Here is a 230,686-nt window from a genome sequence, read left to right on the forward strand (position 1 = left end):
GAGCGGCAAGGTCATCGGCGGCATGTTCTTCGGCCACCCGAAGCCGGGCGTCTTCACCGAGCGCTCCGAGCGCATCACCGTCGGCCTCGCCGCCCAGGCGGCGGTGGCGATGGACAACGCCCGGCTGTTCCGGGAGGCGCAGTCGCTCATCCGCGCGCTGGAGCGCACCAACGCCGAGCTCGACCAGTTCGCGTACGTGACGAGCCATGATCTGAAGGCGCCGCTCCGCGGCATCGCGAGCCTCGCCCAGTGGATCGAGGAGGACCTGTCGGACAAGCTCACCGAGGACACGCGCCAGCAGATGGAGATGCTGCGCGGCCGCGTGCGGCGCATGGAGGCCCTGATCGAGGGGATCCTGGCCTACTCCCGCGCCACGAGGTTCCGCGAGAAGCCGGAGAGCGTGGACCTCGAGAAGCTCTCGCGGGAGGTGGTCGAGCTCATCGCCCCCAAGCCGCCAGCGCGGGTCACGCTCGACGTGCCGCCCGCGACCCTGCGGACGTACCGGGTGCCGCTGCAACAGGTCTTGATGAACCTGATCACGAACGCGCTCAAGCACGCTGGCCGCGAGGATGCGGCGGTGTCCGTCTCCGCCCGGGAGCAGGGCGATCAGTACGAGTTCTCGGTGTTGGACAACGGGCCTGGCATCGCCCCTGCGTTTCAGGAGAAGGTGTGGGGGATGTTCCAGACGCTGCAGGCGCGCGACAAGGTGGAGAGCACCGGGATCGGCCTTGCCATCGTGCGGAAGATCGTGGAGAGCCGCGGCGGGCGGGCCTGGGTGGAGTCGGACGGCAAGAGCGGCGCGACCTTCCGGTTCACGTGGCCGAAGCGGGAAGAGGCGCAGGGCGCGGCGTAGCGCACGGCGCCTGGGGCGCTCGCTCTTGGAGACGCGGACACGGGATTGGAGACCCCGCCTCGGCCAGGCGGGCCGTGGTCGATGCGCGCTCGCGATCGCGGCGACCCGGGGAGGCGCGGGGCCGCGCTCAGTTCGAGGGCTTCGGCATCTGGAACACCACGGCGTCCTCTTCGGCTTCCAGGTCGTTGACGTTCCAATAGATGAACCCGCAGTCGACGGCGATCTCGAAGAAGTACGGCTGTCCGGTCGTGAGGGTGATCGTGTCCCCCTTGCCGATGTGCGCCCTGCGCACCTCCCCTTGCCCCTCGCTGTTCTCGTAAACGGTCCAGTAGACGAACTCGTCGTCGACCGCGAGCGACTTGGCGACGGCCTGGGCGTCGACCGTGGTGGTGAAGGGCGGGGCGCCCGGCTCCGCGTCCGTCGCCTTGGACTGGACTGCACCGGTGTTGTCGGTCACCCAGTACACGACGCCGTCCGCGAGCACGATCTCGGTCGGGTTGCCGTTCGTCTCCGCGAAGACCTCGGCGGTCTCGCCGAGCGGCTCCTTCGTCTTGCGCAGGATCTGGCTTGCCCAGTAATCCGACCAGTAGACGTGCGTCGCGTCGACGGCGACGCCGATCGGGTGGTCGCTGGTGGCGACCTGCTCGGCGACGGGCTGGCTGCCGTCCGCCTTGGCCCGCCAGACGGCCGGGGGCGTCTGCGTCGCCCAGTAGACGCTGTCGCCGAACGAGGCGATCCGGCCGAAGCCCGGAATGACATCCTCGTCCTCCTGCCGAGGGACCTCCGCGATCCGGATCGGGCTGGAGCTCGGCGGATCGACGGAGATCCCCAGCACGTCTCCGTTGCTCCAGTTCATCCACGAGAGCTGCCCGCCCGAGTAGGTGACCCAGGTGGTGTCGCCGAATCCGAGGGTGCCCGGGAGCGTGCGCGCGGCCCCGCCGTCCTTCGGGATGGCGACGATGGCCTCGTCGTTGGCCATCAGCACGGCATCCGGGGTGACCGCCATGCCCTTCGGGTTGGACCCGAGCACCCCTGGCATCTGCGTCACGGGGCACTCTCCCGCGGCGCAGCTCGATGGAGGGCACGAGGGCGCGCGCCCGCCCGCCCCATCGGCGCCACCGGCGCCGCCGGCGCCGCCGGCGCCCGACGTGGCCTGCGCCGAGCCGCCATCTCCGGAGCCCGTGGCCGCCGTCGCCGCGGAGGCCGTCGTCGAGGACGAGGAGGGGATCGCGTCCGTGCCGGGCTCGATGCCGAAAATGAGATTGCAACCGGTGCCCGCCGCTCCGAGCGCGAGCAGGGCGCAGGGTAGAGCGATTTCCTTGACCATGACGAAGTGTATAGAACGCGAGCGCGGCGCTGGCTACGATGGGCCAAGAGCGCGCGATGGGAGACGAACTGCGAGCTGGATTCGAGCGTGTCCGGAGCGGCAGCTGCGCCTGCGGCGCCGTGAGGTTTCAGCTTCGTGGCGAGCCTGTGCGCGTGGGGCTCTGCCACTGCACGTCGTGCAGGAAGGAGACCGGCTGCGTCTTCATGCCGTACGCGGTGTGGCCGTGGTCGAGCTTCGAGTCGACGGGCGAGACGAGGTGCTGGGAGGGACGCAGCTTCTGCTCGACGTGCGGGTCGCGGCTGTTCTCGCTGCGGGAGGCGGAGGGCGAGGTCGAGATCAAGCTGGGATGTCTGGACGACGCTCCGACGGATCTCGCTCCGAGCTACGAGATCTGGATCAAGCGCCGCGAGCCGTGGCTGCCGCCCCTCTCGGGCGCGAAGCAGCACGCGGAAGATCCGCCGTGGGTCACCGGCGCCCCGAGCGCGTCGCCGGCTCCTGGCGAGCCCGGGTGACTGGCACCCTCCGCCCGCGCCCGCGCGCGACACCCGCGCTCACGCCAGCCTGCGGAGCTGCTCCAGCCGCCGGCGCTGGTCGATGTCGCGCCGCTTGATCTTCCCGGTCCTGAGCTCCTCGTACGGCCCGCACACGGGCCGGTAATCGCACTGCGCGCACGCCCCCTCCGCCGGCATCGGCAGGAGCGCCGCCCTGTCGATCGCGTCGCCGATGATCCCCGCCACCTGCGCGGCCGCCTCGCGGGCCCGCGCGTCCAGGTAGATCGGCACCTCGGTGAAGCCGCCGGCGGACGTGCAGTAATAGAGCCGCCCCGACTCGACCTGCGTCCCCGCCGGCATGAGCTTCTCCAGCGCGAGCGCGTAGAGGACCGGCTGGAGCGTGCCCCCGCCGCTCACGACCGCGTCGCGCGGCGCCCGCGCCTTGCCCGTCTTGTAGTCGGTCGCCCGCATCGCGCCCCACACGCTCCGCTCGACGAGGTCGATCGACCCCCGGAGCTTGACCCCGCAGTCGAGCTCCACCGGCTGGTCCGAGCTCCCCGGATCCCGGGTGGCGAAGCGGCGCGGCAGCCCGAACGACAGCTCGAAATGGATCGGCTCCCAGTCGCGGTCCTCCGCGGCGCGCCGCAGCCACTCGCGGAGATCGGCCCGCACCGACGCGATCCCGTCGTCCCAGACGCGCTGGATCGCCGGCGCGAGCTCGTCGGCGTAGCGCGCGGCCACGCGGTCGAGCGCCCGATCGAGCTCGGCCCGCGCGTCGTCGAGCGAGGCCACGCTCACCGGCAGCTTGCCCGCGTCGCGCAGCGCGACGAGCACCTCGTAGAGCACGTCGTGCACGAGCCGGCCGCGCTGGAGCGGGTCGAGCTCCTCGATCGCCTCCGGCGCCGGGCGCGGCGCGAGCTTGTGCACGGCGTAGAGGAAGAACCGGTAGGGGCACGCGGCGAAGTGCTGGAGCGCGGTCGGCGAGAACGACCGGCGCCCGAACGCGTGCTTCGCGAGCGCCTCGCGCGCCTCCGCGGCCGGCTTGAACAGCCCGTCCGCGCTCGTCCACGCCGGGATCCAGCGCCGCGCCCGGAACCGGAGTGCCCGCGCGAGGTGCGGGTTCGCGCCGAGCAGGTAGCGCGCCGTGCCGATGGTCCGGTCCTCCGGGAGGCTGAAGAGCGTCTCCAGGAGCGCGAGGTCGTGCTCCGCCGCGTCGATGGCGTCCTCGGGCCGCGCGGGCGCGGGCCAGCCGATGCGCGCGGCGCCGCCCTGCTCGGCGCGGCGCTCGAGCTCGCCGAAGCCGGGCAGCCTGCCCTCGGCCGCGCGCAGGAGCTCGAGCCCGTAGAACGACGGCACCCGCGGCCGCGACTGGTCCATGTCGACGCGCGGGTACGACACGACGAGCTTGCGGCGGGCCGCGCCGACCGCGAGCCGGAGCGCGAGGCGCTCGCGCGCCACCCGGTCGTCGCTCGTGTCGAGGCCCGAGGCGCCCCCGGCGATCGCCCGGCGGAGCGCGTCGCGGAGGATCGGGTCCTCGACGACCTTTTGCGGGAAGATCCGCTCGGCGAGCCCGGGCACGAAGACCACGTCGAACGAGCGCCCGCGGGCGGCCTCGATCGGCGCGACGAAGAGGCGCCCGTCGCGGCGGGCGGCCGGGGGCAGCACGAGGTCGGTGAGCCGGTGCGCGAGGCAGAGGCGCACCTCGCCGAGGTCGACGGGGCCCACGTCGGCCATCGGCGCGAGCTCGGCGAGCACCGCGAGCACCCGCTCGGGGCGCCGGAGCGCGCGCGTCGCGAGCGCCGAGAGCCGGTCGCGCCACGCGCCCCACGTCGCCCGCTCGCCCGGGCTCGGCAGCGCCGAGAGGAGCGGCAGCGCGAAGTCGCGCAGCGCCGCGAGGTCGGCGAGCGTCCGCGCGATGCGCGCGGCGTCGCGCTCCTCCGGGGCGCGCGCGAGCTCTTGCCGGAGCTCCCGCTCGAAGCCGGAGAGCCGCGCCTTCCACCGGTCGAGCCCGCCGATCACCGCCGCGTCGACGAGGATCCGCTCCCAGCGCCGCGGGGCGCGCAGGGTGCCGTCCTGCACAGGGGCGTCGCGGTCGCCGCTCGGCGCGCCCGGCGCAGCCTGCGATTCGGGCGCGCCCGGCGGCTCCGGCGCGCCCGGCGGCTCCGACGCGCCTGCGCGGGGCAGCGCGCCGCCGCGGGAGAGCGCCTCCTCTTCATCTCCGATCGCCAGCGCGTCCCCGAGCTCCTCCGCGCCGTCGTCGAGCTCGCCGCGCAGGAGCGCGGGGAAGAAGTCGTCGTCCGGCGGCACCCACCGGTCGGCCTCGGACGCGGCCGGGGGCGGCTCGCCCGCGGGCGTGGCGTCGGGCACCTGCCCGAGCGAGAGGTACTCGGCGAAGCGCGACGCCGAGAGGTGCTCGGCCGCGCACGCGAGCAGCGCGAGCAGCGCCCGGCCGGCCGGATCGGGCTGGACCGAGCCCTGCGCGAAGTACGCGGGGATCCCGGCCCGGCGCAGCGCCTCGACGAGGTGGGCGCGGTACTGCTCGGGCGCGCGCAGGAGGATCGCCATGCGCTCGAACGGCACGCCGCGGCCGGCCTCGCGCAGCGCGATGCGGGCGAGCTCCACGCACTCCCGGCTCTCCCCGGGCGCGGAGAGGATCTCCACCTCGTCGCCGAGCCCCGGCGCCTCGTCGGTGAGCGGATCGAACAGGTGCTCCTGCAGGCGCGCGAGCGAGGTGCTGGGCGCGCCCGGCGGCGGCCCGTCGTCCGCGTCGTGCGCGTCGTCCGCGTCGCCGCCCGCGTCGCTGGCCGCGCCGGCGCCGTCGTGCGCGGCCGAGACCGCGGTCAGCGAGATCCGCCGCGCCGGCGACCGGAGCGCGGCCTCGAGGTGGCGCAGCGACGCGGCGTCGCCGGCGGGCACGGTGGCGAGCGCGTCGGGCGAGCGCGCGGCCAGCGCCTCGATCAGCTCGCGCTCCAGCGCGAACCGCACCGGCAGGTCGAGCAGGAGCATCGGCAGCCCGAGCAGCGGGTGCCTCGCGCGCGGGTCGCCGCCGTCGTCGACGCGGGCGCGCTCGGCCGCGAGGCGCAGGACGAGCGCGCGATCGGCGAGCCCGGCCGCGTCCAGGGCGGCGTCGAAGGCGCGGGCGATGCCGTCGAGATCGGCCGGGGCGAGCGCGTCCGGATCGACGCCGGCGAGCCGCACCTCGTCGAGCGTCCGCGCCACGGCGCGCGGCAGTCCGGGCCGATCCGCGACGCGGGCGAAGCGGCCGAGCAGCCCGTCCTGCGCGAGCCCGCCGATGGCGCGCGCGCACAGCGCCTCGATCGCGAGGGCGCTGGCCGGGACGAGGCCGCGCGCGGCGAGCGCCGGCATCGCGAGCGCGGCGGCGACGCGCCCCAGGGTGAGCCGGTGCCAGCCGAAGGTGGCGCGGCGGCCGCGGATCGACGCGCGGGCGAGCTCGCTCGCGGCCTCGACCGACGCGCCGACGAGGAGCACGCGCTCGGCGGGGCGCCGACGGCGCAGCCAGCCCACGGCGCGATCGAGGCGGGCAGCGGCGCTGGGCGAGGTGATGACGGCGTGGGGCACGAGGGCGATGAGGGATGCGGCGGAGGCCGCGGGGGCTCGGGGGAGACCGCTGCACGACGGTGCAGGTCGGGAGTGTGAAGCAGAACGGCGGTGGAGGAAACCCGCCGCCGAGCAGGACGGCGCTGGCGCCGGGCCGGTCGAGGCCGCCGGCTTCGGTCCCGTCGAGGCTGCCGGGCGGAGGCCCGCGCGCTGCTTGGCCTCGACGGTTGCGCCGCGTACGCCACCACGCGCGAGATTCCCACCGCCTCGTCGATTGAGCATGCACACGCGAGCTTCGCCCTGGTTTCGGCCGCACGGGCGCGGCGTCCTGGGTGCAATCCGTGTGGCTCGACGGACCGGAGCGCCGGCAGCCGAACGGCCGGACTACGCGCTCATGCAGCAGCCTATCGACGAAGATGCGCCGATAGGACGCAGAAGGTCACGACCTATCCACCCGATTACGGACGTAAGCCGCGGAGATGCGCCCCATCCGTGGGAATGCGGATCGTAGGCCGCGGTGGCTCGCGGCCTACATGCTGGAATGCGCAGACGGGCCGTGCGTCACAGATCATAGCGACGTTGGGCGGGCGCGCGTGAGTGAATGCAGGCACGCCCGCAGCGGAGCACAACATCCCATGCGTCTGCCCCTGGAGAGCTCGCGCGGACGGGCCCGTCTCGACGATGGGGGACGCGCGCCCGGGCCCGCATCGGCCCGTCTCGACGACCAGCGGGCCGCCCGATCTGAACCGTCCTGATCCTCCCGAATTTGCCACGTAGTCCGAGAACTTGCGCGTGACGACCTGGGCGCGCGCGCCTGGGCCTGGTATGCTCCAAGTGCGTCGGCGGGAGCGCGCCTTCGCGAGGAGCCGCCCGTGAGACCGCGCGTCTATGTCGAAACGTCGATCTTGAGCTATCTGACCGCGCTGCCAAGCCGAGACATCATCCAGGCCGCCCGCCAGCAGGTCACAATCGGCTGGTGGGCGCGGCGCGACGAGTTCGAGCTGTTTCTCTCCGACCCGGTGCTGACCGAAGCGCGCCGGGGCGACCCCGCGGCGGCTGCTCGGCGGCTCGGGGCGGCCGCGGGGATCGCCGTCCTCGCAGGAACGGAGGAAGCGGAGACGCTTGCCGCGATCCTCATCAAGCGGGCAGCCATGCCTCCAAAGGCAATCGTCGACGCTGCGCACGTGGCCATAGCGGCCGTTCATGGACTCGATTTTCTGCTGACCTGGAACTGTACGCATATTGCGAACGCTACGATGCGGCCACGCATAGAGTCCGTGTGCAGGGATAGTGGGTTTCGACCGCCCGTCATCTGCACACCAGACGAGCTGCCGCCACAGGAGGATCAATGATCCGCGATGCCATCGTCGACGAAGTGCGCGCAATTCGCGACCAGATTGCGAAGGAATGTGGCTATGACATTCACGAGCTGTTCAAGGCGTTTCGACGCCTTGAAGCGGGCGTTCCGCGTAGCGGTGGCCCGGAGGCCACCCAACAAGGCGATGCAGCGGACGAGGCGCAGGCGACGCCCGCACCTCGTCGCTGATTGCCAGATCGTTGGGCCGGCGGAGGTATTGATCGGAAAGGAGCATGGACAAGCTTCGCCCATAGCCAACGCGACGACGCGGGGACGATGCATATGATGGTTTTGATGACGAAACCACGCTCAGTCTGCTTCAGCAAGAAGTTGAATAGCATCTTCTGAGGCGCGGCGCGTCAAAGTCTTGGGCCACCATGGAGGATGCCACCGCTGCCATTTTGCGATCGTTTGGGTATCAGGCGCGAGTAACTGCTCGTTCCAAGGACGGCGGCGTAGACATTATTCTGGATAGTAGCACGCGCGGGACCATCTTCGTTCAAGTGAAGCAATCGAGGAATAAGGTAGATGTTGAGGTGTTTTGCGAACTCGTGGGTACGATGTATGTCGAGGGTGTCCACTCCGGAATGCTCGTGACGTCCTCGCGATTCACTGGGCCAACGAAGCACCTGGCAGGGCGGGCGCAGGCGCGGGGCATCGTTGTCGAGCTAGTTGATGGGGAACGCTTCTTGGCGGCCCTGAACCTCTGCGCTCGGTTGCGCCCACCAACGCTTAAGGATATTGAACTCGTGGTTAAGTCTCGTGTTGTACTCAGAGATGAGCGGATCGAGATCTAGACCAGCTAGGGCACGCACGCCCGCCACCCGCACGAGCACGAGAGGCGCCCGCAGTCCCTTCCCCTGGTACACCGCCCGCTCGCTCGTCGGCTGAACGAGCGTTGCCTGATCTGCCGCGGGCCTGTACGATCCACGAGCCTCATCCCCGAGCCCTGTGCATGAAACCGAGCGTTTACATAGAAACCAGCATCGTCAGTTACCTGACCGCCAGGCCGAGCCGCGACCTGGTGCGAGCGGCGCACCGAGAGGTGACCGGCGAGTGGTGGGCAGGGCGCGACGCGTACGACTTGTACATCTCGCAGCTCGTGGTCGACGAAGCTTCGGCGGGCGACCCTGGCGCGGCAGCGTTGCGGCTCCAGGCGCTCGGCGATCTGCCGCTGCTGGAGCTCACGCCAGAGGCTGTCGGGCTCGCCCGGCAGCTCCTTCGCGCCGCCGCCCTCCCGTCCAAGGCAGCCGGCGATGCAGTTCATATCGCGCTCTCTGCGGCGCACGGCATGCGCTACCTGCTCACGTGGAACTGCGCGCACATCGCCAACGCCACGATGCGCCCCAAGATCGAGGAGATCTGCCGCGCTGGCGGCTTCGAGCCTCCGATTATCTGCACGCCTCTGGAGCTCGTGGAGGAGTAACATCATGCGCTATTCCGATTCCATCATCGACGAGGTTCGTGCTGCCCGCGACGCCATCGCCGAGCAGTACGAATACGATATCGATAAGCTCGCCGAGGCGCTCAAGGCGCGCGAGGCCAAGAGCCAGCGGAAGATCGTACGGCTGCCACCGCGCGAGGTGACGCTCGTTCGCAAAGCCTCCTGACGAGGCGATGGGCGATAGCTCCGCCCAACGACGGCTTGCTGACCGACGTGTGGGGACGCGCAGCGCACCCAGGCGCGGCAGAAGCCAAAATCGTTGGGCAGCATGCGAAGGAATGGTACGAGCGCGTCGACGTCGAGATGGCTGACGAGCTCGCGAGACCCCTCGAAGAGCCCCGCCAGGAGGGCCGGAGCCGTCCGGACGCCCCCGCCCGGGGCGCGCGGCACGCCGTGAACCCATCCGGGGGAGCCGGCTCGTCCACGCCGGACATGGGTGGCACCCGTCTCCCGGTGGACGTGCCTCCACAAAAACATGGGTCGCACCCATCTCCGCGGTGGACGTGCCTCCACAAAAACATGGGTGGCACCCGTCTCCCGGAGGACGAGCCTCCGCAAAAACATGGGTGGCACCCATCTCCGCGCTGGAGATGCCTCCCTCCACCGACCCCCGGCGATCCTCCGCGAGCCCCTCGCGCCCCTTCCCGTCGGCGCTCCGGGCCCAGCTCCCCGACGGGACGTGCCCCAGGGTGAGCCGCTGCCCGCCGAAGGTGACGCCGCGGCCGCGGACCCGACGAGCGGGCGAGCTCGCTCACGGGCGCTACCTCGCCCGCCGCCCTCCGCTATACTCGCCGCGTCATGCTGTGCGCTGCCGCGGCGGGGCCACCCCTCCGCCCTCTCATGGACCGCCGTGCCCCGGGGCCGGCATGAACGACGTCGACCTCCGCTGGATGGACCGCTGCCTGGAGCTCGCAGGGCGCGCCGCCGGCCGCACCGCCCCGAACCCGATGGTCGGCTCGGTCATCGTGCGCGGCGGCGAGGTCCTCGCCGAGGGGTTCCACGAGCGAGCCGGGCTGGCCCACGCCGAGGTCGACGCCCTCCGCAAGCTCGCCGGCCGCGCCGAGGGCGCCACGCTCTACGTCAACCTCGAGCCGTGCTGCCACCACGGCCGCACGCCGCCCTGCACCGACGCCCTCCTCCGATCCGGCGTCCGGCGCGTCGTGATCGGGATGATCGACCCGAACCCCCTCGTCTCCGGCAAGGGCGTGGCCCTGCTCGAGAGCGCCGGGATCGAGGTCACGATCGGCGTCCGCGAGCTCGCGTGCCGCGAGCTCAACCGCGCCTACATCGCGCGCATGGCCGAGCGCAGCGCCGCGCCCGCTCGAGCGACGCCGACGTCCTGACGCCGCGCTCCGGCACCGCCGACACCCCCGCGAGCGGCGGCGGTCGCGTACCCCACGCGTCCAGCGCCCGCGTGCCCCCCTGACGAGCGCGGCGCCGCGACCTCTCCCCCCATGAACCCCACGGCCGTACACGCCGCGGCCAGGCGCCCGGCGAATCTCGCCCCTCGCGCGCCATTCCAGGACGCGACCCGGCGAGATCCCCCGCTCGCGCGCCATTTCCAGGCCCCCACCGCGCGTGGATCCGGCTCGGAGGCTCGGAGGCGCGCCGAGCACCGCGCTGGCACCACGCTTGTTATGCCCTCCACCCACCCGTGGGCCCGGGCAGCGCAAAGACTGTGTGCGTCCTCACGCCATGGCCGTTGTAGACATCATTTGTAGACGGAAAGGTGGCAGTATGAAGAATGCTATCCTGATCGCGATCCTGTGCCTCGGCGGGCTCGGCTGCGCAGATACGCAAGCTGGGGATGAGGGCGAGCAACCGTTGCTCACGTCCCGACAGCGCATCGTCGGAGGCGCTGTGGACACAGCGCACGCCTATGTCGTGGGCGTGGGCAATCGCGGCCGGGCGTACTGCAGCGGGACCGTGATCTCCCGGCGCACCGTGATCACGGCGGGACACTGCTACGGCGGGCTCACGCGGGTCTTCTTCGGCACGAACCTCGGGCGGCGCTCGGCGAGCGTGCAGGTCGAAACGTCGAGGCGCCACCCCGAGTACGACCCGGGCACCCTCAAGAACGACCTCACCCTCCTCAAGCTGGAGAGCGACGCGCCCGTGCAGCCTGCGCCGCTCCTGCGCGAGTCGATGGACAACAGCGGCTGGTACATCGGGCCGGACTACACCTTCGTCGGTTATGGCGTCTCCGACGGGGTCGCCGGGACAGGGTTCGGCATGCGACGCGCCGCGACGTTTCCCATCCTGGCGATCGGCCCCGCTCAGGTCGGCGGGACGCCGGGGACGATCGACGAGACCCAGTTCTATTACCAGGTCCCCGCCAGGAACACGTGCGCCGGCGACTCCGGAGGTCCGGCGTTCCTCGTGCGGCGGGGCGTCGAGCGCCACGCCGGCGTGACGTCGTTCGGCGACGATCCCTGCACCCTCGACGGGGTGCAGGCGCGCACCGATTACGACCAGATCTCCCGGTTCATCCAGCCGACGATCGACGAGTTCGAGGCGGACAACCCATGCCGCGCGGACGGCCTCTGCGACGCATCCTGCGATGTCGGCCCCGATCTCGTCGACCCGGACTGCGCCGACCGCCACTGCGGCGCAGACGGGGTGTGCGCGCTCGCCTGCGTGTCCCCGCCCGACCCGGATTGCGCGCTCGGCGACGATGGGGCGGAGGAGTGATCAGGGCGTGTCCGAGGGGTCCGCCGGGTCGCTGCCGGCGCCCCGCTCGTCGCCGTCGAGGAAGCCGTCCTCGTCGCGATCGATGCCGGCGCGGTAGCCCGAGCCCGGCGGCGTGCACGTGTACGTCAGCGGGCGCCCCGTCGCGACGGCGATCTGGCGGAGCACGGCGTCCGGGATCGGCGGCAGCGCCAGCCGGTCGGCGGCGAACTTCCCGGCGCCGGTGTAGAGGAAGCCGATCTCCTGCAAGATCACGTGGCTCTTCGCGATGAGGTCGCACTCGCCCGCATTGGCCCGCTGGATCAGGAGATCGACGCGCGGCCCGGCGGCGGCCTGGTTGTCCCAGCTCAGGGTCACCTGCTGGCCTACGATCGGCGCCAGGTTCGAGTCGAAGGCGAGGAGGAACGCCTCGAGCTGCCGGCGGACCGCGTCGCCCGCCGGCGAGTCCGGCAGGCCGTCGGGGTTGTCGGGGAAGGTGCCAAACTGGTTCGTGAAGCCCGTGAACGGCGAGAACCCCATCCCGCGGAAGAACCGGAACAGCGTATCGAAGCTCCCGTCGTGCAGGAAGCCGAACCCCCGCACCTGATCTCCCTTGTGCGCGTTGTCGCCCGGCAGGATGCCGAAATCCGGGGCTTCCATCCCGAACATCCCGACCTTCTGGTACAGGTTGCGCAGGTGCGGCGTCTTCATGAGCTGCGGCTGGAAGTCGAACGTCATGTTGCCGTCGGTGCCGAAGAAGCCGGGCCTGTCCGTGCCGGGGTTGCTGTCCGGGTCGAGGACGTGGCAGCCGTTGCAGATGGCGGTCCCGTCCAGGTTGCTGTCGAAGAAGGTGTCGCGCCCGGCTTGCTGATCCGGCGTGAGCGCGTTGTCCAGGCGGCGGATCGGGTTGGGCGGATACGTCACCTGGAGGATGAAGTCCGCGAACGCCTCCATGTCGGCGGCCGGGATCGGGCCGCTCCGGCCGAGCAGGTCGGTGAAGCCGGCCTGGAACTTCAGGAATGCGGCGCGCTCGTCGTACGAGCCGCTGTCCGGCTGGGCGGTCGGGGCGTCGTTGCCGCCCGTGCGATCGCCGCGCCAGTGCATGGGCCCGTGGTTCGCCATGCCGCGCAGGCTCTGGGTCGTGGTCGGGCCCTTCATCGGGTGGAACTCCTTCGGCATCGGCTGCTGCGTGAACAGGTTGAGCAGCGGGCCGACGAACGGGCCCGGGTTGGCCGTGACCGCCGCGTCCGGATTGCCGAGATCCCACCCGAGGCTGTCGAAGTCGCCGAAGATATGGCAGCTCGCGCACGAGGAGTCGCCGTGCGCCGAGCTCGATCGCGCGTCGTAGAGGAACCTCCGCCCGAGCGTGACGCTCGGCGGCTCGGGGCTGTACATCGCGACGTGCGCCGTCTCGGCGCCGGTGGCGGTGTCGATGATCGAGATGGCGTTGTCGAAGCGGGTCAGCACGAACAGCTGGCCGCGCGCCTCGTCGAGCGCGAGGCCCGACGGGCCGCCGCCGCTCACCTCGATGTGGTCGGCCGCGTCGGGCACGAACGTGTCGGCCTCGAGCGCGGCCGTGCTGAACACGCCGACCTTGCTCGAGCCGAGCGCGGCCACATAGAGCGTCGCGCCGTCGCTCGTGACGGCCATGTCGACCGGCTGGGCCAGGCTCGCCTCGCTGTCCGCGTTCGGCGTCGGGGCGCAGCAGACCGAGTAGTCGATGTGCTTGTTGAGGTGCCGCGGGGCGACGCGCGGCGCGCCGCTCTGGCGGAGCACCGTGATCCGGCTCTCGTGCAGGTGGCCCCGCAGGCTCTGCCCGGCGAAGTCGCCCGGGCCCTCGAACCGCTGCTCGTTCCTCGCGTCGGTGTTGGAGACGTAGACCTTCCCGTTCGCCGGGTTGACGACCATGTTGAAGAGGATCGTCCCGACGCCGGTGAAGACCCCCGAGGGCCCGGCGACGGGCCGCGGGGGGCTCGCCATCGCGTCGATGGCGAACACGTCCTTGTCGGGCAGCGAGAGCTTCACCCGGTAGTCCCAGGGGTTGCCGAGCTCGTCGACCCAGTGCGCGCCGTCGAACTTGACGATGAGGCTGACCGGGGGCGCCGGGTCGCCGTCCGCGTTGGTGGCCGGGCCCGGCGCGCTCTGGTCGGGCACGAGCAGCTCGGTGATGACGGTGGTCTGGTTGCCCGAATGGAAGCCGGCGGCGTAGACGCGGGCGCCGTCGGGCGTGGCGGCGAGCGCGCGCGGCGTGTCCGTGAAGAGGGTGAGGATGGTGAGCGGCGCGCCGCCGAGCGACGTGCCGAGGTGGTTCGCGTCGAACACCCAGACGTCGGCCCGGCCCACGCTGGGCGTCGTGAGCTGCGGGTCGTTCGGGTTGTTCTGGCCGCGGTGCGCGGCCGTGATGAAGGCGCGGCGCCGCCCCGGGCCGGCAAACACGATGTCTCGCGGCTCGTCGCCCACGAGCAGCGTGCGCTCGACGCGGCCGCCGTGACCGCCGGGGGAGAGCTGGACGACGCTCACGCTGTCCGACAGGTGGTTCACGACCCATACCTCCGTGTCGCTCCGCGCCGCCACGGCGACCGGCTCGAGCCCGACCGGGATCGAGCTCCGGTGGACGAGCGCGCCGTCGCGCACGCGGAAGACCTCGAGGCGGCCGTCCGGCGTGTTGAGCGCGAACAGCAGATTTCCGCTGGGAGACAGCGCGAGCGGGCGCACCTGCCCGCTCTCGAAGAGCGTGGTTGAGCCGGCCAGCGAAGGAGCGCTGGACGCGAAGACGGTCGTGGCCGCCGCAGCGGACAAAAGTCCGGCGGCGACCCTTCGCAGAGCGAACGGTGACTTCATGGGGCCTCCTCGAGCAAGCGACTTCAGGGAGCGATCGGAGATCGGGCGATCATCGATCGATTAACACAACCACGCTCTCCTGAGATCCACGAATCGGCGCGAAGGTTTCAATGGTGAAATGTGTGCGCTGTCCCACGCGCGCTATTGCCTTCCGCGGCGGTGGGCTCGGCGGGCCAGCGTTCGACCCGACGGCGCGGGCGTGACGGGCGCCGGCGCCGGAGCGCTGGCGGGTCGTGGTCAAATTTGAACATGAAGGCGGGAAGGCGGGAAGAAAACATGAATGATCTTCCCGCCTTCCCGCCTTCATGTGGACTCTCCCTGGGCAAAGTTGACCACGACCCGCTGGCGGGCGCAGGAGGGGGGCTGGAAGAACGAGGGAGAGGCGGTCGGCGCCGGAGGGGTCGACGACGCCTGAGCGGGGCGCCCGGGCGGGGGGCGCTACTTCTTTCCCGTCACGTACCGGAAGCCGCCGCGCTCGGCGCCCATATCGAGCGCGCCGGTGCGGCGGAGCGCGATGCCGCGGGGCGCGCTCGCCCTGAGGTCGTCGAGCTGGCCGATCATGGCGACGATCTCCGGCGCGCCGTGCCGCCTCGCAAAGGCCACGAGCGGGCACTCGCGCGCGCCGGAGGCGAGGCGCGCGCCGGCGTCGCTGACCTTGTCGAAGCGGGAGCCGCCCGGCGAGCCCGGGGCCGTGCTCTTCATGATCAGGCGCCGCGCGGGCTCCAGCCGGAACACCATATCCATCGCGGCGCCGAGGAGCGGGCTCCGGTCCAGCTGCTTGCGGTAGAACGCGAGCAGCATGTCCTCGGCGAGGCGCAGGGCCGGCCCCCGGTCCACGCCGAGGTCGTGCAGGAGCGCCTGGTAGATCGCGAGCACCGGCGGGCCGAGCTCGAAGAGCTTGCGGCTCATGCTGCTCTGGAACTCAGGTATCGTCGCCTCCAGCGCGAGATACCTCTCCTTGGCGTGCGTGTGGAGCTCCGCAGCGCACTCTTCGCCGAGCTCGCGAGTCGCGACGAATCGGCCTTCCCTGAGGATCTGAGCAAGACGTTCGGACGGCGACGACATGCTCATAAATTACCATACGCGCCGACGCGGCGAGAACCATCCTTCGAATTTTCCCCGGCGGAAACGGGCACTCGCGCTGGCCGGACTGGCCGGCCAATGGGCCATTGAAATGGCCGGCCAGTCCGGCCAGCCGGGGCGGCGGACTCGGCGGGTCAGCCGGACTACGCGTCAGCCGTCCGCGCTGCCAGACCGGCATCGAGCCCAGCGCGATCGGAGGAGTTCCGCCCGGACGCAATATGCGCTGCGGAGTCCCGGGTCTCCGGACTGGGCCTCTGATGGAACGAGACGGAAATCGTTCGGCAACATGCCGGGACGGCTCCGGGCTGCGCCCCACCGGTGGAGCGCGGCCGGCGGGGCAGCGCTACGCGGCCGCCGGCCCCCACAGGCCGGGCACGCGCGTCCCGCACGCCGGGCACGCGCCGCCGGAGAGGAGGACCTCCTGCGTCTCGTAGTTGAACCGCCGCACCACGACCTCGTAACAGCTCGGGCAGCGGGTGTGCGAGAGCTCGCGCACGCGGTCGGCCACGTTGCTGACGTAGACGTACCGCATGCCGCGCGCGTACGCGACGCCGGCCACGTCCACGAGGAACGCCGGGTCGGTCGTCAGGCGATCGCGCATCTTGTAGCGCGGGTAAAAGGCGTTGAGATGCCAGGGGATGTCGGGATCGACGCGGGCGATCTCGGCGCCGAGGGCGCGGAGGCCGTCCGCCTTGTCGTTGAAGCCCGGGACGACGAGCGTCACGACCTCCACCCAGTAGCCGAGGCGGCGGGCTTCGCCGATCGCCGCGAGCACCGGCTCCACGCGGCCGCCGAGCGTCCGGTACTGGTCGGCGCTCCACCCCTTCAGGTCGACGCGGAACACGTCGGTGACCGGGCGCATGTACGCGAGCGCCTCGGGGGTCGTGTTGCCGTCCGAGATGAGCGCCGTGACGAGCCCCCGCCGCCGCGCCTCGGTGAACACCGCGCGCGCCCACTCGGCCGTGATCATCGGCTCGTTGTAGGCGCTGGCGAGGACCCCGCAGCCGGCGGCGACGGCCGTCTCGACCAGATCCGCGGCGCTGATGTCGATCGGCTCGCCGTCGCCCTCGGGCTCGCGCAGCGCCTGCGAGACCTTCCAGTTCTGGCAATAAGGACACCGCAGGTCGCACCCGAACATCCCGAAGGTGAGCGACCGCGCGCCGGGGCGCACGTGGAAGATCGTGTTCGTCTCGACCGATCGCACGTAGTGGCGAGCGACGTAGCCGAACGGGACGCGGAGCTCGCCGCCCTGCTCGAAGCGGATCCCGCACGCGCCCGCGCGCCCCGGCGAGAGGACGCAGCGGTGCGCGCACGCGGTGCACCGGAGATACCCCTCTTCGGGCCCTCGTTCGTAGAGCTCGCCGGGCACCGTGCGGCGGGCGAGCTTCGCCGTGAGCGGCTCGCCGGGCGCGCCGCCCGCGACGGGCTCGGCGGGGGCGCGCTCGCCGCCGGCGCAGCCCGCGCCCGCGTCGGCGGGGGCGCGCTCGCCGGCGGGCGCCGCGCCGCGCACGAGGTCCTCGACGCGGACGTGTGGGCGGCAGTCCGGGTCGAGCGGATCGCCCATCGCTGCTTCCGGGGCGCTCTCGCCGTTCGTCTCCATGGGAAGGCGCCCATCCTCGCATCGGCGCCGCGAAAGACAAGGGCCGGCGCCCTGGACGAACGGTCAGGCCGGCAGCGCGCCCGCGCCCTCGGCGAGCCTGGCGAGCTCGTCCTCGCCGAGCTCGCGCTCGCCGGCGAACGCGATCCCCACGACGGCGCGCACGCTCGCCGAGGCGTCGCGCACCGGCAGGGCCACCGCGGCCTGCGCCGCGACCGCCCTGGCGCCCGGCCGCACGTCGCCGGAGGTGTCCGTCTGCAGGTTGCACGTCTGCACGGGCTGGCCGCGCTCCCAGGCGAGCCCGGCCATGCCCTTGCCGCGCGGGACGAGGCGCGTGATCTCCTGCACCTTCTCCGGGATGTTCACGGCCGCGGCCAGCGCGAGCGCGTCGCCCTCGACGAGGTGCACCGTCCCGGCGATGCCCCCGTTCTCGGCGACGAAGCTCCGCAGCCACGGCTCGAACGACGCTTGGCGCGCATGCATGCCCGCACCCTCGACCGGCGCGGCGCGTGCGTCAACCGCGAGGATTCGCTCGCCCCCGTCATCCGTCTTTCGTCCTTCGTCTTTCGTCTTTCGTCCTTCGTCTTTCGTCCTTCGTCCTTCGTCCTTCGTCCTTCGTCCTTCGTCCTTCGTCCTTCGTCCTTCGTGCGCGTGCGCGTGCGCGATTCTTCGGAGTCAGCGCGCACGCGCACGCGCACGAAGGACGAGCACGGAAGACGAGAGACGGGAGAGGGGGGACGGAAGACGGAAGACGAGAGACGGGAGAGGGGGGACGGAAGACGGGAGACGGGAGACGGGGGACGGAAGACGAGAGACGCCTGCACGAAACCCGAGCGAAAACCGCTCTAGCGCGCGCTCACGCCTCCTCCTTCGCGCGCTTCGGCCAGCGCACGAAGAACGTCGCTCCCTCGCCGGGGCGCGACGTGACACCCACGCTCCCGCCGCGGCTCTCCACGGCCTTCTTCACGACCGAGAGCCCGATCCCGGTGCCCTCCACCTTGTCGCGCGACTCGAGCGTCTGAAACAGGTCCCAGATGCGACCATGGTACTCGGGCGCGATGCCGGGCCCGTTGTCCGTGACGGCGAACTCGTAAAAGGCCCCGGCGTCCTTGCAGGTCACCTCGACCCGCGGGTCGCTCCGGCGCGCGTGCTTCAGGGCGTTGCTGATGAGGTTCTGAAACACCTGCTGCATCGGGACGCGCTCCGTGAGGATCGTCGGCATCCCGGGGGCGATCTCGATCCGGGCGCCCGCCGGCGGCGAGAGCAGCTCGACGACCTCGGCGAGCAGCTGGCCGGTATCGACGCTGACCGTGTCGCCGCGCACGCGCCCCGCCCGCGAGTAGTGGAGGATCCCGTCGATGAGCGCCTCCAGGCGGCGCACCCGCCCGCGCAGGAGGTGAATCTGCTCCTGCGTCTCGTCATCCATCTTTCCCGTGAGCGACTCCTCGATCCACTCCGACAGGTTCGCGATCCCCCGGAGAGGCGCCTTGAGGTCGTGCGAGGCGACGTAGGCGAACTGGTCGAGCTCCTGGTTCGTCTTCGCGAGCGCGGCGATGAGCTCCTCGCGGTGCTGGCTCAGCTGCTCGATGCGGCGCCGCGCGAGCACCTGATCGGTCACCTCGAAGGCGACCACCATGACGCCCGTGACGGCGCCGGACGGGTCGCGGATCGGCTGCGCGACGTAGTTGAAGAAGGCGTCGCTCGCCACGCCGCCGCGCACGATAGGGATGTTCAGCTCGATGATGTGCAGCGGCTGACCGCTCTTCAGCGCACGATCCAGGGTCGCGATCACCTCGTGCTCGCCGATCTCCGGGAACACGTCGCGCACGCTCTTGCCGACGATCTCCGTCCGGCCGAGCATCTCGCAGTACGGCGGGTTCGCGACCTCGTAGACGTGCTCGGGGCCGACGAACACCGCGATGGGGACCGGCGCCTGCATGAAGAGGTCGTACAGCTTCTCGCGCTCGCGCTCGGCCGCCGCCCGCAGGCGCGCGATCTGGAGGTGCGTCGCCACCCGGGCGACGAGCTCGCGCGCGGAGAACGGCTTCGCGAGGTAGTCGTCCGCGCCCGCCTCGAGCCCCTCGACCCGCGACTCCTCGCCCGCGCGGGCGGAGAGCATGATCACCGGGATGCTCCTCGTGCGCTCGTCGGCGCGCAGCGCGCGCAGCAGGCCGAACCCGTCGAGGTTCGGCATCATCACGTCGGTGAGCACGAGATCCGGCGGGCACGCGCGCGCCGACTCGAGCGCCGCGACGCCGTCGGCGACCGCCTCGACCGTCCACCGCTCGCGCAGCACGCGCCCGACGTAGTCGCGCATGTCGGCGTTGTCGTCCGCGAGGAGGACCCGCGCCGCCGGGCCCGCCGCGAGCGCGGCGTCGACCGGCGAGGTCAGCCCCGCCGGCGCGAGGGGAGCGACGTCGTTGTCGGGCTCCGCCCCGGGCAGCCAGCGCAGCGCCTCGTGCACGAAGGGCGCCGCGCCCGTCGCCGTCGACACGAGCGTCCGCCGGGCGTTCACGCGGTCCTGCGGGAGGTGCGCGGTCCCGAGGGGAATGGAGATCGTGAACGACGTGCCCTCGGCGACCTTGCTCGCGACCTGGATCGTCCCGCCGTGCAGCCGGACGAGCTCGTGGACGAGCGCGAGCCCGATCCCGGACCCTTCGTGGGTGCGGGACCGCGCCCCCTGGACGCGATGGAACCGCCTGAACAGGTGCGAGAGCTCGTGATCCGGGATGCCCGTCCCCGTGTCCCTCACGGTGAGGTCGACGCGACCGCCGTGAGCGCGGAGCGAGAGCGCGATCGTGCCCTCGAACGTGAACTTGAGCGCGTTCGAGAGGAGGTTGAGCACGATCTTCTCCCACATGTCGTGATCGACATAGACGGGCTCGGACAGCGGCGGGCAGTCGACCTCGAACGCGAGGCCCGCCCGCTCCATCGCGGAGCGGAAGGCGCTGGCGAGGTCCGCGGTGAGCGCGGACAGGTCGGTCGGCTCGTAAGACGCCTGGATCCGGCCCGCCTCGATGCGCGAGAAGTCGAGCAGCGCGTTCACCAGCTTGAGGAGGCGGATCGCGTTGCGGTAGGCGGTGTCGAGATCGGCGCCCGACAGGCTCCGTTTCGAGGACGCGAGCGCGTCCTCGAGCGGCCCGAGCATCAGGGTGAGGGGCGTGCGGAACTCGTGGCTCACGTTGCTGAAGAAGGTCGTCTTCGCGCGATCGAGCTCGGCGAGGGCCTCCGCCCGCCGCCTCTCTTCCTCGTAGGCCTGCGCGTTGGCGATGCCGGCCGAGATCTGGCCGGCCGCGAGGTGGAGGAAGCCGCGGTAGTTGTCGTCGAGGAGGCGGAACGGATTCAACCCGACGATCAGGACCCCCGCGCGCCCGGTCTCGCCCGACGGGGAGATCGTGAGCAGGGCGGCCTTCGCCGGCGGCCTCGGCCACGCGCCGGTCGGGAGATCCGGGAGGTCCGGCGGCAGATCGACGACCCGGCAGGCCTCGTGCCCGCGCAGCACCTCGGCCACCGGCCAGAGCGACCCCTCCGCGAGCGCGATCGTCTCCGGGGCCGCGGCGTGGCCGCGCGCGATCCCGGTGGTCCCGGCGAGCTGCATGCGCTGCTTGTCGGCGTCGATGACGTAGATGAGCGCGAACGGGATATCCTTGGCGTCGGTCGCGAGCGAGCGCGCGCTGTGCGCGCACGCGTCCTCCCACGTGCGCGCGTTCGCGGTCTGCGCCGCGAGGTCGCGGAGGAGCGCCAGCTGCCGCTCCCCGATGATGCGCTGCGTGTCGTCGGTGTTGGCGCAGATGATCCCGCCGGTCCCGCCCTGATCGTTCGGCACCGGGCTGTAGGAGAACGTGTAATACGTCTCCTCCTGGTAGCCGTGCCGCTCCATGATGAGGAGGAGCGCCTCGTCGTAGGTGCCCTCGTCGCGGCGCATCGCCGACGCGGCGCGCGGCCCGACCTGGCCCCAGATCTCGCGCCAGACCACGGACGCGGGCTGCCCGAGCGCCTCGGGGTGCTTGCCGCCGACGATCGACTTGTAAGCGTCGTTGTAGAGGTTGATGAGCGCGTCGCCCCACCAGACGAACATCGGCTGGCGCGAGGTCAGGATGATGCGCACGCACGTTTTCAGGCTCTGCGGCCACGACGCGACCGGGCCGAGCGGCGTCTTCGACCAGTCGATCGCGCGCATGCGCGCGCCCATCTCTCCTCCGCCGGCGAGCACGGCGTCGGCGCGATCGGGAGGCGGGCCCTCCTGCTTGAGCGACATGGCTCCTTGTAGCGTGGGGAAGGTGGCCGGAGAAGAGCAGAAAGACCGGTGCGCTCCGGGTGAAACGGCGGCCCGGGGCGCGGGGAACGGGGCAGCCGCGCTACGCGCCCTCGTCCTCGGGCGGCGGCGCGTCGAGCACCCCGCGGAGCGCCCGGCGCACGACGTCGGGCGCGTAGCCTTGCCGCGCCAGGAACGCGTAGAGCTTCTGCCGCTGTTCCATCGGATCGAGGCCAGAGAGGGAGCGAAGCTTCTTGCGCGCCGCCCGCTCGGCGACGGCGAGCTCATCCGTCCCCTCGTCGGCCATGACCCGCCGGATCGCCGCCTCGGCCACGTCGCGCGCGACGCCCTTCCGGGCCAGGTCCTGCTCGATCCTGCGGCGCGAGCGCGGCTTGCCCACGATGCCGGAGCGGGCCTTCGCCTCGGCGAAGCGCGCGTCGTCGAGGAGCCCATTCGCCGAGAGCCGCGCGATCGCGGTCGCCACGTGCTCCCGGGGCTCGCCCTTCTCGATCAGGCGCTTCTCCAGCTCCCTGGCCGACCGCGCCCGGAACGACAGGAGCCGCAGCGCCCGATCGTAGGTCTTCTGCTCGCCCGCGGCGGCCTTCCGGGGCGGCTCTGCCGCGGCGGCGGCGCTGTCCTGCCCGGGCGCGAGGCCCGCGGCGCTCGCCTCGGGGACGGTGGCGAAGGCGACCCCGTCGACAAGGATGACGACGTGGCCTGGCGTGTCTGGCGAGGGGACGATCCCCGTGATGATCGGCATGCGCGGGAGCACGATGGCGCAGCCCGCGCGGGCCGCAAGCGCGCTTCGCCCGGCGCCCGGTGGGCCCGGAGACCACCGCGGTCCGGTAGGCCCCGGCGGCCGCCGCGGCCAGCCGCCCGGTGATCGGTCGCTCGGCGGTCGCGTCAGGGGTCGAGCACGAGCACGCCGAACGCCTCGGGGACATGGAAGTTCGGCTTGCTCGTGCGGGGCGGGCTCCACGCGAGGTAGCGCCGCGGCTCCTTGCCCTCCGTCCGGTAAAGATTCATGGGCAGCCGCGCGTTCGGGGCGAGCGCCTTCACGATCTCCGGCGCCGCGAGCAGCGCCTCGATGACCGCCGTGCGCTGCTCCGCGCTCTGGCGCGCCGCGATCGTCGCGCCGCTCGACCACGCCGTGTCTTCCAGGCGCGCGCCGCGGTCGACGGCGATATCGAAGAAGTGACCGAACGGCCCGATCTCCACCTCGAAATACCGCTTCGGCGCGCCCGGGTCCGGCGTCAGGAACAGCTCGATGCAGTCTTCCCTGTAAAGCCCCTTCCGCTCCTCGCCGACCGGCTTCGATCGATCCGTGTTGAGCCCCGCGTTCGAGAGCTCGAAGAGCGCGTGGAGCCCCGCCTCGGACCAGAGGAAGCGCGCCCGCGTGGGGAACCCGGTGCGCTCGCCGGCGTAATCGGTGTCCCACGCGACGGCCGTCGCGCGGCCCCAGGCCGGGTCGTCCGCCTTGCCGTCGAGCACGACCCGCTCTCCGGGCGGGAGCCGAGCCGCGCGCGCCTCCGGCTTCGCCGGGCCCACGGCCGTCCCGCCATCTGGCGCGGCGGTCCCGCCGTCTGGCGCGCCCCCGGGCGCCGCTCGCGGGGGCGGGGCGGGCTCCGACCCCCTGGCGGGCCCGCCGCCCGGCAAGGGCGCTTGCCCGGGCTCCCAGTCGAGCCGGAAGGGCGCCATCGCCTTGTAGTGGACCGGCCTCGGGGCCTTCAGGAGGTCGGCGCCGTCTCCCGCGATCGGCGTCGTCTTGAGATCGAGCCCGAAGCGCTTCGCCGCCGCGTCGATGAGCGGCGATGTCCGGTGGCCGCCGAGCTCGCGCGCGAGCGCCGGGCTGTTCCACACGCCGAGGAGCTCGGCCACCACCCGGTCGACCCGCACCGGGTTCGTGCCGCCGACCGCCACCATCTCCGCGGTGGGGCGCAGGACCTGGAAGCCGTCGCCGCCCATCGCCGGCGCGCCGTCGCCGAGCACGGCGTCCGGCGTCGAGATCTCGAGCACGTCGACCATCCGCTCGGCGAAGACGCGGAGCGACGACAGGTAGAGCGCGCGGTCCTCCTGGCCGGCGGCCTTCGCGTCCAGGTAGGGCTTGAGCTCGCGGTGCATTCGCCACTTCTGCTTGTAGGCCGGCGCGCTGTCCGACAGCATGACCGTGCCCTGCATGCCCTTGATGCCGGCCGAGATGACCGAATACCGGTGCATCTTGAGCCGCGGGAGCGACAGGAACAGCCCGCGATCGAGGTGCTCGGCGAGCACCTTGGGCATGAGCAGCGTCGGGACGTGGCTCGCCTCGATGCCGCGGATCGCGAGGGGCTTTCCGGGTTTGTCGCCGGCGACGTCGAAGACCCCGTCGTCGTCCATGGCGACGAGCGCGGCGCCCTCCTCGGCGGCCATCGCCTCGTAGCCGGTCCGCTGGACGAGATCCTTCCAGAACTTGTGGGAGTGGCCGCATCCCTCGGCGATCGTGATCTTCGTGTGCCCGCGCGCCTTGAGGCACTGGACGACGCCGCGGACGAACTCCGGCTGCGTGATGCGGCCGGTCACGCCGTCGTCGCCCTTCGATTTGGCCGGGTCCTTCACGCTGTCGAACCCGCAGAGGTTCGGCTTGAGGAGCACGGGAGTCGCCGGGGGCCGGCGGGGCACCACCGCCTCGCAGATGCGCTTGCCGAGCTCCAGGGGCCCCTGGCCGCGGAGCACGGTGACGGGCGAGCCGTCGGCCTTGAGGCGCTCGACGTGCCGCTTCCGGAGGGCGGCGCCGTCGATGCTGTCCGACGCGATGACCGAGGGGCCGGGGTCGTACCGCTGCGAGGCGCCCGCGACGACGTCGCTCGACGCGGCGGGCACGGCCGTGGGCACGGCCGGGTGCGCGGAGGCGGCGGCGAACGAGGAGGCGCTCGCCGCCGGCGCGGGCGCGGCGACCGAGGCCGGCGGCGCCGCGTCGGGCGCAGGCTGCGCGGCGGCCGGCTGGGGCTGCGGGTCCTCGCAGCCCGAGAGCAGGGCGAGCAGCGCCGGGAGCGCCGCGATCGCGCGGGGAGACCGCCGTGCTCGGCGGCCGTGGAACGTCGGTATCCGGTTCATCCTCGCGAGCACGATGGAGCGAAACGGCGCCCGGGTGAAGGCAGAACGTCGAGGGGCTCGCGCCTCGCCGCGCGGTCGCCGGATGCGTGCCTGGAACGGCGCGCGCGGGATGGATGAACGATGACGCCCGCTCCGGCGACCGACCCGGCGGGGCGATGTGCAAGGTGGGAAGGGATCCGCCGCCCGGATGCGTACAGAGGACGAGCCTCGATTCCTTGTCGTCCGGAAGCCGCGCTGCCGTGACGGCGCGCTCGGAGGCGCGGCTTCCCCTGCCATGACAGCCGCCGCGCCGCGCGCGGCGGGGCCTGGGGCTCTCTTGACGACCCTTCCTGGAGGAACCGATGAAATCCCGCTTTTCTACGTGCTCAATCCTGCTCGTGGCATCCCTGCTCTCGCTGTCCGCGTGCGGCGACGACGGCGACAGCGATGGCGGGGGCGCCGCCTGCGGAGACTTCGCGGCGTGCGGCGGGGACCCGACCGGATCGTGGACCATCGAGGAGACGTGCCTCGACCCCTCGATGTTCGCGGAGCTCACCGAGAGCTGCGACGCAAGGATCGATATCAGCGGCGTCGAGATGGTCGGAACGGCCGAGTTCAAGCCCGACAGCACCTATGTCACGACATCCACGATGGAAGGGCCGATGAAGGTCGTGTATCCGCCGTCGTGCCTGACCATGGACGGCGTCACGCTCACGTGCGCGCAGCTCGACGAGGTCATGCAGGAGCTCCTGGCGCAAGGCGTCGCGCCCTTCGCATCGGCGTCGTGCGCGGCCGCGGGCCAGGGCTGCGCGTGCACCCTGGTCCTCGAGGGGACCACCACGACGGGGGCGGGCACCTGGTCGGTCTCGGGCTCGAGCCTGACGGTCCAGGCGGACGGCGAGGCGGCGGAGGAGGTGCCGTTCTGCGTGGAGGGATCCTCGCTGACGATGGCCATCCAGGCCGGGGAGGACGGCGGCGCTCCGGGGGCGGGGAAGAGCTACATGCGGCTCACGAAGCGGTGAGCCGCGGCGCGCGCGGGAGCCGCTCCAGGCCGGCTGCTGGCCCGCGATCACGCGGAGCACGCCTGCAGCGGCCGCGCGACGGAGAGCCCCGGGACGAGCATCTCGAGCCGCGCCCGCTGCCGTCTCGTCAGCTCGCCGAGGGCGCGGATGAGGGCGAGATCCTTTTGCTTCGCCTCCACGAGGATCGCCACCTCGCGGCCGCCCGACGCCGCCGCGACCTCCTCGCAGAAGCGGAGCAGCCCGCGCCCGGTGATGTGCTCGGCGTGCGCCCCGGCCAGCTTGCCGTTGCACTGCTCGCTGTAATGGAGCTCGGGCACCCGATCGGCCGGCCAGGTGCGGAGGGCGCGCTCGAGCTCCACCTCGAAGGGCGCGCTCCGCGGGTTCGCGGCCCAGTGCAGGTTGTCGAACACGATGGGCACCTCGCCCCCGGTGGCCTCGAGCAGCTCGGGCACCGTCCAGCAGCGCTCGTCGTTCTCGAGCGCGAGCCGCGCGAGCGCCGGCGGCGCGAGCCGGGCGATGCCCGCCCGCAGCCGTGCGGCGGTGCGCTCGCGATCGCCGTGGACGCCGCCGCCGTGCAGGGTGATCGAGCCCTGCGCGCCGAGCAGATCCATGACCCAGCCCTGGTCGTTCATGACGGCGAGCGAGTTCATCAGCACCTCCTCGTGCGGTGAGGAGAGCACCACGAACTGGCTCGGATGATTCGACAGGTGCACGCCGCCCCGCTCGGCGGCGCGCCGGACGGAGCGCAGATCCGGCACCAGCATGCGCGCCCCCGGCGCGATGTCGAGCAGCGGGAAGAGGTCGCTGGAGACGCGGTGCGCCGTGAAGCCGAGGCCGGTCGAGTGCGCCACGGACCGCCGGACGTACTCGGCGTTGTACCGGTAGATCGGCGTGAGATCGACCAGGCCCTTCAGATAGCGCCCGAGCTGGGCGGTCTTCAGCGAGGGCTCCGGCATTCCGAGCGACTGACAGACGTAGCCGAGTCGAATCATGGCGACAGGGTGTGTCGTCCACGAATCACCGGCATCGGGGTCGCCGCGATTTTATTCCATGCTGTCGGCTGCTGAGCCCCGCGGGGCTGCCCGGGAGCTCCTTTGCCGCGCCGGGGCGCGAAGGCCCGTGGGACGATCGCCGGCCGCGCCGACGGAATGACGTCCGCCGGGTTCGTCTGCTTCGCTGCGTGCTCCGTCGGGCTCGGCGGTCCCGGAGGCGCCCGGCGCGGGCGCCGGCGGCGCCGCGGCGGCGGGAGCGGGCCGGTCGCGCCGGGACGAGGCGCGTCGTTCCTGTTGACCCCGCCGGTCGTGAATCGTCTAGTCTCGACGCTCGCTCCTCTCCGAGCGCGCGCGGCGCTGCGCCGCCTCATGCCGCGTTCGATCCGGCGACGGAGCGCACCAGCCAGGCATCACGTCGAATCACGGGTCCTCGTCCAGCGAAATCGTCCGTTCCGACCTTGATTCGATCGGCGGAGCCTTGGCTCCCCATCGAGGTTGACCATGCCCCACGTGCGGATCTTCTTCCTCCTCGGTCTCACCTTCTTCCTCGCGGCTTGCTCGAGCGACTCCCCCGGGGATACCAGCGGCGGAGCACCCCTGTGCGGGACGGGGCAGACATTGTGCGGCGATGTGTGCGTCGACCTCGCCACCGACGCGGCCCACTGCGGGGCGTGCGACGTCTCCTGTGAGGAGGGGGAGCTCTGCGATGGGGCGGGGGAGTGCGCGGTGTCGTGCCAGCGCGGGCTGGTCGCGTGCGACGGGACGTGCATCGATCCGGACACGGACCGCGAACACTGCGGTGCGAGCGGCGATTGCACCGGGAGCGACGCGGGCGTGACGTGCGCGGCCGGGGAGATCTGTAGCGGCGCGGGGCGGTGCGAGCTGTCGTGCCAGAGCGGGCTCGTGGCGTGCGGCGGGACGTGCATCGACCCGGACACGGACCGCGACCACTGCGGTGCGAGCGGCGATTGCACCGGGAGCGACGCGGGGGTGGCGTGCGCCGATGGGGAGATCTGCAATGGCGCGGGGCGGTGCGAGCTGTCGTGCCAGAGCGGGCTCGTGGCGTGCGGTGGGACGTGCATCGACCCGGACACGGATCGCGACCATTGCGGGGCGAGCGGCGATTGCCGCGGAAGCGACGCGGGGGAGGCGTGCGCGGCCGGGGAGATCTGCGATGGCGCGGGGCGGTGCGAGCTGTCGTGCCAGAGTGGGCTCGTGGCGTGCGACGGGACGTGCATCGACCCGGACACGGACCGCGACCACTGCGGTGCGAGCGGCGATTGCGACGGGAGCGACGCGGGCGTGGCGTGCGCCGACGGGGAGATCTGTAGTGGCGCGGGGCGGTGCGAGCTGTCGTGCCAGAGCGGGCTCGTGGCGTGCGACGGGACGTGCATCGACCCGGACACGGACCGCGACCACTGCGGTGCGAGCGGCGATTGCACCGGGAGCGACGCGGGGGTGGCGTGCGCGGCCGGGGAGATCTGTAGTGGCGCGGGGCGGTGCGAGCTGTCGTGCCAGAGCGGGCTCGTGGCGTGCGGCGGGACGTGCATCGACCCGGACACGGACCGCGACCACTGCGGTGCGAGCGGCGATTGCACCGGGAGCGACGCGGGGGTGGCGTGCGCGGCCGGGGAGATCTGCAATGGCGCGGGTCGGTGCGAGCTGTCGTGCCAGAGCGGGCTCGTGGCGTGCGGCGGGACGTGCATCGACCCGGACACGGACCGCGACCACTGTGGGGCGAGCGGCGATTGCACCGGGAGCGACGCGGGGGTGGCGTGCGCGGCCGGGGAGATCTGCAACGGCGCGGGTCGGTGCGAGCTGTCGTGCCAGAGCGGGCTCGTGGCGTGCGGCGGGACGTGCGTCGACCCGGACACGGACCGCGACCATTGCGGGGCGAGCGGCGATTGCACCGGGAGCGACGCGGGCGCGATCTGCGGCGCGGGCGAGATCTGCACCCACGGCGCCTGCGAGGCCTCGTGCGCGCCGCCGCTCGTCGCGTGCGGCGGGGCGTGCGTCGACCCGTCGACCGACGAGACCTACTGCGGCGCCACCGGCGACTGCGCGGGGGCCAGCGCGGGCGCGACGTGCAGCGCGGGCGAGGCGTGCGTCGCGGGGGCCTGCGCGAGCGCGGACGCGAGCCTCTCCGGGCTCGCGGTCTCCAGCGGAGCGCTGAGCCCGGCCTTCGATCCGGGGTCGAAGCTCTATGTCGTGTCCGTCGAGGATCAAATCGCCTCGATCGAAGTGACGCCGACGGCGTCGGCCGAGGGGGCCACCATCGCGGTCAACGGGATCGCCGTCGCCTCCGGGAGCGCCTCGCCGCCGATACCGCTGATCGAGGGCGGGAGCACGGCGATCACCATCGAGGTGACCGCGCCGAGCGGGGACGTGACGAGCTACGGCGTGGTGGTCCTCCGCGGCGGGGTGGCCTCGGCGTACCTCAAGGCGTCCAACACGGACGCGGGAGATCAGTTCGGCTTCGCGGTCGCGCTCGACGGGAACACGCTCGCCGTGTCCGCGCTCGGGGAGGACAGCGCCGCGACCGGGATCGACGGAGACCAGAACGACAACACGAAGAACAGCGGCGCCGTGTACGTGTTCGTGCGGGACGGCGGCTCCTGGGTCCAGCAGGCGTACCTGAAGCCGAGCACCGCGGACGTGAACGACGACTTCGGGTACAGCCTCTCCCTGTCCGGGGACACCCTGGCGGTCTCCGCGCGGGGCGAGGACAGCAACGCCACCGGCGTGAACGGCAATCAGGCGAACAACGGCGCGGCGAACGCTGGCGCGGTCTACGTCTTCCGGCGCAGCGGGGCGGTGTGGGCGCAGGAGGCTTATCTCAAGGCCTCCAACACGGAGGGGCAGGATCAGTTCGGTTACGCGGTGGCGCTCGCGGGAGACACCCTGGTCGTGGGGGCGCCCACCGAGGACGGCGGCGCCACCGGCGTGAACGGAGGGCAGGGGAACGGCGCGTCGCAGGCCGGGGCTGCCTACGTGTTCACGCGCGCCGGGGCGACCTGGGCCCAGCAGGCGTATCTGAAGGCGTCGAACACCGGCGCGGGCGACGCGTTCGGCACCAGCGTCGCGATCTCCGGGGACACGATCGCGGTGGGCGCGATCGGCGAGGCGAGCGCCGCGACGGGCGTGAACGGCGCGCAGGCGGACAACGGTGCTCCCGGGAGCGGCGCCGTCTACGTGTTCGCGCGCGCCGGGACGACCTGGGCCCAGCAGGCGTACCTGAAGGCGTCGAACACCGGCGCGGGCGACATGTTCGGCGCGAGCGTCTCGATCTCCGCGCACGCCCTCGCGGTGGGCGCGACCGGTGAGGCGAGCGCCGCGACGGGCGCGAACGGCGCGCAGGCCGACGACAGCGCGCCCGGGAGCGGCGCCGTCTACGTGTTCACGCGCAGCGGGACGAGCTGGTCGCAGCACACCTATCTCAAGGCCTCCAACGCGGAGAGCGGCGACGCGTTCGGGGCCTCGGTCTCGATCGACAACGATTTCCTCGCCGTGGGCGCGCCAGGCGAGGACAGCAGCTCCGCGGCGTGGGGCTGGCTCGAGTCGGACAACGGCGCTCCCGGGAGCGGGGCGGCGTACCTGTTCGAGCGCTCCGGCGGCGTGTGGTCTCAGGACGCGTACGTCAAGGCGTCGAACACCGGGGCATTGGACGCCTTCGGGGCGCGCCTCGCCCTGTCCGGCACGACGCTCCTCGTCGCCGCGGCCTCGGAGGACAGCAGCGCCACCGGCGTCGACGGCGACGGGGCGAACGACGCGGCCGACGGCAGCGGCGCTTGCTACACGGCGAGCTGGTAGCCGCAACGATCGCCCGCGGGAGCGCTCTCACTATCCCCGAGAGCCCATCGCGGGCTTCTACACGCCTCTAAATCTCTCCGTCTCCGAATCTTTGCGCTCTTTTTTGCGCCTTCGCGCCTTTGCGCCTTTGCGTTGAATTCTCATCTCCAAGGCTCGACGGCTCCAGTCCTTCGCTTCCCCCGCGAACCGGAGCTCCGCGCCACCGCCGCTCAGCGCCGATCCAGCCCCACGATCCGGTCGAGCAGCGCCCGGTCGAGGCTCGCCTCGACCGCCGTGGCGAGCCGGTCGTACTCCTCGTGCCGGCTCGGGATCGCCGGCTCTCCCGCGGGCGCGGCGAGCCCCCGCCGCGCGCGCAGGGCCGCGAGGAGCGACCGCCGGAGCCCGTCGTTCTCGAACAGCCCGTGGATCATCGTGCCCACCACCGCGCCGTCCGCCGACACCGCCCCGTCGAGCGCCGCCTCGGCCCGGCCGCTCCTCGACCGGATCGCGAACGCCGCGCGCGCGCCGCCCAGCCGCTCCACCTGGCCCATGTGGATCTCGTAGCCGGTCAGCTCTCCCGCCCCCGCGCTCGCTCCCTCTCCGCTCGCTCCCTCTCCGCCTTCCCCCGCGCCCCCCGCGCCGAGGAACGACCTCCCCGCGATCCGCGCCCGCACCTGCGCCGTCGTCTTGGTCCGCTCGAACCGCGTCCACACGTCGAGCAGCCCCAGCCCCCGCGCCGACGGCTCGGCCGACTCGACGCCCTCCGGATCCTCGATCGCCCCGCCGAGCATCTGGCAGCCGCCGCAGATCCCGAGCGTCCACCCGCCCCGCCGCGCGCGCGCCGCCACCGCCTCGGCCAGGCCGCTCTCGCGCAGCCACGCGAGATCGGCCATCGTGCTCTTCGTCCCGGGGAGCACCACGAGATCCGCCGCGCCGAGCTCGTCCGGCCGCTCGATGAACCGCACCACCACGCCCCGCTCGTGCTCCAGCGGCTCCACGTCGTCGTAATTCGAGATCCGCGGCAGCCGGACCACCGCGATGTCGAGATCCCCCGGGCCCGCCGGCGCCCGCCGCCGCCGGCCCTCCAGCGACACCGAGTCCTCGTCCGCGATCCGCAGCTGCTTCAGGTACGGCACCACCCCGAGCACCGGGACGCCCGTCCGCGCCGTGAGCATCTCGAGCCCCGGCTCGAGCAGCTTGATGTCGCCGCGGAACTTGTTGATCACGAACGCCGCGACGCGCGCCCGCTCGTCGGGCTCGAGCAGCGCCATCGTCCCGACCAGCGCCGCGAACACCCCGCCGCGATCGATGTCGCCCGCGAGGAGCACCGGCGCGTCGGCGACGCGCGCGACGTGCATGTTCACGATGTCGCGGTCCTTCAGGTTGATCTCCGCCGGGCTGCCCGCCCCCTCGATCACCACGACGTCGTGCGCCTCCCGGAGCCGCCCGAGCGACCGGGCGATGATCTCCTTGAGCTCCCCCCGGTACGCGAAGTAGTCGCGCGCGTGCAGGCTCCCGATCGGCTTGCCGAGGACGACCACCTGCGAGCGCGAGTCCCCCTCCGGCTTGAGCAGCACCGGGTTCATGTCGACCGTCGGCGGCACGCGCGCCGCCTCGGCCTGCACCGCCTGCGCCCGGCCGATCTCGCCGCCGTCCACCGTCGCGAACGAGTTCAGCGCCATGTTCTGCGACTTGAACGGCGCCACCCGGAGCCCCCGCCGCTGGAACATCCGGCAGAGCGCCGTGCAGAGCAGGCTCTTGCCGACCGAGGACGCCGTGCCCTGCACCATCACCGTGAGCGCTGTCATCGCCAAAGCTCCTGTCCGAGGGAGGTCGCCGCGAGCGCCGCCGCCGCGAGCCCGGCGAAGAGCAGCGCCGCGAGCACCACGATCCGGCAGGCCTCGTCGATGAGCTCCCGCCGGAGCGGCTCGATCGCGTCGCCGAGCCGGTAATGGCCGCGCTTCTCGAGCTCGACCCGGAGCAGCCCCGCCATCGCCGCCATCGGCCGGCCCGCGTTCGGGCTCTCGGTGCGGCCGCCGTCGCGCCGGAGCACCAGGAGGCCGCGGCGCGCGTCGGCGCCGCGGAGCCAGCCGGCCGCGAGGAGCAGGAGCGCGGTGAGCCGCGCCGGCACGAAGTTCAGCGCGTCGTCGAGCCGCGCCGACGCCTTGCCGAGGTACTCGTAGCGGCCGTGGTAGCCGATCATCGCGTCGAGGGTGTTCACGGCGCGGTAGAAGAGCGCGCCCGGCAGCCCGAAGAGGGCGAAATAGAAGAGCGGCGCGACGAAGCTGTCCGACGCGTTCTCCGCGACCGACTCGACCGACGCGGCGACCAGCGCGGGCTCGTCGAGCTCCGACGGGTCGCGGCTGCAGAGGCTGCGCAGGGCGCCGCGCGCCGCGGGGACGTCGCCGGCCGCGAGGGCGTCGCGCACGCCGAAGGCCGCGTCGCGGAGCGCGCGGAGGGCGAAGGTGGGCTTCAGAAGGAGACCTGCCAAAGCGACGCCGAGGACCGGGTGCGGGGCGATCAGCGCGGCGGCGAAGGCGCCCAGCGCCGCGAAGAGGCAGGGCACGGCGAGGGCCATGAGCGCGCCGAAGAGGAGCTCGGCCGCGCGGCCGCCCCGCGGCGCGCGGCGCTTCAGCGCGCCGATGGCGGAGCCCATCCACACGACCGGGTGGACGGCGGCGGGCGGCTCGCCGCAGGCGAGGTCGAGCGCGACCGCGAGGAGCAGCGCCCCGGCGGCCGTCATCGCCCGTCCTCGCCGTCGACGAGCGCGACCGGCCCGGGGCGCAGGCGCAGGATCGCGCCCATCACGGCCACGTAGAGCTCGCTCGCCGAGCGGCCGAGCCGCTGGTGCGCGCGGCCGGCGAGGTCGCGGAAGACGCGGCCGAGCCGGCTCTCGGGGACCACGCCCATGCCCACCTCGTTCGAGACGAGGACGACGTGGGGCGCCGCCGACTCGACGGCGGCCGCGAGCGCCTCGATGCGCGCCTCGATCCGCTCGGGCGCGCGGCCCTCGGTCTCGTCGCGGAGCAGCAGGTTCGAGAGCCAGAGGGTGAGGCAGTCGACGACGATCACGTCGACGCCGGTGAGCGAGGCGATGCGCTCCGGGAGCGCGACCGGCTCCTCGACGGTGACGAACGCGTCGCCGCGCTCGCGGGCGTGGGCGTCGATGCGCGCGCGCATCTCGTCGTCGAACGGCTCGGCGGTCGCGACGAAGGCGCGGCGCTCCCCGAGCGAGCGCCCGAGCGCCAGCGCGAACGCGCTCTTGCCGGAGCGCACGCCGCCGCCGACGAGCGCGACCCGCCGCGGCGCCGCGCCGTGCCGGGTCATCGCGCCCGCTCCTTCCGGTGCGCGGCGGCGCTCGCCACGAGCCCCTCGGGGACGAGCGGGTTCGAGGCCCAGTGCGCGTGCACGTAGGAGGCGAGGACGCCCTGCGCCCGGTACCCCTCGCGCGCGACCTGGCCGCCGCGCCGGCGCCGCACCGAGTAGGCGTGCTCGATCGGCAAGGGCGCCTCAGCGGCGGGCGAGGGCGGCGTCGCGGGCGCCGCGGGGCGGAGCTCGGAGTAGCGGAACTGGTGCCCGCGGAAGCGCAGCCCCGCGCCGCCGAGGATCGTGCGCGCCTGCGTCTCGACCTCGACGTAGCCGAGCGCCTGCAGCTTCTCGCACATCACGGCCTCGGCCGGCACGAGCCCGACCATGGAGTGCGCGCGGCCGTCGAGCGTGCGGATCGCCTCGGTCAGGTACATGAGCCCGCCGCACTCGGCGTAGATCGGGCCCCCGCCGCCGGCGAAGGCGCGGATCTCGGCGCGCAGGGCGGCGTTCTCGGTCAGGCGCTCCGCGTGCACCTCGGGGTAGCCGCCGCCGAGGTAGAGCGCGTCCACGTCGGGCAAGCGCGCGTCGCGGATCGGCGAGAACCGCACGAGCTCCGCCCCCGCCGCCTCCAGGCGGCGCAGGTTGTCCGCGTAGTAGAAGTGAAACGCCTCGTCGAACGCCACGCCGATGCGCGCCCGGCGCGGCGCTGCCCCGGCGGCGGCAGCGCCGGCCGGCGCCGCGTTCGCATCCGAGGCCGCCGGCAAGGCCGGCGCCTCTTCCGCGTCGGAGGCCGCCGGCAAGGCCGGCGCCTCTTCCGCGTCGGAGGCCGCCGGCAAGGCCGGCGCCTCTTCCGCGTCGGAGGCCGCCGGCAAGGCCGGCGCCCTACGCGCGATCTCCAGCAGCGCGTCGAGCCCGATCCACGCCTCGGCCTGCGCGCCCCAGTGGTCGAAGCGCCCCTCGGGGATCGCGGCCTCGTCGGCCGTCCGCAGGCCGAGGTGCCGCTCGGGGAAGCGCTGCGCCTCGTCGCGCGGCAGGCCGCCGATCACCGGCGGCGAGCGATGCGCCTGTGCCTGTCGAAGGATGTCGAGGTGCCCCCGGCTGCCGACCTGGTTGCACACGACCGCCGCCACGCGGAGCGCCGGATCGAAGCCCGCGAAGCCCTGCACCAGCGCCGCGACGCTGCGGGCCATCCCGGACGCGTCGACCACGAGCGCGACCGGCGCCTCGAGCCACTTCGCGACCTCGGCCGTCGAGCCCTCCTCCCCGGTCGGGCTCGCCCCGTCGAACAGCCCCATCACCCCTTCGATCAGCGCCACGTCGGCGCCCGCGGCCTCCGCCGCGAACGTCGACAGGACCGCGTCCCGGCCCATCATCCAGCCGTCGAGGTTGTGCGACGTCCCGGCGACGGCGCGGCCGTGGTACGTGGGATCGAGGTAGTCGGGCCCGCACTTGAACAGGGCGACCCGGAGGCCGCGGGCGCGGAGCGCGCGCGCGATCGCCACGGTCGCGGTCGTCTTCCCGACGCCGCTCGCCGTGCCGGCGACGACGAGCCGGGGGATGGCCGGGGACATCAGAAATCGACTCCGATCTGGGCCTTCATCCCCTGCTCGAACGGGTGCTTCACCGGCCGCATCTCGGTCACCAGATCGGCGAGCGCGACGAGGGCGTCGGGGGCGTTCCTGCCGGTGATCACGACGTGCACGTGCGGGGGCCTCGCGCGCAGCGCCGCGAGGAGCTCGTCCTCGGCGATGAAACCGTAATGCAGCGCGTACGTGATCTCGTCGAGCACCACGATGTCCTGCTCGCCGCCCCCGATGAGCGCCGCGGCCTCCTGGAAGGCCGCGCGCGCCGCCGCCTTGTCGCGCGAGAGGTCGTCGCTCTCCCAGGTGAAGCCGCGCCCCATCACGAGGAAGGTCAGCCCGGGGAGCGTCTCGGCGAACAGGCGCTCTCCCGTCTTCCATTTCCCCTTGATGAACTGCACCACGGCGACGCGCATGCCCCGGCCGAGCGCCCGGAACACCATCCCGAGCGCGGCCGTCGTCTTGCCCTTGCCGTGGCCGGTATAGACGATGACGAGCCCTCGTCGGCCCGCCGCCGCCGCGCCCGCACCGGCCCCTTGCTCCGCGCTCACGAGCCCTCCTCCGCCGGGCGGGGCGCGCGCGCCTTCTCGGCCTTGCGGAAGCGGTGGCTGAACTCCGGATCATAGAGCCGCGAGTCGGCGAAATCCGTGGACGTGAGCACCCGGCCCACGAGGATCATCGACTGGCTCTTGATCCCCTCGGCCCGCACCTTCTCCCGGATGTCGGCGAGCGTGCCCGTCACGATCTTCTGATCGGGGCAGCTCGCCTTGTGCACCACGGCGACCGGGCAGTCGGCGCCGTAGGACGGGATGAGCGCCGCGGTCACGTCCTTGAGCAGGGTGATGCTGAGGAACAGGCAGAGCGTCGCCTGGTGGCGCGCGAGCTCCTCGAGCCGCTCGGCGGGCGGCACCGGCGTGCGCCCCTCGGCGCGCGTCAGGATCACGGTCTGCGAGAGCTCGGGCAGCGTGAGCTCGCGCCCGAGCGCCGCGGCGGCCGCGGTGAACGACGAGACGCCGGGGACGATCTCGTAGGGGATCCCGAGCGCCTCCATCCGGCGCATCTGCTCGGCCGTCGACCCGAACAGGACCGGATCGCCCGTGTGCACGCGCGCCACGTCGTGCCCCGCGTCCCTGGCCTCGACGAAGACCTCCACGATCTGGTCGAGGGTCATGCCCGACGAGTCGATGACCCGGGCGTCCGGCCGCGCGGACGCCACGATCTCCCGCGGGACGAGGGAGCCCGTGTACATGACGACCGGGCAGCGGGCGACGAGCTCGGCGCCGCGGACCGTGATGAGCCCGGGATCGCCCGGGCCCGCGCCGATGATGTAGACGCGCATGGGGTTCTCTCCTCGTGTCGTGCGCCGGCGGTCGCGCCGGGGACTGCGGGCGCGCGAAGCTAGAGCGAACGCGCGGCGAACGCCAGGGCTCATCGTGGAGCCTCCGGTCGCGCCACCGCGGGCGCAGCTCCGCCCGCGTCGCCGAGAAAGATCCTTGACCGCAGTCGGTTCACTGTTATACAAAGTAACACTGTTACGAACTGGCGGCGCGGGGGCCTGCGTCGCCGCCCAGCGGCCACACGACACGGACATGGCGAGCACGCGCGTGAAGACCACGAAGACCGGCGGCGCGACCCAGGCGGAGCGCCTGCAGGCGTCGAGCTTGCAGCGCCGCGAGCAGCAGAAAGAGAACCTGCGGGGCGCGATCCTGGCGGCGGCGGGCGAGCTGTTTCTGGAGCAGGGGTACGAGGCGTTCTCGATGCGCCAGGTGGCCGAGCGCATCGGCTACTCGGCGACGACGATCTACCGCTATTACGAGAACAAGGACGATCTCCTGTTCGCCATCGTCCACGAGGGCTTCACCGAGTTCCAACGAACGCTCGTCGCGGCGGCCGAGAGCACGGCGGACCCGATCGAGCGGATGGTGGCGCTCGGCGCCGCGTACGTTCGGTTCGGCATGCAGAACCCGGTGCACTACCGGCTGATGTTCATGCAGCGGTTCGACTTCGTCTTCGACCAGCGGAAGGAGCAGCAGCAGCCGATGGTCGGGTCGTTCGACGTGCTGCAAAAAGCGGTCGCGTCCGCGATGGATGCCGGCGCGATAGAGCGCGGCGACGTCGAGCGCCACAGCCAGGTGGTCTGGGCCCTGGTCCACGGGATCACCTCCCTCGCCCTGGCCAACGGCGGCCGCTTCGGCCCCGATGACGTCGATCGGACCATGGGGATCGCCATGAAGATGATGGTTCGAGGCCTGCGCCCCTGACCGCTCTCTTTTTTCTCGCAAAGTTAACACTGTTACGAATTGTTCCGACGTTACTTTCTGTCGATGGAGGGTGTGATGGATCGAGTCTTTGGTCTGAGTGGCTTCCTCGTACTACCGTTCTGGGCCTTGATGATCTTTCTGCCGCGCTCTCGCTGGACGCGGCGGATCATGGAGTCGCCGCTCGTGATCGTCGCGCCCGCGCTGCTCTATACGGCGCTCGTCCTCCCGGTCGTCGGCGAGGTGCTGCCGATCGTCAACCGACCGAGCCTCGCGGCGGTCGCCTCGCTGCTCGGCTCGCCGGCCGGCGCCACCATCGGCTGGGTCCACTTCCTCGCCTTCGATCTCTTCGTGGGCCGGTGGGTGTACCTCGACAGCCGCGATCGCGAGATCTCGCCCTGGATCATGGCCCCCGTGCTCTACCTGACGCTCATGCTCGGCCCGATGGGGTTCGCGCTCTACCTCGCGGTCCGCGCCGTGGCCGAGCGCTCGGCGCGCGCCCGCGGCGGGATCGCGGCGAGCCTCCGCGCCGAGGAGGCCTGAGATGAGCGCGCGATCGCTGCACACCTCTCTCCAGCTCCCTCGCCCGATCGAGGAGCTCCTCCGGCGAAGCCCGGTCTTGTTCACGGCGGCCGCCGTCCACGTCGCGCTGCTCGTCCTGCTGCTCGGCGTCGCCCCGCTCGACGCGCGCCTCGTGACGGGGTTGAACCCGTGGATCAAGCCGGCGAAATTCGCCGCCTCGATCGCCATCTACCTGCTGACGATCAACTGGCTCGTCGGCGACGTCGCGCTCCCGCCGAGAGGGCGGCGGGCCGTCGTCTGGGGCACGGTGGCGATGGTGAGCTTCGAGATGCTCGCGATCGTCATGCAGGCGGCGCGGGGCGTCGCGTCGCACTTCAACCAATCGTCGCTGTTCGACGGGGCGGTGTTCGCGCTCATGGGCATCGCCATCCTGGTGAACACGGGGCTCGCGGGGTACCTCGCGTCCAGGTTCTGGACGACGCGACCTCCGCTGCCCGCGCCCTATCTCTGGGGCATCCGGCTGGGCTTCCTCCTGTTCATGCTGGCGTGCGCGGAAGGCGGCTTCATGTCGGAGCAGAACGCGCACAGCGTCGGCGTCGCGGACGGCGGGCCCGGGCTCCCCATCGTCAACTGGAGCACGCGAGGCGGCGACCTGCGCGCGGCGCACTTCTTCGGGATGCACGCGCTGCAGGCCGTCCCGCTGTTCGGAGCCTGGCTGTCGGCGCGGGCGTCGGGGTCGGCGTCGCGCACGCGGCGGGCGGTGCGGTGGGTCATCGCGTTCGGCGTCGTCTATGGCGTCGCCGCGCTGGGGCTCTTCCTCATGGCGCTCGCGGGGCAGCCGCTGATTCGCATGTAGCGCGCGCCAAGGACAACGGCGGGCCCACGCTTCGAGGCGCCGACGCCGGCGATCACCTGTAGAAGGCGACGTCGTCGACGTAGACGTCGAAATCCTCGTCCTGCGCGAACCGGAACTCGATCACGTAGAGCCCTGCGCGGTCGAGGGCCTGGGCCTCGGGCTCGGCGCCCCAGCCCTCGCGCGTGAGCTCGTCGAAGGGGATGACGACCTCGGCCCACTCCGTGCCGAGGTGCGCGGTGTAGAACCAGTGATCGAAGCACCGGTTGGGCTCGCCCGCGCCCGCCGCTTCATCGCAGATCCCGCCCGCGGGCTCCGAGACCCTGTCCGAGACGTTGACCTTCATGGTCGCCTCGGCGCCCGCGTCGCCGAGCCTGGCCCAGAAGACGATACCGGCGAACGCAGACGCGTCGTAGGGGAACATCTGCATGTCCTCGCCGTTCAGCGCGAAGCCGATCCCGGCACCCCACTCCGTGAAGCCGGACCCGAACGTGTGCATCGCCAGCGTGCTCTCGCCGCGCGGCGGCATGAGCGCCTCGGGGACGAACCCGACGGGCATCTCCTCCGTGTAGACCGGGGGAGATTGCGTGCCTGTTCCATCATTGTAGCTGTACCAGTGGCCGAGCCTGCCACCCGTCTCCGTGATGGAGCTGTCGCCATCTTCCATGTCGTCGATCAGCTCGATGTCCGTCGGGACGTCGACGTCGCCCCCGCCGCCGCCCGCGCCGCCCGAGGCCGAGGCGGACGACCCGCCGCCCGCACCGCCCGAGCCGCCTGCCCCGTCCGCCAGGTGGTAGCGCTCGTCCAGCCCCACGAGGGCGGTGCACCCGCCGGCTGTGAGCGTCCACGCCGCCCACATCCATGCTGCGCGCCTCTTCGCCATGGCTTCTCCTACCACCGCCGCGCGGGCGCGGTCCACCGGCGCGCTGGACCGCCCGCAGCGCCGTGCTGCCGCACGCGTCCTCCGCGCCTGGCAAATTGGAGCACTCCGCCGCCGAGCGGGGCCGGCAAAGATTTGCCGGCAACAAGTTGCCCACCGACCGGCAAAGATTTGCCGACGCGAGCTCGCCGGCATACCTGACCGCGCGGCCATCGTGCCCTCGGAGGCCCCCGGTCAGGTGGGGGCGCCGCCCACCAGGGGCTTTGCCGCCCAGACGGCACGGGCGCTGCAAAGCCCCGGCGCGGGCCATCTCTCGCGCAGCTAGGCGAGGTGAATCGCGACGCGCGCGGGCCATCGTGTTCTGTCGCGCACCACGACAGCCCGACTGCCATTCCGACGGATCGATCGCCGACACGATCGCGCCCCGGCTCGGTCAGGGAGAGGCGCGCACGTCCTGAGGACGTGCGATGCCGGAGCGTCCTCGACGCACGCCGCGCCCTCCGGAGACGCGGCCCTCGCCCGTGACGCCGGAGGGACAGGAGAGCACCCATGAACTGGGCGAGGTCCCCCCTCGCTCCGCTCGCGCGCGGCTCGCAAACCCGTGGGTCCCCATGTCCCGAGCTCGGCAGTCGAGCCCCAGCGGTCAAGTCCGCTCAGGCCGCTGCTCGGCAGCCGTAACTGTCGCGTTGCCCACCTTTGTCCACATCTCGCAGCGCGCTCGGGCGGCGTCTCTTGGACCGGTCGAACGAACCTGATATGGAGAGCAGCGAGGGGCATTACATGCAGTCGAGCGAACCGGTTCGGGACGACGCGGGGACGACCTGGACCTTGGAGGCGGGGGTGCCTTCAGCGCTGCAGCAAAGCGCGGCGCTGCGCATCGCCCTCATGTGGCGCCACGCCGGAAAGATGGAGACACGCCTGCTCTCGCCGGACACGCCGCTCGTCGTGGGGCGCAGCGTGCCTGCAGCGCTCTGGATCGACGACCGTACCCTTTCGCGGGAGCACGCCCGCTTCGTCCTCTCCGGCGGGCGGGTGTGGGTCGACGATCTGGGATCCAAGAATGGTACATTCCTCGACGGCCGCCGCGTCTCGCGTGCCCGGATCGCGGTGGGGGATGAAATCGTGCTCGGCAACGTCGCGCTGCGGGTGCAGGCGCTCGGCGTCGGGGGAGAGTCCCTCGATCTCGAAGGCGAGGAGAGGCTCTTGCGCCGCGTGGAGGACGAGCTCACGCGCGCGCGCCATTTTCGCCGCCCGTTCGCGCTGCTCCATGTGCGTATCGGCGCGGCGGTCACGGCCGAGGGCTGGATCAAGGTCTTGCGCGCGTGCCTGCAGCCGGTGCACCGCGTGGCGCTCTACGGCACCGGCGCGGCCCAGGTGCTGCTGCCCGAGACCGGCGCCGAGGAGGCGAGCCGCATCGCCCAGGCCATCGCGGCCTCGCCCATCGGCGGCGACGCCCGGCTGCTCGTGGGCTGCATCGTCTACCCGGACGCCGGCAGCAACGCGAACGAGCTCTTCGCGGCCGCGCGCGAGGCCGCCCGCCGCGCCTCGCCCGAGCGCCCGGTCGCGCACGGCCCCTCCGCGGCTGCGGCCACGGTGCTCGCGCGGGAGGACCCGGCCGTGGGAGGGATCATCGCCGGCCAGCGGATGCGCGCGGTGATCGAGGCCGTGAAGCGCGTGGCGGCCTCGCGCATCCCGGTCGTCCTGCACGGCGAGACCGGGACAGGCAAAGAGGTCCTCGCGCGGATGATCCATGAGAGCGGGCCGCGCAAGGGGATGCGGATGGTGCGCGTCAACTGCGGGGCGATCCCGAAGGACCTCGTCGAGAGCACCCTCTTCGGCCACGAGCGCGGGGCCTTCACGGGCGCCCTCCAGCAGCAGAAGGGCGTCTTCGAGGAGGCCGACGGCGGCACCGTGTTCCTGGACGAGATCGGCGAGCTGCCGCCGGCGGCGCAGGCCGCGCTCCTCCGCGTGCTCGAGGTGGGGGCGTTCAGCCGCGTCGGATCGAGCCGCGAGATCCAGGTCGACGTGCGCGTCGTCGCGGCGACGCACCGGGATCTGGAGGCGATGGCTGCGTCCGGCGCATTCCGGGAAGATCTCTATTATCGGCTGAGCGGCGTCGTCGTCGACATCCCGCCGCTGCGCGAGCGAAGGGACGAGATCGAGCCGCTCGCGCGGCATTTCCTGCGGGCGGCCGGCGAGGCCAACGGTCGACACGTCGAGGGCGTCGCCCCGGAGGCGCTCGCGCTGCTCGGCGCCTACGCGTGGCCTGGCAACGTGCGCGAGCTGCGGAATGTGATCGAACGCGCGGTCGTGGTGGCACGCGGCGCGATCATCGAGCCGGAGGACCTCCCGCCGAGGGTGCGCGCGGCGGAGCCGGAGCGCGTCTCGGACGCGGGCGGCGCTTCGGCGCCTGGCCGCCTCTCGACGTCGCTGGACTCGGGGCTTCGCTCCTCGGCGCCGCCCGCCCCGGAGGAGGCGCCGGCCGCAGCGGGGCGGCCGGTCCGCGGGAAAGTGCAGCAGTACGAGGCCCAGCTCCTCCACGACACGCTGGAAGCCGCGGGCTGGAGCCGGGCCGAAGCCGCGCGGCGGCTCGGGATGCCGGTGCGGACCCTGTCGTACCGCATGAAGGTGCTGGGCGTGAAGCGGCCCTCTTCTTGCTAATGCTCCTTGCCAATGTTCGATGCACCCCCGCGGACGCGCGCCGCCGGGAGCGCGCCACCTCGCGATGACCATGTCGAACCGTACGATTGCGCGGAAGTACACGCTGATACGTGAGATCGGCCGCGGTGGGATGGGCGTCATCTGGGAGGCGTTCGACCAGGCGCTCCGCCGGCCCGTGGCGCTCAAGGTGATGACGCCCGAGCATGTCACCTCCAGCACGGCGCGGCGCCGCTTCGAGCAAGAGGCGATGGCGATCGCCCGGCTCCGGAACGAGCACATCGTCCAGATCCATGACTATGGTATCGACGAGGATTGCCCTTATATCGTGATGGAGCTCCTCGAAGGAGAGGACCTCGAGGGCAGGCTCGTCCGGGAGCGGCAGCTCTCGCCGTCGGCCACGCTCGCCCTGCTCCGGCAGATCGCCGTCGGCCTCCAGGCGGCGAGCTCCGCGGGGATCGTCCACCGCGATCTGAAGCCGGCGAACGTCTTCATGGCCCGGAAGGAGCCCGGGGAGTGCGTGAAGCTCCTCGATTTCGGCGTGGTGTGGACGGTCTTCGAGCGGTCGGACGAAGAGGCGCAGCGGGCGGCGGCCGGCAAGACCCTCGGGACGCCGTCGTACATGAGCCCCGAGCAGGTGCGCGCCGTCGTGCCGAATCACCTCAGCGATCTCTGGTCGCTCGGCGTCATCGCCTACCGGGCCCTCACCGGCCGGCTCCCCTTCTCGGCGAGCGGGATCGGGGAGCTGTTCATCAGCATCTGCACCGATCGGTTCCCGCCGCCGTCGAGCCTCGTCCCCGGCCTCCTCCCCGGCTTCGACGCCTTCTTCGAGCGCGCCCTGGCGAAGGATCCGGCGCAGCGGTTCCAGTCCGCGCGCGAGTTCGTCGCGGCGTTCGCGGCCGTGACCGAGGCCAGCAGCCGGCCCACCAAGGTCCTCGTCGCCGACGACGAGCCGGACATGCAGCTCATGATGAAGCTGCATTTCCGGCAGAAGATCCGCGACGGGATCTACGAGTTCATCTTCGCCGAGAACGGTCAGGTCGCGCTCGACGAGCTCCGGCGCCACCCCGACATCGACGTCATCTTGACCGACATCAAGATGCCCGTGATGGATGGGCTCACGTTCCTCGGTCGTGTCCCGGAGGTGAACCCGTTCGCGAAGACGGTGATGATGTCGGCCTATGGCGACATGGGCAACATCCGGTGCGCGATGAACCAGGGGGCGTTCGATTTCCTGCTCAAGCCGATTCATCGCGCCGATCTCGAGGCGACCATCGACAAGACGATCAAGCACGTGGCGGAGATGCGGAGGAACGCCCGCTCGGACGAGGAGAACAAGATCCTGCGCCAGTACACGAGCGCGGCGCTGGTCGAGCGGATCCGGGCGATGGGGCCCGCGATCGCGCTCGCGAGCGAGGCGGTCATGTCCACGGTGGCGTTCATCGGCGTCTTCCAGTTCACGCCCGTGATCAAGGAGAAGCTGCCCGGCGAGGCCATGAGGCTGCTCAGGGCCAACTTCGAGGTGATCGTGCCGGAGCTCGTGGCGAAAGGGGGAGTCGTGGACAAGTTCCTCGGCGACGCCGTGATGGCGGTGTTCCAGGGCCCGGAGCACCTGTCGAGGGCGCTCGGCGCGTGCGTGGCCGTCCGCGCCCAGATGGCGGCGGTGGCGCGCCGCGCCGGCGAGGGCTCGCCCTACACGCAGGGTATCTGCATCGGGCTGTCCTCGGGGCAGGTGCTCGCCGGCAGCGTGGGTTCTCAGGCGTACGGCCGGCTCGACTACACGGTGCTCGGCGAGGCCGTCGACGCCGCCGCGCACCTCGCCAGGGCGGCGCTGCCGGGAGAGATCCTCGTCGGCGCGGCGGTCCACGAGGCCGCGCAGGAGCTGTTCGACTTCGAAGAGGTCGGCGCGAGGCGCCTCCTGCCGGACGCTCCTCCGGTGAATGTCTACAATGTGGTGCGGCGCGGCCGGGCCGCCATCCTTGCAGATGGTGAACCCACCGTGTGCATTGCCACGACCATAACCATGCGATAGGTCGCACCGTGCCGACGCTCATCTACAATCCTGGCGGTCCCGAGGAGCAGGTCTTCTTGATTGCAGAGGCTGACGTCACCATCGGCCGCGCGGAGGATCAGGCGATCTGCATTCCGCACAGGAGCCTGTCCCGTAGCCAGGCACGGATCGAGCTGTCCGAGGGCAGGTTCTTCGTCGTCGATCTGCAGAGCAAGAACGGCACATTCGTGAACGGCGTGCGGGTCCAGCGCAAGGAGATCCGGAGCGGCGATACGCTCACGCTGGGCGATCTGGATCTACTCTTCACGGTAGACGCCGATCCGTCGACGGAGTCGTCGCTCCGACCGCAGGCTATCCGCCCCCTAACGCACACCTCCATTGGCAAGCTCGTGGGGGAGACCAAGCCCGGCCGTGGCGGCGGCGGGCCGAGCGCGGAGGCTCGACTCCAGATCTTGATCGAGGTCACCAAGCTGCTCCCGGTCTCCGATGACATCGACACGCTGCTCCACAAGATCCTTGATCTGATCTTCCAGATCCTCGACGTGGACCGCGGGGTCATCCTGCTCATCAACGAGGCGACGGGGCGGCTCGACCGGCGCGCGGTGAAGACGTCGCAGCCCTTGCCAGACGACGAGCCGATCTTCAGCCAGAACATCGTTGACTACGTGCTGCGCAAGAGCGTGGCAGCGCTCTTCGCCGACGCCGTGCTCGACCCGCGCCTCGGCGCGGCGCGCTCCGTCGTCGCCCAGTCGATCCGTGCCTCGATGTGCGTCCCGCTCAAGCCCAAGGACGACACCATCGGGGTGCTCTACGTCGACAACCTCAGCGCGGCGCATGTCTTCACCGAGCCGGATCTGGAGTTCCTCGTCGCGTTCGCGAGCCAGGCCGCCGTCGCCGTCAAGAACGCGTCGCTGTACCGGCGCCTCGAGCGCGAGACGGTGGAGCGCATGCAGCTCGTGCTGGACGCGAAGCTCGCGTCGCTCAGCGGGGTGGTGGCGGGGATCGCGCACGAAATCCGCAACCCGCTAAATTTTATCAACAATTTCGCTGACATCTCTGCCGAGCTGATCGAGGACCTGACCGGAGGCCTACGCGCGCACGGGGCGCGGCTCGACGCCGGTGCGCTCGCGCGGATCGAGGAGAACCTGGCCCAGCTGCGCGACAGCATGGTGCGGATCACCGAGCATGGCCAGCGCGCGGACGCGATCATCAAGAGGATGCTCCAGCACGCCCGGCGCCCGTCGGGCGAGCGCGCGCCGGCCGACCTGAACGCGGTGGTCGCGGAGAGCGTGCGGCTCGCGCGCGCTGGGGCGCACGGAGGCGACCTCGACGTGCGCGTCGTCGCGGCGTACGATCCGCGGATCGGGCCGGTGGAGATGGCGACGCTCGACATGGGGCGGGTGTTCCTCAACGTGGTCGACAACGCGCTCTACGCGATGCAGCAGAAGAAGCGCGAGCGCGGGGTTGGCTATGCGCCGGAGCTCAGCGTCCGCACCGCGGACCAGGGTGATCACGTCGAGGTGCGTATCCGGGACAACGGGACTGGCATCCCGAAGGGGGTCGCGCCGCGGCTCTTCGAGCCGTTCTTCACGACGAAGCCGCCCGGGGAGGGGACGGGGCTGGGGCTGTCCTTGAGCCGGGAGATCGTGGTGCAGGGGCACCATGGGACGATGCGGGCGGAGAGCGAGGAGGGGGAGTATGCGGAGTTCGTGATCACGCTGCCGAAGGGGAGCCACAGCGCGCCATCGTCACGGATCTGAGATGTATCGCTCACGAGTACTCGCCCGCGAGGTAGGCGACTCGATCTGAGGCTACAGCCCGTAAAAGCGCGCTGGGTTATCCCAGAGGATCTTCCGCACGACAGCCTCGGGCAGCACCTTCACGAGACCGAGCGCCTCTTCGACAATGTCATCGCTATGATCACCATGCGGAAAATCCGTGCCGAAGAGGAGGTTCTCTGCACCGAGATGCGCGACGACGGCGGGTAGGTAGGGCTCGTCCGGTTCGATCGAGACGAAGCACTGCCGTCTGAAGTACTCCGAAGGCTTGCGCTTCACGGTCTCCGCCACCTCGCCGCCATGATGGACGTACTCGACCTCGTCGAGCCGGTAGAGCCAGTACAGCAGCCATCCGCAGCCCGCTTCGAGAAACGCCACACGGAGCTGCGGATGGCGCTCAAGCACTCCACCCTCGGTGAGGGCGAGAAAGGCCATCATCTGTTCCATAGGATGCGCGCACGCGTGCAGAGCGAAATGACTCTCGAACCTGTCCGCGCCGGACGTGGGCAAGCGCGAGTGTGTGCCTGCGTGCACCGCGACCGCCATGGAGAGCCGTTCACAGGCCGCCCAGACAGGTTCGTACGCTGGATCTGAAAGCCCTCGCCGCCCCTTCACGGGGTTCGGCAGAACCACCACCGCCCTCCAGCCAAATCCTGCCACACGCTCGACCTCGTCAGCCATCGACACAGGATCATGAGTACTTAGCAATCCCACGCCCTGCAACCGGGCGGGATTTCGGCTGCAATAGCCACGCAGCCAGTCATTGTAGGCTCTAGCGAAGGCGGCGCCTAGGTTCGCCTCCAGCGAATCAACGCCCAACAGGTACAACGAAAGGGTCGGATACAAAAATGCTACTTCGACCCCGGTTCGATCCATGGCTTCGAGCTGGCCCTCGGGACGTGCCACGGCAACAATCTGTGCGCGCCTCTCGTAGCTGGACCATGACATCTCCACCTGCGCGCGCTGCGACAGATCATGCCACACAGGCTTACCATCAAGCATAAGAACTGGAGATATTGGAAACAGTGCTTTGGGACCATACCGGCGGACTCGTTCGTCGAGCGTCCCCTCAACCACTGCTTGAGCGAGGTACGGCGCGTGTGCGCGCAGCTCAACCGGAAGGAACTGCTTCCACAGTTCGATCGGCTCCATGACGTGCCGATCAGCGTCCAGAACTCGCTTAGAGTTACTCATAGAGCCCATCTCTGGATCAGAGATAAAGGGCGACTGGGTTGAGCTCAGCCTCGGTGAGGCGTTCTTCCAGTAGCCCGATGCGCACGGGGACGTCGTACAGCCGTCCCCGCCCGAAGCGCGGCCATAAAAGGCGCAGTCCAGGCACGATGACCTTGACTGCGCACAGCCCAACGTCAAGGCGTGTCTGGTCGAGCACCAGCGTCTCCAGACCAGCGCGGCTGGCGCGCGCGACGCAGTCAAGAACATCATCGCGCAGATCGGCGCGGTGCGTCAGGGGGAAGTGGTCCCGCGCACGCGCTGGCACCGTCTCGTCCGGGAGCAGAAAGCTCGTGTCGGTGAGCTGTTCCACATCCCAGGGGACCGGCGCTGAAGGATCCGGATCAAAGAGCTGATTGAGCTCGGTCAGCGCTCGCTGCACACCGAGTCGAGCATCGATATGACAACCGAACCCAATGTGCCACTGCACGCCTCCTTCGCTCAGTCCCAAGGCGGCAAAAGCAGGAATTCCCAGATCGGTGGTAATATCCAGTACAAATATGCGGCGCTTCATGGAACGATAGTGCGCCTCGAGATCGAGAAAATACGACTCAGAAAAGCTCGCCAGGTCAACCCTGGGGCGGCGTAAGCGATTGTACCACCAGATCGCGACGGCATCGCGTTCCACAAGCTCGAGAAATCCCTGAAGAATCGCCTCCTCTAGGCAATTGCCTGCGGCGTTCCCGTTTGGGTTGACATAGCAGAATCGCTCTTCCGGTGGTACAGGCAGCTCTGTGTAGCAATAGGAAGTAGGGATCCATCGCCTACGGCCGTGGGTCAACGACCAGACCGGCGACCATTCGATGGAGATCGACGGATCGAAGGGCATTGGCACACGTCGATTCTTGTCCGCGGCTCCCGCGTTGATACGGTCTCGTTGACGGAACTGCGCTTCGCTGAAATTCTGCAGCTCGTCCGGGTGAACACCTTCGTCATCGAGCTCATCGAAGCAGGCACGCCGGCGAGGTTCGTCTCCTCGAAAGCACAAGCTATGACGCTCGATTGCCTCGCAGAGCGCGCTCGCGCGTGCCTGGGCGCTCGTGCGTCCCTTGCCCATCGCCACCCGATGAAAATCGTCAAATGACGGCGCGGCGTGCACCGGGCAGACGCGATAGGCTGCGCCATACACCGGCCGGAGAGGGTGATCACGCTCGGGTATAGGACCAACGCTTGCGACAACTCCCGTCACGGGGCTCACCTGTTTGGCAAACCGCTGCCATGTTTCCTCTGGTGTAGCCGTGCGATGGCCACCGTCGTCGGTGAAACGCTTCGGGCGGCACTCGAGGACAACCGGCGCGCTCACGCGTTCCGTCGCGAGAGCAGGGGCGCCACACGCTGGACATTGAGGGTAGCGAACCACAGCGTGAGACTGGGTCGAGAAGCGCAGAAGATCTACTGTGAGAAGGTCATCCAGAGGACCTGCGCCATCATTCACGATCCAGTTCGAGAGCGCAATCGCGGCAAGGCTGACACTCGCCTGTATGCTGGTCGGCACCTCCGGCTGCGTCCACGAGCACACAGACTGTTCCATCGCATGGCGCTCGAGATAAGCCTCCACGGGTCGGTTGATGCGCAGACGACAGGCCATGCAGTTCCAGCAAGGTCCCGTCCCGGGGCGGAAGACTGGTCCGAGCCAGGCGGTAAGCCCGGCAGGCTTGAGCAGCGTCCAGCAAAGGCCCCGCTGGAGGGAACGTCGATTGAAGTCCTCAAGCCTGGAATCAAGGTAATCGTCCACGACGACGACGTGAACGAGCGCATCGTCCTGAACACGCGTTCCGACCCCGCGTAAGGCATCGACGACAGGATCTGCCATGCGGGACATCCCATGTACCGTGACGGGCGTCGAAGCGAGGCGCGCTGAAGCGCGGTCCGCGTCCACTCCCTGCGCCTCCCAGAAGGCGGCGGCCCTCGCAGAGAGCGACGGCGACACCGCCACGACATACCCATCTCTCTCCAGCGTTACCAGAGTGAATAGAATGTTCGGCGGTGGTGCGCGCTCCGAGAGCTCCGCGAGTATCTGGGCGACCGTTCTGCGACCGTCGATGAGCGGTACGACGAGAGCGTATGTGCGACCTTTTAGCATGACTGGATCGAGGCCGCCTATCAAAAAGACCCGTTCGTCATCGAGGAGGCGAGGCAGCAAGTGACGCTTGAACCGGAGAACCTTTTGCAACGGATCAACTTGGGGTGTGATCATGGAACAATCGCGCGCTCCAGAAGCAGCGCGGCGCCTGGGAGGGACATCACCGACCGGCACCCGTAACGTGGGGACGATCAGGCCGGACCCGGCTCAGCAAAAGGTGAAAGGGTAGGCCCTGCCCGTCGCGGCGTAGGTCGATAGCGCAACCGGGCGCTGCTTTTCGTCGGCTGGGGCAGGCGGCAGGTACATCACCACCTCGCTTTTCGACATCCACCATTGTCGCTTCTCGGTATTCCATTCGTTTTTATCGCCCTTGTCATCTTTCTCAGGCATGAGACGAACCGTGAGCTGGATGCCAGCGGGGAGGGTATACTTGCATTGCTTCTTGAAAAAGGTTTCCGGATCCTCGATCAGAGCATCTTGTAGTTCTCCAGTGTCGTCCGACCATACAAGTGCGATCGCTGTCATCCAAGCATTCTGCCACTCGAGCGCGCCTCGGATTCCCTGGATAGGATCTTCGACTGGAACGGGCTCCCCGAGCTGAGGCTCCTTGAGGTGAGGTACCTGAAAAGACTTTACATTGTTGTCGTCGCTCATTTCGATACTCCTCTTCGACACGTCTATCCCGTCACCGGCTGTCTCTGTGATGCGCGATCGCGGCTCTCCAGTCAGCTCGCCTCAAGAGGTGAGATTCTCGAGAAGAGCACGCGCCTCACGTAAGTTTTGGGTTTCGAGTCCTTCGGTGAACCAGCCATACAATGCTGAGAGCATCTGGTGCGCCTCTCTTGTCCTGCCCTGCTGCCCAAGCAAGCGCGCTAGCTCAACCGTTGCTTCGAGCTCTTCCGCCTTGGCGCATTGACGCTGCGCAACGGCCACAGCGCGACGGAAACATACCTCAGCCTCGTCAATCGCTCCTGGATCCTTCTTCAGCAGGAATATACCTTTCAAGCGTAGTACCCCAGACAGGAGCCAGAAATCGCCGTGCTGCTCGGAGAACCGCAGCGCCTCGTCGAGGCGTTCCAGCGCGACTTCGACTCGCCCATTCGAGGCCTCAGCTTCGGCGAGGATTGACAAGAGAAAGGGCTTCCCTGCCAGCTGGCCCGCCGCCTCGAAGGCATGGAGTACACGTGCGATCTCGGCCAGATCGCGTGTGACCCAGCAGCGAAGAATCTCCGCGTATGCCTTGCTGAAGGGCAAACCGTACCGCTCCGCCACTGCGATCGCTTCTTCAGTCACCTCGAGGACTCGCGTCGGCTCACGACGCATACGGTAGCCAATCATGGAAAAGAACAGGCTGAACGCCAACATGTCTGGTTGGTTCAGCTCTCGTGCCCACGCCACGCCATGCTCGAACTCGTCCACCGCTCGATCGATGTAGCCGAGCGATGCCAGCGCGGTTCCTAGCATCAGGTGAGCCATCGTCTTGGGATCGATTCCATAGACCAAAGCGACGTGACGGTGCCGCGACGGGTCGTATAACGAGATCGAGCGCTCCGCCGCTGCGCGAGCTTCTACCATGCGGCCCTCCATGATTAGGCACTGCGCCAGCATGCTCTGGGCTGCGGACTCTTGCGATGTATCTCCGGATTCCTTGGCCAGCTTGACCAATCGCTCTCCAAGCTCCAGTGCCTTGGCGCGACGCGATTGCAAATGATGATAGTTGGTGAGAGCCCACAGGGATACAAATTTATGTCGATTCGTGCCAATTGAGTCGTTGAGAACCAGGATACGCGCGGCCAACGTCTCGACTCGTGGATCCCCATAGCCGAGCGATGCCATCATGGCAGGCATCAGGAGCGAATCCAGCTCTAGCTCCACCGTGGCTCGATCCGCCGGATCGTAGATGGCCTCCACCCACGGGAGCGCCTGTGTAATCTGCCCCGCGGCTTCGGCGTACGCTGAACGTTGCAGCATCGCCGTTGCTGCCTTCTGCGCATACCCGATCGCCTCCCGCTCCTGCTCCGCACCTGCGTGGTGATGAGCCAGCAGCTCGGGACGCTCGCTGACCACCTCCGGGAACTTTTCCTCCAGCGCCTTCGCGATCCTCGCGTGCACCTGCTGGCGCGACCGCCTGAGCATCGACTCGTACGCCGCGTCCCGCACCAGCGCGTGCTTGAACAGGTACGCCGCGCTCCTCAGCCGCCTCTTACGGTGCACCAGCTCCGCCGCGACCAGCTTGTCCAGGTCCTGCTGCGCCTCGGCCTCGCTCCGCGGGCTCACCGTGCGGAGCAACTCGAACGTGAACTCCCGCCCGATCGCCGCCGCGACCTGCGCCGTCTCCTTGGCCCTGCCCAGCCGATCGAGCCGCGCCACGAGCAGGTCGCGCAGCGTGCCCGGGATCGCCACCTCCGACAGCGGCTTCGCCAGCGCGTAGCGCCCTTCCTTCTCCACCAGCGCGCCAGCCTCAATCATCGCCAGCACCAGCTCCTCGACGAAGAGCGGCACGCCATCGGTGCGGCTCGCGATGGCGTCCAGCACCTCCGCCGGCACCGCGCGATCGTGGGTGACCTTCGTCGCCATCTGCTCGACCTCCGGCCGGCCGAAGCGCCCGAGCTGGATCTGCTGCACCGCCGTCGGCGACCATGGCGGCACGAGCTCCGGCCGCGCGGTGAAGATCGCGAGCACCTGGGCCGACCCCACCTCGCCGACGAGCTGGCCGAGCAGCTCCAGCGTGCTCGGATCGGCCCAGTGTAGATCCTCGATGAACAGCGCGACCGGCTCCTTTTCGGCCATCTCAAAGAGCAGCGAGAGCACGGCGTTGCGCGTCAGCTCCCGTTGCTTCTGGGGCGAGACGTCGAGCGGCGCCCACTTTTTCGGGAGCGGGATCGACAGGAGCGGCACGAAGAGCGGCATCGCCTCGGCCAGATCGAAGCCGTGGAGCGAGAGCAGCGCCTCCAGCTTGTTCGCCCGGTCTTCGGCTTTCGCCTCGTGACGCGGATCCATCAGGCGATCCAGCAGATCGACGATCGGGTAGAACGCGCTGTTCGCGCTATCCGGCGTGCAGCGGCTCTCCAGCCAGATGTGCGGCTCGTCCCCGATCTTCTCCTCGAGCTCGCGGGCGAGGCGCGACTTGCCGATGCCCGGCTCACCGGTGATAAGGACGGCCTGGCCTGCGCCGCCGCCGACGCGTCCCCAGCGCTCCAGCAGCATGTCCAGCTCTCGCGCGCGGCCGACGAGGGGCACTTCTCGGAGCCCACCGGACGCGCTCCCCTCCCGCAGCTGAAAGACCGCGACCGGCGTGTCGAAGCCCTCGAGTGAGCGGGTGCCGTCCTCCTCCAGCGCGAAGTGCTTGCGGAGCAGCCGCCGGGTCTCCCCGCTCACGAGGATGCTGCCGGGCCCCGCCGCGGCGCTGAGCTGCGCGGCGAGCTTCGGCGTCGTCCCCACGACGTAGCCGAGGCCGACGATCGTCGGATCGCGCAGCTCGCGCGCGATCACGAACCCCGTGTGGATCCCGATGCTGAGCTCGATGCGGATCTTGCGCTCCGTCTCGAGCGCCTCTCTTCGCCGGAGCAGATCCGCCGCCATCTCACGCGCCGCCTCGGCCGCGCGCCGCGCGGCGTCCTCGCGCGCTGTCGGGTAGCCGAAGTAGAACAGCACCCTGTCGCCCAGCACGCCGGCGGCGTGGCCGTTGAAGCGGCGAGCGATCATCGTGCACGCCTCCTGCTGGAGGCCGAGGAGCTGCTCGAGCTCCTCCGTGTCCACAGGTCCGTGCCCGGTGCTCGACGCCGAGAGGGTGCAGCACACGGCCGTGATCTGGCGCCGCTCGCCCTCGATCAGCCGCTTGGAGAGCCCTCCGCCGGTACCCGCGCCTGCGAGCTCCACCGTTGCAGTCTGCATGTCCGACGCCGCGGGCTGGAGGCGCGCAGATCCGCTCCTGGCCCGCAGCCCGCTCACGTCGCACTCCTCGAGCTCACGCAGGAGCCCCGCGGTCGTGACGTTGCGCGCGGCCGCGTCCTTGGCCGTCACGCGTCGGAGGATGTCCCCGAGCGGATGATCGAGGATGGCCGCAGGGATGGCGACAGGCTCGGCGGAGAGCTGGTTGAAGATCACGTCAGCGGCCGTGTCGCCAGCGATCACGCGCTTGCCGGTCAGGCACTCGAGGAAGACCAGGCCCCACGCATACAGATCGGAGCGCGGCGTCGGAGGCTGACCGCGGAGCTGCTCGGGCGCGGCGTACGCAGGCGTGCCCACGGACTCGTTGGTCAGCGTGATCCGCGTCTTCTCGTCGCGCTTCGCATCCTCCGTGAGCGCCCCGATCCCGAAATCGAGCACGAGCACGTTGCGCCGGGCGCCGGTGGGGATGACCATGAGGTTCGCGGGCTTGAGATCCCGGTGGATCACACCCTGCGCGTGCGCGCAGCCGAGCGCGTCGAGGATCTGCAGCATAAAATGCCGCGCTTCGCGCGGATCCAGCGGGCCTTCCTCGGCGAGGACCTGGGCGAGATCCTTGCCAGGCACGAACTGGAAGACCGAATAGACGACGGCTTCGTCCGCCTGCCCCGAGTCGATGAGGCGGACGATGTTCGGGTGGTGGAGCTGCCCGCAGAGCTGCATCTCACGCTGGAAGCGCGCCACGCGCTTCTCGCGCGCCTGCGCCGCGCCGCTCGACCCGAGCTGCAGCACCTTGATGGCCACGGACTGGCCCGTCGCGAGTTGCCGCGCCTTGTAGACGGTCCCGAAGCCGCCTTCACCCAGCTCGGCGAGAATCTCGTAACGGTCTCCAAGCACCGCGCCGATCTTCTGTCGAGAGTCCGAGCTCACCCCTGCCTCCGTTGCGCGTGGAATACTGCCTACACCCTACCTACATGGAAATTCGTGGGCGTCGCAACGGTTTTTGTTTTCACTGGAATCTGACCCCCTCCATCCCGCGCTGACCCGTCGCGATCAGCCCTGCACGACGCGTCATGCGCATGGGTCTGCTCGCTTCAGGTCCCAGGAGCGACTCCTGCATGAGAGGCTTCCGGTCATGGCGAGCGTGCCCGGATCACGGCGTCGAGCGCGCTAGGCTGGAAATCTGCAGAGTGCTGGTAGGATGTGGATCGGCCGGGGGCGAAGCCGGGCCGCTTTGAACGAACTCCTGAAGGTTGTCGCGTGAAGGCGGCCCCTTCGGGCTCGTGCACCGCGCCGAGGTGTATCGAGATCAAGGCCGAGAGCTACGTTTGCTTTCTTCCCGGGAGCCGCCTCGACAGAGCCGTGGGGCATCGTCTTTGCTTGGCGCGACAGGCTCAGCGACCTGAATGCATGTAACGCGTTCTCAGGTGCCAGGTTCTTAAGTCCTCGCCGCCCGGTGCGGGCAACTTCTTGCCGACGAGTCCTTGCCGTCTGGCCGGACGGCACTCCGTCAAGATGCCGTTGACGTCACCATTCCGGGCGGTCGCCTAATTCAGGCGGCCGCATGGGCCGTTCGCCTGGGAGGAAGAGCGGACCGAGGAGGGGATCCGGAGCGGCTTGAGGATGTGATGACACGGCTCCTGTGGGCGGCGTTCGGAGACGTCTCTCCCGGTCCGAAAGATGTCGCCCGTACCTATGACCCGGGGAGCTCTGGCGGCGGGGAGCGCTCACTTGCCCTGGTTGGGGCTTGTCGCACGCAAAAGCGCTCGACGAGGATCTCCGGATGTTGCACCTCGTCGCGCTCGACCGGCGCCTCCGCGTCGTCGAGCCGGTCATCGGGGCCGTGGCTGCGCCTGCGCCGCGCTGAGCGCGGCGCAGGGCTCAAGGGCCGCGCCCTCCAGCCCCGGGCGGCGCCCGCGCATCGCATTCGGCCACCTCTTCCGCGCCCGCCCCTCGGACCCGCGGCGGCGCCCGCAATCCCTCGCGCAGGACGCCGGCGCTCCCACGACCTCCGAGCCAGCAGGCGGCCCGCGTCCCGCCCGGACGCGCTGCGTCCGCGGGGGACACCAGCGTGGTCGTTCCACCTGGACCCGCCCCCGCTATCCTGCTTACCTGCTGCCTACCGTGACCGTATCCCGTGACGAGATCTTCACCGCGCTCGTCCCGCGCCTCGTGTCGGCCACGTACTTCGAGGAAGCGGCCACGGCGGTCCTCCAGGCCATGTTCGCCTGCGTCGAGGAGGCGCTCGCCGACGGCCCGCTCGCCAGCCGCGCGCGGATCCTGCGCGGCGTCGTCCACCTCCGCCCCGAGGGCACCTACCAGCGCCTCTTCGGCATCGACCGCGCGAGCGGCGCGCGCATCGAGGGCACCGGCTATCTCACCTCCGGCAGCGTCTGGAGCTGGATCGAGCAGCACCGCTGTTCGGTCTCGATCGACGTCCAGCGCGCCTCGATCCGCTCCTGGATGCGCGACGGGGCGATCGAGCTCCGCGACCCGTCGGAGGCGGCCGGCGTGCCCGGCGACGCCACGCGCAAGCGCATGCTCGATCGCGACGCGACCCACGTGCACGTCGTCCCGCTGCGCGCGCCCGGCGGCAGCGTCGACGGCATGATCACCCTCGAGGCGAGCTGCAGGGGGACCGCCGGACGCGAGCTCCCCTGGGCGGAGTGCCACGAGGGGCTGGAGATCCTCGCCAGCATCGCCGGGGCGTTCATCGCCGCCCGCGCGCTGCCGCTCCGCTCGAACGAGCCGGCGAGCCCGGACGAGTTCCTGCCGGTCGTCGGTCAGAGCACCGCGCACCTCGTCGAGCTGCTCCGCGCCTTCGCCCCGCGGGACGACACCATCCTCATCACCGGCCCGACCGGCGCCGGCAAATCCAGGCTCGCGCGCTGGTGCCACGAGCACTCGCAGCGACGGGGCCAGCCCTTCGAATCGCTGGACCTCCTCGGCGTGCCCGAGGACCTGCAGATGGCCGAGCTGTTCGGCTGGAAGCGCGGCGCCTTCACCGGCGCGGTCAAGGACAACCCGGGCGCGGTCGCCCGCGCCGCGAAGGGCACGCTCTTCCTCGACGAGATCGACAAGCTCTCGCTCAAGGCCCAGGCGGGCCTCCTGCGCTTCATCGAGGAGCGCGCCTACCGGATGCTGGGCGACGACGGGGCAGGGGAGCGCCGCGCCGACGCGCGCCTCCTCGTCGGCACCAACGCCGATCTGCGCGCCGCCGTGCGCGCCGGCCGCTTCCGCGAGGACCTGTATTACCGCATCAACGTCCTGCCGGTGCGGCTGCTCCCGCTCGCCGAGCGGCTCGACGAGCTCCCGCGCTGGGCCGAGTACATGCTGAACCGGCGCCACCAGGAGGCCGACGGCAAGGGCGCGGCGCGCTTCGAGCCCGAGGCCATGAAGCTCCTCGTGTCCGCGCCGTGGCCGGGCAACCTGCGGCAGCTCGACAACATCGTCCGGCGCGCCTACGCGCTCCAGCTCGCGGGGCAGAGCGGCCTGGGGGGCGATCTCGTGATCCAGCGGCGCCACGTCGAGCGCGCGCTCACCTTCGACGGCGACGCCGAGCCGAGCGCGCTCGTCAAGCTGCTCTGGCGGGCGGCGCTCAGCTTCGTGAGCGAGGCCGAGCGGCGCCGCGGCGGCGGCGCCCCGCTCCCGCTCGAGCTGACCGACGCCTTCCGGGGCATGGTCCTGGGCGCGGCGGTGCAGCGGACGGGCAACCGCGACGACGCCTTCACGCTGCTCGGCCAGGAGCCGCTGCTCAAGAACCGCAACCACCACCGGGCGCTGCGCCGCGAGCTCTCGCGGGTGCGCGAGGTCCTGGACCTGCTCGGGGGCGAGGTCGATCCGGATCTCCTGGCGGTGCTCGACGCCGACAAGGAGCCCTGACGGAGAGGTGCCGGCGCGCTCCGCGCGCCTCCGGCGACGAAGAGCTCGAGCATGCAGCGCTACGTTGCAAACGATGCAGCACTCGCACCAGGCGCCACGTTCGCGGGGCGCTACGAGGTCCTGACCAAGCTCGGCGAAGGCGGCTTCGGCGTGGTGCACAAGGCCCGCCAGCTCACCACCGGGCAGCCGATCGCCTTGAAGATCCTGCGCCTCGCCGAGCAGGGCGGCGCCGCGCAGGCCGACAGGCGGGCCGCGCGCTTCCTGCGCGAGACGCGGCTCTGCGCCCAGCTTCACCACCCCAACATCGTCCAGCTCGTCGACGCGGGGCAGATCGAGGACGGGACCCTCTACACCGCGTTCGCCTTCGCGCCCGGCGACGACCTCGCCGCGCTGCTCGAGCGCGAGGGCGCGCTCGCGCCGTCCGAGGCGCGGCACCTGATGCTCCAGGTGCTCGACGCCCTCGCCTGCGCCCACGCGGCGGGCGTGGTCCACCGCGACCTCAAGCCCAGCAACATCATGGTGATCCCCACGGGCGCCCGCCGCAACGCGCTGGTGCTCGACTTCGGGATCGGCGCCGCGCTCGACGACGGACGATCCATGCGCCTGACCGGCAGCCACGACGCGCTGGGCACGCCGGGCTACGGGGCGCCGGAGCAGTGGCGCGGCGCCGAGCCTTCGCCGCGCGCGGATCTGTTCTCGTGGGGCCTCGTGTTCCTCGAGTGCCTGACGGGCGCGCGGGTCTACGGCGGCACGGAGGCCGAGATCTTCTATCGGCTGCTCGGCCCCGAGCCCGTCCCGCTCCCCGCCGCGCTCGAGCGCCACCCGCTCGGCGACCTGCTCGCCCGCGCGCTCCGCAAGGACGAAGGCGCGCGCGACGTCACCGCCCGCGGGCTCTTCGAGGCGCTCGAGGCTTGCAGCCTGCGCGGCCTGTCGCGCGAGGCGATGCTCGGCGGCGCCGGCGACCCCTCGACCGGCGCGGACACGCGGTCGGTCGCCTCGGCCGCGACGGTCGCCGCGCCACTCGACCGACGGAGGGCGCCCGCGGTCGACGGCGAGCGCCGGCAGCTGACGGCGCTCTGCTGTCACCTGAGGGCCCGCGCGGCCGCCGGGCAGGCCGCCGACGCCGAGGCGCTGGACGATCCGCTGCGCGCGGCGCTCACCCTCTGCGCGGACATCGGGCGCCGGCACGGCGGGTACGTGGCCGCGGCGTTCGGCGACGATCTGCTCGTCTACTTCGGCTACCCCAGCGCGGCCGAGGACGACGCCAAGCGCGCTGCCCGCGCGGCGCTGGCGATGGCCAGCGCCGTGCCTACCGAGCAGACCGAGGACCCGACGAGCGCCGCGCGGGGCGTCCGGATCGCGGCGAGCGTCGGCCTCCACACCGGCCTGGTCGTCGACGGGAACCTGGGGGATCTCGACGGCGCGTGCCTCGTCACCGGCGCCACCCCGCGGCTCGCCGCGCGGCTCGCCGCGCTGGCGCCGCCGGGCGCCGTGACGGTCAGCGCCGCGTCGCAAGCGCTGCTGCGCGCCTCCTTCGACCTCGAGAGCGAGGGGATCCGCTCCATGGAGGGGATCGCGGCGCCGGTGGAGACCTTCCGCCTCCGGCAGGAGCACGGCGACGCGGCGAGGTGGCCGACCCCCGACGGCTCGAGCGCGCCGATCTGCGGCCGAGATCAGGAGCTCGGACTCCTCCTGGAGCGGTGGCGCCGCGCGTGCGAGGGGGCGGGCCAGGCGAGCCTCATCACCGGCGAGGCCGGCATCGGCAAGAGCTGCCTTTCGCGCGCGCTGCGCCACCGGATCGCGCGCGACGACCACACCTTCCTTGAGGCGCGGTGCTCGCCCGACACGCAGAACAGCCCCCTCCGCCCGGTGATCGAGCTCCTCGAACGCGCGCTCGGGCTCGACCAGGAGCCCGACGCGGGCAGCAAGATCGCGCGGCTCGAGGGGGAGCTCACCGGCCACGGCCTCGCGCTCGCCGAGGCCATGCCGCTCTTCGTGCCGCTCTTCTCGCTGCCCCTCGGCGCGCCGTACGCACCGCTCGACGTCTCGGCGCAGCGGCAGAAGGCGCTGACGCTCAAGGCGGTCGCGTCGCTGCTCCTCGCGATGGCCGACGAGCGGCCCGTCCTCCTGTTGGCCGAAGACTTGCACTGGGCCGATCCCACCACGATGGAGTTTCTCGCGCAGCTCGTTCGCGAGGCGCCGGCGGTCCCGCTGTGCGCCGTCATGACGGCGCGCCCCGAGTTCTCGCCGTCGTTCTCGACGGCCGACGTGCTGCTGCTCCCGCTGAGCCGCCTGGAGCGCCCGCAGATGGAGGAGATGCTCGCCGGGCTGGTGGGCGACAAGGCGCTGCCTCCCGCGGTGATCGAGCAGGTGACGGACCGCGCGGACGGGGTGCCGCTCTTCGCGGAGGAGCTGCTCCGGATGATGCTCGACGCGCTGCTCCTGGTGGAGCGGGACGATCGCTACGAGCTCACCCGGCCGCTCTCGGGCGCGGCGATCCCGGGGACGCTGCGGGCGCTGCTCACGGCGCGCCTGGATCGGCTCGCGCGCGCCAAGCAGACGGCCCAGCTCGCGGCGGCGCTGGGCCGGGAGTTCAGCCTCAAGGTGCTCTCGGCCGCGAGCCCGCTCGGCCCGGAGGCGGTGGCGGAGGATCTGGAGCGCCTGACGAGCGCGGGGCTCGCGCTGCGCAGGCGGCGGGGCAAGGAGGCGGTGGGGATGTTCAAGCACGCGCTCATGCGGGACGCGGCGTACGAGTCGCTGTCGACCGGCGCGCGGCAGCGGATCCACGCGCGCATCGCTCAGACGCTGGAGGAGGGGTTTCCGGAGGTGGTCCGGACGCGGCCGGATCTGCTCGCGCACCATCACGCGGCGGCGGAGCAGAAGCGGGAGGCCATCGGGTACGCCCAGCAGGCAGCCGAGCAGGCGCTCGAGCGCTCGGCCTACGCCGAGGCCAGCGCGCACGCCTCCAACGTCGTCGAGTGGATCGAGGCGCTGCCGGCCGCCGAGCGGGTGGAAGCCGAGCTCGGCGCCAACAGCGTCCGCCTGCAGGCCTTGATGTCGACGCAGGGCTGGGCCTCCCCCGACGTGCGCGCGCTGGCCGAGAAGTCCCGGGCGCTGCTCCCCGGGAGCAAGGCGACCGAGCACACCGTCTCCACCCTCTTCGGTCTGTACATGCACTACCACGTGGCGAGCGAGCGCGCGGCGTGCCGGCAAGTGGCCGACGAGCTCGTGGCGTTCGCCGACCGGATCGAGGACCCGTCCCTCCAGTGCGTGGCCGCGACGGCCAAAGGCGTGGGCTTCCATGCGGAGGGGCGGTTTCTGGACGCCGAGACATGGTTCGACAGGGCGCTCCACCTGTATGACCCGGCGCGCGACGCGAAGCAGGGCTCGGCTTTCGGCATGGACTGCCGCGTCTGGGCCTCGGGTCAGCTCGCATGGGTGCAGTGGGGTATGGGGCGGACGACGCGGGCGTTTCAGCTCGCGAACGAGGCGATCGCCTGGGCGCGGGAGATCAACCACGTCCCGTCCCTCGGGATCGCGTTGCTCTATCTCAGCCAGATTCAGCACATGAGCGGCGACAAGCCCGCGGTGCGCAAGACGACGGGCGAGCTGCTCGAGGCTTCCAAGGCATACGGGCTGCCTGCCTTCGAGGGCTACGGCGCGGCCCTCGCGTCGTGGGCCGCGGGGGACCTGCAGGGTGTCGAGGCGATCATCGGGATCCTCAAGTCTCTCCACTGCAACCTGGCGCTCACCTATTACGGGTCTTTTCTGGCGGACATCGAAGCAGACGCCGGCCATCTGCACCAGGCGATCGCCCACGTGGAGACCTGCCTTTCGATGTGCGCCGAGCTCAGCGAGCACTTTTTCGAGGTGGAGCTCATACGGCGCCGCGCGCGCTATGAGACGCGCCTCTCGAAGCCCGATCGGGACTTCGTCCGAGCGCTGCTCGCCCGGGCTCGCCTGCTGGCCGGCGAGCGAGGCATGTACCGCTTCGAGGCGGCGGCGATCCAGGAGCACCGGCGTATTTTCGGGGACGACGCCGCGCTCGTGCGCCGATTGACGCAGCTCCACGGCTTGTTTCCTGATCTGAATGCATCTCTCATCGAGGAGTGATCCATGAGCACGACGCACGAGCACAGAGACTATGAGACCATGAGCGGCGACTCCGCCCCGTTTCCCCGTTTACGCGCCGCCTACCTGCGAGCCATAGCGCGCGCCTGGCGCGACGAGGCGTTTCTGAACGAGCTGGTCGCGTGCTCCGCGGGGCACGAGCACAGCAGGGGCGCGCTCCCCCTCCTCGAGAAGAACTACAATTTCAAGTTTCCTTACAAAGTGAAGTTCACGATCGCCACGACGCCCAGGCCCCAGTGGCGGCCGAACGAGGTGCTGGGCTGGTTCGGCGTCGGCGACGAGTTCCACATCTACTTGCCGGAGCGGCCGGAGCAGCCGCACGAGTCGATTCCAGGCCTCGCGGACGCCCTCGGCGTTTACTGCGAGAGGTTCCCGTCCCTGCTCGGCGCGGCGACGGACGGGAAGAGCCAGGCGCCCGATGACTTCGCCAATTTCGGGGTGATCACCTCCCGCATCCTCGCGATGACATGGGCCCATCAGGAGTTCGCGAAGGAGCTCTTCGCCTCGAATGACGCTCGGGATCTCGTACAGAAATCGCTGAGCATCATCGTTCCATGGAACTTCAGGCTGAGGTTCTCCCCGAAGACGTGGAGCGAGTTCGAATCCGGGCGGCCCCCCTACAACGAGATCACCGTATATATCCCGGCGCCGCCCAAGGAGCAGCACGACTGGCCGATCGCCCTCGCCGCGTACAACGACACGGGTCCCCAGTACCCGTTCACCTGCGCTTGATCCCGCGATCGCCGTCAAGATCGGGCGCGAAGGACAGGCTCGAGCCATCCGATGCCGCAGGACGGCCTGCGGCGCGTCCTCTCCACCGCATGGAGCTCCGGACAAGTTACTCGTAGGAAGAGGGTTGTGTGCGCAACGGGATTGCGATCATCGACATCGACCGCCACGTCATGGAGCCCATGGGGCTCTGGCCGGAGTACCTGCCGGCGAAGCACCGCGACGCCGCGCCGGACGTCCGCCCCCTCTCGCCGCCGGACGAGCCCCTCCGGGCTCGCCTGGACCGGCTGGGAGACCACGCCCTCTTGCCGACCCCGCCGGTGGTCACGGTCGGTGGAAAGCCCATCTGTCGGGGGATGACCGAGGTGGGCTACATCGAGGTCGGGCTCCATGCGGAGGAGCACCGCCGAGAGCTGATCGCCGCGGAGACGGCGGCCGGCCAGCTCGCGGCGATGGACGAGGCAGGGGTCGACGTCGCCGTGCTGCACCCGACCTACACGGGCTTTTTGGTGTATGATGAGGAGATCGACGCGGACCGCTCCCGCGCCTACGCGAGCGCCTACAACCGCTGGCTCGCGGACCAGTGCCGGCGAGCCCCGACCCGGCTGAAGGGGGCCGCGTTCCTCTCGCGCCACGATCCCGCGCACATGGTCGCGGACCTCGAGGCCGGCCTCGCGGACGGCCTCAGCGCCGCGGTGATCCGGCCGAACCCGGTCCGCGGGAAGACCCTCGGCGCGCCGGAGCTGGAGCCCTTCTTCGCGGCCTGCGAGGCGAACGACGTCCCGCTGCTGCTGCACGAGGGGACGCACACGCGCGTGCAGACGGCCGGCGCCTCGCGCTTCCAGACGCACTTCGCCCAGCATGCCTGCTCTCATCCGATGGAGGCGATGATGGCGTTCCTCGCCCTGCTCGAAGGAGGCGTCCTCGAGCGCCATCCGGGCCTCCGCGTCGGCTTCCTCGAGTCGGGCTGCGGGTGGCTGCCCTACTGGCTCTGGCGCCTCGACGAGATCGAGTATGCGCAGCTCAGCAACGAGGTCAGCGGTCGCGTGAACCGGCGCCCCTCGAGCTACTTCCGCCGCCAGTGCTGGATCGCCTTCGAGCCGGGCGAGGCGATGCTCGCGCACTGCGTCGAGGCCATCGGCAAGGATCGCGTCGTCTTCGGCACGGACTTCCCCCACGTCGACCACGATCCCGCGATCGTCGCCAGGTTGTTCGACGGCGGCGCGCCGCTTGCCGACGACGTGCTCCGGGCAGCCTTGTGGGACAACCCTGCGCGGCTCATGGGGCTATCGGAAGCCGCGCGCCCGCGCGGCGCGTGAACGAGCGCTTCCCCGTCGCCTGTAAGAGATTGCGATAGACGGTCACGAAGGAGAGGATCATGAGCATGAACAAATTAATGGAGTTTCGCACGACGTACCTGCGCGCGATCGCAGAAGCGTGGGCCGATCCGAGCGGTTTTGGTAAGGAGTTGACCGGGGACAATCCCACTTCCGCGCTCAAGGATCGCTTTGGCTATATCTGGCCGTGGCCAAGGACGTGCGAGCTCCAGATCGCACGAGCGGGCGAGGAGTTCAGGTGGATTCGCGACGAGTGGGTCTGGCCCAGGGACCTGCTCGACTGCCTGACGCTGCGCCTGCCGCTCGCGCCCAAGGGCTCCGCAGCTCGTCCAGGAAACGGTGGTCTGCGGGAAGATGTACATCCGGAGGAGTACTCGAGGGCGCTCTCGGATTATTACAAGCAGCGCCCGTCGCTGTTCAGCGATCACTGGAGCCAGGAGTACGACCAGCACGGGGTTCATGTACGCTCTCAGGCGAAAGAGGGTGTGTTCGACCGCCGGGCGCTCCGGGCGGACCACGGGGAGCTGCAGCACCCCGGTCGCCGCGAACGAGGGCGAGAGCCCGAGGCGCGCCATCATGAGGGCGAACAGGCGGGTCAAGAGCGCGTCGGCCTCCACAGCGGCCCTCCTGCAGGAGGCTTCGTTCCCGACGACACCTCGTTCGCCGAGCTCAACGTCGTGCTTCTTGCGGCGATGGCCAAAGCCTGGAGCGACGAGGAGTTTAGACGGGCGCTCGAGATCGACCCTGCATCAGCGCTGCAAACCATCCGAGGTTACAGTCTACCTTGGAAGATGAGCCTGCGCGTCGAGGACGATGGCGCAGCCCGGTGGCGTCGGCCGGGATCTCCGCTCGACAAGGACCATCAGTCTTACTGGGATTCGCTCCAGCCTCACACGCTCACGCTCTATCTGCCCCCGAAGCCGAGCGACGTGGGCTCCGAGGCCATCGCCCTCGCCGTCTACAACGCCACGGGAGCAGAGTACCCTTTCACGTGCTGCTGCTGATGGAGGCGACGATGGCGGCGGAGGAACGATGGGGGGAGCTCTGGCCGGGGCGCAGCGCCGCGGTCGCGGCGACCCCGTTCACCTGCGTTCGTTGACGGCTGAGACAAGGACCGACGATGGACCCTCTGGAGCTGAGCCAGGTGCTGGCGTTCAAGCCCACCCTGCGCGTCGAGCGCATGGAGACCGGGGCGATATTCCTGATCGGCGAGCGCGAGCGCTTCGTCCTCTCCGGCGCCTGCACCGCCGAGGTGGCGGCGCTCGTCGACGGCCGCCGCACCGTGGACGAGATCCTGCGCGCCGCGGCCGGCCGGATCTCCGAGCCCGAGGCCCTGTACACCCTGAGCCGGCTCGCGGAGCGCGGCTACCTGGTCCCCGCAACGCCGGAGCTCCCCTCCGAGCGCGCGGCGTTCTGGCACGGGGTGGGTCTCGACGGCAGGGCGGCCGCCGAGGCCCTGAGCCGCACTCCGGTATCGGTCCTGGCCCTCGGCGAAGCCGCTTTCGCCGGGTGGATGACCGAGGCGCTCGAACAGGCGGGCGCGCGGATCGACGGCGAGGCGGCCCTGACGGTGGTCGTGACCGACGACCCTCTGCGGCCCGAGCTCGCCTCGATCAACCGCCGCGCGCTGCGCGAGGGCGCGCGCTGGTTCCTGATCAAGCCTGCCGGCGTCCAGCCGCTCCTCGGGCCCGGCTTCGAGCCAGGCGCCGGCCCCTGCTGGGAGTGCCTCGCGTTCTGGATGCGCCAGAACCGCCCGGTCGAGGAGCTCGTTCGCCGGCGCCGGGGGCACGAGGGCCACATCGCTCTCCCCGGGGCGGCCACCGAGGCGAGCGTCCGGACCGCGTGCGGGCTCGGCGCCTCGGCCATCGCTCGCGCGCTCGCCCGGCAGGACACGAGCTCTCCCCACGCGCTCAGCGCCCGGGTGCTCGCCCTGGATCTGGTCACGTTCCAGCTCACCGCGCACGCGGTGGTCCGGAGGCCGCAATGCCCGGCGTGCGGAGATCCGGCGCGAATGGCGGCCGTCGGCGAGCGCCCGATCGAATTGCAGCCGGTCGAGAAGGCGCATTTCGAGGATGGCGGATATCGCCGGCAGAACCCGCGGCGCACCTACGAGCGCTATCAGCACCTCGTCAGCCCGATCACGGGCGCCGTGACGCACCTCGTCCCCATGCCGGGTCGGGACACCGAGCTCCGCGCCGTGTACGCGTCCGGTTACCTCGTCTGCCCTCGGGAGAGCGTTCCGAGCACCAACGTCTTCGACAAGGGCTGCGCTGGCAAGGGGCGCAGCGCGGACCAGGCCCGGGTGAGCGCGCTCTGCGAGGCCCTCGAGCGCTACAGCGGCGTGTACCAGGGGGACGAGGCGCGCGTGCGCGCCAGCAAGGACGAGCTCGGCGCGGCGGCGCTCGCGCTCGGCGACCTGCTGAACTTCAGCGAGGCCCAGTACCGCGAGCGCGCTCGCCTCAACGCGCGGGCCGCGGATCGCCGGCAGTGGGTGCCGGAGCCGCTCGATGCGAGCACCCGGATCGACTGGACCCCGGCGTGGTCGCTGAGCAAGCGCGAGCGGCGCTACGCCCCGCTGGCCTACTGCTACGCCGAGGCTCCGGCCGAGAGCGGCGCCGCGTTCTGCGGCCCCTGCAGCAACGGCGTGGCGGCCGGCACCTGCCTCGAAGAGGCCGTGCTGCAGGCCTTGCTCGAGCTCGTGGAGCGCGATGCCGCCGCGGTCTGGTGGTACAACCGGCTCGCGCGCCCGGCCATAGAGCTCGACAGCTTTGGGGATCCGTACTTCGAGGCCCTCCAGGCGGACTACGCCCGCCTCGGCTGGGCCGTCTGGGTGCTCGACCTGACGCACGACCTCGGTATTCCCACCTGCGTCGCGCTCGCCCACGAGGCCCGGGAGGATCGGTTCACCATCGGGTTCGGCTGCCACCTCGACCCGCGCCTCGCCGTGCAGCGATCGCTCACCGAGCTGAACCAGCTCTTCGATCCCGGGGGCGCGCGCCGGGCTCCGTGGGATCACGAGCGGCTGCAGGGCCGCGCGCATCTCTTCCCGAGCCCGGATCTCCCCCGGGTCGCGGCCGAGCGCCTGCCCCGGATCGGCGGCGCCGATCTGCGCGCCGACATCGAAGGGTGCCTGAGGCGTCTCGACGAGGCGGGCCTGGAGCTCGTCGCGGTGGACAAGACCCGCCCCGACATCGGCTTGCCCGTGGTCCAGGTGATCGTCCCGGGGCTGCGCCATTTCTGGCCCCGGTTCGGCCCGGGGAGGCTGTACCAGGTGCCGTGCGCGCTGGGGTGGCTCCCCCGCCCGCTCGAGGAGGGCGAGCTCAACCCGGTCCCTCTGTTCGTCTAGCCCCGATAGCCGCCGAGGAGCTGCGCATGCGAGATGGCTTCCGGATCCTCGATATCGACCGTCACGTCTCCGAGCCCGTGGCCCTATGGGCGGAGTACCTGCCATCAGCGATGCGGGCGTATGCGCCTCGGCTCGCGCCCTTCGGGCCGCCCGAGCCGCTGGCCGCGCGGATGCGCCGTCTGGGCGAGCACGCGCTCTTGCCCACGCCCCCCATCCTCTGCGTCGACGGCGCACCGATCCTGCGCGTCCCGGAGGCGGCCTACATCGAGCTGGGGCTCGCCGCCGAGCGCCGCCGCGAGCTCCTCGCCGCCTCGGAGAGGCCCGAGGGGCACCTCGCCGAGATGGACGCGACCGGCGTCGACGTCGCCGTCCTGCTCCCGACGTACGCGTCCTATCTCGTCCACGACGACGGCATCGGCGCCGAGCGCTCGCGCGCCTACGCCCGCGCCTACAACCGATGGCTGGGCGACTTCTGCGCGAGCGCGCCGGACAGGCTCCACGGCCCGGCGTTGCTCTCGCGCCACGATCCGGAGGCGATGGCGGGCGATCTGGAGCAGGCGGCGCGCGACGGCGCGCGCGCCGTGGTGCTCCGGCCCAACCCGGTGCAGGGCCGCACCCTGAGCGCGCCTGCCCACGCGCGGTTCTGGGCGGCGTGCGCGCACCACGGGATCGCCGTGCTCCTCCACGAGGGAACGCACGCGCGCGTCACCACGGCGGGGGCCGATCGCTTCGAGACGCGCTTCGGCCAGCACGCGTGCTCGCACCCGATGGAGGCGATGATGGCGCTGCTCTCGCTCGTCGAGGGCGGCGTGCTCGAGGCCCACCCGGCGCTGCGGGTGGGCCTGCTCGAGGCGGGGTGCGGCTTTCTGCCTTACTGGCTCTGGCGGCTCGATCACGTCGAATACGCGCAGATGCGCGGCGAGGTGCGCGGCCGGGTGCGCCGGCCGCCCTCGGAGTACTTCCAGCGGCAGTGCTGGATCGCGCTCGAGCCCGGCGAGGCGATGCTCGACCGGGTTGTGAGGGAGATCGGCGCGACGCGGATGGTGTTCGGGACCGATTTCCCGCACCTCGATCACGGGCCCGGGATGGTCGACGAGATGATGGCGCTGCGGGGCGCGCTCGGGGACGAGGCGCTGGGGGCGATCCTCTGGGACAGCCCGTGCGGCCTCTTGGGCATCGATCCCGGCGCGGGGCAGGGCACGTAAGGCGTCTTACGCTGGACGAGCCTTGCGTAGGCATTGTCCGGTGATCCCACGGCGGTACGGACACGGCCTGCGAGGCGCGCCTCCACGAAAACTCGCTTCTTGAAGAGACGCAGGGCGTCCGACGCTGGCGTCTCCTGGCGCCTGCGTCTTCGATAGACACGGCGCTTCTCGAAGAGACGCAGACCTCCAGTCGGTATCTCCTGCTTCCAACGGTGCGGGCGCTGGCCCGCGTCACCGCCTCGGCCTATGCCGCCCAGGCCTCCAAGCGGCACGAGCGTTGCAGTACGCAATACAGCGACGGTGAGGCGGCGTTGCATGGGGCTCGCCGCCGCACCACCGGGGGCGAGCTCCTCCGGACAGGCGTGGGACAGCAGCATTCGGGGCGCTCCCGCCGGGGCACGGAGCAGGTTTTGTTGGTTGTTCTCGATCCCTCGGCACACGGGGGCTGTTGAATATCAAATCAGAGGTGTCTCGCCATGACGAAACCCCAAGGCTCGCGGCACGACATTGATCCCAATCCTAGCTATTCGAATATTTATGTTGTGGACAATCAAGTGACGATACAAATGTTGCTTCCTAAGTGGGTATCTCTCCAATGCGCGCATTACGAGGATCAGAGTTTGGGAATCCAGGTGCAAAACACGAGCACGACGTGCACTATTCGATATGGATCGAGCTTCACGGTCACGCTTGGCAAGGTTCCAAGCCCCAACCCTTTCGATGATGCGGCTGTGGGCTACTGGCTCGACAACGGTCCGCCCGACCCCTCCAAGGCCAGTTGTAAGTTTACAATAACGGATGACCTTTACCAGGGTGAGATTGCGAGCCTGTCGAATTCAAAGCTGGTCGCCGCCGGAGGAATCAACGGATTTCGCTTCTCCGCGCTGGATACGCCAACGCCTTACCCGCCGCCGGTTTTGCCGATCTGCATGTCCGAAGTTCTGATAACCTACAGCTACAGCGCCTCTTCAAACACGGTTCCCACGATTACGGTGAACCAAGATTGACCCCGGGTAGCGGCGGTTGACGATCGACCCATCGGCCAGGAGCCCGTCGACGCCCCGCCCGGGTCTCCTCGAGCCCCCGGAGAGGGTGTTCGCCGCGCGGGGGTGGGGGATGGGCCGAGGTCTGAGGCGGGGCCTCCGCCCCGCGCGCACCCCGCGCGGCGATCCCCTCTCCGGGGGCCCGGGCGGCTCGTCGAGGCCTCTCGCACCCTGCTGCTCGGCATCGTCAACAGGATCGACGCGCGGAACCTCGCCGAGGTCACGCTGGCGAAGGGAGCTTCGTGTCCGGCGTCGTCAGTCAGGGCTTCCCGCAGCAGTTCGCCATCATCGTGGAGTACAAGCTCCCGGCCTCAGTTCTTCATCGAGCCACCGCGACCGGGCCTGGCGGGCCGCGCGCCGTGTTCAGCATCTGCCTGGAGGAGGCGATGGCGAGGCCCGCCAATCGCCCTTCACGGCCCGCCGAGGCGACGGCAGCCTCTCGTTTTACGAGAGGGAGCCTCACGAACTGATCCACTGCAGCGCCGCCGGCGCGACGGCTAAATCTCCGCAAGGACGAATTGCCGTCGATGCACAGGAGGCACGAGATGATCAGTTCAGGTCTCACGACACCGAAGTCCACCCACGCCGGACAAGCGCCGCAGAAGCCGCGCATGCGGCGCTGGGAGCTCGATGCCCCAGGCGTCCGGAGCCTGACGCTCCGCGATGCTCGGAGGCCCGAGCCTGGGCCTCGTGAGGTCCTGGTGAGGATCCAGGCGGTCTCGCTGAACTACCGCGATCTTCTGATGTGGGAAGGCCGCATAGGCGAGCTGGCGCACCCCCATGTGCCAGGAAGCGACTTCGCCGGGCAGGTCGTGGAGCTCGGACCGCTCGCGATGCGGTTTTCCATAGGCGCTCGGGTGGTCGGCGTCGACATCGCGGACTGGATCGACGGGGCGGCCCCGGGCCGTCACACGAATACCATCGCGGTCTCGGGCCGCCTGGCCGAGTTCGCGGTGGTCAGCGAAGACATGCTTGTCGCAGCGCCCCAGACCCTCGGCCCCGAGGAGGCGAGCACGCTTTCGACGGCAGGTCTGACCGCCTGGATGGCTGTCGTGGAGACCGGGCGGGTGAGGGCGGGGCAGACCTGGGTCGTGCAGGGTACGGGCGGCGTTTCGCTCTTCGCGCTGCAGTTCGCAGCAGCGCACGGGGCGAACGTGATCTTGACGTCCAGCAGCGATGAGAAGCTGGCGTTCGGCCTGAGCCTGGGCGCGCGCGCGGGCATCAACTATCGCGCCCGTCCCCGCTGGGATCGCGAGGTCATGGCGTTCACGAGCGGCCGCGGCGCGGACGCTGTGATCGAGATGGCCGCGGGCGAGAACCTCGCTACGTCCGTCGAAGCCCTGGCCTACGGCGGAAGGATCCTGCTCGTCGGCCTTCTGGACAGCGACCGCATCTCGACCCCGGTTGGCCCCCTGCTCCTGCGCCGCGCGACGATCAACGCGATCGGCGTAGGACCCCGGCGAGCGCTGGAGGACATGATAAGGGCCATCGATAGCCTCGGGATCCGACCCGTCGTGGCCGCGACCTATGACTTGGGCGATCTCCCGGCGGCCGTCGCCCATCTCAAGGGGGGCGCCGTCGGCAAGGTCGTCGTGCGCGTCCAAGCCTAGGCGAACGATCGATCACGGGACGACCGCGGCGCAGGCTCGCGCGCCTGGCCGCGGAGGAATAGCGCTCTAATCGTGAGCGCGCCAGCGACGTAGCGCTTCTGGTTGTTGCCGGGCGTGAGCACACGCTTCTGTCGACCGCGCCGCATCCAGTCGAGCCCGAGCCGCGGGTTGAGGTCGACATCCATCTCGTCGGCGCAGAACGCGATCTCGTCGCGGGACAGGCTACGGATCGGCTTGCGGATCGCTCCGATCCTGCGGCGCGCGCGCGGCTTCGGCCACGGGCAGCGGACGATGGGACGGGGGCGCTCGCGGCGCGCTCCCATCGCTCGTAACAGCCGACCGATGTGGCCGACGCTCAGGCGCAGCCCGGCGTCGCGTTCGAGCTGGAGCGCCAGCAGTTCGCGCGTCCACGTCGGCCGTGCCCAGCCGAAGTCCTGCGGGCTCGCGTCGAGCAATTGCTCAAGTCGCCGCCGGTGCGCTGCAGAAACCTTGCGCTGACCGTTGTGCGCGCGATGGTCGCGTAGGCCCGCAAGCCCTTCGGCGAGGGAGCGCGAGCGGATCCGGCTGAGCATCGAGCGAGCGACCTCGAGCTCTTCTGCGATACGTGCCGGCGTCGCTCCGGCGCCCAACCTCAGCAGAATCAGGCAGCGAATTCGGTAGGCCCCGTCCCGCGCTTTTCGGGCTCGCTCGTGCGTCGCGAGAAGACGCGCTGCGTCTCCAGGTGACGCACGCAGCCCCGGTCGCTGCCGGCTGCCGGAAGGCCCCTGCCCGCCCACGCACGCCGCCGCGCAGATCGCCACGCCGGCGGCTCGTGGGAGAGATGATTCGAGCGCCTGGTATGCGTGGTGCAAGCGGCAGGGGCAGGGGGCCGAGATGACCACCGGCGTGGGGCAGTGATGGGTCGGGCTCGATGCCCCCCTGCGCGCGTCGCTGCGCTCCGCGTTACCCCAGGTCTCGTCTGCAGTCTCCGGGAGGGCATGCGCGGCGTTGTATGAAAAAACGAACACGAACGAGGTGAATTCGTGAGCAAAGACGATCTGGTTCAGCTTGAAGGCAAGGTGGTCAGCGTCGGCAAGGGCGGTACCTTCTCCGTCGAGGTCCAAGGCGGCCACCAAGTTCTCGCCAAGCTGGCTGGCAAGATGCGACGCGCGCACATTCGCGTGGAGCAGGGCGACGAGGTCCGCGTGGCCATCTCGCCGTTGGATCCCAAACACGGGTTCATCGTTTATCGCGCGCGGTGAGCGTTGCCAGTCTCGCCAGGGGCTGCGCGCGAATCGGGGGGCGGCACGGGGCGGCGTGGGAGCAGCGCCTGAGCCGGACCGTTGCGCTCGCATCGCGCAACGGGGTCTTGACAGCACCCGATCCGGCTCGGCAGCACGCAAAGAACGCCGGGGTGCTCGGCGCATCAGCGCCATGGAGCTCATGATCATTTCTGCGGAGGAAGCAAGTTCACGACGCCCCACATGAAGCTGAACGTCTTCGACCCTTCGAGCACGGCTGGGATCGGAGGGCCCATCGGGTTGTACGGGAGCATCGCCAGCGCCGTAGCCGAAGGCAGTCCGGTCGCGTCGAACGAGGCGTAGGCGTGGCAGCCCATGCAGGACGAGGCGGCCACGGTGCCGTTGCCGACGATGCGCTCGATGACAGAGTTGCCCAGCGCATACGGCGTGCCGTCCGGGGCGAGGTAGTCGACCATCGTGGCCTTCAAGCAGAAGTTCTGCCAGACGGGAGACAGGTTTTTCTGCTCCATGACGTCCTTCAGCGCCGGGGTCTTCTCGCAGAGCCCGTAATCGGTGTTGACCGCGTTGCGGGCCGGTGGCACGGCCGGAGCCCTGGCGCCGAAGGTATCGAAGCAGCCGAGATCGTCGCAGCGTCCAGGGGCATCGCGTGCTCGAAGGTGCCCCACACCCAGTTCTTGTTCTGTCGGCTGGCCACGTGCAGCGAGACGAGCGCGTACTCGGTCGAGTCGACCGTGTTGGTGTAATATAGCTGCCGGACGCGCTCCACGGTGCCGAGCCTGGGGATCCACTGAAGCATGGCCGAGACCGGGACCCAGTCGCCCTTCACCGAGACCGACGGCGTCGGCATGTCGACGGTGCGGGGGCTCTTGAACGCCGCCTGCAGTCCCTCCTGGGTGTTCAAGGAGTGGCGGACGATGTAGTCGAACATCGTGCGGTTTCGCTTGACCTCCTCGGCGATGCACGGCGATGGCGTACCGGTGGTAGGAAAGCCGCCCACCGCGGCGTTGCCGGGCGGAGCGCACTTTACGTCGATGGTGCTCTGCGAATGAGCGCGCGTCGCCAGGAGGAGACGGCTGGTCTGGAACTTCTTCGGCGCCGCAGGATCGGGCCAGGCGGGCGTCTTCGTGAAGGTGTCCGCGTCCGAGGCCCAGGTCTCGAAGACCACCGGCGACGGGCTCGTCGCAGACGCCGGTGCTGCGAACTCGGCGAACAGACGCCAGATGAACTCGTCGGAGTTCTGGGTCGTTCCCTCCACGGCACCCGCGCGCGCTGGCACCGCCACCACGCCGCCGCTGCGGTGGATGGGAGGGGGGGCGGAGCTGTCGGTAGGGGGCGATTTTGCGTATTCCGGGCCGACGTGACGGCCGATTCCGAGCGCACGTGACGGCTCGTTCCGACGGGACGTGACCGGGCGTTCCGGGCCACCCGACGGGGTGTTCCGACACACCTGACGGCTCGTTCCGACGCACGTGACGGGCCGTTCCGAGGGACGTGACGGACCGTTCCGACGGGGGTGACGGCCCACAGGCGGCGCTCGCGGTCGCAGCCTCATCGCGTACATGGGCGCGATGTCGGAGCGGCTATCGATGCGGAAGGTTCGAGAGATTCTGAGGCTCAAGTTCGAGTGCAAGCGCAGCCGAGCGGAGATCGCTGCAGCGGCCTGCGTCGGCGAGAGCACGGTCAGCGGCTACCTGGCGCGTGCGGAGAGGGCGGGGCTGACGTGGGAGGTCGCCCGAGAGATGACCGAGGCCGAGATCGAGTCGCGGCTGTTCCGCGACGTCGGCCGCAACGAGCCGCCCGCGCGCGTGCCGATCGACTTCTCCTGGGTGCACCGCGAGCTGTCGAAGCCGTGCGTGACGCTGCAGACGCTCTGGCTCGAGTACCGCGAAGCGAGCGCGGCACAGGCTCCGCTGAAGCCCTACGAGTACAGCCGGTTCTGCGACCTGTACGCAGGCTGGAAGAAGAAGCTCGGCGTCGTGATGCGTCAGGTTCACCGCGCCGGCGAGAAGGTCTTCATCGACTACTCGGGAAGGAAGCCGCACATCGTCGACCCGACGACCGGCGAGGTGACCGAGGTCGAGCTGTTCGTCGCGGTGCTCGGCGCCAGCAACTACACGTACGCCGAGGCGACGCGCTCGCAGAAGCTCGCCGACTTCGTCGGCTCGACGGTTCGGATGCTCGAGTACTTCGGCGGCGTGCCCGAGGTCGTCGTCCCCGACCAGCTCCGCAGCGCGGTCTCCGGGCCAGACCGGTACGAGCCGGACATCAACCCGACCTACCTCGAGATGGCGCGCCACTACGGCGTGACGGTGATTCCGGCTCGGCCCCGAAAGCCGCGCGACAAGGCGAAGGTCGAGGGCGGCGTGCTCATCGCGCAGCGCTGGATCCTCGCGTCGCTGCGACACCGGACCTTCTTCAGCCTTGCCGAGCTCAACGACGCGATCGCGTCGCTGCTCGAGCGGCTGAACGCGCGGCCGTTCCAGCGGCTCGACGGCTGCCGGCGGACGGCGTTCGAGACCATCGACAAGCCCGTGATGCGGCCGCTGCCGGCGCGGCGGTACGAGCTCGCCGACTGGAAGCACGCCAAGGTCAACATCGACTACTGCGTCTGCTACGACGACCGGCTCTACAGCGCGCCGTACACGCTGGTCGGTGCGCGCGTCGAGATCCGAGCGACGGCGGCCGTCGTGGAGCTGTTCCACGACGGCGTGCGCGTCGCATCGCACGCGCGCAGCTACGGGCGGAAGGGCACGGCGGTGATCGTGGACGAGCATCGCCCCAGGGCCCATCGCGACTACGGCAAGTGGCCGCCGGAGCGCGTGGTGGCGTGGGCCGAGACGATCGGTCCGAACGTCGGCGAGCTCGCGCGCGCGGTCATGCGCCACCGCACCCACCCGGAGACGGGCTACCGGACGTGCCTGGGCGTGATCCGGCTCGCGGACAAGTACGGTCGCGAGCGCGTCGACGCTGCGTGCGCGCGTGCGCTTCGCATCGGCAGCCCCACCGCGAAGAGCGTGACCGCGATCCTGAGGAATGGTCTCGACCGCGCGCCGCTGGTCGAGCCGCCGCCCCGGGGGGCCCTGGCGCACGAGAACATCCGCGGTGCTGAGTACTTCGACAAGGAGGAGAGGAGTGATCTTGGAAGAGACGATTCAGAAGCTGGTCGAGATGAAGCTGAACGCGATGGCGGCGATGCTGAGAGAGAGGGAGGCTGCGCCGTCGGCGGAGCCGCTCTCCACTGAGGAGATGATCGGGTTGCTCGTCGACCGCGAGTGGACAGCCCGTGAAAACAAGCGGCTCCATCGCCTGCTGAAGGATGCGCGGGTGCCGGGGGGCGCGTGCATGGAGGACTTCTCCTGCGAGGCAGGGCGCGGCGTAGACAGGTCCTTCGCTCGGTCGCTGGGCTCCTGCCAGTGGGTCCGAGCGAAGCAGAACGTGATCGTGCTGGGAGCGACCGGAGCCGGGAAGAGCTTTCTCGGCGGCGCGCTGGCGCAGGCAGCCTGCAGGCAGGGCTTCCGCGCCCTCGTCATCCGCACCCCGCGCCTGCTCCAGCAGCTCGCGGTCGCGCGTGCCGACGGGACCTACGCCAACGCCCTCGCGCGCATGGCCAAGGTCGCCGTGCTGGTCCTCGACGACTTCCTGCTCGCGCCCATGACCGATGTCGAGAGGCGCGATCTACTCGAGGTCCTCGAGGACAGATACGACACGTCGTCGACCGTGATCACCTCGCAGATCCCGGTGAAAAGTTGGCACCAAGCCATCGGAGAGGCGAGTATCGCCGACGCGATCTGCGACCGCGTTGTCCACAACGCGCACCTGGTGACGCTCCGCGGCGGGTCGATGCGGAAGAAGAAGGCGGTGGCTCCCGAGGTGACCGAGACGAAGACCTGACCGCGCTCGTCGCTACGCTCCGGTCCACGTCACGCCGGACTGGGCCGTCGCGTCGCCCCGGAACGAGCCGTCACGTCCGTCGGAATACGCAGGCGATTTGGTATGCAGGGGTTCGGAGGTCTGCCGGCAGGCCGTGCTCAGCACGATGCAAGACAGGCCGAGGAGAGAGGTCAAACGTGCTCTCAGCATGCGCTCAAACTCCAGTGTACTGATGGACCACCACGTGCTCCCATCTGCGCCCGAGCGATCCTCGTCCAGCGCAACATCGAAGCGCGCACGCTGCAACCACGTCGCAACGTGCGCGCCATCGTTGAACACGGGCTGCGATCGACAATGAGCGAGGCGCCGGAGCGGCAGCCCCTGGCAAGCGACAGGAACCTCTGACCCCCTTGCGATAGCCAGAACTGGCCCCGCTCCTGCGCCGCTGGGTCACCTGGCCGGCGCGGCGTTCTCGTCGAGCGCTCCGGGTCCGACCGCGCGTGTCTCCAGGAGAAGCGCAGCGTCTCCAGGTGACGCAGCCTCGGTCGTTGCCGGCTGCCGGAGGCCGCTGCCCGCCCACGCACGCGGCGCCGATCGCCGCCTCGGCGGCTCGGGGGAGACGGTTCGAGCGCCTGGTATGCGCGCTGCAATCGGCAAGGACAGGGGCTCGATGTGACCCGGCTCTAGAGACAGCTCGAGAGGCGCCGCGGGCGAGGGGCGTGACGTGTGCGTTCCTCGCCGCGGAGCAGGCCGGCTTCCCGTGCCCCAGTTCTAACCATCGAACAGGAGCGAACCATGAGCAAGAGCAAGCAGATCCTCACGGTTGACCCGAGTGATATCGTGATCAATTTCACGTATGCGTCCGACCAAACCAGCCTCAGCATAGACGATGCGAACCCCGTGAACATCTCGGTGATCAACAAGAGCGCATACAATCTGCAGAACGTTACCCTGAAACAGTCGGATATCGTCGTTTGGTGGTCGGGGAGCAAGGACCCGGTGACGTCTAGCTTTAGCATCGAGATCCCGGGAGGTACGATGTTCTTTCCCGCAGTGCGCACCTCCACGACGTCGCAGACGCAGGGCTTCTTCGTGACGCCCTTGCAGCAGGCGCACAACTACACCTCGGGCACGATCTCGTTTTCCATCGCGAGCCAAAATATCACTTACGACGTGGTGGCCGACACAGGCGGTGAGAGCACGTCGCAAAACTGGAAGGTCACCACGCGGGGGTAGAGCGGGTTCGGTCTTGTCCTAGAGATCGAGGCGTGTGGTGGGATCCGTGCCCGGCGTCGGCCGCCTGCGAGCTTCGCCGGCGTGCGCCAGGAGCCGAGATCAGAGGCAGCGCAGCACGTTGTCGCGCACGAGCTGCCAGATGGTCTCGGGGATATCCCCGAGCCACCGCGCGTCCCGCTCGACCGGCGCCTCGGCGTCGTCGAGCGGGTCATCCGGGCTGTAGACGAGCCGCCACAGCCGCTCGCTCACGGAGCCGTTCCGATCGATCACGAAGCGCTGCACGAGCTTCTTCGCGAGCTCCTCGCCCTCGACGTCGAGGAGCAGCACCGGCGCCGCCACCTTCACCTCGCGCAGCGGCTTCAGGCGCAGATACGCCCCCTTCACGAGCTCTGCCTCGTCCGGCGGCTCGAACCCCGCCTCCCGGAAGTTGACCGGCGCCTTGGTGTTGCCGACGAGGTAATACTCTCCCTGGGTCTCGGCGAGGATCGCGCCGCCCAGCCTCCCTACGCGTGCCATCTAGACCTCCTCCGCGGTGACGCTCTCGTCCGAGAGCACGAGCGTGCGCCCCGGCGTCTGGCCCGGGAGCGCTTCCCCATCCCATGTGTACTTGTTCGTATATCCGCGCGGCGTGACCATGTACCCCTCGAAGACGAAGGTGTTGGTCGACCCCACGAGCACCGTGGTCAGCATCCCGATCTCGTAGTCGAGGAAGTGATCGACATCGGTGAGCACCGCGCTCTCCAGCTTGCGATACGCGCTCTTCACGAGCGCCACCGGCGTCGTGCCCGCGCGGTGCTGGCGGATGATCTCCTGGGCCCGCACGATCTGGCGCGTCCGCCGCCCGCTCGCCGGATTGTAAAGGCCGATCACGAAGTCGGCGGACGCCGCCGCCTCGAGCCGCCGCTCGATGACCGGCCACGGGGTCAGGAGATCCGACAGCGAGATGGCGCAGAAGTCGTGCCCGAGCGGCGCGCCGACGAGCGACCCGCACGCGTTGAGCGCGGTCATCCCGGGCACGAGGCGGAGCTCCGGCGACTCGCCCCGCTTCCAGCCGATCTCCTCCAGCACCTGGAAGACGAGCCCGGCCATGCCGTACACCCCCGCGTCGCCCGACGAGATGATGGCCACGCGCGCTCCGTCCCGCGCCCGCTCCACCGCGGCGCGCGCCCGGCCGATCTCCTCGGTCATGCCGGTCTTGATCACCTCCTTGCCCTCGATGAGGTGCTTCACCAGCCGGATGTACGTCGTGTACCCCACGATGAGATCCGACGCGGCGATCGCCTCGAGGGCGGCGCGGGTCGCGTGCTCCTCGGCGCCGGGGCCGATCCCGACGATCGACAGGACTCCTTTGCTGTCACCCATGGCTCTCCTCGACGTTGCGCTTCGCGAACGGGACGCGCGCCACGGCGAGCGTCATCGACCGGCCCACGCCCGGCTCGGTGTACGCCCGCTTCGGCACGAGCAGCTTCGTGGCCCCCGCCGCGCGCAGGGCGGCCGGCTCGGCGACGCCCCGGGCGCCGACGTGCTTCTTCACCGTCTCCGACGGGTTCTCGATCCCCTCGGTCGCGTCGAGCTCCTCGGCCGTGAACGTCACGAGCGGCCACCCCCGCCGCGCCGACAGCGCGAGCAGCGCCTCCTCGTCGGCCTTCTTGTCGATCGTCGCCAGCGCCTTCACCGACTTCGCCGACAGCCCGTGCTCCTCGAGCAGCCGGTCCACGCCGCGCTCCACCATGTCGAGCGGCGCGCCGCGGTCGCAGCCGACGCCGAGCACCAGGCTCTTCGGCCGGTAGACGACGGCGCGCTCGACGACCTCGGGGTGCGAGCGCCCGAGATCGCGGTCGCTCGCGACGAGCAGGATCTCCCACGCGCCCGGATCGACGCCGTCGAGCGACGTCGCGTAGCGCACGCCCGGCGGGAGCGGCGTCCCCTCGGGCCAGAACGAGGGCTCGCCCGTCTCCTGCACGAACAGCACGGGCGCGGCGTTCACGACCGCGGCGCAGCCGCGCGTCACGTTGCGATCGGGGTCGTCGAGCGTCCACCCGAGCTCGCGGCCGAGGATGTCGACCGTCAGCGTCCCGATCGCGTCCGACGCGGTGGTCACCACCGGCTGCGCGCCGAGGAGCGCGGCCACCTTCTCGGTGAACGCGTTGCCCCGGCCGACGTGGCCGGACAGCACGCAGATCGAGAACCGGGCCGCGTCGTCGACGCACACGACCGCCGGATCGACCTTCTTGTTCTTGAGCAGCGGCGCGACCATGCGCACCACGGCGCCGACGCTGATCACGAACACGTGGCAGTCGTAGGCCGTGAACGCCTCGGTCAGGAGCGGCCCCATCGGCAGCGGCAGCGGCCTCGCGCCCTCCGGCGCCCGGTCGAAGAGCTTCTGCGACACGTAGAGATCCGCGCCCGGCAGGCCCGGGACGAGCCGGCGCGCGATGTCGATCCCGTGGCGCGTGATGGCGTAGACGGCGTAGGGCTTGCGCTCGGGCGTCACGGGGCCTCCGGCTCTTCGTTCAGGCTCTTGTCGAAGCTGCCCGGCAGCGACGCCTCGGCCTCGCCGACGAGCAGCCCGCTGCGCTCCCCGCGCGTGACCACCACCATGGCGAAGCAGTCGCCCCGCTCGCCCTGCGCGGCCCTGAGGTCCCGCACGATCCGCTGCTCGGGCATCGTCGCCTTGGAGACGAACACCGCCCGGTCGAGGAGGCCCGCCCGCGTGAGCGCCTCGGTCACCTTGGGCATCTCCGAGCCGATCTTCATCAGGACCACGGTGTCGAAGCGCCGGAGCACGTCGGTCAGGTCGTCGACGCCGTACGTGGCGGGGAGGATGGCGATCCGCTCCTGCCCGTCGGCGAGCGAGAGCCCGCTCACGGCCGGGACCGCCGTGACCGAGGTGACGCCGGGGACGACCTCGACCTCGAGCCCGGGGTAGCGGCGGAGCGCCTCGCGGCGCACGTAGACGAACGTGCTGAAGAGCGACGGGTCGCCCTCGGTGGCGAACGCGACGGACAGGCCCCGCGAGAGCCGCTCGCCGATCTTGTCGACCGCCGCGTCGACGTAGGGGCGGACGCGATCCGGGTCCTTGCTCATGGGGAAGGTGAGGAGCAGCCGCTCCTTGTCCCGCTGCTTGCCGACGACGGGCTCGAGGATCCGGTACGCCATCGACGCGCCGAAGTCCGAGCTGCGGGGGAGCGCGAGCACGTCCGCGCCCTCGAGTACGCGCACGGCGCGCAGCGTGAGCAGGTCCGGCGCGCCGGGGCCGACGCCGACGCCATAGAGCTTGCCGAGGCCGCTCATGACGCCTCCGGGGCGCTCGCCGCGGGCTTCGTCGCGGCGAAGACGTGGATCGGGTTCAGCGCCTCGTACCGCATGTACCGCGCCAGCGGGACGCCGCGCGAGACCGAGAGCAGCGTGACCTCGGGGTCGAGCCCCCGCGCCCGCAGCGCCCGGTACGTCTCGGCCACGTTCTCCATCGTGATCGCGTTGACCACGAGCCGGCCGCCCGGCCGCAGCCGATCGAGCGCCGCCGCGATGATCTCCTCCATGCTCCCCTTGCTCCCGCCGACGAACACCGCGTCCGGATCCTCGAGCCCCGCGAGCGCCTCGGGCGCGCGGCCCGCGATCACGCGCACGTTGTCGACCCCGTGCGTGCGGACGTTGTCCCGGCAGATCTCCACGCCCTCCGGGTCGACCTCGATCGCGTAGACGCGCCCGAGGGGGCAGAGCATCGCCGCCTCGATCGAGACCGACCCCGAGCCGGCGCCGACGTCCCAGACGACCGCGTCGGGGCGGATCGCCATCGACGCGATCGAGAGCAGGCGCACCTCGCGCTTCGTGATCAGGCCGTTCTTCGGCATCCGCTTCGCGAACGCGTCCTCGTGCAGGTACGGGACGGAAGGCGGCGGCCGCCACGCCGGATCGCTCCGGAGGAGCAGGAGCACGTTCAGCGGCCCGATGTCCTCGCAGGCCGCGAGCGCGGCGAGGTCGAACGCGCGCACGCGCTCGCCGGCGCCCGCGAGGCTCTCGCAGACCCACGCCTTCCAGCCGGCGTCGCCGTGCTCGAGGAGCCGCGCCGCGAGCCGGGCCGGGCCGTTCTCGCCGTCGGTCAGCACCGCGACCTTCGAGAGCCGGCGGACGCGCGTGGCGAACCCCTCGGGCGAGCGCCCGTGGACCGAGACGAACGCGGCGTCGTCCCAGGCGATGCCCGTGCGCGCGAACGCCCACTGGACCGAGCTCAGGCTCGGGATGATCTCGACGTGCTCGCCGCCGAGCTTCCGGACGACGAGCGCGCCGACGCCGAAGAACAGCGGATCGCCCGAGGCGAGGATGCACACGTTCTGCTCGGCCGAGAGCGCCTCCACGCGCTCGAGCGCCGCGGAGAGCCCGCCCTTCAGGGCGATCTTCTCGCCGCGGAACTGCGGGAAGAACTCGAGGTGCCGCTCGCCCCCCACGAGCACCTCGGCCCGGGCGACCGCGGACGCGGCGCGGCTCGACAGGCTGGCGCACCCGTCGTCGCCGATGCCGACGACGGTCACGGCGCGGCGGGCGCTCACCGCGCCCCCTGCGCGGGCTCGCCCGCCGGAGCGGGCGCCGCCTCGGCCGAGAGGAGCAGCAGTGCGTGGACGATCGCCACGGCGATGGGGCTGCCGCCCTTGCGGCCGCGCGCGACGATCGACGGGAGCCCGGACTCGAGCAGCGCCTCCTTGGACTCCGCCGCCGACACGAACCCGACCGGCACGCCGATCACGAGCGCCGGCCGCGCCCCCTCCTCGCGGGCGAGGCGCACGACCTCGAGCAGCGCGGTCGGCGCGTTGCCGATCGCGACGATCGCTCCGTCGAGGAGCCCGAGCCGGTGCGCCTTGCGCATCGACTCGATCGCGCGGGTCGAGCCGGCCGCCGACGCGGCCTGGATGACGTCGTCGTCCGAGATGAAGCAGTGGATCTTGCAGCCGTACGACGCGAGCCGCTGCTCGTTCAGGCCGACGCCGATCATCTTCACGTCGACGAGCACCGGCGCGCCGCCCCGGAGCGCCTCGATCCCGCGCGCGATCGCCTCGGGGTGGAGCCGCATCAGCGACGAGAACTCGAAGTCCGCGGTCGCGTGGATCACCCGGCGGACGACCTGCCACTCCGCGTCCGGGAAGCCGTGCGCGCCCGCCTCCTCGTCGATGATCGCGAAGCTCTTGTCCTCGATGCGCCGCCCGAGCGCGGTCATCTGCCGCATGTCGTTCACCGCGCGCGCCTCCTCACCGCTCATGGCTCCTCCGCTCTGTCTCTGCCGGCGCCTTCGGCCGGGTACCGGCCGAGCAGCGCCCCGTTGAAATCGACCAGGCAGGCGTGCACCTCGAGGCCGCCGCCCGCGTGGCGCGAGGTGTGCTCGACGACGCGCCTGCAGATCCCCCCGGCCACGCCGGTGAGCCCCTCGCGCTGGCACAGCTCGAGCACGTGCCGCGCGGTGTTCGCCTGCCGGATCTCGGCCGCGATCTCCGGCCGCGCGCCGAGCTCCTCGGCGATCTGCGCGAGCAGCTCCATGCTCACCTCCGAGCCGGCGGCGTGCGTCATCATCTTGCCGTCGGCCATCTTCGAGAGCTTGCCGATCATGCCGACGATGACCGCGCGGGCGATCCGCCGCCGCGCCGCGTGGCGGACGCCGGTGCCGATGAAGTCGCCCACCTGGATGAACGCCTCCTCCGGCAGCTCCGGGTAGAGCTTCATCGCGTACGCCTCGGACTTGCCGCCGGTCGTCAGCGCGAGCGTCGCGATGCCGCGCTCGGCGGCGACGTCGATCGCCTGCACCACGCTCGCGCGGAAGGCGGCGGTCGAGTACGGCTTCACGATCCCGCTCGTCCCGAGGATGGAGATCCCGCCGATGAGCCCGAGGCGCGCGTTGATGGTCTGCTTCGCCATCTCCTCGCCCTGGGGGACGCTGATCGTGACCGTGGCGCCGGCGAAGCCCGAGCCCTGGAGCTCCTCGAGCACCATCTCGGTGATGTTCCGGCGCGGCACGGGGTTCACGGCCGGCGCGCCGACCGGCAGCCCGAGCCCGGGCTTGGTGACGACGGCGACCCCGTCGCCCCCGCGGATCTCGACGCCCGGCTCGCGGCGGAGCTCGACCTCGGCGACGAGCTCGGCGCCGTGGGTGCAGTCCGGATCGTCGCCGGCGTCCTTGATGACGCTGCACGTGGCGCGCGGCCCCTCGCGGTCGCAGCGCTTCAGCGGGAAGGTCACCCGCTGCCCGTTCGGCAGGGTCGTCTCGATGGCGTCGACGGCCGCGCCGCGCGCGAGCACGCGCGCCGCCGCCTTGGCCGCGGCGGCCGCGCACGCGCCCGTCGTGAACCCCTCGCGCTGCCCTTTCGGGTCTCTCGGCCGGACCTCTGCCATCCAGGATCCTGAACGATTACACGGACTTCTTCAGCGGGTTGTTGAAGAAGCTCTCGAGGAGCACGCTGCCCTCCGGCGCGCCGAGCGCGGCCAGCCGGTCGCGGAGCGGGTAAATGACGGCGCCGTCGCCGGCGCAGAGCGCGGCGTCGTAGGGCCCGGCCGCGAGGTGATCGCCGACGAGCGCGCACGCGCGCGCCGGACGCTCGGGGTGGCCGACCGGGAGGAAGCCGCCGAGGACCGTCAGGCGGGCGCGCTCGGGGAGGCGCTCCCGGACGAACCGCTCGGACACGAAGGTGTCGTCGGACTCGACGAGCCAGAGCAGGTCGAGCTGCGCCGCGCCGGCCGCGGCCGCGCCCCGCGCGATCCCGAGCGCGGCGGTGATGCCGGTGTCGGTGGCGACGACGAGCGCGCGGCCGGAGAAGCCGTCCGGGAGCCGCAGCTTGCCCCAGGGGCCGCTCCACTCGAGCTCCGCCCCGACGGCGATGTCGTTGAGCACGTTCGACCCCGGGCCGGCGCCGATGCGCTTGACCGCGATCTCGACGCTGCGCTGCTCGGCGTCGCTCGAGAGCAGCGAGTAGGCGCGCTTCGCGAGCTTGCCGCCGGGCAGGGTGACCCCGGTGTTGATGATCACGTACTGCCCGCCGGCGAAGCCGAGCGCGGCGCCGTCGACGCGCTCGACGCGGAGCAGCCGCGCCCCGTGGCCGAGCGGCTCGGCGTGGACGATCCTGATCTTGGCGCTGCCTTGAGCCATCGGTCTGCTCCTGCTCCTGCTCCTGCCGTGATTACTCCGCCGGGTAGACCTCGTGCACGAAGTCGTGCATCTCCTCGAGCTCGCGGTAGAGCCGGCCGAGCCCGTCGACCTGGGCGCGGAGGTCGAGCTCGACCTGCTTCGTGAGGATGAGGAGCGAGCGCAGGTAGGCGATCTTCTCGTCGCCCGCGGGCGTCTTCGCGACCTTCTCCTGGAGCTCCGCGAGCGACCCCTCGAACAGCCGCGAGAGGCTCTTGAGATCCCCGGCGCGCAGCATCGCCGAGATCGGGCCGGGCGCCTCGGCCGCGGGGCCGAGCTCGGCGAGCTCGTGCGCGCGCTCGGCGGGATCGTCGATGCCGAGGATGTTCATGAGCCCCAGGCGAAGCGCGGCGATTTCGTGACAGGCCATGTCGGCTCCCTCCTAATCCGCCCCCTCCTACCAGCTAGAGAACAGGGCGGGAAGGAGCAGGCGGGGCGGCCCGTGCGCGCGCTTCGACGGGCGCTCGGTCCGTGCTAGGTGGGCCCGCCGCCGCGCGCCCAGCGAGCGCGGCGCCCGCGCGCCCATGCAGAAGATCACCCTCCTCGATCGCCTCCGCTACCGCTTCGATCTCACCATGGCGAAGGGCGCGCCCGCGCTCATCGCCTGGCTGTTCGTGCTCTCGACCGCGATGGTGGTCCTGTTCGCGGCGATCGTCGTGCTCCTCGGGCTCGCCCCCGACGGGGAGGAGGGCGCGCCGGTGTCGTTCCCCTCCGCCCTCTGGATCACGCTGATGCGCGCCCTCGACGCCGGCACCGTCGCCGGCGACACGGGCAGCCGCGGCTACCTCGCCGCGATGTTCGCCGTCACGCTCGGCGGCATCTTCATGGTCAGCATCCTCATCGGCATCATCACGAGCGGGATCGAGGACCGCGTGAGCGAGCTCCGCAAGGGCCGCTCCCTCGTCTGCGAGGAGGGGCACACCGTCATCCTCGGCTGGTCGCCGCAGATCTTCTCGATGATCCAGGAGCTCGCGATCGCCAACGAGAGCCGCCCGCGCGCGGCCATCGCCGTGCTCGCCGAGAAGGACAAGGTCGACATGGAGGACGAGATCCGCGCGCGCGTCGGGCCGACCGGCAAGACGCGCGTGGTCTGCCGCACCGGAAACCCGTGCGATCCCGCGGACATCGCCATCGTGAACCCGGACGCGGCGCGGTCGATCATCCTGCTCTCGCCCGAGGAGGGGAACCCGGACTCGCAGGTGATCAAGTCGATCCTGGCGCTCACCAACAAGGCGGGGCGCAAGAAGGGGCGCTACCCGATCGTCACGCAGATCCGCGACCGGCGGAACCTCGACGCCGCGCGGCTCGTGGCGCGCGACGAGGCGGCGCTCATCCCCACGGAGGACGTGCTCTCGCGCATCACCGTGCAGACCTGCCGCAGCGAGGGCCTGAGCGTGGTCTACGGCGAGCTGCTCGACTTCAAGGGCCACGAGATCTACACGCGCGACGAGCCCGCGCTCGTGGGCAAGTCGTTCGGCGAGGCGCTCTTCGCGTACGACGACTGCGCGGTGATCGGGATCCGGCGGCGGGGCGGCGAGGTGCTGCTCAACCCGCCCATGGACGCGCGGATCGAGCCGGGCGACGCCGTCATCCTCATCGCCGAGGACGACAGCGCGATCGGCGCGCCCTCGAAGAAGCCGCCGAAGGTCGACGAGCGGGCGATCCGGGACGGCAAGCCCGCCGCGCCGCGGCCCGAGCGCACGCTCCTCCTCGGCTGGAACCGCCGCGCCGCGGCGTTCATCAACGAGCTCGATCACTACGTCGCGGAGGGCTCCGAGGTCACCGTCGTCGCCGACGTCCCCGACGCCAGGGAGCAGCTCGAGGCCGAATGCGGCGAGCTCCGGAACCTCGCCGTCAGGATCGAGCGGGGCGACACGACCGATCGGCGCACGCTCGACCGCGTGGTGGGCTCCTACGATCACGTGGTGACGCTGAGCTACTCCGACGCGCTCGATCCGCAGGAGGCCGACGCGCGCACGCTGGTCACGCTGCTCCACCTGCGCGACCTCGAGGCGAAGCGCGGCCAGAGCTTCAGCATCGTGAGCGAGATGCTCGATCTCCGGAACCGCGAGCTCGCCGAGGTCGCGCACGCGGACGACTTCATCGTGAGCGACAAGCTCGTCAGCCTGATGCTCGCGCAGATCTCCGAGAACCGGGACCTGGCCGCGGTCTTCGAGGACCTGTTCGATCCGGAGGGGTCCGAGCTGTACCTGAAGCCCGCACGCGACTACGTGCGCCTCGCCCGCCCGGTGACGTTCGCCACGATCGTCGAGTCGGCGCGGCGCCGCGGCGAGGTCGCGGTCGGCTACCGCCTCGCGGCGCAGGCCGACGACGCGGCGCAGGCCTACGGCGTGAAGGTGAACCCGAGGAAGCGCGCGCCGGTGACGCTCGGCGAGGGCGACAGGATCATCGTCCTGGCCGAGCAGTAGCGGGGTCAGCGCGCGTCGGCGCGCTCGAGGAGCACGCCCGCGGCGGCGATGGCGAGGGCGGCGAGCGGGATCGCGAGCGCGAGCGCGGCCGGCCCGAGCCAGGCCGAGGTGGCGTCGTTCCAGAGCAGCGACGCGAGCACGATCGCGTCGCGGAGGCCCTCGCGCGCCTCGAACGCGTCGGGCCGGTACATGAACGCCGCCGTGGGCAAGAGCGGCGCGATCCACACGGCCGACGCGACCATGAGCGCGTGGAAGCTGTCGCGCATCCGCGCGAGGAGTGGCAGGAGCGCCGAGAGCAGCGCGATCGCGAGCGCGACGAGGGCGAGGCCGGCGCCGAGCGCGCCCGCCGCGCTGACCATGTCGTTCGCCGCGATGTGCGGCGCGACGGCGAGCGCGGTACAGGCCGCGACCGCCACGCCCGCCCCGGCCCCGGCGAGCAGCGACGGCGCCGTGCGCGCGGCGAGCAGGACGCGGGCGCGGATCGGCTTGGCGAGCAGGATCTCGAGCCGATGCTCCTCCCGCGCCGTGACCGTCGCGTCGACGAGGCCCGCCAGGGCGACGAAGTAGGCGACGAAATAGGTGGCGAGGAGATCGTTGATCAGGAGCACGGCGGCCATCCCCTCGATGCCGAAGGCCTGCTCCAGGAAGTGGATGACCTGGGCCGGCACGCGGACGAGCAGCGCGTGCGTGCCGAGCACCACGAGCGCGCCCGCGATCGCCGCGACGAGCGAGGTGCGGCGCGGGGCGCGGCGCGCTTCGAGCGCGAAGTAGCCGCGGAGCGAGCCCGCGGGGGCGGTCGCCCGGGTCATGCTTCCATCCTCCGGACGCCGGCGGCGCCGACCGCGACGGTGAGGGCGGTGAGCGCGGCGAGCGCGAGCATCGGCGGGCCGAGCACGGCGGGGCCGAGGTGGTCGAGGCTCCCGAGGCCGAGCGCGCCGAGGGTGATCGGGTTCGCGAGGGTGATGGCCCGCCAGGCGGGCTGATAGAAGCCGATGAGCGAGAGGCCCACGAGGCCCCCGAGCGTGGCGAACCCGATCAGCGCCGAGGCGCCGCGGTGCTTCACCCACGCGGCGATCGCGGCAGAGAGCGCGGTCGCGAACAGGGCCGCGAAGGCGTGGAGCGACATCGCGCCGAGGAAGGGGCCGGGGCGGAAACCGGGGACGCGCGCCGCGAAGTAGACGGCCCCGGCGAGCTGGGTGGCGCCGTGCAGGGTCCCCATCACCGCGCACGCGCTCAGCGCGCGGAGGACGAAGTAGCGCGGGATCGAGAGCGGCTTGCTGGCGAGGAGCGGCAGCACGCCGGTGTCGCGCTCGCGGAGCACGACGCCGCTGGCGAGCACCACGGGGATGAACGCGATCGCCTTGTTCATCGTCAGGTCGATCCACACGTACATGAAGGTCTGGAACGGCCCGGCGTCGCCGAACCAGGCGGCCATCGCGGCGCGCACGTGCTCGGGCGGCCGCGCGAGCACGACGGGGATCGCGACCAGGGCGTAAGCGAGCATCGCGACGCAGAGCCAGGTCTTCCGCTCGCGGAGCGTCGCCAGGTAGTCGAGCCACAGGAGGCGGATCACGCGGCCTCCCGGCGCACGAGCGCGAGGTAGAGATCGTCCATGGTGCGGGCGCCGTGCGCGTCCTTGAGGCGCTCGACCTCGTCGCAGGCGACGAGGCGCGAGCGGTGCATCACCGCGACGCGCCGGCAGAGGGCCTCGACGTCGGAGAGGATGTGCGACGAGAACACGACGGTGACGCCGCGCTCGCGCGCGAGCTCGCGGAGCAGCTCGAGGAGCTCGTGGCGGCCGAGGGGATCGAGCCCCGAGGTCGGCTCGTCGAGCAGGAGCACCGCGGGCTCGTTGATCAGCGCCTGGGCGATCCCGACCTTCTGGGCCATGCCGGTGGAGAAGCCGCGCAGGGGGCGGTCGGCCTCGCGCTCGAGCCCGAAGCGGCGCAAGAGGGCGTCGGCGCGCGCGGCCGCGACGTCGCGGGGCAGCGCGAACATCGCGGCGACGTAGCGGAGGAACCCGCGCGCCGTCATGTCGGGGGGCAGCGCGTACGAGGCGGGCAGGTAACCCGCGCTCCGTCGGACCTCCAGCATCTCACGGACGACATCGCGCCCGAGCACGCGCGCGGACCCCGAGGTCGGCCGGGTCAGGCCGAGGAGCATGCGCAGCGTGGTCGTCTTGCCGGCGCCGTTGTGCCCCATGAAGCCGAAGATCTCGCCCGGCGCGACGGTGAAGCTCACGCCGTCCACGGCCGTGACCTTCCCGAAGCGCTTGCCGAGCGCGTTCACCTCGATCGCCTGGTTCATCGCTCTCTCCCTGCGCGCGATGCGGTCGCGCGGTGTGTCGTGGAGACCGTGGTCGTGGAGGCCGCCGCGGGGCGCGCCGCGAGGCCCGCGCGGAAGATGTCGGCGATCGCGTCGAGCGCGCGCTCGCCGGCGAAGGAGCCGAACGACGTGACCAGCCCGAGGTGCTGGGGCGCGAAGCGCAGCACGCCGAGCACGAAGGGGATCGCGTCGCGATCGACGTCGGGCCGGATCTCGCCGCGCGCGATGCCCTCGTCGACCCAGCCGACGATCTGGGCGACCTGCGCCTTCGCGGCGGCGGCGCTCGCGGCGTCGTCCTGCAGGCGGAGCGCGCGGAGGTCGGGGTCCTCGCGGAGGAGCTTGCCGAAGAGCGGCTCCGCGGCCTGCTGGCGGTAGGCGAAGCGGAGGGTCGCGACGAGGCGATCGAGCGGCGAGTCGAGGCCCATCACCTCGGCGGCGAAGCGGGCGCGGATCGCGGCGAAGGCCTGCTCGACCACCTCGCGCAGGAGGGCCTCCTTGTCGGCGAACTCCAGGTAGAGCGCGCCCTTCGCGCAGCCGGCCTCGGCGGCGACGGCGTCGAGGTTCACGCCCTTGAAGCCGCGCTCGGCGAAGAGGCGCCTGGCGGCCTCGAGGATCCTGGTGCGACGGGCAGGGTCGCGGGGCTTTTCGGGGCGGCGGGCGGGCACAGAACCGATATGACTCATTCAGACAAATGAGTCAAATCGGGCGACGCCTCGACGTGGGACCGGGCAGGGCCACGGGAGGGCTATCTCCGCGCGTCAGGGATCCACGCTCGAGCGCGGCTCCGGGCGCCGCGCCTCACTGCATGATGTCGTCGACGAGCCGCGCCACCAGCCGGTCGCCGAGCAGGTGCTCCTCCACGAGGTCCTTCGCGTCCTCCTCGCGGACGCCGCGGTACCACACGCCGTCCGGGTAGACGGCGACCGTCGGCCCCTCGCCGCAGCGCCCCATGCACGACGTCCTCGTCACGCGGATCTGCTGCTGCTGGCCGGCCTGCTTCACGCCGCGGCGCAGCGACTCGAGCAGCGCCAGGCTGCCGCGGTCCACGCAGTCGGCGTTGCCGCAGACGAGCACGTGCTTGCGCAGCGGGCGGTGGGCGTGCGGGTGGTTCGACGCCTGCGTGTGCGTGAGCGTGTGGCGCACGCTGTAGAGCATCGCCTTGAGCCCGCCGACCTCCCGGGCGAGCCCCGGCAGGGCCGTGCGGTACATGCACGTGTCGCAGGGGAGGGGAGCCTCGCCGGCGAGCGCCTGGCGCGCGCGCTCGTCGATCAGCCCCGACAGCGCGCTCGACCGGCCGAGGTGGGGCGCGAGCGACGCGCGGATCCACGGGTACGTCGACGCGAAGCGGTCGACCTGCTCGGCGAGCTTCGTCATGAGCCGGCCGGCGAAGAGGAAGTAGGGGAGGACGACGACGCGCTCGGGCCGCTGGCGCGCGACGCGCTCCAGCGTCTCCTCCACCGAGGGCCGCGTGACGCCGATGAAGGTCGGCTCGACCAGGAGCAGCCCCCGGCCCTCGCCGATGAGGCGCGTCATCTTGCAGAAATCGCCGTTCGCGTCCGGGTCGCTGGACCCGCGCCCCACCACGACGAGCGCCGTCCGGGCGCGCGCCGCCGGGTCGTCCGGCAGCGCGGACGCGGCGCGCTCGAACGCGAGCTCCGCGAGCGCCGGGTGCACGCCGAGGTGCCGCGCCGCCGAGAAGCGCACGCCCGGGTGCGCCGCCCGCGCCTGCTCGAGCGCCAGGGGGATGTCGTTCTTCACGTGCCCGGCCGCGAACAGGAACAGCGGCACGACCGCCACCCGCGACACCCGCGCCGCGAGCGCCGCGAGCGCGTCGGCGAGGTACGGCGTCGCGAGCTCGATGTAGCCGTGCTGCACCACGAGCCCGGGCCGCGACGCGCCGTAATCGGCGACGAGCGCCTCGAACTCGGCGTTCGACGCGGCGTCGCGGCTGCCGTGGCCGATCAGCAGGAGCCCTTCGTCATGCATGCGAGCGCCTCCTCCAGGGTGAGCGGGAGCATTGCGCGGCCCCGCGGGTCGAGCGGCTCGGCCGGGCCCAGCCGGGTCCAGAGCTCCGCGACCCACGGCCGCCTGAGCCGCGCCCGCGCGAGGAGCTCGCCGGCCGCGAACACCTCCCGCGGCGGCCCGTCCGCGAGCACCTGCCCGTCGCCGAGCAGCACCGCGCGCGTCGCGAACAGCGGCACGAGGTCGACCGCGTGCGTCGCGGCGACCAGCGTGGTCCCCTGCTGCTCCGAGAGCGCGCGCAGCGTCCGGCACAGGGAGAGCTCGCCCTCCGGGTCGAGCCCCGCGGTCGGCTCGTCGAGCAGCAGCACGCGCGGCTGCATCGCGAGCATCCCGGCGATGCACGCGCGCTTGCGCTCGCCGAAGCTCAGCGCCTCGATCGCGCGGCCGGCGAGGTGCGCGATCTGCACGGCCGAGAGCGCCGCCTCGGCGCGGCGCCGCGCCTCGGGCGCGGGCAGGCCCAGGTTCCGCGGGCCGAACAGGACGTCGTCGAGGAGCGTCGCGCCGAGCAACTGGTCGTCCGGGTCCTGGAGCACGAGCGCGGCGCCCGCGGCCACGGCGTCCGAGGGCGAGCCCACGCGGCGGCCGGAGATCTCGACGCTGCCGCCGGGCGCGGGGAGGAGCCCGACGAGCGTCCGGAGCAGCGCGGTCTTGCCGGCGCCGTTGCCGCCGAGCACCGCCACGGACTCGCCCTCGGCGACGTCGAGGCGCACGTCGCGCAGCGCGGGCTCGGCGCCGCGGTAGCCCACCCTGGGCGCGCGGAGGGCGATCGCGCTCATCCCGCCGCTCCGGCGGCGACGCTGAGGCCGAGGGCCGCGAGGGCGACGGCGGCGAACGCGAGGTTCGCGGCGGGCGCGCTCGGCCGGCGGTCGGCGACGGGGAGCTCCCCCCGGTAGCCGCGGAGCTGCATGGCGACGGCGGCGTGCTCGGAGCGCTCCAGGGTCCGGAGCGCCACGACGCCCGCGACGGCGCCGGCCGAGCGCGCGGCGGCGCCCGGGCGCGCGAACCCGCCGCGGAGCGCGGCGGCGCTCCACGCGCTGTCGGCGGCGCGCTGGAGCACGCCGGCGAAGCGCCGCGCGAGCGCGAGCAGCTCGACGAGGGCCGCGGGCGCGCCGAGCCCGGCGAGCGCCGCCTCGATCTCGGCCGGCGCGGCGGCGCTCGAGAGCCACCGGAGCACCGCGGCGGCCGCGAGGACGCGCGCGGCGATGGCCGCGGCGCGGCGGGCGCCGTCGCGCGCGATCGCGTCGAGCGGGAACGGCGCGCCCGCGAGGAGCGGCTCGCCCGGGGTGAGCGCGAGCGCGAGGGCCGCGGCGACCCCTCCGAGCCACGCGGCGGGCGCGAAGGCGCGCAGGATGGCGCCGGCGGTCACGCCCTGGAGGGCGAGGGCCGCGCACGCGACGGCGAGCAGCGCGGCCGGCGTCCAGGGCGAGCGCGCGCCCGCGGCGACGCAGCACGCGGCCACGGCGGCCCCGAGGCGGAGCCGGGGATCCACGTCGCGGAGCCGCGCGGGGGGGTCAATCCGCACGGAGCCCGTCGCCGCCGGGCTTGCCGGCGGGCTGGCCGGCGCGCTCCACGAAGAGCACGCGCGAGAAGTAGCCCAGGGCGAAGCCGGAGAGGAGCCCTGCCCAGAGGAAGGCGAAGAGCAGGAGGTCGCCCTCGAGGCCCGCGAACAGCGGCCCCGTGTCGTGGCGGCCGGCGTCCTCGGCGACGCGGCGGACGACGGCCTCGTCGACCCCGTCCCACGAGGCGTCGCCGCACGCGGCGAGCCAGAGCGCGGCGGCGGCCAGCAGCGCGCGCTGCGCGGCCCGCCGCGTCACGACGCCCCCGCGGGGAGCGGGACGACCTGGAGCCGCTCGAGGATGTCGGGCCGCCGGGCGCGCAGGAAGACGAGCGCTCCCGCGGTCATGGCACCCTCGAGCAAACCGAGCGGCAGCTGGGTGGGGACGAAGGCCAGGGCGACGCCGGTGAACATGGATCCCACCGACCCGTCGCCCGCGAGCCCGAGCGCGAGCTCGAGGGCCGTGGTCGCGTACGTGGCCCAGTCGGACGTCACGCCGGCCAGGAACCCCGCGACCCAGAGGCTCGCGCCGCAGCGCCGCGCGAGCCGGAAGACGAGGTATCCGGTGAACGCGCCCGCGATGCCCATCGACGCGACGTCGGCGCCGAGCGTGGTGAGCCCGCCGTGCGCGAGGAAGAGGGCCTGGATGAGGAGCGCCACCACGGTGACGAGGACGGTCATCCAGGGACCGATGAGCACCGCGGCGAGCCCGGTGCCGCACGGGTGGGAGCAGGTCCCTGCGGTCGGCACCGGCACGGGCATGCACGAGATCGCGAAGACGGCGGCGGCGACGAGGCCGACGAACGGCTTGTAGAAGGCGTCGTCCCGGGTGCGGCGCCGGAGCAGGTGGAGGGCGACGGCGACGAAGGGAAGGGCGAGCGCGTTCCAGACCGCGCACCAGCCGAGCGGCAGGACGCCTTCCGCGAGGTGCATCGCGGCCGCGGGCCGGGGCGCGAGCAGCGTCGCGAGGAGCACGGCGGCGATGGACACAGCGCGGCCGTGAAGACCGATTTCGGCGCTCCGGGTGAAGTCCGCACCCGAACGCCACGAAGACGTGCGCAAGCTGCACCTCGTGGGGGGCTCGGGTAGGTCTCCCGGCTGATGGGTTCAGGGGGCCTTTCGGGCTCCCAGCGCCGCGTCCACCTTCCCAGGCCTCATCAGAGGCCCAGTGGTCTTTGGAGGCGGCTCCCCACTCACGGTGGCGGTACCGCGCCGGTTTCGCACCGGCTTCCCTGTTATGCCCAGAGGGCACCCGAGGTGTGGATTGTCAGATGGATGCTCGGTAGTCCCGTTTCGCGCCCGGCGTCAAGGACGTCGCGCCGCGGCCGCGGGGCAGGCGCTCGCCCTGCGGCGGCTGCCCCGCGGCCGCGGCGCGCGCTGGCGTGTTCGCGGCGGCCGTCTGGCGGCACGCGCTGGCGTGTTCGCGGCGGCCGTCTGGCGGCGCGCGCCGGCGTGTTCGCGGCGGCCGTCTGGCGGCGCGCGCCGGCGCGTTCGCGGCGGTCGTCTGGCGGCGCGCGCTGGCGCGTTCGCGGCGGCCGTCCGGCGGCGCGCGCTGGCGCGTCTCACGCCGGAACGAGCTCCGTGATGAGCCGCGCGCGCGGGCTTCCGCCGCGGGCCGTCCAGCGCGTCGCGGGCCGCCGAGCGCTCCCGGCGTCCGGAGGTCCGGCGCGGCGGAGGGGCGCGCTGTACCGCGCCCGGCCTCACGGCATTGCGAGCGGCCGGTCAGCCGCTGCCGCGATGTCCACCGCGTGTGGTGCCGTCCTGTCGAGCCGACAGGCTGCGCTGCGCGCGCTCGCGCCCTCCGGGGGCAACGTGGCTTCCGCGAAATTGACCGAGACGCACGCGGACAAGCTTCCTCGAAAAAGCTGCAAGCGATGTGCTTCTGTGGTTAAAGTCTCTTTACTTGTTCATCCCGGGATCGCCGCTCGCTCCCCGGGGGCCCGCTCGGAGCGTGCGCCGCCCCGCGCGTGCTGCGCACGTTCCGGTGATTTTCTCGCTGCAGTGTGCTTTGTTCGTCCTGGCTCTTTACTTGTGAGCGAGTGTTCCGTGCCAGGCTCGCTTCGTCGCGGAGCCTGGCGTGAACGGCGGCGGGCTCTCGTGTTCTCTTTTCGAGGGCGCGGCGAGCGACTCCGCCGGACGCTGCTCCGGCGCGGGTATGCCCGGCTCGAACGCGCATTCGCGAAAATCGGCGATGTGCGCGCTGCGCTGTCACCTGGCTGTCATCGTGCCGGTAGCAATTCGCTCATCCGCGTGCAGCGGTTGCACTTTGTTATCGACAACCTGCTTCCGGGTGCCACACTCCGATCACCGCATGCGCACCGGCGCGGTTTCCCCCCCCGGCCCGGAGCGCGTGCGGGCTATCTCGAGCACCGCAGCGGACGTTCTCCGCGCCGCTGCGGTTTCCCTACCGCGGTCATGTCTGGCCCCCCTCCAGCATGACACGCGGTCTTTTTTTGGGGTCTCCTGGCGCGCTGTTCGAAAACTCACTTTCCTGTGAACGTGGCCTTCGATTTCGCCAGGAACGCTTTCATTCCGAGCTGTTGGTCCTCGCTGCCGAAGAGCGCGGCAAAGGCCTGGGCTTCCAGCTCGTTGGCGGCGGTGAGGTCGAGGCTCTCGCCGCGCAGCAGGACGCGCTTGGCGGCGGCGACGGCGAGCGGCCCGCGCGAGGCGATTTTGAGGGCGGTCTCGCGGGCGCGCGCGAGGAGCTCGGCCGCCGGGAAGACGGCGTTGACGAGGCCGATCGAGAGCGCCTGCTCGGCGGTGATCATGTCGCCTGAATAGATGAGCTCGCGCGCGCGGCCGGGGCCGACCCGCCGCAGCAGCCGCTGGGTGCCGCCGAACCCGGGGATGACGCCCAGGTTCACCTCGGGCTGGCCGAGCTTGGCGCCTTCCGCGGCGTAGATGAAGTCGCAGGCGAGGGCGAGCTCGCAGCCGCCGCCCAGCGCGAAGCCGTTGACCGCGGCGATCACGGGGAACGGGGCGGTCTCGATGAGGTCGGCGAGGCGGTGGCCTGCTTCGGCGAACCGCTTCGCGGCGATGCTGTTCATGGCGGCCATCTCCGCGATATCGGCGCCGGCAACGAACGCCTTGCCGGCGCCGGTGAGCACGGCCGCGCGCACCTCGCTGCCCTGCGCGAGGAGGTCGTGGAAGGCCGCGGTGAGGTCGCCGAGGACGGCGGGGTTCAGGGCGTTGAGCTTGTCGGGCCGCTGGATGGTCACGGTGGCGACGTGGCCCGCGCGCTCGACGGCGACGAGCTGGAGCGCACCGCGAGCAGGGACCCCCGGCTGCTGTTCTTGAGCGGTCATGACCGGTGGTTAGCAGCGCCCGGCGCCGGGGGGAAGCGCGCGCCGTGCGCCGGGGAAGGGGGCATTTCGTGCCCGCCTGGGCCCACTGTGCTGAGCCGACGAACGAGCGATTTCCAGCGGAAGTCACGCGCCCGTTCTGGAATATGGAACGAACTCCGAGTCTCGAGCGGCCCCAGCAAGCGCCCTGCGCTGGCGCCTATTCGTCACTTTGATAAGTGCGCACGGCCCGCGCGCTATCGAGGGGAGTCGCGCAGACAGGCCGTCTTCCGAACCGCAGCGCAGCCCCGCCATCCACCCCCGTCCCGCCCTGGAGAGAGCCAGCGGAGGAGGGGGTGCCGCGCGGGGGGCCGGCGGGGTAGGGCCCCACAAACCCGAGCGCCGGCGTGCTCCTTGCGACGCCCTCCGGGACCGACCCACCCATTCCCACGGCAATAGCCCCCCAAAAGGCGCGAGTTTGTGGGAGGGGCCCCCGCCGGCCCCCCGCGCGGCACCCCCTCCTCCGCTGGCTCCGTCGCAGCCGCGCCCCCCTCCACTACACCGCCCGCCCCGTCTTCTGCCCCTTCTCGTCGTACACGTAGAACCCCCGCCCGCTCTTCTTCCCGTACCACCCCGCCGCCACCAGGTTCCGCAGCAGCGTGGGCGCCCGGTACTTCGAGTCCCCGAACTCCCGGTGCAGCACCTCCGCGATCGAGAGCACCGTGTCCAGCCCGATCAGGTCCGCGAGCTCCAGCGGCCCCATCGGGTGGTTCAGCCCGAGCCGCGCCCCCGCGTCGATGTCCTCCGGCGTGGACAGCCCCTCCTGGAGCGCGAAGCACGCCTCGTTCAGGAACGGGATCAGCATCCGGTTCACGATGAACCCCGGCTGGTCCTTCGAGGTGATCACCGTCTTGCCGAGCCCCACCGCGAGCGCCCGGACGGCCTCGTACGTCGCGTCCGACGTCTGCACCCCCCGGACGAGCTCGACAAGCTTCATCAGCGGCACCGGGTTCATGAAGTGCATACCGATGACCAGCTCAGGCCGGCCGGTCACCGCCGCGAGCCGCGTGATCGAGATCGACGACGTGTTCGACGCCAGGATCGCCCCCTTCGGCATCGCCGCGTCCGCGAGCTTGAAGATCCCGCTCTTCACCTCGAAGTTCTCGGTCACCGCCTCGACGGCCAGGTCGACCCCCGACAGGCCGGCGATGCCGTCCGCGACCGCCACGCGGCCGAGGAGCGCCTCCCGCGCCTCGGCGGCCAGCTTGCCCTTCTCCACCAGCTTCGCGAGGATGGCGGCGATCTGGGCCTTGCCCGACTCCGCCAGCGCCCTCGAGACGTCGCACAGGACCACCTCGAGGCCCGCGGCCGCGGCGACCTGGGCGATGCCTCGCCCCATCTGGCCCGCGCCGATCACCCCGAAGCGCTTGATCGTCGTAGCTTCCATGGCCGCGGTTGATACCCGAAGCCGAGGGCGCGGTGAACCGCCCATGCCGACGGCCCGCCCGCTGGCCGTCCCCGCAGCAGAAGCACGCGAAAGCTCCGCCCGCGCTTCCCGACCCGCGGGGGCGAGGAACCTTGAAACCGCGGCGGCCGCCCGGCTATCTTCGCCCGGCCCGTGAACGGACCGGACCGATCTCGCGAGGTCCGCGGAGAGACGATGAGCGTTGAGACGATTCGGATGGCCCTTGGGCGCCTGCAGGATGAGCCCGAAAACGAGGCGGCCTGGAACGAGCTCGCGGAGGCCGTGACCGCTCCGAACAACGGCGCGGGCGCCGGGGACGTCGAGCGCCTGCTCGGCGCCGCCCGCGCGCGGCACGAGCAGCGGCGCGAGTGGCAGGCCGTCGCCCGCCTGCTCGAGCTGGAGATCGCGCTCGCCGCCGGCAGCCCGGTCGAGGGCGCGATGCAGGCGGAGCTCGCCCGCGTCTACCACGAGGAGCTCATCGACGTGGACCGCGCGACGGCCGCCTACAAGCGGCTGCTCGAGCTGCGCCCCGACGACGACGACGCCGCCGAGGCCCTCGAGACCGACGCCTCGAAGCGCGAGCGGTGGCGCGACCTCGTGGACCGCTACGTGGCCGAGGCCGAGGCCGCGACGGACGGCGCCTTCAAGAGCGCGCTCACCACGAGCGCGGCCGACATCGCCTACCGCTACGGCCGCGCCGAGCTCGGCGAGAAGGTGACCGAGCTCATCGATCTCGCCCTCAAGCTCGACCCGAAGAACCGCCGCGCCGCCAACCTCGCGGAGATCGCCTTCGCCGCCGCCGGCGACTGGGAGGCCGTCGTCCGCGTCCAGTCGCTCGTCAAGGCCGAGGCCCAGGCCAAGGAGGACCGCGTCGCGGCGGGCCTCCGCGCGGCGCGCACGATCAAGACCCACCTGAGCGACCCGGCCCGCGCGGTCGCGGCCTACGAGGAGGTGCTCGACCTCTCGCCGGGCCAGCCCGAGGCGCTCTCGTTCCTGGCCGAGGCGTACTCCGCCGCGGGCGACTGGGATCGCCTGGTCGCGCTGTACGAGGACCAGCTCCGCAGCGGCGGCGTGAAGCCCGGCGAGGAGCTCGGCATGCTCGTGCAGATCGCCATGGTCCACTGGCGCATGCGCGGCCAGCCCCAGGCGGCCGAGCCCTATTTCGACCGCGTGCGGCGCGCCGACGCGGCGCACGCCGGGATGCTCAACTTCTACCGCGAGGTCCTGGAGCAGCGCGGCGACAAGCCGCGGCTCACGACCATCCTCACGGACGCGCAGCGTGCCCTGCCCGACGGCCCCGAGAAGCGCGCCATCGCCACCGAGCTCGCGCGGCTCGCCGAGTCGCAGGAGAACGCCGCCAAGGCGATCGAGCAGTACAAGTCCGTGCTCCGGACCGACCCGGAGAACCGCCAGGCGCGCGACGCCCTGAAGCGCCTCTACCTGCAGACCGAGGGGTACAACGCCCTCGTCGAGCTCTACCGGCAGGATCTCGAGCGCACGCCCGCCGACGACGTCGCCGGCAGGGTCGCCGTGCTCCGCGAGATCGCCGGGATCTACCGCGACCGCGCCAAGAACGACGCGGCGCTCGTCACGGTCCTCACCCAGATCGTCCAGCTCGACGACAAGGACGTGGACGCCGTGCGGGAGCTCACCCGCATCTACGAGGCGCTCGGCCGCTGGCGCGACCTGCTCTCGTACCAGCAGCGCCTCGCCGAGCTGACCGAGAGCCGCGCCGAGAAGGCGGGGCTCTACCGCGCGGTCGCGCGGCGCTGGTTCGACCAGTTCTCGAACGTGCAGAACGCCATCGCGGCGTACGAGGCGCTGCTCACCGTCGAGCCGATCGACGAGGAGGCGCAGCAGAAGCTCCGCGAGCTGTACCTGAAGCGGCGCGCGTGGCCGCAGCTCTACTCGCTCTACGAGCGCAAGCTCGAGAGCGCCGAGGGCGCTGCGAAGATCGAGCTCCTCGGCGAGATGGCCAAGCTCGCGGCCGAGCGGCTCGATCGCGGCGCCGACGCGATCGCGCTCCAGAAGCGGATCCTCGAGCTCGACCCGAGCGCCCCCGGGGTGCTCGACGCGCTGGAGAAGCAGGCCGAGCGCGAGAAGGACTTCGCCACGGTCGCCGAGGTGCTCGAGCGGCGCGTCGACCTCGCGGCCGACGACGCCGCGCGCCTCGTCTCGCTGCAGAAGCTCGGGGCCGTGTACGCCGAGCGCCTCAAGGACCCGGCCCAGGCGGCGCGGACGTGGCGGCGGGTGCTCACGCTCTCGCCGGGGCACGCGCGCGCGCTCCGCGTCCTGCGCGACGCGTACTTCGCCGCGGGCGACTGGGACGGGCTCGAGGAGCTCTACGCCTCGCAGAACGACTGGGAGGGCCTCGTCGACTTCCTCTCGGGCGCGGCGGACAAGGCGACCGACCCCGCGACGAAGCTCGACATCTCCTTCCGCGCGGCGCGGATCTTCGAGGAGCAGCTCAAGGCGCCCGAGCGCGCCGCGCGCTCGTACGAGCGCGTGCTCAGCGTCTCGCCGCGGGACGCGCGCGCCGCGGCGGCGCTCGTGCCGATCTACGAGGAGGAGGAGAAGTGGGCCCGGCTGCCGGCGCTCTACGAGATCCTCCTCGACGCGACCGACGACGCCGAGGCGCAGGTCGGCATGCTGCGCAAGCTCGCGGCGGTGACGGGCGGCCCGCTCTCGGACAAGGCGAGCGCGCTCGGCTACGCGCGCCGCGCCTACGAGCTCAAGCCCGACGAGGAGGGGCTCGACCTGCTCGAGGCCTGGTCGCGGGCGGCGGGCTCCTGGGGGCCGTTCGTCGAGGCGGTCGAGGGCCGGCTCCGGACGGCGACCGACCTCACGACCGACGTCCAGCGCACGCTCCGGCTGAAGCTCGCCGAGGTCTACGCGCGCGAGATGGGCAAGCTCGACGAGGCGGTGACGGTCTACCGCGGCCTCGTCGAGGACGACCCGTCCGACGACGCCACGGTGAGGGCGCTCGACGCGCTCCTCCGCGCGAACGAGCGGCAGGCCGACCTCCGGTGGCTGTTCGAGCTCCGGGCGAGCCAGGTCGGGGGCGAGGACCGCGCCGAGATCCTCGAGGAGTGGGCGACGCTCGAGGAGGAGGTCTTCGGCGACCCGGCGAAGGCGATCGAGCTTCTGCGCAAGGTCATCGCGCTCGCGCCCGGGCGCATCAACGCGCTCCGGGTGCTCTCGCGGCTCCTGAACGCCGCGGGCGAGTACGAGGCGGCGGCCGAGATCGTGGCCACGCACCGCGACGTCAGCGAGGGCGACGAGCGGGCGCGGCGCGAGATCGAGCTCGCGACGCTCTACCTCGACCGGCTGGACCGGCCCACGGACGCGTTCGAGGCGGCGGTGCGCGCGCTCGAGCTGACGGCGCACGACCCGGACGCGATCGCCGTGCTCTCGCGGCTCGTCGAGCGCCCGGAGACGCGCGTGCGCGCGGCCCGGGTGCTCGCGGTCGAGTACGCCGAGACGGGCAACCACCGGCGCGAGGCCATGGCCCTGCGGGTGATCCTCGAGGCGGAGCGGGATCCGGAGCGCCGGCGGGAGCTCTACCTCACGCTCGCGAACGTCGAGGAGACGAAGCTGCACGCGGCGGGGACGGCGTTCGACGCGCTGCTCCGGGCGCTGCACGAGTTCTCGGACGACATCGAGCTCTGGGACCGCGCCGCGGAGCTGTCGCGCCGCGCCGGCCGCCCGACCGATCTCGCGGAGGCCTACCGCGTGCACCTCGTCGCGGGGCGCACCGAGGGCGACAAGGTGCTCGGCAGCTCCGTGGAGGTCGAGCTCTGCGAGCGCGCGGCGAGCCTGCACGACGAGCAGCTCGGTGACCCGGAGGGCGCGAAGCCCTACCTGGAGCGGGTGCTGAGCCTCGACCCGAACAACCACCGCGCCTTCGAGCGGCTGAAGCAGATCCTGACCGCGGCCGAGCGCTGGGGCGAGCTCGAGGAGCTCTACGACCGCGCCGCCAAGGGCACGACCGACCAGAGCGAGCGCATCGAGCTGCTCAACGAGGTGGCGCTGATCGCCGAGGAGATCATCGGCGACGCGGCCAAGGCGATCGGCTACTACGAGCGCATCCTCGAGCTCGATCCGTTCTACACGGCGGCGCTCGACTCGCTGGAGAAGCTCTACGAGCGCGAGGGGCGCTTCCGCGACCTCGCGGCGCTCCTCGAGCAGCGCCTGAAGACGGCGACCGAGGCCGAGAGCGTGGAGATGAAGCTGTCGCTCGGCAGCATCTACCTCGACCGGCTGCACGAGCCGGAGGGGTCGCTCGGCCACCTCGAGGACGTGCTCCGCATCCGGCAGAACGACCCGAAGGCGCGCGAGCTCGTCGAGCGGCTGCTCGACATCGGGGCGCTCCGGCTCCGGGCGGCGCGCGTGCTCGAGGCGGTGTACGAGGCGCGGGACGAGATCCGGCAGCTCGTGCGGGTCCTCGAGATCCGGCGCCACGGCGCGGAGACCGAGTCGGAGCAGCGCGAGCTGCTCCGCCGCGTGAGCGTGCTCCAGGACGAGCGGCTCAAGGACGACGCGGGCGCGTTCGCCAGCCTGTCGGAGCTGCTGCCGCTCGAGCCGGAGGACCTCGCGGCGCGCGAGCGGCTCATCGAGATCGGCCGGCGCCTCGGCGAGCACGAGCAGGTGGCCGAGGTGCTCACGGCGGCCGCCGACGCGTGCGGGACGGCCTCCATCCGCGGCGAGATCCTCATGGAAGTCGCGCGGATCTGCGAGGACCTCCTCGGCGACGCCGACCGGGCCGAGAAGGTCTACCGGCGCGTGCTCTCCATCGATCCGACCGACCCCTCGCTGGTGATCCCGGCGGCGCAGGCGCTCGGCCGCATCTACGCGGCGAAGGAGGAGCACCAGGCGCTCGCGGGCGTGCTCGCGATCGAGGTGCGCCTCGAGGAGGACGCCGACACGCGGCGGTCGCTCTACGAGCGCATCGGCACGCTGTACGAGACGGTGCTCGACGACCCGACCAAGGCGATCGAGGCGTGGCAGGCGCGGCTCGGCGACGACAGCGCCGACGCGGCGGCGCTCGCGGCGCTCGAGCGGCTCTACGAGCGGACCTCGCAGTGGCGCGAGCTCGTCTCCGTGCTCCGGGCGCGGGAGCAGTCGACCACCGAGCCGGAGGAGCGGCGGCGCGCCATGACCAAGGCGGCCGAGACGCTCGCGCAGCGGCTCGCCGACGTGCCCGAGGCGATCAACGCGTGGCGCGCGGTGCTCGACGAGTTCGGGCCCGAGCGCTCGACCCTCGCGGCCCTCGAGGCGCTCTACGAGCTCGACGAGCGCTGGGTCGACCTCGCCGAGACGCTGGAGACGGACCTGTCGCTCGCGGTGGAGACGCCCGCGCGGCTCGACCTGCTCGCGCGGCTCGGCGACGTGCGGCGGCTGCACCAGGGCGACGCGGCGGGGGCGCTCGAGGCGTACCGCCAGGCGCTCTCGCTCGACCCGTCGAACGCGCGCTGCCGCGCGGCGCTCGAGGCGATGCTCGAGCGCGACGACGCGCGCCGGGACGCGGCCGAGACGCTCGAGCCGCTCTACGAGGCGGACGGCGACGCCGAGCGCCTGCTCCGGGTCCTCGAGATCAAGGTCGAGACCTCGGATCTGCCGAGCGAGCGGCTCGCCACGCTGCAGAAGGCGCTCCGCACGGCCGAGGGGCCGCTCGGCGACACGTCGCGGGCGTTCGGCTACGCGCTCCGCGGCGTGCGCGAGGCGGCGGGCGAGCCCGACGTGACGACCTGGATCGAGACGGTCGAGCGGCTGGGCGAGGCCACCGGGCGCTGGGCCGAGGTGTGCGAGCTGTTCCAGCGCATCGCGCCGGACATCCTCGACGGCGACGTGCAGCAGAACGTCCGGCTCCGGGTCGGCGAGCTCGCGCGGCACAAGCTCGACAACCGCGAGCTCGCGGTCGAGCAGTACAAGAAGGCGCTCGAGGCCCACGGCGACGACCGGCGGGCGATGATCGCGCTGGAGGAGCTCTACGGCGAGGCGAACGACGCCGGGCGGCTGCTCGAGATCCTGAAGCTCCGGGTCGAGAACGCCGAGAGCGACGAGGAGAAGACGGGGCTGCTCTTCCGGATCGCCGAGCTCGAGCGGGGCCCGCTCGCGGACCAGGCGGGCGCGATCGCGACCTACGAGACGATCCTCGACATCGCGCTCCACCCGGACGCGATCGCGGCGCTCGACAGCCTCTACCGCGAGGCGGGGCGCTTCCAGGACCTCATCCGGCTCTACGAGCGGCAGCTCGACGTGCGCGCCGGCGATCTCGCCGAGCTGCACGTCAAGATCGCGCTCGTCGCGCACCGGCACACCGAGGACCTGGAGCGCGCGTTCGACGAGCTGTCCGAGGCGCTGCTCATCGATCCGGCGCACGAGGGCGCCGTCTCGCTGCTCGAGACGATCCTCGCGGGCTCGGCCGAGGCCGAGCACCGGGCGCGCGCCGGCGAGATGCTCGAGCCGGTGTACCTGCGCCGGGCGGACTGGAACCGGGTGCGGGTCGCGCTCGAGGCGCGCCTCGCCGCGAGCCAGGACCCGGTCGAGCGCCGCGACCTCCTGCAGCGGCTCGCGACGCTGCACGAGGAGCAGCTCGAGGACTACCGCGCGGCCCTGGAGACGGTGGCGAAGCTCCTCCACGAGGACCTCACCGACGAGGGGGTCTGGGCGGAGCTCGAGCGGCTCGCCAAGGTCGCGAGCGCCGAGCGGCGGCTCGCGGAGATCTACGCGGCGGAGCTCGGCGAGCTCAGCTCGGACGACGCGTCGAGCGCGAAGCTCAGCCGGCGCACCGGCGAGCTCTACGCCGAGCTCGGCGACGTGGCCGACGCGCTGAAGTGGTACCGGCGCGCGCACGAGTTCGAGCCGGACTCGCGCGAGCTGTTCGACGCGATCGACGGGCTGCTCATCAAGGAGGGCCGCCACGCCGAGCGCATCCAGCTCTACCGCGCCGCGCTCGACTACCGGAAGGACGAGGACCGGCTCGACGCCCTGCACACGATCGCGCGCCTGGAGCGGACGGAGCTCCGCGAGCCCGCGCTCGCGATCGAGACGTACCGCGCGGCGCTCGACGTCGACGAGGACGACGCCCGGGCGCTCGACGCGCTGACCGAGCTCTACCGCGAGCTCGACCGGCCGCGCGACCTCGCCGACCTCTACCTGCGCCGCGCCGAGGCGGCGCCGAACGGCGAGCGGGCGGCGCCCTACCGGCTGGCGCTGGCGGAGCTGCTCCGCACGCGCCTCGAGGACACCGCGGGCGCGATCGATCAGCTCGAGGCGATCGTCGGCGAGGTGCCGACGCACGCCGAGGCGATCCGGGCGCTCGAGGCGCTGATCCAGGACCCGCAGCACAAGGCGCGGATCGTCGAGATCCTGCGGCCGCTCTACGAGGGGGCGGACGACTGGCGGCAGCTCATCCGGCTCAACGAGGAGCGGTTCGGCCTCGCGTCGGACGCGCGCGACAAGGTCGCCGTGCTGCGCGAGACGGCGAAGCTCTGGGAGACGCGGGGGAGCGACGAGCTCCGCGCCTTCGACGCGATCCGGACGGCGTTCAGCCTCGATCCGGACGACGGCGAGACGCGCGGCGAGCTCGAGCGGCTCGCCGAGCAGCTCGGCGCCTGGGAGGAGCTCGCGGAGAGCCTCGAGCAGGGCGTGACGATCACGTCCGACGAGCTCACGAAGCGCGAGCTGCTCTCGTCGCTGGCCAAGGTCTACGACACGCGCATCGACGACCCGCGCCGGGCGCTCCGCGCCTACGCGCGCCTGTCCGCGCTCGACCCGAGCGACCCCGAGCCGCTCGAGCAGATGGACACCCTGGCCGTGCTGCTCAGCGACTGGGACACGCTGATCTCCGTCCTCGAGAAGAAGAGCGAGATGGCGTCGGACGAGGAGAACGCCTCGATCTGCCGGCGCATCGCCGAGACGAAGCTCGAGATGCTCGAGGACACCGAGGGCGCCATCCAGGCGTACGAGCGGGCGCTCGAGCTCGACCCCGAGAGCGCGATGACGATCGACGCGCTCATCGAGCTGCACGAGCCCCGCGGCGCCGCGAGCCGGCTGGTGGAGCTCTACGGCCGCCGCGTCGAGCTCGCGGGCCCCGACGAGGAGGAGCTGCGCTACGACCTCAACGTCCGCGCCGCCGAGCGCTACGAGAAGGACCTCTCGAGCCCTCGCGACGCGATCACGGCGCTCACCGCGGCGCTCGACGCGAAGGCGGGCGACCCGGCGGTGCTCTCCTCGCTCGAGCGGCTCTACCGGGCCGAGCGGATGTGGGACGAGCTCCTGTCGAACCTCATGCTCCAGGCGAGCGCCGCCGCGGACCGGGACGCGCGCGTCAAGCTGCGGACGGCGATCGGCGATCTCTACGCGCGGGAGCTCGAGAGCCCGAGCGACGCGATCGAGCAGTACCGGCTCGTCCTCGACGAGGATCCGGCGAACGATCACGCGATCCAGGCGGTCCGGGCCATCGGCGAGGGCCGCGAGGAGCTGCGCCTCGACGCGGCCCAGGTCCTCGAGCCCGTCCTCCGCGCGGCCGGCCGGCACGAGGAGCTCGCGGCCGCGCTCGAGCTGCGCCTGCGCGCGCAGACCGAGCCGTCCGACCGGGCCGAGACGCTGCGGGCGATCGCGGCGGTGCAGGACGTGCAGCTCGGTCGCCCGCTCGAGGCGGAGCAGGCGCTGCTCCGCGCCCTGGAGGACGCGCCGGACGACGCGTCGCTGCACGGCGAGATCGAGCGGCTCGCGGAGCGCACCGACGGCTTCGGCCGCTACTGCGACGCGCTCGCGCAGCGGGCCGCGTCGACCTTCGACGCGACGATCGCGAAGGACCTGTTCCTCCGGATCGGCCGCATCGCCGAGGAGAAGCTCAAGGACGACCGGCGCAGCGCCCAGGCCTACGCCAAGGCCGTCGAGCACGCCGGCGACACGCCGGAGCTCCTCGAGGCGCTCGATCGGCTCTACGGCCGCCTCGGCGACGAGAAGGCGCTCGCGGACGTGCTCGAGCGGCGCGTCGCGGTGACGAGCGGCGATCGCGACCAGGCGGATCTCTTCTACCGGCTCGCGGTGATCCAGATCGAGTCGTTCGGCGACAAGGCCCAGGGCCTGAACACCCTGCGGCAGGCGCTCGATCGCGCGGTCGATCACGAGCGGGCGAGCGCCGCGATCGAGGCGCTCACCGAGGACCCGGCGCTGTTCGACGAGGCGGCCGAGGCGCTCGAGGGCGTCTACCGCACGCGGGGCGACAACGCCGCGCTGGCGCGCCTCTACGAGAAGCGCATCCGCTTCGCGCCGACCGGCGTGGAGCGGATCCGGATGCGCCTCGACCTCGCCAAGGTGCTCGAGGTGCGCTCGAACGACCCGCGGGCGGCGCTCGAGACCCTCGAGAAGGCGCTCGCCGACGACCCGTCGGACCCCGACGTGCTCGGCGAGATCGAGCGCCTCGCCCCGCTGACGGGCGGCTGGGCGAGCGCCGCGGCCGCGCTGGAGCGGGCGGTGCGGGCCGGGGCCGACCTCGACGGCGACACGGCGCGCGACCTCTGGATGCGCATCGCCGAGTGGCAGAAGAACAAGGTGGGCGACCCGAAGGCCGCCGAGGCGGCGTACGAGGCGGCGCTCACGCACGATCCCACGAGCGAGCACATCCTGCGGTCGATCGAGGAGCTGCAGCGGGCCCCCGGGCGCGAGCGCGACCTCATCGGCACGCTCCGCCGGATCGCGGCCCTCGACGGCATGGAGGGGACCGCGGCCGAGCTCCGCCGCGAGGCGAAGGAGCTGGCCGAGCGCGCGCTCGCCGACCGGGAGCTCGTCGAGGCGATCCTGCGCGAGATGATCGCCGCGGACGAGGGCGACACCTGGGCGCTGGCCGAGCTCACGAAGGTGCGCGAGGAGGCGGGCGACCACAAGGAGGTCTTCCGGCTGCTCGTGCGCCAGTCCGAGCTCTACGCCGAGGCCGATCGCATCCGCGACGCGCGGCACGCCGCCGCGGCGGTCGCGCGCGAGAAGCTCGGCGACGACGCCGCGGCGATCGAGCTCTACGAGACGCTGTTCGAGGCCGACCCGGGCGACGCGCGCGCCGCGACCGCGCTGCGCGAGCTCTACGCGAAGGCCGGCAAGCACAAGGAGCTGCTCTCGCTCCTCGAGCGGCTCACCGACCTGGCCGAGTCCCCCGAGGCCCGCTCGGCGCTGCGGCTCGAGAGCGCGGAGATCTGCCTCTCGCGGCTCGACGCGGTGAGCGAGGCGACCGAGCACCTGCGCGCGGTCCTCGACGAGCAGCCCGACAACGAGAAGGCGACGGTCCTGCTCGCGCAGCTGCTCGAGAAGACCGGCCGCGATCAGGAGCTGTCGGATCTGTTCGTCACGCAGATCGAGCGCGCGAAGGACCGCGGCGACGTCGCGGCGGAGCTCTCGTACAGCGTCCGCCTCGGCGAGGTCTACGAGACCCGGCTGAACGACACGGCCCGGGCGATCGAGACCTACCGCGCGGTCCTCGAGCGCGAGCCGCGCCACCCCGGCGCGCTCCTCGCGCTGGCCCGCCTGCACGAGCAGCGCGGGGAGAAGGCCGAGGCGGCGCAGCGGCTCGAGGTGATCCTCGAGGACGCGAGCGGCCCCGAGGCGGTGAGCACGTCGCTCCGGCTCGCGGATCTGCACCGGTCCCTCGGCGACGAGGGCGCGGTCCGGCGCGTGCTCGAGCGGGGCCTCGCGGCGGACGCGTCGGCGCAGGACATCCGCAAGCAGCTGCTCGCCCTCTACGAGAAGCAGCAGGCCTTCACCGAGCTCGCCGATCTCATCACCGGCGACGCGGAGACGGCGGCGCAGCCGGCCGAGAAGGTGGCGCTCTACCGCAAGGCGGCGGGCATCCACCTGACGAAGCGGAACGACCCCGGCCGCGCCGCGGACCTCCTCGTCAAGGCCACGGAGCTCGTGCCGGGCGATCGCGAGCTCCTGCTCGCGCTGTGCGACGCGTACAGCGCCTCGGGCCGCGGCCAGAAGGCCGCCGAGGCGCTCCAGCAGATCGTCGAGTCCTACGGCGGCCGCCGCTCGAAGGATCTCGCCGCGATCCACCACCGCCTCGCCAAGGCCTACCTGGCCGAGGGGCAGCGGGAGCGCGCGCTCGCCGAGCTCGACACCGCGTTCAAGATCGACCCGGGCTCGATCGCCATCCTCCGCGACCTCGGCGTGCTGGCGCTGGAGCTGTCGGAGTCGGGCGACGACGCGGCGAAGGCGGCGCACATCGACCGCGCGCAGAAGACCTTCCGCGCGCTGCTCCTCCAGAAGCTCGACGAGGGCGCGCCGATCAGCAAGGGCGAGGTCTTCTATTACCTCGGCGTGATCAGCCACCGTCAGAACGACGACAAGAAGGCGATCCAGATGCTGGAGCGCGCCCTCGACAACGAGAAGGACTTCGCCCCGGCGAAGGAGCTCCTGGCGCAGCTCAAGAAGTGACGTAATCTCGCCGTGTGACGCGGCTCGTCAGCATCGACGGTGTCATCCATCGGCCGGAGGAGGCCAAGGTCTCGGTCTACGACCGCGGCTTCCTCTACGGCGACAGCGTCTTCGAGACCATCCGCACCTACGGCGGCGAGCCGTTCGCGCTGGAGGAGCACCTCGCCCGCCTGGAGCGCTCGGCCGAGCGGATCGCGATCGCGCTGCCGATCCCCCGCGACGAGCTCGGCCGCGAGGTGCGCGCGCTGCTCCGGGCCGCGACCGCGGCGGAGGGCGCCGGAGCGACGGCGGGCTCGGCGGGCGCCGCGGGCCCGGCTGGCGCCGCGGGCGCAGCCGCGCCGCTCGAGAGCTACGTCCGCGTGATGCTCACCCGCGGCAGCGGCCCGCTCGGGCTCGATCCCGCGCTCGCGGGCGCGCCCCTCCGCGTCATCGTCGTCGAGCCGCTCAAGCCGCTGCCGGGCGCGCTCTACCGCGACGGGATCTCGGCCATCACGACCCCCACCCAGCGGGCCGGCGACGCGGCGCCGGGCGCCAAGGTCTCGAACTACCTCGAGAGCCTCCTCGCCCTGCGCCAGGCGCGGGCCGCCGGGGCCCACGAGGCGCTGATCCTCGACCCGTCCGGCCACGTCGTCGAGGGCACGACGTCCAACGTTTTCCTGGTGGAGCGGCGGCCGCCCGCGCACGAGGGCGCGGAGGACGCGGGGCACCTCTTGATCACGCCGCCCAGGGAGGCCGGGATCCTCGTCGGCATCACCCGGGCCAACGTCATCGACGTCGCGGGCGAGCTCGGCATCCCCGTGTGCTGCGAGCCGGTCACGATGGCCCGCCTCCTCGCTGCCGAGGAGGCGTTCATCACCTCGAGCCTCCGCGAGATCGTCCCGGTCGTGCGCGTGGACGGGCACGCGATCGGCGCGGGCGTCCCCGGGCCGAAGACCCGGGCGCTGCACGCCGCATTCCGCAAGAAGGTCGGTCTCGGTGAAGCGCCTCTCCCGTGGGAGGCGCCCTGAGCCGCGGCGGCCGGCCGGACCGCGTCGAAATCTTGCGATCCAGGATGTGCCGCTCGGGGACCACGTCCAAGAAGCGGGCCAGCGCGCTCCGTGCGCGGCCGGACGGGGCTCGGCCCTCGCCCGCCGTACAATTTGCTCGAGAGGAATCCATGATGAATCGCTCGCTTCGAATCGCCTGCTTCTTGATCTGCGCGGCCTCTGCCGCAGCGACGGCCGGGTGTGTCATCACCGCCGAGACCCTCGTGCGCTACGAAGGCAACGACGAGAGCGTGCGCGTCGAGTACCTCCCGACCCAGAGCATCCGCATCGTGAGCGACAACGGCGACGTCGAGGTCCGCACCGGGGACGTGAGCGACGTCGTGGTCACCTTCTCCCCGTTCACGATGCGCAAGAAGGACGAGAACCAGCTCGCGGTGCAGGAGATCGAGGAGGACCTCGATCTCGTCGCGAAGACCGACCGCGACATCGTCATCACGACCGGTACCAGGCGCAACGCCTCGGGGTACCTCGGCGCCGACATCGAGGTCGTCCTGCCGAACGACTTCGACGGCGGGCTCCGCATCGAGCAGGACAACGGCAGCGTCGACGTCGACCTCGACCGCGTCCCGTCCCGCGGCACGACCATCGTGAGCAACAACGGCAGCATCGACCTGGTCGGCGCGCGCGGCGCGATCGACGTGGCCACCAAGAACGGCAGCGTCTTCGTCGACCTCGACGCGTGGAGCAGCTCGGACGGCGCGATCTCCTCCGGCAACGGCGCGATCGAGCTCTCGGTACCGGCGGGGGTCGACGGGACGATGACCGCGCAGACGCTCAACGGCGACGTCGTGGAGCAGGGCATCCCCTCGACGTGGGCGACCGCCGGGGAGGGCAGCGCGACGTCGTACACGATGGGCGACGGCGACGGCGGCCTCCTCGAGCTCTTCACCGAGAACGGCGACATCACCATCGACGTGAAGTAGCTCCGCCAGGACAAAAGCCGAGAGGCGAGCGCCGGAAGGATCCGGGCTCGCCTCTCGGTTCTTTGTGTCGAGCGCGCCGGTGTCGCCGGCGCCCTCGATCACGCGCCGGCGTCGCCGGCGCCCTCGATCACCCGCCGGCCGCCTGCTGCGCCTCGGCGCCCTCGCCGCTCGGCGCCTCGCCGCCCGCGCCCTCGGCAGGCGCCTCGCCGCCCCCGGCCGGCGCGGCCGCGCCCGCCGGGACCGGCACCCGCAGCTGCCCGCCGCCCTGCTGCGCGAGCACGCCGAGCGCCTTCTGGAAGAACGCCGCCAGGAAGGGGATCTCGCGCGGCGGCGAGGTGATCAGCCCCGCCTCCTTGATGGCGCGCGCCACGGCGAGGGCGGCGGTGGCCGCCGCGTCGCCCTTGCGCGCGCGCAGCGAGACCGCGCTGCTCCGGATGCGCGTCGCGAGCTGCCCGCGCACCTCGGGCGAGAAGAACCGGTCGGTCGCGAGCTCGAGCTCCTCCCGCAGCGCCGTGTTCACCAGCGCGGGATCGCGCATCCCGGCGGTCCCGAGCCGCTGGCCGACCTTCTGCAGGAGCTCGTCGAGCGCCTGCCGCGCGGGCAGCCAGTGCCGGAACTCCGGCTCGTCGTGCAGCGAGGCGGAGCCGGCGATGTGCGACGCCACCTGCTCGTCCGTCAGGCTCTCCTCGAGGTCGGCCACCGGGTGCCGCGGCTCGGCCTCGGGCGCGGGCTCGACGAGATCGCGACACCCCTCCAGCCCGAGCGGCAGGACCTGCCCCGACGCGGCGTTCTGCCGCTTCGCGAGCGCGATCCGGTGGCGGGCCCACTCCAGCGAGACGGGCACGGGCGCCGTGCCCAGGTTGTCCTGCGCGCGCGCCCGGCCCTCCTTGAGCTGCGAGCCGCTGAGCCACCCCGCGCCGGCGTGCACCACGCCGACCCCCTCGCGCACGATCACCTCCGCGATCCGGTAGCGGCCGCTGGTGTCGCGGCTCGTGATCGCGATCGCCTCGGTGCCGCTCGAGTCCGGCGGGATCAGCGTCGCCTCGACCACCTCGGCGCGCTCCTCGGCGAGCCGCACCACGCGCGGCCGCGTCGGGATCGCCGCCCCGCGCGACTTCATCACGTTGAGCGCGCGCCGCGCCGCCTTCCGCGCCGCGCCGGAGGCCTCCTCCGACTCGGCGGCCGCCGCGATCGCCTCCGCGTTGGAGGCGCCGAGCCAGGCGTCGACGAGCGCCGGCGCGGCGTCGCCCGCCGACCGCAGCGCCTCGATCGCCCGGTCCCAGCCCGCCGCGAGCACCTCGGCGTCGAACTCGACCTTGGCCGCCTCGGCGCCCGCGCTGCCCTCGGGCCGCGCCCCGCCGTCGGCCTTGCTCTTCGCGGCCGATGTCGCCTGCTTCGCCTTCGCCTTCGCGGCGAGCGCCTCGCGCGCCGTGAGCGCCGGCTTGTCCGCCGCCGCGACCTGCTTCGCCTTGGCCGCCGGCAGCGCGAACAGGAGGTGCGCCGGCTTGGCCGGGCCCTGCGGCCGGCCGCCCTTGCCCGTCACCACCGTCGCGGCGGCGCCCTGGCCGACCACGGTCACCATCCGGTCGCTCTGCTGCTGCTTCGCCGCCGCGGGCGCTCGTCCCTCGGCGCCCGAGGGCCGCGCGTCCCCGCCGCCCGTCCGTCCGCCTTCCGCGACCGGCCGCGCCGACAGCCCGCGGTCGGGCCTCGGCCCCCGGTCGGGGCGCGGGCCGCGGTCGGGGCGCGGGCCGCGGTCGGGCCTCGGGCCGCGGTCGGGCCTCGGCCCCCGGTCGAACCTGGGCCCCCGGTCGGGCCTCGCGCCCTGCTCCCCGCCGGCCCCCTGCGCCGCGCCGGGTCCCTGCTCCGGCCTGGGGCCGCGGTCGGGCCGCGGTCCCCGGTCGGGGCGCGGGCCGCGGTCGGGCCTCGGCCCCCGGTCGGGGCGCGGGCCGCGGTCGGGCCTCGGCCCCCGGTCGAACCGCGGCGCGCCGGAGGGCGCGGCGGCTCGCTCGGGCCTGGGCGCGCGGTAGTCGCGCACGACGCGCGGCGCGGCCGTGGGCGGCGGCGCGGCGTCTTCTGTCGTGGGTGGCGTCGTGGGCGGCGTCGTGGCCGGCGGCGGCGCGTCCGCCAGCGCCGGCCGCTTGCGGGGCGCGATCACGTCCAGCAGCGAGCCCTGCGGCTCCTTTGCGGCGGCCTTCGCCGAGGGGCGCGGCGCCTCGCCGGCGGGCTGCGCCGAGGCGCCCTCGGACGGCTCGTCGGCCCGCTTCGCGGAGGCCGCCGTGCTCGCCGAGCGGACGACCCTGCGCGCGCGCGGCTTGTCTCCGCTCTCTGCATCGGGGGCGCCCTCGTGCGCAGGTTCGGGAACTGCGCTGGCGGTCCGCTCCGTGCTCTCGCTCTCGTTCTTTGTGCTCATGTCGAGGCTCCCGGGGACATTTTGGAGATGGGGGCCGCGGCCGCGGCTCCCCGATTATCGCGATAGATGGGCAACAGCTTCGATCTCGACGGCGGCGCCCTTGGGCAGCGCCGCCACCTGCACCGTCGCCCGTGCGGGCGGCGCGCCGCCGACGGCCGCCCCGTACACCTGGTTGACGACGGCGAAATCGGCGAGGTTCGTCAGGTAGATCGTGGTCTTCACCACGTCGTCCCAGCCCGCGCCGGCCGCGGACAGCACCTCGGTCAGGTTCTTGATCACCTGGGCCGTCTGCGCCTCGATCCCCCCTCCGACGAGCTCGCCCGTCGCGGGATCGATCGGGATCTGGCCGCTGCAGAACACGAGGTCGCCGGCCCTGACGGCCTGCGAGTAGGGCCCGATGGCGCGCGGTGCCCGGTCGGATGTGATTGCGGTTTTGGACATGTCGACCTCTGAATCGTGGAGCGCCCCGGCGTGCGGAAGGCCCGCCGGCCCCGGCCCTCGCTCGCGTGGGTCGGGGGCCGAGCTGCGCGGTGTTCGCTAGCCGAAGCTCTTCCGGCCTTCGATGGCTCGCCCCAGCGTCACCTGGTCGGCGAACTCCAGATCTCCCCCGTGCGGTACGCCGCTGGCAATCCGCGTGACCTGGATCCCCATGGCGCCGAGCTCGCGCGCGAGGAGCAGCGCGGTCGCCTCCCCGTCGACCGAGGGCGGGGTGGCGACGAGCACCTCCCGCACCGGCTGCTCGGGGTCGCGCACGCGCGCCCGGAGCGCCTCGAGGGGCAGCTCCTCGGCCCCGACGCCCTCGAGCGGCGAGAGGAGCCGGCCGAGCACGAAGTAGCGCCCGCGCATCGCCCCGCTCCGCTCGATCGCGAGCAGGTCCTGGACGCGCGCGACGACGCAGAGGAGGGCGCCGTCGCGCCGCGAGTCCTGGCAGATGGCGCAGAGCGCCCGGCCGTCGTCGTCGAGCTCGGCGATGTGGCCGCACCGGGTGCACGGCCGGATGTGGTCGCAGAGCTCCGCGAGCTCGCTGCCGAGGTCGCGCGCGGTGTCCTCGCCGGCGGTCACGAGGAAGAGGGCGAAGCGCTGCGCCGTCTTCTCGCCGACGCCCGGCAGGCGGGCGAGCAGCTGGGCGACGCGCGACAGCCGGCCGGGCAGGCCGCCGGGCGCGCTGCGGAAGCCGGCGGGGCCGCCGTTCGGGAGCTTCGAGGAGCCGGGGAGCGAGGCCGGGGGACGCAACGCGATCAAGTGTGCATGCCGGGGAGCTTCACGCCGCCGGTCACCTTGGCGATCTCGCTCTCGACGAGCTTGTCGGCCGTCTCGAGCGCCGAGTTCGACGCGGCGACGATGGCGTCGAGCGCCATCTCGAGGCCCTCGCTGGCGAGGAAGGCGGGGTCGACGTCGATCCTGCGCACCTTTCCCTCGCAGGAGACCACGACGGTGACCTTGTCGCCGGCGGCGGTCGCGCTCACCTCGCGGTCCTTCAGCTCGCCCTTCACCTGGTCGATCTTGCGCTGCATGCGCGCCGCCTGGCGAACCAGCTCATTCATTCCGCCGCGAAATTGCATGGTCAGACGGCGGTCTATGCCGTGAACCGCGCCGCGCCGCAACCGGGAAGGGGACGCGGAGAGCCCGGCCGGCCCTGCCCGGTCCGGTCCGTCTCGCCGCGAGCGGGCGCTTCCGCCTCTCCAGGGACTCCTCGGCGACTCCCCGGCGACTCCCCGGCGCGCGTCGGCCGCCCCGGCCCTGGCGGAGCGGGGGTGCGTTTCGAGCGGCAACTCTGGCAAACTGACCGGAATGCGGGGCGCCGTCCGTGCCGGTCACAGCTGCGGCGACGCGCCCGCGAGAAGGTGCTAGTCGAGCAGCGTATGAGCTACGTCGTCCTCGCGCGGAAATGGCGCCCGCAGTCCTTCGAGGATCTCGTCGGCCAGGAGCACGTATCCACGACGCTCGCCAACGCCATCGCGCGGGATCGCGTCGCGCACGCCTTCCTGTTCACGGGCGTCCGCGGGGTCGGCAAGACGACGAGCGCGCGCATCCTCGCCAAGGCGCTGAACTGCGTGCACGGCCCCACGGCGAAGCCGTGCCAGGCGTGCCCGGCGTGCGCCGAGATCACCGTCGGCGCGGACGTCGACGTCCAGGAGATCGACGGCGCGAGCTACAACGGCGTCGACGAGGTGCGCAAGCTCCAGGAGAGCCTGCCGTACCGGCCGGCGCGCGACCGGTTCAAGATCTTCATCGTGGACGAGGTCCACATGCTCTCGAACGCGGCGTGGAACGCGTTCCTGAAGACGCTGGAGGAGCCGCCGCCGCACGTGAAGTTCATCTTCGCGACGACGGAGGTGCACAAGGTCCCGGTCACAATCCTGAGCCGGTGCCAGCGCTACGACTTCAAGCTCATCGGGGCGCAGCAGATCGCGGCGCGGCTCCGCTGGGTGCTCGATCAGGAGAAGATCCCCGCCGACGATCCGGCGCTCAGCGCGCTCGCGCGGGAGGCGGCGGGGAGCATGCGCGACGCGATGAGCCTGCTCGACCAGGTGATCGCGTGGGTGGGGACGAGCGGCGATCGCATCACGGCCGAGGGCGTGGCGAAGGTGCTCGGCGTCGCCGATCGCGTGGTGCTGCACCGGCTCGCGGAGGCGCTCGTGGACGGCGATCCTGCGGCGTGCGTGCGCATCGTCGGCGAGCTCGCGCAGGAGGGGTACGACCTGCCGCACGTGGCCCGCGACTTCCTCGCGCACCTGCGCGATCTCGTGGTGGCGAAGGTCTGTGACGATCCGGCGCCGCTGCTCGATCTGGCCGACGAGGAGGTCGCCGACGCGCGGGCGCTCGCGGCGCGCGCGGACGCGGACGATCTCACGCGGCTGCACCAGGGCTTCTCGCGCGCGTTCGACGACATCGTCCGGAGCGGCCAGCCGCGGGCCTCGCTGGAGATGGCGCTCGTGCGGCTCGCGAGGCGGCCGCCGCTCTTGCCGATCGACGAGCTGCTGCGCCGCCTCGGCGATCTCGAGCGGCGCCTGAACGGCGGTGGCAACGGCGGAGGCGGCGGCGGCGGCGGCGGTGCGCCGGAGCGCGCGCCGCAGCGGCCCGGCGTGCCGTCCGGCGGCGCGGCTGCGCCCCGGCGCGGCGCGGCGGAGGCTGCGCCGGAGGACGCGCGGGCGGAGGCGCGCGGTGCGGGCGCGGCGCCGGCGTACGGCGGGGCGGCGAGCGGGGCGGCGAGGGCGAACGGCGCGGCGGCGAGCGGCGCGGCGGTGAACGGCGCGGCGGTGAACGGCGCGGCGGCGAACGGTGCGCCGGCGAACGGCGCGGCGGCGTACGGCCCACCGGCGAGGGCGAACGGCGCAGCGGCGAACGGCGTCGCGTTCGCGAGCGGCGCGCCGGGCGGGGGCGGGGTGGCGAGGGCGAGCGGCGCGGTGGCTGCGGGCGGCGCGGTGGCTGCTGCCTATGGCGCGCCGGCGGCGGGCGTGGTGGCGCGCCCGAGCGGCGGCGTTGCGGCGAACGGCGCGGCGGCGAACGTCGTCTCCCTCGTGAACGGCGCGCCGGGCGTGAACGGCGCGGCGGCGTCCTTCGCGGGCAGCGCCGCGCCGGCGTTCGCGGGCGCGGCCGCGCCGGCGTTCGCGAAGGCGCCGTACGCGAACGGCGCGGCCGCGCCGGCGTACCGCCCCGACAGCGCCCCGCCTCCGTCGCCGCGCGGCGCGCTGTACTCCGTTCCGCAGAGCGCCCCGGCGGCCCCCGCGCCGTCGGGCCCGGTGTCAAGGACGAGCAGCGCGCCGCCCCCGGCGATGAGCGCCAGCGACCTCGCCACCTGGCGCGCGGTGATCACCGCGGTCCGGGCGCAGCGGCCGGCGCTCGCCTCGGTGCTCGAGCACGCGGCCGTGCTGGAGCTCTCGCCGACGCGCGTCGTCCTCGGCTACGAGGCGAACTCGTTCCTGTCGGGCCAGGCCACCGAGCCGGCGGCCCGCGACATGCTCGCCCGGGTGCTGCATGCCCATTTCGGCGGCCCCGCCGAGCTCGTTTTCGAGACGGTCACCCGCGGCAGCGCCGGCCCGTCGCTCGCGCAGGTCGAGACGGCCGAGCGCAAGGCGCGCGTCGAGGCCGCCCGGCGTGCCGTGGCCGACCACCCCCTCGTCACGGCCGCGATCGAGCTGCTCGGCGCGGAGCTCAAGGACGTGCGGCTCTCTCAAGAGTTCGCCGACGGGTGAGCGTCGGGCGCCGTCGCCCGAGCGGGCTCAGCCGGCGTTCCGCAGCCAGCCGCGGAACGCCTTGACCGCCGCGTGCTGGTCCGGCCAGCGGACGAAGCGCGCGAGCGCGACGAGGTCCAGATCCGGGAGCAGCTCGCTGGCCGCGATGGCCTCGTACGCCTCGCCGCGCAGCGCGTGGAGGTGGAAGGCGTCGTTCTCCCAGAACCAGACCTCGCGGACGCCGAGACCGCTGTAGACAGACAGCTTGTCGATTCCGCCGCTCGTCAGCGCGACCTCGATTGCGATATCGGGGAACTCCTTGATCGGCTCGCCGACGCAGTAACACTCGTCGGGCTCGAGGCCGCGTGCCTTGGCCTCGCGGCGGAACGTGGCCGAGCCGTAGCCGTAGAGCGGCACATCCCGCTCCAGCGCGAAGAGCTCGATCAGGCGGGCGATGAGCGTCTTCGCCAATTCGTGATCGATGGACGGGCTCATCAGCTCCAGCGTTCCCTCACAGAAGGTCATCCGCAGGCCAGGCCTGTCCAGCTCGTCCCGCAGCCTCACGTAGGTCTGCCAGGGGACCCCGTGGAGCACGAACCGCTGCTCACCCGCGGGAGCGGTCGGGGACGGAAACGGCATGTGCACGGCGGCAACCATGGGCGCTCACGCAGGATAGCACGCGCGCCCCGCGCGCCGCCGCCCTCACACGCCGCGACGGTCCACCTCGAGCGCCTCGCGCCGCGCCGCCAGGAGCTCCGCCCGCTCTTCCACGGTGCCCGGGCCGACGTCGACCACCTCGAAGCCGGCCGCGCGGTACAGCGCGCCGAGCCGCTGGTTGATCCGCTCCGCCTCGGCGGCCCGCGCCTCGCTGCTCCTGCCCCAGCGCGGCGCCTGCAGCGCCGGCATCACGGCGAACACGAACACAAGCGCATAGCGCTCGAACGCGGGCTCGCCGGGCGGCCAGGGATACGCCGTCTCTCCGCTCGTGCGCAGGTAGTACTCGACCGGATCGAGATACCCGCGCTCCAGCCAGTCCCCATCCCTCGCCTCCGCCTCGATCGCCTTTTGCGTCTCCAGCACCCGCGCGGCGAACTCCCGCTTGCGGCACAGGGGACAGACGTGGTCCGGCGCGTCGATCGGGCGAAACGGCGCGTCGGGCGGATGCCCGTGGGTGCGCGCCCCGAGCTCGTCGAGCACGCGCCGGTGCGCCTCGCCGTGCACGCGGTAGCCCCGCGTGGTCGCGAGGTGGCGGAGCGTCGTGGTCTTGCCGCACGAATAGGCCCCGGTCGCGACGAAGAGGCGCTTGCTCGTCTCCGGCGCCCTCATCGCCGCGCCCACCACACCGACCCGGCGCCGCGCTCGATCGGCCGCCTGGCCACGGACATGAAGTGGGCTGTCGCGTCCACGACGCCCGCGTGCTCCTCGTTGTGATCGTGGCCACCGACGACGCCGCCGGGCTTGAGCTTCGGCCACCAGGCCTCGAGATCGGCGAGCACGGCCGCGCGATCGTGCGAGCCGTCGAGAAACACGAGATCCAGGCTCGCGTCGGCGAAGCGCGCCGCCGCGTCCGTGGACGGCATCCGGAGGACGTGGGGCCTTATCCCGAGCGCCTCCATGTTCGCCCGGAACGCGCCCGGCACGTCCTCCGCGGCCAGGAGGGCGCGATACCGCGCGTCGTAGGCATCGCTGGAGCCGTCCCACGTGTCGACGCAATGGAGCGCAACGCCGTTCCTCGCCGCGAGCCGCCCGACGTACGCCGTGGAGAGCCCCTTCCAGGAGCCCACCTCGACCATCGCGCCGCCCCGGAGCGAGCGCACCAGCGCGCGGTACGCGAGGCCGTCTTCCTCGGAGAACCAGCCCTGGATGGGCTCGACCCGCGTCACCGGGAACAGCGCGAGGAGCGCCGCCTGCTTCCGCGCCGGATCGCGGTATTCGTACTGCCGGTCGCACAGCTTGACGAAGCAGCGGGCGTCGTGTGCGACGAACAGCGGTCGCTCGATCGCGGCGAATTTCTTGAGCGACGTGGACCGCTCCGGCTCCCGCTCTCCGCGCCGGATCTCCTCGGCGGTGGTCGCGAAGATCACGTCCTCGTGCCGGATCGGGCGCCCCTGTTCCGGGCCGTCGGTCCACGGCCGCTCTCCCGGATATCCGGCGCGGTCGGTGCCGTGCTCGAGGAGGCGAGCCAGCTTGTCCGCCTCGCTCGCGCGGAACAGGAGAGGGCCTGTGACGCCGCGCGCGTCGAGCTCGTCCAGCACCTCCTCGAGGAAGAGCAGGTTCCGGCCGATGTACGGAACGGGGATGACGGGCGGCGTCATGACGGGTCGAGGGACGCGCGCGCCGCCGGGGGCGGGCCCAGGATGCCGTCCCAGGGCTGCCAGGTGGACGCGAGCCGCGCGTTCGGGTGGAAGATGAGCTCGTGGACGATGCCCGGGCCCGAGCGCTTCGTCTCCTCGAGCTGGGCGAGGTCGGCCTCCTCGAAGACCACATCGATGTCCTCGAAGCGGAACACCTCGACATAGTAGTAATAGCCCACGATCTGCCGCTCGAACGAGAACCGCGCGTCGGCGCTGAGCGCGTCGAGGATCGGCTCGAGCTGGACGCGGCTGCGATCGCTGTATTTCACGACGTGGTTCTCGACCACCGCGGTCGGGTCGGTCTTCATCAGCTGCCGGAAGATCACGTTGTCCACGCCGAGGGACCGGGCGAACCGCAGATAGGCCACAATGGCATCGACCGAGTCGATCTGCCCCGAGAGGAGCACGCAGGAGAGGCGCACCCGGGTGCCGCCCGCCGCTGCCGCCGAGACGACGCTGCGCAGCTCATCGACGCTCAGGCCGTCTTTCATGACCATCAGCCTGGCGTTCGTGTCGTGATCGGGGTGGGCGCGGCTGATGTTGAGGTGCTGCACGCCGGTGTCGACGATCCAGTCGATCAACCGCTTTCCGTCGCGCCGCTGGAGCAGCCCCGAGCCGTTCGTGGTGAGCGTCCGCTTGCGCCCTCGGCGGGCCTGCCCGAGGGCGAGGATGCGGGGCAGCCGCGGATCGTGGCTCGGCTCGCCGCCGGTGATGGATACCGTCGGATCGAGCGGCCTCAGCGCGTCGAGGGACTCGGCCATGGCGTCGAAATAGCGAGCGTCGTCCTCCTCGACGGTCTTCTGCAGCGAGAGGCTCCGCCCGCGCGACGCCGGCCTGAGCTCCTCGACGCAGAAGTGGCATTTCGCATTGCAGGGCTGCCGGCTGTAGATGGAGAAGTTCGCGTTGCGGTAGATCTCGACCGGCCGGCCCCACAGGTCGAAGCGCACCGTCTCGCCGGCGGTGCTGTTGCCGGTCAGGTCGAAGGCGCGGCTCTTCAGGCGGCGCCATCCGTCGCGGAAGGGGCGCGCGCTCACGGCAGGCTCCGCATGGCGTCGGAGCGCGCCACGAGGTCGGGCCCGAAGGCGCGGCCGTCCGGGTTGAGCATCGTGAAATGGGTGCCGACGAGGAACGGCTCGTCCCAGTCCTCGCGCTTCTGCGCGAAGCCGTAGCGCTGGAGGTGGAACACGTTGGCGAGCGCGAGGAGCCCCGCGTCGCGCACCGCCTCCACGACCCACGCGTCGCCGTCGGCCTCGGTCTTGCGCAGCCGGACGTTGAGGACGAGCTGGCGGTCGCCGCCGAGCGCGGCGAGCCGATCGCGAATGGCGCGCGCGAGGGGGAGGAGGCCGCTGTCGTGCTCGAGCAGGTGGTGGTTGATCGAGAGCTTGAGGGTGGTGGGCTCGCCGAGCTTCTGGAGCCAGGCGTCGAGCCCGGCCGGGTCGCGCGGGATCTCGACGCCGTTGGTGACGACGACGACGCGCGCGCAGCGGGGCTCGGCGCGGGCGAGGCGCACCATCTCGTCGAAGTGCGGGTGGATGGTGGGCTCGCCGCCCTCGAGCTGCACCTCGAAGGCGCCCTCGGCCGGGAAGCTCTCGCGGTAGCGGTCGAGGGCGAGGAAGGTCCGGCCGCGGGGCGACGAGCAGGTGCAGCACCAGGGGCAGGCGCGGTTGCAGTGGTTCGTGGTGGCCACGTAGAGGCGGTGCGGCCGGTCCGCCGTGGGGCGGTCGAGCGGGAGCGCGCCGGTGAGCGTGGCGTTCTGGGGTCTCGTCGCGGTCGGCATGGGGCCTCCAGCGAGGAGGATACGGCGGCGGGGGGAGGGGATGAAGGAGATCTGGGGGGCGCGGATCAGGGGGCCGGGGCCATGGTGCCGAGGCCGAAGTGCGAGGCGTAGCCGAGGGCGATCGGGCCGCGGACGGGCTCGCGAAAGGTGATGCGCAGGCCGAGGCTCGTGGCGACGGGCGGGCGCTGCTCGGGCTTGAAGAGGCGCACGTTGCGGAAATGGCGCCAGCGCGTCGCCAGGCGCTCCTCCACTCGAGGCGCACCCTCCTCGGGCGCCGCGGCCGCGACGCGGACCTCACCCGGGTGCCGTCGGTCCCAGAGGTCCCAGAAATCGCGCGCGGCGCAGTAGTCGCCTCCATCGAGCTCCACCTCGATCCGCTCCGCGGGCGGCAGATTGCGGGATGCGAGCTCCGCCTGGATCTGACCCTCCAGCGAGTTCGCTCCCTGCCTCTTCAGGTGCCGCGGAGGCACGAAGGGCAGCACGCTCGTCCAGACCCTGGCGGCCCTGACATACGGCACCGCCTGCTCGAAGTCCTCTCGGGTGCCGACGCCCACCAGCGTGACGAACGTGCACATCTCCTTCGTGTAGAACTTTCGCACGCGGGAGAGCGCTTCGCGCGCGCGCTCGTCCAGCGTCATCGCTACATGCACGAGCACGTGATCGATGTGGTCCGCGCGACCGAGCGATGCTGGCAGGAGCCACGCGTGTCCATGTCCCTTGAGCGGCTCTGCATGGGAATCCTTGCCGGTCAGGCAAGGAGAAGGCCCGAGGCCGTCGCCGCGGTCCGAGTGGCGAATGAGTGCCGCGTGGAGCACCTCCATGCGGAGCAGGCCGTCGACGAGGCGCGGCAGAACCTCACCCCGCGCGGTGTTGGACGCGAGCGCGAGCAGCGCTGTATCCTCCCGCTTCTCGCGGCGATTGGCAGCGCGTGTCGCCCGGACAGGCACCTTCGCCAGGGCGTCGCGGCCGCGCCAGTACGACAGCCACCGGCTGCCGGGCGGCTGACTCCACCCGTCCCGCTGGAGATCGCTGGTGTCCTTGAGCAGCGCAGCGAGGAGGTCCGCGGGGTAGATGGCGTCGAGCTTCGCGGCCTCCTTCGAGGCCGCGCTCTTCTTCGGCGCCCTCGCGCCTCGCCGCGCGGGCTCTTCCTGCTCGGTCGCGCGCGCTCCGCCCACGCGCTCCCTTCGGAAGGCTGCGTACTCCACCGCGTCCATCGGCGCGAGCAGCGAGACGCGCTCGTAGCCCGGCCCGGGGGCGCACTCCGATGCGCGGCACGGAGACAGCTCCTGCGGCAGGACGTCCGTGACCTCGGCAGCAACCCACGACTCGGCGCGACCCAGGTAACTCAAGTGCTCCGCGAGCGCCTCGAAGAGCGCTCGCTCCGCCGCTGCGGGCTCCACCTCCCAGGTAACACCGAGCACGGCGCCGTCGCCGCGTCCGACGAACGCGAACGCGTCGAGCACCTTCGCCGTGGCGTTCCTGTGGACGGGCATGTAGTGGCGCGTATGGCCCGTCGATGCAGGCGGGAGGTGGTAGACGGGCGGCGACGCCGCTAACCGCTCTATCAATGACCGGCCTTCCGGCGGCACGGTCGTCCAGCCGAGTCGGACGAAGCCGGTCGCGAGGAGCGCACGGCAGAGGCGCCATGGGCTCGGCGGCCACTCGATATCCCCCTCGTTGACGTGCCGGCCCCAGGGGGTCGCGTGGTACGAACCGGCCAGGAACCGAATCGCTAGCCGCAGCATCAGGAAGAGAACGTGACGGTCGTCGGAGCGCCGGCGCCCGCGAAGAGGTCTTTGCACGCCGCGATCGCCGAGGGCAGCTCCGCCCGCAGCGCGGCCGCGGGCGGCACGACGAACGACTCGGGGCGAACTACGCGCAGCGACCCCTGGGGCGCGAGATCGCACGCTGTCCGCAGGCGCATGTCGCCTTCCAGCAGCGCCGCGATCTTGTAGAGCGCGAGCAACGTGAGCAGCCGCTCCGCGGCCGCGCCGAGGCCGTAGCCGCGGATCTGGTGCAGATCGAGGCTGAAGAACGCGGTGATGCGCTTTGCCGTGTACTCGTCGCGGTGGAACGGCACGTTGCCGAAGCCCTTGCCCGTATCGCCGCTCGGGTTAACCGCGTCGTTCTTGACGCCGCCGGAGGCGGCCACGCGCACGTCCTCGGCCTCGATGAACGAGGACAGCGCGCGCTCGATGCGCAACCGACCGCCCACGAGGTCGGGCTTCGCGAGGAAGAGGCCGTGAAGCAGCGTGCTCGCGTCGTAGCGAAACACGATGGCCGCGAGCTTCCTGCGATCGATCGGTCCCTCGGCGAGGGGAGCGGTCTCGTCCTTTAGCCGGTTGAAGAACGACTTGTCCTTGCTTTCCAGGATGTATGGCGAGTTGAGCCGGTGCGCTTCCGTGATCGAGCTCGTGAGATAGCTTTTGTCCGGTCGGACCACGCGTACGTACGAGAGCCCCTTCAGCTCGGGGGTCAGGTCCTGCGCGGCCCGGTCCCAGCACACCGCTTCGAGCCGGTTGGCCATGCTCTGCGCGCTCTCGACGAGCAGCCTTTGCCCGCCGTTCACGGGGTCCTCGAAGACGCTCGCGCCCAGGTCCGGAAAGCCGGTCGGCTGGAAGCGGACCCCCTGCACGGGTCGAAGCTCCTGCTCGAGCAGAAGGCGAGAGGGGTACGGGGCGCGATCGGGGAGCAGGGCGCTGAGATCGATGGGCATGATCACTCCGATGTTGCAGGTGCCGCGGGGGGCGGCATGGACGGCGCGTCCTCGACCGCGTGACTCGCCGGCTTGCAGACGAGGCCGAGGAGGTATGCGAGATCCTCGGGCGCGACAGGGATGGCGAGCGTCGCGGCGAGGCGTCGCGCGAGATCGGCGGAGCCCGCGACGAGGCGCAGCTTCGGGCGGGTGCCGGCCGCTGTCAGCGTGCGAACCGCCGCCGCTCCTGCGTCGTGCAGGCGGCCCGCGACGAGCAGGCGCAGCGGCGCCGGATCCAGGCGCGGTTCCAGCGGGGGCAGGTCGCCGGCGCCATCGCGGCCGGAAGTAGGCCGGGCGTTCACCGCGTCGGGCGTGTACGCGAGCCGGAAGAGCCCGTGCAGCGCCGACGGGCGCTCGGGGCGCGGCGCGCGCGAAGGCCGTGGCGCACGCCTCCAGTTGACCGGCATCAAGGCGCGCGACAGCCCGGCGACACGCGCCTCGTCGACCGCGCCGTCCAGGAACAGCGCGACATCGTCCAGGTGCGCGTACGCGCGGCCGCGCAGGGGGAAAGCGCGCGCCCCGTGGAGCGGGGCCTCGATCATGCGGCGCAGCGCCACGGCCGCGAGATCGTCGACGAGATCGCGGCCGGCCCAGACGACGCGCGGGTCGCGCACGAGGCCGTCGGCGCCGAAGGCGAGGCGGCGGAAGCCAGAGCGCGGATCCAGCGGGAGGCAGTGAGCCCGGATCGGCCCGAGCTCGTCCGCGCCGGCGCGCTCCGCCGGACCTGCTTGCGACGCGATGGCCGCAGCGAGGCGCAGCTCGGCAGAGCCGTCGTCGGCCGCTCGCAGCCACTCGGGCGACAGCGGCGGAAGCGGCCCGAGCCAGGGCGCTGAAGCCGCGACCTTCGGCCGCGAGACGAGCGCGCTCTCCGCCTCGGCCAGCCCGAGGAGCAGCCGTTGCCAGCGCTCCGGCGACCCGTCGCGACACACCGCGAGCATCGCCGCCTCGACGCGGCGGAGCGCGCGGCCGAGCGCCGCAGGCGCGCTGTCGCCCTGACCCAGTCTGCGCAGGTCCTCGACCCAGGGGTCGATCTCGTCGAGCAGCTGCGATCGCGACGAGGCGCCGGCGCGATCGTCCGCCTCGACCGCCCATCGGCCGAGCGGCACCGCGAGGTTCGCCTGCCCGTTGCGCTCGATGTAGCCGAACCGGACAAACTCGCGGACGCCGCGGGCGACGCCCAGGCCGGCGACCGCGCGCGCCGCGTCGATGGCGTGGATCGCCTGCCGCTTCTCGGGGCTCGCGACGAGCCGGCCTTCGGCGAACAGCGCGCGCACCTCGGTCAGCGTCGCCGCGCCCTCCCAGAGCGGCATCCACTGCTCGCCGCGCTGGTTGCCCTCGTCGACCGCGCACGCGCTGGCGTAGCCGCCGGCCCGCGCGCGCACGGCGAACGGGGCGGCCGCCTGCACGAGGTTGCCGCTCTCGAGCCTGCGCACCGCCGCGACCGGCAGGAGCAGCGCGCCTTCGAGCAGCAGGACGAAATCCCAGGGATTTACGAGGGATTCGCCCACATAACCCGACGCCTGGTTCGGCCCGCCGGCGTTCCCCGGCACGAACTGCCCGACGGCGCGCCGCTCGAGCCCCGGGGCCGGCTCGCCGAAGAGCGCCGCCGCGAGCAGCGGATGTGCCCCGGGGCGCGCATCGCCGGTCGTCGGATAGAACAGCTCGACGAGGCGCTGCATGCGGTTGTTGGTGAAATCGAGCCGGCCATCGTTGCCGCCCGTCCCGAGCAGCGCTGGGTACCGCGCGGCATCGCCCGTCAGGACCACCGCGGCGTCGAGCCACGCGAGCATGGGCTCGGGCCACGTGCGCCGGCAGGCGCGGATCATCTCGAGCTTCTCGTCGCCTTTCGGGCTCTCGGATCGCGCAGCCACGAGGCTGCGCCCGGCAGCGATGGCCTCGCGGTAGAGCGCAAAGCGGGCTGCCGGCGACGACGAGAGGGGCTCGATGCCGTCCTTCGTGTCCTTGGGATAGAAGCCGCTGCCGCCGTTCCACGGCGCGATGATGGGCGATGGGGCGTACGCCTCGAGGAAGAAGCGCGTCAGCCCATCGCGATCGAGCGATGTGACGAGCTCGAAGCGCCCGTTGTTCCAGCGGGCGCGCGCGCGCCGATCCGCCTGGCCGGCGACGGCGCGCAGGACGCCCAGCGCCTTGAGGTAGCCGGCGATCGGCTCGGGCGTGCACCCGGCGAGGTGATGCAGGTGCAGGCTCATGAGGTCGCATCCATCGAGGCGCGCACATCGGCGGCGCGGAGCAGCGCCTCCAGGTAGGCGAGCGTGAAGGGGCCCCACGCCTCGAGCAGCCCCGCGACGCGCTCGCTCCACGACACGCCGTAGCGCGCCCCGACGCCGAGCGCGGCGAGCTCGAGGGACAGCGTGAGCGACGGCACCTGAGCGTCGCCCTGCGCGGCGGCGAGCGCGAAGGGCTCGAGCGCGTCGCGGTCGCGCACGCCGTGGATGTCGCCGTGGCCTGCTCTCTGGTCGAGCGGTGTGCTCGTCCAGGCTGTGCGCACCTTGCCGTGGTGCGCACAGACGAGGAAGGCGACGAGGTTGAGCTCCTCGTCGGAGAGGCCGGCGAGCTCGCGCGCGAGCGGATGGCTCTCGTCGATCGCGTCCTCGGGCGGAGCCGCCGACAGGGGCTCGCCCAGCGCGGCGAGGAGCTCCGCGCAGCCTCCGAGCAGCGCGGCGTGCCGCGGGTTCGCGCGGCGGAGCAGCGAGAATAAGGCGAGGACGCTCGCGAGCTCGTGGCGGAAGCCCGGCCGCGTCGGGTAGCCGTTTCCGGTCCACGCCCCGTCGGGCGCCTTGGCGAGGTCTCGGCGCTGGCCGACTTCGCCGGCCTTCGCGCGGGCGTCTTGCCGGATGGCGTCCTGGAACACCGCGTGTGCCTTGCCCGCGTCGTGCCAGCGCGCGGCGAGCTCCAGGAGCTCCGCGAGCCGCTCCGGCAGCCGGAGCGCCGTCGCGATGTCGCGCAGCTGCTCGGCCGTCTCGCGGCCGTGCGTGGCGATGTTCTTCCAGGCCGCGTGCGAGAGGCTGTCGTCCTCCGCGGCCTCGGCGCTCTGATCGAGCCGCAGCGCCGCCCTCTCGGCCGGCTCCGCCGGTGGAACGACGGGCACGACCTCGGCGCTCGCCTTCGGGTTCCAGCCGAGGTCCGCCGTGTACCCGCCTGCGGACGAGGGCAGGAGCAGCGTGCTCCCCGGCGGAATGCGATCGACCTCGTCGACTCGGATGTAGGCGCCGAGCACGTAATCGAGCGTGAAGGCGGGGCGCCCGCCGCGATCGGCGCGCACGAAGTCGCGCAGCTCGCGGACCGGGACGGGGCAGAGCTCGGCGCGGTGCACCCGTCCGACCTGCTCACGGGATAGGGTCCTGCTCGCCGGGTCGACAGACCTCCAGAAGACGCGGACATCGCGGTCCTCCCCGCTCCGGATGTATCGCCCGACATCGAGATCGCTCCCGGTGAGGTCGGGCGTCGTGTCGAACAGATCGTCGACGTCGCGGCGGCGCAGGATGTGGGCCGGCGTATAGCGATAGAGCCGGCCGAGCAGCTCCGGGGCGCACGCCTGCTCGAAGGCGTCCACCGCGCGGGGCGAGGCGTCGCCGGCGCTCCGGGCGAGCTTAGCGATGGCCTCGGCGGCGGCGTCGAGCTCGGCCTCGGCGTACGGCGCGGCGGTCTTCGTCTTGCCGAGCACCACGATGGCGCCGGACTCCCCCTCGTAGCGGGCGCAGCGCCCGAATCGCTGGACCAGGCTCGACCACGGCGCAAGGTCGGTGATCAGCAGGCGCGCCGAGACATCGACGCCTGCCTCGACGACCTGCGTGGCGATGATGATGCGCCCTTCGCTGGGGAGCTTCTCGGGGTGGCTTGCGGCGCGGCTCAGGAAGTCGTGGCGCCACTGCGCCCGTTCGGCGCCGCGGAAGCGGCTGTGAACGAGCTTGAGCTCCGGCGCGCCAGGCCTCCGGACACGCATCTTTCCTTTGCGCTCGTGACACCGATCGTCGAGCGCCTGGAAGAGGTCGACGGCGCGCTGGACCTGGTTGACGACGACGAGCGAGAGCGTGCCTGGTCGGTGCATCTCCAGCGCGAGCTTGGCGACGTCGGCCTCGGCGGTGGCGTCGCCGAGCTCGATCGACTTGCTCACCTCCCACAGGCCACCTTGGCGCTCGGCCTCCGGGATGCGCACGGCCTGTTCGTCGAGGGCGGCGACCTGTCCTCGGAAGTCGACGGTCTCGAGCCACCAGGGCTGGAGCGTGGCGCTCATCCACCATGCGTGGCTGGGCCGCAGCCGTCGTCGCGCGGTCGCGTCGTGGTCGCGGAAGGCGGCGAGCTGCGCGCTCGTGGCGAGCCCGGCGTCCATGAGCTGGATCTCGTCGAAGACCCAGAGCGCGTCCAGGCTCACGAGGCCGAACGGCCATGGCCACCACGCGCGGCCCGTCCCGTAGCCGCGGTTCATCGCGCGCGAGAGCAACATGTCCTGCGTTCCGAGCAGGATGGCCGGCTGCTCGGGCGCGAGCTCCCAGCGCTGGGCTTCGACGCCGCCCATGAGGACGTGCACGGCGACGGAAAGCCTCGAGCGCTCGATCCATGCCTTGATGTCGGCCTCGGTCTGCTCGACGAGCGTGCGCATGGGGAAGCAGAAGACGAGGCGCGTGGGCCAGCCGAGGTCCTCGCGGAGCACGCGATGGTAGAGCCAGGGCAGCACGACGCCGGCCGTCTTGCCGAAGCCGGTCGGGATGCGAAGGAGGCGGTGCTCGCAGCGTGTCGCCTCGCCGAGGGCGCGCTGCCAGTCGTGCGGTGAGAAGCGGGCGACGGTCTGGAACCAGGCGGCGTAGGGCGGGGGAGGCATCACGTGCGGACGTTCCAGGTGACGGGCGCGCGGGGACGCGCCGCCTGCCGGCCAGCGCAGCTTCGCAGAAGAGCGAGGGCAGGGGAAGCAGGGGAAGCGTGAGATCGACGCCGGCGGCGCCTCATCCTCGCTGTCTTGAACGCTCGAGCGCTGCGCGCAGGATCGGCAACGTCCGCAGGTCCTGCGGACGAGCGGCCTTCATTTTGACCTCGATCAGCCCCTCGAGGGAGAGGACACGAATCGAAAGCCGCGGCGTCTCCAGCGTGACCGTCCGGTCGACGAGCGCCTCATAGGTGGTCTCGTCGTCGTGCATGCTCAATGTGCCGAGGAGGTCCAGCGGACCGAACTTCGTGAGCAGGAGCTTGGGGCCATGCGTCAGGAGGTGCGACTCCGCGGGAACGATACGGCGGCCTGTGAGATCGCGGAAGCGGGCCTCGAGGACGGACAGCGCGTCCAGCAGCCGGCGGATGTTCCGGGCGTCGCGCGAGTACAGGATGTCGAGATCCTTCGTGTTCCAGTCTGCGCCTTGCAGGCTTGCAGCCACGCCGCCGATGACGATGAACTCGACCTCGTGATCCTCGAGGACGTCGAGGATGCGACCGAACGGAACACCCGCGTACGACTCGATCATCTCAAGCCTTTCCCTCGGCGTCATGTCGAGCACCCAGTCGATCAGGGTCAGATCGACGCCCTCCTCGTTGTACGTGGGAGCGGCGAGCGCAGCGGCTTCCTCGGCGGCCAGGCGTTCCTCCAGCTCCGCGTAGATCGCGTCCGAGGCAGCGAGCGCTTCGTCGAGATCTGCGACGTCTCCCTGGACGAGGCAGGCAGCGCTCTGCTCGATCCGCTGACCGGTCCATCGCCCGGTGGCCACGATGATGCCGTCCCTCAGGATGTCCACCCGGGGGCCATCGACGAGTGCGGTATACCCTGTGCTCGGCATGACGGTGCGAGCATACCGCGGCAGGGCCGCGAGGTCACCCACGCTGAGCCGCCACCCTGCCGCGCGGCGCGATCCGTGGTTTTCTGCCGCGCCCGTCCTGCAGCTTGATTCTCGCACCGCCCGAATCGGAGGCAGAGAAGAATGCGCGCGGACTTGGACGGCGGCGCACTGCCTTCAGCATGCGGCCGGATCCGCGAGCCATGCGGCGAGCGCGTCTGTGGAGAGCGCCAGCCGGACATCGTCGAGGCGGTCCAGGCCGAGACGGTCGGACCGTTCGGCCAGCACGGAGCGTTCGGTCTCCGCGAGGGGTCGGTCGAGCTTCTTCTCGAACTGGGTCGCCAGCGCCTGAAGCTGCCCCGCCCTGAGCCCTTCCTTGAGACCCTCCGGCAGCGCCTCCTTCCGTGCCTCGTCGCGGATCGACTGCTTGAGCTGCTCGAACCACTGCTGAGCTTCCGTCACGATCTCCTCCTCTTCCGCGTCCTCCGCCGCGCGCGCCGAGGGTTCGGCCTGGATCTCGAAGCACAGGCGTGCCAGCCAGGGCAGGGCGATGCTCCTCTCCCAGGCGAGGCGTCCCCGGGCAGGGCGGCGAGCTCGCGGATGGCGTCGCGGAGCACGGCGCGCGCGCCGAGCAGGCGCAGCAGCAGCGTGTCGCGGGTGCGCGGGAGCTCGGCGATCACCACAACGTCGACCTGCCACCCCGGCGCGGCGCGGTAGAGCCCGGGGCGGCCGGGCTCCGGCTCGAACCGGAACGCGTCCAGCACGGTCGCGGGCCGGCCGCCGCTGAGGACGCACAGCCGCGGGAACGGCGCCTCGCCGCCGGCGCGGCGCGCGAGTTCGCGATGCCAGTGGAGCTGCTTGCGCACGCAGCCGCGCAACTCGGCCGGGCTCGGGGCGTCGTGGAAGAGCTCGAACAGGCAGGGCTCTGCCGCGAGCTCACCGAGCAGGCCCAGCTCGGCGCGCAACGTGGCGCGGGCTGGATCGGGCATGTACCAGATATCCATGGTGTCTAGGAAGAGGCGATGACCTCGGCGGCGGTGTCCGCGGCACCGACGCGCGCGATGGTGTCGCGCAGGACGTCCCTGCCGAAGGCGCCGAAGGTGCTGCGCATCGATCTGCGGCCAGCATTGGCTCGCGCGAGCGGTTCAGCAAGGCAATCTTGGTGCCTGATGTGCTGTTTTAACGAAACGAGGGAGAGCGTGAGCGCGTATGCGGGGGCAGCAGGAGCCGCAGCATTACGAGGAACGAAGCGATGTCGTTCTGGAATCGCGCTGTCAGTGCTGCCCGACGGCGCTGTGCGCCGGCGATGCCTGTCCGCGCCGTGTCGCGCGGTGACGCGGCGGCGCGTGTTCGATCGATGACGGGTGGCTGGTGGTTGCGAGCCAGAGGAGAGGCGTGAACGCGAAGCGCCCGCGCCGCTCAGCGCCCCTTGCGCCCGGCGGCTGCGGCGGGGGCGCCGGTGAGGAACGCGCCCGGCTCGGCCTGGGGCGCGGGGGTATCGCTGTCGCTGTCGTCGTCGGTCTCGTCCTCGACCTCTTCGCTCGTGACATCCTCGGCCGCGGCGGCTCTGGATGAGCTACGGCGGAAGCCGAGCTCGCGGAGGATCCTGCGGTCCTTGATGGCGGTCTGGACGATGGTGCTCCACTCCAGGTACCAGTCCCAGAGCTGCTGTTCGGCCTTCTCGAAGTCCTCGTCGGTGGCGGCGGCGGGCGGGAGCTCTGCGACGGACTCCAGCTTTCCGGCGCGGGCGAGGAGCTGCTTTGCTTCGTCGACGACGGCCTTGGTGAGGCCGCGCTTGGCGAGGATCTTGCGGCCCTCGTCGCCTTCGGCGTCGGGGCCGCCCTTTTCCTTGGACTTGGCGAGGTTTTCCCAGCGCTCGACGAAGGTGCTGACGGAGACGAGGACGGCGGCGCCTTCGGTCTGCGTGAGGTTGCGGAACAGGAATGCGTGCGCCTTCGGGGCGTGGCGCTTGAGGGTCGCGGACGCGATGGGAAACCACTTGTTCTCCCAGGCGTCGAGCGCGTTGATGAGGCCTGTGTCCGTCGCGGCGGCCGTGGCGACGAAGCCGAGCCGGGTGCGGGTGACGCGCTGGAGCAGGCGCCATCCCTCGGCGAGATCGTCATCGGAGAAGCCGTGAGCGACGAGCGCCGCGGCGACCTTGTTCTTGCGGAGCCCCATGAGCAAGAGGAGCACCCGCTCGGCCTTCTGGCCTATCGTGAGCTTGGCCATAATCCACCTCCCGGCGTATGGCTAACAAGGAGGCAGAGGGCTGTCGAGACGTCGAGTGCGTCCAAAGCGTGCTCGGCGGGCGTGATGCCGTGTCCGGGAGAAGGTGGACCTGGGCCGGCGGAAGGGGGCCGGGGGTCGGAGGGAAGGGCGCCGGCGGTCGGGGGGAAGAGAGCGTGGAGCGGGAGATGCGGCGCCCGGGGCGGCGGGCGGGAGCCCCCGGGGCGGCGGGGCGGTCCCCCTGGTCGGAAGGTGAGCGCCCCGCGGGGGATGAGGCGGGCGAGGTGGGGGGTGAGTCGGGCGAGCCGGGGGACGAGTCCGGCGAGGTGGGGGATGCGTCGGACGAGGTGGGGACGACGTGGCGCGAGGCTGGGATCGGGCGCGGCGAGGCGGGGGCAACGGCGAAGGATGCGGGGAGGCGAGCGGCGGAAGTGGGGCAGGGAGCGGCAAAGCGGCCGGGAGAACGGAAGGGCTGGGCGAGGGGAGGAGGGGGCGTGGTAGAGGAGGGGGCGTGGTAGAAGAGGGAGGGAGCACCGGCTGCGAGCGGCGGAGTGACGCGAAAAAGCCCGGGGGCGCTCGCAAAGCCGGCAGGTGTTTGAAAAGACGATGGATTTCGGGATGGCCGGGGGCGCGCGGGGCGGCCTCCGGCGGCCGGAGCGAGGGGGGCGGCGGGGACTTCTCGCAAACCGGGTTGTAAGTGCGCGAATTTCAGGTAGGCCTGGGAGGCCTCTCTCCGCCGCTGAAAGGCGGCGGCCCCATTGAAGCCGAGGTCGATGTCCGTCCACTCGAGCCGTCCGGCCTCGTCCTCTCCGCCGCTGAAAGGCGGCGGCCCCATTGAAGCCGGCCCGCGGCGAGCTCACGACGCACCCACCCGACGAGCTCTCCGCCGCTGAAAGGCGGCGGCCCCATTGAAGCGGGCTGTTCTCGGAATCGAGGTGAAAACACTCCCACCTCTCCGCCGCTGAAAGGCGGCGGCCCCATTGAAGCCCGAGCCAGGCATCGGCGGGCAGCTCGGCCGCGAAGGCTCTCCGCCGCTGAAAGGCGGCGGCCCCATTGAAGCTTGACGACGAACCGCCACCCCCCGATCTTTACGTGGCTCTCCGCCGCTGAAAGGCGGCGGTCCCATTGAAGCTCGCCCTGAAGCGCGGCGGTCGCCTGCGCGCGGATGTCGGCTCCCCGCCGCTGAAAGGCGGCGGCCCCATTGAAGCCGATCGCGATCGTTGATGTCGACGCCCGGCGCCATCAGCTCTCCGCCGCTGAAAGGCGGCGGCCCCATTGAAGCGACGCGGCTGCGGCTGCGCGCGTCCCGGCAGTGCTCCTCTCCGCCGCTGAAAGGCGGCGGCCCCATTGAAGCAGGAACGACACGAGCCGAGCATACGAGCAAGACTGACTCTCCGCCGCTGAAAGGCGGCGGCCCCATTGAAGCTTGGACCCCTCACCGCGCCATCGCCGCCCGGAGCTCTCTCTCCGCCGCTGAAAGGCGGCGGCCCCATTGAGGTCATGATCGAGTCAGCCTCGCGCTCCTCGGCGCTCGGCTCTCTCCGCCGCTGAAAGGCGGCGGCCCCATTGAGGCCTGGAGCCAAATAACCGCTGCGCCGCCGCCGCGTTCTTTTCGCCGTTGAAAGGCGGCGGCCCTATTGAAGCCATAGTCGTGCAACACCAGCAGAGCGCCGGCGTCAACCCTCCGCCGCTGAAAGGCGGCGGCCCCATTGAAGCACATCGGTCGGGCACTCTACGACCACGGGCACCGGGACTCTCCGCCGCTGAAAGGCGGCGGCCCCATTGAAGCCATGATCGAGTCAGCCTCGCGCTCCTCGGCGCTCGGCTCTCTCCGCCGCTGAAAGGCGGCGGCCCCATTGAGGCCTGGAGCCAAATAACCGCTGCGCCGCCGCCGCGTTCTTTTCGCCGCTGAAAGGCGGCGGCCCTATTGAAGCCATAGTCGTGCAACACCAGCAGAGCGCCGGCGTCAACCCTCCGCCGCTGAAAGGCGGCGGCCCCATTGAAGCACATCGGTCGGGCACTCTACGACCACGGGCACCGGGACTCTGACCACGGGCACCGGGACTCTCCGCCGCTGAAAGGCGGCGGTCCCATTGAAGCTACGGCTGCCGCGTCACGGTCGACGGCTTGCCCTCCCTCTCCGCCGCTGAAATGCGGCGGCCCCATTGAAGCCCATCGTCCGGACTATCGGAGAGGTCCGGAATGAGGTTGCTCTCCGCCGCTGAAAGGCGGCGGCCTCATTGAAGCTCGAGAAACCTTTTCACCTTCATCAGCGGTCTCCTCTCTCCGCCGCTGAAAGGCGGCGGCCCCATTGAAGCCACACGGTGCTCCGAGTGGCAGCCCACAATTCGCAAGGGGCCGACGGCGAGGTGGACACGGGCAGGTCCGTACCTGCGCCGCGCGCGGCGCCGAAGGCTCGGGAACACGAAGGGGCCGGCCTTGCCGGCGCTGACGATGGAGGAGGTCGCGTCCGAGGACAACCTGATGCGTGCGTTCGAGAAGGTGGCGCAGAACGCCCGATCAGCGCCCTCGGTCTTGATGAGACCGTCGCTGACGCGATCCGTGATCGCTCGGTCCACGACGGGCACGTGCTGACATCGAACGCTTCGAGAGGTGCGTGAGGCAGGCCCAACTCCTGTCGCTGCGCTCCACGAGCGCCCAAAGGCCAGGGGGACGGAACCCGACACCCAAGCGACACGGCCAGCGCCCCCGTGGTAGCCTGGCCCGTGGCGGGAACGGTCGAGGCGAACGCCCCGGGCCCGTCTCTGCTTGAGGGAGCAAGATCATGGCTCGCACCGCGCCGGTACCGAACATCCCCGCCATTCCCGGGATGAACCCAGGGGTCTTCGTCCTCGGAGGCGGCGGCAACGGCGGCGGCAGCGGCGGTCGTGGCGGCGGCGGGACCGGCAAGGATCGAACGGCTCCAGCGGCGGCGACGACGCCAGCGGGGGTGGCAAGTCCGCCTGTGGCGGCGGCGGCGATGGCTCCGGCTGCCCGAACCACCACGGCTCGAAGAAGAGCGGCAAGGTCTCCAAGGGCGACCCCGTGGACGTCGTCACCGGGCGCGTCTTTACCGACCCACATACCGATCTCGAAATCTTCGGTCCGCTCGGGCTCCGCGTGACGCGCAGCTATAGCTCTGCCGCCCGTGGCCGCGATGTCGGCATCGGCTTCGGCTGGACGCACTCCCTCGCCTGGTCCATCGAGGTCCGTCGCCGGACCTTGCGCCTCTGGACAGACGCCGGGGTCGCCCTGGAGTTCGAGGCGTTCGAGGACGGCGGCGCCGCCTTGGGCCCCGACGGCTGGGTCCTCACCCGCGACGCCGATGGGTTCATCCTCGACGACGCCGCCGGCTGCTACTACCTGTTTCACCATCGCGTGGGCGAGACCTATTACCTGTCCGCCCTCCGAGACGCACACGGCAACAGGACCACCCTCACCTATCAGGAGAGCCGGCTGGACACGATCACCGACCCCGCCGGCCGCACCGTGCGGGTCCAGCGCGGGCCCGACGGTCGCATCGCCGCGCTCGAGGTAAAGAACGCGCCCGCGCAGGGGCGATGGGTCAAGCTCAGGACCTATGCATACAGCGAGCAGGGCGACCTCACCTCCACCGCCGATGCCGAGGGCAGCACATTCCGGTACGAATACCAGGAACACTTGCTCGCATCGCGAACGGACCCCGAAAGTCTCACGTTTCGGTTCCGCTATGACGACCGGGGGCGGTGCGTCGAAACCTGGGGCACCCACCCCGATCCGGAGCGGCTTGGGCTCGCGCCCGAGGTGGCCACCGTCCTCGCCGACGGTACCGACGCCAAAGGCATCTATCATTGCAAGCTCGACTATGGCGAGGACGGCTACTCAGAGGTCGCCGATTCCATGACCGTGCAGCGGTACTTCGGGAACGAATTCGGCAAGCTCGACAAGGCCGTCTCCGGCGGGGCCGTTTACACGCGCACCTATGACGAGCACGGCAATCTTCTCTCATTCACCAACCCGCTGGGAGCGACCACGAGCTGGGTTCGCGACGCCCGCGGTCGGCCCCTCCGCATCGTCGACCCGCTGGGTCGCATGACCGTCATCGAGCGCGAGTTGGATGGTCAACTCCGCCGCGTCATCGACCCGAACGGCGGCGTCACGGAGGTCGAGCGCTCTTCTGGCAAGCTGTCCTGGACCGACCCAATCGGCGCGAGGTTCGAGGTCCGGATCGAGCCCCGAGGCCTCATCACCGAGACCATCGCTCCGAACGGCGCGTGCACCCACTCCTCCTACGACAGCTACGGCAACCTGGTCCGCAAGGTCGACGCGCTCGGCGCCGTCACGGAATGGGCCCATGACTACTGGGGGCGCTGCACCGCCGTGCGCGACGCGCTCGGGGTCGTCGAGTCGTACGCCTACAACGCTCGTGGCGATCGCGTGGCCATCTATCACCCCGATGGCGGGGTGACCCGCTACCATTACGACGGCAACGGGGACATCGTCCGGATCGACCACGCCGATGGGACATCGACGCGGTTCACCATGGGCGGCCTGCGCAAGGTCTGCGAGATCCGACGACCGAACGGTGAGGTCACCCAGCTCCGCTACGATCGTGAAGGCCGGCTGGTGAAGGTCGAGAACGCGCGGGGCGACACTTACCTGCTGAAGTACGATACCGCCGGACGGCTCGTGCAGGAACGCACCTTCGTTGGGCTGGAGAAGCTGTATCGTTATGATCAGGCCGGACAGCTCCTCGCCGAGCGGACGAGCGCCGGAGAGACCACCGAGTTCGAGTACGATGCCGCGGGTCAGCTCGTCAAGCGCATCCTTCCGGACGGCACGCCAGAGACGTTCGATTACGATCCCTGCGGCCACCTGATCGCCAGCGATTCGGCCGCGGGGGAGTTCATCTACCGCCGGAACGAGGTGGGCTGGGTCGTGGAGGAGCGGCAGACAGTTGCCGGCGAGACCGCCACCGTCCGAAGGACGTACGACCTCATGGGCAATCCTTCCCTCGTCGCCACGTCGCTCGGCCATCAGGTGGAGGTGCAGCGCGATCTCTGCGGGCGGGCCACGCGCGTGCTCCTCGACAGCCGCACCCCCGTCGGCTTGGCGCGGGACGCCATCGGACGCGAGGTGGAGCGCTCCCTGCCCGAAGGAGGTCGCGTCCAGACTGCTTACGACGTGCTCGGCCGCATCGCCCAGCGCTGGGTCATGGCACCGAGCGCGGCGCCTGCGATCGGTCCTGGCGAGCCTGCGTGGGTCGGACCGCAAGCTCAGGGGATCACGGTCTATGAGGCCCGCCGGTACTCGCCGACGTCCGAGCTCCTCGAAACTATAGACTCCTTGTCCGGGCGGCGCGTCTTCGAGTACGACTCGGCGGGGCAGATCCTGGGCATCCAGGCCGATCGCGGAAGGCAGGAGCGCTATCGCTATGACGCCACCGGCAATGTTCACGAACCGGATGGCGAGCCGCGGACTTACGGCACGGGCAACCGGCTGCTGCGCAAGGGCGGCACCGAGTACACCTGGGACGAGGCCGGTCGGCTCGTGGCCACGCGCGACTCCGAGGGGCGCACGACGCGTTACCGCTGGAACGGTCTTGGGCTCCTCGCCTCGGTCGAGCGGGACGACGGAACGACGATCGAGTTCACCTATGACCCGTTCGCGCGGCGCGTGGGTAAGCGCGTCCTCGCGCGGCTTCCCGGCGGCGGCGTGCGTGAGGTATCGAGGACGCGGTTCGTGTGGGACGGCGGTGTGCTCCTGCACGAGAGAAAGCGCATCGCGCAAGATGGGGCGGAGCCCATCGTGGAGGAGCGGACCTACTGCTTCGAAGAGGACCGGCTTGCCCCCTTGGCCCATCGCGACACGCGCATCGTCGGCGGCGATCGCGAAGAGGGCCCCTGGTACCATTACCTGAACGACGAGGTCGGCGCGCCGGAGCGGCTCGTCGGGTCCCGCGGCCAGGTGGTGTGCGAGCTCGAGCGCACCGCGTGGGGAGCGTCGGTCCGCGAGGGCGGCGCGACGACCACCCCGCTCCGGTTCCCGGGGCAGTACGAGGACGCCGAGACGGGGCTCGTCTACAACCGCTACCGCTACTTCGATCCTGCCATCGGGCGGTACATCAGCGCCGATCCGAGCGGGCTGGAGGGCGGCTTCAACGGGTTCGAGTACGCGGCCAACGCGCCGACGCGGCTCGTCGACCCGAGCGGGTTGATGCCGTTCTCGGCGATCAAGAACGCGGCCGGCAAGGATCCGAGCGAGCTCCCGAAGCGGCGGGACCAGCCCACCGACTACCCCGGCAAGAGCGCGACCGAGCGCAAGTCGCCGCACGAGAAGAAGGCGCGCGAAGGCTATGTAGACGACGCGATCACGGAGGCCGTGAAGAACGCCCAGCGGGCGAAGAGCGAGCCAGTGACCGGAGACACGACCTGCGCAGAGGTCGACGCGTTGCACAAGATGGCGCATGACATCCGCAAACAGGGAGACGAAAAGCGAAAGAACGCAGGCAAGCCCAAGATGACGAACGCGGAGGTGCGCGAAGAGCTACAGAAGCGATTCAAGAATGGCGCGACCATATCGACCAAGAACGACACGGGCGAAGGGATGGCGCCGTGCGAGATGTGCGCGCAAATCTTCCGCGAGCTCGGCCTTCACCCGCTGAACATCGGGGAGGCGAAGGGGGGCGTCATCGGTCCGAACAAGATCGACGAGACCGACGTCAACAAGATGGGGAAATGGGACGGAAAGCTCACGCAAAACAAAGAGGACAAAAACAGCCGCTCGAAGCGGAGTGGGACCAAACCTTCGTCGACCCCTCCCTTCAGCGGGACGTGACGGCCGCGTCATGAAACGATTTCACCCGGCGCCTGCGCCCATCGAGCGAGCCGTCCGTGCCTTCTGGAGCGAGGCCCTGCGCCACCCGCTGTCGCCTCCGGAGCAGGCCGCGCTGACCTCCGTCGACCGGTGGCGACGAGAAGATGCGGAACGTCCCTATGCCCTCCTCCACGGGCCAAGGACAAGTCGGCACGCGGCGGTCGCGGCTCAGCTCCTTCGCCCCCGCCGGCGCTCGCGCGCCTCGGATGCTCACATCGTGCCCGTCGGGCCGGACACGCGCCTGGAGCGCGACCTCGTCGTCCTGCTCGCTGCCCGGGTCCAGCATGACCTTGCAGGGGGCTCCGTGCGAACGCTCCTTCGCAATATCGCTTGGGAATGCCTGGGTGAGGGGCGTGATGAGACCTCTCCGCCGCTCGTGATCGCTCTCACAGACGTCGACGAAGCCGAGCCGTCCGTCCGCTGGCCGGCGCTGTTCACCGGCGTCGGCGCCGGCGTCAAGGTCGTGGCCACCGTGGAAGGCGACGACGCCGTCGCCCATGCATGGATCGACCGCCTCGGGTTCGATCCAGCGCGCACCCTCGTCCATGCGCTCCCTAGCTGTCCCGATCCAGCATGGGAAAGTCTCGTCGGCCTCCTGGAGGAGAAGGCGACCGACGGGAAGGAGACCCAGGCACCGGGGTTGCTCGGCCTGCTCGCGTGCGCATGGGGTCGATTGTCTGCGGACGACATCGCGCGCGGCCTGGGAGAGCCCGCCGATCTGCTGCTCGCGGAGGTCGCGCCCTGGGTAGCGGAGGTCGAGGGAACCTACGCCTTCCGGCAGAGCGCGTACCGCCGCGAGGTCGAGGCGCGGCTCGCTCCGGAGGCGCGTGCGGCGTGGGTGCGCCGGCTCTTGGAGCTCTCGCCTGGTGGGTACGCCTGCGATTACGGGTGCGTTCACCGGCTGGCGCAGCGCGCGCCTGTCGCGGCATTCGCCCCCCTGGTGGCGCAGGACCACTTGACCCGCTGGATGCAGCGGCCGCTGGATGGCTTCGGTTTCGTCTCCGACCTCGAGCGCGTGCGCGGGCGGGCCGCGGCCTCGCTCGGCCAGGGAGCCGATGCCGAGGCGCTCGGGCTCGCGGTGCGCGCGACGCTCGCCGAGGCCTCCTACCACGGGATGGCCCGCCGCCCGCGGCGCCGCGCTCCGGTGGGCGTCCAGGAGCTCGATCGCAGGCGACCTCTCGCCGATCATCGGGCCCAGTCCACGGCGCTGCTGGCGCTCGGCAGTGCGATGGCTCCCGGTCCTGGGCGCACCGAGGTGCTCCAGGCGTCCCTGCGCGCGGCCAGGCGCATTCCTGCGGCGGAGGAGCGGGCCTGCGCGATCCACGCGCTCGCATCGGCGTGGGAGGACGACAGCGCGGAGCGGCGCGCGCTCGCCCGCGAGGCGGTGGACGCCTATCGGGGGGCGCCTCAGGCTGCATGGAACCTGCTGGCGGCGGCGCCGCTCCTGCCGGCCGAGGAGGGCATGGCGCTCGCTCGCGAGGCGCTCGCAGCGGTGCAGGCGGCCGGCGAGGATCCCGGCGATCTCGAGCTGTTCGCGGGCGAGCTCTCCCGCCCGATCGCCGAGGCGCTCTGGCCCGTTGCCGCATCCTTTCCGATGCCTTCGCGGGCGCGGGCGCTCGCCGCCCTCGCCGCACGTATCGGCGATCCTGACCGGGTGCGCGCGGCGTTCGACGTTGTATCGGCCTATCTGGAGAGCGGCAGCGACGATGCGTTCGACGGCAAGCCGCTCCACCTCCGGATGCTCGCCCCGCGGCTCGACCTGGATCGAGCCGACCGCGCGCTGCGCTTCGCGGCGGCGTTCGGCGATCTCGGGCGGGACGCGCTCCAGGCGCTGGTGCTGCGGCTCATCGAGCTTGGCGAGCCGTCCCGCGCTCTGCTCCCCCTGCTGCGCGACGAAGAAGAGCGGCTCGGCGTCCTCGCCCGCACCCTGGCCTTTCCTTCCACGCCCGATCCGGGGCGCCTCCGCGCCGAGCTCCTAGGTGCGCTCGGCGCCTCCACGAGCGCGCCGCGCACACCTGGGGAGCGCTTCGGCCTGTTCTTCCAGGTCGCCCCGCCGCTCGTAGCGTCCGGCGCCACCGACGCGCTGGTCGCGGTCGCCGAGACGTTCGACGAGCGCGCCAGGTTCGCCGCGCTCGTCTTGCTCGCGCAGCACGACGCTGTCCGCGCCCCGGAGCTCGCCCGGCGTGCGCTCTCGCTGGGGCTCGCGCTCCCGTCCGAGGACGCGCCCCGCCTGCTCCACCTCGTCCCGTTCTCGCCGCATCTCCCGCGCGCCGGAGCCGCAGAGGTGCTGGCGCGCCTGCTCGACGACGCGGCGTCCGACCTGCGCTCGGCCGCACTCGCGGGCGACGGCGTGAGCCTCGAGAAGCTCGTTCCGCTCCTCGCAAGCCTGGCGGGGGATCCGGGCCTGATGGAGGCCGCACGCGAGGTCCAGCGGGTGGCCGCGTGGTTCCCTTGAGGCTTCCGTCCAAGGTTGGGCGCTCCCCCTACAGGGACATGGAGCGGCGGTGTACGCGTCCGTCGTGATCGTCTCGTCGCAGACACGACGCCCCTCCTGGCTCTGTCGCGCATCCGCCATCTCGACAGCGCCGGCCGGCTCAGCCCGGAATGAGAAACGCAGGCGCGTAGCCCGGGCTCAGATCCTCGTACAGCTGGGTGCTCGGTATCCGGTTCCAGAGGTGCCCCAGGAGCAGCGCTCCTCCCGCCGGCCCCGACAGGAACAGGTGGACCTTGCTCGCGCCCGTCGCGCGCACCTGATCGCGCACCACCTGCCGCACCGCGAGCGCCCATCCCATCGCGCTCGCGGCGTCCGGGATCGCCGTCCGGCTCGGCGCCGGGGCGGCCGCGATCGCGACGAAGCGCCCGACCGGAAGCGCGCTGCCGCGTAGATACGCGAGCACGTCCTCGGCGAGGTCGTTGGTCACGCTGAGCCCCACCGCCAGCTCGCCCCCCGCCCCGAGCTCCACGGGCGCGCTGACGTGGACAGGGAAGTCCACGGGCGTCGAATCGCTGCCCCAGCGCTGGCCGCCCTGCACGGACGCCACCCGGAGGCTGCGCGTGTCGCCGAACGCGACGCCGGTAGCGAACCACGCCGGCAACCGCATGTACCCGCGCACGAGCACCCGGTCGAAGCCGAGCGCGTGGATGGTCCGCTCGGCGCCCTCCAGCTCCGGGAGGAGGCGCCCGTTCCAGTGCCCCGGGTCGCGGAGCTGCCGGCGCGCGCGGGGGTGGTCCCCCTCGAAGAGATCCACCCAGTCGAGGCTCACCGTCGCTCCAGCCGCCCAGGGATCGCGGTCGATCCCCTGCACCACTACGGTCGCCTGCCGCGCTTCGCCGTGCAGGCCGCGGCGCGCGATCTCCGCGGCCAGCGCCTGCCGGTCCACCTCGCCCCGCGCCCCGGTCACCCACGCGCGGATCGCCTGGACCCCCTGCTCCGCCGCGAGCTCATCGCCCTTCAGCCCCACCGCTGCCATGCGATCCGAGACGCTCGTCACAAGGCCCGCCCACGCCGACTGCCCGGTGAGCAGGACGAGGTGATCGAGCATCTCCAGCAGATCGGCCTCGGCGACGCCAACGTGGCTCGCCCAGCGCTTCCGCCCCCGCCCAGCCTCGGAGCGCTCCTTGGCCAGCCGCAGCCGCGGGCCGAGGGTGCCGGTGCGCCCGTCCTGCAAGGCCAGCACCGGATCGGACACGTCGATCGGTCGGTTCGTGTAGAGGCCCATGTGCGGCCGCTGTCCGTCCCGCGACAGCGTCCGCCAGCTCTGCCAGAACCGCTGCAACGGGCTCTTGCCCTTGCTGGTCGCCGGCGTCACCCACCAGGCCTGGTCGATCGGGTGGCGCCCGTCCACCGAGTACTTCACCTGATAGTGCTCGTCGGCCGCCGCCCGGCGGCGCACCACGACGTCATCCACGTTGCCCGCGTTCTTCGCCTCGATCTCGACCCCGACGATGTCCTCCGCCGGGTTCAACATCCGAAGAGCGTGGTACCAGGCGAAAAGGTGTTGGTAGTCGTGTCCCTGGAGCGCGGCTCCAGCAGCGCTGAGGCTCATCTTGTCGTGTCCTCGGGCGATCTCCCCGCCAGCTTGCAGCGGTGGACGCGCGACGGCAAGCGCGAGCCCCTCGCGTTTGCACCCTGGTCCCTACGGACCCTCATCGGGTAAATTCCGCGAACCAGCCGATGGACCTCTCCGGAGACAGGTTCGGTCCCTATCGACTCCTCCGGCCCATCGGCAGCGGTGGCGCAGGGCGCGTCTTCTCGGCGATCCACCAGCACATGGGCCAGGAGGTCGCCCTCAAGATCCTCTCGCGCGAGTCGGCCGAAGATCCCCAGATGGCGGCGCGGTTCATCCAGGAATCCCGCGCCCTCGCCCAGCTCCATCACCCCGGCATCGTCCGGGTCCACAACTGCGACAAGCGCGAGGACGGCACCGCCTACCTCGTGATGGAGTTCCTCCAGGGCACGACGCTCCGCTCGTGGATGCAGCAGCAGAACGGGCCGGCGCCGCTCGACGCCGCGCTGGCGATCTGCCGGCAGATCGCCGACGCGATGGTCGAGGTCCACGCGAAAGGGATCGTCCACCGCGATCTGAAGCCGGAGAACGTTATCCTCGTCCCGGACGAATCGGCTCCGCTCGGGCTCCAGCCGAAGATCCTCGATTTCGGCATCGCTAAGGTGCCGCTGCCGGCGAACGAGGAGCGCGCCGACACCCACGTGCAGACCGCCGCCCACAATTTCCTGGGGACCTCGGCGTACATGGCTCCCGAGCAGTGCAAGAACGCTGCGGAGGTCACGGATCGGGCCGACGTATACGCGCTCGGTGTGGTGCTGTTCGAGCTTGTCGCCGGGAGACCGCCGTTCGTCTCGACCGACGACGTCGAGCTCCTCTATCTCCACGTGCACGCCGAGCCGCCCTACCTGCACGAGCTCGTGCCCACGGTACCTCCGGCGCTGAGCACCTTCGTCTCCTCGATGCTGGCCAAGGCACCCGAGCAGCGCCCCACGATGAGCCGCTGCCAGGGCATGCTCGCCCGGCCGTGGGAAAGTGAGATCGACGAGTGCCCCTTCCCGGGCCTGCAACCGTTCACGGAAGCCCAGGCCGAGCTGTTCTTCGGGCGCGACACGGAGATCCGGCAGCTCCTCGGCCACCTCGAGAAGATGCGCGACGAAGACACCCTGCGCTGGCTCCTGATCGAGGGACCCAGCGGGGCCGGGAAGTCGTCGCTCGTGCAGGCCGGGCTCCTTCCGCGCCTGACGGAGCGACCTCCGGGGACGGCCCCGTGGCTTGTCGCGACGCTCCGGCCGTCCGAGGACCCGATCAAGAGTCTCGTAGTGGCCATCGCTCAGGTGTGCGCGGCGCATGAGCCCGCGGGAGCCCCGGACGAGGTCGCAGAGATCGAGAGCGCGCTGCGCTCGGAGGAAGGCGCGCTCGGCGCACTCCTCTCGCGCTGCGTCCCCGATGGCGCCAAGCTGCTGCTCGTCGTGGAGCAGCTCGAAGAGCTGTTCGCGCTGGGCGGCGTTCACCTGCGTCACGTCGACGCCCTGCTGTCCACGTGTCTCTCGAGCGAGCGATCCCCGCTCCGGCTGCTGGCGACCCTGCGGAGCGACTACCTCCACCGGCTGGAGCAAACGCCCGGCCTGGCGCGGCTGCTGAACAGCAAGGCGTTCCGTTACTACCTCCGGCCGATGGACGAGGATGCGCTCGCGCAGGTGATCCGCGGCATGGCAGCCCGTGCCGGGCTCCGGCTCTCCGAGGGGCTGCCCGCGCGCATGGTGCGCGACGCCGCCGGGACGGATAGCCGCCTGCCGCTCCTGGGGCACACGCTGCGCAGCCTCTGGTCTTCGCGCGCCGCGGCCGCGTTGACCCACGACCACTACGAGCAGATTGGCGGGGTCAGCGGCGCGCTGGCGCGTCACGCCGCGCTGCTCCTCGATGGACTGGGCGAGCAGGGGCGAGAGCGGGCCAAGTGGCTCATCCTCGATCTCGTCCAGGTGGGCCGCGGCGCCCCCGACACCCGGCGCCCGAGGACCCGGGCAGAGGTCGTCGCAGCCGCCGGGGGCGACCAGCTGGCAGAGGATGTGCTCCTGCGGCTCTCGGGCATGCCGATCGGGCAGTCGCCGCGAGCGCCCGAGAACCTCCGGCTCGTCGTGATGAGCGCAGACCCTCCGGCGGAGCCATCGCAGCAACGCGTCGACCTGGTACACGAGACGCTGCTGCAGCAGGTCCCGGCCATCGTCGGGTGGATCGAGGCCGAGCGCTCCCTCCTGGAGCGGCACGCCGACCTGGAGGCGGCGGCGCACGCGTGGGAGCAATCGGGGAGGCCGGACGACGGGCTGCCGTCGGGCTCCCTGCTGGATCACTACCGCGGGGAGATCGGCGCCGCACGCCAGCGCGAGCGCCTCCTGCGGCTGGCCAGCGAGCGCGCGCGCACGTTCGTCGGGAAAGCGGAGAGGCTCGAGCGGCGACGCCGCTGGCTATGGCGAGCGCTCATCCTGCTCATCGGCGCCGCCGTGGTCGCGATCTCCGCGACGGCGCTCTGGGCGTGGACAGAGCGGCAGCGCGCGGAGGAGGAACGACAGCGCGCCGAGCAGGAGCGACAGCGCGCCGAGCAGGAGCGACAGCGCGCAGAGAAGAACCGGCAGCACATTCTCATGGCCACGCGAGAGCTGGTCGGCGATCTCGACTGGAAGCTCGGCCGAGTGCTGTACACGTCGAGCATCCGAGCCATGCTCCTCGAGCACCTGGACGAGAACCTCTCGTCGCTGCGCGAGGAGGAGAAGAACGAGCCGGACGTCATCCGGGCCGTGGTGGATATCAAGCTCCGGCGCAGCGACTTCGCGCGATCGAACGGTCGGCTGACCGAGTCGTACGCGTTCGTTGCGCAGGCAGAGAGCCGCATCCGGATCGGGCTGGCGCGGGACCCGTCGAGCGAGACGCTGCGCATGAGGCTCGGGTGGACCTACTCGAAGCGTGGGAAGCTCAACATGGCGTACGGGAAATACGAGCTCGCCCGCGAGGATTTCGATCGGTCGGTGGACGTGCTGAGGAGCCTGCGCTCGGTCGAGATCAACAACTACAGGCGCACGCTCGCGACGAGCTACTCCGAGCAAGGCGAGGTCGAGCTCGAGCTCGGCCATGTCGCCATCGCTTCGGCTCGGTACGAGGAGGCCCTTCGTTGGCTCCAGCAGATCGACGAGCCTGACGAAGAAGGCAAGAGATACAACCGCGCCCTGATCGCGCAGACGCTGGCCGCGCTGGGGGCGGCCATGCGCAGGAGCGGAGCGCTGGGCGCCGCGGTGAGCCACATCGAGCACGCCCACGAACTCGCCCAGGAGCTGTCCCAGGCCGAGCCGGGGAACGTGTACTTCCGCTGGATCGTGGGCAAGACCGAGGCCGCCTTGGCCGCTGCGCGGGTAGAGGGCCGGCTGGCCACCGACGCGTTGCGGCGCTACGAGCAGGCCGCCGGCGTCGGCGAGGCGCTGCACGTCGGGGACCCGACTCACAAGGAGTACGGGCTGCTTCTGTGCCAGAGCCTCCGGGGGGTGGAGGAGCTGGCGAAGGGCCGAGGCGGTCGGGACCGCGCCGCAAAGGCGCACGCACGCCGGTGTGAGGTGGCGCGCGCGTTCGTCGAGCGGGACCCAGAGGACGTCCGGTTCCGGCGTCTGGCCTGCCCCTGACCCGGGGGAGAAAAAAACGACGAGCCCGCGCTCGATCCTCCGCGGGACGGCATCCATCCGGTCGAGGCCCCTCGCCGCCATCCGTCCCATGCTCGGAGCTCCTCCCCCGCACCCCAGGTCCGCCGTCGCCCAGGCAGCGCAGCCTGTCGGCGCTCTCGCTGCTCCCTCACCCGGGAGGCGGTGTCTGTCCGCCGTCTGCGGCATCGCCGCACGCCGGCGGCACCTGGGCCTGAGCTCTCGAGCCACAGCGCGGCGCTCCGGCGTACGCTCCTCATGGTACGATGGGCTACAATCTTCTATGGGTGATGAAGTTCCCAGCGTCGAGGAGCTGATCGCGCGCGCACGAGCGGGGGATGCGATCGCGATCGACCGGTTGTTCGCGTGGTGTGCGCCGCTGCTCCGCAAGTGGGTGGCGCAGCGCCTGGCGAACCGACAGCCGGGGATCGCAGGCCGATCCGATGTCGGGCAAGACGTGGCGGAGAGAGCCTTCCTCGCCTTTCCGAGCTTCAAGGGGACCACGGAAGCGGAGTGGGTGTCGTGGCTGCAGCGGATCGTGGAGACGTGTACGACACAATCTTTCCGCGACGCCGGCCGTCAGAAGCGGAACAAGGCCGCGGAGACGCCGCTCGACGAGGACGAGATCCCCGCGCAACAGATGAGCCCGAGCCAGGCGACCGCGGCCGGGGAGCAATGGCATGAGCTGCTCACGCGACTGTCCCAGCTGCCGGAGGATCAGCAGCAGGCGATCTATCTTTGCCATCTGAGAGAGCTGCGCGTCGCCGAGGTGGCCGAGCGCATGGGCAAGACCGAGGCGGCCATCGCCAGTCTGCTGCGGCGGGGCTTCAGGGCGCTCCGCGAGCGCTTGACGGACGTTTCGGAGCCGGCTCCGCCGCAGGCCGGCGCTGACCGCGAGATCCAGGTGCGGGATGAAGCCACGGCCGCGCTGCGCCTGTACCTGCGGCGGCGCGACGCAGGAGAGCGGGTGGAGTCCAGCGCGTTCATCGCCGAGCACCCTGCGTGCGCCGAGGAGCTGCGGCACATGCTGGAGTGCATCGAGCGGCTGCAGGCGCTGCGAGCTGCAGGGCCCGAGGAATAGCGGAGAGGAGCTCGGGTCATCGATGCTGCCGCCGGGAGCGAGGGTCGAGGGGTACGAGGTGGCGTCGCTCGTGGACATCGGGGCGATGTGCCACGTCTACGAGGCGCGCAGCGTCGAGACCCGGGGATCGGTCGCGCTGAAGGTCCTGCACGACGCCTGGTGTGCCGACGACGCCATCGTGACGCGCTTCTTGAACGAGGCGAGGGTCCTCCGCAGCTTCCAGCACCCGCACATCGTGAAGCTGCTCGCGTCGGGGACTTTGCCGGCGGGGCCACCTTACATGATCCTGGAGTGGCTGCCGAGCAGCGTGGCGCGCGCGCTCGCCGACGCCCAGCGCGGGCTCCTGCCGCGCATTGCGGCTCGCCTCGCGACGCACGTCGCGACCGCGCTCCTTGCCCTGCATGGCCGGCAGATCGTCCACCGCGACCTGAAGCCGGATAATGTGCTGCTGGATGCCTGCGACATCGCGATGGCGCGAGCGCGGCTCGCGGATCTCGGCCTGGCCAAGGTGCGCCTCGCGTCGAAGAGCGAGGATGTCGCCGTCGGCCACGTCTCGACCGGCGGGAGCGTGCTGCTCGGCACCTGGGACTACATGGCGCCCGAGCAGTGGATCAAGGCGAAGACCGCAGGCCCGGAAGCGGACGTGTACTCGCTCGGCGTGCTGCTGTTCCACATGCTGGCAGGTCGCCTGCCGTTCGACGCCGAGCACCCGAAGCACCTGATGCAGCTCCACCTGTTCGAGCGACCGCCCCTGGAGCAGCTCGGGGAGCAGACCCCTCCGGCGCTGCGCGACCTCGTCGGCCGGATGCTGGGAAAAGTGCCGGCGACGCGGCCGGGGATGGCGGAGGTGGTCGCGCGGCTGGAGCGGCTGCAGTAGGGGCGAGGGGGGCGGCCGAAAAATCGACGGGGGCGGCGCTCGATTTTCCTCGGCAAGGCATCTTTGGGATCAGGGACCGTGAGCCGGGTGAAGCGCGTTAGCTCCCCTGCGCTCCAGCGGCGCCTTTCCTGGAGGTACCTACCGTGGCAGACGTGCAGAAACACTTTGTGCAGTTCGACGAGGCGATCCGGTTCGATCGAGACGCCGAGAAAGCGATCCTCGCGGAGAAGCGCGAGCGCATCCTCCGCAGGTTGAGCGAGGGGATCAAGCGGCAGCGCGTCGACGGCACGAAGATCCCGTCCTACGAGACGCCGTTCAACCAGGGCAGCTACGCGATGAACCTCGGCGTGAAGCCCGTCGACGGCGACTTCGACATCGACGTCGGCCTGCGCTTCGACCTGTCGAAGGACGAGTACCCGGATCCCGTCGTCGTCAAGAGCTGGGTTCACAAGGCGCTGGACGGCCACACCAAGAAGGTCGATGTGCGCCGCTCGTGCGTCACAGTCTACTACCAGGAGGGCGGGGAAGACGCCTACCATGTCGACCTCGCGATCTACTCGAGCGGCAAGAGAAACGCGGACGGCAAGGACTACATCGCGAAAGGCAAGCCCGGACAGAAGGTGGAAGAGCGCCGCTGGGAGCCGTCGGATCCGCTGGAGCTCCAGAACATCATCATGAGCGGGCGTTCCGAGGAGGAAGCGCAGCAGTTTCGCCGCGTCATCCGCGTCCTCAAGCGCTGGAAGGAGCTCCGCCTCTCGAAGAATCATGGGAGGGCCGCCCCGAAGGGGATCGCGTTGACGGTCGCCGCCCACCACTGGTTTCAGGCGTGCGGCAAGGCGGATGTGTCCGGAAAAATCACCAAATACGACGACCTCGGTGCGCTGAGCAAGCTCGTCTCCTGGATGCTGAGCAAGTTCGAGCCCGTGTGGAACGCGGAGGAGCGGCGGTCCGTACCGCGCCTGCGGATCGAGAACCCTGTCTCGCGGACGTACGATTTCTGCTCGAATATGTCGAGCGCGAGCATGATCGGCTTCAAGGCCGGTCTCGAGCAGCTCCTCGCCGCCCTGAAGAGGGCCGAGGGCGCGATAGACGCGCGCGCCGCCTGCGAAGCTCTCCGGGAGCAGCTCGGCGCTGACTTCCCGCTGCCGTAGAGCCCATCGAGCACTTCATGAGGAGCGACCCACCATGGCGAACAACGATTTCCAGATCCTGATCGCGGTCGATCTCTATCCTGCGGTCTCCGTCGCGGAGCTTCGCGACACGCTCCCGCACGAGCGCGAGGACCGCCGCATGCTCCTCTTGACGGAGTTCGGCGCCCCCCGGCTCGCGCCGCCGCCCGACACCGCCCCGATCGACTGGCCCGCCGTGGGCCGCGCCGTCGAGAAGCTCGTGGCGGAGGTCCACGCGATCCGAGGGGACAGGCCCACCGTCCTCTTCATCGGCGGTCGTGGCCCGCTCGCTGTGTTCGTGCACCTGGGGTACCTGCTCTCCAAGTTCGGGGGCAGGCAGGTGGTGCTCAACCAGCCGCCCGGCGGGGGGCGCTGGGAGCACTTCGCGATGGAGGGCACGGCCGCTGAAGCCCCGCCCCTCTTCGATCAACTCGCAGGAATGCCCGCGGAGGACGTGCCCAGCTCGGGGCGCGTCGGCATCTACGTCGACACCGCCGGCAGGGACACGTCCAGGGAGGTCTTCCGCGACTTCATCAAGGAGGAGGGCGATTACGTGGCCGGCGTCATCAAGCTCCGCTCCTCGGCCCCGCTGCGTCTCACGCCGGAGGACGTGCCGGCGCTCGTCCTGCAGCTCACCCAGTTCTTCTCGCTGGCGCCCGCGCGCTACCCGGACCGCTCGGGCGTCTCGCTCTTCGTCGGCGGTCCCGCGCAGGTCGCCTTCGCGGTCGGACGCGCCATCAACCCCACGGTGGTCGGCAAGGACATCTGGCTCACCGAGTACCGCGCTCCGCGCTACGAGCGGGTCTACTCGCTCCCGTTCAATCCCAGGAGGGAGCCCGAGATCCCGCGCGGAGCGGAGGACGTGAACGCGCGCCGCAACGTGCTCGACGCGATGGCCGACGGGATCGCCGACCTGAAGAGGTTTCTGGAACCAGAGCACCTGCCCGATGGCATCCTGCCGGCCTCCGAACGCGAGAGGTTCATCGCTCGCCTCCAGAAGCTCGACCAGGCGCGGCAGGCGAGGGACGATGACGCGTTCGAGCTGCGGGCGCTGGAAGGGCACTACACGCTCGGCGAGGGGTTGCTCGAGGCGCTCCGCCGCAGCACCGCGCAACAGCAGCAGGATTTCGCGAAGCTGCTGCTGCTCCACGAGCTCGTCCACGACTGGCAGACGCTGCGCAGCACGAACCACCTCGCCATTGGCCGAGCCTGCTTCGTGCTCGAGCAGGTCGATTGTGCTGCGGACGCCTTCGCTGTCCGAGCGCTCATGAACATGGAGCTCAGCACCGGCGGTCCGAGGGCGCGCGCCCAGGTGCGCGAGCGGCTCCAGCACTGGCTGAGGATGGTCCTGCACGGCATCTCCTCGTTCGACATCATGGAGCACGGCAGCAAGATCGAGCAGCTCGCCGAGCGGCGCCTGAGGCGGTACCTCATCTGGCACCTCCAGCTCGCGCGCGCGGCGACGGTGAGTGACCCGAGTCACGTCGACCCCATGCTGCGTCCAGCGCTCTCCGTCGAGCTGGCGCCGCTCGCGGGCAACATCGATACAGAGCGGTACGAGAAGGTCGTCACGCGCGCGTTGCCCGATACAGAGCTCTTCTGCGCCGTCGGCGGGTACCTGGTGAGGCAAGCCAAGTGCCCCGGGTTCGAGCCTGGCGAGCTCGTCGACGCCGTGCGGACGTACGCGCACGAGCCGATCCAGAGGGCCATGGTCTTCCTGGTGGACCAGCACCGGGCGAAGCTGGCTCCGTGGAACATCTGATGCTCGGGGGGGCGTCCGACTTGACAGGAGAATCGCGCGACTCGTACCGTAGTCTGGGCCAGCCAACAGCCGGGTGGCGCCAGCGCGGAGGCGGATCGGAGAGATCATGATCCAGATCGACGTGGCCGAGAAGAAGCGAAAGGTCGCGAGCTCAATCGCATCCGCAGGCTCGCCGGCTCGGCTCATCGGCTTCGAGGCCGTCGAGATCCAGCGCTTCGTCACCGCGAGCAGCCGTCCTGTTGCCATCCACGGTGCGAGCGAGGCCATCAAGCTGTTTGACGATTTCATCCGCCGCCGCGTCGAGACGGTGTTCGCCGGCGGTGGTCGTGGCGTCCTCGTCGTACCGGAGCGGCACGCCCCCGACCACATCGAGGATCTCAAGCGCGAGTTCCGCCGCCTCACGCATGGGTCGCCGCTCGCGGTCGCCGATGTTCCATTCGACCCTGCGGGAGAAGCGGCCTCCCTCGACTGGCTTCGGCTCAAGCAGGCGACAGCGCGGTATGCCTGCGATCCCGAGCAGTTCGAGCTCGATTTTCCCCGCGGAGCGTGCACGGATTGCCATGCGCGCCCGGCCACCCGGCGATCGGAAAAACCTGACTCTGACAACGAGTGGGTCTGCGACCGGTGCTATTCACTCGTCCGTGTCGGCCGCGAGATAGAGAAGGGGGAAGCCAGCGGGCGATGGACGCTGGAGCACCTGTCGACGAACGGTAAAATCGCCGTAGTCTGCGCGGACGGCAATCACCTCGGCCTGTTCTTCCGATCGCTTCACAGCCTCGCGGCGCTGGCCGTCGGCAGCGCCGCGATCTCGGACATCTTCAAGACCGCGCACCGCGAGGCGATGAAGCACGCCGGGGAGCCGCGCAACGTCGCGCTCGTCGCCGGCGGAGACGACCTCAAGGCATTCTTGCCCCCGGAGGCCGCGCTCGAGTACGTCGGCGCGCTCGTGAGCGCGGTCGAGCGCCAAGCGGCCGCCGTGGATGGGCTCGCTGGTGCGCTCGGGGCCGAGTCGCTCGAACGCCTGTGCGGGCTCGGCGTCGGCGTCGGCCTGTTCGTCGCACCGTACCAGGTGCCGGCGTCCCGTCTCGTCGACCAGGCGCGCGATCTGGAGAAGGAGGCGAAGCGCTTCTGTCTCCGCAACGGCGCCCGATCCGCCGTCGACTTCGCCATCGTCGCCTCGGAAGGCGGCGTCGAGGAGGCGTCGAGCCGCACAAGGAAGGGCCTCCATCGGCCTGTCGCCGGCGATCGCTGGGCGCAGGTCCTCCGGAACGCGCGGGCGCTCGGCGAGGTCCCCGCGGCTCAACGCTCCGCGGCGTCCGACGCGTGGTCGCTCGACGAGGCCGAGCGAGACAACCGGTTCTGCTACCAGCTCGCGCGCTCGGAGTCCTGGCAAGCGTGGTTCCGGCAATGCGGCGTCGATTGGCGGGATCGCAACGCCGTACGGCAGCACATCCCGGACCCGGCCATGCTGGCGCTGGCCCGGCTGATCGAGGGCAGGCGATGAGCGAGTTCGAGCTGGTGCTCTCGTTTCCAAGCGGGAGCGTGTTGATCGGCGGCCACTCGCCGGCTCCCGAGGGCGTCAACATCGCCCATGCCCGCCTCCCGGACGGCCGGCCGGTCATCCCGGCCTCGGCCCTCCGCGGCGCCCTGCGGGAAGCGCTCGAGGCGCTCCTCCGGGCGGTGGGCGAGCCGGCCTGCGCCGGGGGCGACGGCGAGGATCCGCGCCGGCCCCGCCCGCCGCAACGAGGGCCCTGCCAGCTCGCCGCGGGAGCGTCGTGCCGGAGCTGCCGTCTGTTCGGGGGTGGCCGCTCGGTGCTCCCCGAAGCTTCCAGGACATTCTCGGCTCTCGTCCTCGGCGAAGCGGCTCCGGTCGACGAGGGAGCGATCGCCTGGCAGACGCGCCATGGCGTCGCCATCGATCGACGGCGACGCAGCGCATCCAATCAGCGGCTCTTCCGACGTGCCGTGCCGGAAGAAGGTCTCACGTATCGAGCCCGCGGGCGCCTCACCAGCACCGATGAGCAGGTCCGCCGGGACTTCGAGGCCGCCGTGGCTGCGACCACGCACATCGGTGCGGGCAAGAGCGGCGGGCTCGCGCGCGTGGAAATGAAGCTTCAATGGGTCTCGAGCGAAGTCGCGCCACGGCCTATGCCGCCCGGGAGTGAGATTGAGCTCTCCATCGTGCTCCGAACGCCCGCGTCGATCGGCGTTCCGCTCGCGGCGGGCAACTTCCGCGACACGCGCCTCGACATCCCCGGCTCGGCGCTCCGTGGAGCGATCGGCTTCGCCCTTGCCGAGATCCTCGAGGATCCGAACGAGCCCGATTTTCAGGCTCTGGTCGCCGAAGACGAGGACGGCGCCATCTTCGATTTTCTGTATCCCGTCGATGACTTCGACTCCGCTGGCATCGCGGGCCCATGGCCGCTCACGGCTCGGCAGTGCAAGGCCGATCCGAGCCATGGCGTCGTCGATACGCTCCTCGATCGCATCGCCGTCGACACCGTTCGAACGCCCGCGGAGGCGGCCCGCGTCGCGCAGCACATCGTCGAGACCTGCGCGGTTGCCGGCTGCGGCCACGTCCTTCGATCGGCGCGCGGTTCACGGCGGGCGAGCGGGCCGCCGAGGACACGTCTTACGACCCGGGTCGCCATGGACCGGCAGCGGGCGTCCGCGCGCGACAAGGCGCTCTTCTCGCACGCCCAGATCGAGCGCGGAGCGCGGTTCGTGGGGCGAATTCGCAACATCCGCGAGGCGTCCAGGGAGCACCTCGGACGGGCGCTCCAGCGGCCCTTGTCGGTGGGGCGCGCTCGGGCGATGGGATGGGGGGCCATCGACATCGTGCAGGTGACCGCACCGGCACCGCTCGCCTCCGTCACGGAGCGAGGCGAGATGTTCGATCGGACGCTTGCCCGCCGCCTCGAAGAGGAGCTCGGTCTCTCCGGCAACCGCGTGGGGCGCCTGATCGCCTTCACGCTGCTCTCGCCGCTGCTCCCACCGGCCGGGGATGACGGCCGGGCGGCCCTTGGCAGCGCGCTCGGGCGTGCCGTTCGCTGGCCGGTCGTGGCGCGCCGCTTCGACATCGAGCGCGGCTGGGACCAGCGCACCGGGCCGCGCGATGTGGCCCGCGCAGTCCAGGCGGGGGCGGTGTTCGTGGCCGAGCTGGTGGACGCGTCGCACTGGCGCGAGCTCTCCGCCGTGCTGGCGCGGATCGAGTCCCAGGGTGTCGGAGACCGGACCCGCCAGGGGTTCGGCCGTGTCCTTTGTTTTGACCCGTTCATCTACGAAGGGATCTGGCAACGTGAAGACGGATGAAGCGGCACGGATCCATCGCGAACAGGCGCAGCTTCTCCAGCAGCATCGCAAGGAGCTCGTCCTCGCGGCCGAGGGGGTCATCGAGACGCGCTTCAAGCAGGGCAGGCTGATCAAGCCGAAGAAGACGCAGTTCTCGAACCTCATCGGCCTCTGCAACGAAGCCCAGTGCGCGGAGGAGCTCGCCAATTACCTCCGCTACCAGGCGGGCCGCAACGAATGGGAAGCAGACTTCACGAGGGCGGTTCTCGCCGGGGTGCAGCCGATCCTCGACAAGCTGCCGGAGGGCGTGCGGGTCGCCGCGTGGAAGCTCTACGCCACCTACCTGGCCCGCGCTTACGTGTACCAGGACGCCGTCGCGTCGGGCGGGAGGGGTCATGAACGAGCCTCGCGTTGACGATTTCGACGTCCTCCGCTCCCGTGTTCGCCTGACGGGCGTGCTCACGGCGCAGACGGCGCTCCACGTCGGCAGCAGCGCAGGCGGCGATGTGGGCGCCGCCGATCTGCCGGTGCAGAAGACCGTGCACGGCTACCCCTTCATCCCCGGCTCGTCGCTGAAGGGCGTCGTGCGCTCGACGCTCGAAGGGATCCTGCGCGCGGCGAAGAACGAGCGACTGCGGGCGTGCGATCCTCTCGGAGACGACGCGTGCGCGGCGGGCGGCGAGCGATCCGGTCCGCTCAAGGAGCACTGCGCCGTATGCCGGCTGTTCGGTAGCCACCTGGTGGCCAGCCACGTTCGCTTCAGCGACGCGCGGATGCTCGACGAGAGCGGATCCCCTCCGATCGAGACGCGCGACGGCGTGTCGATCGATCGCGACCTCCGCGTCGCCGCCAGCCGGCGGAAGTACGATCTCGAGGTCGTCTCGCCCGGGACGTCGTTCTCGCTCGAGATCTTCGTCGTCAACCCCGAGCCCTGGCTCATGGGTCTCCTCGTCACCGGGCTCGATCAGATCGCCGAGGGGTTCACCGCGATCGGCGGCTTCACCTCGCGCGGTCTCGGGCGCGTGAGCATCGCGTGGAACGCGCTCGAGCGCGTCACTGCCGCGCAGCTCCTCGCGGGCAAGAGGGTCGAGGCGCTCGACGTCGAGGCGGCGCTCGACGAATACCGCACCGCGCTCGCGACCATGGCGGAAGGGGGCACGTGATGTTCAACGAGACGGGGAACCGAGCGCTGCTGCGCATCCGCATCACGACCAGGACACCGCTCCTGATCCGAGCCGGCGATACCGGGCTCGATCCGGCGGGCTCGGACCTGAAGTGCGTCCGCACCCGGCGCGGCGATGTGGATCGCACCGTGTATGTGCCGGGATCGAGCCTCAAGGGCGTGGTGCGCTCGGTCGCCGAGTCCAGCGTCCGCGGCCGCAAGCTGGGAGGCGTCGACGGGGCGTGTGATCCCTTGAGCCCGACGGCCGCGTGCGGCGAGCGTGGGCGCACGCGCGCGGGCGGTCCGGAGATCCACCGCGAGCACTGCCTCGCGTGCCGCGTCTTCGGTTCCCTCGCGATGAAGGGGCGCGCGGCGATCCGCGATCTGTTCCCCTGGGAGGGGCAAGGCGACGAGCTCTCGACGACCGATCTCCGGCAGATGGCCAGCGCCAATCGGACCCAGGTCCGGTTCGGCGTCGCCATCAACCGCGTTTCGGGCGGCGTCAGCCACAAGAAGCTCTTCGATATGGAAATCGTGCCGGCCGGCACGTCGTTCTGGGGCGAGATCACGCTGGAGAACTACCAGGTCTGGCAGCTCGGCCTCCTGGCGACCGCCTTCGATGAGCTCGAGGAAGGGCTCGCTCAGCTCGGGTCGAGCAAGAGTCGCGGTCTCGGTGTCGTGGGCCTTACCGTGGCGTCGATGGTTCACGAGCAAGCGGCGCACGCCGGCATGCATCCCGCCGGAATCGGCGCCATCGTGCCCGAGCCGAGGCGGCGCGAGTACGGCCTCCTGCCGGAAGGCAAGCTGCCGGCGACCGAGGGGCGTCGCAGGGGGCTCTTCGTCCGCTTCTCCGTTCCTGGGGAGCAAACGAAGGAATGGATGGAAGCCGGCCTCGAGGCGCTGGGGGCGCTCGCGTGAGCTACGAATTCGTCCCCTTCCCGGACACGGGTGCGACGGTGAGGCGGGAGTCGCGCCCGTGGGCGCGCCACGATCGCCGGATGCCTGGGGCCTGGTTCGGGACGCTCCGCGTGGAGATCGCGTGTCATCAGCCGATCCACGTCGGCTCCGGCTTCAAGGCCGAGCAGGGCGGCAGGGTCGTCCGCCGGACGGCGCGCGCCGGTGAGCGCCTCGTCCTCCCCGGCTCCAGCCTCAAAGGCGTTCTCCGTGCGCGCTTCGAGGCCGTCACGCGGAGCTGCGCGTTCGAGCCGCCGAGCGACCGTGGGTTCATCGTCTCTCAGAGCTACCCGGATGTGAAGCGAGGCCGGCTCACGGCCGGGGTCCGGCAGATGCCCATCTTCGACGAGCGCTGCGGCCGGGACAACCGTCTCTGCCCGGCCTGCGCGCTGTTCGGCTTCCAGTACAAGGACGAGTCGCTCCAGAGCCGCGTCCGTGTCGCCGATTTCCTGGCCGACGAAGCGGCGCGCTCCGCCATCGCGGAGATGCCGGAGCAGTACGAGCCGCGGCTGCACCACCTGGGCGACTTCCGGATCGACCGGAGCGGGCGCGAGCCCGAGTTCGAGGTCAGCCGGCTCTACGGCCGGAAGTTCTATGTGGGGGCCCACCCATCGAGCGATGGGGCGTCTCGAAAGCAGCAGGTCGAGGTTGCGCCGGCGGGGACGCGCTTCTGCGGTGCGATTCACCTCTTCAACATCGAAGCCGCCGAGCTGGGTGCGTTGCTGGTCGCGCTCGGGGTGGAGCCGAAGACGTATCTCAAGGTCGGCGCCGGGAAGGGGCACGGCTTCGGTCGCGCGGCGGTCGCGGCGATGGACTACCAGCTCCGCGACGAGCTCCGCCGCCCTCGCGAGCCGGCCATCGATGCGTGGCGCAAGGCGTTCGAAACGTCGGGTGATCGATGGGAGGGCGGCGTCGTCAAGCTCGTCGAGATCCACGAGAGGCCTTGTTGACATGAGCGGGATGCGCGAGCGGATGGCGCGCCTGGAGCGCGACGCGACGGGGATGGGCACGTCCAATCATGGTCGGTTCCTGTCCGAGGCGATGCAAGCCCTGCGGGATCCGGCGGCCGCCGCTGATGTCGACGCCGACGAGATCGAGGCGCCGCTCCGCGCGCTGCGGCTGCTGGATGCGCTCTGGGGCTCGTCGTATGCGGACCGGCCGGAGCCGAAGGTGGCGCTCAACGAGATCGGCGGCTGGCTCGAACGGCGGCTCCTGTCGACGCCTGGGCTGAAGACGGCGGAGCTGCTGGTCGAGCTCGGCTGGCTCAAGCGGCTCGCGAGGCACCACGAGGCGCTGCGCCGCCAGTCGACAGGAGGCGGCGGGCGTGCTCCGGCTGCGAGGCCGGCGACGAAGAGCTTCGGCGCGCGGATCGCCGAGGTCGAGCGCCGGAGGAGGGCGGCGCTCGCGATGGCTCCTCGGCTGGTGCCGAGCGCGGCGCCAGCGCCGGCCGCGACGCTGCCGGAGGCTCCGGCGGCGCTGCCCGAGGAGGTGGCGGTCCAGTTCGCGGAGCTCGGCAAGGCCAGGGAGGAGCGCGGGAGGGCGGCGGAGCGCGTGAAGAAGGGCAAAGGGCCGAAAGACGCGGAGCTCGGATTGACGGCCCTGGAGGGCGTCGCGAGGGGGATGCGCCTCGTGTGCTCGACGACGCGGACGGCGGGGATGGGCGAGGTGTTCGAGCGGATCCGGATGACGCCCGGGGCGCAGGACTGGGTCTGCTACGCGAGCGGGATGGAGCGCCGGGCGGATGGGGTGGTGTTCGTGGGGAGGTTGTCGCTGGCGCCGACGCGAAGGCGCGATGCGTAGGGACCGCCGGCCGAGGTGATGGCTGGCTTCAGCGTGCCGCCGGATCCGCGAGCCACGCGGCGAGCGCGTCTGCGGACAGCTCCAGCCGGACATCGTCGAGGCGATCCAGGCCGAGGCGGTCGAAGCGTTCGGCCAGCACGGAGCGCTCGCTCTTCGCGAGCGGTCGGCCGAGCCTCTTCTCGAACTGCGCCGCCAGCGCCTCGACCTGCCCCTCCTTGCGTCCCTCGTCGCGGATCGATTGCTTGAGCTGCTCGAACCACTGCTGAACTTCCGTCACGATCTCCTCCTCTTCCGCGTCCTCCGCCCCGCGCGCCGAGGGCTCGGTCTGGGTCTCGAAGCGCAAGCGTACCAGCCAGGGCAGGGCGACGCTCCTCTCCCAGGCGTCCTCGGGCAGGGCGGCGAGCTCGCGGATGGCATCCCGGAGCACGGCGCGCGCACCGAGCAGGCGCAGGAGCAGCGTGTCGCGGGTGCGCGGGAGCTCGGCGATGACCACGACGTCGACCCGCCACCCCGGCGCGGCGCGGTAGAGCCCGGGGCGGCCGGGCTCCGGCTCGAAGCGGAACGCGTCGAGCACGGTCGCGGGCCGGCCGCTGCTGAGGACGCACAGCCTCGGGAAGGGGACCTCGCCGCCGGCGCGGCGCTCGAGCTCGTGGTGCCAGTGGAGCTGCTTGCGCACGCAGCCGCGCAGCTCGGCCGGACCGGGCGTGTCGTGGAAGGGCTCGAACTGGCAAGGCTCTCCCGCGAGCTCACCGAGGAGGCCCAGCTCGGCGCGCGCGGCGGCGCGGGCTGGATCGGGCACGTACCAGAGGTCCATGGTCTGGGAAGCTGCGATGACCTCGACGGCGGTGTCGGCGGCGCCGGCGCGCGCGAGGGTATCGCGCAGGACGTTCTTGCCGAAGGCATCGAATCTGCTGCGCATCGATCTGGGGCCAGCATTGGCTCGCGCGAGCGGTTCAGCAAGGCAATCTTGGTGCCTGATGTGCTGTTTTAACGAAACGAGGGAAAGCGTGAGCGCGTATGCGGGGCAGCAGGAGCCGCAGGATTACGAGGAACGAACCGATGCCGTTCTGGAATCGCGCTGGCAGTGCTGTCCGACGGCGCGGTGTGCCGCCGCTGCCTGCCCGCGCCGTGTCGCGCGGTGCTGCGCGGTGCTGCGGCGGCGCGTGTTCGATCGATGGCGGGGGGCTGTCGATGGCGGGTGGCCACGAGCCAGCGGAGAGGCGTGAACGCGAAGCGCCCGCGCCGCTCAGCGCCCCTTGCGCCCGGCGGCTCCGGCGGGGGCGCCGGTGAGGAACGCGCCCGGCTCGGCCTGGGGCGGGGCGACATCGCTGTCGCTGTCGTCGTCGGCCTCGTCCTCGACCTCTTCGCTCGTGACTTCCTCGGCGGCGGCGGCCCTGGACGAGCTGCGGCGGAAGCCGAGCTCGCGGAGGATCCTGCGGTCCTTGATGGCGGTCTGGACGATGGTGCTCCACTCCAGGTACCAGTCCCAGAGCTGCTGTTCGGCCTTCTCGAAGTCCTCGTCGGTGGCGGCGGCGGGCGGGAGCTCTGCGATGGACTCCAGCTTTCCGGCGCGGGCGAGGAGCTGCTTTGCCTCGTCGACGACGGCCTTGGTGAGGCCGCGCTTGGCGAGGATCTTGCGGCCCTCGTCGCCTTCGGCGTCCGGGCCGCCCTTTTCCTTGGACTTGGCGAGGTTTTCCCAGCGCTCGACGAAGGTGCTGACGGAGACGAGGACGGCGGCGCCTTCGGTCTGCGTGAGGTTGCGGAACAGGAATGCATGCGCCTTCGGGGCGTGGCGCTTGAGGGTCGCGGCCGCGATGGGAAACCACTTGTTCTCCCAAGCGTCGAGCGCGTTGATGAGGCCCGTGTCCGTCGCGGCGGCCGTGGCGACGAAGCCGAGCCGGGTGCGGGTGACGCGCTGGAGCAGGCGCCATCCCTCGGCGAGATCGTCATCGGAGAAGCCGTGAGCGACGAGCGCCCCGGCGACCTTGTTCTTGCGGAGCCCCATGAGCAAGAGGAGCACCCGCTCGGCCTTCTGGCCTATCGTGAGCTTGGCCATAATCCACCTCCCGGCGTATGGCTAACAAGGAGGCAGAGAGCTGTCGAGACGTCGAGTGCGTCCAAAGTGTGCTCGGCGGGCGTGATGCCGTGTCCCGGAGAAGGAGAACCGGCGCCGGGGGAAGGGCGCCGGGGGTCCGAGGGAAGGGCGCCGGCGGTCGGGGGCAAGAGCCCCTGGAGCGGGACGTGCGGCGCCCGGGCGGCGGGCGGGAGCCCCCGGGGCGGCGGGGCGGTCCCCCTGGTCGGAAGGCGAGCGCCCCGCGGGGGATGAGGCGGGCGAGGTGGGGGGTGAGTCGGGCGAGGCGGGGGGTGAGCCCGGCGGGGTGGGGGGCGAGTCCGGCGACGTGGGGACGACGTGGCGCGATGCGGGGAGCGGACGCGGCGACGCGGGGGCAACGGCGAAGGAGGCGGGGGAGCGAGCGGCGGAGGTGGGGCCGGGGGCGGCAAAGCGGCCGGGGAGAACGGAAGGGCTGGGCGAGGGGAGGAGGGGGCGTGGTAGAAGAGGGCGGGAGCACCGGCTGCGAGCGGTGGAGTGACGCGAAAAAGGCGGGGGGCGCTCGCAAGGCCGGCAGGTGTTTGAAAAGACGATGGATTTCGGGATGGCCGGGGGCGCGCGGGGCGGCCCCCGGCGGCCGGAGCGAGGGGGGCGGCGGGGACCTCTCGCAAACCGGGTTGTAAGTGCGCGGAATTTCAGGTAGGTCTGGGAGGCCCCCTCTCCGCCGCTGAAAGGCGGCGGCCCCATTGAAGCAACCGCCTCCGTCTCCGCCTGAGCAACCAGATCTTCCTCTCCGCCGCTGAAAGGCGGCGGCCCCATTGAAGCTGCACGGCCGGCTTGCGCCGAAGCGCCTTATCAGCTGCTCTCCGCCGCTGAAAGGCGGCGGCCCCATTGAAGCATCTACTACCGGTCCACCATGACACACATCGTGGAGCCTCTCCGCCGCTGAAAGGCGGCGGCCCCATTGAAGCGAGTTGGCCATGGTGGCGCGTCCGGTCCCCTTCTCCGTGCTCTCCGCCGCTGAAAGGCGGCGGCCCCATTGAAGCACCACCGCGCCCGCGCCGTACAGCGTGACGTCGAGGCTCTCCGCCGCTGAAAGGCGGCGGCCCCATTGAAGCAACTGCTGCGAGATCGACGCGGCGGTCTCGGCGACGCTCTCCGCCGCTGAAAGGCGGCGGCCTCATTGAAGCTGCCCGAGGTGCGCGATCACGCGATCGAGCTCCGCCCCCTCTCCGCCGCTGAAAGGCGGCGGCCCCATTGAAGCGACCCACAGCGCGCTCACCTCGAGTCCGATGCGCACCTCTCCGCCGCTGAAAGGCGGCGGCCCCATTGAAGCCGGAGTTCGCGCTCGCGCTCGGTCATCGCCTTCTCGACTCTCCGCCGCTGAAAGGCGGCGGCCCCATTGAAGCGCGGACTGGTGCCGAGGGGAACGCCGCTCGCACCTACTCTCCGCCGCTGAAAGGCGGCGGCCCCATTGAAGCGAAGCACCCGTTGACGGGTGCCGCCAGGTCCATCCTGCTCTCCGCCGCTGAAAGGCGGCGGCCCCATTGAAGCACTCCCGGCAACGTCGGCTCATCCGAAGCCGCCGGCTCTCCGCCGCTGAAAGGCGGCGGCCCCATTGAAGCAAAACCATGGGCGCCGGGTTCGCGCCGCCGTCCTTGTCTCTCCGCCGCTGAAAGGCGGCGGCCCCATTGAAGCGCTCTCGCGGTGAGCGATCCGGCGTCGGTCCTCATCTCGACTCTCCGCCGCTGAAAGGCGGCGGCCCCATTGAAGCAAGAGATGAGACTTCGGCACTTGACACCTTCCCTCTCGACTCTCCGCCGCAGAAAGGCGGCGGCCCCATTGAAGCCGGACGTGCCGCGCCACCTAAGAGCGCCGCCCGATGAGCTCTCCGCCGCAGAAAGGCGGCGGCCCCATTGAAGCGACGAACCGTGAGATATCATCCCATGGCTCATAATGGTGACTCTCCGCCGCAGAAAGGCGGCGGCCCCATTGAAGCCACTGCTCCATGGCGTCCGCCTGCACGGTGTCGAGCTCTCCGCCGCTGAAAGGCGGCGGCCCCATTGAAGCCCGGTGGCAGCGCGGCGAGCCGCACATGCACACGAGCAGGGACTCTCCGCCGCTGAAAGGCGGCGGCCCCATTGAAGCCCATCCTTGATGTGATTGCCGCCCTTCGACGCGGACTCTCCGCCGCTGAAAGGCGGCGGCCCCATTGAAGCGCTGGTCTAGCCGGAGAACCGGTGAGGCTACCGTGCTCTCCGCCGCTGAAAGGCGGCGGCCCCATTGAAGCTTCAGGACAGCCCGGTTGAACGTGGTTCCGCCGAGAACTCTCCGCCGCTGAAAGGCGGCGGCCCCATTGAAGCATTGCGATAAACGTCGTTCAAAACATTGATTCCTTCAACTCTCCGCCGCTGAAAGGCGGCGGCCCCATTGAAGCGACGCTGCCGTGACCGCCGAGCGGCTGCGGCGCGCCCCTCTCCGCCGCTGAAAGGCGGCGGCCCCATTGAAGCCGGGGTATCTGTTCGTCACCCGGGAGCTATGGCACAGACTCTCCGCCGCTGAAAGGCGGCGGCCCCATTGAAGCCCGCGTACTTCGCCTCCAGATCCTCGCTCGCGTATCCACCTCTCCGCCGCTGAAAGGCGGCGGCCCCATTGAAGCCACTTGTCGGTGTCCTCAATTCCCACAACCACCGCCCTCTCCGCCGCTGAAAGGCGGCGGCCCCATTGAAGCTCCAGGATGAAGCGAAGGCTACCCACGGCGCGCCGCCTCTCCGCCGCTGAAAGGCGGCGGCCCCATTGAAGCACCTATCGTCACCCGAGCCCTGAATGGTACCACGCTGCTCTCCGCCGCTGAAAGGCGGCGGCCCCATTGAAGCGAGTGCACGTGGGGCGATGAGCTGGAAGTCCAGCTCGCTGCTCTCCGCCGCTGAAAGGCGGCGGCCCCATTGAAGCCAAGTAGAAGATGCCGTCCCGCGTTCGGGAGAGCCGCTCTCCGCCGCTGAAAGGCGGCGGCCCCATTGAAGCATCCCCGACACGATCGCCCGAGACGCCGAGCCGCTCTCTCCGCCGCAGAAAGGCGGCGGCCCCATTGAAGCGGCACGTCTCCAGGTTTCGCGACGTGGAACCATTGGTGCTCTCCGCCGCAGAAAGGCGGCGGCCCCATTGAAGCCCCGGCGATGAAGCGCGCGAGGTCGGTCGGCACGTCATCTCTCCGCCGCAGAAAGGCGGCGGCCCCATTGAAGCCTTCGGTCGTCACGGCGCTCTCCTCGGCCCTGCGGGCTCTCCGCCGCTGAAAGGCGGCGGCCCCATTGAAGCCTCGCCGCCGCCGACGATGTGCGGCGCTGGACCAGCTCTCCGCCGCAGAAAGGCGGCGGCCCCATTGAAGCAACGTCCACGTGCAGAACCACGGGCGGCTCACAGGCTCTCCGCCGCAGAAAGGCGGCGGCCCCATTGAAGCAGGGTAACAGCCTCGACTCTGGCTCTTTGTACTTCGCTCTCCGCCGCAGAAAGGCGGCGGCCCCATTGAAGCCCCGAGTCCGCCGCCGCGGAGGTGTTCGCGGACGGGATCTCTCCGCCGCTGAAAGGCGGCGGCCCCATTGAAGCCGCCGCGCCTGCGGTATCGACTCGACAACAGGCGCCCGCTCTCCGCCGCTGAAAGGCGGCGGCCCCAGTGAAGCATCGCCTTGCCCTCCGCCGCGCGGAAGATCGGCTTCGCTCTCCGCCGCAGAAAGGCGGCGGCCCCATTGAAGCCGCTCGGGGCCGTCCTCGTCCACGACCGCGTTGAAGGTCTCTCCGCCGCAGAAAGGCGGCGGCCCCATTGAAGCAGGAACACGTCGGTGTACCTGGAGCTGAACGGCGGCGAGCTCTCCGCCGCAGAAAGGCGGCGGTCCCATTGAAGCCAGTCGCGCTCGCGGATCCACGATGCGCCCTCCTCGGTCCTCTCCGCCGCTGAAAGGCGGCGGTCCCATTGAAGCATAGTCGATCGAAGCCCTTCGAACACGCGCACGTCCACCCGACTCTCCGCCGCAGAAAGGCGGCGGCCCCATTGAAGCAATGAGTCCGCGGGTGCGGTACCGGAAGTTGCCCTCTCTCCGCCGCAGAAAGGCGGCGGCCCCATTGAAGCATGCCCTGACGGTACCCCACCGCCCGGCAAGGATGCCTCTCCGCCGCAGAAAGGCGGCGGCCCCATGGAAGCAGCGCCGGAGCGCGGCTCGGGCCAGCAACGAGCGACTCTCTCCGCCGCAGAAAGGCGGCGGCCCCATTGAAGCCTGAATCAGCAGGGCGCGCCCATCGCCGAGCTTCGCCTCTCCGCGGCAGAAAGGCGGCGGCCCCATTGAAGCCGCCAGACCGGATACGTCGCGAAGACGACACAGCCCGCTCTCCGCCGCAGAAAGGCGGCGGCCCCATTGAAGCACCACGACCCCGGCGGGGAACGCCCGGAGCTGGAGGCCCTCTCCGCCGCAGAAAGGCGGCGGCCCCATTGAAGCAGGTCGATGCTTTCCAAACTCCGCCCTGGCGCGGCGTCTCTCCGCCGCAGAAAGGCGGCGGCCCCATTGAAGCATACCACTCCTGATCTTCGGGTCCGCCGCTTCCGCATCTCCGCCGCTGAAAGGCGGCGGCCCCATTGAAGCACGATCTCGCAACCGCTCGGTGCGGCACGAAGCGCGTCCTCTCCGCCGCTGAAAGGCGGCGGCCCCATTGAAGCTCCTTGATCTCCGCCTTGGTCAGGAAGGCGTAACCATCTCTCCGCCGCAGAAAGGCGGCGGCCCCATTGAAGCAAGACCTCATTGGCCGCCCGGGCCCCCAGGATCCTGCGCTCTCCGCCGCAGAAAGGCGGCGGCCCCATTGAAGCCCGCCCGACTCCCCACCGACGATGACCCACCCGATCTCTCCGCCGCAGAAAGGCGGCGGCCCCATTGAAGCACCGTGATCTGCTGACCACCGAACTGCGGGAGCCACCCGGCTCTCCGCCGCAGAAAGGCGGCGGCCCCATTGAAGCACCACGTTCCTCGCCTGCCACAGGGCCGCGCGCGCCGTGCCTCTCCGCCGCAGAAAGGCGGCGGCCCCATTGAAGCTGACGCCGGCGACGGCGGCGCGGCCACGGAGTACATCCTCTCCGCCGCAGAAAGGCGGCGACCCCATCGAAGCACGACCGCGAGACGGAGCCCGTGCGAACGCAGCGCGGCGCTCTCCGCCGCAGAAAGGCGGCGGCCCCATTGAAGCAGCATCTTCTTCCGCTCGTCCCTCCAGGCCTTCTCCTCTCCGCCGCAGAAAGGAGGCGGCCCCATTGAAGCTCGACCTGCTCCGGCGTCTCCGCCGCCCGCAGCGCCCTCTCCGCCGCCGAAAGGCGGCGGCCCCTTGAAGCTTGTTGATCACGCCTGACCTTGGCGATCAACTCCGGCTCTCCGCCGCTGAAAGGTGGCGGCCCCATTGAAGCCGGCACCGCTACCGGCTGGGTCCGCAGCACGTTCCGCCAGCTCTTCGCCGCCGAAAGGTGGCGGCCCCATTCAAGCAATCCGCCCTCGTCGCCGTCGAATTGCGCCACCTCGCTCTCCGCCGCCGAAAGGCGGCGGCCCCATTGAAACTCCGCCCCGGCCTCTTACGCCTGGCGCTCGATGGCGCTCTCCGCCGCCGAAAGGCGGCGGCCCCATTGAAGCATGAGACGGTGGACGGCGAGGTAGACGCGCGTCACGAACTCGCCGCCGCCGAAAGGCGGCGGCCCCATTGAAGCCCGTCCTTGCAGTGTGTCCTACCTTATGGTGTCTTCAGGCTCTCCGCCGCCGAAAGGCGGCGGCCCCATTGAAGCATGGACATGAATGCGGCGGCGCTCCAGAGCTCGTCGCCTCTCCGCCGCCGAAAGGCGGCGGCCCCATTGAAGCTGGAAGGTGCCGTTGCATACGTCCCTCGTCCCGTCGGGGTCTCCGCCGCCGAAAGGCGGCGGCCCCATCGAACCTTGCCCCACGGGCTTCGCTTGGCGAACACGTCCAGGGCTCTCCGCCGCTGAAAGACGGCGGCCCTATCAAACGATCAGGAGGACATATGAGAGACCAGCCTGTGGCGAGAGCGAGCGCTCTCGTGCTATGCGGCGCGCTCGTTGGCGTGCTCGCGTCGGCGTGTGACCTACAGTATACCTGCGACCCCGTCGAGCCGGGAGGCGCAGGCGCTGGCTCTCCGACAGAGTCCATCGGAGCGGGAGACTACCTCCGGGACGGTGAGAAGGACGAGACGGAGGCGGGGGAAGATATCGATAGTGACGCGATGGCGCTCATGGCAGGCTGCTCGCCAGCCAAGACATGCACCGATATGTTCGTCGAGTGCCAAGCGATCGGGGGAAAGTGCATCTCCGGATATCCAGGGTGCGATAAGTACGGAAAGACGTCGTGCGGGAGATGCTTGGAAGCCTGCAACGATGACAAGCCGTATCCGCCGGAGTGCAGGTGTAGATCCTGCGGTTTCCAGTGATGACCAAGCCGAGGAAAAATGTAGTCTACGTTGCGATCGGCAGGGTCGCAGGCGCGGAGCTCGCCAAGAACGTATCCCCTGTCCTGAACGACGACGACAACCTCCTGCTGGGCCCGTCGAGCGCGGAGCCGAGGCGCCACCCTGCCGTGCGTGCTCGATACTGGGGAAGCTCTCCCTCTGCGAAGCTCGACAAGGAGCTCGCTCGCCGCCGCGGTCCCGCGATCTGCGTCGCGCTCCCGCCGACCCCCGGCGGCCTGCTGAGCTTCTGCCGCGTCTGCGCTTCCGCGATCGAGCGAAACCGCGCCGTGTCTGTCATCGATCTCGGGCGGGAGCTCCTCGGAGAACCCCCGCAGGGGCCTGACCCGGCGAAGGCGATCGAAGCCGACGTCTCCGAGGTCCTGCGCCGGAAGCCGCCTATGGCCGAACGGTCGAGCCTCGAGGTGGCTCTCGCTGCGACGCTCTGGCACTTATGGTGCCGGCGCTCCCCCGTCGCCTTCTCCCGGTTCTGTGCGTCCGGTGGCCGACTGCATCCGCAGCTGGCGAACCTCGGTCGCTATCATGCCGGTCAATTCCCCAGACATGTCGGTCAGGTCGTCCTGCTGTCGCGCTTCGACGAGCTCGTCTTGCGGGAGCTCTCTCGCGAGTGGCTCACGCCGCTCGACATGTTCGTCAACGCGATGAAGGCAAGGACGGGGCTCTATGACTGGTTCACGCACATGGGCGACCTGTACCTGACGAGACGACTGCTCGAATGGGCCCGTCATGGTCAGGGACGCTCCGTCGAGCGCCGAGAGCACCCAGGGGAGCCATCCGACATGAAGCGATGGTCCTTCCGGTGGCGCGCCGGGAGCGAGGCGCTGCTCGATGCGCTGCCGGACCTGCGAATCGCGCCTCCGGTGCCGATCGGAGGTGCTGTCGCCTATGATGCCGGTCGGCCGTGGGTTTGCCGGTTCGACCTACGAGGCACGCCTTATCTGAGCCGACTCGGCGCGGCAGCAACTAGAGATCCGCTGGCGTAGCGGGGTCCCTGCTCCGTGGACCCTGGCGACGCAGGGCGGGCCCCGTCCCCCTGCGAAGCGCCTGCCGCGCGGATCACGCGCTCAGGAGGCCCTCCCGGCCCTCACGCTCCGCGTCCCGCTCACCGCCCCGCCCCCTGACCTCCCGCCCCGACCTCCTGCCCCGCCCGGCCGGCACCGCGCCAGCCCCACCCCGCGGCACCAGCCCCCGTCGATTCCATGACGACCCCGGGAGGCTCCCCGCAATTCTATGCATGAGCCCTCTTTCTCCTCCCCCGCTCCCCCCTCCGCCCCCCGACCTTGTCCAGCACAGCACCTGGACATCCATGCACGCGACCGCCGTTCACGTCCTCCCGGGGATGCTCCGGTACCTCGGGGTCGCGGAGGACGACGTCGACGACCTCTCCCAGGAGGTCCTGCTCGGCGCCTACACCAGCCTCCCCCGGTACGACCCCCACTATCCCGCCGGCGCGCGCGGCGTGGCCTTCCCGCCGCCGTCCGCCTCGTCGTCCCTGCACGACCTCGTCTTCGCCGCCGTGCCCATCTCCATCGCCGCCGCCGCTGCTGCCGACCCCGCCGACCCCGCCGACCCCGCGTACAACCCCGCTGACCCCGCATACGACCCCGCCGACCCCGCGACGCCCCCTCTCGGCTCCCCACCCGCGCCCTCCAGCCGCTCGCGCCCGTCCAGCCTGAGTCCGCGCTGGCGTTCCGAGTCCGCCTGGCTCTTCGGGATCGCCTGGCGCAAGGTGCGGAGCCACCTCGAGCGCGCCTACCGGCGGCGCGAGGTGCCGGTGGGCCTCGCGGACGCGGCGTGCTTCGAGGGCGCCGACGCGGCGCCGAGCAGCGAGCAGCGCATCGTCAGGAAGGAGCGGATCGCCCTCGCGATCCGCTTGCTGGCGAGCATCGCGCCCGAACGGCGCGCCGTCCTCCTCATGGCCGATGCGTACGAGATCCCGATGCACGAGGTCGCGCGCGCCCTCGAGATCAACGAGAACACAGCCGCGAGCCGCCTGCGCCTCGCGCGCGAGGACTACCGCGCCGCCGTGAAGCGCCTGCGATCCGAGGAGCAGCACGCGCTCCGTTCCGGGCTGCTCATGCTCCCGCTCTTCTCCCTCGCCTCCGCCAGCTCCGCCATCTCCGCCAGCTTCGCCGCCCCTTCGCGCCCCGTCCTCGCAGGCGCCTCCGCCATCGCCGAGGCGAACGCGCCCGCGACCCTTCCCAGCCCGCGAAGCCATCCCGGACGACACGAGCCCACAGATCGGCCCCGGAACCCGGCACGCTCCGCGAGCTTCGCCCGCGTCGTACACCTTGCGCGCCCGCTCGCCCGGTTCCTCCGCCCGGTGCTGGCTCGGGGGACGGCGGCCATCGTCGGCGCCGCCGTCGTGGTCGCGGCGCTCGCTCCAACGCCGGTCTCCTGGGCCAACCGCCTGGCGCCGATCGCGACCCAGCTCCTCGTCTCGCGCGCCGTCCACGCGGGTGCGCGACCGGAGACCGATCCAGGAGAGCCACCGCGGTCCAAGGCGCCGCCGCGCGACGCGATCGGCGTGATCCCAGCCGAAGAAACGTCAGCCGCCCGGACGCCCCCGCCCCCGCCCTCGCTGGCGGATGGCTCCGGCCATCTCAAGCCCGCAGCGCCGAGGCCGCATGCCTCCTCCGAGCGACGTCAGGATCCGCTCACCGAGGAGATCCTGCTGCTCGACGCGGTCAGGCAGGCGCTATGGCAAGGCGACCGTACGACCGCGATGGAACGCATCGCCGCCCACGAGCGACGGTTCCCGCAGGGGCGGCTGAACCTGATGCGCGAGCGGCTCCGATCGAAGATGGACCCGGCGCAGCCCGCGCCGGCCGGCAACCCGACCCGGCCCGCACCGGCCGGCAGCGCGGCAAGGGAGATGCTCCCGTGACCGCGCGAACGAGGCGTGCACGCCGCACACCGCGCGGCCAGAGCGCGATCTCGAACGCGAGCGCCACGTGGTTCCAGCGCGCAGCGCTCGCCGCGATGACCGCCGCCGCGGTCGCCACCCTCCGGATCGCGCCGGTCCAGGCCCAGCCCAGGGCGACGCCGACCCGCGTGCGGCTCGAGTTCCTCCGAGGGCCGGGCGCCGAGGATTGCCCCGATGAGCGGTTCCTGCGCGAGCAGACGATCCGGAAGCTGGCAGGGGTCGATCCCTTCGATGCGGCGGCGCCGCTCACGCTCACCGCCTCCATCGAGCGCCAGCGCGGCGAGCTCGCCGCCGCGCTGTTCCTCCGCGATCGCGCCGGCCGGGGGCTCTGGGCCGACGGCTTCAGCGCCAGCGTGGACTGCGAGGTGCTCGTCAGCGCCATCGCCCTGTCCATCGCCGTGCTCCTCGACGGCAACGAGCTCCCCGCGATGTCGGGCGCGACGCCCGACCTCCCCGCGGCGCCGGGGGCACCGCCTGCTCCGTCGCAGCCAACCGACCAGGCGATGGTCCCAGTGCAACCCTGCTCGCCGGATCGGCCTTGCCCGCCGCAGCCCGCCCCTGCTCCCGTATCGTCCTCGCAGAAGACGTCGCCCCGGCGCCAGACGCCGACCGTGCGTGCGCCGCCCGGGAGCAGCGCGCCGCCGGGTCCTTCGGAGCGCTTCCGCTGGACAGCCGGCCTCGATGTCGTGACGGGCCTCGGGCTGACGCCCGGCGTTTCCCTTGGATCGGCGATGTCCGTCGGGGCACGCTGGCCCGCATGGTCCGCGGCGCTGGAGGTGCGTGGCCTGTCCTCTTTATCGGGGAAAGTCGAGGCCGTAGCCGTGTCGGTGTCCACCGTCACGGCGGATGTCGTCCTCTGCCTGAACCGCCGCACCCTGTTCGCGTGCGGCCTCGCAGAGATCGGCGTGCTCCGCGCGGCGCCCACCATCCCCTTCGACGCGGCATCGTGGCTGAACCTCCGCGCCGGTTTCGGGGTACGGGCAGGCATCGCGCTGCCTCTTGCAGAGAATCTATCCGTGCGAGCGCACGCCGAGGTCGTTCATCCCGTGATCGGTATCGCCATCCTTCGCCACCCAGGTGCTCTTGTGCGCGAGCGCCCCGTCTGGAGCGCCCCCGCTCTCGCTCCGGCGCTCGGAATCGGTCTACAGGCAAACCTGTGAGAGCAAGCCGGCAGTGAAAGCAACGAAGCTCAGTGATGCCGAAGAAATGAGAAAAAAATTTCTCGATTCCGGGAATGGTCTCCATGAGAATGTTCGTCAATTATCCTTCTTGTGCGGAAGACTCGCGTTTCAGTAAGGTCTCAGCCATGCGCATGTCACGCCTCGTTCTTCCGGGAATGCTGCTCATCGCGGGCTGCGAACAAGATCCCATCGTCATCACGGGCCCCTGTACCCAAGAAGAGATCGATCTAGGGTACTGCGACGTGCCCGACGCCGGAACGGCCAGCACCGGCGGCGACGGTGGCGACGCTGGCGCCGGCGGTCAGGGCGGCGCCGGCGGCGACACGCACAGCTCGCTGTGCTCCGGCCAGTGCGCCCCACCCGCTCCGCTCGGCTGGTTCGGCCCGGCGCTGCTCTGGTTCGGTCCGCCCGAGGCCGTCCCCGACTGCCCCGCCGACGCGCCGACGCTCGGCTACGAGGGCTTCGCCGATCTCCAGCAGCCGCCCCTGGAGTGCGCGACCTGCGCGTGCGATCCCCCCGAGGCCTCCTGCACCCTCCCCACCAGCTGGGCGGCCTCCTCCTCCTCGTGCCCCGGCGACGAGCCGGGCACCGTGACGACCTCCTTCGCCGCCCCCGACGGCTGGGACGGCGCCTGCACCGCGGCGAACGCGATCCCCGCCGATCACCTCTGCAACGGCGAGCCCTGCGTGCAGTCGCTCACCATCGCCGCCCCGTCGGTCGTCACGACCGGCGCCTGCACGCCGCGCCTCGACGTCCCGCCGCCCATCCCCAAGCTCGATCCGTGGGCGACGCGGGCCAGGGCGTGCCTTGCCGGCGCGTACACCGCGTGCGACGACGCGACGACGTGCGTGCCTTCGGCGCCCTCGGGCTTCACGACCTGCGTCTTCCACGAGGGAGACGACGCCGACTGCCCGGAGGGGTACGCCGTCAGGCACCTCTTCTTCGCGGACGTGATCGACGGCCGCGACTGCACGCCCTGCGGCTGCGGCGATCCGACCGGCGCCTCGTGCACCCTCATGGCCTCCGTGTACCGCGACGCCGCCTGCACGGACCTGCTCGCGTCGAGCCTCGTCAGCTCGAGCGTCCCGTTCTGCGTCGTGACGCCGCCTGGCGTCGCCCTTGGCAGCAAGTCGGCCGTGATCGCCGCCGTGGAGCCGGGCGCGTGCGCGCCGCACGGCGGGGAACCCGTCGGCGAGCTCCGACCGAGCGCGCCCTCCACGTTCTGCTGCATCGCCTGACGCGCCCCCACTCACCCCCCACTCACTTCCCACCTCGCCCCCACCTCACCTCAACACCTCGCCACCGCCGCTCCCCGCGCCAGCCGCGCGGTGAACGTCGTCCCGCGCTCCGCCTCGCTCTCGACCTCGATCCCCCCGCCGTGCGCCCTCGCGATCTGGTGCGCGATGAACAGCCCCAGCCCGAGCCCGCGCCCCATGCTCGCCTTGCCGCCGACCATCGCCTGGTGGAACGGGTCGAACAGCGTCGCCAGGAGCTCGGGCGCGATCGCCGGCCCGTCGTTGTGCACCTCGATCAGCACGTCCTCCCCGCGCGGCCGGATCGCCACCCGGACGGCGCTCCCGGGCGCGGCGTAGTCGACCGCGTTCTGCACGAGGTTCGTCACCATCTGCGCCACCCGCTCGGGATCCCACTGCCCGGCGCCGCTCCCGTGCAGATCGAGCCGGATCGGCACCCCCGCGTGCATGGCCCCGAGCTCGTCGATCGCCCCCTTGCAGATGAGATGGAGGTCCCCCGGGCTCGGCGCGATCGGGATGCTGCCGCCGAACCGGCTCCGCGTCAGATCGAGCAGATCCTCGATCGTCCGCCCCATGCGGCGCGCGCTCGCCGCGATCCGCTCGACGCTCTTCGCCTGGCCCGGCGTCAGGTTGCCGTGGTGCATCAGCACGCTCGTGGCCAGCGTGACGGACGTGAGCGGCGTGCGCAGGTAATGGCCGAGCGCGCCCAGGAACCGATCCCGAAACGCGAGCTCCTCGCGCCGCGCGGCCTCCGCCCGCTTGCGATCCGAGATGTCGATCACCGTGCCGATCATCCGGACGCTCCGCCCCGCGGCGTCGAAGCACGCGCGCCCCTGCACGCAGACCCAGCGCTCGATCCCGTCGCAGAGCCCCACGAGGCGGTACTCGATGTTGTACTCACCGCCGCTCGCCGGGTCCTGCGAGCGCAGCACGGCCTCCTGCACGCGCGCGCGATCGTCCGGGTGGATCGCCGAGACGAAGAGCTCGTAATCGACGTCCTGCTCCGGACCCACCCCGGACACCTGCCGGCAGCGGTCGTCCCAGCGCAGCGCGCCGGTCACGGTGTCGTAATCCCAGACCCCGACGCCGCCGGCCTCCGTGGCGAGCCGCAGGCGCGCGGCGCTGTCCTCGAGCGCGGCGCGCGTCGCCGTCTCGATCTCGCGGGCGCTCGTCCACATGCTCGCGTCCACCACCGCGTGGAGGACCTGCGCCTCCCGCACGCCGAGGGAGATCCCCTGTGCGGCGCACACCTCGATCAGCGCCGCCCGGAGGTGCGACAGCTCGCGCAGGGGCGCCGCGATGCAGCGGACTTGCGCGGCGTGGAGGCGCGCCTGGTCCTCGATGCGGTCGTGGGCGCTCGCGGGCTCCCCGTCCTCGCCGGCGCGGAGCTCGGCGCGCCGGCTCGCCGCGAGCGCCTCGATGAGATCATCGAACAGCCTGGGGACCTCGTCCGCCAGCAACGGACCCCCGTGCCGCTTCGCCGCCGCCCTCGGATCGTCGAGCACCCGGCGCGTCCAGCGCTCGATCACGTCGCGCTTGCAGCTCCGCAGCCTGGCAGCGAGGGAGGTCTCGAGGGGCGGACCGGCGTCATCCATCGCCACAAAAGCGAGCGCGCGCCACCGCGGATGTCACGTGAGGGGACCCCCTGATTGGCGCGTCGGTGGCCGTCATACGAGCTCGCGCCGGCGCCGAGCGCGCTCACGGACAAGGAGGACGCGACAGCGAGGAGACGGGCCGCCTCTGGGCGCCACGAGGAGAAACGAAAAAGAGAGGGGGAGGAGCCGCCGAGGAGCCAAGAGCGCCGATGAGGAGAGCAGAGAGAGACAACCTCGCCGCGGAGCCACCACGCCAGAGGAGAGAAAAGCGAAAGCCGCCATGGTCAAGAGAGCTAGGAGATCCTCGCATCAGCGCTTTGTCATTGCGATTGGGTCATGGTCAACTTTGCCCAGAGAGAGTCCACATGAAGGCGGGAAGGCGGGAAGAACATCAAGATTTTCTTCCCGCCTTCCCGCCTTCATGTTCAAATTTGACCACGACTTGCGATTGCGGCCCGCGCATCGCGCCTTCCGGCAGCGATCCAGCGTCACCATGGAGTGACGGCGCTGCCGGGGAGACACACCGGTCTCGGGCGCCAGGCAGGAAGCCTGGCCCTGCTGTTCGTGCGCGCTTCTCACGCTTCTGGAGGTCCGCGGACCGATGGCAAAGATCACCGGGTGGCGAAGGGTGGCGTCGGCCATCTGGCGCGCGCCGGAGAACCCGCAGATCTTCGGCGCGTTCGACTGCGACGCCGGCCCGCTCTCGACGTTCATCGAGGCGGCGCGGGCGGCGGGCCACCACGTCACGCCGACCCACCTCGTCGGCCGCGCCGTGGCGCACGCGCTCTTCGAAGTGCCCGATCTGAACACCCGCATCGCCGCGGGTCGCGCGGTGCCCCGCCGATCCATCGACATCTTCTTCATCACGACGGTCGAGGGCGACAGGGATCTCTCCGGCGTGAAGATCGCGTCTGCCGATCGCAAGAGCGCTGTCGAGCTCGCCCGCGAGCTCGCCGAGCGGGCGCGTGGGCTCAAGGCGGGCCGCGATCCGGGCTTCGCCGGGACGAAGCGGACGGGGAACGCGCTCCCCGGGCCGGTCCTGCGCCAGGTGCTCCGATTCTCGTCGTGGTGGACCGGGACGCTCGACCGCGACCTCCCGGCGCTCGGCCTGGAGCGAAGCCCCTTTGGCAGCGCGATGGTCACCAGCGTGGGAATGTTCGGCATCCCCACGGGGTTCGCCCCGCTCGCGTCGTTCTTCAAGGTGCCGCTCATGGTCCTCGCCGGAGAGATCGCCGACAAGCCGGTCGCGATCGAAGGCCGCGTCGAGGTACGACCGATGATCCCGATCACGGCGACCATCGACCACCGGGTCGTGGACGGATGGCATCTCAGCCAGGTGCTCCGTCACTTCCGGGCCTACCTGGCCGATCCTGCGGCGTTCGAGCCCGAGGCGCCGCCCCGCCCAGCGGCTGGACGCGCTCTGTAGCCCATCGCACCGACGCGGCGGGAGATCGCGAGCACGGCGTTCCAACCGCCACGCGCTTCTGATACAAACCATCTTCGTCGAGGGGGGCTGGGCACCGGAGGGGGATACGGTGAGCGGAACGGATACTGCTGCGGCGTTGCTGCAACCATTTCTTTCATCCTGCCCAGAGGTGCTCTTCATCGCGGGCGTCGGGGGAACGATGCTGCATTGGAGCAGCGCGCTCCGCCGGGCCAGCGTGAATGGAAGCCGCCCCCATCCCGCCGGCCCTCCCTTTCACCCAAGTTGGTGATGGCCCGCCAGCGACGCCGTCGGCGACCGCTCATGAGCTTGCTGGCTCTCCATCCGCTGTGACGCGCAGGCCGTACAGTGAAGACAGACGCTCTGGTGCGTGGATAAACCGTTGATTGCTCATCTATTTTCGAGAAGATGAGCGGATCGTCATCCAACGTCGATCCTCTGAGAGGAACGCGGAGATTCGTCCTTGACATCATCGAACGTTTGGCGCTCTCCTTCGACCGACCATGACAACGAGACGCCCGGGGGTTGAGCGAGGGACGGCGCGAATCAACGGATATCAAATCACCGCGAAGACGGGCGAGACGGCGGCTTCGGTCACGTACCGAGCCCGCCGAGAGGGCGATGGTAGGGAGGTGGCGGTGAGGATGCTCCACGCCGATCTCTCGCGGATCGCCGATGTCACGCGCTTCAAGCATGCCTGTAGCGCCATCCGGCGCATCGACTCGGAGCGGATCGTCAAGGTCCACGGCGTCGAGGAGCACGCGGACGGGCTCTTGCTCGTGACCGAGTATTTCCCGGGCGCCGCGCTGTCCGAGCTCCTGAAGGATCGGGGCGAGCTCGACGTCGGCGGGTTCCTGAGCGGCGCCATCGGGATGACCGAAGCCCTGGCCGACATCCACCGGCGCGGCCTCCTCCACGGCGACATCAGGCCCCGGAACATCCTGCTCGGGGAGGGCGAGCAGATCAAGCTCACCGGCTTCGGCGTCGAATCCATCGTGACGCGCGAGCGGGAGGCCATCTACGGCCGCGAGGTCCTCTCGGAGGTGCTCCCGTACACCTCACCCGAGCAGACAGGCCGCATGAACCGCAGCGTCGATTACCGCGCCGACCTGTACTCGCTCGGGGTCGTGTTCTACGAGATCCTCGTCGGACGAAGGCCGTTCGAGGCCGCGGACCCGCTCGAGCTGATCCACGCCCACATCGCCGTGAGGCCGACCCCGCCCTCGGAGCTGAGCCCGAAGGTGCCCCCGGCGCTCTCGGCCATCACCATGAAGCTGCTCGGCAAGAACGCCGAGGATCGCTACCAGAGCACCGAAGGCCTGAGGGACGACCTGGAGGAGTGCCGGCGGCTCTGGGAAGAGCGCGGCTCCATCGACGATTTCACCCCGGGCCAGCACGACAGGACCGATCTCTTCCAGATCCACCAGAAGCTCTACGGCCGCGAAGGCGATATCCGGCGGCTCATCGAGTCGTTCGACGACGTGCTCCGGGGCAGGCGCGCGATCGTGCTGGTCTCGGGCTACTCGGGGATCGGCAAATCGTCCCTCGTCCAGGAGATCCTCAAGCCGCTGGCGCGCGAGCGTGGCTATTACGTCAGCGGCAAGTTCGACCAGTACAACCGCGACACGCCCTACAGCGCCGTCGTCCATGCGTTCGACGCGCTCGTCAAGCAGCTCCTGTCCGAGAGCGAGGAGCGCGTCCAGCGATGGCGGAGGGCCATCCTCGACGCCCTCGGGAGCAACGCGCAGGTCATCTGCGACGTCCTGCCGTCGCTCGGGCACCTCATCGGCGCGCAGCCGGCCGTGCCGGCGCTCGGCCCGGTCGAGGCCCAGAACCGCCTGAACCTCTATTTCAAGAAGTTCGTCGCGGTGTTCGCCCGCCCAGCCCACCCGCTCGCCGTCTTCATCGACGACCTCCAGTGGGTCGACTCGGCCAGCCTCAGCCTGCTCAAGTCCCTTCTCGCCGACGAGGGGATGGAGTCGCTCTTCTTCTGCGGCGCCTACCGCGACAACGAGGTGAGCCCGACCCACCCCTTCCTCGTCGCGCTCGAGGAGCTCCAGGCGGCGCGCCTCGGGGTCGTCGACATCGTCCTCGAGCCGCTCCGGCTCGCCCACCTGAACGAGCTCCTGAGCGACAGCCTGCGGACCGGCGGCACGGACGCGCTCGCGCGCGCGGTGCTGAAGAAGACCGGCGGAAACCCGTTTTTCGTCAAGCAGTTCCTCAGGCACCTGGTGGAGGTCAGGGCCCTGGTCCTCGACCCCGCGGCGGGGTGGCGCTGGGACCTCTCGACGATCAAGGAGCTCGAGCACACCGACAACGTCCTGAGCCTGATGGCGCAGACCATCCGGCGCCTCCCGGAGGACACGCAAGAGGTGCTCCGGCTCGCCGCGGCGATCGGCAACAGCTTCGATCTGGAGATCCTGAACACCGTCAGCGCAGAAGCCCCCGACGCCACCTACGGTAGCCTCGCCAGGGCTATCGACGATGGCCTGATCGTGAGCGCCGGCGAGGGCTACCGCTTCGCGCACGACAAGATCCAGGAGGCGGCCTACTCCCTCATCCCCGCGCGGGACCGGCCGGGGTTCCACCACCGGATCGGGAGGCTGCTCCTCGGCAAGCTCGACCCCGACGAGGGGCAGAGCGTGTTCGATGTCGTCAATCACCTGAACAGCGCCGGCGATCTGATCCAGGCGCCGGAGGAGCGGCTCACCGCGGCCAGGCTCAACCTCCGTGCGGCCGCGCGCGCCGAGGAGTCGAGCGCCTTCTCCGCGTCGCTGAAGTACCTGGAGCACGGCATCTCCCTGCTGCCCGCGGACGCGTGGGCCTCCGAGTACGAGCTGACGTTCGCCTACCACACGAAGAAGGGCGTGCTGGAGTCGCTCTGCGAGCGGCACGACGACGCGCTCGCGACGCTCTCGGGCTGCCTCGACAAGGCGAGGGGGCGGGTGCACGAGACCGAGGTCCGGCGCCTGAAGATCAACGTGCAGATCCTGAAGAACGATCTGCCCGCCGCGCTGGACGAGGGGCTCGCCGCCCTGCGGGCGTTCGACATCGACCTTCCGCCGTACCCGGACGACGGCATGCTCACCGCCGAGATCGAGCGGACCATGGCCATGATCGGAGATCGGCCCATCGCGTCGCTCATCGATCTGCCCCCCCTGACGGATCCCGAGATCGCCGCCCTGCAGGACCTGCTGCAGGAGATGTTCTCGCCCACCTACCAGCTGGGGACGAACAACTTCGGCATCACCGTGATGAAGATGCTGCAGAACTCGCTCACGCACGGGCTCTCGAGGAACTCGATCTATGCGTACGTCAACTTCGGGACGATCCTGTGCGCCCGGCTCGACGTCGAGCGGGGCTACGAGTTCGGCAGGGCGGCCATCCGCCTCAACGAGCTCAATCCGGACAAGAAGTCCGAGGCCATGCTGTGCAACATGTGGGGCGCGTGGGTGCAGCACTGGAAAGAGAGCTACGCGACCTACAAGGCGTCGCTGCGCAAGGGCATGCACGTCGGCCTCGAGACGGGCCAGTACATCTGGGCCTTTTACAACGCGTGCAACTCGCAGCTGAGCAGCCTGCTCCTCGGGAAGAACCTCCACGAGCTCGTCCAGGAGGCGAAGGACAGCGAGCACATCTGCAAGCTCGACAGGTTCAACGCGATCACCTGGATCGTCGCCGCCGCCGCCGATCTCGGCGAAGAGCTCAGCACGCCGGCCGAGGGGGACGGCCACAGGCCGCGCGCGCGCCGGGTCGATCTCGACGCCATCATCGCGGAGGCCAGGCGGATCAACAACACCGCGAGCCTCTACTTCGCCAACATCTTCACGGTCATCGGCGGCGTCTTCAAGGGCGAATACGAGCGGGTGGCCGCGGTCTGGGGCGAGACCGACCCTGGCGCCGACGTGATGCTCGGGGCCTGGCACGCGAGCCCTTGCTATTATTTCTATGGCGGCGTGGCGTCCTCGCGGGCCTCGATCGCCGCCGCCGCGGAGCTCGAGAGCGCGTACGTCGAGCGGCTCAGGGCGTTCGCGGGCAAGCTCGATCTCTGGGCAGGGCTCAACCCGCAGATCTTCCGCCACCGCAGCCTGATCTTGCGGGCCGAGCTCGCGCGGATCGAGCGGCGCGAGGGCGCGGGCGCCCTCTACGATCAGGCGATCTCCGCCGCGAGGGAGGCGCGGCTCCTCCACGACGAGGCGCTCGCGAACGAGCTCTGCGCGCTCCATTACCGCGACATGGGCAGGGAGTTCCTCGCGCACGCTTACATCGCCGAGGCGCACCGGCTCTACGCGCGCTGGGGCGCCGCGCGCGTGACGGAGCGCCTCGAGCGGGAGTTCCCGCAGGCGCTAGGGCGGGAGGCGCCGCGCCAGGCGGGCCCGGGCGACCACGGCGGGGCCGCCCAGAGCGCCTCCCTCGAGCACGCCGCGGAGGTGGACCACGGCAAGGCGAAGCTCGACACGCTCGCCGTCATCAAGGCCTCGCAGGCGATCTCGGGCGAGATCCTGTTCCCCTCGCTCCTCAAGAGGCTCATGCAGAGCATCCTCGAGAGCGCAGGCGCCAGGAAGGGGCTCGTGATCCTCAGGGACAACGACAGGCTCGTGGTCCAGGCGGAAGGTCACGTCGAGGCGCGGGAGATCAAGGTGCTGTCGCCCGTGCCGCTGGAGGCGTGCGGGGATGTCGCCGCGAGCGTCGTGCACTACGTCACGCGGACCGCGGAGAGCGTCGTCCTCTGCGACGCCGCCAGCAGCGATCTGTTCGCGAGCGACCCGTACATCGCGAGGACCCAGGCCCGCTCGATCCTCGCGGCGCCCATCCTCCGGCAGGGGCGCCTCGTGGGCGTCATCTACCTCGAGAACGATCTGGCCGCCGGAGCGTTCACGCCGGACCGGCTGGAGGTGACCCGGCTGCTCGCCGCCCAGGTGGCCATCTCCATGGAGAACGCGCTCCTCTATGCGAGCCTCGAGGAGAAGGTCAGGACGCGCACCGCCGAGCTCGAGGTCGCCCACGAGCGGATCGAGATCGAGCTCTCGGAGAAGCTCGCGCTCATCGCTCGGCAAAAAGAGCTCATCCGCACCCTCTCCACGCCCATCCTCGAGGTGTGGGACGGCGTGCTCACCATCCCGGTGGTGGGCGGGCTCGACGACGACCGGGCCGCGACGATCATGCAGGATCTGCTCGAACGGGTGGTCCACACCCAGTCGAGGTCCACGATCCTCGATCTCACCGGGGTGAGCGCGATCGATCCCGGCACGGCCGAGCGCCTCGTGCGCATCATCCGATCCGTGCAGCTCCTGGGCTCGCGGAGCATCATCACGGGCATTCAGCCCGAGGTCGCCCGGACCATGATCTCGCACGGGCTCGACCTGAGCCGCGTGATGACGCGCGCGAAGCTGCGCGACGGCTTGCGGATGTGCATGGCACAGCGGAGCTGAGGGGGTAGTGGTCAACTTTGCCCAGGGAGAGTCCACATGAGGGCGGGAAGGCGGGAAGATCATGAATGTTTTCTTCCCGCCTTCCCGCCTTTATGTTCACGTTTGACCACTACCGTCCGCTGCGGCGAAGCCGTCGTGGGGCGACGCGTTCCGTGCGTCAGAGATCCCGCCGATCGTGCGCAGATCGGCGTCCATCACGTGGGCGCCTGGACGTGGACGCGCCGGACCCCGGGCTGCTTTGCGAGCTGGTCAATCAGCGTCTCCACGCCGATCGCGTTCGGGATCCTCGCGTCGAGCGTCACGTTGACGCGCCGCTTGTCGTCGAGGCGGCGCTCGTAATCCATGTCCGAGACGACGGCCCCGAGCGCTTCGAGCACCTTCATGATGTCGGCCACGCCGGCCGACTCCTCGCCCAGGACGAGGGCGATCCGGCGCCGGGTGCTGCGGTCGTCCTTGTCCTCGAAGCGGCGGAGCGCCGTGAGCGCGAGCACGCCGAGGAGCGTGACGACGACGGCCTCGACGTACATCGCCGCGCCCGAGCACATGCCGATCGCCGTCACGAGCCACAGGCCCGCCGCGGTCGTGATGCCCTGGACCGTGGTCCCGGTGCGCAGGATGGAGCCGCCGGCGAGGAAGCCGATGCCGGCGACGATCGACGCGGCGATGCGCGAGGAGTCGACGACGACCAGATCGTCCTTTCCGTAATGCTGGAAGTAGACGAACTTCACCGAGATGACCATGAACGTCGCCGCGGCCATCGCGACGAGCAGGTGCGTCCGGAGCCCGACCTGGCGGCCGTGGCGATCGCGCTCGTACCCGATGACGCCCCCGAGCGCCGCGCCCGCGGCGATCCGGATCAACAGGTCGACGTGCATGGTGTCCATCTGTGCTTCCACCTCCCGTGGGCGGCCGAGGCTCGCGGCGCGCTTGCGCCCGCGCGCGTCCTCGCCGGACGCCGCGGCGACGCGTCCCCGTACGTAGGGCTCGCCGACGCGCAGGGGGAGACGAGGCCGCCGGGCAGCCTGGCCGGCGTCATCGCCGCTGGCGCCGGGCGCCCGACGCGGCCGCGCGCGGCTGCGACGCCGAATCGCTCGCCGGCGACGCCGGCTCGTCCTCGCCGCCGGGCCGCGGCGCGGCGGGGAGGGGATCCCCGATGCCGTCGAGCTCGCGGTCGAGCTCGCCCTTCTCGGTGCGGAACGCGTCGCGCTGATCGGCGGGGAGCTCCCGCAGGCGCGTCGCGAGCAGCGTCTCCGCGTCGAAGTAGACGCCGTTGCGGCTCGCGCTGAAGTGCAGGTGCGGCCCCGTCGACCGCCCGGTCGACCCCACGTAGCCGACGAGCTGATGGGTCGCCACGTGGTCCCCGCGCTTCAGGCCCGCCGCGTACCTCGAGAGGTGTGCGTAGCCTGTCTCGACGCCGTTGTCGTGCTGGATCGCGACCCACTTGCCATGACCACCGTGCGGCCCCACCCAGGAGACGGTGCCCTCGAGCGCGGCATAGACCGGGGTCCCCGACGGCGCGCCGTAGTCCGTGCCCTCGTGCGGCACCACGCGGTGCAGGATGGGGTGCATCCGCTTGGGGTTGAACGGCGACGTCCGACGCAGCGTGGGGAGCGGCGCCTGCCACGGGCTCGGCACCGGCTCGCGTCCGTCTTCGTCGACGAGCCGCCCCGTGGCGCCGCCGTCGAACCGGTAGAAGCGGGCTTCCGGCTGCCCGGCCGCCCGCACGTCGAGCGCCAGAACACGAGGCTCCTCCGGCGCCCCGGCGACGTCGGCGACGGCGCGGACCACCGCCCCGCGGCGGAGCCCGTGAGGGAGGCGCCGCGCGAGCAGCTCCTCGGCTGCCCGCCGCACGCTCGCCTGCGGCTCCGCCGGCTCGCCCGGGGCTCCGGCGGTCCAGGCCAGCGCGAGATGCGGTTCTGCGCCCGCGTCGGGCGCCGGCGCAGGCGGCGGCGGCGCGTCCAACGGCCGGGCGCTCGCGAGCTTCCGGCTCGCGGCATCGAGCGACCTGTCGATCTCGACGGCGCGCACCGTGAACCACACGACCACGACGCCGAGCAGCCCGAGCCCGAGCCACACCGAGGCTTCGGTGCGGGGCGACCAGCCGTCAGACGTGGACTCGGGTCGCTTGGGGCTTCCACCGGGCATCCGAGATCACCTTGCGCTATGGCATCGACGCGCCTTGGCGGCAGTGACAGGGGCACGAGACATGCGGACGGCGCGCACGCTATGCGCGAGCGTCGCTCGCGTCAACCCCGGCCCGGCCGCGCGGAAGGCCCCCTTCGCGGCCGCATCGCTGGCGCTGGGGCCTGCCCTGGGTCGACAGAACATCCTTTTACGCGATCCGATCGGGCCGTCGTTGTTTGTCACCTTCCCGTCCTCGTAGATGACGAAGCTAGGGGTTGTTAGGGATTTTGTTCCCGTGAAGTCCTTCTTGCTGATGCAGTCGAAATGCGATGTCAGCGCTGCTCTCAGGTCTTCAGGATTGTCGTGTCTGCTGGGCTGGCAAGCGGATAACGTCGCGACGAGCGACTCGCCCTCTGCACCTCGATGCGCCGCGAGCCCGGCGCGTCGGCGCATCGGAAAAAAATCCGCCACCATGACCACGTGGCAGAGCGAGCGGACGGGGCCAGTCCGTGACGAACAAAATCTGAAGGATCGCTCCCCGTGACGGCATGAAGCCCGGTGAGGCGCAGAGATCCGGCCGGTGAGCCATCTCTCGGCGACGTCGGGCGACGCCCCTCGAACGGACGTTGACCATCCTCCTGATCCAATTCGACGGAGTCTAACGTGAAAATTTACGTCATTCTTGCTTCTTCAGCTCTCCTTTCGGCGTGCACGGGAGAGGTGGACGGCGTCTCCGCCCATGGGACGGACGGCGATTCCGCCGCCATCCTCGGAGGCACGGTCGATGCTCCTGCCGATGGCGCGGGCGCGCCGCCCTCGGGGGCGCACCCGCCGACGCGCGAGGAGGCGGAGGCGATCCTCGATCGCGTGGTCGCGCTCTACCAGGACCACGCCGCGGCCGCGAATCCGGCGGGTACCCACAAAATTTCGTGGAGGATCGACTGGGACAGCGATGCGGTCAGCGCCCATGTGCTGCTCAAACGCGGGGAGGACTGGACCATCGAGGTGAGCAAGGGATGGCTCACGGCCCCGAGCATGACGACGGAGGTGTTCGCGCTCACGATGTGCCACGAGATGGGGCACTTCATCGGCGGGTTCCCGTTCAAGACCTCCGGCCGCGGGGACAGCACCGGCGCGCTGGGCACGTCGGTCGCCGCCGAGGGACAGGCCGACTACTTCGCCACAAAGGATTGCTTGCCGCGGCTGTGGGCGAATGAAACCGAGGTCAACGCCGCGGCGTTCGCCGAGCTCGACCCTTCCGCGCGCGAGCGCTGCACGACGGCCTACAGCGACCTGGCGAGCCAGCAGCTCTGCGGCCGGATCCTGCGCGCCAGCCTGCAGACGGGGCGGCTGTACGAGGAGCAGGCCGTGCTGCAGGCCCCCAGGGAGCTCGTCTACCCGCGATTCGACACGCCGGACACGACCGAGGTCGCGGTGACCAAGGAGGGCCATCCTGAGTCCCAGTGCCGCCTCGACACGCTGGTGGCGGGAGCCGTGTGCAACGTGAAGGCCACGGGGACGGAGATCCCGGGGTTCGTGCCGCCGTACGGCGAGTATAGCGCTGCGAGCCAAGAAGCAGCGCGCCCGTTCGCGTGCCAGACCGGCCCCGGGGCCCGACCGAGGTGCTGGTTCCAGCCGGACCCTGTCGTCACCGACTGCTCCGAGCTCGGTGAGCAAGCGTGCGTCGTCGAGGACGGGGCACACGGGGTCCGGTACTGCGGCACGACGACCGGCGTGAGCTATTACTGGTGCTTCCCGGGCGAGGTGTGCAAGACGAGCAGCTTCGGCACCTCGGACTGCTATGCTCCCGATGTCGATCCCGATGAGGGGGCTTTCTGAGCGCGATCGACCGAGCTCGGTGTCGAACGGCGCCGAGCGATTTCGTTACGCCGAGCTCGGCCGTGATCGTTGGGTGGCCGCGCACAGCAAGAAAACGACGCGGTTTGGTCGGCAGTGCTCAAAATTAAACATGAAGGCGGGCTTGCCAGGCCGCTCCGTGAGGCCATCATGGCCAGGCCCCCCAAGGGCCGCAAGCATGCCCTCGCAGACCCTCGCGACCAAGCTCGCCGCGCCGGACGCCGAGCAGCAGAAGGCGCAAGCCACGGAGCCCTGGCTCTTCCCGGTGTTCTTCCTCTCGGGCTCGGCAGCGCTGGTGTATCAGGTCGTCTGGCAGCGCGCCCTCTACGCGATCTACGGTGTAGACATCCTGTCGATCACGGTCGTCGTCACCGCGTTCATGCTGGGTCTCGGGCTCGGGAGCCTCGCGGGTGGGGCGCTCTCGCGCCGGCACCCGCGAGCGGCGGTGACGCTGTTCGCGATCGCCGAGCTCGGGATCGGCCTCTACGGCGCGCTCAGCCTCCGCCTCTTCGCCCTGATTGCAGGCGTCACGCACGGCATTGGCCATGTCGCCGCCGGTGGGGTGGCCTTCCTGCTCGTGGTGCCCCCGGTCATGCTGATGGGGGCCACACTTCCCCTCCTGGTCGGGCACGCCACGTCGCGATCGCATAACGTCGGTCGCTCGCTGGGTAACCTCTACTTCGCCAACACGCTGGGCGCGGCGTTCGGCGCGTTCCTGGCGGCGCGCTTCCTGCTGGGCGGGCTGGGCCTCCGGGCCACCACGGAGGTCGCCGCGACGCTCAACGTCCTCCTCGGTGTGCTCGTGATGGCCCTGCGCCGGCGGCGTCGCGGCGAGCCATGAGGCTCCTCGTCGCCGTCCTCGTCGCCACGCTCGGCGGTTATCTCTCGCTCTCGCACGAGGTCCTCTGGGTCCGGGTCTACAGCTTTGCGACCGAAGGCGCGCCGGAGGCCTTCGGCTCTCTGCTCGCGGCCTACCTCGCCGGTCTGGCCGGCGGATCGCTCCTCGCCGGCCGCTACTGCCGGAGCGCCGCGGCGGAGCGCTCCGGGCAGCTCTACCGCGTGGGCGGGGTGATCGTCGCCGGGGCGCTCGCGGCCTTCCTCGTAGCCCCCGCCGTCGCGCACCTCGTCGGCCGCGGTGTGGATCCGGCCTCGACGCTGCCTGTCTTCGCGCTCGCGAGCACCTGCCTCGGCGCGGGGTTTCCGCTCCTGTGCCACTTCGCGATCCCCGCGGACGAGCTGGCCGGCGCGCGGCTGTCCTACGTCTACGTCGGCAACATCGCGGGCTCGACGCTGGGCAGCCTGGTCACCGGCCTCGTGCTGCTGGATGTCTTGCCCTTGCGCGAGCTCAACGTGGCCCTCGCGATCGCGGGCGCCGCGCTCGGCGTGATGCTCATGCTGTCCGCGTCGAGGACGGCGCGCTCGCGCGTGCTCAGCGGCGCGCTCCTGGCGGCCGCCATCGGGTCCTTCGTGGGGTCGGCGAAAGCGCTCTACGGCGACCTCTACGAGAAGCTCCTTTACGGGGAGGAGCACCGCGAACACGGTCGCTTCGCCCACGTCATCGAGCGTCGCGAAGGCGTCGTCACGGTCTCCCGGTCGGGCACCGTGTACGGCGGCGGATCCTACGAGGGCATCGCCAACGTCAGCCCGCTGCCGGAGAAGGACGAGAACCGGGTGCTGCGGGCCTACCTGGTGTCCGCGTTCCACCCCGAGCCGCGCGACATCCTCATGATCGGCCTCGGATCCGGCTCCTGGCTCCAGGTGCTGGCGAACGACCCCGACGTCGAGCACCTCACCGTTGTCGAGATCAACCCCGGGTTCGTCGAGGCGGCGCGGCGCGCGCCTGTCGTCGCGAGCGCGCTGGAGAACCCCAAGGTGGAGCTGCTCATCGACGACGGCCGGCGCTACCTGGGGAGGACCTCGCGGCGCTTCGACGTCATCGTCGAGAACACGATCGTGTACTGGCGCTCGTATGCCTCGATGTTGCTCTCCCGAGAGATGATGGAGCTGTCCCGCCGGCGCCTGAAGCCGGGCGGCGCGCTCTACTACAACACCACCATGTCCACCGCGGCTCAGAAGACCGGGGCGACCGTATTCCCGCACGCCCTCCGCTACCAGAACATGCTGATCGCGAGCGACGGTCCGATCACCATCGACCATGCGCGCTTCGAGACGAAGCTCGACGCCTGGCGTATCGACGGCCGTCCCGTGCTGCCCGCCGGCAGCAGCGCCGCGCAGCTCGATCTGCTGAAAGAACAGGACTGGCGCGGCGGGCCCACCTGGGAAGGCCGGGAGTCGATCCTGCAGCGGACGCAGGACGACCCGATCATCACCGACGACAACATGGCGACCGAATGGTGGGCGTTCGACACGTACCCTTAGAGCGGCAGTCACCCGCTTCGGATACGGGCCCATCTCGACGTTTTCGGTGCTCAGCGCACCGGAGTGCGCTTCCGCGCCGAAAACGCCGGGCTGGACCCGTCTCCTGTGCGGGTGACCGCCGCTCTGTAACGCATGTACCAGAGACGGGCGAAAACGGCTCTAGACGCTAGAACGCCCCCACCACGCCGACCCCGCCGCCCTCCGGGCCGAGGAGCGGCACCACGCGCGCGTGCACCCGCCCCGGCGCGCCCGGCCTCGCGCCGGCGGCGCTCGCGCCCTCGGCGCCCGACCGGCCCGACGTCAGCACCAGGATCGCCCCCGCGCCGATCGCGGCGACGCCCACGCCGATGCCGATCGTCGACACGAGCGCCTTGGTCTCCGCCGCGTCGATCTCCTTGCGGCCCAGGGGAGTGCACTGCTTGCCCGGACACAGCGCCGGGTCCTTCTCCGCGTCGCTGGCCTGCCCCGCGGCGAGGATCCCGAACACCGCACCCACGCCGAGCACCGCCGCGCCCGCGCCCCCGATCACGAAGCCCGCGGTGCGCAGCCCTTCGCCGCCGCCCGCGCCGGCGCTGCTACCGGCGGCGATCCCGGCGCCGCCCGCCGCCGGCCCCGGCTGCGCCGCGGCCGTCTGCGCGGGCGGCGCGGGCTGGAGCTTCGGGACCGCGATCGTCTTCAGATCCGCGCTCTCGCCGACCTGCACAATCGTCGACCACACCGAGTAGCCGCTCGCGGTCGCCTCGACCTCGTGCGCCCCCGGATCGATCGGGATCGGCGTGCCCAGCGCGGCCGCGGGGATGTCGTGGCCGTCGACGCGCACCAGGAGGCCCGGCGTGCCCTCCGCCTTGAGCACGATCTTCGAGAGCCTCGGCTCCAGCGCGCCGATGTGCTCCTGCGCGAACGCCTCGCGCGCGGCGTTGCCCTCCTTCTTCGAGGCGAAGAGCGCCTCCTTGAACTGCCCCCACGCGGTCGCCGTCTTGCCGAGCGCCTCGTTGCACAGCGCCAGGTTGAGCAGCGTGCCCGTGCCAGGCCGCAGCCGCTGGCTCTCCGCCAGCTTGGGGCACGCCTCCGCGTACGCCTTCGCCTCCATCAGGCGGCGCCCTTCTTCGAACAGCGTCTGGGCGAGCGTCGGGTCGCTGCTCATCCCCTGCGCCAGAGCGCCCGCGGGCGCGAGCAGCGCGGCCGAGGCGAGGACGACGGTGGCGACGGCGAGTCGAGCGCGACGGATCGCGCGGGGCGCAGGCAATCTCGAGAGGATCATGGCGGTGGGCTCAGTGCGGGTCGTTGAGGTCGATGCCTCGGGGAGGACGCTGGGTCGATGGCGCTGGCGAGGTGCGGGCGGCCGACCCGCCGCGCCCCGCAGGCGCCCGCGGGGGCGCAGCCCTCGTCGGCGCCGATGCAGGCGCCGACGCGGAAGCGCTCGCCGACGCCGAGGCGCTCGCCGCGGCGGCGGCGGTCGCCACTCCGGTCGGCAGGATCGTCGGCTCCTCCGGCGTCGCCGCCCCGGCGCCGGGCGCAGGCGGCTCCGGGGCCGGCGCCGGCGCGGCCGTCGCGCTCGCGGCCGCCGTCGCGCTCGCGGCCGCCGTCGCGCTCGCCGCCGCGCCGCCCGCGTCGTCCGCGTCGCGCCCGCGGAGCATGAACACGCCGACGGCGAGCGCCCCGAGCACGAGCGTCGCCGAGAGCAGCGCGATCGCGATGACCACGGCAGGGGACGCGGGCAAGCCGGGGAGCCGGCGCCCGTCCGAGGAGATCCCCAGGTGGGTCGACGAGGCGAAGGTCGCCGCGGCGCGCGAGCTCATCGGCGCGCTGTACGGGCCGGGGACGATCTGCTGATGCGGCGAGAAGCCGTCCGGCGGCACCGGGCTCGGCCTGCCGCCGTCGCCGGGGGGCGCCGGGCTCGGCCCACCGTCGCCCGGCGGCACGCCCGGCGACGACCCCCGGGAGAACGGCGAAGGCGGGTGCGGGAAGGGCGTCGTCGCCTGGGCGACCGGCGACGGCGGCCGGGAGAACGGCGACTGCGGGTGCGGGAAGGGCGTCGTCGCCTGGGCGACCGGCGGCGGCCGGGAGAGCGGCGACCCCGCGCCGGGCAGCGTGCCGTTCCGCGGCGACGGCGCGGCGTCGGCCCCGGGCGAGGGGAGCCCCGGCCACGACGGCTCGCGCAGCGCCGGCGCCGAGGCCCGCGGGTCCACGGAGGAGAACGAGGGCTGCGACGCCCGGTGCCCGCCGGCGGCCGCGGCGTGCAGCGACAGGCCGCCCATGCGCGCGACCCGGACGAGCGTCGGGTACGTGCGCGCGGGCGCGAACGGGGCGAGCGCCACGACGAGCTCGGCGACCGACGCGTACCGCTGCTCGCGATCGCGGGCGTAGGCCTTCTCGAGCACGGTCGCGAGCGGGGCGGGCACGTCGGGGCGCAGGTCCCGGAGCGGCGTCGGGGTGCCCGTCAGCACCTCCGAGCAGAGCTGCGGCAGCGTCTCCGCGTAGTACGGCTGCCGGCCGGCGAGCAGCTCGTAGAGCGAGACGCCGAGCGCGTAGATGTCGGTGCGGTGGTCCACCGAGCGCGTCTGCCGCATCTGCTCAGGGGACATGTACAGCGCCGAGCCCAGCGCCGCGTCCGTGCCCGTCAGGACGTCGACGGCGGTCGTCATCTTCGAGATGCCGAAGTCGAGCACCTTGACGAGCGGCGAGCCGTCGGCGCGCGCCGTCAGGAACAGGTTCGCCGGCTTGAGATCGCGGTGCACGATGCCGAGCCCGTGGGCCTCGGCGATCGCCTCGCTGCCCTGGACGATGTAGTCGACCGCGTCCTCCAGGCCGAGCACGCCCTGATCCCGGAGCAGGCGCGCGAGATCGCTCCCGGTCAGGAGCTCCATGACCATGTACGGGGCGCCGTTCTCGAGCGTGCCGACGTCCGAAACCCGGGCGACATGCTCGCTCTTGATCCTCATGCCCGCCTTCGCCTCGCGCAGGAAGCGGGCCGACCCCTCCGGGTGCTCGGTGAACGCGGGCAGCAGGAACTTCAGCGCGACGTGCTCGTCGAGCACGATGTGCCGCGCCTCGACGACCACCCCCATGCCGCCCTGGCCGATGATCCGCTCCACGCGGTACTTGCCGGCGAGCACGGTGCCCAGCTCGACAGGGGCCAGCGAGGGCTGTTTCGTCTCGGAACCCGACACAGCGCGCGATGATCACCGCTTCGCCCTCGGACGGCAAGCGCGCGGCGCCCGCGCGGGGCGCCGCGCCGCACGGCAGGCAGAACAACGCGAAAGATGCAGCAACGCGGGCCGCCTCGCGCCCGCGCCGCAGCACGAATGCGCCGTTGCTCGCTCGCCGTCGCTCGCCGTCGCTCGTCGCGCCGCGCTCGTCGCGCGCGCGGCACGGCCGCGCGGAGGCACCGCCGCGCCCGCCACACCGCAGTGCCTCGCGCCGCTACACCGCCGTCTTCGGGCCGAATCCTCCTGGAAACGAAGGCGTCGTACGTCCGGAGCGCGTCGCGGAGGGCGAGACGGAACGGGGGCACTTCTGGTTGGATAGGACCACCCCCGGAGACAAACACCGTGCGCCTGCTCATCCAGCACCGGACCCGTTATACGTACCCCCGCCCCGCCTCGCTCGGCCCGCACCTCATCCGGCTGCGGCCCGCGACGCACGCGAAGGCGAAGATCGAGTCGTACAGCCTCAAGATCGACCCGCCCATCGCGGCCCACTGGCAGCAGGACCCGTACGGCAACCACGTCGCCCGGGTGCTCCTGCCCGCGGGCGAGCGCGTCCCGCACTTCGACATCCTCGTCGAGCTCGCTGTCGACGTCCGCCCCGTCAACCCGTTCGACTTCTACCTCGACGAGCGCATCAAGCAGGTCCCGTTCGCGTATCCGGCCGAGCTCGAGCAGGACCTCGCCCCTTTCCTCGACAGCGCCGATCCGTCGATCGCCCGCGGGCCGCAGCTCGACGCGTTCCTCGCCGAGCTGCCCTCGAAGGGCGACACCGTGTCGCTCATCGTCGCGCTGAACGCCGCCGTGAACCGGCGCATCAAGTACGTCATCCGCGAGGAGCCCGGCATCTGGACGCCGGAGGAGACGCTCGCGCACGGCCGCGGCAGCTGCCGCGACTCGGCCGTGCTGCTCATCGCCGCCCTGAGGTCGCGCGGCCTCGCCGCGCGCTTCGTGAGCGGCTACCTCGTGCAGCTGACCGACGAGGGGATGATCCCCGACCAGCCGCGCGGCGTCAGCCGCGACGTCGTCGACCTGCACGCGTGGGCCGAGGTCTTCCTGCACGGCGCCGGCTGGATCGGCCTCGACGCGACGAGCGGCCTGCTCTGCGGCGAGGGCCACATCCCGCTCGCCTGCACGGCCTCGCCCGCGCTCGCGGCGCCGGTCGAGGGCACGAGCGACACGCGCGCGACCGACGTGTTCTTCGAGATGAAGGTCGGCCGGCTCGGCCACGAGCCGCGGCCGACGACGCCCTACGAGGAGCCCGTGTGGCAGGAGCTCCTGGCCGTGGCCGACCGCGCGGACGAGCGGCTCGCCGCCGCGGGCCTCACCCTGACCATGGGCGGCGAGCCGACGTTCAACTCGCGCGAGTACCCGGACGCGCCGGAGTGGCGCGAGGGCGCGCTCGGGCCGACCAAGTGGTCGCAAGGGCTCCGGCTCGCGCACGAGCTCCGCCGCCGGATGGCGCCGGGCGGCGTCGTGCTGCTCCGCGCCGGCAAGCACTACCCCGGCGAGAGCCTGCCGCGCTGGGCCCTCGAGATCATCGACCGGCGCGACGGCGTCCGCCTCTGGACCGAGATGTCCGGGGCGCGCCACGCGGACCCCGCGACCTCGACGGGCCGCTCGCCGCGCGCGAGGAACGCCGCGCTCTCGCGGAGGTTCGCCGAGGCGCTCGCGGCGCGGCTAGGCCTCTCCGAGTTCCTGCTGCCGGCCTACGAGGACCCCTGGCGCCACCTCCAGGACGAGGCGAGCCTGCCCGTCGACGTCGACCCGCTCCAGGCGAACCTCGACGACCCGGAGGAGCGGCGGCGCCTCGCGCGCGTGCTCGACCGGGGGCTCGGCAGCGAGGCCGGCTTCGTCCTGCCCCTCGCGCGCCAGTCGGGCGCGTGGATCAGCGAGCGCTGGAGCTTCCGGCGCGGGCACCTCTTCCTGCTCCAGGGCGACAGCGCCATCGGCCTGCGCCTGCCGCTCCGCTCGCTCGTCGCGGTGGCCCCGCCGCCGCCGATCGAGGAGCTCGTGTCGCCGCCCGACCCGCGGCGCGGCGATCCCGAGGCCGACGAGGCGGCGGAGCAGCAGCGCCGCGTCGAGCTCGTGGAGGGCGACGGCGGCCCGGAGCACGCCGAGACGGCGCGCGCGCGCGCGGCGCAGCGCCTCGCCCACGACGGCGAGCGCGCCGCGCACGCCCAGCGCGCCGCGCCGGCCGCCGGGCGATCGGGCTACGGGGTGCGCACGGCGCTCTGCGTCGAGACGCGCGACCGCGCCGTCCACGTCTTCTTGCCGCCGCTCCTCTCGCCGGCCGACTTCTTCGAGCTCATCGCCGCGATCGACGCGACCCGGCAGGAGACGGGCGTCGACGTGCTGCTCGAGGGCTACCCGCCGCCGCCCGGCGCCGACGTGCTCCGCTTCTCGGTGACGCCGGACCCGGGCGTGCTCGAGGTGAACCTCCCGCCGACCGACGGGGTGCGCAAGTACGCCTCGCTCCTGGAGACGGTGTTCGACGCGTCGCTGCACAGCGGGCTGCACTGCGAGAAGTACCTGATCGACGGGCGCATGGCGGGGAGCGGGGGCGGCCACCACCTCACGTTCGGCGGCCCGACGCCGCTCTCGAGCCCCTTCCTGCGCCGGCCGGATCTCCTGGCCAGCCTGCTCACCTTCAACCAGCACCACCCGTCGCTCTCGTACATGTTCGCGGGCCTGTTCGTCGGCCCGACGTCGCAGGCGCCGCGCGTGGACGAGGCGCGCCACGAGAACCTCTACGAGCTGGAGATCGCGCTCGCGCGCGCGTTCGAGCGCCGCGAGGACGAGCCGCCGTGGCTCTCGGATCTCCTGTTCCGCCACCTGCTCGTGGACATGACGGGCAACACGCACCGCGCCGAGGTGAGCATCGACAAGCTGTTCGATCCGCAGACGGCGCACGGCCGGCAGGGGCTCATCGAGCTGCGCGCCTTCGAGATGCCGCCGCACTTCCGGATGGCGGTCGCGCAGACGCTGCTCGTCCGGACGCTCCTCGCCTCGTTCGCCGAGGAGCCGTACACCGGCCAGCTCGTGCGCTGGGGCCAGGCGCTGCACGACCGCTTCCTCCTGCCGTACTACCTGTGGCGCGACTTCGAGGACGTGCTCGATCACCTGAAGCAGCGCGGGCTCGCCCTGCCCGCGGACGCGTACCGCCCGTTCATCGAGCTGCGCTGCCCGGTGGTGGGCACGCTGCACGCCGGCGACGTGATGCTGGAGGTGCGCAACGCGATCGAGCCGTGGCACGTGCTCGGCGAGGAGCTGACCACGTCGGGCACGTCGCGCTACGTGGACTCGTCGATGGAGCGCATCGAGGTGCGGGTGAAGGGGCTCACGCCGGAGCGCCACAGGGTGCTCGTGAACGGCCACGTGCTGCCGCTCCGGCCGACGGGGACGGCGGCGGAGTACGTGGGCGGCGTGCGGTTCCGCGCCTGGGCGCCGCCGCACAGCCTGCACGCGCACCTCGGCATCCACCACCCGATCCACCTCGACATCGTGGACACGTGGGGCAAGCGCTCGATCGGCGCGTGCGCCTATCACGTGTGGCACCCGGAGGGCCGCGCCTTCCACGCGCCGCCGCTCACGCGGTTCGAGGCGGCGGCGCGGCGGGCGCAGCGGTTCACGATCGAGGGACAGACGCCCTGGCCGGTGACGGGGAAGCCGGCGGCCCCCCACGGCGACGCGCCGTACACGCTGGATCTGCGGCGCTACCCGATGGACCGGCCGCCGCCGAAGCCGCCGAAGCCGGAGGACGAGGGGTGATCGGACCACGTGGGAGGCGAGGTGAGCGCCTGGACGGATGTCGGGCGCTCACGGTCGAGGCGGGTGTGACATTCGATCTCACCGCGCCCGAGCCGCGCTGAAGCCGGGGAAACCCCGGACATCGAGGGGCCGAGCCCAGCCTTGGCCCGCGCCCCTGTGGCGATTTGCCTTGGAGTGACGTGCTGCGCCTACCGGCCGCGGCGGCTCGATGTCCGCCGCCGGGCCCGCCGCGCGCGGCGCCGCGCATCTCCGGGGCTCGCGAGAGCGCGTGAGTCGCGCCGGAAGGGCGGTTGGTACGTCCCCTGCTTGGTGAGTCGATGTCCCCTGCATCGCATGCGGACAGTACACCACGAAGGAGGACAACCCATGATTCGCAAGATGTTGGCTATGCTTCTGGTCTCCACGGTTCCCCTGGCGGCGGGCTGCTTCGTCGACGCGGACGACGACACGCCGGGCGACGGCGACGACAGCTGTATCACCGCGTGCTCGACCGAGCGCGACGACTGCATCTCCGCGTGCGATGACGACGGCGATTGCGTCTCGGCGTGCGAAGAGGATCACGACTGCGATTCTCTGTGCATCTGAGCGACGAGCGCGTCGAGGGCGCGGAGCGCGCCTTGATGGCCCGGAGCGCGCCGTGCTGACGCGCGGCGCGCTCCGCTGGAGTTCTGTCGGCGCGCGGCGCCGTGCGTAGGTGGCTGATGGCTGATGGCTCCCGCTTCCAGGCCGGATGGCCCGGAGGCGGGAGCGCTCCATTTCGGGGCCCGCGGGCCGGAGCTCGCGGTCGGCCGGGCGGCGTGCGCGGCTCAGCGCGGCCCGGGCAGGCGCCGCGAGAGCCACGCCGAGAGCGAGGGGCGCTTCCGGAGCGTGAGGCGCATCGGCTTGATCCCGGAGGCGAAGGCGGCCTCGGCGAGCGCGGGCAGGAGCGCCTCGTCGATGTTCTTGAGGGCGACCACGCGCTCTTCCCGCCGCTCGATCCAGACGAGCTCGCCGTCCTCGGCCTGCCCGAGGCGCGGCTCGCCCTCGTCGAGCGCGGCGCCGCCGTAGAGCTGCCACATCGCGGCCTCGACGCCCGCCGCGGCGCCCTCGTCGTCCCACGCGGACGACCACGCGGTGCCGGTCGCGCCCGTCTTCCGGTCGCGCACGAACAGGGCGCGATCGCCGTCCCAGGTCGCGGCGAGCGCGCGCATGTCCCCGAGCTCCAGCGCGCCGTCGAGCGGGCGCAGGAGCAGGTAGGAGAGCCACTCGCCGAGCGAGTCCCAGTCGAGCGCCTCCAGCCGATCGGCGAGCGCGGGCGGCACCTCCTCCAGCCCGACCCGCGCCACGGGATCCTGGCCGTCGAGGGTGAGGATCTGCTGGGTGGTCGCGGGGATGCGGTCGGAGAAGAGCGCGTCTTGCCGTGACCAGTCGAACGGGAAGGCCCGGTCGGGCGTGGGCGAAGCCGCGCTCGCGCCGGTCAGGTTGTGGGCGCAATACTCGAACCCGAACCCGTAGGCGAACGACGGATAGTCGACGAACAGGGCAGGCAGCTCGTTCTCCTCGAGGATCTGCTCCCCGGCGGCCTGGGCGGCGTCGATGATGACGGCCCAGTTGAGCCGGTCCAGATCGGCGTCGTTGGCCTCCTGCATGAGGAAGCGCACCTCGCCGAGCATCGCGTCGCCCTCGATGGCCGCCCTCAGCGCGAGGTGCGCGTCGCTCGTCAGCGAGGCGCTGAGGAGCGCTCCGACGTCGAAGTGCTGGTCCTGGAGCCCGTGGACGTACTCGTGGACGAGCACGTTGTCCTCCACCTCGCCGATGAGCGAGATCGCCTTGCTCTCGGTCGAGTACCAGGCGGCGAACACGTCCATCGACTGGCCGAAGGCGGCCTGAAGGTCGGTGTCCGGCGGGAAGAAGCCGAGTCGGCCGTAGGTGGCGGCGAGCGTGGCGAGCGCCTCGTCGTCGATCGCGTCCGCGGCCTGCTCCGCCTCGGCGTCGACCTCGGCCCGCGAGATGGTGCGGACCGGCACCTCGCGCTCGAACGACAGCTCGCGCACCTCTTCGGCGCGCGTGGCGAGCCAGGCGAAGCGGCTGGGCTCGGGGTCGCCCTCGTCGCCGCAGCCGGCGGCCGCGGGGAGGGACGACATCAAGAGGACGAGCGCTGGTTGTCTGAAGAATCGACGCATGGCCTTTCACCTCGCAGTCTCGCGTGGAGCCGGGGCCGTGGAGGCCACCGCTTTCGGCCTCCACGCTCTTGGCAAGCGGCGATCATCGCCCGAGCCGACGGCGCGTTCCAGCGCCGCGCCCGCATCGCACGATTCTCACGGGGGGCGCTCGCGCGCACGTCCGGGGTGCCGTGGCAGGGCGCGACCCGGGCCGCGCTGCGCCCCGGGCCGCCGCGTGGTCGCCGGCGGGCGCGCCGCGATCGCGGCCGGAGGCGGCAGCCTCGTTCAGGGGGCCAGCGCGGCTCAGGCCGTCTGGACGTAGTGGCGCGAGAGGAGATCGTTCTGGATCCAGAGCAGCTTGTTGAAGGCGCGCAGCGTGCGCACCTCGGTCTCCCGGTCCAGGCCGAGGGACAGGATCGTCTGGAGCAGGGCGTCGGAGACGAAGCCCATGAGCGCGTTGATCTGCACGAGCGGGACGACGATCTCTGGATTGCCGGCCTTGGCCGTGTGGATCCGCCCCACCATGTCGAGGTAGGCGACCATCTTCGGGTCGTACGGGTGGGTCACGAGCCGGACGAGGTAGTCGGCGAGGTGCTTCTTGCGGAACTGGATCTGCTCGTGGCTCAGGGTGAGCGACAGGAGGTCCGCCGGCCCTTGCCCCTCGTAGCCGTGCTGCTTCGGCACGAAGTGGCGCTTCGTGGCGTCGTAGAGGAACAGCTTCTCGTACACCGCGTCGACGAGCGCCTGGACCTTCGGGGCGAGGTGCAGCGCGGCGCCGTGGATCGCGGCGATGTCCGCCTCTCCAAAGCCGACGAACTCGATGAGATACCCGAAGCGAACTTCGAGATCCGACTCTAGCAGCTTCTCGTCGATGTGTTTCATGGCAACGGTGCTCCTCTCCGCCTTGCCGCGCGCGGCGTGCTGCGGGACAACGCTGGGCGACGACACCGGAGCAGCTGTCCGCTGTCAAGCCTTGACTGGCGGGCCGCCGCGGGCTCATCAGGACGTCGCGCGCTGCGCGCGCTGGATGCCGTCGCGTCGCGCGATCGAGCGCGGAGAGACGCGTGCGCCGCCGGATGCGCGGCGACGGCGGCGGAGATCACGAAGCGCGCAGCCGGGTAGGGGGAGCTCCGATCCGGAGTGCAGGCTGCGACCGATGGTCCGGCTGGCCTGGCGTCCTTATGGCCAGGTACCGCTGGGAGCGTGATCGGCTTCCCACCACAGGACAGCGGGAAGGAGGAGGCATGCAGAACACTGGACCGAGCGAGGATCCGAAGGGCGCGGGCCCGAAGCCGCCTTTCGAGGGCAAGAGCCAGGACCGGCCGGGCATCGAGGCCAAGATGGATCCGAGGCCCGATTACGGCGAGTCGTCGTACAAGGGCCTCGGCCGGCTGAAGGACCGCGTCGCGCTGATCACCGGCGGGGACAGCGGCATTGGCCGCGCCGTCGCGCTCGCGTTCGCCCGGGAGGGCGCCCACGTGGCGATCGCGTACCTGAGCGAGCACGAGGACGCGAAGGAGACCGTGCGGGTCGTCAAGGAGGCGGGGCGCGAGGCGATCACGATCCCCGGCGATCTGGCCGACGAGGCGCATTGCCGGAAGGTGATCGAGGAGACGGCGCGCAAGTTCGGGCGGATCGACATCCTGGTGAACAACGCGGCGGAGCAGGGCAAGTCCGCCGAGCGGTTCGAGGAGATCGACGCCGCGCGCGTCGAGCGCACCTTCCGCGTCAACATCATGGCGATGTTCCACCTCGTCCGGCACGCGCTGCCGCACATGAAGGAAGGGAGCGCGATCATCAACGTGGCCTCGATCCAGGCCTACCAGCCGAGCCCGAACATCCTCGACTATGCGTCGACCAAGGGGGCGATCGTCACCTTCAGCAAGGGTCTGGCGCAGGACCTCATCAAGCGCGGCATCCGGGTGAACACCGTCGCGCCCGGCCCGGTGTGGACGCCGCTCATCCAGCAGTCGTTCCCGGAGGAGAAGGTGGCCAGCTTCGGGAAAGACTCGCCGATGCAGCGGCCCGCGCAGCCGGCCGAGCTCGCTCCGGCGTTCGTGTTCCTGGCCTCGAACGAGGCCACCTACATCAACGGCGAGGTGCTCGGGGTCACGGGCGGCAAGCCGCTCGCCTAGCGCTGGCTCGGCCGATCAAGCTCGTCCTGGACCCGCAGGTGGGCTCGCCGAGCCGCCCGGCCCCGGCGAGGGTGTTCCTCGCCGGTGGCCTCCCGTGGACCCGCAACCAGGGGCGCCGGCGCTGCGCCGCGTCCGACGCTGGGCCGCTGTGACGGCGCGCTGGGGTGATCCGCACGCGCGGCATGCCTCGCGGGAGGCCGCGGCCAGCGGGACGACCCGCGGGGAGCGCGGTCCTCGTCCGGGAGGACGACGAGAGCCTCGTCGCCGGGCTCGACCCATGCCAATAGACGCCAGCCACCCGAAGAGAACGAGCATGAAGATCGCCAAATCGAAAGACGGCACGGGGCTAGCGTACGATGTCCATGGCAGCGGGCCCGCGCTCATTTACATCACTGGAGCCAGCTGCTTCCGCTCCTTCAAGCCCATCCTGCAAGATGCCAAGGAATTTGCCAAGGAGTTCACCGTCTACAACTACGATCGCCGAGGGCGCGGCGACAGCGGCGACACGCCGCCGTACTCGATAGAGCGCGAGGTCGAGGACATCGAGGCCATGATCGACGCAGCCGGCGGCAAGGCCAACCTGTATGGCCACTCCTCCGGTGCCGTGCTGGCCCTCGAGGCTGCCCTGCGCCTGGGCGACAAGGTCGACAAAGTGGCGATGTACGACCCTTCCTATGTGCACGACGAGGCAGAGAAGGTCACGTACGGTCGGCTGAGCCAAGAGGTGCAAAGGCTGCTCGATGGGGGCAACAACAAGGAGGCGATGCGCGCCTTCTTGAAGGGCATCGGCATGCCTGGCGTCTTCGTCTGGCTGCTGCCCCTGTTCCCTGGCTGGAAAACGATGGTCGCGCTCGCGCCGACCCTCGCGTACGACATCGCCTTGACCAGGGACCTCCCGCCGGTCGAGCGGGCCGCCCAGGTCGCCGTGCCGACGCAGATCATCGTCGGCGAAAAGAGCCCGGCCGGTATCCACGACGTCGCGCGCCAGCTGACGAAAGCGATCCCGAACGCGAGGTTCGAACGGCTCGCAGGCCAAGACCACATGGTCAGCGCGAAGGCTTTGCTGCCCGTGCTCTCGCGTTTTCTCAAGCGGTAATCCGGGGAGGGTCCCCATCGGCTCGCCGGCGGCGAGAGGGGGCCGGCCCGGGCTCGGGAGCGGGGCGGCTCAGCCCCTGACCCAGGCGTTGATTCGCTCTGCCCAGCCAGGGGGGCCATCGGGGGTGAGGACGAGCCGTCGATACGGCTCGCCCTCCAGCTCGATGGTCAGCGGATTGTCCTTGCGGCTCTGCAGCGTGTACCAGAACTCCTTACCGCGATCGGTATAATACGTCCCCGCCTTGATCACCCCGGGCAGCGACGTCCCCGGCGCGCGGATCTGCCGCCATGTGGCGGGCGGAAGCGCCGCTTCCGCCCGCACCACGTGCGCGCGGGGCACCACGATGGGAGCGAGCTTCACGGCCCAGAGCCGCTCGGCGCCCTCAAGGGTGAGGGTCAGTCGATCCTCTTCGATCCGTAGCTGCATCCCGGGAGTCTAGTTCAGCGGGAGGCGTCGGCGACCAGGTGTTCGACAGGGGGTCGTAGAGCTCGGCGGCGGCAGACGGAGCGGCGCCAGCCGGAGCGCCCCCGGCGGCGAGCACCCGCCCGTCGGCGAGCAAGGTCGCGGTGTGCGACGAGCGTTCCGAGGTCATCGTCGCGGCGGGGATCCACGCGTCGGTCGTCGGATCGTAGAGCTCTGCCGTGGCGACCCACTCGGCGCCGTCCGTGGCGCCGCCCGTGACCAGCACCCTGCCGTCGGCGAGCAAGGTCGCCGTGTGACCCGACCGCGGCCCGCTCATCGGAGCAGCGGGCAACCAGGCACCGAGCGCGGGATCATAGATGGCCTTGCCGCCCCGCGCGGTCGGCGCTCCTGGGGTGCAGCGCGCGTCGCGGGGATTCAGGAGATCGCGGCGGAATCGTGCCCGTCGGCTCGATCCGCCGCGCGGGCGGGCCGAAGGTGCTCTCGCCGCAGGCGCGTCCGGATCGTCACGGGCGCGACGGCCCGCGCGGCGCCGGCCGCTCGGGGGCCGCCTCGCGGGCGAGCGCCGCCTGGAAGCGCTCGGGATCGTCGTCGATCTGGATCATGTCGCCGGTCCGCGAAGCCTCCTTGCTCAGGGCGACGACGAGCTGCAGGAGCTTCGAGCCCACGAGGATCCGGACGCGGGAGATCGTCGCGCGGTTCGCGGCGAAGAACGCGGTCCACGCGTCGCTGACGCTCGGCGCCGCCACGGTCACCGCGCGGACGTCCACGAAGAGCGCGGCCGGTCCGAAGCGCGCGATCTCCTTGCGGATCTCGTCGAGCGGGAGCTCGCCGAGCTCACCGCCGTCGTGCCCCGCGATCGCGATCAGCATCACGCCCGGACGGAGCCGCCGGAACGTGTACGAGCAGCGGTCGTTCGCGAGCTGCACCGCGCCGTCCGCCAGCACCTCGCGCCGGATCGCCGCGCTCGCGGTCGCGCCGGCGACGCCCGCTGGCGCCGCCCCGGGGGCGACCGCGGGCTCGGCGATGCGCGCGGGCTGCTCCGCGGCGCGCGGAAGCCCCGGCTGCGAAGGCGCCCGCGCCGGCGCGGGCGCGGCGCTCGCGACCGCCTCCTCGAACCGCCGCGCGTCGGACTCGATCTGGATCAGCTCGCCCGTGCGCGAGAAGAGCTTGGCAACGTCCACCACGAGCTGGACGAACGGCGTGCCGACGAGGATCCGGACGCGCCGGAGCCGATCCCGGTTGGCGCTGAAGAAGCGCGTCCACGCGTCGCTCACGCGCTCCGCGGCGAAGGTGGCGTCGCGCGCGTCGACGTAGAGCTCGATCGGAGGATAGCGCGCGATCTCCGCCTGGAGCTCGTCGAGCGGCGCGTCCCCGAGGCCGCCGGTGTCGCGCCCGGCGATGGTCACGAGCACCGCGCCGGGGCGGAGCCGGCGGAAGACGAAGGAGCAGCCGTCCTTCGCGAGGCGGATCGAGCCGTCGCCCAGGATCTCACGGTGAATCATCGCTGTCCCGGTCCTCTCCGCCGGCGCGCGGCGCCGACGCTCACGGATCGTTGTCGCACGGCGCGCGCGCAGGTTCAACGAGGAGCGCCGGCGCTGGCTCCTCGGCCGCCGCCATCGCGCCGAAGGTCGTTGGAGAGCGGAAGTCGCCGCAGCTCGGCACCTTCAGGGGCGCATGGCTGAACACACCTCCGAAGGACAGGAGCGACCGCTCGCCGCCGCGCGGGATCTCCCGGAAGAGCGGCTGCACGTGGGGCCCCGAGATGGAGTACAGTCATGCCTCCAGTCCGTCGAGCGTTCCGACGTGAGCGCCCATCCTGCCGGGAGGTCTATCGATGAAGAAAACGTACGCAGGGAGCTGCCACTGTGGCGCGGTCCGCTTCGAGGCCGATATCGACCTGAGCGCCGGGACCAACAGGTGCAACTGCTCTATCTGCACCAAGACGAGGAACTGGAACGCGATCATCAAGCCGGACGCGTTCCGGTTGCTCGCGGGAGAGGACGCGCTGAGCGATTACCAGTTCGGCATGAAGGTCGGGCACCACCTGTTCTGCCGGCACTGCGGCGTGCGCTCGTTCGGGCGCGGGCACGTGAAGGAGATCGGCGGCGACTACGTGGCGGTTCAGCTCGCCTCGCTCGACGACGTCGATCCCGGGGAGCTCGTCGCCGCGCCGATCCGGTACGCCGACGGGCGCAACAACAACTGGCAAGCTCCACCGGAAGAGACGCGGCACCTGTGAACATCGCCGCCGCTCCCCGCGGTGGATGAGGTGGGCAGCCCGGCGGGGGGTGGTGCTCAAATTTGCCCGGAGAGAGTTCACATGAAGGCGGGAAGGCAGGAAGATCGTTGATCTTTTCTTCCCGCCATCCCGCCTTCATGCTCAATTTTGAGCACTGCCCGGCGAGGCATCCCGCGCCGCCAGCGCCCTTAAGGGCTCTTGAGCTGCGTCAGGTCGACGCGGACGCCCAGGTGGAGGAGCGCGTCCTCGGGGCGGGTGAAGGTGCTCACGGGCGTGACATACCCCCTCGAGAGCCGCCCTACCTGGAGCACCCCGATCGCGCTCCTCAGGATGACCGCCGCCCTCTTGAACCCCTGGAACAACCGCGCGTGCGCCTGCCCGAACGTCACCTCGAACCCATCGTCATTGCGCATCGGTGCGTCCCGGGCGTCCACGAGCAGGAGAGAGCGCGGTCGGGAGATGATCCGGATCGCCTGCTCGATGCGCCGGAAGCTCTGCTCGAGCTCCTCGATGCTCGGATAGGGCAGCGAAGACCGCCGGATGAACACGAGCTGCTGGGTCGGATCGTGATGGACCGCCGTGTACGGGTCCCGCTCGATCTCGCGCAATCCGTGGAGAGGCACGCGCAGATGTTAGGCGGATCGCCGCCCCACGTCGACCCCCGCGGCGCCGCGGCGGACGGCGGCGCCGCGGCGGCTCATCCACCCTCACAATCGGCGCCGCACTGCGCCCCTCCGCACGCCAACACCTCCGCTGCCGCCGGCGCGCCGCTCTCGTACAGCATCGCGCACAGCTCCCGGCACGCGGCGTCGCCCGCGGCGCACGTGTCGGTGCACGCGACGAGCGCTCGACACGACGGGTCGGCGGCGCACGCGTTCATCTCGGCGGCGCACCGCGCGTACCGGCAGGAATCGCACCGGGACAGCGCAGCGCGCGACGGGCACTGCACGGCGCACCGCTCCGCCGCACAGCCGCCTTCGAGCGAGACGCCGGAGATGCCCTCCCGGTGCGCGGTCATGCACGTCTGCTGGCAGGGCTCCTCTCCCGGAGCGCACCCGAGGAGGCAGTTGGCCAGGGCGGCGCACTCCGCGCTCCGCTGGCACGCGCAATAGCGCTCCTGGCAGCGGAGCGCGAGGCACGTCGTGCAGGGATCGCCGAGCGAGGCGCACGCGTACTCCGCCTCTCCGCCCGCCCCGCCGCCGGTCGCCGCGGAGCTCGCCCCGCCGGTTCCCCCGGCGCCGCCCGCTCCCCCCGCGCCGGCGCCGCCCGACCCGCTCGCTCCGGCGCCGCCCGCGCCGCCGGATCCGCCCGTCCGGGGGCTGTCCGGCGCCGAGCTGCAGGCCGCTGCGAGGAGCGCCACAACAGCACACGTCTTCCAGGAAGAACAGGTCATGGTCGACGCTACCCCGAAGATCGCCGGCAGCTCAAGGTGGGGTGACGGGCCCGCGTGCTACCGTGGCCCCACAAGGAACCTCCACGATGGCCCCCCTCCTCGATCGAGACCTGGAGCGCTACGTCCACGACCACACCGAGCCGCCTCCCGCGCTCCTCGACGAGCTGCGCGAGCACACCCTCGCCAGCGAGCCGCGCGCAGGCATGCAGGTGGGGCGCGTCGAGGGCGCCCTGCTCAAGCTGCTCTGCGCCCTCATGCAGGCGCGCCGCGTCCTCGAGATCGGCACCTTCACCGGCTACTCGGCCCTCAGCATGGCCGAGGCGCTCCCGCCCGACGGTGAGCTCATCACCTGCGACCGCGACCCCGACGTGACCCGCGTCGCCAGGTCGTTCTTCGACCGCAGCGAGCACGGCAAGAAGATCCGGATCGCGCTCGGCGACGCGCTCGAGACGATCCGCGCCCTGCCGGCGAGCCCGGCGTTCGATCTCGTGTTCATCGACGCCGACAAGGAGCGGTATTCGGCCTACTTCGAGGAGGCCCTCCCGCGCGTCCGCCGCGGCGGGCTGATCGTCGCCGACAACACCCTCTGGGGCGGCGAGGTCGTCGCCCCGGTGACCGCGGACGGCCGCGCCATCGCCGCCTTCAACGACCTCGTGGCCCGCGATCCCCGGGTCGAGAAGGTCATGCTCTCGGTGCGCGACGGGGTGACGCTCGCGCGCAAGCGCTGAGGAGAACCGAGGGGACCGCCCCGCCCGCAGGCCGCCGCGCGCTTTCGAAATCCCTCCGTGATTTCCAGCGCGCGGCGCTAGAGTCCAGCCAGCATGCTGCTCGCCATCGACGTCGGGAACACGAACATCAGCTTCGGGGTGCTGGAGGGCGAGGCGCTGCGGCACCACCTCCGCTGCGAGAGCGCGCGCTCGCGCACCGCGGACGAGTACGCGGTGCTCGTCCGGCAGATGCTCGACCTCCGCCGCGTCGACCTCGCCCGCATCGACAGCGCGATCATCGCGAGCGTCGTGCCGACGCTGACCGACACGATGGTGGGGCTCGTCGAGCGGGCCTTCGGCATCGAGCCGCTCGTCGTGGGCCCGGGCATCAAGACCGGCATGGCCATCCTCTACGAGAACCCGCGCGAGGTCGGCGCCGACCGGATCGTCAACGCGGTCGCGGCGCACGAGTGGATGAAGCGGACCGAGCCCGCGCCGTCGCCCGAGCCCGCCCGGGGCGATCACGCCGCCTCCGGCGTCATCGTCGTCGACTTCGGCACGGCGACCACGTTCGACTGCGTGACCCCGAAGGGCGAGTACCTGGGCGGCGTCATCGCGCCGGGCATCCAGATCAGCGCCGAGGCGCTCTTCTCCCGCGCCGCGCGGCTGTCCCGCGTGGAGATCGCGCTCCCGCCCCGGGTCGTCGGCCGCAACCCCGTCCACTCGATGCAGTCGGGCATCGTGTACGGCTACGCGGGGCTCGTCGACGGGCTCGTGAACCGCCTCCGGCGGGAGCTCGGCTACCCGTGCCGGGTCATCGCCACGGGCGGCCTGGCGCGGCTCATCGCGCCGCAGACCGAGACCATCGAGGTGGTCGACGACGACCTGACGCTCACCGGACTTCGCCTCATCTACGAGCGGAACGCCGAGCGCGGCGGCGGGCCGTCCCCGCACCCGACCGCGGCGGGCGGAGGCGGCCAGGGTTGACGGCGCCCGCGCCCGGCCGCGCTCCTCGGCCCGCGGGCGCGCCCGCGCTCGCCCCCGCCGCGGCGCCCGCGCCCGGCCGCGCTTCTCGTCCCGCGCGCGCGCTCGCCCTCGCCGCGGCGCCCGCGGCGCTCGCCCTCGCGCTCCTCCTCGCCGTCCTGCTCGGCGCCGAGCCCGTCTCGGTCGAGCGCGCCCTCGCGGGTCCGGGCCTCGACCGGACGCTCCTCCTCGACGTGCGCCTGCCGCGCGTGCTCCTCGCGGCCATCTCCGGCGCCGGCCTCGCGGCCGTGGGCGCCGCGTTCCAGGCGCTGCTCCGCAACCCGCTCGCCGAGCCGTACGTGCTCGGCGTCTCCGGCGGCTCCGCGCTCGGCGCCGCGCTCGCGATCGCGCTCGGCGTCGGCTCGGCGACCGTCCTCGGCGCCACGCTCCTGCCCGCGGCGGCGCTCGCCGGCGGCCTCGCCGCGACGGTGCTCGTCTACGCCATCGCCCGCGGCGCGGCCGAGGGCACCTCCGGCGCCTCGATGCTCCTCGCCGGCGTGATCGTGAACTCCATCGCCGCCGGCCTCATCACGTTCCTCAAGACGATCGTCTCCCCCTCGCGCTCCCAGCAGCTGCTCCGGTGGCTCATCGGCTTCGTCGAGCTGCCCACGGCCTCGGTCCTCCTCGGCGTCGCCGCCTACGTCGCCGTCGGCTGCGCGGTGCTCCTCGCCGACGCCGCGCGCCTGAACCTCCTCTCGCTCGGCGACGAGTCGGCCGGGACCCTGGGCGTCGACGTGCGCGCCGTCGAGCGCCGGATCTTCTTCGCGTCCTCGTGCGTGGTCGGCGCGATCGTCAGCCGGACCGGCCTCATCGGCTTCGTCGGGCTCATCGTCCCGCACGCGGTCCGCCGGCTGGCCGGCGCGGATCACCGGCGGCTGCTGCCGCTGTCGCTGGTCGCCGGCGCGGTGCTGCTCACGACGTGCGACCTCCTCGCGCGCCTCTCGTTCCGGTGGCTCGGCACGGAGCCGCCCGTCGGCGCGGTGACCGCGGTCCTCGGCGGGCCGCTGTTCCTCGCGCTCCTCCGGCGCTCGCCGCGCCTGTGAGGGCGGCGCGCCGGGCCGCCGCGGTCGCGCGCTCGGCCGCCGTGGTCGCGCGCTCGGCCGCCGCGGGCGCGTCAGGCCATGCCGAGGAGCTTGTTCATGCTGGCCTCGTCGGCCGGCGTGAACGGGTAGCGATCGAACTCGGCGCTCGTGACCCACCGGAACGCGTTCACCGCCAGCGAGGCGAGCTCGCCGCTCTTGATGTGACACTCGTAGAGGTACAGGTCGACGATGTAGCGCTCGTACGGGTGGCTCACGAACGAGATCAGCTGGCCCACCTCGATCTCGACGCCGAGCCGGTGCCGGACCTCGCGCTTCAGCGCGGCCGCGTCGGTCTCGGACTCTTCCACGCGCCCGCCGGGGAACTCCCAGAGCATCGGCAGCACGGCGGTCGGGCGGCGCTGGGTGATGAGGTATCGGCCGTCCTGTTCGATCACGGCGGCGACCACGCGGATGGTGCGGACCATTTCCATGGCGAGTGCCTCAGGGATGCCCAGCGTACGACGGGGCGTGGGGTTGTGCGAGCGGGACGGGCGTGTCCTGGGAGCTCGGGCCGCGTGGCCTCACACGCCCACGCGGAACAGCTGCTGGCCCATGAGCAGGATGTCGCCCCCGGAGATCTCGGTCTCGCCGAGGACGCGGAGGAAGGTGCCGTTCGAGCTGCCGAGGTCCGTGAGGAACAGCCGGCCGCCCTGGAGCGAGATCTGGCAGTGGAGCCCGGAGACGTAGCCGTCCTCGGGGAAGAGGATGTCGCCGCGCTCGCGCCCGAGGTGCAGGCCGGTGTCGGGGACGGGGAACGCGTTGCCGGTCGCGTCCCTGCCGATGATCAGCGCCAGGCGCGCGACGTAGCCCTTCGAGGGGCTGCCGAGCCGCTCGACCCCGTCGGGCGTCGCGGGCGCGGGGGTGAGCGACTCGACGCGGACGATCTCCTGGCCGATGCGGAAGACGTCGCCGTTCTCGAGCTGCACCGGCGAGTCCCTGCGCAGCCTGCGGTAGACGCCGTTGAGCGAGCTCTCGTCCTTGACGAAGAGGCGCCCGCCCTTGATCGAGAACGTCGCGTGGCGCGGGGAGAGGTAGCTGTCGCCGCCGAAGATCGCGCCCGCGTCGCGCCCCACGGTCGTGGGGTTCGCGGGCAGGGTGTACGAGCCGGCCTCGGTGCCGTCGGCCCGGAGCGCGGTCAGCACGACGTTCGCGGCGCCCGACGTGGACACGACCGGCGCGGGCGGCTGCACCGAGGCGCCCGCCGGCTTGACGAGCTTGAAGCCGCAGAGCGCGCAGAACTTGTTCGACGGCGGGTTGGGCTCCTGGCACTGCGGGCAGACGACCGTCCCCGCGCCGGCCGACGCCGCGGGCGAAGCCGGCTGCGCGGCGGCGGCCGCGGCCTTCCTGCCCGTGCCGGTGTCCTCGCCGCGGACCGGCGTGGCGAACGCCGCCGGATCGATGAGCGCGGGCGGCGGGGGCGCGACCGCGGGGCCCTTCTGGGCGCCGGTGCCGATGGCGGTCGGCTCATCGCCGTAGGGCTGGTTCGACCGCGAGGCCGCCGGCACGCCGTGGGGCGGGGTGCCCGCCGCGAACTTCTTCGGCGCAACGTCGCGAGGCAACTCGGCGCCGCAGCCGAGGCAGAACTTGTAATGGTCCTGATTTTCCTTGGAGCACTTCGGACAGGTGATCACCAGGCCTCCTCACAACGAGCGACCGGACAGGGTCTCAAGGCGAACGGCGGCGGGAGCATATTCGCCGCGGCCGCCCTCTGTCGACAGTCTGTCGCTCCTTCATGCGCGGGCGGCTGGCGGCGCGCGCGGGCCGCGGGCGGCTGGGCCCGGCGGGGCCGCCGGCGGCGTGCGCGGGCGGCTGGGCCCGGCGGGGCCGCCGGCTCGCCTCGCCGGCGGCGCGCCCCTGCGCGGCGCTCACTTGGACAGGAGCGCGAGCGCGTCGCGCACGAGATCCCCGAGCGGGGCGCTGTCGACGCGCGCGCCGAGGGCGGCGACGGCCCGTTCGGCCTCGGCCGGCCGGTAGCCCATGCGGGTGAGCGCGCTGTGCAGGAGGTCCTGCTTCGCGCCGGCGGCCGCGGGCGGCGGCGCCGCGGCGGAGGGCGCGGCCGAGGGGAGGTTGACGAGCTTGTCCTTCAGCTCGAGGACGAGCCGCTCGGCGGTCTTCTTGCCGACGCCGGGGATGGCGGTGAGGCGCGCGGTCTCCCGGCGGGCGATGACCGCGGCGAGCTCCCCCGCGCCGAGCGCGCTGAGGATGGCGACCGCGATCTTCGGGCCGATGCTGGAGATGCCGATGAGCACGCGGAACGCCGCCCGGTCCTCGCGGGTCGCGAAGCCGTAGAGGAGGAGCGCGTCCTCGCGCACGTGGGTGTGGACGAACAGGGTGATCGCGTCCGAGCCGGACGGCGCGGCGAGGCCGCGCGCGCGCCCCACGGCGCCGAGCGGGACCGTCACCTCGTAGCCGACCCCGGCGACGTCGAGCACCACCGTGCCCTCGTCGCCCTCTTCCACGACGTGGCCGGAGAGCCGGCCGATCAATTGACCTTGGCCCCTTGCTGGATCCACCGGCGGATGGCGTCGCGCTCCGCCGCGGGCAGGGTGTCGCCGGTGTAGGGCATCGGGGCGCCGCACTGGTCGGGGACGCACTCGAGGTCCCCGCAGCTCAGGGTGTTGTCGAGCTTGTGCATGAGGAAGCTGTTCGCGGGGTCGCCGGCCGCGATCCGCGGCATCCCGGACGGCGCGCGCGACGCGACGCCGACGTTCTGGGCCACGATCGCGTCGATCTGCGCCGGCGTGGCCTGCTCGCTCACCGCCGGGCCGAGGTAGGCGAACCCGGCCGAGCCGGCCTCGGCGCCGTGGCAGGTCGAGCTGAACGAGCAGGACCGCTGGAAGACGGGGAGGACGTCGGTCGCGAAGCTCACCTCGGGGGTCGCCCCGTCGAACTTGCTGTAGTCGAAGCACGCGGTCTCCGCGGGCCCCGGGCCGTCGTCGCCGCCGCACGCGGCGCTCGCCGCCGCGATCAGGAAAATCAAGAAGAATTTCCGCACGTTCACCCCTCGCAGCTCGATCCTCGGGGCGCGACCCTAGCAGAACTGCGCGCGCTCCGTAACGCGCGACGTCGCGCCGCGCGTTACGGAGCACGCGTCGCCCGGGCGCGGCGGGCGGGGCCCGTCGAGGCGGCCGCGCGCCGCGCGGAGATCGCCGTGCGTTTGGCCGGCCGGCGCGGCGGCGGGTAGGCTGGGCGCTGCATGAGGATTGGCCTGGGCATCGGCTCGATGGGGCTCGCGCTCGCCGCGCTCGCCGCCGGGTGCGGCGGGGGGCGGGACGTGGTCGAACAGCAGCTCGCCGAGCTGCGCGCGGAGCTCGTCCGGGTGCGCGCGGACAACGCCGTGCTCGCGGACCGGGTGGGCTCGCTGGAGCGCGCGCGGGTCGCCCCGCGCGTCGCCGCGCGCCCGGACGAGGCCGAGCCGCGCGCCGCCTCCCCGGAGGAGGTGGACAGGCCCGACCTCGAGGTCGTGCGGCTCGCGCCGGAGGACGACGGCGCGCGGCCGCCGGTGCTCCGCTCGACCGCGAACGGCGTCGTGATCGACGAGCCGCCGGGCGGCTCGCCGCCGCCGAGCCCGCCACCCTCCACCCCGTCGAGGCGCAAGCGATGAAGTTCCACCCGAAGGCAACGCTGGTCCCGGTCTCCCTGGCGCTCGCCGCGGCGGCGCCGCTGGCGCTCGCCCAGGAGCAGGGGGGCGAGGAGGGCGCCGGGCCGGGCGTCACCGTGGTCCAGCTCCCGCCGGCCCAGCCGACCGTCGAGACGCAGGTCGTGGTGCCGGGCTACCCGCAGCCGGGGTTCGATCCGAACGCCCACCTGCCCTCGAGCTCGCGCGGCACCACGGACACGTCGCGCGCGTCGGACGGCTTCGATCTGGGCCGCCGCAGCGAGGGCCCCGCCTCGGTGCGGGGCGGCGCGAACGGGAGCTACGTCGTCGAGGGGCAGTTCGTGCCCGAGTCGCACTCGGTGCGGCGCGGCGACACGCTCTGGGACATCTCGGGCAGGTACTACACGAACCCCTACGCCTGGCCGCAGGTCTGGGCGCTGAACCCGCAGCTCCAGAACCCGCACTGGATCTACCCGGGCGACCGGATCCGGCTCCGCGACCCGAACGAGGCCCCGACCCGCGGCAGCATCGGCCTCGGCTTGACCAAGGCGGGCCGCGGGGGGCGGGTGCCGGCGAAGACGATCTTCCTGCGCGACCTCGGCTGGGTCGACGACGTGAAGAAGGACACGTGGGGGGAGCTCGTCGCCAGCCCCGACGACCAGATGCTCCTCAGCGAGGGCGACGACGTCTACCTCCGCCTCTCGGACGACCACGAGGTCGCGATCGGCCAGGAGCTCACGATCTTCCGCGAGATCAAGAAGGTGAAGAGCGGCGGCGACGACAAGGGCGAGCTCGTGACCGTGCGCGGCACCGCGCGCGTCGATCGCTACAACCCGAAGACGCACATGGTGCGCGCGCGGCTCATCGAGTCGCTCGACGTTGTCGAGCGCGGGGACCGGGTCGGCTCGGTGGCGCGCCGCTTCGACGTGGTGCCGCCGGCGAGCGCCGACGCGGACCTCGAGGCGCGGATCATCGCGGCGATCTACCCCTACCAGCTGTTCGGGCAGCACCAGGTGGTGTTCATCGACAAGGGCGAGAAGGACGGGGTGAAGCCGGGGCAGCGCTTCTTCGCGGTCCGGCGCGGCGACCGCTGGGTGCAGCAGCTCGGGGGCGCCGGCAAGCTGGCGACGCTCCGGCCGCGGGTGCAGGACGAGCGGCCGGCGCAGGTCGACGCGCCGAAGTTCGGCTTCGACGAGGAGCTGCTCCCGGACGAGACCTACGCCGAGCTGCGCGTGCTCAACGTGCGCGAGCGCACGGCCGCGGCGCTCGTGACGAGCGCGATGTACGAGGTCGAGCGGGACGCGGTGCTCGTCTCGCGCAAGGGCCTCTGACCGCCGCGGCGCGGGGCCTGGCGAGGTCGGGCCGCCGCGCCGCCGTCGCCTGCGTGGGGGAGCGAACCGCGGCGGTGCGCGGCGGCACATTCGGGGCGTCGCCGCGCTGCGGCTCGCGACCCGGACGGCGGGGTCGAGGGCCGCGCTGACCGCGACGAAAAGCGCCATCGCGGAAATGTACGGCGACGCGCCGACGCGTGTACGTGGAGGCGTGGAGGGCGAGGAAGGCGCGGAGTCGGAATGTGCATCGACGCGCGGGCGTCGGCGCAATGTCTCCACGAGGGGGGCGCGGTCGCGGTATGATGTTCCGTCTATCATGCGTCGCCGCGCAGAAGCCCAGTCCGAGCTGAAGGGCGTGGATGGAGAGCCTGCCACGCAGCGCTCGTTCGAGAGCGCGTCGGATCGCTGCGCCCCGAAGAGCGGCTCGCTGTCCGAGGTGCTCGGCGACGGCGCGGTGCGGGCCCCCCGATCGAGCGGCGCGCCCCCGAGCCTCGCCGGCACGGCGCCGGAGGCGCGCGGCCACGCGCTGCGCGAGCGCGGCAACCTGCTGCTCCGGCGCAACGACTGCGCGAGCGCCGCGCGCGATTACGACGAGGCGCTCGCGCTGTTCCAGGCCGCCGGCGACGGGCTCGGCCAGGCCCAGGTGCTCATGGACCGGGGCGCGCTGCGCCTGCGGGAGGGCGTCCCCGTGCAGGCGGTGCGCGACTACGACGAGGCGCTCGCGCTGTTCCAGGCCGCGGGCGACCGCGCGGGGGAGGGGGAGGCGCTGCGGGCGCGGGGCTTCGCGCGCGCCGAGGAGGGCGATCTCGGCGGCGCGGTCTGCGACTACGATCTGGCCATCCAGCTCTTCCTGCAGCTCGGCGATCGCGAGCCGCTCAAGCCGCGCGCCGGCTCGCGCGCGGCCGCCCCCGACGCCGACGGCGCGGGGCCCACGGAGTCGCCCCGCGCCCGCCCGCACGGCGCGGCGCACGCGCGGGCGCTCAAGTCGCGCGGCGATCTGCGCGTCCGCCTCCGCAACCTGCCGGGCGCGGCGCGCGACTACAGCACCGCGCTCGCGCTGTTCCAGGGCGCGGGGGATCGGAGCGGGCAGGCCAGCGTGCTGAAGGCGCGCGGCGACATGCGGCTCGGCCAGGACAACATGACGGGCGCGGCGCGCGACTACGACTGGGCGCTCACGCTGTACCAGGCCACCGAGGACCACCTCGGCCATGCCGGCGTGCTCAAGGCGCGCGGCGATCTGCGGACCCGGCAGGAGGACCTCGCGGGCGCCGAGCGGGATTACGATCAGGCGCTCGAGCTGTTCACGGCGACGCGCGACGTGCTGGGGCAGGCCGCCGTGCTGAAGGCGCGCGGGGACATGCGCTCGCTGCAGGAGGACCTCGTGGACGCGGTGCGCGACTACGACCGGGCGCTCGCGCTGTTCCGCACCGGCTTCGAGCGCCGCGGCCAGGCCGCGACGCTCAAGGCGCGGGGCGATCTCCGCCGCAAGCAGTTCGAGCTGGTGGCCGAGCTCGTGGGCGTCGCGGCGGCCGACGCGTCGGATCTGGAGGACGCGCTCTCGGACTACGAGCAGGCGCTCGCGCTGTTCGAGGTGCTCGAGGACGGCGCGGGGCAGGCGGGGGTGCTCCGGGCGCGCGGCGATCTCTCGCGCATCCAGGGGGATCTCGGCGCGGCGTTGGCGCTGTACCTGAGCGCGAAGCGGCTCCTGGACGTCTCGGGCAACGCCGCGGAGCTCTCCGCGACGCTCGCCGAGATCGCCCGGACGCACGCGCTCGCGGGCCGCGCGGCCGAGGCCCGCGCCGCGGCCGAGCAGGCGCTCGCGCGCGCCGATCGCGCGACGAGCCCCGAGGTCCGCGAGCTGGCGGAGGCGGTCCTCTCCGGCCGGATCACGGCGCGCCCGGAGGAGGGCGCCGCGCGCGACTCCCGGGTGCCCATCAGCCCCGGGCGCCTCGAGCGAGAGAGGTTCTGAGGGACGGATCGCGGCGGGCAAGTCAAGGAAGGACCCGAGGTCGTCGGACGAGGGGGGCTGCGACGACACGGAGCCCTTCCGAGGCGTGGGCGGTTGTCAGAGCGCCAGGTGCTCCGGCAACGGGCCGATGCTGCTGCGCTCCCGCATCGGCGCTGCCCAGTTTACCCGTTCACGGCGAAACCTTCGCGCCGGAGCGCTTCATGCCGCTCGCGCCCACCTGGAAGGTGTGTCTCCACGGTCGCCCGCGCTTCAGGGTGCTTCTTGGCCACAAATCGAGAGGCTGAGAGGAGATCTTCCACGGTACGGCAGATGATGCGCGTCCGGCAGGTGCCAGTCGCCGACGCCTGAGGCAAACGTGAGATGAGGATGTTGGGGCCCATCCAGTGGCTTACCAGCATGTCCGAAGCCTCCTCGAGGATGGGGAGAGCGAGCGCCTGCGCGAGCGCGGGACCCTCGTCCGCCACGAAGAAAGTCGCAGCATACTCGCGCATCTCTCGTCGTACATCGTCCTCGAGCGCGATGCGTTCCAGGAACGTCAGCGCCGATGCAGACAGCAGGTCAACACGGTCCAGTGACGGAATGTACCAGAACATCCACCCTGCTTCGCTCATGTAGAGGTCTCCCTCCATCGTGTGTAAGCCTACGTGGACCAGCAGATTGTCGGTGAGTGTCAGGCGCGCCATCGGCCATTTTAATGAGATTAGCGCAGAGTCGTCTGCGGGCTCTTCCTCGGTGGGAGAGTCGAGGCCGAGGCATACGAGCTGAAACAATCCGAGGGCGAGAGACGGCGTCTTGGGATGTGCGCCTCGACGTACCAGACCGCCGAAGTCTTCCTCCAGCTCGAACACCTTGTCGAACCACGGAGCTCCTCGGCGATCAAGCTCCTCCGCGAGCCTCTCGAAGCTGCACGTCCTCGAGGCGTCCCGAAAAACCCGCTCCCGCGTGAAGAATGAACGCACGCGGCCGGAAAGCGGTCCGCAGAAGGCATCCAGCGATGGTCGATCTTGGTTCATATCTCCCTCTCTAGGAGTGGCGCCTCCAGCCTTTGTCTGAGAGTGACCAGGTCCCCAAGTTGTTCGTCCCGGATACCGCAGCGTTGGGTGGTTTGTTGCTCGAATTCCTATGGAAGCTCTCGTTCGGCTGAGAGAATCGTTCGAGCGAACCGACGCCCCTTCTGTTCTGATATCCCGGAGCGAGCACCCTGGTGGGCGGCATCATTCCAGCGAGCGCGAAGAGCCTGGGGACCGTCTGTGAGCAGTTCGGGCATGCTGCGCGAGCCACGTCGGATTTCTCGTGCTTCGATGAGATGCCGTTCTCTTCGTCTATCTCTCGCATGGCGGATCGCAGGTTCTTCTTCCAACCCTCAGCGCCGGGCTCACATTTCTTGGGTTTGTTTCTCTCCTCCCAGTCCCTGATGTGTGCCGAGAGCGCAGCTGGCTCGGCGCAGTTCCATGGCGCTGTCGGGTCATCGGGATCGCGAGCTGGCGTCGGAGGTAACGCCGCCAGGACTGCCTTGTGCAGATCACTTGGGCCTCTGTCTTGGCTCGCGCCGGTCACGGTCGTGCCATCCTTTCTGCGGATCGTGCAAACGACCGGATCCTTCTTGAGCCCATCGAAATCGATGGTCTCGGGCAGCCATGCATCTGCATAGGCATACGCCTTGAGGCTCCCCTCGAGCCCGATCGGCTCCGGGCTCAGGTACGTGCCCGTCTCCGGGTCGTAGTACCTGTGCCCGTTGTAGTAGAGCCCGGTCTCCTCGTCGGCGTACTGTCCCGGAAATCTGAGCGGCGTGAGCGCCGCATGCTCCGCCGGCACTTCGCCGTAGAGCCCCGCCCCGAGCTCCGCCGCCACGCTGCCGTCCCCCTCGACCAGCGCCTCCGGAAACCCGTTCGCCCCGTGGACGAAGTGCCGGAGCGCCCCCGCCGCGCCGTCCCGCTGCGCGAGCGGCAGCGCGCTCTCCGGCAGCGTGACGTAGCTGCGCTCCTCGACGATGCCCGCGCCCGCGCCGTCCGGCCGCTCGAGGCGCTCGTGCACCAGCGCGTCGCCGCGCCACGCGTAGCGCGTCACGCTCTCCACCTCTCCCATCGGCGCCACGCGCTTCTCGATCCTGCGGCCGAACGCGTCGTACGCGAACGCGATCGTGCGCCCCTCCGGCGTCCGTACCTCCATCAGCCGTCCGTCGCCGCTCCATGCATAGGCCCACACGCGCTCGCGTTCCTGCTCGCCGGCGGCGTCCGATCGGGTCACGCGCTTCCGCACCACGTCGCCCCGCTCGCCGTGCTCGTACCGCACGGTCTCTCGTCCCGCCGCGCGCGCCGTCAACCGCCCCCCCGGCCCATACGTCCGCCGCTCGTCTGCGCGCTCCAGGTCGCCCGCCGCCGTGAACCGGAACCGCTCCGCCGCCTTGCCTGCCCTGCGCCGCTCGACGACGCGGCCGTTCGCGTCGCGGAGCATCTCCCCCGTCGCGCCGCCGCGGTCCTGAGCCGCGCGCAGCAGCCCCGCGGGCGACCACGCGTACGTCCTGCGCCACGTCTCGGGCGACACGAGCGGCCCGACCCACGGCGGCTCGCCGGGCCGGATCCGCGGCGTGGCGGGCTTGCCGAGCACGCTCTGGCGCGCGAGCAGCCGGTCGGCGTTCACCTCGGTCGCGATCTTGCCGCCGCCGGGCAGGACCCGCTCGACCTCGAAGCCCCGCGCATCGTAGGCGAGCCGCAGCGGCTCGCGCTGGTCGCCCACCAGCGCGGCGACGGGCCGCCCCACGAGGTCGCGCTGCACGGTCAGCTCGCCGCCCGGCCCGCGCACGCCGGTGACCTTGCCCATCGCGTCGTAGGTCCACGCGAACGCCGCGAGCTCCTCGCCGCCCCGCCTCGTCACCTCCGTGAGCACCCGCCCGCGCCGATCGTAGGAGTACACGCACTCCACATCGCCGCTCGCGGCGCGCTCGAGCCTGCCGAGCGGATCGTAGTCGAACACGTCCTCGCGGCCGTCGGAGGTGGCGCGCTTGACGAGCCTCCCGACGGCGTCGTACTCGAAATCGACCGTGGCGGGGCCGCACCGCATCTGCGCGATCCTGCCCTGCAGGTCGAGCCGGTAAGCGATCTCCCGGCCGTCGAAGGTCCGCTCGCCGGTGATGCGCCCCTCGCCGTCGCGCTGGATCCGGTGCTCGTCGCCCGCCTCGTTGACGATGCGCACCAGGTCTTGCTCGCGGTCGTAGCGGTAGAGCACCCTGGTTCCGTCGGGCCGTACGAGCTCGGTGACGACATGGAACCCGCCCCAGCGCAGCGTCGTGGCGCGCCCGTCGGCGTCGGTGATCTTCGCCAGATTGCCATCGGCGTCGAAGTCGTGGCGCGTCACCGCGCCGTCGGGCCCGAACACGGCGCAGAGCCGGCCGCACGCGTCGTAGGCATAGCGCGTCTCGTGGCCGGCCTCGTCGGTGAAGCCCACGACGCGGCCGAGGAAATCGTAGCGGATGCGCCGCTCGGCGCCATCGGGCTCGACCACGCGTACGCGGTTCGCGAGCGCGTCGACCTCCATGCGCGTCTCGCCGCCGTTTGGCAGGGTGGCGCCGACGAGCAGGCCGCGGCTGTCGTACGCGAAGCCCACCACGAAGCCCGCGCCGTCGTGGACGGCGACGACGCTGCCGCGCGCGTCGCGCTCGTAGCGCGCGGTGCCGCCGAGCGCGTCGGTCACGGCCGAGACGAAGCCGCGCGCGTCGTGCTCGACGTGGGTCGTGTTGCCCATCGGGTCGACTTCGGCCAGGAGCCGCCCGGCGGCGTCCCGCTCCCAGCGGAACACCTGCCCCAGCGCGTCTTCGTACTCGAGCAGCGCGCCCGCGCCGTCGTAGCGGAACGTGTGCACGCCGCTGCCGCCGCCCCAGACCATCCTGTCGAGCTTGCCGAAGACGTTGCCGTCGATGCGCCGGACGGCGCGCGACGTGATCACCTCGGTGAGCGCGCCGTCATGGCGATCGATCTTGACGTGCAGGAACCCCCTCGCCGGCGACCCGTCGCGCAAGACCGCCGGCACCTCCTCGTCGAGCGCGTCGTTGCCGTCGCGATGGCACCATGCCTCGACGCATCGCCCGTCCTTGTAGCGGAACTCCGCGACGAGCCCGCCCGGCTCCTCGCGCCGCAGCAGGCGGTGGTCCTCGTCGTAGGCGAAGCGGTGCGCGTGCCCCGCGGCGTCCTCGGCCGCGACGAGGTCTCCGCGCGCGTCGAACGCGTAGCGCCGCCGCGCTTCCCAGCGCCCTTGCGCCGTGGCGTTCTTGACCTCGAAGGCGGCGATGCGGCCGTCCTTGTGCCGCCGCGCGCGCACGACGCGGCCCACGCTGTCGATCACGTGCGCGAGCCGGCCGTCCTCGTACGACAGCTCGATCAGGTTGTCGTGCAGATCGACGATCCGGCTCAGCAGCCACCGGCTGCCCCGCGCTTCGGCGAGGAGGTACGCCAGCCCGCCCGCGGCGAGCGCGTAGCCCCACGGATACCGGGTCAGCACGCCGCACGGCAGCCGCGCCGACTCGCCCGGATCGAGCTTTCTCGGCAGCTCCGTCGGCGCCGCGTGCGGCTCGAGCACCCGCAGCCCACGGCGCCGTTCCTCGACCTGCCAGGCCAGGGAGTGCGTCCAGCCAAAGCCGAGGCCGACGTCCTCCTCGACGAGCGCGGAGCTGTAGCTCCGCCTGACCACGAGCGGGATCGCGCCGGGCAGCGCCAGGTCGACGTCCGCGACCGTGTAGACGCGCCCGGTGATCGGATCGACCGGATCGCCGGCGTGCGTGCCGCCTCCGCTGCCATGCGCGGGGTTGGGGCAGCCGCCCCCGCTGCCCGGTCCGCAGCTCCCCGCGTCCTTGCCGCCGCCGCGCGCGTCGCTCCCGCCGTTCTTGCCGCTGCCGCCCTGCCCATCGCCGCGGCCGTTGCCCCCGCGGCCGTTGCCGCCGCCGCCGGCCCCGCCGCCGCCCAGGATGAAGACGCCGGGGTTCATGCCGGGGATGACCATCGCGTTCGGAAAAGGGGCTGTGCGCGCCATGCGGGCATGCTCGGCGACAGGCGCGCCGACCGCAATCTGCGCGCAGCTCCTCCACGGTCCTCAGCGGCGGTTCCGCAGCGCGTCCCCCCACGCGGCGCTGCATGTCGGCGGGCGTCCCCCCACCGGGCGCTGCATGTCGGCGGGCGTCCCCCCACGCGGCGCTGCACGCCGGCGGGCGTCCCCCCACCGGGCGCTGCACGTCGGCGGGCGTCCCCCCACCGGGCGCTGCACGTCGGCGGGCGTCCCCCCACCGGGCGCTGCACGTCGGCGGCGGTCCCCCCACCGGGCGCTGCACGCCGGCGGCGGTCCCCCCACCGGGCGCTGCACGCCGGCGGCGGTCCCCCCCGACCTGCACCGGGTCCCCGCGAGCGCTCGCCGACGCAGGGGCCGAGCCCCGCCTGCCGCGATTCGACGCATCGCACGGCGAGCGCGCCCGGAGAGCGCTCAGCGCCGCCGTCTGCCGCGCGGCGCCGGCTTGCCCCCGCCGCCGCGCGGCGCCGGCCTACCGCCGCCACGTGAAGCCGGCTTGCCCCCGCCGCGCGGCGCCGGTTTGCCCCCGCCGCCGCGCGGCCCCGGCTCGCCCCCGCCGCCACCGCGCGGCGCGGGCTTCTCCGGCGGCGCCTCCGTCGTCCGGACCACGAGCAGCGCGCGCCCGCGATCAAAGGTCGGCGTCACGCTGACGTAGCCGTTCTCGCGCGCGAAGCCCGCCATGTCGCCGCGGTGCTCATCCATGTACCGGCTGAAGCGCGTCCAGAGATCGCGCGCCTCCTCGTCCTGGAGGGGCGCACCGTCGATGGAGGCTGCGAGGTTCGATCGATCGCTCACGGGATCCTGCGCGCGTCTCGGGGTGGCGCGCCGGCAGGGCGCGCCACCCCGAGACGCGCGGCCCAAGCGTGCCCTCGCGCGCGCGGCCCGGCAAGACCGCAGCGCGCGCCGCCCCACCCCGCCGGCGCCCGGGACGCGGCGGCGAGCGCTCACTGGATCCCGTACTCCTTCAGGCGCCGGTAGAACGTCCGGCGCGGCAAGCCAACGACCTGCGCCGCCTTCACCCGGTTCCAGTTGCAGCTCGACAGCGCCACCAGGATCCGCTCGCGCTCGCTCGCCTTGTGCGCATCGAGCGACGTCTCGACGCGGAGCGGCTCGCTCGACGGCGGGGCCCGGCCGGCGCTCGCTGGAGCCCCGCCGCCGAGCGGCGCGCGCGGCGGGGGCGGGGCCTCGGCGCCGCGGAGCGACCGCGGCGCCGCGTCGGGGAGCTCGAAGTCGTCGCTCTCCAGCTCGGGGCGGTCCGACAAGACCCACGCGTTGAGCAGCACGTTCTCGAGCTGCCGCACGTTGCCGGGCCAGCTGTACGCCGACAGCCGCTTCAGCGCGGCGCGCGAGACGCTGCGGCGATCCCGGCCGTAGCGCGCGGCGAAGATCCCGAGGAAATAGTCGATGAGCAGCGGGATGTCCTCGATCCGCTGGCGCAGCGACGGGACCCGCACCTCGACGACGTGCAGCCGGTAATAGAGGTCCTCGCGGAACGTGCCGCGCGAGACCATGTCGGCGAGATCCCGGTGCGTCGCCGCGATGACCCGCGCGTCCACCGGCTCTTCGCGCGCGCCGCCGACCGGGCGGACGACCTTCTCCTGCAGCACCCGCAGCAGGCCCGCCTGCATCTTCTGCGGCATCTCCCCGATCTCATCGAGGAGGATCGTCCCGCCGGTCACCTCGCGGAAGAGCCCCTTGCGGTCGCGATCGGCGCCCGTGAACGCGCCGCGCACGTGCCCGAAGAGCTCGCTCTCCAGGAGGTGCTCCGGGATCGCGCCGCAGTTGACGCCGACGAACGGCTTCTTCGCCCGCGGGCTCGCGTTGTGGATCGTCCGCGCGACGACCTCCTTGCCCGTCCCGCTCTCGCCCGTGATGAGGATCGGGATGTCCGTGTCCTTCACCCGGTCGATCAGCGCGTACACGCGGCGCATCGCCTCGCTCGTGCCGACCAGGCCCTCGTAGCCGAAATGGCCGCGGATCACCGCGCGCGCCGAGCGCAGATCCCGCCGCGTCGCGGCGAGCTGCGCGGTGCGGTGGCCGAGGAGCTCCTCCAGCTTCGCGCGCGCGGCGCGCAGCTCCTCGTTCGCGCGCTCCAGCTCCCGGGCGCGGCGCTCGTTCTCGCCGACGAGGCGCGCGGTCTCGATCGCGATCGCCACCTGGTCGGCCAGCGCCGTCAGCGTGGGGAGCTCGGCCTCGAACTTCGCCGCCGCGCTCAGGCGCGTCTCCAGGTAGAGCGCGCCGATCACCTGCCCGCTCCGCTGCCGGATCGGCACGCAGGCGACCGACTGCAGCATGAGCTGGTGGACCGAGACGTAATCGCTCATGCGCGCGTCGTCCCGCGCGCTCGCGGTCACGACCGGCTCGCCCGTGGAGATCACCCGCTCGGCGATCGAGCTGGAGAAGCGCGCGTGCGGATCGTCCCCGGCCTGGTCGCGCGAGGCGTGGATCGAGAGATCCACCGCGCCCTCGCCCGCGGCGGGCGGCGGCTCGCCGCGCGGCGGACGCTGCAGGATGATGAACCCGCGCTCCGCCTGGAGCAGCGCGATCGCGTGATCGGTCACCTTCGCGAGCAGGCGCGTGAGGTCGTGCTCGCCCGCGATCTCCCGGTTGATCTCGAGCACCCGCGCCAGCCGGTCCTCGCCCGGCGGCGGCGCCGCGGCCTGGGACGCCGCGCCCTGCGCGGGCGCCGCGCCGGGCGCCGGCGCCGCGCCCGGCTGGGCGAACGGCACCGTGCGGCTGCTCATCAGCTCGAGCATCGCCGCCGCCCGGATCTCCTTGCGGCGCGCGTCGTTCCAGAAGACCTCCCGGAGGTCGCGCGGCAGCTTGGAGGCGATCTCCTCCAGCGTGATCAGCGCCTCCTCGCGGTCGTGGCGCGCCCGGATGAGGTGCCCGCGCTCCGTCTCGAGCTGCGCCCGCGCCTCCAGCGCGCGCCAGATCCAGTCGCGCTGGCCCGCCGCGCGCGCCGCCTCGAGCGCCTCGTCGTACGCCGCCCGGGCCCGCCGCTCGTCGCGCGCGAGCGCCGCGACGCGCCCGCGCGCGAGCGCGAGCAGCGCCCGGTGGGCGCCGGTCGTCCCGAGGCGCTCCGCCGCCACGTCGATCTCCTCGCCGAGGGCGCGCGGGTCCGCGCCGGCGCGCGCCACCGCGAAGAGCACGCGCTCGAGCCGCGCCTCGACCCCGTCGATCCGCCGGCCCATCGCCTCGTACGCCTCGGCGCACTCCAGGCAGAGCCGCTCGGCCAGCTCGAGGTCGCCGGAGCGCGCCGCGTGCTCCGCCTCGAGCGCGAGCAGCTGGGCGTGCTGCTGCGGCGCGAGATCCGCGCGCTGGGCCGCGAGCGCGTCGAGCGACACCCGGGCGCGCGCGAGCCGCCCGAGGTAGAGGTCGAGGTTCGCGAGGTTGAGGAGCGCCTGCCGGATCGTCGTCACGCGGCCCGAGCGCCGGCCCAGGTCGACGGCCGCCTCGAGGTGGCGGATGGCCGCGCCGAGGTCGCCCTGGAGCTTCGTGAGCGCGGCGAGGTTCAGGCGGGTCGTCGCGAGCGTGCCCGCGTCGCCGGCCTGCTCCGCCGCCGTGAGCGCCTCCTCGTAGACGGTCTTCGCCTCGCTGAGGCGGTCGTCCCGCTGGAGCGCGAACGCGAGCGAGACGAGCGCGACCGAGAGGATCCGCGGCTCGCCCGTGAGCCGCGCGAGCCGCACCGCGTGCTCCAGCGTGCGCTTCGCGTCCTCGTGCCGCGAGGCGAAGCTCTGCGCGAGCCCGCGCGTCGCCACCGCCTCGGCGACGATCGCCTCGGGCGAGGCGCCGAACGCGGCGGCCGTCGCGAGCTCGGGGCGCGGCTCGCCGGGGAGCTCCGCCTCGAGCTTGACCGGGCCCACCCGCTCGACGGCCTCGCCCGCGCGGCGCTCCGCCTCGCCGTAGTCGCCGGTGCGGAGCAGCGCCCGGGCCATCTGCAGCGACCAGAACGCCGCCTGCGCGCGATCGCCCGAGGCCTCGACCTGGTCCTTCGCGCGCGCGAGCTCCGCGAGCGCCCGCGCGGTGTCGCCGCGGTTCACGGCGAGCCGCGCGCGCGCGATCACCACGACGGGCGAGCCGTCGCCCTGGAGCCGGCCGAGCGCCTCCGCGGCCGCGTCGAAGTGGCCGCGGTCGAGCAGCCGGTGGATCTCCGCCGGCGGCAGCGCCGCGCCCTCGGCGCCGGCGCCGCCCGGCCCGGACGCCGCCGCCCCCGAGGCGGGGGGCGCCTCGAGCAGCCGATCGACGTCCTCGGTCGACGCGACGGGCGCGCGCGCGATGCGCGCGACGATCTCCCGGATGCGCCCGGGCCACCGGCCCGCGCGCGCGACGACGTGCGCGGCGACCGCGTCGCTCAGCGACAGGATGGTGCGCTGCACGAGCTCGCGGGCGACCTGCTCGTCGAGCGGCGCCATCTCGAAGCGCTGGAACCCGCGGGCGAAGTCGGCGGCGCGGCCGGGCGAGGGCGCGCCGGCCGCCGGGGCGCCGTCGGCGGCGCGCTCCCGCGGGTCCCCGAGCACGAGCACGAGCTTGCCGCCGGCCCTCCGGACCTCGTCGAGCCGCTCGATCTCCGCGTCGCCGAGCCGATCGGCGTCGTCGACGAGCGCCGTCACCCGGCCGAGATCGTGCGCCGACAGCTCGATCGCGAGCGCCCCGCGCGGGTCGGCCACGCGGGCCGCCTCGACCCACGCGACGGCGTACCCGCCGACCTCGAGCGACCACGCGATGCGCCGGAGCAGCGCGCTCCGCCCGGACCCGGGCGGCCCGGCGATCGAGAGCCCGGAGCCCGCGGGCAGCGCCATGATCTGCGCGAGCAGCCGGCCGGACGGCGCGTCCAGCCCCACGATCGGCCAGACCACCGCGCCCGCGCCGGCGTCGGGCTGCGCGCCCGGCTCGGCGGGCCCGGCGGGCTCCTCGCTCGGCCCGCAGGGGAGCCGCGCGGCGCGCCGGAGCGCGTTCGCGAGCTCGTCCGCGCTCGGGTAGCGCGCGTTCGGCTCCTTGGCGGTGGCCCGGTCGACGACCTCCTGGAGCGCGCCTATGACCTTCGGATCGCGCGCGCCCTCGCCCTCGCTCTGGCGGAGCGCCTCGGCGAGGGTCGCGCCGAGCGCGAACACCTCGGCGCGGACGGTGAGCGGGTCGCCCTTGAAGAGCTCGGGGGCGGCGTAGCGGGGCGTGAGGCCCACGGGCCGCGAGCCGTCGTCGCGGAACGGCGTGGCGAGGCCGAGGTCGACAAGCGTGGCGCGCCCGCCCTCGCCGACGATGATGTTCGCGGGCTTCACGTCGCCGTGCAGCAGGAGCGCGCGGTGCAGGCGCGTGAGCTGATCGGCCGCGTCGGCGATGGCCGCGAGGTTCCTGGCCAGGTCGCCCTTGCGCGCGAGCAGGTCGGCGAGGCTCGTCCCCTCGACGAGCTCGCGCACCATGAAGGGCCGCCCCGACGCGGGCAGCCGGCCGAAGCGCAGCACGCGCGGCACGCCGAGGCCCTCGACGCCCGACAGCGCCGCCGCCTCGCGGACGAGCGCGAGCACCTCCGGCTCGTCCGCGTCCTCGCCGAGCGTCTTCAGCGCGACCGCCTTGCCGGTGATCCGGTCGCGCACCGCCCACACCTCGCCGCCGCCGCCCTTTCCGAGCGTCCCGATCGGCTCATATCGCGGGGGGAACAGCGGGTGTGACGTCACGCGATCCCTCGATCAGAGGCCATATCCGGCGGACAGCCCGAAGAAGAAGCCCGTGATGGAGAACCCGGCGTCGAGCCGCGTCTGCAGCTGCTTGATCGGCTTGTACCGGAAGCTCACCTGCGGGAACGAGATCCACGGGAACACCGACGGCTTCGAGCCCCCGTTGACCCAGCTCGGCTCGCTGTAATCGCCGTAATGGTTGTTGGAGCCGTCGCAGTAGGCGCCGCCCGGGCCGCCCACGCCGGAGCACTTCCGCCACGCGCTCACGTCGTCGGGGCTCGGGTTCGACCCCGGGGCGCCCGGGTACGCCTGGGCGCGGTGGAGATCGCCGAACACGAGGCCGAGCCCGACGCCGCCGCCGACGAGGAGCGAGAAGCGGCCCTTGTCGTCGATGGGGACGTCGAAGAGGAGGTCGCTCGTGAAATAGAGGAGCTTCATGTCGCTCGACACCATTTCCCAGGCGAACTGGTCGTCGTTCTTCCCCTTGAAGAGGAAGGGATCCATCGAGTAGTCGGCGTAGGACAGCGCGAGATCGATCTCGAGCCCGTTCTTGCGCGAGGTGAACTCCGGGCCGATCATGAACACGTTCACCGTCGCGCCGCCGTCGGCGAACAGGTTGATCATGAACTTCGGGACGATGACGTTCCGGAGCCGGAGGCCGATGAACTTGTGGGCCTTGCCGTCCTTCTCGAACGGGCTGTTGTCGTCCGCGGCCTCGGGCGGCGCTTCCGGCACGTCGTCCTTCGCGGCGGGCGCCTTGTCGTCCTTGGCCTGCTCGTCCTTGGCCTGCTCGTCCGCGGCGACGGCGTCGTCCGGATTGCTGCCGCCGCCGTCCTTCGACTGCGCGCGGGCCGTCCCGGCGAAGCACACGGCGCCGAGCAACGCGGCGAGCGCGGCGGCCCTGGCAGGCACCCCGACCGCGAGCAGCCGACCCATCTTCAAGTGGTACATTGTAGGTCACCTAGCGATGCGTAAGGTCAAGGCCGGATCCGGGCACGCACGGAACGAACGCGCCGAGGCCAAGCTCCGGTTCTCCGCGCGCCCCGGTGTGCACCGGGGACCAGCCGAGGGGGAGGGTACACGAGACGCCGCGCGGTGTGACGCCCGCGGACCGCCCAAGGCAGAGCTTTTTCCACCCGGGCGTGCCCGAGCGCGCTCGCTCGCGCCCTGGCCTGGGCGGCCGTGCGACACCGGCGCTGGCGACGCCGCCGTGCCGGCGTCGCCAGCGCGCGAAACGCGTCGGCCCGAGGTTGCGCACGGCAAAATAATCCGCAATAGACGGAAAGGATGATCCTGCATCAGTCTCAGGTCGAGCAGACGGTCGACCGCGATGAGCGGGACAGGTTCATCAAGGAGCTCGTGGTGGTGCGGGTCCGCAGCACGGCGGTCGAGGTCGCGCCGGCGAGCCGCGGGATCGAGGGGGCGCGCGCGCCGGGCGGGGAGGACCCGGTGGTCGACCGGGAGCCGGTGGTGCACGACGTGCCGCTCGCGATGATCCGGAAGCGCAGCGCGCGGCTGCGGAGCACGGTGGCGAGCGTGCTGCTGATCCACGGGTACGGCCAGAACCGGTACATCTGGCACCTGCCGTCGCGCAGCTTCTCGAACTACCTGGCGCGGGCGGGCTTCGACGTCTTCAACCTGGATCTGCGCGGGCACGGGCGGTCGCGGCACCTCGGCGCGCGGCGGCCGGGTCACGTGACCGATTTCGTCCGCGAGGACGTGCCGGCGGCGATCGAGGAGGTCCGGCGCATCTCGGGCCCGCGGCCGGTGTACCTGATCGGGCACTCGCTCGGGGGGCTCATCAGCTACGCGACGGCGCCGACGATGGGCGACGCGGTCGGCGGGATCATCACCCTCGGGAGCCCTTACCTGTTCACGCACGGGTCGCGGGTGCTCGAGCTGGTCGGTCGGCTGATGCTGACGGTCGATCAGCGGGTCCCGCTCGGGCAGGGGGCGCTGCCGCTGTCGGCGTGGGGGGAGCCGTTCCGGTTCGTGCGCGCGTTCATCGAGAGCCCGATCTTCCCGCTGCCGATCCGCGGGTTCGTCCCGGGCTCGATGGAGACCCGCGTGCTCACGCAGCACATGTCGCTCGCGATGGACAGCGGCAGCATCACGGTGCTGCGGAACATGTTCCTGGACGCGGCGGCGTCGCGGAAGAGCGGCCAGCACATGGGGAGCCTCTTCGGCTATGCCAAGGCGTTCGAGGGCCTGGATCTGCCGCTCCTCGTCGTCGCCGGCGCGCACGACGACCTCGCGCCGCCGGCGTCCGTGAAGCCGGCCTACGATTTCAGTCGGTCCTCGGACAAAACGTACCGCGAGTTCCCGCGCGGACATCTCGACATCGTGGTCGGGAGGGACGCGCCGCTCACGGTGTGGCCGCTCATCGAGGCGTGGCTGAAGACGCGCATCCGGCGCGCGGCGGCGCGGGAGCGGGAGCGGCTGAGCGCGTAGGCCGCCGCGGGCGCGCGCCGCTCCTTTGCTTCTGCGCCAGCGCGCGCGGCTCCTTTGCTATCGTGCCCGCATGGATATCGAGCTCCGGCAGATGGCGGCCGAGCAGCACGCCGAGTTCCGCCAGCCCATCCTCACCGCGTTCGGCATGCCCACGACCCCCGAGCGCCTCGAGGGCGTGAAGCGCCTCCCGGAGCTCACGTCGCGCATCGGCGCCTACGAGGGCGCGTCGGTCGTCGGGGCCGCCGGCTCGTTCGCGCTCACGATGACCACCCCGGGCGGCGCCGTGCCCGTCGCCGGGCTCACCATGGTCGCGGTGAACCCGACGCACCGCCGCCGCGGCATCCTCACGCGCCTCATCCGCCGGCACCTCGACGAGGCGCGGGCCGAGGGGCGGCCGATCTCCTCGCTCTGGGCCACGGAGGGCGGCATCTACGGCCGCTTCGGCTACGGCATCGCGTCCCAGGCGTGCTCCATCTCGATCGAGCGGGACCGCGCCGCGTTCCGCCACGAGGCGGGCGCAGAGGGGCGTGCGCGGCTGCTCGACGAGGCGGCGGCGATCGAGGCGTTCGCGCCGGTCTGGGAGCGCGCCCGCGCGTTCGCCCCCGGGATGCTCGCGCGCTCGAAGGTGTGGTGGCAGGTCCGCCGGCTCGCCGACAACGACTTCACCCGCCAGGGGGGCGGCCCGCTCCAGCGCGTCGTCATCGAGGTCGACGGGCGCGCGGAGGCGTACGCGATCTACTGCATGCACCACAAGTGGGACGCTTCCAGCATCCCGGTCGGCTCGATCCGCGTGATCGAGGCGATCGGCGCGACGCCGCTCGGGACCCGGCTCATCTGGCGCTACCTCTTCGACATCGACCTGGCGCAGCGGATCGAGGCGAGCCTCCTGCCGCCGGACCACCCGCTCGGCCTGCTCCTCGTCGAGCCGCGGCGCCTGCGCCTCACGGCGAGCGACGGGATCTGGGTGCGCATCGTGGACGTCGAGGCCGCGCTCGCGGCGCGCGCCTACGGCAGCGCCGAGGCGCTCACGCTCGAGATCGCCGACCGCGATTGCCCCTGGAACGCCGGCCGGTTCCGGCTCGACGGCGGCGAGCGGCGCGCGGCGCGGACCAGCGCGGCGCCGGACCTCCGCCTCGACGTCGCGGCGCTCGGCTCGGCGTACCTCGGCGGCGTCTCGTTCCGGTGCCTCGCCGACGCCGGCCAGGTCGAGCAGCTCTCCGAGGGCGCCGTCGAGCGCGCGGATCGGCTGTTCCGCGCCGCGCGCGCGCCGTGGTGCCCCGAGATCTTCTGAGGGCCCGCCCCCGATGACGCTCCCGCTCCGCGGCGTCTACGCGGTGACCCCGACGCGCCGCCGCCGCTTCCTGTGGGCCGCCTGGTGGACGGCCGAGCCCGCGCGCGAGCCGTTCCGCCCGCCGGACGCGAGCCAGGGCGGCGCGCGGACCGTGGAGGAGGCGAGGGCGCAGGCCGAGCGCGCCGCCGGGCGCCCGCTCGTCGAGATCGAGCCGGCGTGGGCGACGGCCTGGACGCGCATCCTGCGCGGCGAGCCCCCGTGGCCCAAGCCGCGCGCGCGGCGGGAGGCGCCCCCGCCGCCCGCGTCCGAGCCGTCGCGGCGCGCCCCGTCGCGGCCCGCGTCCGCGCGCGGCGTGTCGCCGTTCGCGGTGCTCGGCCTCCCGGAGGCGGCCGGCGCGGCCGAGGTCCGCCGGGCGTTCCGCCGGCTCGCGCTGGTCACGCACCCCGATCGCGGCGGCGACGCCGGCGAGTTCATGCGCGTCAAGTGGGCCCACGACGAGGCCATGTCCAGGGTCTCACGCCCGAAGCGCCGGGCGTAGCGCCGCGGGGCAGAGATCTCGCCAGGGATCTGCGTCGCGAGAGAGGAGAGGATTTAACGCAAAGGCGCAAAGAGCGCAAAGACGCAAAAAGCATAATAATTATTCTTTTTTTTTTGCGCCTTTGCGCCTTTGCGCCTTTGCGTTGAACTCTCCCTCTCCGGATCCCTGGCTGGACTCTTGATGGGTAGAGCTAGCGTTTCACCGCCTCCGCGACCTTCCGCGCTTCGTCGAGGAGGGGCGCGTACTCGCGGCCGAGGAGGGGGTTGTCGCGGAGCGCCCGCTCGATCACGGACCCGGCGCGCAGCGAGAGCTCCCGGCGCGGCGCCGGCTCGGGCTCCGCCTTCGCCTTCAGCAGGAGCAGCGCGCCCTGCTCGGCGCTCGCCGCGGGGAGGGCCGGGTCGATGGCCAGCGCGCGATCGATCATCGCGAGCCCGGCCTCGACCTCCGCGCGCGCGTCGACGAGGCTCGGCGCGGCCGAGGTCGCGCGCAGCCGGTGGACCTCGGCCAGGGCGCCGAAGATCCGCGCGTTCCGGTCGCTCGACCCGAGGGCCCGGAGCAGCGCGCGCTCCGCGGCGTCGAGCGGCGGCGCCGGGCTCCGGCCCCGGGACGCGAACCACCGCGCCGCGAGCAGGTCGACCTGGCCGAGCGCGAGGAGCGCCCCCGCGCTCGCGGGCCTCGCGGAGAGGACGCGCTCGACCGCGCCCCGCGCCGCGCGGAGCGCGGCCGCCGGATCCTCGCCGCGGTCGAGCGCCCACCGCGCCGCCTCGAGGCGCGCGAGGCCGGCCCCCTGCTGCGCCTCGAGATTTCCCGGGCGGAGGCGCATCGCCGCGCCGTACCCGTCGAGCGACCGCGCGAGCGAGACCTCGGGGCTCTCGCCGGCGAGCCGCTCGTACCGGCCCTGGATCAGGTAGGCGAGGGCCAGGGCGCCGTGGGCCGGGTGGCTGTCCGGGCGCAGCCGGAGCGCCGCCTCGAGGTTGTCCTTGGCGAGCTCGAGCGACTCCTCGGGCGGCGTGCCGTGATCGAGCTCGTACTGCGCCCGCTGCGCGTAGAACCAGCCCTGGTTGAGGTGCAGCGGCGCGTCGTTCGGCGCGATCTCGATCGCCCGCGCGGTGTGCGACGCGCTGAGCTCGAAGAGGGGGAGGGGGTCGGCGCCGCGGGACGCGCTGTCCTCGGCCATCATGCCGTAGGCGATGCCGGCGTCGTTCCACGCCCAGAAGGAGCTCGGGTCGAGCGCGAGCGACCGCTCCATGCTCTCGACCGCGCGCCCGAGCGAGGGCCGCACGTCGAGCCCGAGGGAGCTCTCGTGCGACGCGAGCAGGAAGATGCTCGCCCCCATCGCGCCGTGCGCGGTCGCGTCCGATGGGTCGCCCCGGACCGCCTGCTCGCTCTCGGCGATCGCCTGCACGAGGTCCGGCCGCGGATCCGCGCCGCGCGCGAGGTCGCGCCTGGCCCGGTGCACGAGGGCCCAGGCCTTCTTCGCGTGGGCGCCGCTCGCGCGCGGGTTCGCGCGGAGGGCCTTGTCGCAGCGGGCGATGATCTGCGCGAAGAGCTCGTCGGCGCCGCCGCCGCGCTGCGCCTCGATCAGCATGATCTCGCTCAAAGCGCGCGCGGCCGCCTCGTGGACGTCGGGATCGCTCTCGGCCATCTCCGCCGCGACCTCGTACGAGGCGACGGCGTCCCGGAACTCGGCGAGCGCCGCCTCGGGCTCCCCGAGGTCGCGCGCCGCCGCCCCCTTCGCGAGCAGGATGTCGCCCTCGAGCATCTTCGCCTCGTACTCCCAGGGCGATCGCGCGAACGCGCGCCGCGCGTCGGCGAGCGCCTCGTCGAAGCGCCCCTCGTAGAGCTCGATGAGCGCCGCGGTGTACGAGGACGGCTCGGCGGCCGAGCGCGCGCTGTCCCGGAGGTGCTTGAGCGCCGGGAGCCGGTGCCGCTCCTCGAGCTCGAGCTGATGCGCGGACCGCTCCCCCTTGTCGGCGAGGCGCCGCGCCCGGTCGAGCCCTTTTCTGTAGAGCATCCCGTGCACGAGGCCCGCCGCGAGC

At 71.7% G+C, this 230,686-nt stretch carries 157 protein-coding genes, 3 pseudogenes, 2 CRISPR repeat arrays and 1 riboswitch (2 of these 163 only partly in view); of the genes and pseudogenes, 73 read left to right on the forward strand and 87 right to left on the reverse strand.

The window, feature by feature from the left end; all coding sequences use genetic code 11:
• Positions 1 to 853, forward strand: the 3' portion of a protein-coding gene (locus WME98_RS25550; protein WP_437953673.1) for a GAF domain-containing protein. Its footprint begins 2,768 nt before the window's first position; 853 of the gene's 3,621 nt are visible here — the last part of the coding sequence; its start codon lies off the left edge, out of view; its stop codon occupies positions 851 to 853.
• 127 nt (positions 854 to 980) lie between these two features.
• Here WME98_RS25550 and WME98_RS25555 read toward each other — a convergent pair whose 3' ends face one another.
• On the reverse strand, positions 981 to 2,180 hold the full coding sequence (locus WME98_RS25555; RefSeq protein WP_437953674.1) for an ABC transporter permease: 1,200 nt from the start codon (positions 2,178 to 2,180) through the stop codon (positions 981 to 983).
• 56 nt (positions 2,181 to 2,236) lie between these two features.
• Here WME98_RS25555 and WME98_RS25560 point away from each other — a divergent pair, with 56 nt between their 5' ends.
• Positions 2,237 to 2,692, forward strand: coding sequence for a GFA family protein (locus tag WME98_RS25560; RefSeq protein ID WP_437953675.1), 456 nt, complete (start codon positions 2,237 to 2,239; stop codon positions 2,690 to 2,692).
• Between the two features lie 39 nt (positions 2,693 to 2,731).
• On the opposite strand, the gene WME98_RS25565 is transcribed toward WME98_RS25560, so the two are convergent.
• Positions 2,732 to 6,250 (reverse strand): PD-(D/E)XK nuclease family protein, encoded by a 3,519-nt coding sequence (locus WME98_RS25565; protein WP_437953676.1) that lies wholly within the window; start codon positions 6,248 to 6,250, stop codon positions 2,732 to 2,734.
• Between the two features lie 851 nt (positions 6,251 to 7,101).
• Between WME98_RS25565 and WME98_RS25570 the strand changes: the two genes are divergently transcribed.
• From WME98_RS25570 to WME98_RS25600, 7 genes are all read left to right on the forward strand, one after another.
• A complete protein-coding gene (locus tag WME98_RS25570) occupies positions 7,102 to 7,581 on the forward strand; it encodes a type II toxin-antitoxin system VapC family toxin (protein WP_437953677.1) in 480 nt (159 codons plus the stop codon).
• Entirely contained in the window at positions 7,578 to 7,775 is a 198-nt protein-coding gene (locus WME98_RS25575) for a hypothetical protein (RefSeq protein ID WP_437953678.1), read from the forward strand. Before WME98_RS25570 ends, WME98_RS25575 begins: the two co-directional genes overlap by 4 nt.
• A 188-nt stretch (positions 7,776 to 7,963) precedes the next feature.
• Positions 7,964 to 8,383 (forward strand): restriction endonuclease, encoded by a 420-nt coding sequence (locus WME98_RS25580; protein WP_437953679.1) that lies wholly within the window; start codon positions 7,964 to 7,966, stop codon positions 8,381 to 8,383.
• 158 nt (positions 8,384 to 8,541) lie between these two features.
• Positions 8,542 to 9,012, forward strand: a complete 471-nt coding sequence (locus WME98_RS25585) for a type II toxin-antitoxin system VapC family toxin (protein ID WP_437953680.1) — start codon at positions 8,542 to 8,544, stop codon at positions 9,010 to 9,012.
• Between the two features lie 4 nt (positions 9,013 to 9,016).
• Positions 9,017 to 9,196: a hypothetical protein gene (locus WME98_RS25590; RefSeq protein WP_437953681.1), complete on the forward strand. Its 180-nt coding sequence runs from the start codon at positions 9,017 to 9,019 to the stop codon at positions 9,194 to 9,196.
• Positions 9,197 to 9,896: 700 nt separating this feature from the next.
• Entirely contained in the window at positions 9,897 to 10,373 is a 477-nt protein-coding gene (gene ribD, locus WME98_RS25595; protein WP_437953682.1) for a bifunctional diaminohydroxyphosphoribosylaminopyrimidine deaminase/5-amino-6-(5-phosphoribosylamino)uracil reductase RibD, read from the forward strand.
• A gap of 394 nt (positions 10,374 to 10,767) precedes the next feature.
• Positions 10,768 to 11,721 (forward strand): S1 family peptidase, encoded by a 954-nt coding sequence (locus tag WME98_RS25600; RefSeq protein ID WP_437953683.1) that lies wholly within the window; start codon positions 10,768 to 10,770, stop codon positions 11,719 to 11,721.
• Here WME98_RS25600 and WME98_RS25605 read toward each other — a convergent pair whose 3' ends face one another.
• A complete protein-coding gene (locus WME98_RS25605; RefSeq protein WP_437953684.1) occupies positions 11,722 to 14,538 on the reverse strand; it encodes a YncE family protein in 2,817 nt (938 codons plus the stop codon).
• 280 nt (positions 14,539 to 14,818) lie between these two features.
• On the opposite strand from WME98_RS25605, the gene WME98_RS25610 reads away from it, so the two are divergent.
• Positions 14,819 to 14,953 carry a hypothetical protein gene (locus WME98_RS25610; protein ID WP_437953685.1) on the forward strand — a complete coding sequence of 45 codons (135 nt, stop codon included), beginning with the start codon at positions 14,819 to 14,821 and terminating at the stop codon, positions 14,951 to 14,953.
• A 23-nt stretch (positions 14,954 to 14,976) separates the two neighbouring features.
• Here WME98_RS25610 and WME98_RS25615 read toward each other — a convergent pair whose 3' ends face one another.
• From WME98_RS25615 to WME98_RS25640, 6 genes are all read right to left on the reverse strand, one after another.
• A complete protein-coding gene (locus tag WME98_RS25615; RefSeq protein ID WP_437953686.1) occupies positions 14,977 to 15,447 on the reverse strand; it encodes a hypothetical protein in 471 nt (156 codons plus the stop codon).
• 517 nt (positions 15,448 to 15,964) lie between these two features.
• Entirely contained in the window at positions 15,965 to 17,221 is a 1,257-nt protein-coding gene (locus tag WME98_RS25620; RefSeq protein ID WP_437953687.1) for a radical SAM protein, read from the reverse strand.
• 63 nt (positions 17,222 to 17,284) lie between these two features.
• The gene (locus tag WME98_RS25625; protein WP_020465086.1) at positions 17,285 to 17,701 is read right to left on the reverse strand and encodes a GAF domain-containing protein; all 417 of its coding nucleotides are present in this window, start codon (positions 17,699 to 17,701) and stop codon (positions 17,285 to 17,287) included.
• Positions 17,702 to 18,074: 373 nt separating this feature from the next.
• Positions 18,075 to 21,476: an ATP-binding response regulator gene (locus WME98_RS25630; RefSeq protein WP_437953688.1), complete on the reverse strand. Its 3,402-nt coding sequence runs from the start codon at positions 21,474 to 21,476 to the stop codon at positions 18,075 to 18,077.
• Between the two features lie 100 nt (positions 21,477 to 21,576).
• Positions 21,577 to 22,233 carry a regulatory protein RecX gene (locus WME98_RS25635; RefSeq protein WP_437953689.1) on the reverse strand — a complete coding sequence of 219 codons (657 nt, stop codon included), beginning with the start codon at positions 22,231 to 22,233 and terminating at the stop codon, positions 21,577 to 21,579.
• A gap of 143 nt (positions 22,234 to 22,376) precedes the next feature.
• Entirely contained in the window at positions 22,377 to 24,566 is a 2,190-nt protein-coding gene (locus tag WME98_RS25640; RefSeq protein WP_437953690.1) for a DUF362 domain-containing protein, read from the reverse strand.
• A gap of 341 nt (positions 24,567 to 24,907) precedes the next feature.
• Between WME98_RS25640 and WME98_RS25645 the strand changes: the two genes are divergently transcribed.
• Positions 24,908 to 25,567: a hypothetical protein gene (locus WME98_RS25645; RefSeq protein ID WP_437953691.1), complete on the forward strand. Its 660-nt coding sequence runs from the start codon at positions 24,908 to 24,910 to the stop codon at positions 25,565 to 25,567.
• 47 nt (positions 25,568 to 25,614) lie between these two features.
• Here the strand turns inward: WME98_RS25645 and WME98_RS25650 are convergent, their stop codons facing one another.
• Positions 25,615 to 26,559 carry a hypothetical protein gene (locus WME98_RS25650; RefSeq protein WP_437953692.1) on the reverse strand — a complete coding sequence of 315 codons (945 nt, stop codon included), beginning with the start codon at positions 26,557 to 26,559 and terminating at the stop codon, positions 25,615 to 25,617.
• 501 nt (positions 26,560 to 27,060) lie between these two features.
• Between WME98_RS25650 and WME98_RS25655 the strand changes: the two genes are divergently transcribed.
• Positions 27,061 to 30,369: a cadherin-like beta sandwich domain-containing protein gene (locus WME98_RS25655; protein WP_437953693.1), complete on the forward strand. Its 3,309-nt coding sequence runs from the start codon at positions 27,061 to 27,063 to the stop codon at positions 30,367 to 30,369.
• 209 nt (positions 30,370 to 30,578) lie between these two features.
• Here the strand turns inward: WME98_RS25655 and WME98_RS25660 are convergent, their stop codons facing one another.
• Genes WME98_RS25660 through cobM form a run of 6 tightly spaced genes read right to left on the reverse strand, consistent with a single transcriptional unit; the run spans position 30,579 to position 36,576 of the window.
• Complete coding sequence (locus WME98_RS25660) at positions 30,579 to 32,156, reverse strand: cobyric acid synthase (protein ID WP_437953694.1); 1,578 nt, start codon at positions 32,154 to 32,156, stop codon at positions 30,579 to 30,581.
• Positions 32,153 to 33,091: an adenosylcobinamide-phosphate synthase CbiB gene (gene cbiB, locus WME98_RS25665; RefSeq protein ID WP_437953695.1), complete on the reverse strand. Its 939-nt coding sequence runs from the start codon at positions 33,089 to 33,091 to the stop codon at positions 32,153 to 32,155. The genes WME98_RS25660 and cbiB overlap by 4 nt, the downstream gene beginning before the upstream one ends.
• On the reverse strand, positions 33,088 to 33,675 hold the full coding sequence (gene cobU / locus WME98_RS25670) for a bifunctional adenosylcobinamide kinase/adenosylcobinamide-phosphate guanylyltransferase (protein ID WP_437953696.1): 588 nt from the start codon (positions 33,673 to 33,675) through the stop codon (positions 33,088 to 33,090). The genes cbiB and cobU overlap by 4 nt, the downstream gene beginning before the upstream one ends.
• Entirely contained in the window at positions 33,672 to 35,228 is a 1,557-nt protein-coding gene (locus tag WME98_RS25675; protein WP_437953697.1) for a cobyrinate a,c-diamide synthase, read from the reverse strand. The genes cobU and WME98_RS25675 overlap by 4 nt, the downstream gene beginning before the upstream one ends.
• A complete protein-coding gene (gene cobO / locus WME98_RS25680; protein ID WP_061626854.1) occupies positions 35,228 to 35,788 on the reverse strand; it encodes a cob(I)yrinic acid a,c-diamide adenosyltransferase in 561 nt (186 codons plus the stop codon). The genes WME98_RS25675 and cobO overlap by 1 nt, the downstream gene beginning before the upstream one ends.
• On the reverse strand, positions 35,785 to 36,576 hold the full coding sequence (gene cobM / locus WME98_RS25685; RefSeq protein WP_020465100.1) for a precorrin-4 C(11)-methyltransferase: 792 nt from the start codon (positions 36,574 to 36,576) through the stop codon (positions 35,785 to 35,787). Before cobM ends, cobO begins: the two co-directional genes overlap by 4 nt.
• A 250-nt stretch (positions 36,577 to 36,826) precedes the next feature.
• Between cobM and WME98_RS25690 the strand changes: the two genes are divergently transcribed.
• From WME98_RS25690 to WME98_RS25700, 3 genes are all read left to right on the forward strand, one after another.
• On the forward strand, positions 36,827 to 37,498 hold the full coding sequence (locus WME98_RS25690; RefSeq protein ID WP_437953698.1) for a TetR/AcrR family transcriptional regulator: 672 nt from the start codon (positions 36,827 to 36,829) through the stop codon (positions 37,496 to 37,498).
• Positions 37,499 to 37,573: 75 nt separating this feature from the next.
• Complete coding sequence (locus WME98_RS25695) at positions 37,574 to 38,038, forward strand: ABA4-like family protein (RefSeq protein ID WP_437335570.1); 465 nt, start codon at positions 37,574 to 37,576, stop codon at positions 38,036 to 38,038.
• Position 38,039: 1 nt separating this feature from the next.
• Positions 38,040 to 38,873: a hypothetical protein gene (locus tag WME98_RS25700; protein WP_437953699.1), complete on the forward strand. Its 834-nt coding sequence runs from the start codon at positions 38,040 to 38,042 to the stop codon at positions 38,871 to 38,873.
• A gap of 52 nt (positions 38,874 to 38,925) precedes the next feature.
• On the opposite strand, the gene WME98_RS25705 is transcribed toward WME98_RS25700, so the two are convergent.
• Positions 38,926 to 39,753, reverse strand: a complete 828-nt coding sequence (locus WME98_RS25705) for a hypothetical protein (RefSeq protein ID WP_437953700.1) — start codon at positions 39,751 to 39,753, stop codon at positions 38,926 to 38,928.
• Positions 39,754 to 40,506: 753 nt separating this feature from the next.
• Between WME98_RS25705 and WME98_RS25710 the strand changes: the two genes are divergently transcribed.
• The 3 genes from WME98_RS25710 to WME98_RS25720 all read left to right on the forward strand — a co-directional run bounded on the left by WME98_RS25710 (position 40,507) and on the right by WME98_RS25720 (position 46,179).
• Positions 40,507 to 42,411 carry a sigma 54-interacting transcriptional regulator gene (locus WME98_RS25710; protein WP_437953701.1) on the forward strand — a complete coding sequence of 635 codons (1,905 nt, stop codon included), beginning with the start codon at positions 40,507 to 40,509 and terminating at the stop codon, positions 42,409 to 42,411.
• A 70-nt stretch (positions 42,412 to 42,481) separates the two neighbouring features.
• Positions 42,482 to 44,440: a protein kinase domain-containing protein gene (locus WME98_RS25715; RefSeq protein WP_437953702.1), complete on the forward strand. Its 1,959-nt coding sequence runs from the start codon at positions 42,482 to 42,484 to the stop codon at positions 44,438 to 44,440.
• 8 nt (positions 44,441 to 44,448) lie between these two features.
• Complete coding sequence (locus WME98_RS25720) at positions 44,449 to 46,179, forward strand: ATP-binding protein (protein ID WP_437953703.1); 1,731 nt, start codon at positions 44,449 to 44,451, stop codon at positions 46,177 to 46,179.
• 51 nt (positions 46,180 to 46,230) lie between these two features.
• Here WME98_RS25720 and WME98_RS25725 read toward each other — a convergent pair whose 3' ends face one another.
• The 4 genes from WME98_RS25725 to WME98_RS25740 all read right to left on the reverse strand — a co-directional run bounded on the left by WME98_RS25725 (position 46,231) and on the right by WME98_RS25740 (position 54,328).
• Positions 46,231 to 47,349 carry an amidohydrolase family protein gene (locus WME98_RS25725; RefSeq protein ID WP_437953704.1) on the reverse strand — a complete coding sequence of 373 codons (1,119 nt, stop codon included), beginning with the start codon at positions 47,347 to 47,349 and terminating at the stop codon, positions 46,231 to 46,233.
• Between the two features lie 58 nt (positions 47,350 to 47,407).
• The gene (locus WME98_RS25730; protein WP_437953705.1) at positions 47,408 to 49,624 is read right to left on the reverse strand and encodes a TOMM precursor leader peptide-binding protein; all 2,217 of its coding nucleotides are present in this window, start codon (positions 49,622 to 49,624) and stop codon (positions 47,408 to 47,410) included.
• A gap of 93 nt (positions 49,625 to 49,717) precedes the next feature.
• Positions 49,718 to 50,164, reverse strand: coding sequence for a BMA_0021/BMA_0022 family TOMM bacteriocin (locus tag WME98_RS25735; RefSeq protein ID WP_437953706.1), 447 nt, complete (start codon positions 50,162 to 50,164; stop codon positions 49,718 to 49,720).
• An 81-nt stretch (positions 50,165 to 50,245) separates the two neighbouring features.
• On the reverse strand, positions 50,246 to 54,328 hold the full coding sequence (locus WME98_RS25740) for a TOMM system kinase/cyclase fusion protein (RefSeq protein ID WP_437953707.1): 4,083 nt from the start codon (positions 54,326 to 54,328) through the stop codon (positions 50,246 to 50,248).
• 1,194 nt (positions 54,329 to 55,522) lie between these two features.
• On the opposite strand from WME98_RS25740, the gene WME98_RS25745 reads away from it, so the two are divergent.
• The 9 genes from WME98_RS25745 to WME98_RS25785 all read left to right on the forward strand — a co-directional run bounded on the left by WME98_RS25745 (position 55,523) and on the right by WME98_RS25785 (position 70,681).
• On the forward strand, positions 55,523 to 57,280 hold the full coding sequence (locus tag WME98_RS25745) for a sigma-54-dependent transcriptional regulator (protein WP_437953708.1): 1,758 nt from the start codon (positions 55,523 to 55,525) through the stop codon (positions 57,278 to 57,280).
• A 51-nt stretch (positions 57,281 to 57,331) separates the two neighbouring features.
• The gene (locus WME98_RS25750) at positions 57,332 to 61,393 is read left to right on the forward strand and encodes a TOMM system kinase/cyclase fusion protein (RefSeq protein ID WP_437953709.1); all 4,062 of its coding nucleotides are present in this window, start codon (positions 57,332 to 57,334) and stop codon (positions 61,391 to 61,393) included.
• Positions 61,394 to 61,396: 3 nt separating this feature from the next.
• The gene (locus WME98_RS25755; RefSeq protein ID WP_437953710.1) at positions 61,397 to 62,143 is read left to right on the forward strand and encodes a BMA_0021/BMA_0022 family TOMM bacteriocin; all 747 of its coding nucleotides are present in this window, start codon (positions 61,397 to 61,399) and stop codon (positions 62,141 to 62,143) included.
• Positions 62,144 to 62,271: 128 nt separating this feature from the next.
• Entirely contained in the window at positions 62,272 to 63,459 is a 1,188-nt protein-coding gene (locus WME98_RS25760) for an amidohydrolase family protein (RefSeq protein ID WP_437953711.1), read from the forward strand.
• Positions 63,460 to 63,518: 59 nt separating this feature from the next.
• Positions 63,519 to 64,481: a BMA_0021/BMA_0022 family TOMM bacteriocin gene (locus WME98_RS25765; protein WP_437953712.1), complete on the forward strand. Its 963-nt coding sequence runs from the start codon at positions 63,519 to 63,521 to the stop codon at positions 64,479 to 64,481.
• 116 nt (positions 64,482 to 64,597) lie between these two features.
• Positions 64,598 to 66,823 carry a TOMM precursor leader peptide-binding protein gene (locus WME98_RS25770; protein WP_437953713.1) on the forward strand — a complete coding sequence of 742 codons (2,226 nt, stop codon included), beginning with the start codon at positions 64,598 to 64,600 and terminating at the stop codon, positions 66,821 to 66,823.
• A gap of 26 nt (positions 66,824 to 66,849) precedes the next feature.
• Positions 66,850 to 68,028, forward strand: a complete 1,179-nt coding sequence (locus WME98_RS25775) for an amidohydrolase family protein (protein ID WP_437953714.1) — start codon at positions 66,850 to 66,852, stop codon at positions 68,026 to 68,028.
• Between the two features lie 476 nt (positions 68,029 to 68,504).
• The gene (locus WME98_RS25780; RefSeq protein WP_437953715.1) at positions 68,505 to 69,035 is read left to right on the forward strand and encodes a hypothetical protein; all 531 of its coding nucleotides are present in this window, start codon (positions 68,505 to 68,507) and stop codon (positions 69,033 to 69,035) included.
• Between the two features lie 737 nt (positions 69,036 to 69,772).
• Positions 69,773 to 70,681, forward strand: coding sequence for a zinc-dependent alcohol dehydrogenase family protein (locus tag WME98_RS25785; RefSeq protein ID WP_437953716.1), 909 nt, complete (start codon positions 69,773 to 69,775; stop codon positions 70,679 to 70,681).
• Here the strand turns inward: WME98_RS25785 and WME98_RS25790 are convergent.
• Together WME98_RS25790 and WME98_RS25795 are read right to left on the reverse strand one after the other, a co-directional pair.
• Positions 70,678 to 71,253, reverse strand: coding sequence for a helix-turn-helix domain-containing protein (locus WME98_RS25790; RefSeq protein ID WP_437954024.1), 576 nt, complete (start codon positions 71,251 to 71,253; stop codon positions 70,678 to 70,680). The two genes, WME98_RS25785 and WME98_RS25790, sit on opposite strands and share 4 nt — an antisense overlap.
• A 6-nt stretch (positions 71,254 to 71,259) precedes the next feature.
• Positions 71,260 to 71,793, reverse strand: a pseudogene (locus tag WME98_RS25795) (hypothetical protein); the annotation flags it as partial.
• On the opposite strand from WME98_RS25795, the gene infA reads away from it, so the two are divergent.
• Entirely contained in the window at positions 71,704 to 71,922 is a 219-nt protein-coding gene (infA, locus tag WME98_RS25800) for a translation initiation factor IF-1 (protein ID WP_437953717.1), read from the forward strand. The pseudogene WME98_RS25795 and the gene infA overlap by 90 nt on opposite strands.
• 185 nt (positions 71,923 to 72,107) lie before the next feature.
• Here infA and WME98_RS25805 read toward each other — a convergent pair whose 3' ends face one another.
• A complete protein-coding gene (locus WME98_RS25805) occupies positions 72,108 to 72,503 on the reverse strand; it encodes a hypothetical protein (protein ID WP_437953718.1) in 396 nt (131 codons plus the stop codon).
• Complete coding sequence (locus WME98_RS25810) at positions 72,440 to 73,177, reverse strand: hypothetical protein (RefSeq protein ID WP_437953719.1); 738 nt, start codon at positions 73,175 to 73,177, stop codon at positions 72,440 to 72,442. Before WME98_RS25810 ends, WME98_RS25805 begins: the two co-directional genes overlap by 64 nt.
• A 331-nt stretch (positions 73,178 to 73,508) precedes the next feature.
• On the opposite strand from WME98_RS25810, the pseudogene istA reads away from it, so the two are divergent.
• The 3 genes and pseudogenes from istA to WME98_RS25825 all read left to right on the forward strand — a co-directional run.
• Positions 73,509 to 75,041 (forward strand): annotated as a pseudogene (istA, locus tag WME98_RS25815) (IS21 family transposase); the annotation flags it as partial.
• 19 nt (positions 75,042 to 75,060) lie between these two features.
• The gene (gene istB / locus WME98_RS25820) at positions 75,061 to 75,813 is read left to right on the forward strand and encodes an IS21-like element helper ATPase IstB (RefSeq protein WP_437945317.1); all 753 of its coding nucleotides are present in this window, start codon (positions 75,061 to 75,063) and stop codon (positions 75,811 to 75,813) included.
• 774 nt (positions 75,814 to 76,587) lie between these two features.
• The gene (locus WME98_RS25825; protein ID WP_437953720.1) at positions 76,588 to 77,028 is read left to right on the forward strand and encodes a hypothetical protein; all 441 of its coding nucleotides are present in this window, start codon (positions 76,588 to 76,590) and stop codon (positions 77,026 to 77,028) included.
• A 99-nt stretch (positions 77,029 to 77,127) separates the two neighbouring features.
• Here WME98_RS25825 and cobJ read toward each other — a convergent pair.
• The 8 genes and pseudogenes from cobJ to WME98_RS25865 form a co-directional block, all read right to left on the reverse strand.
• A pseudogene (gene cobJ, locus WME98_RS25830) lies at positions 77,128 to 78,390 on the reverse strand (precorrin-3B C(17)-methyltransferase).
• Positions 78,383 to 79,522 carry a cobalt-precorrin 5A hydrolase gene (locus tag WME98_RS25835; protein ID WP_437953721.1) on the reverse strand — a complete coding sequence of 380 codons (1,140 nt, stop codon included), beginning with the start codon at positions 79,520 to 79,522 and terminating at the stop codon, positions 78,383 to 78,385. The pseudogene cobJ and the gene WME98_RS25835 overlap by 8 nt, the downstream one beginning before the upstream one ends.
• Positions 79,519 to 80,322, reverse strand: coding sequence for a precorrin-2 C(20)-methyltransferase (gene cobI / locus WME98_RS25840; protein ID WP_437953722.1), 804 nt, complete (start codon positions 80,320 to 80,322; stop codon positions 79,519 to 79,521). Before cobI ends, WME98_RS25835 begins: the two co-directional genes overlap by 4 nt.
• A complete protein-coding gene (cbiE, locus tag WME98_RS25845) occupies positions 80,319 to 81,578 on the reverse strand; it encodes a precorrin-6y C5,15-methyltransferase (decarboxylating) subunit CbiE (protein WP_437953723.1) in 1,260 nt (419 codons plus the stop codon). Before cbiE ends, cobI begins: the two co-directional genes overlap by 4 nt.
• The gene (locus tag WME98_RS25850) at positions 81,575 to 82,282 is read right to left on the reverse strand and encodes a precorrin-8X methylmutase (protein ID WP_437317652.1); all 708 of its coding nucleotides are present in this window, start codon (positions 82,280 to 82,282) and stop codon (positions 81,575 to 81,577) included. The genes cbiE and WME98_RS25850 overlap by 4 nt, the downstream gene beginning before the upstream one ends.
• Positions 82,279 to 83,406, reverse strand: a complete 1,128-nt coding sequence (locus tag WME98_RS25855) for a cobalt-precorrin-5B (C(1))-methyltransferase (protein ID WP_061626872.1) — start codon at positions 83,404 to 83,406, stop codon at positions 82,279 to 82,281. The genes WME98_RS25850 and WME98_RS25855 overlap by 4 nt, the downstream gene beginning before the upstream one ends.
• Before the next feature lie 16 nt (positions 83,407 to 83,422).
• Complete coding sequence (locus tag WME98_RS25860) at positions 83,423 to 84,157, reverse strand: FAD-dependent oxidoreductase (protein WP_437953724.1); 735 nt, start codon at positions 84,155 to 84,157, stop codon at positions 83,423 to 83,425.
• Between the two features lie 31 nt (positions 84,158 to 84,188).
• Positions 84,189 to 84,563 (reverse strand): DUF3209 family protein, encoded by a 375-nt coding sequence (locus WME98_RS25865; RefSeq protein WP_061626878.1) that lies wholly within the window; start codon positions 84,561 to 84,563, stop codon positions 84,189 to 84,191.
• Between the two features lie 154 nt (positions 84,564 to 84,717).
• On the opposite strand from WME98_RS25865, the gene WME98_RS25870 reads away from it, so the two are divergent.
• Entirely contained in the window at positions 84,718 to 86,622 is a 1,905-nt protein-coding gene (locus WME98_RS25870; RefSeq protein ID WP_437953725.1) for a CASTOR/POLLUX-related putative ion channel, read from the forward strand.
• Positions 86,623 to 86,627: 5 nt separating this feature from the next.
• On the opposite strand, the gene WME98_RS25875 is transcribed toward WME98_RS25870, so the two are convergent.
• From WME98_RS25875 to WME98_RS25925, 11 genes are all read right to left on the reverse strand, one after another.
• A complete protein-coding gene (locus WME98_RS25875) occupies positions 86,628 to 87,431 on the reverse strand; it encodes a hypothetical protein (protein ID WP_437953726.1) in 804 nt (267 codons plus the stop codon).
• Complete coding sequence (locus WME98_RS25880) at positions 87,428 to 88,195, reverse strand: hypothetical protein (protein ID WP_437953727.1); 768 nt, start codon at positions 88,193 to 88,195, stop codon at positions 87,428 to 87,430. The genes WME98_RS25875 and WME98_RS25880 overlap by 4 nt, the downstream gene beginning before the upstream one ends.
• Complete coding sequence (locus tag WME98_RS25885) at positions 88,192 to 88,929, reverse strand: ABC transporter ATP-binding protein (protein WP_437953728.1); 738 nt, start codon at positions 88,927 to 88,929, stop codon at positions 88,192 to 88,194. Before WME98_RS25885 ends, WME98_RS25880 begins: the two co-directional genes overlap by 4 nt.
• Positions 88,926 to 89,612 carry a TetR family transcriptional regulator gene (locus WME98_RS25890; RefSeq protein ID WP_437953729.1) on the reverse strand — a complete coding sequence of 229 codons (687 nt, stop codon included), beginning with the start codon at positions 89,610 to 89,612 and terminating at the stop codon, positions 88,926 to 88,928. The genes WME98_RS25885 and WME98_RS25890 overlap by 4 nt, the downstream gene beginning before the upstream one ends.
• A gap of 133 nt (positions 89,613 to 89,745) precedes the next feature.
• Positions 89,746 to 90,933 (reverse strand): CbiX/SirB N-terminal domain-containing protein, encoded by a 1,188-nt coding sequence (locus WME98_RS25895; RefSeq protein ID WP_437335588.1) that lies wholly within the window; start codon positions 90,931 to 90,933, stop codon positions 89,746 to 89,748.
• Complete coding sequence (locus WME98_RS25900; RefSeq protein ID WP_061626885.1) at positions 90,909 to 91,745, reverse strand: energy-coupling factor ABC transporter ATP-binding protein; 837 nt, start codon at positions 91,743 to 91,745, stop codon at positions 90,909 to 90,911. The genes WME98_RS25895 and WME98_RS25900 overlap by 25 nt, the downstream gene beginning before the upstream one ends.
• Positions 91,742 to 92,491 (reverse strand): CbiQ family ECF transporter T component, encoded by a 750-nt coding sequence (locus WME98_RS25905; protein WP_437953730.1) that lies wholly within the window; start codon positions 92,489 to 92,491, stop codon positions 91,742 to 91,744. The genes WME98_RS25900 and WME98_RS25905 overlap by 4 nt, the downstream gene beginning before the upstream one ends.
• Positions 92,481 to 92,783: a hypothetical protein gene (locus WME98_RS25910; RefSeq protein WP_437953731.1), complete on the reverse strand. Its 303-nt coding sequence runs from the start codon at positions 92,781 to 92,783 to the stop codon at positions 92,481 to 92,483. Before WME98_RS25910 ends, WME98_RS25905 begins: the two co-directional genes overlap by 11 nt.
• Entirely contained in the window at positions 92,780 to 93,514 is a 735-nt protein-coding gene (locus WME98_RS25915; protein ID WP_061621266.1) for an energy-coupling factor ABC transporter permease, read from the reverse strand. The genes WME98_RS25910 and WME98_RS25915 overlap by 4 nt, the downstream gene beginning before the upstream one ends.
• Positions 93,515 to 93,591: 77 nt before the next feature.
• A riboswitch (cobalamin riboswitch) is annotated at positions 93,592 to 93,795 on the reverse strand.
• Between the two features lie 1,212 nt (positions 93,796 to 95,007).
• Entirely contained in the window at positions 95,008 to 95,829 is an 822-nt protein-coding gene (locus WME98_RS25920) for an enoyl-CoA hydratase/isomerase family protein (protein WP_437953732.1), read from the reverse strand.
• Between the two features lie 532 nt (positions 95,830 to 96,361).
• Positions 96,362 to 97,252 (reverse strand): 3-hydroxyacyl-CoA dehydrogenase family protein, encoded by an 891-nt coding sequence (locus WME98_RS25925; RefSeq protein ID WP_437953733.1) that lies wholly within the window; start codon positions 97,250 to 97,252, stop codon positions 96,362 to 96,364.
• 234 nt (positions 97,253 to 97,486) lie between these two features.
• Between WME98_RS25925 and WME98_RS25930 the strand changes: the two genes are divergently transcribed.
• The 3 genes from WME98_RS25930 (at position 97,487) to WME98_RS25940 (ending at position 110,675) form a co-directional block, all read left to right on the forward strand.
• A complete protein-coding gene (locus WME98_RS25930) occupies positions 97,487 to 108,706 on the forward strand; it encodes a tetratricopeptide repeat protein (protein WP_437953734.1) in 11,220 nt (3,739 codons plus the stop codon).
• A 14-nt stretch (positions 108,707 to 108,720) separates the two neighbouring features.
• A complete protein-coding gene (locus WME98_RS25935; RefSeq protein ID WP_437953735.1) occupies positions 108,721 to 109,713 on the forward strand; it encodes an aminotransferase class IV in 993 nt (330 codons plus the stop codon).
• Positions 109,714 to 109,865: 152 nt separating this feature from the next.
• Positions 109,866 to 110,675: a hypothetical protein gene (locus tag WME98_RS25940; protein ID WP_437953736.1), complete on the forward strand. Its 810-nt coding sequence runs from the start codon at positions 109,866 to 109,868 to the stop codon at positions 110,673 to 110,675.
• 127 nt (positions 110,676 to 110,802) lie between these two features.
• Here the strand turns inward: WME98_RS25940 and WME98_RS25945 are convergent, their stop codons facing one another.
• From WME98_RS25945 to WME98_RS25960, 4 genes are all read right to left on the reverse strand, one after another.
• Positions 110,803 to 113,085 carry a hypothetical protein gene (locus WME98_RS25945; RefSeq protein WP_437953737.1) on the reverse strand — a complete coding sequence of 761 codons (2,283 nt, stop codon included), beginning with the start codon at positions 113,083 to 113,085 and terminating at the stop codon, positions 110,803 to 110,805.
• A 54-nt stretch (positions 113,086 to 113,139) separates the two neighbouring features.
• Positions 113,140 to 113,526, reverse strand: coding sequence for a RidA family protein (locus tag WME98_RS25950; protein WP_061621620.1), 387 nt, complete (start codon positions 113,524 to 113,526; stop codon positions 113,140 to 113,142).
• A 96-nt stretch (positions 113,527 to 113,622) separates the two neighbouring features.
• Positions 113,623 to 114,327: a recombination mediator RecR gene (recR, locus tag WME98_RS25955; protein ID WP_437953738.1), complete on the reverse strand. Its 705-nt coding sequence runs from the start codon at positions 114,325 to 114,327 to the stop codon at positions 113,623 to 113,625.
• Positions 114,324 to 114,629 (reverse strand): YbaB/EbfC family nucleoid-associated protein, encoded by a 306-nt coding sequence (locus tag WME98_RS25960; RefSeq protein ID WP_237244945.1) that lies wholly within the window; start codon positions 114,627 to 114,629, stop codon positions 114,324 to 114,326. The genes recR and WME98_RS25960 overlap by 4 nt, the downstream gene beginning before the upstream one ends.
• A gap of 318 nt (positions 114,630 to 114,947) precedes the next feature.
• Between WME98_RS25960 and dnaX the strand changes: the two genes are divergently transcribed.
• The gene (gene dnaX, locus WME98_RS25965; protein WP_437953739.1) at positions 114,948 to 117,281 is read left to right on the forward strand and encodes a DNA polymerase III subunit gamma/tau; all 2,334 of its coding nucleotides are present in this window, start codon (positions 114,948 to 114,950) and stop codon (positions 117,279 to 117,281) included.
• 27 nt (positions 117,282 to 117,308) lie between these two features.
• Here dnaX and WME98_RS25970 read toward each other — a convergent pair whose 3' ends face one another.
• The 13 genes from WME98_RS25970 to WME98_RS26030 form a co-directional block, all read right to left on the reverse strand.
• Complete coding sequence (locus WME98_RS25970; RefSeq protein WP_437953740.1) at positions 117,309 to 117,917, reverse strand: Uma2 family endonuclease; 609 nt, start codon at positions 117,915 to 117,917, stop codon at positions 117,309 to 117,311.
• Between the two features lie 45 nt (positions 117,918 to 117,962).
• Positions 117,963 to 118,586: an ATP/GTP-binding protein gene (locus WME98_RS25975; RefSeq protein WP_437953741.1), complete on the reverse strand. Its 624-nt coding sequence runs from the start codon at positions 118,584 to 118,586 to the stop codon at positions 117,963 to 117,965.
• The gene (locus tag WME98_RS25980; protein ID WP_437953742.1) at positions 118,583 to 119,575 is read right to left on the reverse strand and encodes a class I SAM-dependent methyltransferase; all 993 of its coding nucleotides are present in this window, start codon (positions 119,573 to 119,575) and stop codon (positions 118,583 to 118,585) included. The genes WME98_RS25975 and WME98_RS25980 overlap by 4 nt, the downstream gene beginning before the upstream one ends.
• The gene (locus WME98_RS25985) at positions 119,572 to 120,648 is read right to left on the reverse strand and encodes a radical SAM protein (protein WP_437953743.1); all 1,077 of its coding nucleotides are present in this window, start codon (positions 120,646 to 120,648) and stop codon (positions 119,572 to 119,574) included. The genes WME98_RS25980 and WME98_RS25985 overlap by 4 nt, the downstream gene beginning before the upstream one ends.
• Positions 120,645 to 121,391, reverse strand: a complete 747-nt coding sequence (locus tag WME98_RS25990; protein WP_437953744.1) for a radical SAM protein — start codon at positions 121,389 to 121,391, stop codon at positions 120,645 to 120,647. Before WME98_RS25990 ends, WME98_RS25985 begins: the two co-directional genes overlap by 4 nt.
• Positions 121,392 to 121,456: 65 nt before the next feature.
• Positions 121,457 to 123,136, reverse strand: coding sequence for a type I-G CRISPR-associated protein Csb2 (gene csb2 / locus WME98_RS25995; protein ID WP_437953745.1), 1,680 nt, complete (start codon positions 123,134 to 123,136; stop codon positions 121,457 to 121,459).
• Positions 123,136 to 124,107 carry a type I-G CRISPR-associated RAMP protein Csb1/Cas7g gene (cas7g, locus tag WME98_RS26000; protein WP_437953746.1) on the reverse strand — a complete coding sequence of 324 codons (972 nt, stop codon included), beginning with the start codon at positions 124,105 to 124,107 and terminating at the stop codon, positions 123,136 to 123,138. The genes csb2 and cas7g overlap by 1 nt, the downstream gene beginning before the upstream one ends.
• A gap of 2 nt (positions 124,108 to 124,109) precedes the next feature.
• Complete coding sequence (gene cas8g1 / locus WME98_RS26005; protein WP_437953747.1) at positions 124,110 to 126,356, reverse strand: type I-G CRISPR-associated protein Cas8g1/Csx17; 2,247 nt, start codon at positions 126,354 to 126,356, stop codon at positions 124,110 to 124,112.
• Positions 126,353 to 128,986, reverse strand: coding sequence for a type I-G CRISPR-associated helicase/endonuclease Cas3g (cas3g, locus tag WME98_RS26010; RefSeq protein ID WP_437954025.1), 2,634 nt, complete (start codon positions 128,984 to 128,986; stop codon positions 126,353 to 126,355). The genes cas8g1 and cas3g overlap by 4 nt, the downstream gene beginning before the upstream one ends.
• Before the next feature lie 121 nt (positions 128,987 to 129,107).
• Positions 129,108 to 129,968, reverse strand: a complete 861-nt coding sequence (locus WME98_RS26015; protein ID WP_437953748.1) for a hypothetical protein — start codon at positions 129,966 to 129,968, stop codon at positions 129,108 to 129,110.
• 132 nt (positions 129,969 to 130,100) lie between these two features.
• A complete protein-coding gene (locus WME98_RS26020) occupies positions 130,101 to 130,385 on the reverse strand; it encodes a hypothetical protein (protein ID WP_437953749.1) in 285 nt (94 codons plus the stop codon).
• Entirely contained in the window at positions 130,382 to 130,912 is a 531-nt protein-coding gene (locus tag WME98_RS26025) for a hypothetical protein (protein ID WP_437953750.1), read from the reverse strand. The genes WME98_RS26020 and WME98_RS26025 overlap by 4 nt, the downstream gene beginning before the upstream one ends.
• 430 nt (positions 130,913 to 131,342) lie before the next feature.
• Positions 131,343 to 132,152: a hypothetical protein gene (locus WME98_RS26030; protein ID WP_437953751.1), complete on the reverse strand. Its 810-nt coding sequence runs from the start codon at positions 132,150 to 132,152 to the stop codon at positions 131,343 to 131,345.
• Between the two features lie 726 nt (positions 132,153 to 132,878).
• Positions 132,879 to 134,467: direct repeats of the CRISPR family, unit length 36 nt; unit sequence CTCTCCGCCGCTGAAAGGCGGCGGCCCCATTGAAGC.
• Positions 134,468 to 135,194: 727 nt separating this feature from the next.
• On the opposite strand from WME98_RS26030, the gene WME98_RS26035 reads away from it, so the two are divergent.
• Positions 135,195 to 138,965, forward strand: a complete 3,771-nt coding sequence (locus WME98_RS26035) for an RHS repeat-associated core domain-containing protein (RefSeq protein WP_437953752.1) — start codon at positions 135,195 to 135,197, stop codon at positions 138,963 to 138,965.
• 415 nt (positions 138,966 to 139,380) lie between these two features.
• A complete protein-coding gene (locus tag WME98_RS26040) occupies positions 139,381 to 141,459 on the forward strand; it encodes a hypothetical protein (protein ID WP_437953753.1) in 2,079 nt (692 codons plus the stop codon).
• Between the two features lie 139 nt (positions 141,460 to 141,598).
• Here the strand turns inward: WME98_RS26040 and WME98_RS26045 are convergent, their stop codons facing one another.
• On the reverse strand, positions 141,599 to 142,972 hold the full coding sequence (locus tag WME98_RS26045; protein ID WP_437953754.1) for an SAVED domain-containing protein: 1,374 nt from the start codon (positions 142,970 to 142,972) through the stop codon (positions 141,599 to 141,601).
• Positions 142,973 to 143,178: 206 nt separating this feature from the next.
• Between WME98_RS26045 and WME98_RS26050 the strand changes: the two genes are divergently transcribed.
• The 12 genes from WME98_RS26050 to WME98_RS26105 all read left to right on the forward strand — a co-directional run bounded on the left by WME98_RS26050 (position 143,179) and on the right by WME98_RS26105 (position 158,787).
• The gene (locus WME98_RS26050) at positions 143,179 to 146,676 is read left to right on the forward strand and encodes an nSTAND1 domain-containing NTPase (RefSeq protein WP_437953755.1); all 3,498 of its coding nucleotides are present in this window, start codon (positions 143,179 to 143,181) and stop codon (positions 146,674 to 146,676) included.
• Positions 146,677 to 146,974: 298 nt separating this feature from the next.
• On the forward strand, positions 146,975 to 147,772 hold the full coding sequence (locus WME98_RS26055; protein WP_437953756.1) for an RNA polymerase sigma factor: 798 nt from the start codon (positions 146,975 to 146,977) through the stop codon (positions 147,770 to 147,772).
• Positions 147,773 to 147,794: 22 nt separating this feature from the next.
• Positions 147,795 to 148,649 (forward strand): serine/threonine-protein kinase, encoded by an 855-nt coding sequence (locus WME98_RS26060; RefSeq protein ID WP_437953757.1) that lies wholly within the window; start codon positions 147,795 to 147,797, stop codon positions 148,647 to 148,649.
• A gap of 152 nt (positions 148,650 to 148,801) precedes the next feature.
• Positions 148,802 to 149,800, forward strand: coding sequence for a cyclic GMP-AMP synthase DncV-like nucleotidyltransferase (locus WME98_RS26065; protein WP_437953758.1), 999 nt, complete (start codon positions 148,802 to 148,804; stop codon positions 149,798 to 149,800).
• Between the two features lie 34 nt (positions 149,801 to 149,834).
• A complete protein-coding gene (locus WME98_RS26070) occupies positions 149,835 to 151,580 on the forward strand; it encodes a hypothetical protein (protein ID WP_437953759.1) in 1,746 nt (581 codons plus the stop codon).
• A 106-nt stretch (positions 151,581 to 151,686) separates the two neighbouring features.
• Positions 151,687 to 153,084 carry a Cas10/Cmr2 second palm domain-containing protein gene (locus tag WME98_RS26075; protein ID WP_437953760.1) on the forward strand — a complete coding sequence of 466 codons (1,398 nt, stop codon included), beginning with the start codon at positions 151,687 to 151,689 and terminating at the stop codon, positions 153,082 to 153,084.
• Positions 153,081 to 154,892: an RAMP superfamily CRISPR-associated protein gene (locus WME98_RS26080; RefSeq protein ID WP_437953761.1), complete on the forward strand. Its 1,812-nt coding sequence runs from the start codon at positions 153,081 to 153,083 to the stop codon at positions 154,890 to 154,892. The genes WME98_RS26075 and WME98_RS26080 overlap by 4 nt, the downstream gene beginning before the upstream one ends.
• Positions 154,879 to 155,286 carry a hypothetical protein gene (locus tag WME98_RS26085; protein ID WP_437953762.1) on the forward strand — a complete coding sequence of 136 codons (408 nt, stop codon included), beginning with the start codon at positions 154,879 to 154,881 and terminating at the stop codon, positions 155,284 to 155,286. The genes WME98_RS26080 and WME98_RS26085 overlap by 14 nt, the downstream gene beginning before the upstream one ends.
• Positions 155,267 to 156,034, forward strand: a complete 768-nt coding sequence (gene csx7, locus WME98_RS26090; protein ID WP_437953763.1) for a type III CRISPR-associated RAMP protein Csx7 — start codon at positions 155,267 to 155,269, stop codon at positions 156,032 to 156,034. The genes WME98_RS26085 and csx7 overlap by 20 nt, the downstream gene beginning before the upstream one ends.
• Positions 156,034 to 156,951, forward strand: coding sequence for an RAMP superfamily CRISPR-associated protein (locus tag WME98_RS26095; RefSeq protein ID WP_437953764.1), 918 nt, complete (start codon positions 156,034 to 156,036; stop codon positions 156,949 to 156,951). Before csx7 ends, WME98_RS26095 begins: the two co-directional genes overlap by 1 nt.
• A complete protein-coding gene (locus WME98_RS26100; RefSeq protein WP_437953765.1) occupies positions 156,948 to 157,937 on the forward strand; it encodes an RAMP superfamily CRISPR-associated protein in 990 nt (329 codons plus the stop codon). The genes WME98_RS26095 and WME98_RS26100 overlap by 4 nt, the downstream gene beginning before the upstream one ends.
• 1 nt (position 157,938) lies before the next feature.
• Positions 157,939 to 158,787 (forward strand): hypothetical protein, encoded by an 849-nt coding sequence (locus tag WME98_RS26105; RefSeq protein WP_437953766.1) that lies wholly within the window; start codon positions 157,939 to 157,941, stop codon positions 158,785 to 158,787.
• 28 nt (positions 158,788 to 158,815) lie between these two features.
• Here the strand turns inward: WME98_RS26105 and WME98_RS26110 are convergent, their stop codons facing one another.
• Both WME98_RS26110 and WME98_RS26115 read right to left on the reverse strand, forming a co-directional pair.
• The gene (locus tag WME98_RS26110) at positions 158,816 to 159,706 is read right to left on the reverse strand and encodes a hypothetical protein (RefSeq protein ID WP_437953767.1); all 891 of its coding nucleotides are present in this window, start codon (positions 159,704 to 159,706) and stop codon (positions 158,816 to 158,818) included.
• Between the two features lie 327 nt (positions 159,707 to 160,033).
• Positions 160,034 to 160,843: a hypothetical protein gene (locus tag WME98_RS26115; RefSeq protein WP_437953768.1), complete on the reverse strand. Its 810-nt coding sequence runs from the start codon at positions 160,841 to 160,843 to the stop codon at positions 160,034 to 160,036.
• Between the two features lie 711 nt (positions 160,844 to 161,554).
• Positions 161,555 to 166,863: a CRISPR direct-repeat array (repeat unit 36 nt; unit sequence CTCTCCGCCGCTGAAAGGCGGCGGCCCCATTGAAGC).
• A gap of 435 nt (positions 166,864 to 167,298) precedes the next feature.
• Here WME98_RS26115 and WME98_RS26120 point away from each other — a divergent pair.
• The 4 genes from WME98_RS26120 to WME98_RS26135 all read left to right on the forward strand — a co-directional run bounded on the left by WME98_RS26120 (position 167,299) and on the right by WME98_RS26135 (position 172,680).
• On the forward strand, positions 167,299 to 168,318 hold the full coding sequence (locus WME98_RS26120) for a hypothetical protein (protein WP_437953769.1): 1,020 nt from the start codon (positions 167,299 to 167,301) through the stop codon (positions 168,316 to 168,318).
• Between the two features lie 323 nt (positions 168,319 to 168,641).
• Positions 168,642 to 170,222 carry an RNA polymerase sigma factor gene (locus WME98_RS26125; protein ID WP_437953770.1) on the forward strand — a complete coding sequence of 527 codons (1,581 nt, stop codon included), beginning with the start codon at positions 168,642 to 168,644 and terminating at the stop codon, positions 170,220 to 170,222.
• On the forward strand, positions 170,219 to 171,421 hold the full coding sequence (locus WME98_RS26130) for a hypothetical protein (protein WP_437953771.1): 1,203 nt from the start codon (positions 170,219 to 170,221) through the stop codon (positions 171,419 to 171,421). Before WME98_RS26125 ends, WME98_RS26130 begins: the two co-directional genes overlap by 4 nt.
• Positions 171,422 to 171,567: 146 nt before the next feature.
• Positions 171,568 to 172,680 carry a hypothetical protein gene (locus tag WME98_RS26135; protein ID WP_437953772.1) on the forward strand — a complete coding sequence of 371 codons (1,113 nt, stop codon included), beginning with the start codon at positions 171,568 to 171,570 and terminating at the stop codon, positions 172,678 to 172,680.
• Between the two features lie 50 nt (positions 172,681 to 172,730).
• On the opposite strand, the gene WME98_RS26140 is transcribed toward WME98_RS26135, so the two are convergent.
• The gene (locus WME98_RS26140; protein WP_437953773.1) at positions 172,731 to 174,290 is read right to left on the reverse strand and encodes an ATP-binding protein; all 1,560 of its coding nucleotides are present in this window, start codon (positions 174,288 to 174,290) and stop codon (positions 172,731 to 172,733) included.
• A 601-nt stretch (positions 174,291 to 174,891) separates the two neighbouring features.
• Here WME98_RS26140 and WME98_RS26145 point away from each other — a divergent pair.
• A complete protein-coding gene (locus WME98_RS26145) occupies positions 174,892 to 175,716 on the forward strand; it encodes a 2-oxo acid dehydrogenase subunit E2 (RefSeq protein WP_437953774.1) in 825 nt (274 codons plus the stop codon).
• A 578-nt stretch (positions 175,717 to 176,294) separates the two neighbouring features.
• A complete protein-coding gene (locus tag WME98_RS26150) occupies positions 176,295 to 181,166 on the forward strand; it encodes an AAA family ATPase (RefSeq protein ID WP_437954026.1) in 4,872 nt (1,623 codons plus the stop codon).
• Between the two features lie 194 nt (positions 181,167 to 181,360).
• On the opposite strand, the gene WME98_RS26155 is transcribed toward WME98_RS26150, so the two are convergent.
• A complete protein-coding gene (locus tag WME98_RS26155; RefSeq protein ID WP_061622987.1) occupies positions 181,361 to 182,050 on the reverse strand; it encodes an MgtC/SapB family protein in 690 nt (229 codons plus the stop codon).
• A 148-nt stretch (positions 182,051 to 182,198) separates the two neighbouring features.
• Positions 182,199 to 183,311 (reverse strand): M23 family metallopeptidase, encoded by a 1,113-nt coding sequence (locus WME98_RS26160; RefSeq protein WP_437953775.1) that lies wholly within the window; start codon positions 183,309 to 183,311, stop codon positions 182,199 to 182,201.
• A gap of 642 nt (positions 183,312 to 183,953) precedes the next feature.
• Between WME98_RS26160 and WME98_RS26165 the strand changes: the two genes are divergently transcribed.
• The 3 genes from WME98_RS26165 (at position 183,954) to WME98_RS26175 (ending at position 187,526) form a co-directional block, all read left to right on the forward strand.
• Positions 183,954 to 185,129 carry a hypothetical protein gene (locus tag WME98_RS26165; protein ID WP_437953776.1) on the forward strand — a complete coding sequence of 392 codons (1,176 nt, stop codon included), beginning with the start codon at positions 183,954 to 183,956 and terminating at the stop codon, positions 185,127 to 185,129.
• 196 nt (positions 185,130 to 185,325) lie between these two features.
• Positions 185,326 to 185,988, forward strand: a complete 663-nt coding sequence (locus WME98_RS26170; protein ID WP_437953777.1) for a fused MFS/spermidine synthase — start codon at positions 185,326 to 185,328, stop codon at positions 185,986 to 185,988.
• Positions 185,985 to 187,526: a spermidine synthase gene (locus WME98_RS26175; RefSeq protein WP_437953778.1), complete on the forward strand. Its 1,542-nt coding sequence runs from the start codon at positions 185,985 to 185,987 to the stop codon at positions 187,524 to 187,526. Before WME98_RS26170 ends, WME98_RS26175 begins: the two co-directional genes overlap by 4 nt.
• A 166-nt stretch (positions 187,527 to 187,692) precedes the next feature.
• On the opposite strand, the gene WME98_RS26180 is transcribed toward WME98_RS26175, so the two are convergent.
• A complete protein-coding gene (locus WME98_RS26180; protein WP_437953779.1) occupies positions 187,693 to 188,787 on the reverse strand; it encodes a hypothetical protein in 1,095 nt (364 codons plus the stop codon).
• Between the two features lie 10 nt (positions 188,788 to 188,797).
• Complete coding sequence (locus WME98_RS26185; protein ID WP_437953780.1) at positions 188,798 to 190,696, reverse strand: protein kinase domain-containing protein; 1,899 nt, start codon at positions 190,694 to 190,696, stop codon at positions 188,798 to 188,800.
• A gap of 381 nt (positions 190,697 to 191,077) precedes the next feature.
• On the opposite strand from WME98_RS26185, the gene WME98_RS26190 reads away from it, so the two are divergent.
• Together WME98_RS26190 and WME98_RS26195 are read left to right on the forward strand one after the other, a co-directional pair.
• On the forward strand, positions 191,078 to 194,503 hold the full coding sequence (locus tag WME98_RS26190) for a DUF2126 domain-containing protein (protein ID WP_437953781.1): 3,426 nt from the start codon (positions 191,078 to 191,080) through the stop codon (positions 194,501 to 194,503).
• Between the two features lie 378 nt (positions 194,504 to 194,881).
• Complete coding sequence (locus WME98_RS26195; protein WP_437953782.1) at positions 194,882 to 195,088, forward strand: hypothetical protein; 207 nt, start codon at positions 194,882 to 194,884, stop codon at positions 195,086 to 195,088.
• A gap of 221 nt (positions 195,089 to 195,309) precedes the next feature.
• On the opposite strand, the gene WME98_RS26200 is transcribed toward WME98_RS26195, so the two are convergent.
• Positions 195,310 to 196,665, reverse strand: coding sequence for a hypothetical protein (locus WME98_RS26200; RefSeq protein WP_437953783.1), 1,356 nt, complete (start codon positions 196,663 to 196,665; stop codon positions 195,310 to 195,312).
• Between the two features lie 282 nt (positions 196,666 to 196,947).
• Positions 196,948 to 197,526, reverse strand: coding sequence for a protoglobin family protein (locus WME98_RS26205; RefSeq protein ID WP_061622186.1), 579 nt, complete (start codon positions 197,524 to 197,526; stop codon positions 196,948 to 196,950).
• Between the two features lie 362 nt (positions 197,527 to 197,888).
• Here WME98_RS26205 and WME98_RS26210 point away from each other — a divergent pair, with 362 nt between their 5' ends.
• Positions 197,889 to 198,779 carry an SDR family oxidoreductase gene (locus tag WME98_RS26210; protein WP_061622187.1) on the forward strand — a complete coding sequence of 297 codons (891 nt, stop codon included), beginning with the start codon at positions 197,889 to 197,891 and terminating at the stop codon, positions 198,777 to 198,779.
• A gap of 313 nt (positions 198,780 to 199,092) precedes the next feature.
• Positions 199,093 to 199,875, forward strand: a complete 783-nt coding sequence (locus tag WME98_RS26215; RefSeq protein WP_437953784.1) for an alpha/beta fold hydrolase — start codon at positions 199,093 to 199,095, stop codon at positions 199,873 to 199,875.
• 69 nt (positions 199,876 to 199,944) lie between these two features.
• Here the strand turns inward: WME98_RS26215 and WME98_RS26220 are convergent, their stop codons facing one another.
• The 4 genes from WME98_RS26220 to WME98_RS26235 form a co-directional block, all read right to left on the reverse strand.
• The gene (locus WME98_RS26220) at positions 199,945 to 200,301 is read right to left on the reverse strand and encodes a hypothetical protein (protein WP_061622189.1); all 357 of its coding nucleotides are present in this window, start codon (positions 200,299 to 200,301) and stop codon (positions 199,945 to 199,947) included.
• The gene (locus WME98_RS26225) at positions 200,258 to 200,614 is read right to left on the reverse strand and encodes a kelch repeat-containing protein (protein ID WP_437953785.1); all 357 of its coding nucleotides are present in this window, start codon (positions 200,612 to 200,614) and stop codon (positions 200,258 to 200,260) included. Before WME98_RS26225 ends, WME98_RS26220 begins: the two co-directional genes overlap by 44 nt.
• A gap of 187 nt (positions 200,615 to 200,801) precedes the next feature.
• A complete protein-coding gene (locus WME98_RS26230; protein WP_437953786.1) occupies positions 200,802 to 201,800 on the reverse strand; it encodes a hypothetical protein in 999 nt (332 codons plus the stop codon).
• A gap of 40 nt (positions 201,801 to 201,840) precedes the next feature.
• Positions 201,841 to 202,047, reverse strand: coding sequence for a hypothetical protein (locus tag WME98_RS26235; RefSeq protein ID WP_437953787.1), 207 nt, complete (start codon positions 202,045 to 202,047; stop codon positions 201,841 to 201,843).
• Between the two features lie 85 nt (positions 202,048 to 202,132).
• On the opposite strand from WME98_RS26235, the gene WME98_RS26240 reads away from it, so the two are divergent.
• Complete coding sequence (locus tag WME98_RS26240; RefSeq protein ID WP_437953788.1) at positions 202,133 to 202,537, forward strand: GFA family protein; 405 nt, start codon at positions 202,133 to 202,135, stop codon at positions 202,535 to 202,537.
• Between the two features lie 188 nt (positions 202,538 to 202,725).
• Here WME98_RS26240 and WME98_RS26245 read toward each other — a convergent pair whose 3' ends face one another.
• Complete coding sequence (locus tag WME98_RS26245) at positions 202,726 to 203,160, reverse strand: hypothetical protein (protein WP_437953789.1); 435 nt, start codon at positions 203,158 to 203,160, stop codon at positions 202,726 to 202,728.
• 74 nt (positions 203,161 to 203,234) lie between these two features.
• A complete protein-coding gene (locus WME98_RS26250) occupies positions 203,235 to 203,930 on the reverse strand; it encodes a hypothetical protein (RefSeq protein ID WP_437953790.1) in 696 nt (231 codons plus the stop codon).
• 86 nt (positions 203,931 to 204,016) lie between these two features.
• Between WME98_RS26250 and WME98_RS26255 the strand changes: the two genes are divergently transcribed.
• The 3 genes from WME98_RS26255 (at position 204,017) to WME98_RS26265 (ending at position 206,703) form a co-directional block, all read left to right on the forward strand.
• Entirely contained in the window at positions 204,017 to 204,658 is a 642-nt protein-coding gene (locus WME98_RS26255) for an O-methyltransferase (protein WP_437953791.1), read from the forward strand.
• A gap of 93 nt (positions 204,659 to 204,751) precedes the next feature.
• On the forward strand, positions 204,752 to 205,624 hold the full coding sequence (locus WME98_RS26260; protein ID WP_437953792.1) for a type III pantothenate kinase: 873 nt from the start codon (positions 204,752 to 204,754) through the stop codon (positions 205,622 to 205,624).
• Complete coding sequence (locus WME98_RS26265) at positions 205,621 to 206,703, forward strand: FecCD family ABC transporter permease (RefSeq protein WP_437953793.1); 1,083 nt, start codon at positions 205,621 to 205,623, stop codon at positions 206,701 to 206,703. Before WME98_RS26260 ends, WME98_RS26265 begins: the two co-directional genes overlap by 4 nt.
• A 71-nt stretch (positions 206,704 to 206,774) precedes the next feature.
• Here the strand turns inward: WME98_RS26265 and WME98_RS26270 are convergent, their stop codons facing one another.
• From WME98_RS26270 to WME98_RS26285, 4 genes are all read right to left on the reverse strand, one after another.
• The gene (locus WME98_RS26270; protein ID WP_437317705.1) at positions 206,775 to 207,173 is read right to left on the reverse strand and encodes a (deoxy)nucleoside triphosphate pyrophosphohydrolase; all 399 of its coding nucleotides are present in this window, start codon (positions 207,171 to 207,173) and stop codon (positions 206,775 to 206,777) included.
• 90 nt (positions 207,174 to 207,263) lie between these two features.
• Positions 207,264 to 208,373 (reverse strand): FHA domain-containing protein, encoded by a 1,110-nt coding sequence (locus tag WME98_RS26275; RefSeq protein ID WP_437953794.1) that lies wholly within the window; start codon positions 208,371 to 208,373, stop codon positions 207,264 to 207,266.
• A gap of 234 nt (positions 208,374 to 208,607) precedes the next feature.
• Complete coding sequence (gene ruvA, locus WME98_RS26280; protein WP_061627722.1) at positions 208,608 to 209,228, reverse strand: Holliday junction branch migration protein RuvA; 621 nt, start codon at positions 209,226 to 209,228, stop codon at positions 208,608 to 208,610.
• On the reverse strand, positions 209,225 to 209,743 hold the full coding sequence (locus tag WME98_RS26285) for a hypothetical protein (RefSeq protein WP_437953795.1): 519 nt from the start codon (positions 209,741 to 209,743) through the stop codon (positions 209,225 to 209,227). Before WME98_RS26285 ends, ruvA begins: the two co-directional genes overlap by 4 nt.
• A 195-nt stretch (positions 209,744 to 209,938) precedes the next feature.
• Here WME98_RS26285 and WME98_RS26290 point away from each other — a divergent pair, with 195 nt between their 5' ends.
• The 3 genes from WME98_RS26290 to WME98_RS26300 all read left to right on the forward strand — a co-directional run bounded on the left by WME98_RS26290 (position 209,939) and on the right by WME98_RS26300 (position 213,640).
• The gene (locus tag WME98_RS26290) at positions 209,939 to 210,346 is read left to right on the forward strand and encodes a hypothetical protein (protein WP_437953796.1); all 408 of its coding nucleotides are present in this window, start codon (positions 209,939 to 209,941) and stop codon (positions 210,344 to 210,346) included.
• Positions 210,343 to 211,671, forward strand: coding sequence for a LysM peptidoglycan-binding domain-containing protein (locus tag WME98_RS26295; RefSeq protein WP_437953797.1), 1,329 nt, complete (start codon positions 210,343 to 210,345; stop codon positions 211,669 to 211,671). Before WME98_RS26290 ends, WME98_RS26295 begins: the two co-directional genes overlap by 4 nt.
• Before the next feature lie 316 nt (positions 211,672 to 211,987).
• A complete protein-coding gene (locus tag WME98_RS26300) occupies positions 211,988 to 213,640 on the forward strand; it encodes a tetratricopeptide repeat protein (RefSeq protein WP_437953798.1) in 1,653 nt (550 codons plus the stop codon).
• Positions 213,641 to 213,801: 161 nt separating this feature from the next.
• Here WME98_RS26300 and WME98_RS26305 read toward each other — a convergent pair whose 3' ends face one another.
• The 5 genes from WME98_RS26305 to WME98_RS26325 form a co-directional block, all read right to left on the reverse strand.
• Positions 213,802 to 214,653 (reverse strand): hypothetical protein, encoded by an 852-nt coding sequence (locus tag WME98_RS26305; RefSeq protein ID WP_437953799.1) that lies wholly within the window; start codon positions 214,651 to 214,653, stop codon positions 213,802 to 213,804.
• 10 nt (positions 214,654 to 214,663) lie between these two features.
• Positions 214,664 to 218,662 carry an RHS repeat-associated core domain-containing protein gene (locus tag WME98_RS26310; RefSeq protein ID WP_437953800.1) on the reverse strand — a complete coding sequence of 1,333 codons (3,999 nt, stop codon included), beginning with the start codon at positions 218,660 to 218,662 and terminating at the stop codon, positions 214,664 to 214,666.
• 444 nt (positions 218,663 to 219,106) lie between these two features.
• Entirely contained in the window at positions 219,107 to 219,487 is a 381-nt protein-coding gene (locus WME98_RS26315) for a hypothetical protein (RefSeq protein ID WP_437953801.1), read from the reverse strand.
• Between the two features lie 149 nt (positions 219,488 to 219,636).
• Positions 219,637 to 224,367, reverse strand: a complete 4,731-nt coding sequence (locus tag WME98_RS26320) for a sigma 54-interacting transcriptional regulator (RefSeq protein ID WP_437953802.1) — start codon at positions 224,365 to 224,367, stop codon at positions 219,637 to 219,639.
• A gap of 12 nt (positions 224,368 to 224,379) precedes the next feature.
• The gene (locus tag WME98_RS26325) at positions 224,380 to 225,318 is read right to left on the reverse strand and encodes a hypothetical protein (RefSeq protein WP_437953803.1); all 939 of its coding nucleotides are present in this window, start codon (positions 225,316 to 225,318) and stop codon (positions 224,380 to 224,382) included.
• Positions 225,319 to 225,654: 336 nt separating this feature from the next.
• Here WME98_RS26325 and WME98_RS26330 point away from each other — a divergent pair, with 336 nt between their 5' ends.
• The 3 genes from WME98_RS26330 (at position 225,655) to WME98_RS26340 (ending at position 228,647) form a co-directional block, all read left to right on the forward strand.
• Positions 225,655 to 226,818, forward strand: coding sequence for an alpha/beta hydrolase (locus tag WME98_RS26330; RefSeq protein ID WP_437953804.1), 1,164 nt, complete (start codon positions 225,655 to 225,657; stop codon positions 226,816 to 226,818).
• A gap of 70 nt (positions 226,819 to 226,888) precedes the next feature.
• Complete coding sequence (locus WME98_RS26335) at positions 226,889 to 228,109, forward strand: GNAT family N-acetyltransferase (RefSeq protein ID WP_437953805.1); 1,221 nt, start codon at positions 226,889 to 226,891, stop codon at positions 228,107 to 228,109.
• 13 nt (positions 228,110 to 228,122) lie between these two features.
• Positions 228,123 to 228,647, forward strand: a complete 525-nt coding sequence (locus tag WME98_RS26340) for a J domain-containing protein (RefSeq protein ID WP_437317717.1) — start codon at positions 228,123 to 228,125, stop codon at positions 228,645 to 228,647.
• Between the two features lie 190 nt (positions 228,648 to 228,837).
• On the opposite strand, the gene WME98_RS26345 is transcribed toward WME98_RS26340, so the two are convergent.
• Positions 228,838 to 230,686: the 3' portion of a protein kinase domain-containing protein gene (locus WME98_RS26345; RefSeq protein ID WP_437953806.1), read on the reverse strand. Its footprint extends 1,472 nt past the window's final position; the window shows 1,849 of its 3,321 coding nt (coding positions 1,473-3,321); its start codon lies off the right edge, out of view — the gene reads right to left on this strand; the stop codon is at positions 228,838 to 228,840.

Source organism: Sorangium sp. So ce296 (assembly GCF_051529605.1).
Taxonomy (GTDB): Bacteria; Myxococcota_A; Polyangia; order Polyangiales; family Polyangiaceae; genus Sorangium; species Sorangium cellulosum_D.

What these genes read in the sequence shown, in the direction of transcription:
- WME98_RS26330 (WP_437953804.1), top strand. Translation starts at nt 225,655, where the DNA reads ATGATCCTGCATCAGTCTCAGGTCGAGCAGACGGTCGACCGCGATGAG.
- WME98_RS25885 (WP_437953728.1), bottom strand. Translation starts at nt 88,929, where the DNA reads ATGAACCAGGCGATCGAGGTGAACGCGCTCGGCAAGCGCTTCGGGAAG.
- WME98_RS25705 (WP_437953700.1), bottom strand. Translation starts at nt 39,753, where the DNA reads ATGGCGAAGAGGCGCGCAGCATGGATGTGGGCGGCGTGGACGCTCACA.
- WME98_RS25675 (WP_437953697.1), bottom strand. Translation starts at nt 35,228, where the DNA reads ATGTCCCCGGCCATCCCCCGGCTCGTCGTCGCCGGCACGGCGAGCGGC.
- WME98_RS26125 (WP_437953770.1), top strand. Translation starts at nt 168,642, where the DNA reads ATGCACGCGACCGCCGTTCACGTCCTCCCGGGGATGCTCCGGTACCTC.
- cobM (WP_020465100.1), bottom strand. Translation starts at nt 36,576, where the DNA reads ATGCGCGTCTACATCATCGGCGCGGGCCCGGGCGATCCCGGGCTCATC.
- WME98_RS25990 (WP_437953744.1), bottom strand. Translation starts at nt 121,391, where the DNA reads ATGCCGACCGCGACGAGACCCCAGAACGCCACGCTCACCGGCGCGCTC.
- WME98_RS26120 (WP_437953769.1), top strand. Translation starts at nt 167,299, where the DNA reads ATGACCAAGCCGAGGAAAAATGTAGTCTACGTTGCGATCGGCAGGGTC.
- WME98_RS25865 (WP_061626878.1), bottom strand. Translation starts at nt 84,563, where the DNA reads ATGGCCTGTCACGAAATCGCCGCGCTTCGCCTGGGGCTCATGAACATC.
- WME98_RS26055 (WP_437953756.1), top strand. Translation starts at nt 146,975, where the DNA reads ATGGGTGATGAAGTTCCCAGCGTCGAGGAGCTGATCGCGCGCGCACGA.
- WME98_RS25790 (WP_437954024.1), bottom strand. Translation starts at nt 71,253, where the DNA reads ATGCTCAGCCGGATCCGCTCGCGCTCCCTCGCCGAAGGGCTTGCGGGC.
- cbiB (WP_437953695.1), bottom strand. Translation starts at nt 33,091, where the DNA reads ATGACGGCCGCCGGGGCGCTGCTCCTCGCGGTCGCGCTCGACCTCGCC.
- cas7g (WP_437953746.1), bottom strand. Translation starts at nt 124,107, where the DNA reads ATGCCCATCGATCTCAGCGCCCTGCTCCCCGATCGCGCCCCGTACCCC.
- WME98_RS26075 (WP_437953760.1), top strand. Translation starts at nt 151,687, where the DNA reads ATGATCCAGATCGACGTGGCCGAGAAGAAGCGAAAGGTCGCGAGCTCA.
- ribD (WP_437953682.1), top strand. Translation starts at nt 9,897, where the DNA reads ATGAACGACGTCGACCTCCGCTGGATGGACCGCTGCCTGGAGCTCGCA.
- WME98_RS25860 (WP_437953724.1), bottom strand. Translation starts at nt 84,157, where the DNA reads ATGGCTCAAGGCAGCGCCAAGATCAGGATCGTCCACGCCGAGCCGCTC.
- WME98_RS26205 (WP_061622186.1), bottom strand. Translation starts at nt 197,526, where the DNA reads ATGAAACACATCGACGAGAAGCTGCTAGAGTCGGATCTCGAAGTTCGC.
- WME98_RS25970 (WP_437953740.1), bottom strand. Translation starts at nt 117,917, where the DNA reads ATGGTTGCCGCCGTGCACATGCCGTTTCCGTCCCCGACCGCTCCCGCG.
- WME98_RS25870 (WP_437953725.1), top strand. Translation starts at nt 84,718, where the DNA reads ATGCAGAAGATCACCCTCCTCGATCGCCTCCGCTACCGCTTCGATCTC.
- WME98_RS26145 (WP_437953774.1), top strand. Translation starts at nt 174,892, where the DNA reads ATGGCAAAGATCACCGGGTGGCGAAGGGTGGCGTCGGCCATCTGGCGC.
- WME98_RS26325 (WP_437953803.1), bottom strand. Translation starts at nt 225,318, where the DNA reads ATGTACCACTTGAAGATGGGTCGGCTGCTCGCGGTCGGGGTGCCTGCC.
- WME98_RS25650 (WP_437953692.1), bottom strand. Translation starts at nt 26,559, where the DNA reads ATGATTCGACTCGGCTACGTCTGTCAGTCGCTCGGAATGCCGGAGCCC.
- WME98_RS25940 (WP_437953736.1), top strand. Translation starts at nt 109,866, where the DNA reads ATGAATCGCTCGCTTCGAATCGCCTGCTTCTTGATCTGCGCGGCCTCT.
- WME98_RS25875 (WP_437953726.1), bottom strand. Translation starts at nt 87,431, where the DNA reads ATGACCCGGGCGACCGCCCCCGCGGGCTCGCTCCGCGGCTACTTCGCG.
- WME98_RS26255 (WP_437953791.1), top strand. Translation starts at nt 204,017, where the DNA reads ATGGCCCCCCTCCTCGATCGAGACCTGGAGCGCTACGTCCACGACCAC.
- WME98_RS25735 (WP_437953706.1), bottom strand. Translation starts at nt 50,164, where the DNA reads ATGAGCGACGACAACAATGTAAAGTCTTTTCAGGTACCTCACCTCAAG.
- csb2 (WP_437953745.1), bottom strand. Translation starts at nt 123,136, where the DNA reads ATGCTGCGGCTAGCGATTCGGTTCCTGGCCGGTTCGTACCACGCGACC.
- WME98_RS25770 (WP_437953713.1), top strand. Translation starts at nt 64,598, where the DNA reads ATGGACCCTCTGGAGCTGAGCCAGGTGCTGGCGTTCAAGCCCACCCTG.
- WME98_RS26060 (WP_437953757.1), top strand. Translation starts at nt 147,795, where the DNA reads ATGCTGCCGCCGGGAGCGAGGGTCGAGGGGTACGAGGTGGCGTCGCTC.
- WME98_RS26080 (WP_437953761.1), top strand. Translation starts at nt 153,081, where the DNA reads ATGAGCGAGTTCGAGCTGGTGCTCTCGTTTCCAAGCGGGAGCGTGTTG.
- WME98_RS25725 (WP_437953704.1), bottom strand. Translation starts at nt 47,349, where the DNA reads ATGGAGCCGATCGAACTGTGGAAGCAGTTCCTTCCGGTTGAGCTGCGC.
- cas8g1 (WP_437953747.1), bottom strand. Translation starts at nt 126,356, where the DNA reads ATGAGCCTGCACCTGCATCACCTCGCCGGGTGCACGCCCGAGCCGATC.
- WME98_RS26030 (WP_437953751.1), bottom strand. Translation starts at nt 132,152, where the DNA reads ATGGCCAAGCTCACGATAGGCCAGAAGGCCGAGCGGGTGCTCCTCTTG.
- WME98_RS25925 (WP_437953733.1), bottom strand. Translation starts at nt 97,252, where the DNA reads ATGGAAGCTACGACGATCAAGCGCTTCGGGGTGATCGGCGCGGGCCAG.
- WME98_RS26050 (WP_437953755.1), top strand. Translation starts at nt 143,179, where the DNA reads ATGGACCTCTCCGGAGACAGGTTCGGTCCCTATCGACTCCTCCGGCCC.
- WME98_RS26025 (WP_437953750.1), bottom strand. Translation starts at nt 130,912, where the DNA reads ATGCCCGATCCAGCCCGCGCCACGTTGCGCGCCGAGCTGGGCCTGCTC.
- WME98_RS25560 (WP_437953675.1), top strand. Translation starts at nt 2,237, where the DNA reads ATGGGAGACGAACTGCGAGCTGGATTCGAGCGTGTCCGGAGCGGCAGC.
- WME98_RS25695 (WP_437335570.1), top strand. Translation starts at nt 37,574, where the DNA reads ATGGATCGAGTCTTTGGTCTGAGTGGCTTCCTCGTACTACCGTTCTGG.
- WME98_RS25825 (WP_437953720.1), top strand. Translation starts at nt 76,588, where the DNA reads ATGAGCAAGAGCAAGCAGATCCTCACGGTTGACCCGAGTGATATCGTG.
- WME98_RS25775 (WP_437953714.1), top strand. Translation starts at nt 66,850, where the DNA reads ATGCGAGATGGCTTCCGGATCCTCGATATCGACCGTCACGTCTCCGAG.
- WME98_RS25765 (WP_437953712.1), top strand. Translation starts at nt 63,519, where the DNA reads ATGAGCATGAACAAATTAATGGAGTTTCGCACGACGTACCTGCGCGCG.
- WME98_RS25750 (WP_437953709.1), top strand. Translation starts at nt 57,332, where the DNA reads ATGCAGCGCTACGTTGCAAACGATGCAGCACTCGCACCAGGCGCCACG.
- WME98_RS26230 (WP_437953786.1), bottom strand. Translation starts at nt 201,800, where the DNA reads ATGATTCACCGTGAGATCCTGGGCGACGGCTCGATCCGCCTCGCGAAG.
- WME98_RS25900 (WP_061626885.1), bottom strand. Translation starts at nt 91,745, where the DNA reads ATGAGCGCGATCGCCCTCCGCGCGCCCAGGGTGGGCTACCGCGGCGCC.
- WME98_RS26045 (WP_437953754.1), bottom strand. Translation starts at nt 142,972, where the DNA reads ATGTTGAACCCGGCGGAGGACATCGTCGGGGTCGAGATCGAGGCGAAG.
- WME98_RS25645 (WP_437953691.1), top strand. Translation starts at nt 24,908, where the DNA reads ATGAAATCCCGCTTTTCTACGTGCTCAATCCTGCTCGTGGCATCCCTG.
- WME98_RS26135 (WP_437953772.1), top strand. Translation starts at nt 171,568, where the DNA reads ATGCGCATGTCACGCCTCGTTCTTCCGGGAATGCTGCTCATCGCGGGC.
- WME98_RS26200 (WP_437953783.1), bottom strand. Translation starts at nt 196,665, where the DNA reads ATGCGTCGATTCTTCAGACAACCAGCGCTCGTCCTCTTGATGTCGTCC.
- cobU (WP_437953696.1), bottom strand. Translation starts at nt 33,675, where the DNA reads ATGACCCGGCACGGCGCGGCGCCGCGGCGGGTCGCGCTCGTCGGCGGC.
- WME98_RS25635 (WP_437953689.1), bottom strand. Translation starts at nt 22,233, where the DNA reads ATGCCGATCATCACGGGGATCGTCCCCTCGCCAGACACGCCAGGCCAC.
- WME98_RS25950 (WP_061621620.1), bottom strand. Translation starts at nt 113,526, where the DNA reads ATGTCCAAAACCGCAATCACATCCGACCGGGCACCGCGCGCCATCGGG.
- WME98_RS25710 (WP_437953701.1), top strand. Translation starts at nt 40,507, where the DNA reads ATGGAGAGCAGCGAGGGGCATTACATGCAGTCGAGCGAACCGGTTCGG.
- WME98_RS25920 (WP_437953732.1), bottom strand. Translation starts at nt 95,829, where the DNA reads ATGACCGCTCAAGAACAGCAGCCGGGGGTCCCTGCTCGCGGTGCGCTC.
- WME98_RS26140 (WP_437953773.1), bottom strand. Translation starts at nt 174,290, where the DNA reads ATGGATGACGCCGGTCCGCCCCTCGAGACCTCCCTCGCTGCCAGGCTG.
- WME98_RS26180 (WP_437953779.1), bottom strand. Translation starts at nt 188,787, where the DNA reads ATGATCCTCTCGAGATTGCCTGCGCCCCGCGCGATCCGTCGCGCTCGA.
- WME98_RS25730 (WP_437953705.1), bottom strand. Translation starts at nt 49,624, where the DNA reads ATGATCACACCCCAAGTTGATCCGTTGCAAAAGGTTCTCCGGTTCAAG.
- WME98_RS26240 (WP_437953788.1), top strand. Translation starts at nt 202,133, where the DNA reads ATGAAGAAAACGTACGCAGGGAGCTGCCACTGTGGCGCGGTCCGCTTC.
- WME98_RS25930 (WP_437953734.1), top strand. Translation starts at nt 97,487, where the DNA reads ATGGCCCTTGGGCGCCTGCAGGATGAGCCCGAAAACGAGGCGGCCTGG.
- WME98_RS25555 (WP_437953674.1), bottom strand. Translation starts at nt 2,180, where the DNA reads ATGGTCAAGGAAATCGCTCTACCCTGCGCCCTGCTCGCGCTCGGAGCG.
- WME98_RS26160 (WP_437953775.1), bottom strand. Translation starts at nt 183,311, where the DNA reads ATGCCCGGTGGAAGCCCCAAGCGACCCGAGTCCACGTCTGACGGCTGG.
- WME98_RS25960 (WP_237244945.1), bottom strand. Translation starts at nt 114,629, where the DNA reads ATGAATGAGCTGGTTCGCCAGGCGGCGCGCATGCAGCGCAAGATCGAC.
- WME98_RS25580 (WP_437953679.1), top strand. Translation starts at nt 7,964, where the DNA reads ATGGAGGATGCCACCGCTGCCATTTTGCGATCGTTTGGGTATCAGGCG.
- WME98_RS25700 (WP_437953699.1), top strand. Translation starts at nt 38,040, where the DNA reads ATGAGCGCGCGATCGCTGCACACCTCTCTCCAGCTCCCTCGCCCGATC.
- WME98_RS26305 (WP_437953799.1), bottom strand. Translation starts at nt 214,653, where the DNA reads ATGAACCAAGATCGACCATCGCTGGATGCCTTCTGCGGACCGCTTTCC.
- WME98_RS25630 (WP_437953688.1), bottom strand. Translation starts at nt 21,476, where the DNA reads ATGTCGCTCAAGCAGGAGGGCCCGCCTCCCGATCGCGCCGACGCCGTG.
- WME98_RS26300 (WP_437953798.1), top strand. Translation starts at nt 211,988, where the DNA reads ATGCGTCGCCGCGCAGAAGCCCAGTCCGAGCTGAAGGGCGTGGATGGA.
- WME98_RS26155 (WP_061622987.1), bottom strand. Translation starts at nt 182,050, where the DNA reads ATGGACACCATGCACGTCGACCTGTTGATCCGGATCGCCGCGGGCGCG.
- WME98_RS25975 (WP_437953741.1), bottom strand. Translation starts at nt 118,586, where the DNA reads ATGAGGGCGCCGGAGACGAGCAAGCGCCTCTTCGTCGCGACCGGGGCC.
- WME98_RS26110 (WP_437953767.1), bottom strand. Translation starts at nt 159,706, where the DNA reads ATGCGCAGCAGATTCGATGCCTTCGGCAAGAACGTCCTGCGCGATACC.
- WME98_RS25690 (WP_437953698.1), top strand. Translation starts at nt 36,827, where the DNA reads ATGGCGAGCACGCGCGTGAAGACCACGAAGACCGGCGGCGCGACCCAG.
- WME98_RS26290 (WP_437953796.1), top strand. Translation starts at nt 209,939, where the DNA reads ATGAGGATTGGCCTGGGCATCGGCTCGATGGGGCTCGCGCTCGCCGCG.
- WME98_RS26220 (WP_061622189.1), bottom strand. Translation starts at nt 200,301, where the DNA reads ATGCAGCTACGGATCGAAGAGGATCGACTGACCCTCACCCTTGAGGGC.
- WME98_RS26215 (WP_437953784.1), top strand. Translation starts at nt 199,093, where the DNA reads ATGAAGATCGCCAAATCGAAAGACGGCACGGGGCTAGCGTACGATGTC.
- WME98_RS25945 (WP_437953737.1), bottom strand. Translation starts at nt 113,085, where the DNA reads ATGAGCACAAAGAACGAGAGCGAGAGCACGGAGCGGACCGCCAGCGCA.
- WME98_RS26105 (WP_437953766.1), top strand. Translation starts at nt 157,939, where the DNA reads ATGAGCGGGATGCGCGAGCGGATGGCGCGCCTGGAGCGCGACGCGACG.
- WME98_RS25625 (WP_020465086.1), bottom strand. Translation starts at nt 17,701, where the DNA reads ATGCATGCGCGCCAAGCGTCGTTCGAGCCGTGGCTGCGGAGCTTCGTC.
- WME98_RS26295 (WP_437953797.1), top strand. Translation starts at nt 210,343, where the DNA reads ATGAAGTTCCACCCGAAGGCAACGCTGGTCCCGGTCTCCCTGGCGCTC.
- WME98_RS25590 (WP_437953681.1), top strand. Translation starts at nt 9,017, where the DNA reads ATGCGCTATTCCGATTCCATCATCGACGAGGTTCGTGCTGCCCGCGAC.
- WME98_RS26195 (WP_437953782.1), top strand. Translation starts at nt 194,882, where the DNA reads ATGTTGGCTATGCTTCTGGTCTCCACGGTTCCCCTGGCGGCGGGCTGC.
- WME98_RS25660 (WP_437953694.1), bottom strand. Translation starts at nt 32,156, where the DNA reads ATGACAGCGCTCACGGTGATGGTGCAGGGCACGGCGTCCTCGGTCGGC.
- WME98_RS25715 (WP_437953702.1), top strand. Translation starts at nt 42,482, where the DNA reads ATGTCGAACCGTACGATTGCGCGGAAGTACACGCTGATACGTGAGATC.
- WME98_RS25980 (WP_437953742.1), bottom strand. Translation starts at nt 119,575, where the DNA reads ATGACGCCGCCCGTCATCCCCGTTCCGTACATCGGCCGGAACCTGCTC.
- csx7 (WP_437953763.1), top strand. Translation starts at nt 155,267, where the DNA reads ATGAACGAGCCTCGCGTTGACGATTTCGACGTCCTCCGCTCCCGTGTT.
- WME98_RS26340 (WP_437317717.1), top strand. Translation starts at nt 228,123, where the DNA reads ATGACGCTCCCGCTCCGCGGCGTCTACGCGGTGACCCCGACGCGCCGC.
- WME98_RS26095 (WP_437953764.1), top strand. Translation starts at nt 156,034, where the DNA reads ATGTTCAACGAGACGGGGAACCGAGCGCTGCTGCGCATCCGCATCACG.
- WME98_RS25655 (WP_437953693.1), top strand. Translation starts at nt 27,061, where the DNA reads ATGCCCCACGTGCGGATCTTCTTCCTCCTCGGTCTCACCTTCTTCCTC.
- WME98_RS26175 (WP_437953778.1), top strand. Translation starts at nt 185,985, where the DNA reads ATGAGGCTCCTCGTCGCCGTCCTCGTCGCCACGCTCGGCGGTTATCTC.
- WME98_RS26250 (WP_437953790.1), bottom strand. Translation starts at nt 203,930, where the DNA reads ATGACCTGTTCTTCCTGGAAGACGTGTGCTGTTGTGGCGCTCCTCGCA.
- WME98_RS25575 (WP_437953678.1), top strand. Translation starts at nt 7,578, where the DNA reads ATGATCCGCGATGCCATCGTCGACGAAGTGCGCGCAATTCGCGACCAG.
- WME98_RS25610 (WP_437953685.1), top strand. Translation starts at nt 14,819, where the DNA reads ATGATCTTCCCGCCTTCCCGCCTTCATGTGGACTCTCCCTGGGCAAAG.
- WME98_RS25585 (WP_437953680.1), top strand. Translation starts at nt 8,542, where the DNA reads ATGAAACCGAGCGTTTACATAGAAACCAGCATCGTCAGTTACCTGACC.
- WME98_RS26225 (WP_437953785.1), bottom strand. Translation starts at nt 200,614, where the DNA reads ATGAGCGGGCCGCGGTCGGGTCACACGGCGACCTTGCTCGCCGACGGC.
- WME98_RS25620 (WP_437953687.1), bottom strand. Translation starts at nt 17,221, where the DNA reads ATGGAGACGAACGGCGAGAGCGCCCCGGAAGCAGCGATGGGCGATCCG.
- WME98_RS26070 (WP_437953759.1), top strand. Translation starts at nt 149,835, where the DNA reads ATGGCGAACAACGATTTCCAGATCCTGATCGCGGTCGATCTCTATCCT.
- WME98_RS26310 (WP_437953800.1), bottom strand. Translation starts at nt 218,662, where the DNA reads ATGGCGCGCACAGCCCCTTTTCCGAACGCGATGGTCATCCCCGGCATG.
- WME98_RS25780 (WP_437953715.1), top strand. Translation starts at nt 68,505, where the DNA reads ATGACGAAACCCCAAGGCTCGCGGCACGACATTGATCCCAATCCTAGC.
- cas3g (WP_437954025.1), bottom strand. Translation starts at nt 128,986, where the DNA reads ATGCCTCCCCCGCCCTACGCCGCCTGGTTCCAGACCGTCGCCCGCTTC.
- WME98_RS26335 (WP_437953805.1), top strand. Translation starts at nt 226,889, where the DNA reads ATGGATATCGAGCTCCGGCAGATGGCGGCCGAGCAGCACGCCGAGTTC.
- WME98_RS25895 (WP_437335588.1), bottom strand. Translation starts at nt 90,933, where the DNA reads ATGCATGACGAAGGGCTCCTGCTGATCGGCCACGGCAGCCGCGACGCC.
- WME98_RS26270 (WP_437317705.1), bottom strand. Translation starts at nt 207,173, where the DNA reads ATGGAAATGGTCCGCACCATCCGCGTGGTCGCCGCCGTGATCGAACAG.
- WME98_RS25640 (WP_437953690.1), bottom strand. Translation starts at nt 24,566, where the DNA reads ATGAACCGGATACCGACGTTCCACGGCCGCCGAGCACGGCGGTCTCCC.
- WME98_RS25605 (WP_437953684.1), bottom strand. Translation starts at nt 14,538, where the DNA reads ATGAAGTCACCGTTCGCTCTGCGAAGGGTCGCCGCCGGACTTTTGTCC.
- WME98_RS26210 (WP_061622187.1), top strand. Translation starts at nt 197,889, where the DNA reads ATGCAGAACACTGGACCGAGCGAGGATCCGAAGGGCGCGGGCCCGAAG.
- WME98_RS25855 (WP_061626872.1), bottom strand. Translation starts at nt 83,406, where the DNA reads ATGGCAGAGGTCCGGCCGAGAGACCCGAAAGGGCAGCGCGAGGGGTTC.
- WME98_RS26115 (WP_437953768.1), bottom strand. Translation starts at nt 160,843, where the DNA reads ATGGCCAAGCTCACGATAGGCCAGAAGGCCGAGCGGGTGCTCCTCTTG.
- WME98_RS25755 (WP_437953710.1), top strand. Translation starts at nt 61,397, where the DNA reads ATGAGCACGACGCACGAGCACAGAGACTATGAGACCATGAGCGGCGAC.
- WME98_RS26260 (WP_437953792.1), top strand. Translation starts at nt 204,752, where the DNA reads ATGCTGCTCGCCATCGACGTCGGGAACACGAACATCAGCTTCGGGGTG.
- WME98_RS25615 (WP_437953686.1), bottom strand. Translation starts at nt 15,447, where the DNA reads ATGAGCCGCAAGCTCTTCGAGCTCGGCCCGCCGGTGCTCGCGATCTAC.
- WME98_RS26170 (WP_437953777.1), top strand. Translation starts at nt 185,326, where the DNA reads ATGCCCTCGCAGACCCTCGCGACCAAGCTCGCCGCGCCGGACGCCGAG.
- WME98_RS25850 (WP_437317652.1), bottom strand. Translation starts at nt 82,282, where the DNA reads ATGAGCGGTGAGGAGGCGCGCGCGGTGAACGACATGCGGCAGATGACC.
- cobI (WP_437953722.1), bottom strand. Translation starts at nt 80,322, where the DNA reads ATGAGCGGCCTCGGCAAGCTCTATGGCGTCGGCGTCGGCCCCGGCGCG.
- dnaX (WP_437953739.1), top strand. Translation starts at nt 114,948, where the DNA reads ATGAGCTACGTCGTCCTCGCGCGGAAATGGCGCCCGCAGTCCTTCGAG.
- WME98_RS25600 (WP_437953683.1), top strand. Translation starts at nt 10,768, where the DNA reads ATGAAGAATGCTATCCTGATCGCGATCCTGTGCCTCGGCGGGCTCGGC.